This is a genomic window from Actinoplanes utahensis, assembly GCF_016862455.1.
Lineage (GTDB): Bacteria > Actinomycetota > Actinomycetes > Mycobacteriales > Micromonosporaceae > Actinoplanes > Actinoplanes utahensis.
Genome location: NZ_BOMZ01000033.1, coordinates 1 through 226,375 on the forward strand (window position 1 = coordinate 1; position 226,375 = coordinate 226,375).

Below are 226,375 nucleotides of genomic sequence, written 5' to 3' on the forward strand. Positions count from 1 at the left end.
TCGGGATGTCCGGGTGGTCCGGCGGGGTCGGGCGGTCGGGTGGGCCGGTGTCCCAGGGATCGGGGCCCGGTGGAGTGGGAGGAAGGCCGCCCGGGCCGTCGCCGAAACGGCGGACGGGAGTGGCGAGTTCGGTGAGAAAGCGGCTCGGCTGCTCCTCGCCGATCTGGCCGCCGGCCGCGGCCGAGGCGACGGCGGTGACGACCAGGCGGCGGCGAGCCCTGGTGACCGCCACGTAGAACAGGCGGCGCTCCTCGTCGAGCAGGGCGGAGGTCTCGGCCATCACCGCCTCGGGCCCGGAAGCGGGACGGCCGGCGATCACGTCCACGAGACGTTCGGAACCGAGCAGGCTGCCGCGGAGACGCAGGTCCGGCCAGATGCCCTCCTGGACGCCGGCGATGATCACGACATCCCACTCCAGGCCTTTCGCGGCATGGGCGGTCAGCAGGCGGACGGCCTCGCCACGGTCGGCGCTCGGGGCGATCGAGTCGGCGGGCAGGTCCTGGCCGAGCACGTGGTCGAGGAAGACACCGACCCCCGCACCGGGCAGGCGGTCGGTGAACCGGGCGGCGGCGTCGAACAGGACCACCATCGCGTCCAGGTCACGGTCGGCCGCCTCGGAACGCCACTGCCGGGCCCGGCCGGAGTCACGCTGCTCCGGCATCGGAACGTCACCGGTGCTCATCGCGAACCATCGGTCGTGCAGGCCGCTCTCCCGCCAGACCGTCCACAGAACCTGTTCAGCGGAGGCGCCCGGCTCGGCGGCCGCCTCCCGGGCCACGGTGATCAGCCGGGCGATGGTCTGTGCCGGCCGGGCCCAGCGCCGCTCCACCAGGTCCAGGCCGGACGGGTCGCGAACCGCGTCGACCAGCAGCTCACCGGAGGGACGACGGTCGCCGGCGGCCACCGCCAGCGCCCGCAGACCCTGCCGCAACCGCCGCTCCGAGAGCGGGTCCGCCCCGCCGAGCGGAGAGTGCAGCAGCGCGACAGCGGCTTCCTCGGTGAGCGCCGGCGGGTCGATCGCGCAGCGCAGCAACAGCAGGAACGGTGCGACAGCCGGTTGCAGGTGCAGCGGCAGGTCCTCGGGATGGACGACGGTAGGAACCCCGGCGGCGGCGAGGGCGCGCTGTACCGAAGGCTGCTGCAGCGTGGTGGACCGCATCAGCACCGCCATCCGTGACCAGGGCACGCCGTGCAGCAGGTGCGCCTCCCGCAGCGCGTGCGCGATGTAGGCGGTCTCCGCAGCCGTCGACCGGAAGGTCCGCACCACCGCCTCCGGCCGTGGACCGAACGCCCCGGCCTCGACCACCTCGGCCCCGGCCGCACCGGACCCGGCCGTTCCCGTGCCCGTCGTCTCAGCCGTGGCGGCCCCGGTGCCGGGACCTCCCGCCGCAGAGGCCGCGGCGGGTCCGTCGCCCGCCGAGGTCTCCAGGGGCGAACTCGCGACGGCGGTGCTGCGGGCGTCCGGAGCCAGAGCGGCGATGCCAGCGGATGCGGCGGAGCCATCCCCGGCCGGACCAGCCACACCGGCAGATGCGGCAGAGCCACCCCCGGCCGGACCAGCCACACCGGCAGATGCGGCGGAACCATCCCCGGCCGGGACGGTGATGCCGGCGGATGAGGCAGGGCTGTCCGGGGATGGGGTGGGCTGGGGTGGGCGCATGGGGCGGTGGCGGAACGGACCGCGCATGCGGCGCGCGACGCGGGACGTGGCGGTGAGCAGGGGTGGGACGGCGCGGTAGTTGGTGTGCAGGGTGATCGTCTCGGCGGGGGTGCCGGAGGCGGTCGGGAAAGTGGTCGGGAAAGTCGTGACCACGGTGGGATCGGCGCCACGGAAGGCATAGACGGAGGAGTCGGGGTCGGCGAAGGCGACCAAGGGTTTGCCGCCGCCGGCGACCAGGTTGAGCAGCTCGATCTGGGCGGGGTCCGTCTCGGCCAGCTCGTCGACGTAGACGAAGGCGAGGCGGCGGCGCTCGGCCTCCAGCAGGTCGGGCTCGTCGGCGAGCAGTCCGGAGGCGGCACGGACCAGCTCGGCGGGGTCGTAGGCGGCGGAGCCACGGGTGGTGACGTCACGTAAGGCGAGGACCGCGACGTATTCCCGGAGGAAACGGGCGGCGGCGGGCCAGTCGTCACGGCCCAGGCGCTCGCCCAGGCGGGCCAGCTCGACCGGGCCGACGCCGCGCTCGGCGGCGCGCTGCATGAGGTCGCGCAACTGCTGGGCGAAAGCGCGGGTGGGCAGGGCCGGGCGCAGGGCCTCGGGCCAGCCGATCTGATCGTCGGGGGTGTCGGGGTCGGCGACGACGGACAGCAGCTCGCGGATGATCAGGTCCTGCTCGGGGCCGGTGAGCAGCCGCGGAGAGGGCTCGCCGCGCTCGGCGGCGGCCCGGCGAAGGAGACCGAACGCGTAGGCGTGGAAGGTGCGGACCAGGGGCTCGTGCACGATGCGGCCGGGATCGTCGGCGACGCGGGCCTCGATCCGGTCGCGCAGGGCGGCGGCGCCCCGGCGGCCGAAGGTGAGGATCAGGATGCGCTCCGGGTCGACGCCCTCGGCGATGCGGGCGGCGACGGCCTCGACCAGGACCGAGGTCTTGCCGGTGCCGGGACCGCCGAGCACGAGCAGGGGCCCGGTGGTGTGGCCGGTGACCCGGCGCTGGACCGGGTCGGCAGGCAACTCGGGCAGGACCGGGCGGGGGCGCCGGACCAGGCGGTAACTCGCCGGACGGCGCACCGGGGGAAGGGGGACCGGCGGGCTCACGGCATCTATGAGAGCACGCCGGTATGACGTTATTCCGAGCCAGGAAGGAGCCCGGCCCCGGATTCACACCAGGACGGCCGATTCGGGTGAGCCCGTTCGGACTGCCCGGCCAGTGGAAAGCCGGCGCCTGCCCACCGAAACCTCACCCGGGCTACCGGGAACGGCAGCGCCGCACGGAGAGCCGAACCTCAGCTCGCGAAGCGCCGGAGCCGACCGGCAGCCGGTAACCGGGCCCCGGCCTGCGCAACACCGGAGCCGACCCGCGACCGGTAACCGGTCCCGGCCTGCGGAACGCCGGAGCGCGCACGCGGCCCGGAAAGACGGGAGATTCCGTGCTTCACCGGGCCGCGCCGGACGGACATCTGGCGAGGCAGAGCGCGAGGAGCGTACCGATAAAGGGTGTGCGAGACGGGATGACCGGAAGTCGGGGGATCAGCGCTCCGCGGGGCTGGCCGTGCCGGAGGCGGTGCCGGAAGGCGCATCGGGCGGACCCGCGGCGAGACGGGTCTCGATGTGGTCGACGGCTTCCGCGACGGTACGCACGACGTGCAGCAACTCCATCGCCGGCGGGCGGATGAACTTCTGGTCGGTCAGGCCGGAGAGCCAGTGGAGCAGTCCGTCGTAGAAGCCGTCGGGGTCGAGGAGCACGATCGGTTTGCGGTGGACGTCGAGGGTGGCGGTGGTCCAGACCTCGAACAGCTCGTCGAGGGTGCCGAGCCCGCCGGGCAGGGTGATGAACGCGTCCGAGCGGTCGATCATCAGGTTTTTCCGGGCCGCCATGTCGCCGGTGACGATCAGCTCGTCCGAGGCCCGGTCGGCGACCTCGAGGTCGACCAGGCACTGCGGGATGATGCCGAGCGTGTGGCCCCGGGCGGATCGGGCGCCGTCGGTGACCGCGCCCATCATGCCGACGCAGCCACCGCCGGAGACCAGGGTGTGACCGCGTTCGCCGAGGACGCGCCCGGTTTCGTGGGCGAGGTCGGTCCAGCGTTCCTCGAGGGTGTTGGAGGAGGCGCAGAAGACGCAGATCGCGGCCACGTCACTGCTGCCCGTTGCGCGCGCCGGAGTCCATGATGATCCGGACTGCTTCGGCGACGTCGTCGGTGACCTGGATGAGTTCGAGATCCATGGCACTGATCTTGCCTTCGTCGAGCATCCGGCGCTTCATCCAGTCGAGGAGGCCGCCCCAGTACTCGGTGCCCATCAGGATGACCGGGAACCGGGTCACCTTCTTGGTCTGGACCAGGGTGATCGCCTCGAAGAGCTCGTCGAGGGTGCCGAAGCCGCCGGGCAGGACCACGAAGGCCTGCGCGTACTTGACGAACATGGTCTTGCGGACGAAGAAGTAGCGGAAGTCGATGCCGATGTCGACCCAGTCGTTGAGGCCCTGCTCGAACGGCAGCTCGATGCCGAGGCCGACGGAGAGGCCGCCGGCTTCGGCGGCGCCCCGGTTCGCCGCCTCCATCACGCCGGGGCCACCGCCGGTGATCACCGCGTAGCCCTGCTCGGCGAGGGCCGCGCCCAGGCTCTCGGCGAGCTCGCACTCGTAGCTGTCGGGGGCGCTGCGGGCCGAGCCGAAGACGCTGACGGCCGGCGGCAGGTCGGCGAGCGTGTCGAACCCCTCGACGAACTCGGACTGGATGCGCAGCACCCGCCACGAGTCCTTCGTCTTCCACTCGCCCCGGTGCTCGGAGTCGAGCAGTTTCTGATCGGCTGTGCTCGGCGGGATGGAGTCACGGCGCAACGTGACCGCCCCGCGGTGGCGCTCCGGACCCGGATGGGGTCGTCCGTTGGTGCTCTCCGTCATGCCACAAAGGTAGTGCGGACCGTCAGTACCCGGTGAATAACCGGTCGCGTTTCGGTAAGAGCATTGCGACCCGCAGACCTTTTTGCCAGATTGAAGCAACCGACAGTGACTCTGCCGCGTGTGTACTGTTACCGACCCTGGCATCACCGGGCTCCCGGCGAAGGAGCGACCACCGTGACGAACCGATACGAGCGTCTCAGGATGCAGCGCCGGATCCGCCTGGTGCTGGAGGAACGGCGGGCCGCCTTCGCGGGGCGGGACTCCGAGCCGGCAGTGGATCCGGAAGCGACCATGGAGATCCCCCCACCGCAGCGTGCCGTGGGGCGGGTGACCGTCCGATATTGAGCACTAGGGAGCGAGCCAGCGGTAAAGGGTGGCGACCCCGTCCCGGATCTTGCCGATCTCGACGTGCTCGTCCGGCGCGTGCGCGAGCGACGGGTCGCCCGGGCCGTAATTGAGCGCCGGGACGCCGAGGGCGGCGAACCGGGCCACGTCGGTCCAGCCCAGCTTGCCGGCCGGCTCGATGCCGACGGCGGCGAGGAACTCGCGGGCCGGGGCGGCGTCCAGGCCGGGCAGCGCGCCGGGGGCCGAGTCGGTGACCTCGAGGTCGAAGCCGTCGAACACCTCGCGCAGGTGCTCGAGGGCCTGGTCCTCCGAGCGGTCCGGGGCGAACCGCAGGTTGACGTCGACACTGCACTCGTCGGGCACCACGTTGCCGGCGACGCCGCCGGAGATCCGGACCGCGCTCAGGCCCTCCCGGTAGGTGCAGCCGTCGATGGTGACCGTCCGCGGGTGGTATTTCTCCAGCCTGCGCAGCACCTCGCCGGCGGCGTGGATGGCGTTGACCCCGCGCCAGGCACGGGCGGTGTGCGCGCGCCGGCCCCGGGTGCGCACCCGCACCCGCATGGTGCCCTGGCAGCCGGCCTCGACGGTCCCGAACGTGGGTTCGAGCAGCACCGCCAGGTCGGCCTCGAGCCATTTCGGGTGCTCGCGGGCGACCAGGTTGAGCCCGTTGAACTCGGACTCGATCTCCTCGGCCTCGTAGAACAGGTAGGTCAGGTCGTACTGCGGGTCGGGGAGGGTGACGGCCAGGTGCAGGGCGAGGGCGACGCCGGCCTTCATGTCGGCGGTGCCGCAGCCGTAGATCAGGTCGTCGACGACGGTGGACGGCAGGTTGCCGTTGACCGGGACGGTGTCCAGGTGGCCCGCGAGGATCACCCGCTGTTCGCGGCCGAGCTTGGTACGGGCCATCACCGTGTTGCCCACGCGGCGCACGCTCAGGTGCGACACCTTGGCGAGGACGTCCTCGACGCAGTCGGCGATCACCTTCTCGTCGCGGGAGACGGACTGGATGTCGACCAGGGCGCGGGTCAGCACGACCGGGTCGACCAGCACGTCCGGGGTAAGCGGGTTGGCCATGTGCGCACCATACCGGGGGGCGACGAGCCAACTGACGGCCAATGAGGCTCCGGTAAAGTTCGCCTCGTGGAAACCGTGATCTCGACTTCGCCCGCCTGGGGCATCGGCCTCGCCACCGTGACCGCCGACGGCCAGGTCCTGGACACCTGGTTCCCGGCCGGCTTCCTGGGCCTCGGTGAGGAGCCTGCCGACGCGCCGGCGCTCCCGGCCGGGCAGACCGGGCCGAAGCTTCTTCCCGGACTGAGCACCGTCGAGGTGCGGGTGACGGTCAAGTCGCTGGCCGACCCGATCGCCGACGCCTCGGACGCGTACCTGCGCCTGCACCTGCTGTCCAGCCGCCTGGTCCGGCCGAACGAGCTGAACCTGGACGGCATCTTCGGCAAGCTGGCCAACGTGGCCTGGACCTCGGCCGGCCCGTGTCTGCCGGAGCAGGTCGACGAGCTGCGTTTCCTGGAGCGCGCGGCGGGCCGTCAGCTCGCCGTCTACGGGGTCGACAAGTTCCCCCGCATGATCGATTACGTGGTGCCGGCCGGTGTCCGGATCGCCGACGCCGACCGGGTCCGCCTCGGCGCCCATCTGGCGTCCGGCACCACCGTCATGCACGAGGGATTCGTCAACTTCAACGCGGGCACGCTCGGCACCTCGATGGTCGAGGGCCGGATCGTGCAGGGCGTGGTGGTCGGTGACGGCTCGGACATCGGCGGCGGCTCGTCGATCATGGGCACGCTCTCCGGCGGCGGCAAGGAGAAGGTGCGCATCGGCGAGCGCAGCCTGCTCGGCGCGAACGCGGGTGTGGGAATCTCGCTCGGCGACGACTGCGTGGTCGAGGCGGGCGTCTACATCACCGCCGCCTCGAAGATCACGCTGCCCGACGGCCGTGTGGTGAAGGCCATCGAGCTGTCCGGTGTGAACAATCTCCTGTTCTGGCGCAACTCGGTCTCCGGCGCCCTGGAGGCGAAGCCGCGCAAGGGCACCGGCATCGAGCTGAACAGCGCGCTGCACGCCAACGACTGATCTCTCTCCTATCGCAGGACCAGGGCGGCCGCCGTGCGAACGGCGGCCGTCAGCGCGTCCAGGCTCGGCGAGGAGAGCCGCCAGCACTGCCAGTAGAGAGGCACGTCCAGGTGGCGGCCGGGGCGGATCTCGACGAGGCGGCCGGCCTCCAGGTGCGGGACGGCCTCCCGTTCGTAGAGCATCCCCCAGCCCAGGCCGAGCAGCATCGCCTGGTTGAAGGCGGCGGTGGCCGGGATGTAGTGCACCGGCGGGTCGTAGCGGGCGGTCAGGAACCGGTGCTGGATCCGGTCCTTGCGGTTGTAGGCGAGCACCGGTGTCCGGTTCAGATCGGAGATGTCGAGTTTGGGCGCGGCCACCGCCCGATAGCGCATGACGCCCAGCCTCTCCACCCGGCAGCCCTGGACCGGCACGTGATCGGCGGTGACCGCGGCCATCACGGCACCGGAGCGCAGCAGGTCCGCGGTGTGATCCTGATCGTCGGTGTGCAGCTCGAAGAGCACGCCGGGCAGGCTGGTCAGCACCGGCAGGAACCAGCTGTCCAGCGAGTCGGCGTTGACCACCACGGAGAGCCGGGTGGTCTCGGCGCCGAAGAGCTCGCCCTCCAGCAGCGCGACCTGGTTGGCGAACCGCAGCACGGCCTCGCCGGCGACGGTGGCCGCGCACGGCTTGGCGCGCCGCACCAGGACCTGGCCGACACTCTGCTCGAGGGCTTTGATCCGCTGACTGACCGCGGACGGCGTGACGTGCAACACCCGTGCCGCCGCCTCGAAACCACCCTGCTCCACGACGGCCTGGAAGGTCGCCAACTGCACCTGGTCCACGTTAGAGAATTTAATCCATCTTGAGAATGATTAGCTGGAGCTTGGTTCGCCCGGACCGTAGCGTCGGATCATGGCCTCCTCCGCTTTAGCCGGTTTTGTCGCGTCGGCTGTCCTGATCATCGCCATCGGCGCCCAGAACGCGTTCGTCCTGCGCCAAGGCCTGCGCCGGGAACACGTGCTCCCGGTCGTGCTCACCTGCGCCCTCTCCGACCTGGCGCTGATCTCCGCCGGGATCGCCGGCCTCGGCGCCGCGATCGAGGCGCGACCGGGGCTGATCACGGTGATCCGCTACGCCGGGGCCGCCTTCCTGATCGGCTACGCGGTGCTCGCCGCCGGCCGGGCGCTGCGCCCGCAGGCGATGGACCCGGCGGCGAAGGCCCCGGCCACCCTCCGGGCGACCCTGCTCACCTGCCTCGCGCTGACCTACCTCAACCCGCACGTCTATCTGGACACCGTGCTGCTGCTCGGCTCGGTCGCGCAACAGCACGCCGACCGCTGGTCGTTCGGCCTGGGCGCGGCGGCCGCCAGCCTGACCTGGTTCGTCACGCTCGGCCTCGGCGCGCGGAGACTGGCCCCGCTGCTGGCCCGGCCGGGCGCCTGGCGGGTGCTCGACGCCCTGATCGCCCTGGTCATGGCAGCGCTGGGAACCATGCTTCTGATTCAGGCCTGACCCTCTCCACCGGGCACGAGGAGAGCGCGGGTGCACGCTTGACTCTCGACGAGGTCGAGACACCAGGGTTCGAGGACGTGGAGAGCGACATGCGAGGCATCGGCGAGGTGGCCCGGGCCAGTGGGCTGAGCGTCAGCGCGCTGCGGTTCTACGACGGCGCGGGCGTGCTGGTCCCCGCCGCGGTGGACCCGGCGACCGGCTATCGCCGGTACACCACGGACCAGATCAAGGCGGCCCGGCTCATCGCCGGGCTGCGGCGGGTGGGCATGCCGGTCGCCGAGATCGCCGCGGCGGTGCGCGACATGCGGAACCCCGCGCTGGTACGGGTGACGCTGGACACCCATCTCACCCGCCTGGAGTCCGGTCTCGCCGACGCCCGGCGTGAGCTCCTCCGCCTGCACACCCTGCTCGACCTGGAGGAGAACCTGATGACCCGGATCACCCTGACCGCCGCCGACCTGTCCGCCGCGTTCGGCGCCGTGCTGTTCGCAGCTGCCGGATCCACCGGCCCGATCCCGGCCGGCGTGCTGCTGGAGACCGGCGACGGCACCGTCACGCTGGCCGCCACCGACCGCTACCGGATCGCCGTCGCCTCGGTCACCGCCACCGTCGAAGGTTCCGCGGCCCGGCTCTTCCTGCCGTTCGGTCTCGCCGGGGACCTGCACGACCTCCGCTCCGGCACGCTCACCCTCGACCTGACCGCCGACCGGGTCACCGCGACCGGTTCCACCGGCCGGGTGGTCGAGGGCAAGCCTCTCGACATGGAGTTCCCCGACTACCGGCGCCTGATCGACCCGGGCCCGCAACGGGTCACCGTCGACGCCGGCGCCCTGCGCGACCTGATCGCCGGCGCCCCGGTGATCGACCGGGAGCACGAGGGGCGGCCCTACCCGGTGTCGGTGCTGGCGGTCGGCCCGGACGGCGATCTCCGGGCCGTCGGCGCCGACGAGTGGGCCGCCGGCGCCGACTCGCACATCGCGGTCAACCGGGAGTTCTTGCTGCAGGCCGTGGACGCGGGCGGCCCCGGACAGCTCGTGCTCGCACTGGACGGCCCGGTCCAGCCGCTCGTGATCCGCCCGGTGGGTGAAGAGTCCCGTTTCTCGCTACTGATGCCGGTCCGCCACTGATCTGGTAACCGTTCAGCCACAGTCCGGCACCGGTCCTGGAAAGGCCGTGAGATCGAGTCGCTGGGGAACCGGGAGTCCGGCTACGTTCGGTCCGTGCGCAGCAACCGGCAGGGGGAAGATCTCAACGCCGCGGCTACCGGCGCCTCCATGACCGGGTGGGAGTTCGCCTGGCTGGACGGCCTGGCCGTGGCGTCCGAGCCGACCTGGTCGTACCTGGATCTGGCTCGCCCTCTGGTCCGCCGGGCCACCAGCGTCCTCGACCTCGACACCGGCGGCGGCGAGTTGCTCGCCGAGCTGGCCCCGCTGCCCTCGCACACGGTGGCGGTGGAGACCTGGGCGCGGAACACCCCGGCCGCCCGGGAGCGACTGGCTCCGTTCGGCGTGCCGGTGCTGACCGAGCTGCCGTCCGAGGAGGACGAGTTCGACCTCGTGCTGAGCCGGCACGGGCGGCTTCCGGCGGCCGACATCGCCCGCCTGCTCAAGCCGGGGGGCGTGCTGCTGACCCAGCAGGTCGGCAGCGACGACCTGGCCGAGCTGAACACCGCCCTCGGCGCCCCTCCCCCGCATCCCCGGCGCTGGGACGCCGAGGTCGCGGCGACCGCGCTGCTCGCGGCCGGGCTGCGGGTCACCGACGTGCGGGAGGAGCGGCCGCTGCTGACCTTCCGCGACATCGCGGCGGTGGTCCACCATCTGCGCACGGTTCCCTGGCAGATCCGGGACTTCACCCCGATGCGGTACGAACGTGAGCTGGCCCGCCTCACCGCGGTCATCCGGGCCCGGGGCGAGTTCACCGTGCGGGCGCACCGGTTCCTGGTGAAAGCCGAGCGACCGACAGAGGCATAGCGCCTAAGCATCTTTCAGGCGACTGACGGGCCCGATGGCCTAATCCGTTAGGGTTCGATGCGCTGAAATCGTTCCGAGACCCATTCCGGTTTCACCTTTTCTCGAACCCGGAATTCACGTTTCAAGCATCTTCTCGGGCCTCCCCGGCAATCCGAGGAGAACTCGGGCTTGCCTGATCGGTCGAATGGTGCGGGCGGCCTTCGTCGCAGGTGAGAGCGGTTCTACCGATCTTCGGAAAGACCGGGATTGATCGGTACGGCGGGCGCTGTCACGCCTGCGGGTTAGCCGGGACGGGTCGCGTCCGCCGTCGTCTCGCATGCAACAGGCCGACGGTACGGACGATCGCCGGGCTGGGACGGGTCCGCCATCTTTGTCGCAGCGCCGGGTGGCCTTGTGGGCCCCGGTGACATCCGATTAACGACGTGCACCCCGTTTCCGTCGCACCTGACCCGCGACGGGGTGACCGCACGCCGTCCCGTTCCAGGAGGAACACTCACATGGGTAACTTCACCAAGCGCTCCGCCGCCGTCGTCGCCGGCTCCGTTCTGGCCGTCGCGGGTGGGACCGCCGCCTTCGCCTACGCCCAGGGCTGGTTCTCCGGCAACGGCACCGTCTACGCCGCGTCCTCCTCGATCCTGCCGGTCCGGGCCACGGCGAACCTCGGCAGCACCACGACGTCCCGCCTGTATCCGGGGAAGACCGTGGCGATCACGTCCGCCAGCCTGAACAACCCGAACGACTATCCGGTCCAGGTGACCGAGATCGCGATCAGCAACGTCACCTCGAACAAGCAGGGCTGTGGCGCGGGTGAGGCCAAGCTGGAGTTCGGCGCGGTTCCGGCCGGCACCACCGTCGCCTCCGGCACGACGGCGACGGCGGTGTCCCTGGGCTCCATCACGATGGACGAAGAGGCCCTGCCGGTCTGCGCCGGCGCCGTCTTCACCATCACCGCGAACCTGACCGGCGGAATCGCCGATGCGGCCGGCTCGGGTTCGGGGAGCGGATCCGCCCCGGGCACCGGTGCGGGCGCCGGCAACTGACATTCCGGGCGGGGCGTCGGTGCGCCCTGACTGTCGTTGCGACCGGCGATCACGAGGGTAGGGCTGATGCGGAACCGGGCCAGATATCTGCTGATGGGAACGACCACCATGCTGGTGGCTTTCGGCGGCATGCTCGCGGTCTACGCGGACTGGTCCGTGCCCGGCGTCAGCGCGGTGACAGCACAGGCAGCCGGTATGCCGCGTGGCAGCACACCGCGGATCCTCGAGAAGCCGGGGGAGGTCGTCGTCAGGTGGAGACGGCAGGAGATCACTCCCGGCTCTCCGATGGACCACTATCTCGTCATCGCCCATCACGCAGGCGGTCCGGCGAAACCGGACATCAGCCGGACGGTGGTGGCCGGGGGCGCCGCGACCGAGTCGGTGAGCTTCACGACGGGTGAGCTGGCCGGTGGCAGGTGGTACTGGACGGTCACGCCGAAGCTGCACGGCTGGAGCGGGGACGCGAGCCCGAAGAGCGAGGAGCTCACTCTCCCGGCCGCGCCCGCCGCCCGGCCGGCGAGTCCGAGCGGAACGGCCACGGCCGGGGGCGGGGCGGTCGAGCCGGGTCCGGCCACGACCGCGACCGCACCGGCCGGACCGGGGGCGTCACCGGCCGGTTCCGGGAAGGGACCCGCGGGTTCGCCGGGTGCGGGCACCGGGTCCGGCGGGCACGGGAAGCGGCCGGAACCGAAGGTCACCACGACGGGTCCGGGCGCTCCGGAGCGGGTTCCGGCGCCGGCGCCGATCGAGTCGGAGAGCACCGCGGTGGAGCCGCCACCCGCCGTCGGGTAGGCGAAACCCGTGGGAGCCCTCGGTGCGGCCGCACCGAGGGCTTGCCGTCATGTCCGCCGATTTGGGTGTGGTGCGACCTCGCCGGGGCGACGTCGTGGCTGGCAGCACCGGTTACCGGCCGAAAACGATCATTCCGGGCAGGAGGTCGTACGGTCGATCGAATCACCCCGCAGAGTTAAGCCGCATGGGCAGACCTGTCCGATTTATGCGCCGGAAGGGCGTACGGAAAACCGATCACATCGGACATCTGCGTCGGGGAACGTTGTATTGAGCGCCGAACCCGGCAACATCCCACCGGCCTTCGAGGAGGAACGAGCCGCATGCCACACCCGAGCGCCCCCGGCGCGGCTGCGACCACCGAGGTTTCTTCGTGAACCGGCGTGACGTCCTGCACGGTGTCACCGCCGGCGACGACCCGCCGTCCGCGCGTATCGAGCTGGATCTCGCGGATCACGAGGAACCCACCTGGGAGGTGCACCGGCCCGGACCGCGGCAACGGTTCGACCGGCGCGCCCGCACCATCCTGACCGTGGCGGCGGTCGCGGCACTGCTCGCCAACGCCGGCGCGGCCTGGGCGTACTGGCGGTTCAACGGGGACACCGGGCGGGCGGACGAGGTCGCCGCGCCGCCGACCGCCGGGACCGCGGTGGACCTCGTGCTGAGCGCCACCTCGAATCCGGCGCGCGTGCTGCGGCCGGGCGACACCGGAGACCTCACGGTCACCGTGACCAACCAGCACCCGGTGGTGGTGCGGGTCCTCGCGATCCAGCCCACCGGCCCGATCGTCGCCGACCACGACAGCCGGGAGACGGGATGCGCCGATCCGAAGGTGCAGCTCACCGGGAAGAGCTTCCCGGTGACGTGGAACGTGGCGCCGAACAACGTGGCGGCGTTCACCGTGCCGAAGGCGCTGACGATGCGGGCGGACAGCCCGGCGGCGTGCAAGGGGGCGACGTTCACCGTGCCGCTACGGGCTCAGGCCGTACGCCCCTGAAAAGTCCCGAGGTCACGCGTTGATGCGGTGGCGCGGGATCGGCCGCTCGATGTGCGCCGGGTCGACGACCACCGCGTCGTGCAGCACGTGCCGGGCCCGGTCGGTGGCGGCACGGGCGAGGCCGCCGTCGTGGCTGGCCGCCTCGATGCCGTCGGCGATCACCTTCGCGGTGGCCTCGCCGTACGTCCGGGCGTCGTGGATCTCCCGCTCGTGCATGAGGGACGCCTCGTGCTCCCGCAGCCGGGCGATCCGGGCCTCGGCGCGTTCGTAGGCGTTGCCGCGGGAGGCCAGCTTGAGCCCGATGGCCGCGCAGTCCAGGGCCACCAGCAGCAACGCGATGCCCAGGTAGAACACGCCGACACCCCAGAAGTCGGTCTTGACCAGGTGCCACATCGCGGCGGTCCGCGCCCCGAACCCGGCGTCGTTGCGTACCACCTCGGCGTTGGCCGCCTTCTCGGTGCTGATCAGGTCGCCGAGGCGGGCCTGTTCCCCCGCCCGGGCGGCCCGGACCCGGCGCTGCTCGCGCTGCAGACCGGCGGCCTGCTGGTCGAGCCGCGCGGCCTGGTCGTCGAGGGCCCGGGACCGCTGCACGAGCGCGTGGCAGTAACCGCCGCGCGGGCAGCCGGGACTGCGGGTGACGCCACGGCCGGCCGAGTCGTCCAGGGCCTGGCGGTAGAGCAGGCGGGCGTCCTCGCGCTTCGCGGCCGCCCGGTCGGTGATCCGGCGGATCGCGGCGTCGTCGGCGGCCGCCTCCTTGCGCAGGTCGGCGAGCCGGGCCGCGTAGCCGGCCACCGCTCCCCGCGAGTCCAGATCGGTGAGCTGGGCGCTGTGCACGTCGGCGAGGTGGGCGTCGATCTCACCGCGGTACCGGGCCAGCATCAGCGGCTCGGTGATCACCAGGGCGAAGAGCAGCGCCAGGCCCAGCCGGCACAGGTAGAGACCGAGGGTGGGCGGGCGCAGCAGGTGCCGCGGGTCCGCCGACTCGAGCCGTTCGTAGCTGATCGTCACCCGGCCCACCACGGCCCGGTCGTAGGCGACCACGCCGACCGCCACCAGCGGGCCGACCACCCACTGGTACCACGGGTGGGCGTAGCCGGAGCTGGCGTCGATGAACGCGGCGCCGCCCACCGTCGCGTAGACGAAGTACAGCAGGACGAATACGCCGATCGATGAATACAGCACGCGATCCGAGTGCGTGTTCACACTTCGGGGATTCACGTTCGCCACCCGCAGCAGCAGGTGCCCGAGGCCCTTGCGCATGCTGCCGAGTCTGGCCGACGACCCGCCCGCCCGGGACGGATTCGGCGGATCAGGTCCCCGGGACGGTCGGTTCGGTGATCGTGACCCGGAGCAGGACGCGCACCTCGACGGTCTGCTGCTGCGGGTGCAGGTCGAACGCGTCGCCGGTGTCGGCGGCCTCGAAGGCCATCGCCCGCATCATCTGCGGCGCGGAAGCGGCGTCGGCGTCCGCGATCTCGACGATGCGGTCCAGCCGGGATCCGACGGCCGAGGCGTAGTCCCGGGCGCGGTCGAAGGCGTCGGCGACCGCGGCACGGCGGACGTCGGCTCCCGCTCCGCTGCCCGGGCGAAGCTGCCACCAGGGGCCGGACAGCGACGTCAGCTCACCGGCGGCGAGCTGCGCGAGCAGCTCGCCGAGCGGCTCGAAGTCGGTGACCGTGACCGTCGTGGTGATCGAACCCGCGAAGGAGACGGCCTTCTCGCCGCGCCGCTTGAACTCCGGGTGCACCTGGAGGCCGGTGGTCTCCCGCCGCTCGATCGCGGTGCCGAACCGGTCCAGGATCGTGCCGACCTCGGCCGCCCGCCGGGTGAGACGGGCGACCACCGTCGCCTTGTCGCGGTCGGAGGCGTTGACCGTCACCGCGAAGACGGCCTGCTCCGGCGGCACTTCACGGCGTGCCTCGCCGTGGACGATCACGATTGTCGGGTCCACGGCGGGCACTCCGTTCAGTAGGCGGCCAGGCGGTCGGCCGCAGCGGCCACCCGCTCGTCGGTGGCGGTCATCGCGACCCGCACGTGTCTCGCCGCCGCCGGGCCGTAGAAGGCGCCCGGAGCGGCCAGGATGCCGAGCCGGGCGAGCCGGTCCACGGTCACCCAGCAGTCCTCGTCGCGGGTCGCCCACAGGTAGAGGCCCGCTTCCGAATGGCTGATCTCGAAACCGGCCTTCACCAGAGCGGACCGCAGCGTCTCCCGGCGGGCGGCATAGCGGTCGCGCTGCTCCGCCACGTGCGCCTCGTCGGTCAGCGCGGCGACCATGGCGGCCTGCACCGGCGCCGGGACGATCATCCCGGCGTGCTTGCGGACCGCCAGGAGCTCGCCGACCAGGGCCGGGTCGCCGCCGATGAAACCGGCCCGGTAACCGGCCAGGTTGGACCGCTTGGAGAGCGAGTGCACGGCCAGGACGCCGGTGTAGTCGCCGCCGGTCACCTCGTCGGACAGCACCGAGACGGGTGCGGTGTCCCAGCCGAGTGACAGATAGCACTCGTCGCTGACCACCGTGACCCCGCGCTCGCGGCCCCAGTCGACCACCTTGCGCAGGTGCTCGGCGGGGAGCACCCGTCCGGTCGGATTGGACGGCGAGTTGATCCAGATCAGCTTGACCCGCGGGTCCGGGCCGATCGCGGTGAGCGAGTCGGACCGGATCACCTCGGCGCCGGCCAGCTTGGCGCCGACCTCATAGGTCGGGTAGCAGACCGACGGGATCACGACCACGTCACCGGGCCGGACCCCGAGCAGCGTGGGCAGCCAGGCGACCAGCTCCTTGGAGCCGATCGTCGGGAGCACGCCCACCTCACCGGAGGCGCCGCACTCCCGCCGCAACCAGCCGGCGATGGCCGCGCGCAGCGCCGGGGTGCCCGCGGTCAGCGGGTAACCGGGTGAGTCCGACGCGTCCGTGAGGGCCTGCCGGACGGCCGGCGGGACCGGGTCGACGGGGGTGCCGACCGACAGGTCCACGATGCCGTCCGGGTGTGCCGCCGCGATCGTCTTGGCCGGCTCCAGCAGGTCCCAGGGGAAGTCCGGCAGAGCCGACGACAGGGCGCTCAGTGTGCGTCCCCGCGCGGCGGCTGGGCGAGGATGAACGGCGTGTCCTTGTCGATCTTGCCGACCTTGGAGGCGCCGCCGGGCGAGCCGAGGTCCTCGAAGAACTCGTAGTTCGCGCTCGTGTAGTCCTTCCACTGCTCGGGGACGTCGTCCTCGTAGAAGATCGCCTCCACCGGGCAGACCGGCTCGCAGGCCCCGCAGTCGACGCACTCATCGGGGTGGATGTAGAGCATCCGGTTGCCCTCGTAGATGCAGTCGACCGGGCACTCCTCGATGCACGCCTTGTCGAGAACATCGAGGCAGGGCTCAGCGATGATGTAGGTCACTGGTCTTTCCCTTCAAAGCCACGCCGCGGGAACCGCCGACGACAAATTGCAGAGCCTAGTATTCCCGCCGAGGGAGGTATCACGTGCTCCGACAGCAGGATGTGGGACACCGGGTGGTGGTACGGCGAATTGTAGGCGTAACCGGGGACCGCACGCTCTTCACGGATGCGCTCGGGGAACTCGTCGACCTCACCGAGACCGATCTCACCATCGCCACCGACAAGGGCACCGTCCGGGTGCCGCTGCGTGAGGTGCACCGGGCCAAACGGGTGCCGCCGGCCCGCCGGCCGCACGCCGCCGCGGTGATCGCGCTGGAACTCGCCGCGGACGAGGCGTGGCCCGCCCCGGTCCGGTCCCGGCTCGGAGGCTGGATCCTGCGGGCCGCGGACAACTGGACCGGCCGGGCCAACTCGGCGCTCGCCGTCGGCGACCCGGACCGCCCGCTCGACGCGGCGATCGACGCGGTGATCAAGTGGTACGCCGACCGTGGCCAGCAACCGCTGGTCAACACGCCGATGCCGCTGGCCGCCCCGGTCAGCGCGGCCCTGGACGAGCGCGGCTGGACCACCCGGCCGCTCACTCTGGTGCAGACCGTGGCGCTGGCCCCGCTGGTGACCGCTCCCACGCCGGGCGATCTGCCGCCGGTCGATCTGGCCGACTCCCCCGGCGACGACTGGTACGCCATGGTCGCCGAGCACAAGGGCACGCTCCCGGGGGCCGCGCTGAGCATTCTGAACGGCGTACCGGAGAAGGTCTTCGCCCATGTCCGCGACGCGGACGGTGAGCTGCTCGCGGTGGCCCGTGGCGCGGTGACCGGACCGGATCGCTGGCTCGGCGTGTCGCTGCTGCAGACGGCGCCCGCCGCCCGCCGGCGCGGCCTGGGACAGCACGTGATGCGCGGGCTGGCGCGGTGGGCGGCACAACGCGGCGCCGCCCGCGCCTACCTCCAGGTGGAGGAGCGGAACACCGCGGCGGTCGCGTTGTACGGCCGGCTCGGGTTCAGCACCCACCACACCTATCTGACCAGGCAGGGACGCGTCTAACGCCGGCCGACGACCCGGCGCGGGCGGGTGGTCCGGGCCTGGGTGAACGCCTTCAGCGCGCGGGAGCGGTAGTCCCGGCCCAGCATCACGGCGACCCCGTAACCGATCGCGATGCCGACGACGCCGAAGCCGCAGTAGAGCCAGATCTGTGAGAAGAATTCACCCGCGCCGTTGGCGAACGGGCCGATGCCGCTGACGAACGGGCCCACCAGAACCGTCAGCAGCATGCCGGCGAGCGCGCCGAACCCCACGTCGGGCATCCAGTCGGAGAGCTTGTCCCGCTGCGACCGGACGAAGGTCAGAACGGCCAGCACCAGCGCGACCACCACGAACATCACGATCGTGGCCAGGCTCTGCGCCCGGCCGTCGTCACCGTCCGAACTGAAACGGATCACCAGCCGGGCGATCACGTTGATCGCGAACAGGGCGACGGCCAGCGCCCCGATCCGGAACCAGCGCTGCTGCCTCATCTCGTCCTCCACCGTCGAACACCATGAATCTCGTGGGCGGGATCGTAGCGCCCGCACCATCGTCACGGGTGATGCACGTGGATTACTTGGCAGCGCCTGGAATTTCGCTGTCAGTCCGCAGCGGTCTCAGGATCAGCCGGTACGAATGGACGGCGAACGTCAGGCTCCCGGCCAGGATCGTCACCAGCGCCACCACGTTGGTCCCGCCGACCAGATAGTCGCCCTCGGCGGTCCGGGTGCCGGCGGCCGCCATCATGACCAGCGTCCACAGCACCCACGGCACCACCAGGCCCCGGCGGCGGCCGGTGGTGTAGACCGCGAACCAGCCGATCGCCAGGTTGGCCAGCACCGCCACCGGGACGGCCAGCGGCAGCGGGTCGCCGGAGCCCTCGTACGGCGAGTCGCCGGCGAGGACGGTGCGGAACGCGCCGATCCGCAGCGCGCTCAGCTCCAGCTCCAGGAACGCGGTGACCACGGCGGCGACGGCCGCGACGACGACCCCGGCCACCCGGATCACGATCTCCAGCCCGGCCGGGGACCGCCGGGTGTCCGGTATCCGGGTCTCCGGCATCATCGCGGTGCCACGTCCAGCCCGCTGAACAGGTCGCTCTCCCAGCCGAACGGGCCCGAACCGGGACCGCGCGAACCCTTGGCGAGCGTGTAGTACTCCACGCCCATGAACTCGCCGCCGAAGTCGCCGGCGATGCCGTAGAGCCAGGAGTTGTCCGGGATCTGGGTGGCGTGGGCGCGCATCGCCGCGGTCTTCTTCGCGTAGTGGTCGGTGCCGTCGACGCGGGCGGCGATCTCGTCGTCCGGCGTGCCGAACGGCAGGTCCTCCACCTTCTCCACCTCGGCGAACGGGTTGCTGTCCGACTCCCGGAACGCCTCCATGCCGTCCTGCAGGACGCTCAGCGGCATCGCGGTCCAGTAGATCTTCTCCGGGCCGTCGTCGCCGGCCAGCTCGGCGGCGCGCATCGCGACCCGGTGCGCCTGGATGTGGTCCGGGTGGCCGTAGAAGCCGTTCTCGTCATACGTGATCATGACCTGCGGGCGGATCTCGCGGATGATCTCGACCAGGTGGGCGGCCGCCTCGTCCAGATCGGCGCCCCAGAACGCGCGCGGATGCTCGTTGGTCGGCAGGCCCATCATGCCGGAGTCCCGGTAACGGCCGACCCCGCCGAGCATCCGGTGGTCGGTGACGCCGAGCGCGGCACACGCCCGCTCCCACTCCACCAGGCGGTAACCGCCGAGCTGGTCGGCGTGGGCGGCGCCGAGCGCGGCCAGCTCGGGCACGTGGATCTCACCCTCCTCACCGAGGGTGCAGGTCACCAGGGTCACGTGGGCGCCGGCGGAGACGTAGTGCGCCATCGTCGCCCCGGTCCCGATGACCTCGTCGTCGGGATGGGCGTGAACGAGTAGCAGACGGCGGGCGGGCAGCTCTTCAGTCACGGCCGATACTGTACGCGCGACCACCGACGAACTCGCTTCACCAGCCCGCGGTTTGCCCGGCGCGAGTCGCCCCCGATCGGCGATGCTGGGAGCGTGGGATACCCGTACGCCGTGACGGTCGGCGCCGACAGTGCCCGTGTCCTCTTCCTCCGCTGTTCCGAGCTCTGGCTGCTCGACCTCGCCGACGGGACGCGGCGGCGGGTCGGCGCAGGGCCGGTGGACGCGTACGCGACCGACCGGGACGCCCGGATCGCCGCGCTCGTCCGCGGCGGCGAGCTGTTCCGTGCCGACCTGACCGAGGGCACCGTCGTCCGGGTCGGCACGGCCGGGCCGGCGCACGACGCGCGGCCGGACCCGACCGGGACCCGGATCGGCTACCTCACCGAACCGCACGGCGCGGCGTCACTGCACGTGTCCGGGCCGGACGGCGACCGGCTGCTGGCCGGCGAGCCGGGGAACGCGTGGCGCGAGCACGGCGGGACGATCGCCTGGGGGGTGCCGGGGGCGTCGGCGGGCGAGTTCGGGCGTACCCGCGGCTGGTGGTGGGCCCCGGACGGCTCGCAGATCCTCGCCGTGCGCAGCGCCCGGACGGTCAGCCTGCACCTGCTCGACCTGGACCACGGCTGGGTCGACGTGCACTGGGACCGGGAGACGTACCCGCATCTGGCGCAGGTGCGCTGGGCCGGTGGCGGCCCGCTGATCACCGTGCTGCGCCGCATGCAGCAACACGGCCTCGTGCTCTCCGTCGACCCGCGCACCGGTGAGACGCAGGTGCATGCCGAACTCGCCGACGCCCGCTGGGTGGAGCCGATCCCGGGCACGCCGCGGCACCTGCCGGACGGGCGGGTGCTGGTCGGCGGGGAACTGGCCCACGACGGGTTCGACGCCCGCTGCCTGTTCGCCGACGGGAGCCTGCTCACCCCGCCCGGCCTCTACGTGCGGCGAGTCGCCGGGACGCTGCCCCGCGCGGACGGGCCGGCCGGCTCACCGGACCTGATCGTCGAGGGAAGCCTGGGCGACCCGGCGGTGCGGGAGATCTTCCGGCTGCGCACCTCGCTGGGTGGCGGCGGCCCGGAGCTGCAGCGGATCGCCGCGCTGGGCGCCGGCGAACAGGTCACGGTCGGCGGGGACGTGCTGATCGCCGGTGACCGGGTGTGGCACGCCGGCCGGCTGATCTCGCTGGGTGACCCGCCACCGTCGCCGTCCGCGGCGCCGGTGCTGGAGCGCGTCACCGACCGCCGGCTGTCGGCCGGGGTGCTCTACCCGGCCGGGCACGTCGCCGGGACGCGGCTTCCGGTGCTGGTCACGATGGGCGAGGGACCCGGACGGCAGCAGGTGCTGGCGGATCCGCGGGCCTGGCGGGAGCGGCAGCGGTGGGCCGACTCCGGCTTCGCCGTCGTGAGCATCGATTCCCGGGGTACGCCCGGAGTCGCGCCCAGTTACGAGAAGGCGGTGCACCGGCGGACCGCGGACGTGATGCTGGGCGACCAGGCGGACGCGTTGCGCGCCCTGCACGGCAAGCACCCGGACCTGGACCTGGGCCGGGTCGCGGCGCGCGGCGCCGGGCTCGGCGGATGGCTGGCCGCGATGGCGGTGCTGCGCCGGCCCGAGGTGTTCCACCGGGCGGTGGCCCGGGAGCCGGTGCTGGACTGGGCGGATCTGCCGGCCGCGTTCGCCGAGCGTTACCTGGGTGACCGGAACGACTCCCCGGACGTGTACGCCCACCACTCGCTGCGGGAGTCCGGCGGCTCGCCGGACGTGCTGCTGGTCGGCGCGGAGCTGGCCGGTTTCCCGTCGCGTCCGGCCGCGACCTTCGAGGAGGAGCTAACCTTCTTGGATGGGTGGTAGTCGCTTGAGGGGTTGATATGCGACTAGATGACGTGCAACCATTGTCTTCCGACAACACGGGAGACGCCATGACATCCGCTCTTCACCTCGCCAAACGCACCTGGACCGAGTCGGAGTACCTGGCCATCGGCGAAACGCCCGAGCGCATCGAGCTTTTCGACGGGAGCCTGCACGTGTCGCCGATTCCCACCGGGGGCCACCAGCACATCGCCAGCGAACTCCAGGCCGCGATGCGGGACGCGGTGCGGCACGCGGGGCTCTACTCGTTCCAGGGGCTCAACATCCGCCTTCGCCCAGGCCACATCCGCGTTCCCGACTTCCTCATCACGACGACGATCGACTACCAGGAGTCGGTCTACGACGTCGGAGTGGTCCGGCTGGCTTGCGAGATCGTCTCGCCCTCCAATCCGGCCACCGACAAGCTCCACAAGATGCACTACTACGCGGAGGCCGGCATTCCGTGGTACCTGGTGATCGATCCGCGAGCGGAGACATTCCACCTCTACCAGCTCAACGGGAACAGATACGCGGAGCACGCCTCCGCCTCTCCCGGTAAGCCGCTGGAGCTCATCGAGCCCGTCGCCGTGACCATCGATCCGGCGGACTTGCTGCCGCCTTCCTGAAACTGTCGCACCCGGCGCATAGGGTCGATTCATGACCCACTTCGATGAGGCGGGTGCGGCGGTGCAGGCCGCGCTCGACGCGGGGGCTCGATATGCCGATGCCCGGGTGATGGTGCGGCGGACCGAGTCCATGTCCGCACGGGACGGCGATGTGGAGGATCTCGGCTTCGACGAGAGCGCCGGCCTGGGTGTCCGGGCGCTGGTCGGCTCCAGCTGGGGTTTCTACGCCGTGCCCGATCTGTCCGACCCCTCCGCCCGTGCCGCCGGGAGGCGCGCCGCCCGGATCGCCGCCGCCGGGTCCGCGGTCCCGGGCCCGCCGGTCGATCTCGTCCCGGTCGCCCCGATCGTGGCGAGCTGGGCCAGCGACTGCGTGGTCGATCCGCTCGGCGTGCCGCTCTCCGACAAGGGTGACCTGCTGGTCCGGGCGACCGCCGCGGCGAGAGCGGCGGGCGCCGACGTGGCCGAGGCCAACTACGCGATCTGGGACACCCGCAAGTGGTTCGTCTCCAGCGAGGGCCACCGCATCGACCAGCACATCCGGGAGTGCGGCGCCGGTGTCACGGCGATCGCGATCGGCGCCGGCGAGGTGCAGCGGCGGTCCTGGCCGTCGCACCGGGGCCAGTTCGGCACCCGCGGGTGGGAGCTGGTCGACGAGATCGATCTGGTCGGCAACGCGCCGCGGATGGCCGAGGAGGCCCGGGCGCTGCTGACCGCGCCGCTCTGCCCGTCCGGCGAGACCACTCTGGTGCTCGGCGGCGAGCAGCTGGCCCTGCAGATCCACGAGTCGGTGGGGCACGCCATCGAGCTGGACCGGATCCTCGGCTGGGAGGCCGCGTTCGCCGGCACGAGCTGGCTCGACCTGAGCCGTCTCGGCTCGCTGCGTTACGGCTCCGATCTGATGAACATCACCATCGACCCGACCTTCCCCGGCGCGCTGGGCAGCTTCGGGTTCGACGACGAGGGCACCCCGGCGGCGAAACGGCACGCGGTCCGTGCCGGTCTCTGGGTGGGCGTGCTGGCCGGGCGCGACTCGGCGGCGGTCGCCGGGCTGGATTACGCGGGCAGTGTCCGCTCCGACGGCTGGGCCCGCCTGCCCATGGTCCGGATGACGAATGTGGGGCTGGAGCCCGGCCCGCACACCCTCGACGAGATCATCGCCGAGACCCGCGACGGCGTGTTCATGGACGTCAACCGCTCCTGGTCGATCGACGACCGCCGGCTGAACTTCCAGTTCGGGTGCGAGATCGGTTACGAGATAAAGAACGGGAAGCTGGGCCGGATGCTGCGCAACCCGACCTACACCGGGATCGGTCCCCGCTTCTGGCAGTCGATGGACATGCTGTCCAGCGAGACGATCGCCTGGGGCACGCCGAACTGCGGAAAGGGCCAGCCCGGCCAGGTCGGGCACACCGGGCATCCGGCGGCGCCGGCCCGGTTCACCGACGTTCGGGTGGGGGTGCACGGATGAGTGGGGAGAGCGGCCGGGCAGGGGCCGAGCTGGAGCTGGCGGCGCATGTCATCCAACTCGTCCGGGAGCTGGCCGGGCGGGAGGCCGAGGCCGAGGTCAACGTGCGGCACGAGGCCGAGGCGCTGACCCGGTTCGCCAACTCGGCGATCCACCAGAACGTGGCCTCGGCGAGCACCGGCGTCCGGCTGCGGCTGCACGCCGGCGGCCGCACGGCGGGCGGCTCCACCACGCTGAACAGCGCCGACGGTCTACGGACCCTGGTCGAGCGCACTCTGGCCGCGGTCCGGGTGTCGCCGGCCGACCGATCCTGGCCGGGTCTGGCAGCGCCGGCCCCGCTGCGCCTGTCGGCCGGGCATCCCGGCTCCGGTGAGCGGTCCGGGCTGGCGTTCGGCTTCGACGAGGCGACGGCCCGAGCCGACCCGTCCGAGCGCGCCGACCGGGTCCGTGACTTCGTCCGGGCCGCCGACGGCCTGGAGACGGCCGGTTACTGCCGCACCGTCTACGTCTCGGCCGCGTTCGCCAACAGCGCCGGCCAGGCCGTCGAGGGCCGCACCGCCGAGGCCGCGATGGACGGGATCGCCCGTTCCGGCGGCGCGGACGGGGTGGCCCGGCTGGCCGCCGCGCGCCTGGCCGACCTGGACGGGGCGGTGCTCGGCGCGCGGGCCGCGGCCAAGGCGCGGGCCGCACGCGAGCCGGTCGAGCTGCCACCGGGGCATTACGAGGTGGTTCTCGAGCCGGATGCGGTCCGCGACATGCTGGAGAACTTCGCGTTCTTCGGCTTCGACGGCAAGGCGCACAACCAGCAGCAGAGTTTCGCCGAGCCGGGCCGGGAGCAGTTCGATCCGTCGGTGACCATCGTGGACGAGCCGCTCGGCAGCCGCGACGAGCCGGCCGCCGATCTGCCGTTCGACGAGGAGGGCACGCCGCGCCGGCCGCTGGTGCTGGTCCGGGACGGGGTGACCACCGCGGTGACGCACGACCGCACCTCGGCGGCGCAGGCCGGCACCGAGTCGACCGGGCACGCGTCCGCGGTGTCCCGGTCGTGGGGTCCGCACGCACGGAACCTGCGGCTGGAGGCGGCTCCGCTGCTGGGCGCCGCGCCGGGCGCCGGGGGCACCGGCGCGATCGCCGACTCGGCCCGCCCGCTGATCTCCGCGGTCCGGCGTGGACTGCTGATCACCGACCTCTGGTACACGCGCGTTCTCGACCCCAAGGCCCTGGTGATCACCGGCCTGACTCGAAACGGGGTGTGGCTGATCGAGGACGGGCAGATCACCTCGCCGGTGGGCAACCTGCGGTTCACCCAGTCCTATCCGCGGGCGCTGGCTCCGGGGAAGGTGCTCGGGATCGGCGCCGAGACGGTGCTGCTGCCGGAGTCCTGGGGCCGTGCGCGGTACGCCGCGCCGGCCCTGCATCTGGCGGAGTGGAACATCACCGGCAACGCCTCGGGCTGACGACCCGGGCGGGGAGTCGGCCGCTGTCCGCGTGACCGCCCGCATCGAAGCCCTCATCGCCGCAGGAGGGTGACGAAAGGGTGGCCGGGCTACCGCGCCGCGCCCCTGCCTCACACCGCGAGGAAGATCTGATACTTCATCGGTGATGATCTTTGCGTACCGGGATGATGTTTTTGTGACCCAGTCCGCAAAGTGTCAGACGTTCGGCGTAACGTGTGCCCCACATCACCGTCGCGATGCGACGGAGGCGTGGGGCACCGTCATGTCCTGACCTCCTCGCGCCGCGGCCCCTGTCACGGCATTGTCAGGAGATGGAATGACGACGACGGCTACGAAGCCGGGCGGCGGCGGCAAGGCGCGGGCGGCGATCGCCGCCCGGACGCTGCGCACCGACCGCTGGTGGCTCGCGCCGCTGGTGACCTTCGTCGGGCTGGGCGCGTGGGTGGCCTACGCGACCGTCCGGGTGTTCATGCACAAGTGGTTCTACGTGGAGCAGTACCACTATCTGACACCGTTCTATTCGCCGTGCATCACCGACGTGTGCGGTCCGGCGGCGGAGTTCGGCACCCCGCTCCCGAGCTTCTTCCTCATCCCGGAGGCGGCGTTCACCCTGCCGTTCCTGCTGCTCTTCCGGCTGACCTGCTACTACTACCGGAAGGCCTATTACCGGGCGTTCTGGCTGTCGCCGCCGGCGTGCGCGGTGCCGGACGGTCACCGGAGGTATTCCGGGGAGACCCGCTTCCCGCTGATCTTCCAGAACGCCCATCGGTACGCGTTCTACGCCGCCGTGATCATCTCGGTGATCAACACGTGGGACGCGGTGCGGGCGCAGACGACCGGTCTCGGCCTCGGCAACGTGATCCTCTGGGTCAACGTGATCATGCTGTGGGCGTACACGCTGTCCTGCCACTCCTGCCGGCACATCGCCGGCGGCCGGCTGAAGCACTTCTCCCAGCACCCGGTCCGCTACCGCTTCTGGACGTTCGTGTCGAAACTCAACGCCCGTCACATGCAGCTGGCCTGGATCACGCTCGGCACCCTGGCGCTGACCGACTTCTACATCATGGGCCTGGCCGCCGACTGGTTCTCCGACCTGCGGATCATCAACTAGGAGGCGCAGGAATGAGCACCACCATCGAACGACACCTGTACGACGTCGTCGTGATCGGGGCCGGCGGCGCCGGCCTGCGTGCGGCGATCGAGGCCCGGCTCGCCGGGAAACGCACCGCGATCATCTCCAAGTCGCTGTTCGGCAAGGCGCACACGGTGATGGCCGAGGGCGGCGCCGCCGCCGCGCTGGGCAACGTCAACTCGCGTGACAACTGGATGGTCCACTTCCGCGACACGATGCGCGGCGGCAAGTTCCTGAACAACTTCCGGATGGCCGAGCTGCACGCCAAGGAGGCCCCGGAGCGGATCTGGGAGCTGGAGACGTACGGGGCGCTCTTCGACCGTACGAAGGATGGGAAGATCTCTCAGCGCAACTTCGGCGGCCATGAGTACCCCCGGCTCGCCCACGTCGGCGACCGCACCGGCCTGGAGCTGATCCGCACCCTCCAGCAGAAGATCGTCTCCCTGCAGCAGGAGGATTTCGCCGCCACCGGCAGCTACGACTCGCGGATCCGGGTGTTCCAGGAGACCACGATCACCGAGCTGCTGCTCGACGGCGACCGGGTGGCCGGCGCGTTCGGCTACTACCGGGAGTCCGGCGAGTTCGTGCTCTTCGAGGCGCCGGCCGTGGTGCTGGCGACCGGTGGGGTGGGCCGCAGTTACAAGGTCACCTCCAACTCCTGGGAGTACACCGGCGACGGCCACGCGCTGGCCCTGCGCGCCGGCGCGACCCTGATCAACATGGAGTTCCTGCAGTTCCACCCGACCGGCATGGTCTGGCCGCCGAGCGTGAAGGGCATCCTCGTCACCGAGTCGGTCCGCGGCGATGGCGGGGTGCTGCGCAACTCCGAGCAGAAGCGGTTCATGTTCGACTACGTCCCCGACGTCTTCCGCAAGCAGTACGCGGAGACCGAGGAGGAGGCCGACCGCTGGTACACCGATCCGGACAACAACCGCCGCCCACCCGAGCTGCTGCCCCGCGACGAGGTGGCCCGGGCGATCAACAGCGAGGTCAAGGCGGGCCGGGGCAGCCCGGCGGGCGGGGTGTTCCTGGACGTGTCGACCCGGATGCCGGCCGAGCAGATCATCCGGCGACTGCCGTCGATGCACCACCAGTTCAAGGAGTTGGCCGACGTCGACATCACCAAGGAGCCGATGGAGGTCGGGCCGACCTGCCACTACGTGATGGGCGGGGTGGAGGTCGAACCGGACACCGGTGCGGCGCTCGGCCGGGTGCAGGGCCTGTTCGCGGCGGGCGAGGTGTCCGGCGGCATGCACGGATCCAACCGGCTGGGTGGCAACAGCCTGTCCGACCTGTTGGTCTTCGGCAAACGGGCGGGCGAGCACGCGGCGGCCTATGTGGAGACGCTGCCGTCCCGGCCCAAGGTGGCGAAGGTGGACGTGGCCGCTGCCGCGGAGGTGGCGCTCGCGCCGCTGGTGCGGCCGGGTGGCGAGAACCCGTACACCCTGCAGCAGGATCTTCAAGCCGTGATGGGGGACCTGGTCGGCATCATCCGGCGCGCGGGTGAGCTGACCGACGCGCTCAAACGGCTCCAGGAGCTGCGCGTCCGGGTGGCGAACGTGGGCGCCGACGGCGGCCGGCGATACAACCCCGGCTGGCATCTGGCCCTGGACCTGCGCAACATGCTCGTCGTCTCGGAGTGCACGGCGAAGGCGGCACTGGAGCGCGAGGAGTCACGCGGCGGCCACACCCGCGAGGACTTCCCGAAGATGAGCCCGGAGTGGCGGCGGATCAACCTGGTCTGCTCGCTGGAGGAGACCGGCGAGGTGCATCTGGAACGCAAGCCGGTCCCCCGGATGCGTGCCGAGCTGATCACCTTGTTCGAGCGCACCGAGCTGGCGAAATACCTGACCGATGAGGAACTGTCCGACGTGGAGGCCCAGTGAAACGCCACTTCCGTGTCTGGCGCGGTGACGCCGGCGGCGGTGACCTGCGCGACTTCGAGGTCGAGGTGAACGAGGGCGAGGTCGTCCTCGACATCATCCACCGGCTGCAGGCCACCCAGGCGCCCGATCTGGCCTGCCGGTGGAACTGCAAGGCGGGCAAGTGCGGCTCCTGCTCGATGGAGATCAACGGCAAGCCCCGGCTGGGCTGCATGACCCGGATGTCGACGTTCGCCGAGAACGAGTTGATCACGATCACCCCGATCCGCACCTTCCCGGTGATCCGCGACCTGGTCACCGACGTCTCCTTCAACTACGAGAAGGCGCGGGAGACCCCGGCGTTCGCCCCGCCGTCCGGCGTCGCTCCCGGCGACTACCGCATGCAGCAGGTCGACGTGGAACGCAGCCAGGAGTTCCGCAAGTGCATCGAGTGCTTCCTCTGCCAGAACACCTGTCACGTGATCCGTGACCACGACGAGAACAAGCCGGCCTTCTCCGGTCCGCGTTCCTTCATCCGTGCCGCCGAGCTGGACATGCATCCGCTCGACTCGCGCTCCGACCGCAAGGAGTACGCGCAGGCCAGCCAGGGTCTCGGCTACTGCAACATCACCAAGTGCTGCACCGAGGTCTGTCCCGAACACATCCAGATCACCGACAACGCGATCATCCCGATGAAGGAGCGGGTGGTGGACCGGCGTTACGACCCTCTGGTCTGGCTCGGCCGCAAGATCCTGCGCCGGGACCAGCTCGAGACCCGCCCCGCGCCGTCCTCCGTGGCCGCGCCGCCGTCCAGCGCCCGCCTTCCCGCGAGCGCCGCGGTCGGTCCCGACGGCCACATGGACATCGCCGAGCTCACCGCGCCCCTGCAGGGTGGCCCCTCTCCGTTCGGCGACGACCTCACCTTCCCGATCGCACCGGAGGAGCTGCTCTACAACCACCCCGACAAGGGCAACAAGCCTTGACCCGGCCCGGTCCGCCGTCGGCCGCCTCTGCGGTCAGCGCGGTCCGGAGGGGGACTCGTCGCCGGTGATCAAGGTGAGCTGGCTGATGGCGACGTCGCGCCAGGCGCCGTGCTTCCAGCCGATGCGGGGATGGACGCCGACCGGCTGAAAACCGAGCGAGGCATGCAGGCCCATGCTGGCGTCGTTGGGCAGGGTCATCTTGGCGACGGCGGTCCGGTAACCACGGGCCGCCAGCCGGGGAAGCAGCACGCCGTAGAGGGCACGGCCGGCTCCGGTGCGCCGGCGGCCGGTCTCCAGATAGACGCTGACCTCGCAGGACCAACGGTAGGCCGGGCGGGCGGCGAACGGCCCGGCGTACGCGTACCCCACGGCCTCGCCGGCGACCTCGGCGATCAGCCAGGCGTAACCGTCGAGGGCCGTCTCGATCCGCCGGGCCATCTCGGCTTCGTCCGGCGGATCGGTCTCGAACGAGATCGCGGTGTCCACCACGTACGGCCGGTAGATGGCCGCGCACACGGCCGCGTCCTTCACCGTCGCGTCCCGAACCGACAGTTCTCCACTCACCTTGCGTCCTTCACCAGCAGCACCGGAGTCACTCCGTGACCCGGATCGACAGCAACGACTTCACCACCCGGCCGGGCCGGCGACCTCCGCTTCAGGCCTGGGCCCGAAGCGGATGTCATGCGGTGGGCCGGGTGAGCCATTGTTCGAGGCCGTCGAGGATGCGGTCCAGTCCGAAGGCGAAGCTCTGGTCGAACCCCTCGGTGGGATCCATCTCGGCGACGCCGTTCTCCTCACGCCACCTGGCGTAGTCCGGGTAGTCCACCGCCACCTTGTCCATGAACGGCTCCATCCGCGCGCGCAGCTCGGCCGCGGTCCTCCCGGACCGGCGGACGGCAGCGACCACGGCGCCCTCCATCGTCGCCGACCCGATCACGTGCGCCGTGACCAGCGCATGCACGTGGGACAGGCCCGGGCCGGTGAACCCGGCCGCCGACAGCAACGCGATGGTGCGGTTGCTCATCCGCAGAACGTTGGGGCCGATGGTGGGCCGCATCCCGAGATAGCCGATCACCCACGGGTGGCGCAGCAGCATGGCCCGTAGCCCGTTGGCCATCACGCTCACACCGACCCGCCACGGGGCGTCACCCGGCTCGGGCACGTAGACCTCGCCCATCACCTCGTCGACGGCCAGCTCGACGAGATCGTCCTTGGTCGCGACGTGCCAGTAGAGCGAGGTGGCGCCGGAGCCGAGCCGGGCGCCGAGGCGGCGCATGCTCAGCCCGTTCGCCCCCTCGGCGTCGAGCAGCTCGATCGCCGACCGGACGATCTGCTCCCGGCTGAGGCTGGGCTGACCGGTGCGGGGCCGGGCGGGTCTGGTCCACACCGAGTCGGTGAAGTCGGGCATGACGCCATCCTACGGGGACTCGCACACTGTTCGAGTCCACTGGTACGGTGTTCGAGCTTTCCCGAACGCCGTACGAGAGAGGAATATCAATGCCCGAACGTCACCCGCGGCGCTGGCTGATCCTGGGCGTGCTCTGCCTGAGCCTGCTGGTAGCCGTCGTGGACAACATGGTGCTGAACATCGCCATCCCCTCGCTGATCCGCGACCTGGGCGCGAGCACCGCCGACATCCAATGGATCCTGGACGCCTACATCCTGGTCTTCGCCGGTGTGCTGCTCACCGCCGGCAGCCTCTCCGACCGGCACGGCCGCCGCCTCGGCCTGGTCCTCGGCCTGGCGATCTTCGGTGGAGCGTCCGCGCTGGCCACCGCGTGCGAGACCCCCGGTCAACTGATCGCGGTCCGGGGCCTGATGGGTCTCGGCGCCGCCTTCCTGATGCCGGGCACCCTGGCCATCCTGACCACGGTCTTCGACGAGACCGAACGCAAGAAGGCGATCGCGATCTGGAGTTCGGTCCTGATGCTCGGTGCGCTCGGCGGCCCGACCCTGGGCGGCCTGCTGCTGGAGCATTACTGGTGGGGCTCGGTCTTCCTGATCAACATCCCGATCGCGGTCCTCGGCATCGTGGCCGCCGTGCTGATCATCCCGGAGTCCCGTGGCCCCGCCACCCGGCCGGACACGATCGGGGCACTGCTCTCCACGATCGGCATGACCGCCCTGGTGTGGGGCGTGATCTCCGCGCCCGAGCACGGCTGGGGGTCGGCACGGACGGCCGGTGGCTTCGCCGTCGCGATCCTCGCCCTGACCACCTTCGTGATCTGGGAGCGCCGGGTCACCGAACCGATGCTGCCGCTCGCCCTCTTCCGAAACCGCAACTTCCGGGGCGCGAGCATGTCGCTGGTCATCCTCGCCTTCTCGGCCGGTGGCGTGATGCTGGCGATCACCCAATACCTGCAGTTCGTCCTCGGTTACGAGCCGATCCGGGCGGGCGCCGCGTTCATCCCGATGCTCGTGACGACGATGATCTTCAACGGCGTGGGCGTGATGGTGGACAAGCGCTTCGGCGCACGGGTCGCCCTGTCGGCCGGTCTGCTGCTGGTGGCCGGCGGGTTCGCGGTCCTCGCCTCACTGAGCCCGGCCGACGGATATCTCAAGCTCGCGGCCGCGCTGGTGGTGATCGGGATGGGCAGCGGGGTGGCCTCGCCGGCCGCGGTGGGGACGCTGCTCGGCGCCCTGCCCCCGGAACGAGCCGGTGTCGGCTCGGCGGTCAACGACACGGTGCAGCAGATCGGGACGGCCCTCAGCATCGCCGTCCTGGGCAGCGTGCTGACCACCGCATATCGCGCGGCGATGCCGGCCGGCACCACCGGGCCGGCCCGCGACTCGCTGGGCGACGCCCTCGGGGTCGCCACCGCGACCGGGGACGCCGGACTGGCCGAGGCGGCCCGGGCCGCCTTCGTCGACGCCATCGCGATCACCTCCCTGGTCGGCGTGGTCGGCGGAATCGCGGCGGCGATCCTGGCCGCCACGGTGCTGCGCCCGCAACCCGCCCCCACCGCCACCCCATCGCCCACCGCGGAAGCCCCGACCCCGATCCCCAGCAACTGACCCGGCCACGGCGAGTCACGACGCCGAGTGGTTCCAGGTCGGTCGCCGTTCGTGTGCCGTGCGGTCGTGTGACGGCCGAACCGAACACGGAGGGTTGGTCGAACGTCCGTACTAACATGGCGGCATGACCAGCGCCTATCAGCCTTCGATGTTCGACCTGATGTCCGGGGCGGGCGAGGCGGTCACCTCGCTGACCGGCCGGGTCACCCGGCACCGGCTGACCGCCGGCGCGTGGGCCGACGTGCTGCCGGGGTGGCTGCACGGGTCCGACGCGGTGTTCGAGACCCTGCTCGGCATCGACTGGAAAGCCGAGCGGCGCAAGATGTATGACGACGTCGTCGACGTGCCCCGGCTCCTGCGGTGGTTCGGCCCGCGGGAGCCGCTTCCGCATGCCGCGCTCGACGCGGCGAAGACCGAGCTCAACCGGTATTACGCGGCCGAGCTCGGCGAGGAGTTCGTGACGGCGGGCATGTGCCTCTATCGCGACGGCCGGGACAGTGTGGCCTGGCACGGTGACACGATCGGCCGGTCGGCGACGCAGGACACCATGGTCGCGATCGTCTCCTTCGGATCGCCACGCAACCTGCTGCTGCGGCCACGCGCGGGCGGGCACGAGACGTTGCGGTTCCCGCTCGGGCACGGCGATCTGATCGTGATGGGCGGCTCCTGTCAGCGCACCTGGGAGCACGCCGTGCCGAAGACCGCGAAACCGGTGGGACCGCGGATCAGCGTGCAATTCCGGCCCCTCGGCGTCGCCTGAGAGCGACAAGCATGCAAGTCCGGCGCATCAGCCGCCGGCAGCGGCAGGCATGCGAGCCGGCCAGCTCGTTGACGCCCGCGACGACGTCGCTGCGGGCTGCCGGCCACCATAGTTCGGCGCATCAGCCGCCGGCAGCGGCAAGCGTGCGGTTCGGACGCATCGAGCTGCTGGGAACGCTCACCCCCGGCTGCTTGTCACTGCTGTCTCAAGCGCGCTTGAGACAGCAGTGACGACCAGCCGGACGACAATGCGGTTCTGGGACAGCAACGCCGCCGCGAGCGACGGGCATGGCGATTTCGGCATATCAAAGCGGCGGAGAACGACATGCATACGATTCCGGCGCAACAACGCCGTCGCGATCGACAAGGGTGCAATCCCGGCCTATCGCCGTCGCCGGAGCGCTCGGGGAATGCCCTGATCACGGCTGCCGAGTAACGGGGACATTGCAAGTGGTTGACGAGTCCGCGGAGAAAGTTACACTCCAAGTGTAAATAGTTGAGGCTCCATCTCCACTCAGGACTTCCACCGGTCCGATCGAGGCGGCCATGCCAACAGATCCCCAGCTCAAGGAGCTTGCGCTCCAGGACATCACCGTCCGCTTCGGCGGCCTGACCGCTCTCGAGAACGTTTCCCTGCGCGTGCCGCCGGGACGGATCGTCGGCGTCATCGGGCCGAACGGCGCGGGCAAGACAACCCTTTTCAACGTCATCTGTGGTTTCGTGCAGCCGACCTCCGGGTCGCTGACGTTGGACGGTCAGCCCTGGCGGCCCCGTCCGCACCACCTGAATCGTCTCGGTATCGCCCGGACCCTGCAGGGTGTGGGCCAGTTCGCCGGCATGACCGTGCTGGAGAACGTGATGGTCGGTGCCCGGCACCGGCATGCCGAGCGGGAGGCGCTTGCCGCTCTGGAGCGGTGCGGCGTCGCGAAATACGCGCCGGCCCACCCGGGCGCCCTGCCCTATGCGATCCGCAAGCGGATCGAACTGGCCCGGGCCCTGGTCGCCAAGCCGCGCATCCTGATGCTCGACGAGCCGGCCGGCGGGCTGGACTCCGACGAGATCCGCTGGCTGGGCAACCTGATCAAAGAGGTCGGCACCACCGTTCTGCTGGTCGAGCACCACATGGACCTGGTGATGTCGGTCTGCGACGAGATCCTGGTGCTCGACTTCGGCAAGTCGATCGCGCTCGGCACCCCGAGTGAGATCAGCGAGAACCCCAAGGTCACCGAGGCCTACCTGGGCGTCGCGGCCTGATCGGCCCTACGCGTGGTGAGCTGCGGCGCGCCTGACGGCCGAACTCGCCACACAGCGAAGCGTGGTGAGGTGCGGCGCGGACAGCGGCCGAACTCCACACGAGACGAAGCGTGGTGAGGGACGGCGCGGACAGCGGCGGATCTCCACACGCGGAATGAAGCGCAACACCCCACAGCCTGGGGTCGGTCCGGCCTCAGGTGTCACATATCCGGAAAGCCGGGCACGTACCGGCTTCCCTCGGCATACCCGGAAGCCGGCGAGACGGCGGCCGGCGTCGGCGGAAGCCGGCGAGAGAACGACCGGATCCAGGCACATGAACGAACGAGCGGCCCCGAAGGAGGAGCGCCGATGATCACCCGTACCCCGGCACTGCCGGGAGACTCCCGATGAGCGGCGCGCTGCTGCAGGTGGACGGCCTGACCGCCGGGTACGGCGCGGCGCCGGTCCTGCACGACGTGAACCTCACCGTCCAACCGGGAGAGATCGTCGCCGTGCTCGGGGCGAACGGCGCCGGCAAGACGACCCTGCTGCGCACCCTGTCCGGCCTGGTCAAGTCGGCCGGTGGCCGGGTCGCCTTCGACGGCGCCGACCTGGCCGGCACCAAGGTGGAGCATCTGGTCCGGCGCGGTATCGCGCACGTCCCGGAGGGCCGTGGCGTGGTCACCGAGCTGACCGTGGACGAGAACCTGCGGCTCGGCGGCCTGTGGCGGCGGGACCGGGCGGACGCCAAGAAGGCGCTCGACGAGGTGTACGAGCTGTTCCCGTCGCTGGCGCAGCGCCGCACCTTCGCCGGTCATCAACTGTCCGGTGGCGAGCGGCAGATGCTGGCCCTGGGCCGGGCCCTGATCGGCCGGCCGAAACTGCTGCTGCTCGACGAGCCGTCGCTGGGCCTCGCCCCGAAGGTCACCGCCCACATCATGACTCTGCTGCGTGACCTGCGGGAACGCACCGGGTTGGCGGTGCTGCTGGTCGAGCAGAACGTACGCAGCGCACTCTCCATCGCCGACGAGGGCGTGGTGCTGGCGCTGGGCCGGGTGGTCACCCGGAACAAGGCCTCGGTGTTGCGCGACGACGCCGATCTCCGTCACGCCTACCTGGGGTTCTGATGGACGAGTTCATCTATCTGACGTTCGACGGGCTCAGCCGCGGGCTGGTGTATGCGGCGTTCGCGCTGGCCCTGGTGCTGATCTGGCGGGCCGCCCGGATCGTCAACTTCGCGCAGGGCGCGATGGCGGTGGCCGCGGTCTACGCCGGTTATTCGGTCACCAACGCGACCGGGTCGTACTGGCTCGGGTTCGTGGTGGCGCTGCTGACCGGGCTGCTGCTCGGGGTGGTGGTCGAGCGGGTGGTGATGCGCTTCGTCGACCACTCGTCGCCGCTCAACGGGGTGGTGGTGGCGCTCGGCCTGGTGCTGATCATCCAGGGCACGCTCGGGATCATCTACGGCAACGAGTTCCAGCCGGTGCAGACGCCGTTCAGCCGGGACGCGTTCGAGGTGGGCGGGATCGCGCTGCTGTCGCGGTACGACCTGTTCGTCTTCGCCGCGGTCGGCTCGGTGGTCGTGATCCTCACACTGCTGTTCACCCGGACGGCGGTGGGCCTGCGGATGCGGGCGGCGGCGTTCGCCCCGGACGTGTCCCGGCTGCTGGGCGTCTCGGTCGGCGGCATGCTGACGCTGGGCTGGGCGCTCGCCGCGGGCGTGGGCTCGCTCGCCGGGATGCTCGTCGTCCCGACCGAGCTGGGTGTGCATCCGACGGCGATGGACATCGTGTTCGTGTCGGCGTTCGCGGCCGCGGTCGTGGGTGGGCTGGACAGCCCGATCGGCGCGGTGATCGGCGGTCTGATCGTGGGCCTGCTCCTGTCGTACGTCAGCGGCTATGTCGACGTCTCGGTCACCCCGATGGCGGTTCTCGCCCTGCTCGTGGTGGTGCTGCTGGGCAGGCCGGGCGGGCTCTTCTCCAGTTCGAAGGCGAGGGTGGCGTGACCGGCGTGCAGACGAACGAGGGTGGCGTGACCGACGTGCAGACGAAACAGAACGCGGAGCCCGTACCGAAGCAGGGTGTCGATCTGCCACGACGGCGCGGGTGGCGCCCGCATCCGGTGATCGTCGTCCTGGCAGGCGCGCTGATCGTGGTGGGGCTGACCTATGTCCTTCCGCCGTTCCGCAACTATCAGCTGGCCACGGTCGGCGCGTACCTCTGTGTGACGGCCGGCCTGACCGTCCTGACCGGACTGAACGGGCAGTTGTCGCTCGGGCACGGCGCACTGATGGCGACCGGCGCGTACACGCTCGCGCTGACCCAGAACAAGTTCGAGAACCTGCCGCTCAGCTTCGCCGCCGCGATCGCCGTGACCACGGTGGCCGGCGCGATCATCGGGCTGGCCGCGGCCCGGTTGCGCGGGCCCTACCTGGCCGGGCTGACGCTCGCCGTGGCGATCGTGGTGCCGTCGGTGGCCAGCACGTTCGACGAGACGTTCAACAGCGACCAGGGCCTGTCGGTGATGCTGAACCCGCCGCCGGAGCAGTTTCCGATGGAGCAGTGGCAGGCCTGGCTGTGCTGGAGCGCGGCACTGATCGTGGTGCTGCTGCTGGCGCTGCTGTCGCGCGGCCGGTTCGGGCGGGACATGCGGGCGGTCCGTGACGACGAGACCGCGGCGAAGCTGGCCGGTGTCAACATCGCCCGTACCCAGGTGCTGGCCTTCGTGGCGAGCGCCGCCTGCGCCGGTGTGGCCGGCGCCCTGTTCGCCGTGCTCGCGCAGAGTGTGTCGCCCGGCGCGTTCCCGCTGACGCTCTCGCTGTTCCTGCTCATGGCGATCGTGATCGGCGGCCTGGGGAGCCTGTTCGGCGCGCTCTGGGGTGCGCTGCTGCTCGTCGTCCTCCCCGCCCTGTCCCAGTCCGTCAGCGAGCAGGCCGGATCGCAGCGGCTCGAGGGCAACCTCGCGCTGATCGTCTTCGGCGTGGTGCTCGTCGTCGTCATGCTCGCCGCCCCCGGCGGCCTCGCATCCATCCCATCGCGAATCTCACGAATGCTCAGGAGGAATCGATGAAACGTATAGCTGCGTCGGCGCTGGCCGTCGCGTTGCTGGCCGCGGGCTGCACGAACGAGGGTGGCGGTGGTTCCGGCGGAACCGGCGGCGACGTTCCGGGTGTGACCGACACGTCCATCGTGGTCGGCACCCACATGCCGCTGACCGGCCCGGCCGCCGCCGGTTACTCGAAGATCGCGCCGGCCACCAAGGCGTACTTCGACTACGTGAACGCCAACGGTGGTGTGCACGGCCGCAAGATCGAGTACAAGGTCAAGGACGACGCCTACAACCCGGCGAACACCCAGACCGTGGTACGCGAGCTGGTCCTGCAGGACAAGGTGTTCGCGATCCTGAACGGCCTGGGCACGCCGACGCACACCGGCGTCCTGGACTTCCTGAAGACCAACCGGGTGCCGGACCTCTTCGTGGCCAGCGGCAGCCGGAGCTGGAACCAGGCGGACAAGTACCCGGGCACGTTCGGCTTCAACCCGGACTACACGGTCGAGGGCAAGATCCTCGCAACCCACGTCAAGGAGACGTACGCGGGCAAGAAGACCTGCTTCCTCGGCCAGGACGACGACTTCGGCCGGGACAGCCTGCTCGGCGTGAAGAAGATCCTCGGGACGGTCGCGGCCGAGGAGAAATATGTCACCAGCAGCCCGAACGTCGGGCCCCAGATCGGCGCTTTCAAGGCGGCCGGCTGTGAGGTCGTGATCCTGGCGACCATCCCGCCGTTCACCGCCCTGTCGATCGGCACGGCCGCGAAGATCGCGTACAAGCCGCAGTTCGTGGTGAGCAACGTGGGCGCCGACCCGACCACCGTCGCGAAGACCCTCGGCGACGCGGCGCCGCTGATGGAGGGCCTGGTGGCGGCGAACTACCTGCCGCTGAACACCGACGAGTCGAACCCGTGGATCCAGCTCTTCCAGAAGGTCAACAAGGAGCACAACGCCGGTGCGGAGTTCGACAACAACGTCGTCTACGGCATGTCGGTCGGCTACCTGTTCGTACAGGCGCTGCAGTCCGCCGGCAAGGACCTGACCCGCGACAAGATCGTCGAGGTGGTGCAGAAGAACGGTTTCCAGGGACCGGGTCTGGTGCCGCTGCGCTTCTCCGCGCAGGATCATTCGGGGTACGGCGGCGAGCAGCTCACGAAGATCGAGAAGGGCAAGGCGGTGTACTTCGGCACCCCGTACACCACCGATGACGGGGACGGCCCGGTGACGCCGTACACCAACCAGCCTGTGACTCCGCCGCAGAGCGGCGTCCCGGCCGCGTAATATATGCACTGAGACTGCAAATACACGACTCCAGGAGGTTGAGCGATGGCTGACCAGGTAGCAATCGTGACCGGAGCAAGCCGCGGGATCGGGCTGGCCATCGCCCAGCGTTTCGTCGCCCAAGGGGCGAGAGTCGTCGTCACCGGCCGGGACGCCGACGCCCTCGAAGCCGCCGTGAAGGAGCTCGGCGGCTCCGAGGTGGCGCTCGGCGTCGCCGGCAAGGGTGACGACCCGGCACACCGGGCCGCGGTGATCGACGCGGCCCGGGACCGGTTCGGCCCGGTGACCACGCTGATCAACAACATCGGGATCAACCCGGCGTACGGGCCGCTGGCCACCCTCGACCTCAACGCCGCCCGCAAGATGGCCGAGGTCAACCTGATCGGCACGCTCGGCTGGGTGCAGGAGGCGCTGCGCGGCGGCCTGGCCGACGGCGGCTCGATCGTCAACATCTCGTCGGTCTCCGGTGTCCGCCCGGCCCCGGGGATCGCCTTCTACGGCACCACCAAGGCCGCCCTGATCCACCTCACCGAGGAGCTCGCCATCGAGCTCGCGCCGAAGGTGCGGGTCAACGCGGTCGCCCCGGCCGTCGTGAAGACCCGGTTCGCCACCGCCCTCTACGAGGGCCGCGAGGAGCAGGTTGCCGCCACCTACCCGCTCAAGCGCCTCGGCACCACCGACGACGTGGCCGCCACCGTCGCGTTCCTCTGCTCAGCGGAATCCGGCTGGATCACCGGCCAGACCATCGTGATCGACGGCGGCATCACCCTCACCGGATCCGTCCAGTGAAGCGGGTCGTCGTCACCGGCGCCGGCGGCGGGATCGGCGCCGCCCTGGCCCGCCGGTTCGCCGCCGACGGCGCCCGCGTCGTCGTCAACGACCTCAACGCCGAGGCCGCCCGCGAGGTCGCCGACGAGATCGGCGGCCTCGCGGTGGCGGGCGACGCCGCCAGCGAGACCGACGTCCAGCGCCTCATCGACACCGCGTGGAACGAGCTCGGCGGGATCGATCTGTTCTGCTCCAACGCCGGGGTGCTGTCGTCCGGGGACGAGACGACGCCGGACGACCAGTGGCAGCGTGACTTCGGGGTCAACGTGATGTCGCACGTCTACGTGAGCCGGGCGCTGCTGCCCCGCTGGCTGGACGGCGGCGAGCCGAAACGGCTGCTGATCACGGTCAGCGCGGCCGGGCTACTGACCCTGCTGGGCAGCGCGACGTACTCGGTGACCAAACACGCGGCGCTGGCGTACGCCGAGTGGCTGCGGGCCACGTACGCGCACCGGGGTCTGATCGTCCAGGCGCTCTGCCCGCAGGGGGTCCGCACCGACATGCTGACCCGCGGCAACGATCAGGGCAGCGGCAGCGCGGCCCTGCTCGCCGAGGGCGCCCTGCCCCCGTCGCAGGTGGCCGACCTGGTCGCGGAGTCGCTGAACGGGGAGGGTTTCCTGATCCTCCCGCATCCGGAAGTCGAGGGTTACTACCGCTTGCGTGCGAGCGATCCGGACCGTTGGCTGGGGGGCATGAACAAACTCCAGCGCGGTTTCGAGCAGAGGGCCGGCTCATGAAGGGCCTCGACCTGGAACGACTCCGGGCATTCCTGGAAAGCCCGCCCCTGACCGGGACGATGTTCGCGGGCGGCAAGTCGAACCTGACGTATGCGGTCACCGACGGGACGACCCGCTGGGTGCTGCGCCGGCCGCCGCTGGGACACGTGCTGCCCACGGCGCACGACATGGCCCGGGAGCACAAGGTTCTGGAGGCTCTGTCGAACGCCGGCTTCCCCGTACCGAAACCGGTGTTGCTCTGCACCGACGCCGAGGTCATCGGGGCGCCGTTCTACCTGATGGAGCACGTCGACGGCACGATCTACCGGGACGCGGCGCTGATCGAGAAGGTGGACTTCCGGGCACTCACCTTCACCCTCGTCGACACGCTCGCCGACCTGCACTCGCTGGACCCGGCGGCGATCGGCCTGGGCGACTTCGGCAAGCCGGAGGGCTTCAACGCCCGGCAGGTGCGCCGGTGGAAGCAGCAGCTCGACGCCTCCCGCAGCCGTGAGTTGTCCGGCATCGAGGAGCTGCACGCCCGGCTCGCCACCGACATCCCGGCCGGTGGGCCCGGCGCTGTCGTGCACGGCGACTTCCGGCTGGACAACGTCCTGGTCAGTGACCAGCTGACGGTCAACGCGGTGCTGGACTGGGAGATGTCCACACTGGGCGATCCGCTCAGCGACCTGGCCCTGATGCTGGTCTACGCCGGCCGCCCGCTGCTGGAGCGCGACGGCCGGCCGGTGGCCCCGGTCGACATCCCCGGCCATCCGTCGCTGGACGAGATCGCCGCGCGGTACGCCGAGCGCAGCGGACGCGATGTCGGCGACCTGAACTGGTACGTGGGATTCGCCGCGTTCAAGCTCGCCGTCATCCTCGAGGGCGTGCACTACCGCTACACCAAGGGTCAGACGGTCGGCCCCGGCTTCGACTCCGTCGGGGCGATGGTTCCCGTCCTGGTCGAACAGGGCCATCGAGCGCTGGAAGGAAAGTAATGGACTTCGAGTTCGACGCGAAGACCGAGGACTACCGGAAACGACTGCTCGCCTTCATGGACGAGCACGTCTACCCGGCCGAGGCGACGTTCCACACCGGCCATGACGGTTGGGAGCCGCCGGCCGCGTTGAAGGGCCTGCAGGCCGCCGCGAAGGAGGCGGGCCTGTGGAACCTCTTCCTGCCGGGTGAGCACGGCGCCGGGCTGACCAACCTGCAGTACGCCCCGCTCGCCGAGATCACCGGCCGCAGCCCCGCCATCGCGCCGCCCGCTCTCAACTGCGCCGCCCCGGACACCGGCAACATGGAGGTGCTCGCCGACTTCGGCACCGCCGAGCAGAAGGCGAAGTGGCTCGCGCCGCTGCTGAACGGCGAGATCCGGTCGGCGTTCGCGATGACCGAGCCGCAGGTCGCCTCCTCCGACGCCACCAACATCAGCACCCGGATCCAGCGCGACGGCGACGACTACGTCGTCAACGGGCGCAAGTTCTACATCACCGGCGCGATGAACCCGAACTGCAAGATCTTCATCGTGATGGGCAAGACCGACCCGGACGCCCCGCGCCACCTGCAGCAGAGCCAGATCCTGGTGCCCCGGGACACCCCCGGCGTGACGGTCAAGCGGGGCATGACGGTGCTCGGCTACACCGACGGCGACCACGGCGGCCACGCCGAGATCATCTTCGAGGACGTACGGGTGCCGGCCACCAACCTGATCGGCGAGGAGGGCGGCGGTTTCGCCATCTCCCAGGCCCGGCTCGGTCCCGGCCGGATCCACCACTGCATGCGGCTGATCGGCATGGCCGAGCGCGCCCTCGAGCTGATGTGCACGCGCGCGCTGGTCCGCACCCCGTTCGGCAAGCCGCTCGCCGAGCAGGGCGTCGTCCAGGACTGGATCGCCGAGTCCCGGGTACGCATCGAGCAGTCCCGGCTCCTGGTGCTCAAGGCCGCCTGGCTGATGGACACGGTCGGCAACAAGGGCGCGCACACCGAGATCCAGGCCATCAAGATCGCGGTGCCGTCCACGGTGGAATGGATCGTCGACAAGGCCATCCAGACGCACGGCGCCGCCGGCGTCGGCCAGGACTTCCCGCTCGCCGGGCTGTTCGCCAGCGCCCGTATGCTGCGACTCGCCGACGGGCCGGACGAGGTGCACAAGCGCTCCCTGGCCCACCGAGAGCTCAAGCGCTACCGGAGTAGTAAGTGACCAACCCACCAACCCGCGTCGATGGTCGTACCGCACGGTCCGAACGGACCCGCAACGCGATCATCGACGCGCACCTCCGGCTGATCGGCGAAGGGGACATGCGCCCCACCGCCGACCGGGTGGCCAAGCTGGCCGGGGTGTCGCTGCGCGCCCTGTGGAGCCACTTCGCCGACATGGAGGCGTTGATGGCGGCCAGTGGCCAGCGGGTGCTGGAACAGCGGGACGCCTCGTACCACCCGATTCCGGCGGATCTTCCGCTGGACGAGCGGATCGAGGCGTTCTGCCGTCAGCGTGCCCGGCTGCTGGAGGAGCTCGCGCCCGCGGCGCGGGCCTCCGCGCTGAAGGAGCCTTTCTCCACCGGTTTGCGGCACTACCGGAAAGTGCACGTCTCCCGGGTACGCGACGAGTTGACCGCCACCTTCCCGGACGAGATCGGCAGCGACCAGGAACTGCTCGACGCCCTGACCGCGGCCAGTCTCTGGCCCACCTGGGCGAGCTGGCGTGACGCCATGGAACTGCCGGCCGACAGCGCCCGCGCCGCCCTGACCCGGGTGGTCACCGCGATGCTGGCGCCGGCCGCGCGTTCCGGAGCCTGATCCCGCGCATCCCGCCTCGCCGGCGCGCTCGGCGGCCCGCTGTCGCGCGACAGCGGGCCACGAAGCCGTTACGAGTACTGCTTGCGCAGTTCGCGCTTGAGGACCTTCATGCTCGGGCCGAGCGGCAGGGACTCGGTGAACCGGACCTGGCGCGGGTACTTGTGCTTGCCGAGCCGCTCCTTGGCCCACTCGATCAGCTCGTCGGCGGCCAGGCCCTCCTCCGCCGGCACGACGACGGCGCAGATCTCCTCGCCGAGGGTCTCGTCGGCGACGCCGATCACCGCGACCTGCTGGATGGCGGGGTGGCGGGCCAGCACCTCCTCCACCTCGCGCGGGTAGACGTTGAAGCCGCCGCGGATGATCAGGTCCTTGGTGCGGTCGACGATGCTGATGAAGCCCTGCTCGTCCTTGACGCCCAGGTCGCCGGTCCGGAACCAGCCCTCGACCAAGGCCTCGGCGGTGGCGTCGGGACGGTTGAGGTAACCGGCGAACACGTTGTGGCCGCGGATCACGATCTCGCCGAGCTCACCGTCGGGCAGGAACTCGATGCGCTCCGGCACCTCCGGGCGGGCGATCTCCACCTCGACACCCCAGATGGGGTGGCCGACCGTGCCGGGCTTGGCGCCGAAGCTGGGCTGGTTGGTGGTGGCCGTCGGGGAGGTCTCGCTCAACCCGTACCCCTCCCAGATCGTCGAGCCGAAGGCTCCGGCGAACTTCTCCAGGACCGCGACCGGCAGCGACGCGCCGCCCGAGACGCAGAGCTTGAGGTTCGGCAGGCGCTCGGCGGTGGCCGCCGCCTCCAGCAGGCCGATGTACATCGTCGGCACGCCGTGGAAGATCGTCACGTTCTCCTTGAGCATCAGCTCGATCGCGGCCTCGCCGGTGAACCGCGGCAGCAGCACCAGCGTCCCGCCCAGGCGGAACGTCGCGTTCATCCCGACGGTCTGGCCGAAGGTGTGGAACAGCGGCAGGCAGCCGAGCACCACGTCGTCGCCGGTCAGCGGGTGCACGTCGAAGACGTTGACGGCCGCGTTCATCACCAGGTTGAGGTGGGTGAGCAGCGCGCCCTTGGGTTTGCCGGTGGTGCCGCTGGTGTAGAGGATGACCGCGACGTCCTCGGCCTCCCGGGTCACGTAGGTGCGCAGCGGCTCGAGGCCCTCGGAGATCTCCTCCAGCCGCGGCGGGTACTGCGGCAGGTCGGCGGGGAGCGGGCCGACGTTCGCCAGCCGGGTGCCGGTCGCGGCCGCCGCACCGCCGCCCGCGGCCAGGAACGCGGAGTGGGTGACCAGCAGCTTCGCGCCGCTGTCGGCGAGGACGTAACCCACCTCCTCCGCGTTGAGCAGCAGCGACACCGGCACGATCCGGGCGCCGACGGCCAGCGCGGCGTAGTAGACGCGCGGGAAGTCGGCGACGTTCGGGATCATCACGGCGACCGTGTCGCCGGGGCCGACGCCCAGTTCCCGCAGGCCGGCCGCGTACGACCGGGACTGTGCCCAGAGATCGCGGTAGGTGATCCGGCCGCCCGTCTCGTCGACGATCGCCACCTTCTCGGGGTACCGCCGGGCGGCCTCGGCCAGAACGGTGGCGAGGGATAGCGTCGTCATGCCTGATCTCCCTTAGTGATGTACATCGCAGCTGTGCTTAAACTAGCGGCGTAAGTTTTTACACGTCCAGTGTTGATTCCGGTTTTTTCAGGGAGTTCTCATGGCCCGGCCCCGGCAAGCGCTGCTCACCAGGGAGCGCATCGTCGAGGCGGCCGCCGCTCTGATCGACGCCGAAGGACTGGACGCCTGCTCGATGCGGCGCCTCGCGACCGAGCTGGGCGTGCAGGGGCCGTCGCTCTACAACCACTTCGCCACCAAGGCGGAGATCGTCGACGCGGTCGCCGAGCTGGTGGTCGCCCAGGTGGACATCACGGTCTTCCGGGGCAACGACTGGCGCGAGGCGCTGCGGCTGTGGGCGAAGTCGTACCACGCGGTCCTCGCCGCCCACCCGAACATCGTCCCGGTGCTGGCCACCGGCCCGGGTCGCCGCCCGGCCGGGCTGGCCATGGCCGAGGCCGTCTACGGCGCGCTGATCGACGCCGGGTGGTCCCGCGCGCGGGCCACCCACATCGGCGCGCTGATGCGTTACCTGATCACCGGCTCCGCGCTCGGCTCGTTCGCGCTCGGCTTCGACGCCGACCCGGAGCTGTACGACCGCTATCCGCACCTGCACCGCGCCCACGAGCTCGCGGCCCATCGCGCCGCCGTCGACGAGGGCGCGTTCGAACTCGGGCTGGATCTGCTGATCAACAGCCTTTCCGACCGCTATGACCAGGGGGTACGCCGATGACGTCGGTCTTCCGCGACGAGCACTGGATCGGGGGCGCTTTCGTGGCGCCCGGATCCGGCGACCGGATCGGGGTGGAGAATCCGTACACCGGGGAGGTGTTCGGGCACGTCCCGGCCGGCACCGCCGAGGACGTGGACCGTGCCGTCACCGCGGCCCGTGACGCCTTCGACGGCTGGGCCTCGGCGCCCGCCGCCGAGCGTGGCGCGGCCCTGGGCCGGCTGCACCGGACCCTGTCCGCCCGGGCGGACGAGATCGCCCGGATCGTCGGCCTGGAACTGGGCACCCCCCTCAAGATCGCCAAGGCGGTGCAGGCGGGGCTGCCCCTCACGGTCCTCGCGGGGTACGCCGAACTCGCGGCCCAGCCCCCCGCGGAGGAGACGATCGGCAACTCGCTCGTCGTCCACGAGCCCGCCGGCGTGGTCGGCGCGATCACCCCGTGGAACTACCCGCTGCACCAGGTCGTCGCCAAGGTCGGCGCGGCCCTGGCGGCCGGCTGCACGGTGGTCCTCAAGCCCAGCGAGCTGACCCCGCTGACGGCGTACCTGCTGGCCGACGCGGTCGCCGAGGCGGAGCTGCCGCCGGGCGTGTTCAACCTGGTCACCGGTACCGGCCCGGCCGTCGGCTCGGCCATCGCCGGCCACCCGGGCGTCGACCTGGTCTCGTTCACCGGCTCCACGGTGACCGGCCGGGCGATCAGCCACGCCGCCGCCGACCGGATCGCCAAGGTCTCGCTGGAGCTCGGCGGCAAGTCGGCCAACGTGATCCTGGAGGACGCCGACCTGGTCAAGGCGGTCAAGGTCGGGATCGGCAACGCCTTCCTCAACTCCGGCCAGACCTGTACGGCGTGGACCCGGATGCTGGTCCACCGCAGCCACTACGACGAGGCCGTCGAGCTGGCCGCCAAGTCCGCCGCCGGTTACACCCTCGGTGACCCGTTCGACCCGGCCACCCGGCTCGGCCCGCTCGCCTCGGCCGGCCAGAAGGACCGGGTCCGCGGCTTCATCGAGCGTTCCACCGCCCGCCTGGTCGCCGGCGGTCTCGACGCCCCGGTGCCCGCGCAGGGTCACTTCGTCGCGCCGACCGTCTTCGCCGACGTCGACCCGGACAGCGAGCTGGCCCAGGAGGAGATCTTCGGCCCGGTGCTGGCGATGATCCCGTTCGACTCCGACGACGAGGCCGTGGCGATCGCCAACAACTCGAAGTACGGCCTGGCCGGCGCGGTCTGGGGCTCCGACGAGCGGGCCCTGTCCGTGGCCCGCCGGCTGCGCACCGGAGCGGTCGACGTCAACGGCGGGTCGTTCAACCCGTTCGCCCCGTTCGGCGGTTACAAGCAGTCCGGTATCGGCCGCGAGCTGGGCGCTTACGGCCTGGCCGAATTCCAGCAGGTGAAGGCGATCCAGCGATGACCGATTACATGACCGGCCTGGTGGTCCGCGAGCCCGGCACGCCCGCCGCGCTCGCCGAGCTGAAGCTGCCCGAGATCGGCCCCGGCCAGGTCCGGGTCCGGGTCCGGGCGGCCGGCGTCTGCCACTCCGACCTGTCCATGGTGAACGGCACCCTGGCCCCGCCGCACCCGCTCGTGCTCGGTCACGAGGCGGCCGGCGAGGTGGTCGAGGTCGGCGAGCACGTCACCCGGGCCGCGGTCGGCGACCACGTGGTGCTGAACTGGCAGCCGGCCTGCCGCGCCTGCTGGTTCTGCGAGCACGGCCAGCCGTGGCTGTGCAGCACCTCGCACGGGGTGGCGGCGATGCAGAGCGGCATCACCCTGAACGGCGAGCCGGTCCACGTGACGCTGGGCGTGGGGGCGTTCGCGGAGCAGGTGGTGGTTCCGGAGAACGCGGTCATCCCGGTGCCCCGGCAACTCGGTTTCGATCTCGCCGCCCTGCTGGGGTGCGCGGTCCTGACCGGCACCGGCGCGGTCCGCAACACCGCCCAGGTCGAACCGGGCGAGTCGGTGGTCGTCGTCGGCCTCGGCGGCGTCGGCCTGTCGGTGGTCAGCGCGGCCCGTGCCGCCGGCGCCGGGCAGGTCATCGCCGTGGACGTCAGCGAGGCGAAGAAGGGGCTGGCCGAGGCGGCCGGCGCCACCGACTTCGTGGTCTCCTCGGACAACCTGTCCAAGGAGATCCGGTCCCGCACGAACCGGCTCGGCGCCGACCACACGATCGAATGCGTCGGCCGGGCCTCGACCATCCGGGCCGCCTGGCGCGCCACCCGCACCGGGGGCCAGGTCACCGTGGTCGGCATGGGCGCGGCCGACGACATGGTCCAGTTCAGCGCCCTGGAGATCTTCTCCTCGGCGCGGATCCTGCGGGCCTCGGTGTACGGCCAGGCCGACACCGACCTGGAGGTCCCGGCGCTGGCCCGCGACGTGCTCGACGGCAAGCTGAACCTCGATCATCTGATCACCGACCGGATCGGCCTGGCGGACGTGCCGGCCGCGTTCGACCGGATGGCCCGCGGCGAGGGCGCCCGCTCCGTCGTCAGCCTCTGAGCAGCGGCGGCAGCGCCGCCACGATCGGGACGTCGGCGGGCAGCCAGGGAACGCTGTCCAACTGGTCCACGGTCAGCCAGCGCATGGAGCGGTGCTCCAGCGCCTCCGGGACGTCGCCGTCGAGCAACTCGACGCCGTAGACCCGGAGCACGGCTCGGCCGTGGGCCAGCGGCACGTCGGGGCCGACCCGGTCCCCGACCGCGACGCGGACGCCCAACTCCTCCCGGCACTCCCGGGCCAGCGCCTGCCGCTCGGTCTCCCCCGGCTCGACCTTGCCGCCCGGGAACTCCCATCGCCCGGCTGCCTCCGGCGGACTGCTGCGCTCGCAGGCCAGAACCCGGCCAGCGGTGATGATCACAGCCGCCACGATCACCCTGGGTGATGGCGATGGTTTGACGTATTGTTCGGGCCGCATGAGATCCAAGATCTCATGAAACTCCACCGTTCAGGTTGCCCGCTGGTGCCCCGATCGTCACGCAAACACGGATATGTGGGCGTGGACACCAGTGACCGGACGGACGAAACTGTGGTCACCGACCATGACGACACGGCGACAGTTCGGCCACAAGCCGGCAACGACGCCAAGGGGGGTGCGGCAGTGCGGGCCAGAAGACGCCGGAACTCCGGCTCGGATTATCTCAGCGACGCCTTGGAGCTGTTGAGCGGCTGGACCCGCGACGGTGTTCAGTTGCGCCGGGAGCTGCCGTGTGACGACAGTCAGCACGCCGCCTTGACCGAGCGCATCAAGGTGGCCGCGGACACGCTTCACATACGTCCGACCATTGTGCGGCGCGACGGTCACACTCAGATCTGTCTCGGCCCGCCGGACGGAACGACCATCACCGACGGTGAGGTCACGCTGGCGGCACGCATCGAGGATTTCTATCGCACCGTCGTCGGAACCCCGCAGTAGGCGCCGACTACGCTGCGCCGCATGACTGACGTGGTGTACGACGACAAGGGTCAGCTCGAGCAGATCCAGAGCGGTCTGCTGGAGGGCGAGCGGATCATCGCGGTCTATGACGCGATCGGCGCCGGGACCGGCTTCATCGGCCTCACCGACCGGCGGATCATCATCCAGGACCGGTCCTACGTGGGCAAACGGTTCGCGATCACCAGTATTCCGTACGCCAAGGTGAGCAGCGTCAGTGTGATCAGCAACAAGAGCTGGGCCGGGCAGTTCTTCTCGTCCGGCACGATCGGCATCACCGTCGGCACCCACACCTACGAGATCGAGTTCCGCGGGTCGGACAAGGCGCACCGGGTCCACAACGTGATCCTGGCCCACGCCTCCTGACTCAGGACTGGGTGAGGTCCCAGACGTAGCGCCGGCCGGCGGGTTTCTCGTCCTGCCAGACGACCTCCCAACGGCCGCGCGCGTCCCGTTCCGGCTCGCTGATCCGGCCGTACCCCTGCCGCTCCTTGACGCTCGGCGGCTGATCGCCGTCCGGGAAGCTGAAGGTGATCTGGAACCGGGTGAACGCGGACGGCGTGCCGCTCGCGGTGGGCAGCCGGTCCTCCCAGACGAGCTGGTCCCAGCCGCGTTCGCGCAGCGGGCGCCACAGCCCGACCGGCCGGTACTCGAGCTGCCACTCGGTCGGCGTCGCCATCGCCGGATCGAAGATCAGCCACACCCGCAGCAGCCGGCTCTCCTCCAGCGGCAGCGCGGTGATGGTGCCGCCGACCGGCCGCAACGTCTTGAACGAGATCTCGTCGAGCCGGGCCAGCCGATCGGTGTGGGTCGGCACGATCGGCCGTACGGTCCGGTGGGTGACCAGGGGCTCCGGGGTGGTGACCCGCTTCTCCACGAACCGGTCGCCGTCGTCGTCGGAGCCGATCACGACGAGCACTTCGAGGGTCTCGGAGAACAGTGGCTTCTCGCGGTCGCTGATGCGCTGGATGGCGTCCCGGTAGAGCCGGTGACCGGCCTGCTGCATGGCGAGCAACTCGGTCACGTCCTTCAGGTCCGTCTTCAGCTCCCGGATCTTGAGGACGAAGACGATCTGCCACAGGCGGACCACGAAGTAGAGCAGGCAGGCCAGGAAGACGGCGGTCAGCACCCACTGGCCGACCGGGGTGGGGATCTCGGTGAGCTGCGCGACGCCCGATGCCAGACCGATGAGCACGACCGAGACGTTCAGGGTGCCCCTGAACAGGGTTTGATACTTCGACGGAGTCTCCGGCATCGTCATAATGATGGCGAAAGATGCCTTAACGACAAATCCTCATAAAGAGTGACTGGCCACGGGACGGGACGCCTGATCGCCCGATGTCCAGTGACCGATCAGGGGAACGACCATGCCAGTCCGGGCCACCCCGGACGGTTACCCACGAGTAACCATTGCTCGCCGTTTCCGGGGCGACGCATGCTACCCACAGTCCCGACCGCAATCAGGCACTTCGATCCCAGGTTCTGTCTCGCCGCAGCCCCGCGGAATCCACGAGACAGAACCTCAACCCCGGAGGCGATCACCGGTGCTGACCCATCTGCAACGACCGTTGACTCGGAGACACCGGGCCGAATTCTTCGGCTCCGACCTCGATCCGGTCCCGGCGGCAGGTGCGGGTGAGGGTGGCCAGCCGCGCCGCCGCAGGCTCTTGATCAGCCACAACGCCATCTTCGTGGTGGCTATGCTGCTCTCCGCGGTGCTGGTCGGTCTCGCCACGGTGGCCCTGCATTAGGCACCCCGGCGAGACCACGCTCAGCTACCGCCTTCGCCGCCCTTGACGGACATGGCTCTCCTCACCCCGACGATGGACTCCGCAGTGACAACGGAGCCGGTGCCCTTCGAGTTGCGGACACCTATCCAGCCTAGGCTCTAGGCGGTGGGCCCCGAGGGCGAAGGCAGGACCCGGGTCGGCAGCGGCGTCTCGGTCACCGATCCGTCGTCGGCACGCGTGAGCTCGTACGCCAGAGGCCCCGGACGATCCGCGACCGCCTCGGACAGTGACGTGCCGCGATAGATCAGCCCCGCGCCGTCGTCGGTGGCGAAGCCATCCGCCAGGGTCCCGTCACCGACCAGCCGGTGCATGGTCGGCCGGCGCCGTTCCTCGCTGTCGTAGTGCACCCCGTTGCTGTACGGCAGGAAGCCCAGCCCGTCGGTGAAGCCGCGCAGCTCGTACCCGAAGCTGTCGGTGCTGCCGCCGGTGTGCCAGCAGATCGAACCGGCCGACACACCGCTGAGCACCACTCCGGCCTGCCACGCCTCGTGCAGGATCTCGTCGAGGCCGTGCACCCGCCAGACCGCGCAGAGGTTCGCGACGCTGCCGCCGTCGACCCAGATCACGTCCTGGGCGAGCAGGTGGGCGCGGATGTCGTCGACGTTGGGCATCGGGAACAGCTGCAGGTGCGACATGGTGAACTCGGTGCCGGCGAACGCCGCGTAGTGGTATCCGATCCGGGCCTCCGGGTCACCGGTGGCCTGGGTCAGCACGCAGATCCTCGGCGCCGTCGTGTTGTTCGCCAGCTCGGCGGCCAGATAGTGGATCGCGCCCGGGCGCATGGCCAGCGGGCTGACCTTGCTGCGGCGGAAGAAGGCGCTGGTGGCGAGGATGGTGGGAACGTCAGCGGTCACCGCAGCATCATCGCGCACGCGTCGGCCGTCTCGAGCACGAGATCCGCCGCCAGGTCGATCGCGGTGGCCAGCCGCAGCGGATCACCCTCGACCGCCGCGAACACCGCGTCGACCCGCGCCCGGAACCGCTCGGGCGCGCCGGGCAGCGCGCCGGCCGTGGCCACCGCGCCCTTCTCGTTGATCAGCCAGTGGCCGGCCGCGCCGTGCAGCGCGTGCGCCAGCACCCCGGCCAGCCGGAACAGGCAACCGGCGATGTAGGCGCTGTCGCCCCGGGACACCGCCTTGCGCGCCAGCCCGATCAGGAAGTCGGCCTCCCACAGACCGGCCACCAGGGCCTCGGACAGCGCCCGCGGATAGACCCGGACGCGGCGTTGCAGATCGGCCAGGTCCCCGCGCGGGTCGGCGAGGATGCGGGCCAGGGCCAGCTCACCGGGGTACGAGAAACCGGTCACGCCCAGCGGATGCCCGGCCTGGACGTGAAACGCGTATCGTCCCTGTTCCGCCTCCGACCAGCACTGCTCCACCCGGTCCAGATCGCGGTAGAGCCAGTCGACCGCGCTCGCGCCGATGCGCAGCCAGCCGCCGCCGTCCACCCACGGCCCCCACTCGCCGACCCCGGTCACGCCGGCGTCCGGCCCGGCGACCTCCCGGGCCAGCTCGCCGATCCGGCCGGTGTCCAGCGGCGCCCGGTAGTAGAGGCCCAGGTCGTAGTCGGACTCCTCGGTGTGGGTGCCGCGGGCCCGGCTGCCGCCCAGGACCACCCCGACGACGCCGGGAACGGTCAGCAGCCGGTGCGCGAGCTCGTCGAGGACGGAATCGGTCAGCGCCATGTCCCGATCTTGCCCGGCCGTGGCCGGATCAGCACAGCTTCGCGGGTTCGAGCCGGAGCGCGTCCAGGCCCTCCGGCCCGAGCAGTTCCAGGTCCTCCTCGGCGATCAGGATCTCGCCGGACTCCTCGACCTTCGCGGGCTCGGCCGGCGCGGCATCCGCGCCGGGCGGGCACACCGCGGAACGGCCGAGCGGCACACACAGGTTGAGTGCCTGTTCACAGGCCGGGTCCAGGGCGGACTGGCGGCGGGCGCCGAGGGCCACCACCCGGTGCTGCGGCGGTTTCGTGACGTCGCTGCCGAGCAGCCGCCGCGCGGTCTGCCGGCCGTCGGTGAGCGTCACCAGGTACCGCGTCGTCTGCTCGCCGGGCATGCCGTCCACCTGGACCCGGCGCGTGCCGCGGGGCAGCGACGCGTCCCGCACCACCTGGGTGTGGAACGGGATGGGCCGGGTCTCCACATCGGTGCGGGTGGTGACCACCGGTGCGGCGGCCTGCTTGCGGGGGGCCGGCCCACCGGTCTTCTTCCCGGGGGTACGCACGGAGCGCGGCCCGGTCCGGTCGGCGCGCTCGTCGGCCACCCGGGCGCGGCTGAGCTGATCGGTCACCGGGGCGGTCCGGGCCGGCGGCGGCGGCGGCAGCGCCGGGACGGTGACGGCCGGCGCCGTGGTGTGGGCGTGCCGGCGGGGCAGCGGCTGAGCGGCGGCGGCGGCCCGGCTGACCACCTCCGGGTTCTCCTCCAGCATCGGGGCGCCGAGGTCCGGTTCGGCCGTGGCCTGCGCGGCGTCGTCGGCCCGTGGTCCGGTCATGGTGGCGACGCCGGCCACCCCACCGCCGACGACCACGAAGATCGCGCTCGCGCCGGCGGCCATCCGGACGCCGAACGGCAGTCGAGCCCACCAAGACTTTCGTGGCATTTCGAGCAGACGCTGCAAAGAGGCACTAGTTGTCTGGTTTTGCACCAAAACATTGTGACTTCTGCCCTCTCGAAGGTAAACGACCACTTGTCACCCGAAATGCTGACCACCGCGCCCCACGACGGTCTTCACGCGTTGCCCCGGCGAGGCGCAAACTCGACAGCCGGTGGGGCTGCGCGGCGGTCGTACGATCAACGGCATGGCCGCACCACCCGCTCCACTGAGCCCCGACGAGGAGGCGGTGATGCGTGCGCTCGGCCGGTTCCTGCTGGTCATGCCCCGTGCGCTGGACGCCGACCTGACCCGCGAGCAACGCATGTCCGCCAGCGAGTACGCGGTGCTGCGCCACCTCTCCGAGACACCCGGCCATCTCCTCCGGATGAGTGAACTCGCCACGGCGTGTGACATGTCACTGAGCGGCATGACCCGGCTCGCCGCGAAACTCGAGTCGCTCGGGCTCCTCCGCCGGATCCGCTGCGCCGAGGACGCCCGCGGCGCCAACGCCGTCCTCACCGACAAAGGCATGGAACGGCTGCGCGAAGCCTGGCCCACCCACCTCGCCAGCGTCCGCCGGCACATCTTCGACCACCTCGGCGACCTCGATCTCCAGCGCCTGGCGGCCGCGTTCAACGCGATGACCCGGGACACCTGAACCGCCCGGACGGTCACCTCCCCGCTCCACCCTTCCCTGGTTGCGATGATGAAGGGGTGCTGAACACCACCCTCGACGAGGACCGCCCCGCCGCCTCCACCCCCGGAGTGCCCGACCGGATCGCGATCGTCGTCTCGGAAGTGCTCGCGCCGGCGGTGCTGGTCGCGGTGCTGCTGCTCGTCGTCGGATGGCACGCCGGGGAGACGCCGGGGGTGTCCCGGTGGTGGGGGCTGCCGGGCGCGCTGTTCGCGGCGGTCATCCCGCTCGGCTATGTGCTGCACGGCGTACGCCGGGGCCGCCTCACCAACCACCACATCCCGGAACGCGCCGACCGCCGGATCCCGCTGCTGTTCGGCACCGCCTCCCTGGTCGCCGGGCTGCTCCTGCTGCTGGCCCTCGGCGCGCCGCGGGAGATCCTCGCCCTGCTCACCGCCGGCGGGGTCGGGCTGGCCGCGTTCGCGCTGGTCACACACTGGTGGAAGATGTCGATCCACGCCGGGGTCGCGTCCGGGACGGTCGTGGCGCTGACCGCGGTGTACGGCGCCGTCGCGATGCTCGGCGTGCCGCTGGTGCTGCTCGGCTGCTGGGCCCGGGTCCGGCTCACCGCGCACACGCCCGCGCAGGTGGTCGTCGGCGCCCTGGTCGGCGCGGTCATCGCCGGCACCGTCTTTCCCGCCCTCCGCTGACCCGTACCTCGCTTCGCCTTCCCTGCCCTCCCGCTGACCGACTCCCACCTTCCGCTGGGCCAGCCTTCCGCTGACCCGCACCTCAGGCTGCGCTCTGCCTTTCCCACCCGGCCGGCCCACGCTCGGCGTGAATTCTCGGGACGTGCGCTAGAGCAGGCCGTAGGCCGTCAGGGTGGCGTCGAGCATCCGCTCCTGGTCGGCGGCCGGGAAGGCGGCCGGGTCGGCGGCGGCATAGGCGCCCATGCCCTCGGTCATCGCGATCAGGGCGAGGGCCGTGGTGGCGACGCGGTCGGGCGCCCAGTCCGGCGCGGCGGCCGCGGTGAGCCGTTCGACGCGTTCCCGCCAGAGCCGGTTGTTGCGCCGGTGCTCGGTGATCAGCTCCTCGTCGGCGACCGCCGCGGCGAGGAAGCCCGTCCACACCACCGCCTCCTGCCGGGTCGCCTCGTCAGGCGCCATCGACTGCTGCAGAACCGCCCGCAGCGCCGCCCGCGGGGTCGCCGCCGCCGATTCCAGCGCCTCGACCCGCTCCCGGGTGACCTGATGGAGCAGGTGCCGGGCGTGCAGCAGGAGCGCCCGCCGGTTCGGGAACCGGTGCATGACCAGCCCGGTCGTGCACCCCGCCGCGGCCGCGACCGCCCGCACGGTCAGCCGCTCCAGTCCCTGCTCGGCCAGCACGCTCCACACCGCCCGGGACAGCGTCTCCCCCTGCGCCGACCGATCCGCCGTCCGTGACATGCGTCGCACCTCCCCTTTCCCGTAACGGATGTTACCGTAACGCCTGTTACGAATGGAGGACGCCATGACCTGGATCATCGAGTCCCGCCCCTGGGACGACCCCGCCGGCACCGCGCTCCGCACCGCCCAGCGCACCGAACTGGACGCCCGTTACGGCCACGGCGACCACGAGCCCGGCACCCCACCCTCCGGCGCCGACATCGACCTCTTCCTGGTCGCCACCCACCCGGCCACCGGCGAGCCGGTCGGCTGCGGAGCGCTGCGCCGCCTCGACGACTCGGCCGCCGAGATCAAACGGATGTACGTGGCGCCCGGCAGCCGCGGCTCCGGCGTCTCGACGGCGATCCTGCGCGCCCTGGAGGCGGCGGCCCTGGACCGGGGCTGGACCACGATCCGCCTGGAGACCGGCCCGGCCCAGCCGGACGCGATGCGCTTCTACGAGCGGGAGGGTTACCGCGAGATCCCGCTGTTCGGCGCCTACCTCGACTCCGACCTCTCGGTCTGTTACGAGCGCACCCTTGTCGCTCACACGCCGGGAGCACTCTCGAGGTAGTGGCCGGCGACGACGTGACCGAGAAGGGCGACGAGCGCAGCGGCGGCCACCCAGATCAGCACGGGATGCCGCCGCCTGATCCAGGCGCCGTAGACGATGAGAGCGATCCCCGCAGCGGCGGCGAGAGGGGCGCCCCACGGCCCGAGGATCCGCCCCGGCACCGAGCAGAAGTCGCTGTCCCCGCCGTCGCAGTTGCCCGACACCAACAGGGCCAGAAGGGCGAGGAACAGCCGGAACGCCAGCCACACCCCGAGCACGGCGACCGCCACCCCGGCCACCACGTTGTCCGGCCTGCTCCGCCGCGTCCGGGGCGCGGACGACGGATGCGCGTGCGGTGAGGGATGGTGTCCCGGCTCGGTCATGCCGAGACCGTACACACCCCCATCAATATCATCGCGTCCCGATGATGTAATCGCGGGATGATCGAGGACGAGCCGCTGACCTGGGGCGTCGCGGCGAACGTCAGCCATGACGTCTTCACCCGCCAGCGGACGGACACGAAACGGCCGGGCACACGCCATTTCGTGCCCGGCGCCAAGGTGTGGGTGCTGCCGACCATGTGGGGTGACGGCGGCGAGCAGCGGTACGTGGTCGGGACCCGGCGCGGCACCGGCGGCCGCCGGCTCATCCGGCTGGTGATGAACACCGCCTACCTGGTGAACTTCCGCGTCAAGCCGGTACACAGCCCCGCTGTCTACGCCGCCATGGGACAGCCGGGGAAGCACGGCAGAGAGTTGCCGCTGTACGCGTCGCGGGAGGACGCCCAGCGGACCGCCGACTCGTGGAAATGGGCACGGACCCGCCTGCCGCATCTCGGCCTGGGCGACGAGACGGCCACCATGCACGATGCCGACGAGACATGCGAGTTCTGCGACGGCCGTGACGCCGCTCAGGCGGGCGCCGGGGCCGACGCGAATCCGTATGCGAAGCCGTCCGGTGAACCCGCGGGCAGTGTCGACTGGTGGGGCACCAGCCACGGCATGTGGTGGTGCGGCTGGCTCACCGAGACGAACCGGGGAAACGTGTACCGGATCGACGACCTGAGCGCACTGCACATCGCTCTGGCCCGCCGGAGGCTGCGCCGCAGAGCGGAACACACCTGGCTCGTCTCGCGACCGGACGAACGGTCACCGAACTCGAGGACGACGGCATCGGCCGCAACCGGCTCCGCTTCGTCCGGGGCGCCTACTGGCCCCGCGCGCTCGACGGGATCGTCCACGCCTGGCTCGACGACGACAATCGGGTCGTCAGCACCCAGGTCGGCTGACAGCCCTCACACCGGCACGAGCCGCACCCGGTCACCACAGAGTTTGCGCATGTCATCGACATCGGAGGTCAACATGACCACGGGACGGCGCTGACGCAGCGCGGCCTCGGCGACCGCCGCATCGATGGCGTACTTGTGCCCGTGCAGGCCGGCATCCATCAACAGCCCCGACGCCGCCCGGGCCTCCTCGTCGCCGACCGGGATGACGCGCAGCCCGGAGAGCAGCCAGTTCAAACGTGACTTGTTCGTTCGGGCATGGACGGCCTCGATGATGGTGAGTGCGCTGACCACAGCCTCCATGCCGCGCGAGCGCGCCTCGGCTGTCAGAGCCACCACCTGCTCGTCGTCGGCCAGCAGTTTCGAGAGCCCTTCGCTGTCGAGGACCAGCGTCCCCTCGTGGCTCAGCTTGCGGCGGGGCATTCACGCTCCTCGGCGAACACCTCGTCGAAGACCTGCCGCGCCCGCTGACGAACCACTTCGGAAACCGGCCCCTGGCGGCTCTCGTAGTCCGCCAGATACTCGTCGAGAAGCTGCCCGCGCAGCTCCCGCTCGACCGCTTCGGCGATGAAAGCCGAGAATTCCCGCTTGCCCACCCGGGCCCGAATCGCCTCGGCGGTCCCCTCCGGGAGCGAAAGGCTCACCCGCGTCGCAGGCCCTTCCCCGATGTTGTACGTCGCCTCACTCATCGCCCGATTGTGTCAAACGAGTAGGAAACCCGCCATGCAGCCGGACGCGAGACTCACGCCGCTCGTCCGGTCTCCTCAGCCCTGCGCAGGAGCGCCCGAGCCTCAGCCATCTCCTCGACGGTGAACGCCCCGAACTCGCCCTGATTAGTGGTCCAGCTCCTCGCGGAGGAGCCTGCGCCGCTCCGCCCGCTCGGCCAACTCGGTGAGGTAGCCGGGAACGTTGTCGGTGTGCGATTTCATGCTCCCCAGCAGCGTGATCGTCACCTTCTTCGTCCTCGCCATTCAGCGACCATACCGCGGTATCACCGCAGCGAGGGGCCGTGTTCCGGGCGGGGCCGCACGCCCGGAACGACACTCGACCGGAATCAGACGTCGAAGCGGAAGTACTCCGCATTGATCCGCGACCTGCCGATCTTTCCCTGAACAGCGCCATAACCGGCGCTTACTGCGCTGGGTTGTGTTGGTTAGTTCCGACCCTCTGCGACCGTCCTGCGGACTATTCACGGACCGCAGACCGCGGACCGCAGACCGCGCGGACCACCGAGCCCCCGCATCACCTCGCCCGACGACAGGCGAGCCCTACGGCTGGACCGGCACCGCTGTCACGCCGGTGCAGGTCGGCATTCGGCTCGCCTTCCTTCAGACGCCGAATACGTTCTCCAGCTCGTAAGCGCTGGCATCGAGCACCATTTCGTTCACTTCGACGCATTGCCGGGCGTCGGTGTAGGCACGCCGGGTGATTGAGATGACCCATGCACCTCGGGGCAGCGACAACGCCGCGGCCTCGGCCGGCGTAGGCGCGCGACAGATGACCCGCTCCTGGAGCACCTCCGGTCCGACGCCGACCTCCGTCATGCGGGCGTAGATGCCACCTGGGCCGGGCCCCGTGTATGCGACAGCCGGCGCGACCGCCACCACGGCCAAGGGGATATAGCTGGTGGCGATTTGTACGATCCGGTCGTCGACAGCGAAGCGGCGCGCCCTGACGAGAACTGCCGCGCCCACCGGCACGCCGAGCGCCTCGGCGATGTGCTCGGGCGCAGGGTGCTCCTCCACCTCGACGTGCACGACGCGGAGTCTGCCGCCGGTGTCGGCGTCCTGGATGGCGTTTCCCTCGCCCCACCATGATCGGGCGAGGCGGGCGGGTGACGAGCGGAGGATGCGCTTGAACCCGGAGACATAGAGCCCGCGGCCGTGTCGGGTGGTGATCACGCCGTCAGCCCGGAGGACGTCAACGGCCTTGGCCACGGTACCGATCGGCATTCCGAAACGGACCGCCATGTCCCGTACGGTCGGCAGCCGGTCTCCGTCGACGAGGCGCCGTTCTTCGATGTCGGCTCGGATCCGATCGGCGAGTTCTCGGTATGCCGGTTCACCCATGAGTGTTCACGATACCCAGTGTTCAGCATGAACACGCCTTCGGTGTTCACACGTTCTGCTGCCAGATTGAGTGTCAGCGGCGGCGGGCACTGGCGCCCCCAAGAGTGTCTAGGCACCTGCCCGCCGCCGTGCAGGCTGTGCGCAACCGGAGGCGGCCCCTCGCGGTGCTGCACGGTCCGGCGGCGGCGGGGCGCGCACCCATGATGGCGCGTCTCGCCGCTGTCCCCCCGCTCACGGCAGGGAGGTGGCGCGATGCGCAGAGATCGATACCCGATACACGGTCCGCGGCGTCGGTGGTTCCGACCCTGGCGGTTGATCTGCCGGTGCGGCCTGGACGCGTACCCGTGCGTCGTCATGAAGACCCATGCGGCCTACCGCGACCGGGTCAACGCGGCCCGGACCTGGCGCGACTACGAACGGCGGAACATCCGCTGGTAGCTACCCTTGCCGGGGCGGTGAGGGCGTCGGACCGCCATCGAGGGATGTGGCGGCGGTCCGACGCTCTCGTCGTGTCTCAGGACAGGTGATCCACGGAAGCCGCGACCACCCGGGCGATGGGCGCGGTTGTGCTACACGTTGAAGCGGAACTCGACGACGTCGCCGTCCTGCATGATGTAGTCCTTGCCCTCCATGCGGACCTTGCCGGCGGCCTTGGCGGCGGACATCGAGCCGGCGGCCATCAGGTCGTCGAAGCTGACGATCTCGGCCTTGATGAAGCCGCGCTGGAAGTCCGAGTGGATGACGCCTGCCGCCTCCGGGGCGGTCGCGCCGACCGGGACGGTCCAGGCGCGGGCCTCCTTCGGGCCGGCGGTCAGGTAGGTCTGCAGGCCGAGGGTCTCGAAGCCGACCCGGATCAGCCGGTTCAGGCCGGGCTCGGACTGGCCGGTGGACTGGAGCAGCTCCAGGGCCTCCTCGTCGTCCAGCTCGATCAGCTCGGACTCGATCTTGGCGTCCATGAAGACGGCCTCGGCCGGGGCGACCAGAGCGCGCAGTTCGTCAAGGAACGCCTCGTTGCCGAGTTCGGCCTCGTCGACGTTGAACACGTACAGGAACGGCTTGGTGGTGAGCAGGTGCAGCTCGGCCAGCAGCTCCAGCTCGACACCCGCGGACTTGGCGCCCTGATAGAGGGTGACACCGTCGTTGAGCAGCTTGAACGCGGCCTCGGCGGCGGCCACCGTGGCGGCCTTGTCCTTCTTGAGCTTCGCCTCTTTCTGCAGGCGGGGCAGCGCCTTCTCGACGGTCTGCAGGTCGGCCAGGATCAGCTCGGTGTTGATCGTCTCGATGTCGTCGGCCGGCGAGACCTTGCCGTCGACGTGCAGCACGTTCGGGTCGGAGAAGGCGCGGACCACCTGGCAGATCGCCGAGGCGTCCCGGATGTTGGCGAGGAACGCGTTGCCGCGGCCCTGGCCCTTGGACGCGCCACGGACCAGACCGGCGATGTCGACGAAGCTCACCGGCGCCGGGAGGATCTTCTCGCTGCTGAACAGCTCGGCGAGTTTCCCCAGCCGCTCGTCGGGCAGCCCGACCACGCCGACGTTGGGCTCGATCGTCGCGAACGGGTAGTTCGCGGCGAGCACGTCGTTCTTGGTCAGGGCGTTGAACAGGGTGCTCTTGCCGACGTTGGGCAGGCCGACGATTCCGATGGTGAGGCTCACGGAACGCCAGTCTACGCAAGCGTCATCGAAAGAACCTGCGCAGTTCGGCGGCGACCAGCTCCGGCTTGCCGCCGTCGTCCGCGGCGAGATGCCCGACGCCGGTGAAGGTCACCCGCCGCACTCGCGGCAGGACGGGCTCCAGGCCGTTCAATACCGAGGTGAGGTACGCCGGGGAGCGCTCGCCACCCAGCAGAAGCGTCTCCGCGGTGACCGTCGCATAGGTGCTCAACGGCCCGGCCGCGTCCTCGACGACCGCGGCGTCCAGGCGCATCGTCGGGATCAGGTCACCGATGCGCCGCCGGCCCTGCCCGGCCCGGATCGCGACGCCGAGCAGCGGGATCAGGGCCGCGCGGGGCGCGTACCGAAGATCGCCTGTGCCTTTGGCGGCCGTGACGAAAGCGGCTGCCCGGCGGCCCCGGGCCAGCTCCTTCTCATATCTCGGCAGCCAGGCGACCGGATCGTGATCGTCGTGTTTGAGGGGCGGCTCGTAGAGCGCGAGGCGCTCGATCGGCAGCTCCATCGCCGCCCGCAGCGCGATGACGGCGCCGGAGCTGAGGCCGAAGACGTTGCGCGCCCCGGTCTCGTCGAGCACGGCGGCCAGGTCGTCGATCTCGGCCCGCAGACCGTGGCCGGATGCTGCCGGACCGCTGAGCCCGCGGCCGCGCCGGTCCGGCACGTAGACGGTGAAGCCGGTCGCCAGGGAACGGGCGAGCTTCGTGAGATTCGCCGAGGTCTGCATGCCGCCGTGCAGGAGCACGACCTTCGGGCCGCCACCGAAGGCGCGCCACCGGATGTCCGTCCTTGCCACCAAAGCCCTCATGCCGTCAACCGTAGTTGACAAGTCTCGAAGTCGTCAACTTCGGTTGACAGGCGATATGCCGATCAGCGGCGCCTGGCAGGTGGACTCGCGGCATCGATCCGATTCCCGGTCAGCTCGCCCTCCGGTAGACGGTCTCCCGTGGGCGCCCCTCGCCGACCGACGGTCGTGTCCGAAACCCGCCAGCCGTGCGATGGCCGGCGGAGCAGACTCGACGGCATGGAGCTGGACTTCGAGCACTGCTACCGGGCCGTCGACAGCCGGGACCCGCGGTTCGACGGATGCTTCTACACGGCCGTGCGCACCACCGGGATCTACTGCCGGCCGTCCTGCCCGGCGATCACGCCGAAACGGCAGAACGTCACGTTCTACGTGAGCGCGGCGGCCGCGCAGCGCGGCGGCTTCCGGGCCTGCCGCAGGTGCCGGCCCGACGCGGCCCCCGGCTCACCCGAGTGGGACACGCGCGCCGACACCGTCGGGCGAGCCATGCGGCTGATCGGGGACGGAATCGTCGACCGGGAAGGGGTGCCCGGACTCGCGGCGCGGCTCGGGTACACCGAACGGCACCTCAACCGGATCCTCACCGCCGAACTCGGGGCCGGGCCGCTGGCGCTCGCCCGGGCACAGCGGGCACAGACCGCCCGGATCCTGGTGGAGACCACGGATCTGGGGCTGGCCGAGATCGCGTTCGCGGCCGGGTTCGGCAGCATCCGGCAGTTCAACGACACGATGCTCGAGGTGTACGCGCGGTCGCCCAGCCAGCTGCGGGAACGGCGGCCGGTGACACGGGGCGAGCCCGGCGCGGTCAACCTGCGGCTCGCGTATCGGCCGCCGCTGCACGCGGAATCGCTGCTCGAATTCTTCGGGGCGCGGACCCTGCCGGGCGTGGACGAAGTGGACGGTCACACGTACCGCCGGGGATTGAATCTCCCGAACGGGACCGCAACCGTCACGCTCCAGCCGGGCGACCGCTGGGTTCATGCGACGTTGCGGCTGAACGATGTGCGCGATCTGGCGCCGGCGGTGGCGCGGTGCCGGCGGCTGTTCGATCTCGATGCCGATCCGGTGGCGGTCGACGGGCTGCTGGCGGGGGATCCGGCGCTGGCGGCGGCGGTGGAGGCGGAGCCGGGAGTGCGGGTGCCGCGGGCGGCGGACGGGTTCGAGATGGCGGTGCGGGCGGTGGTCGGGCAGCAGGTGAGTGTGGCGGGGGCGCGGACGACGCTGGTACGGATGCTGCGAGCGGCTGCCGGTGCGTCTTCGGGGGAACCCACCCCCATCCCCCAAACCGTCACCACCGCGCCGGCCACCACTTCGACGGCACCCCCCGACCTCACCGGCTTCCCCCCAGCCGATGTCATCGCCGCCCTGCCGGACACCGCTTTCGGCATGCCCGCCGCACGCCGCGCCACCGTCCGCGCTCTCGCCGAGGCCGTCGCCGACGGCAAGCTGGACCTGGATCCCGGCGCCGACCGCGCCGAGACCACCGCCCGCCTCACCGACCTTCCCGGCATCGGCGCCTGGACCGCCGGCTATGTCGCCATGCGCGCCATCGGCGACCCCGACGTCCTCCTGTCCACCGATCTGGCCGCCCGCCGCGGCGCCGCGAATCTGGGTCTGCCGGGCTCGGCGAAAGCCCTGGCCGCCCATGGCGAACGCTGGCGTCCGTGGCGTTCCTACGCGCTGATCCGCCTGTGGCGCGCCGCTTGACCCGAAGTTACTCGCCGCCCGGCCGCCGCCCGGCGTCGTCCACAGTGGCGACTTGTCCACAGGCCGATTCCGGCGGCCGGCCCGGCCGGGCGACGCTGGCGCCCCCTGACAAGGAGATGAACGATGTTGGTGCATTCGACTCTGGACACCCCGATCGGCCCGTTCACGGTTGTCGTCAGCAGGACCGGCACGGTGCGGGCGGCGGGTTTCACCACCGATGTGGCGGAGCTGATGACGCTGGTGCATCCGGCTCTGCGGGAGCCGGTGGGGCCGGGTGATCCCGGGGAGGTGGGCGCCGCCGTGGTGGCGTACCTGGGCGGGGATCTGACCGCGATCGACGCGGTCGGGGTGGAGCAGCACACGGCGGGCGCGTTCATGGCGCAGGCGTGGCGGGTGATGCGCGGGATCAAGCCGGGCGCCCCGGTGACGTACACCGGTTTCGCCGAGCTCTCCGGGCGTCCGGCGGCGATCCGTGGGGCGGCTTCGGCGTGCGCGCGCAATCCGGTGGCGTTGTTCACTCCGTGTCACCGCGTTCTGCGTACGGACGGCTCGCTCGGTGGCTACCGATGGGGCCTGCATGTCAAGGAGTGGCTGCTGAAGCACGAGTCCGTGAGCTGATAATGGCGTGGCAGCACGTCCCGGCCGGTCCTACGCTGACCGGTATGACTGATACGGGAACCGGGCGTCTCGGTCTCCCCGAGCGGCCGTCTCTGGACGGGCTCGAGGGGAAGTGGGCGCCGCGCTGGCAGGAGGAGGGCACGTACACGTTCGACCGTTCGAAGGAGCGGGCCGACGTGTATGCGATCGACACACCGCCGCCGACCGTATCGGGCTCGTTGCACATCGGGCACGTCTTCTCGTACACGCACACCGACATGGTCGCGCGGTTTCAGCGGATGCGCGGCAAGGCCGTCTTCTATCCGATGGGGTTCGACGACAACGGGCTGCCGACGGAGCGGCGGGTTCAGAACGTGTTCGGGGTCCGCTGTGACCCGTCGTTGCCGTACGACCCGTCGTGGGAGCCGCCGGCCACTCCGCCGAAGGAGCCGGAGTCGATCTCGCGGCGGAATTTCGTCGAGTTGTGCGGGCGGCTGACCGTCGAGGACGAGAAGCAGTTCGAGGCGTTGTGGCGGCGGCTGGGGCTGTCCGTCGACTGGGGTTTGACGTACACGACGATCGGGGAGACGGCGCGGGCGGTCTCGCAGCGGGCGTTCCTGGCGAATCTGGCGGCGGGGCAGGCGTACACGGCGGAGGCGCCGACGTTGTGGGACGTCGGGTTCCGGACCGCTGTCGCGCAGGCTGAGCTGGAGGATCGGGAGCGGGCGGGGGCGTACCACACGTTGCGTTTCCACGGCCCGGACGGGCCGGTGGAGATCGACACGACGCGGCCGGAGCTGTTGCCGGCGTGTGTCGCGCTGGTCCGTCATCCCGACGATGACCGGTTCGCGGGCCTGACCTCGGTCCGGACGCCGTTCTTCGATGTCGAGGTGCCGGTTCTGGCGCACCCGCAGGCCAACCCCGGCAAGGGTACGGGGATCGCGATGGTCTGCACGTTCGGTGACCTGACCGATGTCACCTGGTGGCGGGATCTGCACCTGGACACCCGGGTGGTTCTGGGCCGGGACGGCCGGTTCCTTCCGGACGCCCCGCCGGGTGTCCCGGTCGCCGCCTATCAGGGCCTGGCCGGCCTGACCGTCAACGCGGCCCGTGCCGAGATGGTCCGGATCCTGCGGGAGTCCGGTGATCTGGTCGGGGAGCCGCGGCCGGTGAAGCATCCGGTCAAGTTCTACGAGAAGGGTGACCGGCCGCTGGAGATCGTCACGAGCCGTCAGTGGTTCATCCGTAACGGCGGCCGTGATCCGGAGCTGCGTGCGCAGTTGCTGGCGAAGGGCCGGGAGCTGCGGTGGACGCCGGAGAGCATGCGGCATCGTTACGACCACTGGGTCGGTGGTCTGACCGGTGACTGGCTGATCAGCCGGCAGCGGTTCTTCGGTGTCGCGATCCCGGTGTGGTACGGCGTCGACGCGGCCGGCAACCCGGACTACGACCGGTTGCTGGTTCCGGACGATGCGGCGCTGCCGATCGACCCGTCGTCGGACTGTCCTCCGGGTTTCACCGAGGAGCAGCGGGACGTCCCGGGCGGCTTCACCGCCGATCCGGACATCATGGACACCTGGGCCACGTCGTCGCTGACCCCGCAGATCGTCACCGGCTGGAGTACCGACGCGGATCTGCACGCCCGGACGTATCCGATGGATCTGCGCCCGCAGGGTCAGGAGATCATCCGGACCTGGTTGTTCTCGTCGGTGCTGCGGGCCGGTCAGCTCGGCGGTGGTCTGCCGTGGCAGCGTGCGGTCCTGTCCGGGTGGATCCTGGATCCCGACCACAAGAAGATCTCGAAGTCGAAGGACAACGCGGTCGAGACCCCGCTTCAACTGCTGGAGCAGTACGGGTCGGACGCGGTTCGCTACTGGGCGGCGCTCGGCCGTCCCGGCGCGGATCTGGCCTTCGAGCCGGCTCAGTTGAAGGTCGGGCGGCGCCTGGCGACGAAGCTGCTGAACGCGTCGAGGTTCGCGCTGGGGTTGGGTGCGGCCGAGGCGCTGCGGCAGCCGGTGACCGAGCCGCTGGACCGGGCGATGCTGGGCCGTCTGGCCGAGGTCGTGGTCGCGGCGACCGCGGCGTTCGAGGACTACCAGCACACCGATGCGCTGCAGGCGGTGGAGACGTTCTTCTGGACGTTCTGCGACGACTACATCGAGCTGGTCAAGGATCGGGCGTACGGGTCCGGTCCGGGCGCCGACTCGGCTCGGGCCGCGCTGGCCACCGGCCTGTCGGTGCTGTTGCGGTTGTTCGCGCCGTTCCTGCCGTTCGTCGCCGAGGAGATCTGGTCCTGGTGGCGGTACGGTTCGGTGCACCGCGCGACCTGGCCGACCCGGTACGAGTCGACCCGGGTCGCGCCGGAGAGTGATCCGTCGCTGCTGGATCTGGCCGGAGAGGCGCTGCGGCAGGTCCGCCGGGCCAAGTCGGACCGGAAACTGTCGATGCGGACCGAGGTGCCGCTGGCGGAGGCGCTGGGCCCGGCCGGGATGCTGGACCGGCTGGAGCTGATCGACGGTGATTTCCGGGCGGCCGCCCGGATCGGGAAGCTCGACCTGCTCCGCGACCGCACTCCGGAGCTGGTGATCGCCTGCGCCTTCTGATCGCGGAACGCCCGCTGACCGGCGGATTCGCCGGTCAGCGGGCCACCGGTGGTCCACCATAGGAGGCATGTCGATCGCCCCTGAGCAGGTTCGGGCTCCGGCCCGCGATGCGGTGCTGTTCCGGTCGTCTCCGGCGCGGACCTTCGTCACGGTGTTCGCCGTGCTGATGGTCGCCTATCTGGCGGTGTCGCCGCTGATCGGCTGGGTCGCCGGGGGTTCCGGTGACCCGTGGTGGGTGATCGCCGCGCAGGCGGCGCTGGTCGGGGCGGGGGTGGCCGGGGCCTATGCGTTGTCGGCGCGGGCCGCCCTGCCGACCTGGGTGCGGGTGTCGTCCGGTGGGCTGGAGCTGGCCAGCCAGGATTCCGATCCGATCCTGCTGGACTGGTCGGACATCGTGACCGTGCTGGTACGCCGGGACGGGCTGCGGACGGTTCTCGAGGTGGTTCCGGGTGACCTGGACAGCGTCCATCCGGTGCAGGAGGGCGACTCCGGCGGCCCGGCCATGGCGGACACGCCGCGGGGGCCGGCTTTCATCGCCGACCTGACCCAGATCTGGCCGAGCCCGCGCGCGCTGATGCGCGAGATCGACCGGCACCGGCACGCCGCCGCCACCGAGCAGAACTGACGGTCAGGCCCGCTTTCTGTGTGGGGTTCGGGCGAAATACACGGCCGAGCTGCACACGCTCGAAGGCCCGTCGATCACCGGTCGAGGCCGCAGCCACTAGGCCCGTCACACGCCGCAGCGAGCAGGCCCGTCACACGCCGCAGTCGGCAGGTCTGTCAGAAGTCGCCGCCGCCGAAATCGCCGCCGCTGAAGTCGGTGCCGCTGTCGCCGACGGTGGGATCGCCGCCCGCGAACTCGGTGCCGGTGAAGTCACCGAACTCCGGCGAGAACAGGGCGTCGAAGATCAGCATGCCGCCGAGCACACCCGCGCCCGCGCCGAGCGCCGTCCGCCACACCGGCGTCGAATACCACCCCGCCGGGACGGGGCGTCCCTCCACCCGGCCGCCCGGGTAGTAGTAGGGCGTGTCGGCGGCCGGCCGCGGCCCCGCCTTGTAGGAGTGGCCCTGCACGGTCACCTCACGCTCGCGGGTGAGCCGCCCGGTGTTGTGCGCGGCGCCCAGCGGCGGCAGGGCGGGCCCCTCGTCGAGGCCCATCGCGAGGCGGGCGGCCCGCACATAGGTGAGTCCTTCCAGCGCGGACTCGCGGGCCAGCTCGAACTGCCGGACCGAGTTGGCCATCTGCAACTGGCCGCCGGCCGCGTTGTACCGTTCGCCGGCGTCGGCGAGTGCCTGGCGCGCCGCCGGGTCGTCGGAGCTCAGGTTCATCACCTGGCCGCCGAGTCGCTCATACCACCGCTGGGCGTCGGCGCGGGCGTCGTCGAGCCGGGTCTGCCGGCGCGTCTCCGCGCCGCGCTGGGTGACCGCGACGATCAGGCCGATCACCACGACGATGACCAGGATGAGCAACACGCCTCTCATGTTTCCCACGGTACCCCCGCCGGTCATGTCTCACCCTTCTGGCAATCTGCGATGGTGACGTTCTCGACACTGGCCGTGGTCCTCGCCTGTCTCGCCGCCGGCGCCGCCGCCGGATGGCTGGCCGCCCGGGCCCGCGCGGCCACCGACATCGCCCGTCTGGAGGCGACGCTGGAGGCCGCCCGCGACGGCGAGCAGCGCCTCGAGCAGTCGTTGCGGGCGCTGTCCTATGAGGCGACCGCCCAGTCGCAGGAGGCGGTGGCGCGGGCGGTGGCGCCGCTGCACGACACGCTGCTCCGCTACGAGCAGCGGGTGGCCCAGCTGGAGCACGACCGGGTGGACGCCTACGCCGAGCTGCGGGAGCAGGTGCGGTCGATGGGGGCGGTCTCCGGCGAGTTGCGCACCGAGACCCGGCAGCTGGTGGCGGCGTTGCGGGCGCCGCAGGTGCGGGGCCGGTGGGGTGAGCATCAGTTGCGGCGCATCGTGGAGGCGGCCGGGCTGCTGGAGCACTGCGACTTCGCCGAGCAGGTGACGGCGGCGACCGACGAGCAGGGGGTGCGGCCCGACCTGGTGGTCCGGTTGTACGGCGGCCGCACCGTCGTGGTGGATGCGAAAGCGCCGCTGGAGGGCTATCTGTCGGCGATGGAGGCCCGCGACGAGCACACCCGCGACGGCCACCTGGACCAGCACGCCCGTCATCTGCGGATGCACGTGGACGCGCTGTCGGCGAAGAAGTACTGGTCGGCGTTCGAGTCGACGCCGGATTTCGTGGTGCTGTTCGTGCCGGCCGACCCGTTCCTGGACGCGGCGTTGCAGCGGGATCCGGCGCTGATGGAGCACGCGTTCCGCCGCAACATCGTGCTCGCCACCCCGGCGACGCTCATCGCGATGCTGCGGACGGTCGCCTACTCGTGGCGGCAGGAGGCGCTGACCCGTAACGCGGCGGCGGTGCACGGGCTGGCCCGGGAGTTGTACGCGCGGTTGTCCACGCTCGGCGACCATGTGGACAAGCTGGGGACATCGCTGTCGGGGGCGGTCACGGCGTACAACCGGGCGGTCGGGTCGCTGGAGTCACGGGTGCTGGTCAGTGCCCGCAAGCTGGCCGAGATGGGGGTGTCCGACGAGGAGCTGCTCCCACCCGTACAGGTGGAGATCGCTCCTCGTCAGCCGCAAGCCCCGGAGTTCAGTTAGCTCGCCTTCGCCGCGGCGGCGGCTTTCATGTCCCTGCGCAGCTCCTGCGGCAGGGAGAAGGTGAGCCGCTCCTCGGCGGTGGTGAACTCGGTGACCTCGCCGAAGCCGCGCTCGGCGAGGTGGGCGAGCACCTCCATGACCAGGTCCTCGGGGACGCTGGCGCCGGACGAGACGCCGACCGTGGTGGCGCCCTCCAGCCACGCGTCCTGGATCTCGGAGGCGTAGTCGACCAGGTGCCCGGCCCGGGCGCCGGCGCCGAGGGCCACCTCGACCAGGCGCACCGAGTTGGACGAGTTGGTGGAACCGACCACGATCACCACGTCGCACTCCGGCGCGATCTCCTTGATCACGTGCTGGCGGTTGGACGTGGCGTAGCAGATGTCGTCGCTGGGCGGCGACTGCAGCAGCGGCAGCCGGGTCTTGAGCCGGGCGACGGTCTCCATGGTCTCGTCGACCGACAGGGTGGTCTGGGAGAGCCAGACGACCTTGGCCGGGTCGCGGACCACGACGTTGTCGACGTCGTCGGGGCCGTCGACGAGCTGGATGTGCCGGGGAGCCTCACCGGCGGTGCCGATGACCTCCTCGTGGCCCTCGTGACCGATCAGCAGGATGTCGTAATCCTCGGCGGCGAAGCGCTTGGCCTCGTGGTGCACCTTGGTCACCAGGGGGCAGGTGGCGTCGATCGCCTTCAGGTTGCGCTCGCGGGCCTGCTCGTGCACCTCGGGCGCGACGCCGTGGGCGGAGAAGACGACCGTCGAACCCTCGGGAACCTCGTAGTTCTCCTCCACGAAGATCGCGCCGCGGGCCTCCAGCGTGCTGACCACGTGCTTGTTGTGCACGATCTGCTTACGCACGTAGACCGGGGCGCCGTAGAGTTTCAGCGCCTCCTCGACGGTCTGCACGGCGCGGTCGACACCGGCGCAGTAACCACGCGGTTTGGCGAGCAACACCCGTTTACGAGCTTCAGTCACCCGGCCATGGTACGTGCAGGTCTCCGCCGCCCGCCTCTCTGCGATCAGCGCCACAGCCGGCGCCGCAGGTCAGGCAGCGTAAAGCCGTTTCGCCGCGGATCACCCGGAACGACCGTGATACTCGTTTCATGAGCGCGGATCTGTGGCCGTCTGTCCCGGCCGTGCTGCGTGTGATGACCGGCTGGGCGCTTCTCGGCGTCGGCCTGCTCGACATCGCTGTCGAGGTGGACGGTGGGCTCACCCGGACGTACCTGGTGTTCCACCTGATGATCGTGGCCGGCGGCGTGCTGCTGCTGTTGCGGCAGCGGCTGGCCCCGAGCCGCGCCGGTCTCCTGGTCACCGCCGGGACGGTGGTCGCCGCGACGGCGCTCACCGCGCTGCCCGGCCAGGCGGGCTACCCGTTCCCGTTCTGGGGTGACGGCGCCGGCGTCGACCGGTTCCACCTGGGCGCCGACCTGCTCTTCTGGGGTTGTGCGGGCCTGTTGCTGGCGGCGGTCCTGGCGCAGGCCGAGCGGTTCCTGCCGGAACGGCGGACCCCCATCGACCTCTCCCGGTACGGCGGTCACGCGGAAGTGCGTTCGATGGCCGCCACCCCGGATCGCGCGGGGGAAAATGTCGGTGGGCTTACGTAATCTGGCCGGGTGAACGAGCCGAGCACCGCCGAAGAGCCCTGGCCGGTCCGTGTCGTCAGCCAGAAGATCGGGGCCTGGATCAACAAGCTGGGCTGGGTCTGGGTGGACGGGCAGGTCGCCCAGATCAACCGCCGTCCCGGCTCGGGCGTGGTCTTCCTGACCCTGCGCGACCCCTCGGCCGACCTGAGCCTGACCGTCACCACCCACCACGACGTGCTGCACGCCGGCGCGCCCGACCTGTCCGAGGGCGCCCGGGTCACCCTGCACGCGAAACCGGAGTTCTATCCGGCCCGCGGCACGCTGAGCCTGCGCGCCGACGAGATCCGCCAGGTCGGCATCGGCGAGTTGCTGGCCCGCCTGGAGAAACTGAAGCGCCTGCTGGCCGCGGAGGGGCTGTTCGCGCGCGAGCGCAAACGGCGGCTGCCGTTCCTGCCGCGCCGGGTCGGCCTGATCACCGGCAAGGCCAGCGCCGCCGAGCGCGACGTGCTGATGAACGCACGACGCCGCTGGCCGTCGGTGGACTTCCGGGTGATCAACGTGCTGGTGCAGGGCGCCAACGCGGTGCCGCAGATCATCGAGGCGCTGAAGGTGCTGGACGGCGACGACACGGTCGACGTCATCGTGATCGCTCGGGGTGGCGGCAGTGTGGAGGATCTGCTGCCGTTCTCCGACGAGGCGCTGTGCCGGGCCGTGTTCGGCGCTCGCACCCCGGTGGTCAGCGCGATCGGCCACGAGACCGACGCGCCGCTGCTGGATTATGTGGCCGACCTGCGTGCCTCCACCCCGACCGACGCGGCCAAGCGGATCGTGCCGGACCTGGCCGAGGAGCAGCGGCTGATCAGCCAGGCGAAAGCGCGGCTGGACCGGGCGGTCATCGGCATGATCGACCGGGAGCGGCAGCGGATCGAGTCGTGGCGGTCCCGGCCGGTGCTGGCCCGCCCGGAGGTGCTGATCGACCAGCGGGCCACCGAGGTGACCGCTCTGCGGGACCGGGCCGGCCGCAGCCTGGAGCACCGGCTGCGCCGTGCCGACGACGCGCTGGAGCACACTCTCGCCCGGCTGCGCGCGCTGTCCCCGGCCAAGACGCTGGATCGTGGCTACGCGATCGTGCAACGCCCCGACGGGCATGTGGTCCGCGCCGCGGACGAGGTGTCCACGGGCGACCTTCTTCGGATCCGGCTCGCCGACGGCGAGCTGCGAGCAGCGGTAATGGAGAGTTGATGACCGACGAGAACCTGACCTACGAGCAGGCCCGCACCGAGCTGGCCTCCGTGGTGGAGCGGCTGGAGCAGGGCGGCGGCACCCTGGAGGAGTCGCTGGCCCTCTGGGAGCGCGGGGAGAAGCTGGCCGACGTGTGCCGGCGCTGGCTGGACGGCGCACGCGAGCGCATCGAGACGGCCCGCGCGGCCCGCTCCGAGGAGTGAGGGGCTAGGACAGCGAGGAGGCGAGCTGTTCCAGGTTCTTCGTGTCGCCGTCCTGGCCGAGGATCACGATGGTGTGCGACCGCTCGGTGGCGATCATCGCGGTCTCGCCGGGCCGGCCGTCGTACACCATCCAGGTGCGCCGGTCGGTGCGGAAGGTGCCGGTCCGGGTGGGCGCCTCGGACACTTCCGCTTTGACCAGGGCGGCGGCGTCGGTGGTGCTCTGGACGAGCAGGATCGGCTTGTCGGCGGGATCGACGTAACCGAGCCGGAGCGTGGCGCCGCCGTCGGCCCGGCGGAAGATCGCCGACGAGACGTGCCAGTCGTCGCTCAGACCGGCCGGCTGCGCCACGGTGAACTCCTTCGACGCCTGCTGGATCGCCGAGGACGGGTCCACGGTGACCGGCTTGTCGCCGTCCAGCACCACGCGATAGAAGATCATGATCAGAGCGATCGGCACCAGCAGCACGGCCAGCGACATGATCATGTCGCGCGGGCGGCGTTCCTCCCGGGCGGCGAGCCGGGGCTTCTCCGCCGGGGCGGTGGACTGAGGGGTAGCTGGTTCCACGAGTCCCATTGTTAACCATGTCGCTGAACCGAGACTTGGCACGTCCTCAGGTGCCAGGATCGGAGGACTTACAGCCCCGCAACGACGCGAGGAGGCCGCCGTGCCCGCCCGAGTCCCCCAGGACCTCGACCGCAACATCGCCCTCGACCTCGTCCGTGTGACCGAAGCCGCCGCGATGGCAGCCGGCCGGTGGGTCGGCCGCGGTGACAAGAACGGCGGTGACGGCGCCGCCGTCGACGCCATGCGCAAACTCATCAACTCGATCCAGATGCGCGGCGTCGTCGTCATCGGCGAGGGTGAGAAGGATGAAGCGCCGATGCTCTTCAACGGCGAGCGGGTCGGTGACGGCACCGGCCCCGAGGTGGACGTCGCCGTCGACCCGATCGACGGCACCACGCTGATGAGCAAGGGCATGCCCGGCTCGATCGCGGTGCTGGCGGTGGCCGAGCGCGGCGCCATGTTCGACCCGAGCGCCGTGTTCTACATGGACAAGATCGCGGTCGGGCCGGACTGCGCCGACGTCATCGACATCGACGCCGGCGTCAAGGAGAACCTGCGCCGCATCGCCAAGGCGAAGCGTTCCAGCATCTCCGACGTGACGGTGTGCATCCTGGACCGTCCCCGGCACAGCAAGCTGGTCGAGGAGGTCCGGCACGCCGGCGCCACCATCAAGTTCATCTCGGACGGTGACATCGCCGGCGCCATCTCCGCGGCCCGGCTGGAGTCCGACGTCGACGTGCTGATGGGTATCGGCGGCACCCCGGAGGGCATCACGGCGGCCTGCGCCCTCAAGTGTCTCGGCGGCATGATCCAGGCGAAGCTGTGGCCGCTCGACGACGCCGAGCGGGAGAAGGCGATCGCCGGCGGTCACGACCTGGACCGGGTGCTCACCACCGACGACCTGGTCACCGGGGACAACTGCTTCTTCGTCGCCACCGGCGTCACCAGCGGTGACCTGCTCAAGGGCGTGCGGTACCGGTCCGGCGGCGCGCACACCCAGTCGATCGTGATGCGGTCCAAGAGCGGCACGATCCGGGTCATCGACTCGTACCACCGCCTGGAGAAGCTGGCGTTGTACTCGGCTGTCGACTTCGACGGCCACCTGCCGACGGTCCCGATCGGGGACCCGGTCATCTGAGGCACGACCGGCGGTCCGGGCCCGGCCCGGACCGCCGGCTCAGGCTTTGCGGCGGCGGAAGACGACCGCCGCGACCAGGCCGCCGACCAGGCCCAGCAGGTGCCCCTGCCAGGAGACCCGCTGGTCGGTGGGGAGCACGTTGAACAGCTGGTACCAGTAGAGCAGCCCGATGAACCCGGCCACCGCGAAGTGCCACCAGCTGCGTTCCACCAGGCCGCGGGCCAGCACCAGACCGAGATAGCCGAAGATCACGCCGCTGGCGCCGACCACCACGGTCCGCGGGTCGCCGATGAACCAGACGCCGATGCCGGCCACCGCCATGATCAGCAGCGTGGACCAGATGAACCGCCGGGCCCCGCCGGACAGCACGAACGTGCCGAGCAGGATGAGCGGCACCGCGTTGCCGTAGAGGTGCTCCCAGCCGTCGTGCAGGAACGGGCTGAACAGGATGCCGTCGATGCCGTCGACGGCGTGCGGGATGATCCCGCCGGCCACGTCGAGGGTGCCGGCGCCGAGCGCGACGTCGATCACCTCGATCAGGAACAGGGCCGGGACCACGGCGCACATCGTCACGAACGCCCGGCCCAGAGCCGCGTAGAAAGCCTCGGTGCCGAAGCGCGCCGACTCGTCAGCCTGCGCCCCGGCCGCCCATTCGTACCCCATGCGTCGATGGTCGCAGGCCGCGGCGAACCCGGCCACCGGAAGACCGCTCAGGAGAGGCGGCGGGTGGCCTCCAGGATCTCCGCCCGGAACTTGGCGATCTGCGTGTAGACGCCGAAGAACCCGTCCCGTGCGCAGCCGAGCCCCCAGCTCACGATGCCGACCTGCACCCAGCGGCCGGTCTTGTCGCGGCCGACCATCGGGCCGCCGGAGTCGCCCTGGCAGGTGTCGACCCCATGCCGGCCGGCGCAGATCGACTCGTCCTGGACCAGTTCCACACCGGCTTTGCGGTACGCCGCCGCGCACTCGGCGTCCGGGATGGTGGGCACCTCGGCGTAGTGCAGGCGGCGTTCCTGCTGTACGGCCGCCTCCCGGGTCTGTCCCCACCCCATCACGGTGAAGGTGCCCTGGTCGACGTCCTCGGCGGTGATCGGCAGGGTGGGCAGGGCGAGCTCGCGTTCCAGCCGGACCACGGCCCAGTCGTCGCCGGCGGTCTCGGTGACGAAGTCCGGGGAGCGGTAGACCTCGACCGACTTGACCGCGACCGCCGAACGGGACCGCAGGTCGGTGGCGCCGGCGGTCACGGTGATCCGGTCGTTGGGGCCGGTCGGGCCGACGCAGTGGCCGGCGGTGAGCACGACGCGGGGCGCGGTCAGCGCGCCGCCGCAGCCCATGGAGAGCCGGACGGCCCACGGGAACCTGCCGTTGCCGGCGAGTTTGCCGCCGACGACCTCACGTACCGGCAGTCGCCCGGTGTCGGCCTGTGCGGGTGCCCCGGCCGGGCCGGCCAGCACCAGAACGAAGAAGCACAAAGCCGCTTTTCGGACCATACAGACATTTGATCACAGCAAAACGGGGCCACGCGGAACGCCGCGCAGCCCCGTCCGGAAGCTTGCCGTCAGTACCAGCCGACGTTCTGCGAGTGGCCCCACGCCTCGCACGGGCTGCCGTACCGGCCCTCGATGTAACCCAGGCCCCACTTGATCTGCGTGGCCGGGTTGGTCTTCCAGTCGTCACCGGCCGAGGCCATCTTGCTGCCCGGCAGGGACTGCGGGATCCCGTACGCCCCGGAGCTGGGGTTCTCGGCCTTGTAGTTCCAGCCGCTCTCTTTCTTCCACAGCTTGTCCAGGCACGGGAACTGGTCGAGCCCGAAGCCGGCCTGGAGCATCAGGGCGCACCCGGTCTTGCGGGCGCCGCTGTACTCGCTGCAGGACGCCGGGATCTCGCCGGTGTACTCCACCGGGCCGCCGGCCTCCTCGGCCTTCTTCTTCGCCGCGGCCAGCTCGGCCTCGATGACCTTCTTCTCCTGCGTCCACGCCTTGGACGCGGCGGCCTTGGCCTCGCGGGCCGCCTCGACGGCCGCGGTCTCCTCGGCGACGGCCCGGTGGGCCCGCGCCGCGGCGTGGTCGGCGTGGCGCGTCTTCAGCAACTGGAGCTCGTCCTGCTCCGCGACGATGACAGCCTGTGCCGAGACGTTCTGGGGCTGGACTTCCCGGTTCTGCCCGAGGTAGACGCCGCCGCCGAGGCCGGCCACCAGAAGGCCGACGGACAGGACACGCACACCGAGCCGGCTCCAGAGCCGCTTCACGAAGAATTCCCTTCGTCGGGGGGCAAGAAAGCGGCGCGCTCCCGGCCCCGAAGGGGCGGACCGCGCCGCGCGTTGCTCGCCGAACACCTTGGCTCAACGTGAAGTGGATGTGAAATGCCAGCGCGGTGATGTGATTTTAGTCACGCTACCTACCGGGTGAATTCGGCACGAAATCACCGCGCTGGCGTTATAGAAGATCTACAGCGGGATCTCCTCCAGAAGGTCTGTCACGACCTCAGCAATCGGCGAGCGCTCCGACCGCGTGAGGGTTACGTGGGCGAAGATCGGGTGACCCTTCAACGCCTCGATCACCGCGGTGACACCGTCGTGCCGGCCGACCCGCAGGTTGTCCCGCTGCGCGACGTCGTGGGTGAGCACGACCCGCGAGTTCTGCCCGATCCGGGACAGCACGGTGAGCAGCACGTTGCGTTCCAGCGACTGCGCCTCGTCGACGATCACGAACGCGTCGTGCAGGCTCCGGCCCCGGATGTGGGTCAGCGGCAGCACCTCGAGCATGCCTCGGGCCAGGACCTCCTCGACCACGTTGGCGTGCACGACCGCGCCCAGGGTGTCGAAGACCGCCTGCGCCCAGGGCGACATCTTCTCCGACTCGCTGCCCGGCAGATAGCCGAGCTCCTGACCGCCGACCGCGTAGAGCGGGCGGAACACCACCACCTTCTTGTGGCGGTTGCGCTCCATCGTCGCCTCCAGGCCCGCGCAGAGCGCCAGCGCCGACTTGCCGGTGCCGGCCCGGCCGCCCAGCGACACGATGCCGATCTGCTCGTCGAGCAGGATGTCCAGCGCCACCCGCTGCTCGGCCGAACGGCCGCGCAGCCCGAAGGCGTCACGGTCCCCCCGTACCAATCGGAGGCTCTTGTCGGGGTTGACCCGGGCCAGCGCCGAACCGCGCGGCGAGTGGATCACCAGGCCGGTGTGGCAGGGCAGGTTCTCGGCCGCCTCCGCCTCCAGTTCCTCACCGGCGTAGAGGGCGGCCACCTGCTCCTCGCCCAGCTCCAGGTCGGCCATGCCGGTCCAGGTCGGGTCGCTGGCCTGGCCGTGCCGGTACTCGTCGGCGGTCAGGCCGACCGAGGCGGCTTTCACCCGCAACGGCATGTCCTTGCTGACCAGCGTGACCTCACGGCCCTCGGCGGCCAGCCCCAGCGCCACGGAGAGGATGCGGGTGTCGTTCGAGTCGTTGCGGAACCCCTGTGGGAGCACGCTCTGGTCGGCGTGGTTCAGCTCCACCCGCAGGGTGCCGCCCTCGTCGTTGCAGAGCACCGGCTGATCCAGGCGGCCGAACTTGATCCGCAACTCGTCCAGCATGCGCAGCGACTGCCGGGCGAACCAGCCCAGTTCGGGGTGGTGACGTTTCCCCTCCAGCTCGGAGATGACCACGAGAGGCACGACCACCTCGTGGTCGGTGAACCGGCGGAACGCCGCCGGGTCGGACAGCAGGACCGAGGTGTCCAGGACGAAGACCCGGCCGGCGGGGGCGGGTTCGGCGTCGGCGTGCCGGTCCCGGGGCTTGCGGCGCCCGGTGGTGGCACGGCTGCTGGGCACGTTGTCGGCCGGGTTCTGGTCGATCCCGGCATCGGTACGGCGAGATGTCACAGGCCTGCTCCAGCGGGCGTGCAACCCGGTCCGCCCGCGGTCCGCCACCTCCGGTCGCCGGCCCTCTGCACGGGGTCGGGATGCGGTCCCCGTGGCGCAGTAATCGCAGGTACGGACCGACCGGCTGGCTCGGGACGACCCCGTGCCATGACTCAAACGCTAGCGGTCAACTACGTCCCGCGGTAGTGCGCAAAATCGGGCACCCAAGGGTGACGCTCGACCCACGCGAATTCGCCGGGCATAAAAGACGACCATCGGCGGGTAATCTGACTTGCGTGGCCGAGACTCCGCGTCCGATACACCCGCTGACCACCGATGAGGCGTGGGCGTTCACCGTTTCCCGTGCGTCCGCGACGACGTTCTTCTTCGATTTCGACGGGGTTCTCTCTCCCGTCACCGACGACCCGGACGCCTCACAGCCGGTGCCCGAGGTGCTCGACGTTCTCGACCGGCTGGCCGGCGCCGTCGCCCGGGTGGCGATCGTCTCCGCCCGTCCGGTCAGCTTCCTGCGGTCCCGCTTCGAGACCCTGGCCAACGTCGACCTGTTCGGGCTCTACGGGCTCGAGGTCTGGCACGACGGCGAGGTGGTCACCGAGCCGGCCGCGCTGGAGTTCGTGCCGGCCATGGCCGAGCTGTCCGACCGCGCCCGCGCCGAGCTGCCCGCCGAGATCCTGGTGGAATACAAACGGCTCTCCGTCGCCCTGCACTACCGGACCGCTCCGGAGCACGCGGCGACCGTCGAGCGCTGGGCCCACGAGCAGGCCGAGCGTCTCGGCCTGCGGATTCAGAACGGGCGCATGGTCGTCGAGCTGAAGCCCCCGGTCGACCAGGACAAGGGCATGGTCATCACCGAGGGCGTCCGCAACGCCGGCTGCGCGTGGTACTTCGGTGACGACATGTCCGACATCAAGGCGTTCGACGCGCTGCGCGCCCGAGAGGCGGTCGACCCGGCCTTCTTCGGTATGGCCGTCGCCGTCGCCAACCCCGAGACCGGCGCCGAGGTCTCCTCCGCCGCGGACCTCACGCTGGAGTCCCCGCACGCGGTCGCCGCCTTCCTCACCGAAAACCTCAAACGCTTCTGAACCCCCTTTCTGGTACGCCGTTGGCCGCCCCCGCCGATTTCGGCCGTCCCGTGACCCCCGCGCGAGATCTAGTGAGTTTCGGGCGAACCGATTCACCACGACCTCGCAAGATCGACGGCCGGCGGGCAAGCAATTGACCAGCAGGGTCAGCACCGACAACCAGCCGGACGACCCCCGCGGACCGGGCGGCGTGCTGCGGCCGTAACGACCGTGTCCGTCGCGGGCCGCCGGATTCAGCCCGGTGGCCGCGCTGCGGTCCGGGCCCCCTGCGGGCATCGCGCGGGGGCCACGGGACGGGTTGGATCTGGCGGGGCTGCTCACGCCGTACCGGAAAAGGGTCGGGAAGTGCGCGGAGTCAGGCGTTCGGGATCACCGCAACCGCACGCGGGGTTGCGGAAGCAGGCACCACTGGCAAGTGCACGCGAGGTCGCGGGAGCAGGGGCGACCGCAACCGCACGCTGGGGTTTCGGGGTGGGTCAGGCGCCGTAGCGGCGTTGGCGGAGGGCGTAGGAGCGCAGGGCGCGGAGGAAGTCGATGCGGCGGAAGTCCGGCCAGTTGGCGTCGTGGAAGTAGAACTCCGAGTGGGCGGACTGCCACAGCAGGAAGCCGGAGAGGCGCTGCTCGCCGCTGGTGCGGATGACCAGGTCGGGGTCGGGCTGGCCACGGGTGTAGAGGTGCTCGGCGATGTGCTCCACGTCGAGGATCTCGGCGAGTTCCTCGATGGTGCCGCCGGTCGCGGCGTGCTCGTAGAGCAGGGAGCGGACCGCGTCGGTGATCTCGCGGCGTCCGCCGTAACCGACGGCCATGTTGACCTCGACGCCCTCGCCACGGTCGCGGGTCTTCTCCTGCGCGGCCTTCAGCGTCGCGGCGGTCGGGGCGGGCAGGATGTCCAGCGCGCCGACCATGCGCAGCCGCCAGGGATTGCCGTCCTCGGCGAGCTCGGTGGCCAGATCCTCGATGATCTTGACGAGGGGATCCAGTTCGGCGGCCGGGCGGCGCAGGTTGTCGGTGGCCAGCAGGTAGAGCGTGACGTGCTCGATGCCGGCCTGGTCGCACCAGCCCAGCAGCTCCTTGACCCGGGTCGCACCGACGCGGTGACCGTCGTTCGGGTCGACGAACCCCATCTCACGGGCCCACCGGCGGTTGCCGTCGCACATCACGCCGATGTGTTTGGGCACGGGCTTGCCGGCCAGCTTCCCCGCCAGCCGCCGTTCGTAAAAGGTGTAGACCAGAGAACGCAGACTCATCACCCCAAAGCGTAGCCACCCGCGCCAGAGGCTCAAGCGGGACCGCCGTCATGGGACCATCCGCGTGCCGGATGCGCCCGATCGTGCCATCGAGCGTATCGGCCGACCGGCCGGTCCCGCCCGGGGCGCCGTTGCCGCGGGCGGGGACCAGCCGGGTGTCAGGCGTCGGCGAGCCGGGCGCGCAGCGCGTCCAGTTCCGCCCACAGGACCGCGGGCAGCTTGTCGCCGAACTTGGTGAACCACTCGGTGACCTGCGGGATCTCCGCCTGCCACTCGGCGGGGTCGACCCGCAGCGCCGCGGCCAGGTCGGCCGGGTCGATGTCCAGCCCGGTGATGTCGATCGCCTCCGGGGTCGGCACGTGGCCGATCGGGGTCTCGATCGCGTCGGCCTTGCCCTCCAGGCGCTCGACGACCCACTTGAGGACCCGGCTGTTCTCGCCGAACCCGGGCCACAGGAACCGGCCGTCGTCACCGCGGCGGAACCAGTTCACGTAGAAGACCTTGGGCAGCTTGGAGGCGTCGCCGGACGCACCCTTGGCCATGTCGATCCAGTGCTGGAAGTAGTCGCCGGCGTGGTAACCGATGAACGGCAGCATCGCCATCGGGTCGCGGCGGACCACGCCGACCTGGCCGACCGCGGCCGCGGTGGTCTCCGACGAGAGGGTGGCGCCGAGGTAGACCCCGTGCACCCAGTCGCGGGCCTCGCTGACCAGCGGGATGGTGGTCTTGCGGCGGCCACCGAAGAGGATCGCGTCGATCGGCACGCCGCGCGGGTCGTGGTACTCGTCGGCGAGGATCGGGCACTGCTCGATCGGGGTGCAGAAACGGCTGTTCGGGTGGCTCGACGGCGCGTCCGACGACGGCGTCCAGTCGTTGCCCTTCCAGTCGGTGAGGTGCGCGGGCGGCTCGCCCATGCCTTCCCACCAGATGTCCCCGTCGTCGGTGAGCGCCACGTTGGTGAACACCGAGTTGCCCTTGGCCAGGGTGCGCATGGCGTTCGGGTTGGTGTGGAAGTCGGTGCCGGGCGCGACACCGAACAGCCCGAACTCCGGGTTGGTGGCCCAGAGCCGGCCGTCCTCGCCGAACCGCATCCAGGCGATGTCGTCGCCGATGGTCTCGACCTTCCAGCCCGGCAGGGTCGGCTCGAGCATGGCCAGGTTGGTCTTGCCGCAGGCGGACGGGAACGCGCCGGCGATGTAGCGGACCACGCCCTCCGGCGAGGTCAGCTTCATGATCAGCATGTGCTCGGCGAGCCAGCCCTCGTCGCGGGCGGCCACACTGGCGATGCGCAGCGCGAAGCACTTCTTGCCGAGCAGCGAGTTGCCGCCGTACCCGGAGCCGAACGACCAGATCTCCCGGGTCTCCGGGAAGTGCGAGATGTACTTGGTCTCGTTGCACGGCCAGGCGACGTCGGCCTGCCCGGGCTCCAGAGGCGCGCCGATCGAGTGCAGCGCCGGCACGAAGTCGGCGTCGTCACCCATCGTCTTCAGGACCTCGGCCCCCATCCGGGTCATGATGCGCATGCTGGCGACGACGTACGGGCTGTCGGTGATCTCGACGCCGAACATCGGCTCGGCCGCGTCGAGCGGGCCCATGCAGAACGGGACGACGTACATCGTCCGGCCTTTCATGGCGCCCCGGTAGAGCCCCGTCATGAGCTGCTTCATCTCGGCCGGCGCCATCCAGTTGTTGGTGGGACCGGCGTCGGCCTCGTCGGCCGAGCAGATGAACGTGCGCTCCTCGACCCGCGCCACATCGGACGGATCGGTGCGCGCCCAGAACGAGTTCGGCTTCTTCTCCTCGTCGAGCCGGACCAGCGCGCCCGATTCGACGAGCTCGTCGGTGAGACGGGTCCACTCGGCCTCGGAACCGTCACACCAGACGATGCGGTCCGGTGTGGTCAGAGCGGCGACCTCGTCGATCCACGCCAGCAGGCGGGGGTGCGAGGTGGGGGGAAGAGACAAGATGAAGCTCCTTCGGTCGGCATTGACCTATGACTGACCTGCCGGGGATTTCCGGCCTTGTCATGGGGAGTCACGTCAGCCTAAGCCCGATTCCACGCCGAGTTCATCGGCAGAACTTGTGGACAACCGCACAATCTATGGCTGCCGTGCGCGCAAACGATCGATTCTTCGCCGCAAAGTGCACCAGCGCGCATCTCGCCCCTCTGGAGCCCGCGCCACACCCCACTCATGGCAACTTTCACAAAAAGGACTTAACGCCTTAGACTCCCGGGTAATCGGGCTTTCTTCGCAGTTCCGGCCACAGGAGGCGGAATGACGATCCCGGGCAACGACGCGGACTCGGACACCGGCCTCCTGGCCGCGGTCCGGGCCGGCGACACCGCCGCGTACGGGACGCTCTACGAGCGACACCACACGGCAGCCCGTAAGTTCGCCTTCGGCCTGGTCCACTCGCCCGCCGACGTCGACGACCTGGTGGCCGAGACGTTCGCCAAGGTCTTCGCGACGCTCCGCGCCGGCCGCGGGCCACTCGTGGCGTTCCGCGCCTATCTGCACACCACCATGCGGCACCTCTTCTATCAGCGGGCCCGGCGCGACCGCCGGCTCGAGTTCACCGACGACCTGACCCGGTACGACGCGGGCGAGCCCTTCACCGACCCGGCTCTCGACCGCCTCGAGCGCAGTTTCGCCGCCGCCGCCTTCCGCCAGCTTCCGCAACGCTGGCGCGACGTGCTGTGGCAGACCGAGGTCGAGGGCAACACCCCGGCCGAGCTCGCGCCCCGGATGGGCCTGACCCCGAACGCGGTGGCGGTCCTGGCCCACCGCGCCCGCGAGGGCCTGCGCAGCCTCTACCTGCAGCAGCACGTGACCGTCGCCGAGCACCCGGAGTGCCGGTGGGCCGGCGAGCGGCTCGGGGGGCAGGTGCGCGGGCGCCTGGCCACCCGCGACGAGCACCGGATGCGCACCCACCTCGCCTGGTGCTCGGAGTGCCGCGGCCGGCTGGCTGAGATCCGCGAAGTCGACGGCCTTCGTCACGGTCCGTATCGCCAGCGTCACCATGTCGAGACGCCCGGTTAAGACCCGGCAACGAGGACGGCGATGCGTGACTCGCGCCGGTACCCTCGAACCCGTGCCCCCGACCGCCACGCAGGAGAGTGTTCTGCGCACCCGTCTCCGGGGGCTCGTTCGCGAGCTGGGCAAGTTCGGCACGGTCGGCAGCGTCGCCTTCACCGTGGACCTGGTGCTCTACACCGTTCTGCTGCGCGCCGGCATGGAGACGCTGCTGGCCAAGACGGTGTCCACCGCCGTCGCCACCACCATCGCGTTCCTGGGGAACCGGTTCTGGACCTGGCGTGACGGCGGCCACAGCAACATGGCCCGGCAGTACACGATGTTCTTCGTGCTGAACCTGATCGGCCTGGGCATCGCCCTGGCCTGCCTCGCGATCAGTCACTACGCGCTGGGCCAGATCTGGCCGGTGCTGCAGAGCAAACCCGCCGACATCATCGCGGGGTCCGGCGTCGGAACCGTACTGGGTACCCTGTTCCGGTTCTGGTCCTACCGTCGCTTCGTCTTCCGGGTCACCGCCGACCCGGCCGTCCGCAGTGACCCCGCGTCATCGCCCCCGTCCCCGTAAGGTTGCCCAATGCCCTCAGCCAGCATGCTGACGGAACGACTCCGCCAGCTCGCCCCCGAAGCCGTCGCCTTCGGCATCATCGGGGCCGGCAACACCCTGCTCTACCTCGCCATCACCTACGTGGCGATGGGAATCGGGCCGGTGAAGGCGAGTGTTCTGGCGACGGTCATCACGACCACGCTGGCGTACGTGGCCAACCGCTACTGGACCTACCGGCACCACACCCGGACCGCGCTGCGCCGGGAGTACACCATGTTCTTCGGGTTCAACCTGATCGGCATGGTCATCCAGTCCGGCATGACCGCCCTCGGCAAGTACGGCCTACACCTGTCCGAGCACGACGACAAGCTCAAGCTGCTCGGCATGACCACGATCGGCATCGTGATCGGCACGATCTTCCGCTTCTGGGCGTACCGCACGTTCGTCTTCCTGAAGCCGCCGGTCGACGGGCACGAGGGCGCCATCACCGACATGGACGCGACCGCCGGTTTCGCCGAGCTCAGCGCGATCGACGAGCCGGGCAGCGCCGCTAACCTCGACCTGCGGCCCGAGCTGGATCCTCGCTGACCGGCTCCTCCTCGTCGTCGGCCGGGGCCAGCTCGATCAGCTCGTAGAGGGTGCTCTGCACCAGCTGGGCGGCAGGCACCCCGGCCAGCACCGCGCTCTGGTCACCGACCGAGTCGATGGTGAGGGTCCCGCTGCCGAACATCCGGTCCAGCAGCGACTGGGCCATGGTGTGATCGTTGATCCGGTTCAGCGGAAGGTCGCGGCGTTCCCGCACGAGGACGCCGCGCTGGATCAGGAGCCGCTCGGTGGTCAGCACGTACTCGGTGCAGCGCCACCGCAGGAGCGGTTGCACGCCGTACCGCGATCCGTAGTAGACCATGATCGCGACGACCATCAGCAGGCCGATCCGGCCGCCCTCGCTCGGCGGCAGCATCACCCAACCCATGGTCAGACCGGCCACGGCCAGGATCAGCACCAGCGACGGGGCCACCGCCGCCTTCCAGTGGCCACGCAGGTGGAGGACGATCTCCTCCTGGTCGGCGAGCAGCTCCTCCGGGAATGACACGCCGTCAGCGTACGTGCAGGACATCCCCCGCTGAGACCCGGAAATCCGCACCTTCCTCCGTACGGATCACCAACTGGCCGGCCCGGTCCACCCCGGTCGCCTCGCCGGACCGCTCGTCGCCGCCCGGCAGCAGGACCCGTACCCGGCGGCCGACCGTCGCGCAATGCCGCTGATAGGCGGCGAGCAGCCCGCACATCTCGGCGTCGCCGCCCGACTCGCGCCAGCCGGTGTACCACCGCTCCATGCCCCGCAGCAGCCCGCGCAGCAGCGGATCCCGGTCGAAGCTCTCCGCACCGGCCACCCGCAGCGAGGTGGCCGGCACCCCGGTCGTCTCGGGCAGTTCCTCGGCCCGGGTGCTGACGTTCAGCCCGATCCCCACCACGACCGCGTCCCCGGCCACCTCGGCCAGGATGCCGGCGCACTTGCGGTCGCCGACCAGCAGATCGTTCGGCCACTTCAGGGCCGACTCCACCCCGGCCACCCGGGTCACCGCCTCGGTCAGCGCCACCCCGGCCAGCAGCGGGAGCCAGCCGAACTCGGCGGGCGGCACTCCGGGCCCCGGCCGCAGCAGCACGCTCACGGTCAGCCCGGCCCGCGGCGGGGAGACCCACTGCCGATCCCGGCGGCCCCGCCCGGCGATCTGGCTCTCGGCCACCACGACCAGGCCCTCCGGCTCACCGCCCGCGGCGGCCGCGGCGGCGTCGGCGTTCGTCGAGCCGGTCTGCTCGCGCACGTCGAGCCGGGACCACAGTCCGCCCGGCACGATCAGCGCGCGGGTCAGTGCCCGCGCGGACAGCGGCGGCCGGTCCAGATCGGTGTAGCCCATCCGGGCAGACTACGGGGCCGAATGCCGGCTGACGTACGGAGTGGCCGGCCGGGGCCGGGGACTCGGCCGGTCGGCGTCGGTGAGACTGTGCCGGGGCCGGCTGTCCCGCTCGCTCCACGATCGCGGCAGCCGGACCCGGTGTTCCCGCATCGGCCACTCGGGCGCGGACGGGGCCGGTTCGGCGGGGACCGGCGGCAGGTCGAAGCCGGTCGCCGGCTGGTAGTCGGGCACCGGTGGCAGCACGCCGATGGCGGATGCGGAGAAGAGGTCGTCCGGCACCGGGGTCCAGTAGTCACCGGTGGGCGGGCGATCCCAGTCGTCGTCGTGCGGGCTGCGGTAGCGCCCGGCGTACCCGAGCGGATCCTCGGCGTCGCGGCGCGCCCAGGCCGGCCCGTCCGGTTCCGGGTCGCGGCGGCGCCGCCGCGGCGGCCAGGAGTCGTCGTGCGCGGGTTCCGCCTCCATGGCCTGCTCCTCGTCGTCCTCGTGGTCGGCCAGGCCGATCGACGCCAGCGTGCTGGGGCCGGGATCCGCCGCGGCGGGGCGGCCGCTGAAAGCCTCCGCCAGCCGCCGGCGGCGGACGGCCGCCGGCTCGCCGTCCACCGGGGGCCGGGGCGGCACGGCGGCTTCCGGACGCCGGCGGCGGGCCCGACGCTCACCGCCACCGAAGAGCACGGCGCGGAAGCTGATCAGTGTGGCGAGGCCGGCTGCGATGAAGGCGAGCCCAGCCGCGGTCATCCAGTTCGTCACGCCGGATGTAACGAATGGGGCATTGGGTATGAAACGCACGCGTAGCGACGCCCGCCCGGTGCGACATCCGCCCAGTTACGATGCTGATCGTTGCCTTAACGAGCGCTCAGAGGGTGGAGACCTTCGTGACCACAGAGCCCGACATCCACACCACCGCCGGTAAGCTCGCCGAACTCGCCCGCCGCACCGAGGAGGCCGTGCACGCGGGCTCGGCACGCGCCATCGAGAAACAACACGCCCGCGGCAAGAAGACCGCACGGGAACGCATCGAACTGCTCCTCGACAAGGACTCCTTCGTCGAGCTCGACGAGCTGGCCCGGCACCGGTCCACCGCCTTCGGGCTGGACAAGAGCCGGCCGTACGGGGACGGCGTCGTCACCGGGCACGGCACCATCGACGGCCGGCAGGTCTGCGTCTTCTCCCAGGACTTCACGATCTTCGGCGGCTCGCTCGGCGAGGTGTTCGGCGAGAAGATCGTCAAGGTGCTCGACCTGGCCATGAAGATCGGCTGCCCGATCATCGGCATCAACGACTCCGGCGGCGCGCGCATCCAGGAGGGTGTGGTCGCGCTCGGCCTCTACGCCGACATCTTCTTCCGCAACGTCCGGGCCAGCGGCGTCATCCCGCAGATCTCACTGATCATGGGGCCGTGCGCGGGCGGCGCCGTCTACTCCCCCGCCATCACCGACTTCACCGTGATGGTCGACCAGACCTCGCACATGTTCATCACCGGGCCCGACGTCATCAAGACGGTCACCGGTGAAGAGGTCGGGATGGAGGAGCTCGGCGGGGCGCGGACCCACAACACCCGCAGCGGCAACGCGCACTACCTGGCCAGCGACGAGGAGGACGCGATCGAGTACGTCCGGGCGCTGCTCTCCTACCTGCCGAGCAACAACCTGGACGAGCCGGTCGTCTTCGACCCGGTCCAGGAGGACGCCGCCGACCTCGACCTGGACACCCTGATCCCGGACTCGCCGAACCAGCCGTACGACATCAAGAAGGTCGTCGAGACGGTCGTCGAGGACTTCCTCGAAGTGCAGCCGCTCTACGCGCAGAACATCGTCGTCGGCTTCGGGCGGGTCGAGGGACGGCCGGTCGGGATCGTCGCCAACCAGCCGCTCAACCTCGCCGGGACGCTCGACATCGCGGCCTCGGAGAAAGCGGCACGGTTCGTGCGGACGTGTGACGCGTTCAACATTCCGGTGCTGACCTTCGTGGACGTCCCCGGCTTCCTGCCCGGGACCGGCCAGGAATGGGACGGGATCATCCGGCGAGGAGCGAAACTGATCTACGCGTACGCCGAGGCCACGGTCCCCAAGGTCACGGTGATCACGCGCAAGGCGTACGGCGGGGCGTACGACGTGATGGGGTCCAAGCACCTCGGCGCCGACGTCAACTTCGCCTGGCCGACCGCACAGATCGCCGTGATGGGCGCCCAAGGGGCGGTCAACATCCTCTACCGGGGCGAACTCGCCTCGGCCGAGGACCCGGCACAACGCCGGACCGAACTCATCCGGGAATACGAGGACACGCTCGCCAACCCGTACATCGCGGCGGAACGCGGGTACGTCGACGCGGTCATCCAGCCGTCACAGACCCGCGCCCAGGTGACCCGGGCACTGCGGATGCTCCGCACCAAACGGGAGACCCTGCCGCCGAAGAAGCACGGCAACATCCCGCTCTAGACGGCGGCGCTCAGCTCCGGCAGCCACTGACCCGCCAGCAGGAACGCGCCGGTTGCCAGGGCGAGCAGGTTCACCACGAGAAAGACGCCGACCCAGAACAGCGCGGGCAGGTGGGTCAGCCGCGCCAACTGGTCGGCGTCCGAATCGCGCATCCGGCCGCGGCTGCGCAGACGCTGCAACTCGAACACCGGGCGGACACCCCCGAAGAGCAGGAACCACACGCCGGCGTACGCGAACGCGGCCTGCACCTGCGCCGACGCGTACCAGGACACGGCGAACACGATCGCCCCCGTGACGACCAGCGAGATCACGCCGAAGAAGTTCCTGATGTTGATCAGCATGAGCAGCAGCAGCGCCACCGCGAGCCAGAGCAGCAACGTGATCCGGTTGCCGCCGAGCAGCCACGCGCCCAGCACCCCGACCAGCGACGGCGCGATGTAACCGCCGAGCAGGGTCAGGATCATGCCGAGCCCGGTCGGCCGGCCGGCCGAGAGCGTGAGGCCGGACGTGTCGAACTCCAGACGGATGCCCTTCAGCTTGCGGCCGCTCAACAGGGCGATCAGCGCATGACCACCCTCATGGGCGATCGTGACGGCGTTACGGGTCACCCGCCACACCACGGTGATCGCCACCGCGAGAAAGCCGGCCACCGCGGTGACCAGCACCAGCGCCCTGGGCGGGTCGGGCTGTGCTCCGAGAAGCTGATCCCACAGATCACTCACACCGTCGATCGACACGCCGGGGACTGTAGCCGATCCGGCTATGCACCGGGTTATGCGCGCCTGCGGGCCACGATCTCGGCGGGCTCCGGCTCGGGCCGGGCGATCGAACGGGCCGCGGCCACACCGACAGCGGTGAGCAGCGCGAGAGTGGACAGGACCAGCAGCACCGCGAGAAGACCGGTGGACGCCATGATGATCGCGACGTCAGCCACCGCCACCAGCATCCACAGGGCGATCGTGGGCTTACTGCCGTGTCGTCGGCAGTTCATGGTGTACCTCCATCCGTGATGTTGGATAACTACCCCGTCATCCGGATCTCACGCATGGAGGTCATCACTACCCGACTTTGAAACCCTGAAAGACCTTGTCGCGGTCGCTCTTGGCAGCGTCCCAGTCGTCGCTCTGGGCGTACCAGGTCAGCACGTACGTCTTGCCACCGTGGACGAACACCCGCCGGACCGCACGCTGGCTGCCGCCGTTCCGGGGGTACTCCACCTCGGCCGCGGTGGTGCCGTGGTACTCGAGCGTGCTGGGGCTGCCGCCGCCCACCGAGGAATCATCCCGCAGGTACTCGACCGGGTCGTTCTTTCCGGGCACGACGTCGATGCGGAACTGCCGCGCTCCGTACTTGCCCCACTCGAGCGTCATGTTGCTTCCGCCCGAACCCTTCACATCCTCCGGAACCCAGAAGGTGAAACCGCTCGCCTGATAGGTACGCCAGCCAGCGGGAACGGTCGGGTTGGTCGCCGCGGGACTCGACGGCGCCGCCGAACTCGGCGTGGCACTGGCAGCCGGCGAGCCGGACGCCTTGTCGCCGCCCTGATCCGCCGGAGCCGACGCCACGCCGAACGGCACGATCGCCTTGTCGCCCGCGTCGTCGTTGCCGAACGCCTGCACCAGGATGATGCCGACCAGCAGCACGAACGTGAGCACGATGCCGAGACCGATCGCCGCCTGGCGACGGGTCAGGGTGGTCCCGAAGATCGTCACCCCGCGGCGGGCCGCCGGGCGCAACTGCATCGGCGTCCAGGCCGGACGGTTCGGCCGGTTGATGCCGGGCACGTCACCGACGATCCGGGTCTCCTGCTCCGGCTCGGTGATGATGCGGCGCCGCGGCGGCATGCTGACCACCGAGGTCTTGTCATCGCCACCGGAAGCGGCGGGCCGGGCGGCCGGCAGCAGCAGCGAGGTCTTCTCGTCGCCGGCCGGCGACAGCAGCGAGGTCCTCTCCTCGGACAGGACCGAGGTCCTCTCCTCGGACAGGACCGACGTCTTCTCCTCCGCCGGAGCCGACAGCACGGAGGTCTTCTCCTCCGCCGGAGCCGACAGCACGGAGGTCTTCTCCTCGGCCTGCCGTGCGGCGGGGCTGACCACCGAGGTCTTGTCCTCAGCGGGCGGCTCCCCGGCCACCGGCTCGGCGGCGGACTCCTCAGCGGACTCCGCCGGCGCGATGGACTCGGGCGCCGAAGCCTGTTCCGGCGTCTCGTCAGAATCCGGCGTCTCCGCGGATTCCGGCTTGTCCGTCGGCTCCGGCTTCTCCGCGGGCTCCGCCGTTTCGGCACGCTCAGGCGTCGCAGCGGCTGCCGCCGTCTCGGCACGCTCAGGAGCCGCAGCGGCTCCCGCCGTCTCGGCAGGCTCCGGCGTCGCCTCCGGCTCCGGCTTCGAGTCCGCCTCCGCGGTGTCCGTTTCCGTCGAGGATGCGGGCGTCTCAGCCTCAGCAGTGCTCTCGTCACTCTTCGGAGTGGCATCCGCCTCGCCGGCGAGCTCCCGCTCCGGCGCGGCGGTCGCCCCGGCCCGGGCGTCCTGCCCGCTCTCGGCGGCGCCCGACTTCGCCTCGGCGTCCGCCTTCGTCATCGTGGTCGACTGAGCGTCCCCGGCATCCTCGGCCGCGGCGTCGCGCGGGGTCACGACCGGGTAGCCGGACGTGGCCTGAGCCAGCGAACGCTCATGCTCGGGCGCGGCCTGCTTACGCCGGTTGGCGGCGACGTCGGCGGCGGTGAAGCCGGTACGCAGCGCGTTCGTGGGCGCCGAACTGTTCGCCATCGACTGCGGGTCGGTGGACGCACGGGCCTGACCGGCCTGCGGCGTGCTCCCGAGAGACCCCACACCGGGACGTGCCGGCTGACCCGGACCAGGACCCGTCGGACGGCCGGGGGCGGAACGCGGGGTCGAACCAGCGCCGGGAAGCGGCGACTGACCGGGAGCGGAACCGGAAGGCTGACCCGGACCGGGACCCGTCGGACGGCCCACACCGGAACCCGGCGCCTGACCCGGACCGGGACCCGTCGGACGGCCCACACCGGAACCCGGCGCCTGACCCGGAGCGGAGCCCGTCGGACGGCCCATGCCGGGACGCGGTGGCTGACCGGTTCCGGACAGCGGCGGCTGACCCGGGCCGGGACCCGTCGGGCGGCCCACGCCGGGGCGGGGCGGCTGACCGATTCCGGACAGGGGTGCCTGACCCGGGCCGGGGCCCGTGGGGCGGCCGGCGCCGGGACGGGGCGCTTGGCCCGTACCCGAGAAGGGGTTGACGTCGTCTCTGACCGGCGGGGTGTCCAGGCGCGTCGGGTCCAGGGGCTTTCCGCCGCGACGCGGCGGCTCCGGCGGCGTCTGACCGCCGACCTGGGCTTTGCCGGACGCGAAATACGGCGGGCGGCCATCGGCTGCGGGCGGCTGCACGACCGGAGGGCGCGGATTGGGTACGACCGGGGCCGAACCGGTGGCGGTCCCCCAACCGGAACCCGGCAGCACCGGCGGGCCACCCGGGCCGCTCGGCAACGACGGACGCTCCCGGCCTGCGCCCGGCCGGCGCATGCTCGGGCTCATCGGGAACGTGATCTTGGAGCGACGGCCGGCCGCGCGCGCCAGCAGACGCTCGGCCTCCTCCGCGCTGATGCGGTGCGCCGGATCCTTGCGCAGCAACCCGTTGAGCACCGGCTTGAGCGGGCCCGCGTTCCGGGCGACCGGCACGTTCTCGGTGGCCAGGGCGGCGAGCGTGGCGATCGCCGACGGGCGGGCGAACGGCGACTGCCCCTCGACCGCGGCGTACAGCGTGGCGCCGAGCGACCAGAGGTCGGCTGCCGGACCGGCGGTGCCGTCACGGGCACGCTCCGGAGCGATGTACGCCGGGGAGCCGAGCACCAGGCCGGTGCGGGTCACGTTCGGGTCGCCGGGGACGGTGGCCAGGCCGAAGTCGGTGAGGACCACCCGCCCATCCGCTCCGAGCAGGACGTTGCCCGGCTTGACGTCCCGGTGCATGACGCCGTTGCGGTGCGCGGCACGCAGCGCGTTGAGCACGCCGAGGCCGATCTCGGCGGTGCGCAGCGGGTTGAACGGCCCGTCCTGCGCCAGCGTGTCCTGGAGGGAACGGGACGGAACGTACTCCATCACGATCCACGGGTCGGCATCCGTGGAGAGCACGTCGAAGACGCGAACCACGTTGATGTTGTTGAGCCGGGCGATGGCGCGCGCCTCGCGAAGGGAGCGCTCGCGCATCTCCTGCCGCTCGCCCGGGGTCAGTCCCGGCGGCGGCACGAGCTCCTTGATCGCTACTTCTCGGTGCAGGACGACATCGGTCGCCCGCCAGACACGACCCATCCCGCCCTGACCGAGCGGCGCAACGAGCCGGTACCGATCAGCGACAACGAGTGGGGGAGAAGAAGACATCACGCAGAAAATACCTGGTTCTGTCGAGCGGCCGCGAATTGATCAGCCGAGTGTGGGACACGTGTCACCGGATCTCCGGGCATGCGTCGTACGCTCGGTTGATGAATGAGGAACCGCTGGTCAGCGTCGTACGAGGAAGCCTAGACGATCATGAGGTCGCGGCGCTTGTCGCCATCCTGGCATCTCGATCCACTTCGGTCAATTACCCCACGCCGCCCCAAGCCGTCTCAGACTGGTCCCGGTCCGCGCGCCCCGCGGCAGCCCCGCGAAACTGGCGCACCTCCGCCCTCCCCCGCTGACCGTCATCCACAGGGGCAGCAACCGATAGCACTTGTTCGCTAACCTCCTAGCGGCATTCGTCGATTGCCGAGGGGGAGGTTCGCCGATGAAGTCGTACGACGACTACGGGCCCAAGAGCACGGTCGCCGACTACGACCTCAGTTCCATGGCGGGAATTGAGGCCGACATCGCCGCCATGGAGGACTTCGCAGCAAAGCTGCAAGCGGACCTCCAGGACAACTACGCGCCACACGCCAACGCAGTGGCCGAGGCGATGTTCACCAAGGTGCCCACCAACAAGGAGTTCTACGAACTGGACCTGTTCCTGTACACGCACCAGCAGGTCCAGGACCTCACCCAGAAGAACGTAGACCTCTACTACGAGGGCACCCACCAACTCGCCGTCGCCGCCCAGAACGTCAGCGCGAAGTATCGGGACTCCGACGCGTTCTCCCGAGCCACCGTCGCCGACGTCGAGGCTGAATTCAAGAAGTCCGGGGCGGTCGCGCCGCCGCCCGGAGGGACCTCCGCACCCGCAGCGGATCCCTACACGCCGTCCGGGGAGGCATGATGGCCGTCGCCAACGACAGCGGAGGCGCGTACCTCGGCACCGGTAGGTTCGCGAGCTCCGACATCGAGCAGATGTGGAACCTGGTCCGTGACCACGACCATGTCCCACACCAAGCGGCCCTCGAAGGATGGCGGCACGCTTACGAGCTGATCCTTATGCACCGGACCCAGATCGAGACGTACAAAGACAAGCTGATCCAGGCATGGCCGCCGGAACGCAGCTCCGCATCCCGGGCTTACGTCGCACGCCTCGACGTCCTTATCGAGAACCTGACGAGTACGTATGAGGCCTCGATCGCCAATTACACGACGTACTCCTCAGCCATCAACGCGGTCAGTGCGGCCAAGGCGGAGATCAAAACCATCCGCGATGAGTACCTGAAGAACGCGGCACTGATCGCGGAGTACCAGGAGGCGAAGAGCAGCACTTCGCAGCCCCTCGCGGAAGCCGGCATGATCCCCGGGCCGGAGCCGGTGAATCCGGTTCCCGACTGGAAGCAGAAGATGCTTCAGCAGCAGGCCGCCGAGGTCATGACCAAGGCCAGCGCCGAACTCTCCGCCGCGAAGTTCGCCCTAGTCTCCCCAGCACCTTTCCAGCAGGCATTGGAAAATGTCTATGCGAACTCCGGTTCGATCGGCGGAGGCGGAGGCGGAGTCGGAGGCGGATCGGTTGCGTCGGCCTCTTCAGGCTCATCGGGTCACTCGGCTCGCCTTAGACCTGCGGATTCCATCATTCCTGCACCAGTCGAAACGAGTCGGCCTTCCACAGAGGCGAATCCGCTCCCCACAGGCGGTGGATTCACCGGTCAGCCAAACTCTCCAGACTCTGGCTCCCCGTCCGACGGGCCGGTGCTAGGCGGCGCGAAACCAGATCCGACTGGTCCGGTGAATACACTTCCCACGAATACAAACCCCATTACCACCACGCCGAACACCGGTCCGAACTTGAACAACACTGGGCCTTACACCATTACGCCGGGCGTCCCGCCGACAAGCACGCTCCCCCGGTCCGGATTCGGCCCCCACTCGCCCACAACCGGCCGAGGACCGGGCACACCTCCCGGCGTAGGCCCCGGCATCATCGGCGGCAGGGGAAACCCTGCCCCGCATCCGGGGGTCCTTGGCGCGGTGCCGCCAGGCGGCACGTCGGCATCTGGTCGGGGCGGAATGCCTGTCGGGGGGATGCCGGTGGGCGGAGCGCCCTCCGCCAGTCGTGCAGGCCAGGCGGGATCGCCAAACCGTGCTGGGCAGCGAATCAACCCCGTCGGCGGCATGATCGGCCAGGACGGAATGGTTCGGCCTGGGCAACGTCAGACCCGCCGGAGCGGGGAGGAAGAGCAATCCCGGACTTGGGATCCGGACAACCCCTGGGAGACCGACGCTGGAATTGATCCCGTGTTGCTTCCTCAACCAGAGCGGCGCATCGATCCTGGTCCGACAATCGGTGGGCGATAAGTGAAGTTGCTCAAGAAAGCGGTGGCGGTTACATTCGTCACCGCCGCAATCCTCTATCCGTCACCCCCTGCGCGGGCAGACCAAATCCGAGATTTACAGTGGCATGTCAAGTTTCTTGACCTCTCGCGCGTGCACAGCATCACAAAGGGCGACGGAGTCATCGTTGCCGTGCTCGACACGGGAGTTTCATCACACACCGATATAGCCAAAAACCTTCAACAGGGCACCGACACCGTGCCCGGCGGCGATGGCGTTGGCAGGACAGATAAAGATGGCCACGGAACAGCAATGGCTGGATTAATAGCAGGACACGGTCGCAACTCCGGCGATGGCGCGATCGGGGTAGCGCCGAACGCCCGCCTGCTTCCAGTGCGGGCTTCTGACGGCGAAAACAGCGGCGACTCCCTCGTAACCGCGATTCAGTGGGCTGCCCAGTCTCGCGCAAAAGTGATCAATGTCTCGCTTACAACTATTCGCTCGAGATCGATGAATGAGGCCGTGGCCGAAGCAACTGCAGCTGACATCGTTATTGTGGCCGGCGCAGGGAACACGTCCACGAACGGTCGAATGGGTTACCCTGCAGCAATGCCCGAAGTGGTCGGAGTGGGCGCGGTAGATCGAAAAGGCCAGCACGCTAAATTCTCTGTCACTGGTTCTGGAATTGACATCTGCGCGCCTGGCGTGGATATGGTATCAACAGATCTCGGGAATAAGTATTCTAAAGGCGAAGGCACCTCTGCCTCGACGGCGATCGTGTCGGGGGCGGCGGCGCTGGTGCGGGCGAAGTTTCCGGATCTTTCGGCGCCCGAGGTCATTCACAGGTTGACGGCTACGGCTACGGATATTGGGCCGGTGGGTAAGGACGACCAGTGCGGCTACGGGGTGCTGAACATCGTCAAGGCGCTGACGGCTGACGTACCGCCGCTCACTGCGCCTGCGGGGGTCTCCTCCGGGCAGCCGACCGGTTCCCCGGCAACCGCTGATCCGGCATTGTCCGCGACCGGGCCGGCCGGAGATACGCCGTCGGTCGGGGTCGCGCCGGCTCCCGAGCCGGCCGGTTCCAACCTGCCGATCATCATGGCCGGGGTGGGTGCCGGGATCGTTGCTGCCGGAGCGCTTGTCGCGCTTCTCGTCGCACGCCGGCGACGGCCGGGTTCGTAGATGTCGCCCTCCGGTGGCCGCGGACGATAACGCGGCCACCGGAGTGGCGTCTCCCTCATCCACGGGGGCGGAAGCCTGGGCGGTCATTCGCTAACCTCTCAGGGGTCATTCGCCGGGGATCGATGGGAGGACGCGGTATGCCCGAAGCTCGGGACAGCAGTGGGACGTGGCTGGGCAACGTCGACTACACCGACTTCGGTGCCATCGAGGCGGACATCGCGGCGATGGAGCAGTTCGCCGCGCAGCTCAAGGCTGATATTCAGAACAACTTCGCGCCGTACGCGGAGGCTGTCAGCACGACCATGACGGAGCCGCTGCCCGAGACGACCTACTACGACCTGCACCTGTTCCTGTATTCGCACGACCAGGCTCAGATCGCCACTCAGATGAACGTGGCCGTCTACACCGACGGCACTTACCAGTTCGCCGACGCAGCGAGTGGAATCAGCCGGCAGTACCGCGGTTCCGACGCCTTCTCCAGCGCCAAGCTCTCCGATGTCGAGGCCGCTTTCAAGAGCACCGCCCCGTCCCTGAACCCGGCAGACATCCGCTCCGGCACCGGAACCAGCGGGTCAGGGACCGGGACCGGCGAGACCTTCACCGAGATTCCCAGCTCCGGAGGTGCTTGATGGGTATCGAGACCGGCGGCGGCGTCGACCGGGCCGACTGGCGGACCATGCCGATCGAGATGATCTGGCCGCTTCTGAAGAACCATGACAGTGCGCCGCACCGCACCATGGGCGACGCCTGGTCGAAGTCCTCCGAGCTCTTGGCGAACCATGTGCGCCAGGTCAAGGCCTACCGCGACAAGCTTGCCGAGGCGTGGCCGCCGGAGCGGAGCCGCGCCGCGGCCGCCTACGTGGACCGTCTCGAAGTTCTCATCGCCAGCCTCGAAGAGACCCAGCTCGCCTCCAGCGCCAACGGGCGTGCCCTCATCGGCGGTGTCGACGCCGTGGACGAGGCCAAGGTCAAGCTGGCCGCTCTCGAGCAGGAGTACACGGCGAACAAGGCCACGATCGAGGCGTACGAGAAGGCCGCGGCAGCGACTCCTCTCGCGACGACGGACCCGCTGCCGACGGCGCCGACGGGGGCCTACGAGCGCCGGACCGAGTTGGAGAGGCAGGCGCGGGACACGATGCAGTCTCTCTCCGCCGAGCTCGCCGCCACGCAGAGCACCTTCATCGCCCCGAAACGTTATATCCCGTCGGGCCGTGTCGACGGCGGCGAGGACGGGCTGGGGTCGGGCGCTTCGGGCGTCGGCATGCCTCCGATGGTGCCGCCGTTCACGCCCCGTTCGGTGACCCCGCCGAGTACGTCGAAACGCGCTGTCGACAGTTCGGTCGAGGAGAGGCCCACGACGAGTCCGGTGACCCGGCCAGGACTGCCGGACTCGTCGCTCCCGTCGAATCCGTCGCTCCCGTCGTATCCGTCGACGGAGGGGCCGATTCTCGGGGGCACGAAGCCGCAGCAGCCGTCCACGACTGGTCTGCCGCCGGTGACGACACCGACGATCACGCCGACGACCACGCCGACGATGAATACGCCGGGCCCGTACACTTTCACGCCCAGCAGCCCTTCGACTCCGAGCGCGACGCCGGTGTCTACCTCGCCGTTCTCCCGCTCACCCGCGGTGAACGGCGCTCCGCCCGCGGTGAACGGCGCTCCGCCCGGCACGTTCCAGCCCACTTCGGGCGCTCGGGGGACCTCCGTCTCGAACGGTGGGGTCATCGGTGGTCTCCCGTCCGGTACGAGTGGTGGCGCGCAGCCCGGTGGGCGAGGGCTTCCGCCGGGCTCCCCGGCCCGCGGAGCGCAGCGGATCAACCCGTCCGGCGGCATGATCGGCGGCGCGAACCCGGCTGCTCCGATGGGACGGCGTGCCTCCGCCCGTGGTGACGAGGAGTCCCGCGGCCGGCAGTGGGATCCGGACAACCCTTGGGAGACCTCGGAGGGCATCGATCCGGTGCTGCTTCCGCCGACGGCGGCGCAGCGGATCGATCCCGGGCCCACCATCGGTGGACGATAAGTGATCAGAAGCGGGAAAGCGGCCGGCTTCGTCGCGGCCTGTGCACTGACGGCGAGTCTCGTCCCGGGCACGCCGGCGTTCGCCGACGAGATCAGGGACGCGCAATGGCACCTGCCCTACCTGAAGGTGGACCAGGCGCACCGGATCACCAAGGGCGCCGGCGTCACTGTGGCGCTGGTCGACAGTGGGGTCTTCCCGCACCGTGATCTGACCGGGAACCTCCAGAGGGGCGCCGGTCCGGGCGGCGCCGGCTCGGGACAGACCGACAAGGACGGGCACGGGACCCGGATGGCCGGCATCATCGTCGGTCACGGGCACGGCACCGGGGACGGCATCCTCGGGATCGCTCCCGCGGCGAAGCTCGTCCCGATCGATGACGGCGCCGCGACGGACATCGGCCGGGGCGTCCCGGAGGGCATCACGCGAGCGGTGAGGTCCGGCGCCGATGTGATCAACCTGTCGGTCGTCGTGCCCGACTCGAGGTTCATCAGGAGCGCCGTGCGGGCCGCTGTGGCCGCGGATGTCGTCGTCGTGGCGGGTGCCGGGAACACCACCACCAACCTGAAGCTGGGCTATCCTGCCGCGCTTCCCGGCGTGATGGCTGTGGGGGCGACGGATCGGCAGGGCAGGCACGCCGCGATCTCCGTGACCGGGCCGGAGATGGCGATCTGCGCTCCCGGCACCGAGATCGCCACGACGAGCCGCACCGGCGGCTATGGCCGGTCCACCGGGACGTCCGATTCCACGGCGATCGTCTCGGGGGCGGCGGCACTGGTCCGGGCGAAGTTCCCGAAGCTCTCGGCGCCGGAGGTCGTTCACCGGTTGACGGCGACCGCGGACGACATCGGGCCGCCCGGCAAGGACGAGGAGTGCGGGTACGGCGTACTCAACATCGTCAAGGCCCTGACCGCTGATGTGCCACCGCTCCCGGTTTCGGCAACCCCCTCGGCGTCGGCATCGTCGGCGGTGGCGAAGCCCGCGGAGTCGGCGGTGCAGCTCGGGGAGTCGGCGTCGGCCGAGGCCGTGCCCGCGCCGAAATCGTCCGGTTCCGGTCTTCTTCTGTTCGGGGGGATCGGCGCGGTGGTCGTTGCCGCCGGTGCGGTGGTGGCGCTCGTGCTGGTCCGGAGGCGACGGACCGGCGCCTGAGCGAAACCGGAATCAGGGTGGAAACACGCTGCTTGGTGACGGTTTTGTATGGGTGGGGCTTGTAGGCTCGTTTTCCGTGCAGACCGACATCGCATACCGCCTGATCCTCGCCTCGGCCAGCCCTGCCCGGCGGGCGTTGCTCACCGGGGCCGGGATCGATGCCGAGGTCATCGTCAGTGGCGTGGACGAGAGTGTCGTCGATGCCGATGACGCCTACACGACGAGTCTGGCGCTGGCGCGGATGAAGGCGCGGACGGTCGCGGCGAACCTGCCGGCGGATCCGGCGGCGCTCGTGCTCGGCTGTGATTCGGTGCTGGCTTTCGAGGGTGAGGTGTTCGGGAAGCCGGCCGATGCCGGGCAGGCGGTGCGCCGCTGGATGGCGATGCGCGGCAAGTCGGGGGTGCTGCACACCGGGCATCACCTGACCGGCCTGGTGAGCGGGTTGCAGGCGGAGGCGGTCGGTACCACCACGGTGCACTTCGCCGATGTGACCGACGCGGAGATCGAGGCGTACGTCGAGTCCGGTGAGCCGCTGCAGGTGGCGGGCGCGTTCACGCTGGACGGCCGGGGTGGCGCTTTCGTGGAGCGGATCGAGGGCGACCCGGGCAACGTCATCGGGTTGTCGCTGCCGCTGTTGCGCCGTCTGCTCGCCGACATGGGCATCCCGATCACGAGCCTCTGGCGTGACTGATCCGGCGAAGAGCGCGCCCGGTCCGGACGAAGAGCGCGCTCGAAGCGCCCTGTCCGGACGAGGAGCGAGGCCGGCCCGAACGGCAAGCCAGAGCCAGGAGCAAGCATACGACGTGCGAAAATTGACGAATCTGGACTAACATATCGATTGACGGTCATGCGGTGTCCGTGTGGTGGGAACGATCCACAACCGTGAGGCCTCAGCGGCCCGGATCCACCTGAGGAACCGTTAGGCTCACAGTCGTGCGGAAGATTCTGATCGCCAACCGTGGCGAGATCGCCGTCCGGGTCATCCGGGCCTGCAAGGACGCCGGCCTCACCAGCGTCGCCGTCTACGCCGACAGTGACCGGGACGCGCCACACGCGCGCCTGGCCGACGAGGCTTACGCGCTGGACGGCGAGACCGCCGCGGACACCTATCTCCGCATCGACAAGCTGCTGGAGATCGCGACCAGATCCGGGGCCGACGCGGTGCACCCGGGTTACGGGTTCCTCTCCGAGAACGCCGAGTTCGCCCAGGCCGTACAGGATGATGGCCTGACCTGGATCGGGCCGACACCGCAAGCGATCCGCGATCTCGGCGACAAGGTCACCGCGCGGCACATCGCGCAGCGTGCGGGGGCTCCCCTGGTGCCGGGCACCCCTGATCCGGTCGCGGACGCGGCCGAGATCGTCGCGTTCGCCGAGCGGCACGGCCTGCCGGTGGCGATCAAGGCGGCGTTCGGCGGCGGCGGCCGAGGGCTGAAGGTGGCTCGCACGATGGAGGAGATCCCGGCGCTGTTCGAGAGCGCGACCCGGGAGGCGGTGGCCGCGTTCGGGCGTGGCGAGTGTTTCGTCGAGCGTTACCTGGACCGTCCCCGGCACGTCGAGGCGCAGGTCCTGGCGGACACCCACGGCAATGTGGTGGTGGTCGGCACGCGGGACTGCTCACTGCAGCGCCGTCACCAGAAGCTGGTCGAGGAGGCGCCGGCGCCGTTCCTGAGCGACGAGCAGCGGGCGCAGATCCACGAGAGCGCGAAAGCGATCTGCCGGGAGGCCGGTTATCACGGCGCCGGCACCGTGGAATACCTGGTGGGCCAGGACGGGACGATCTCGTTCCTGGAGGTCAACACGCGTCTCCAGGTGGAGCATCCGGTCAGTGAGGAGACGGCGGGTGTCGATCTGGTGCGGGAGCAGTTCCGGATCGCCGCGGGCGAGCCGCTGCCGTTCACCGCGGATCCGGCGCCGCGCGGTCACTCGATCGAGTTCCGGATCAACGGGGAGGACGCGGGCCGCGGCTTCCTGCCGGCGCCGGGCACGGTCACCGCGCTGACCTGGCCGTCCGGGCCGGGTGTGCGGGTCGACTCCGGCGTCGAGCAGGGCAGCGTGATCGGCGGCAACTTCGACTCGATGCTCGCGAAGATCATCGTGACCGGGGCGACCCGCGCCGAGGCTCTGGAGCGGGCCCGCCGGGTGCTGGACGAGACGGTGATCGAGGGCATCGCCACGGTCCTGCCGTTCCACCGGGCGGTGATCCGCGACGAGGCGTTCACCGGCGAGCCGTTCAGCGTGCACACCCGCTGGATCGAGACCGAGTGGAACAACCAGGTCCCGCCGTTCGCGGCCCCCGCCACGACGGAGGCCGAGGCCGGCGAGCGGGAGACCGTCGTGGTGGAGGTGGGCGGGCGGCGCATCGAGGTGCGGCTTCCCAAGACCCTCCTTTCCGGTACGGGCCAGGCGGTCCCCAAACGCAGCTCATCGCGTCCCCGTGGCGCCCAGGGCCGGGCGGCCGCGGTGACCGGCGGCGGGCTCACCGCGCCGATGCAGGGCACGATCGTCAAGGTCGCCGTGCAGAACGGGGACGTGGTCGCCGAGGGCGACACCATCGTGGTGATCGAGGCGATGAAGATGGAGCAGCCGTTGCAGGCGCACAAGGCCGGCACGGTGGCGGGCCTGGCGGTCGAGCCGGGCGCCACGGTCACGGCCGGCACGGTCCTCTGCACCATCGACTGACCGCTGCACGATCCGAAGAAGCCCGAGTGCGCTGGCGCACTCGGGCTTCGTGCTGCCCGAGGCCTTTCGCGGGCTTCTCGCGGGTTTCTCGCGGGTTTCTCGCGGGCTTCTCGCGGACGAAGGAGGCCTCCGCGCGGCAGGAACACGGGGTGGGGCCTCCGCGCGGCAGGAGTAGGGGTGGAGCGGCCTTCTCACGGGGCGGACAGGGGGTGGAGAGGCCGTCACATCCCGTCGTGTGGCGCGTTCAAGGAGCGGGCCGCCGATACGGGACCTACCGACGGCCCGCGGCCGCGCGCCGCTGCACAGCGCGGGGCGAGTCCACCGTACGCCCGGTCCTGGCGGCCACCGCAAACCGGGCGCGCCGGGCGGACCCGCGCCGTAGCGTGTCCCGCATCACCGCAGAACCGCGCCCGGCCGGGCGCATGCTCGAACACAGCGCTCTCTCAGCCGGTCCCGCGCAGAATGCTGTGAGTCCCGAAGCCGCGAGGTGACCCGCACCGATGACCGAAATGTTGACCATGGTGGCAACGCCGGCCTGGGCGTACCTTGCCCTTTTCGCGTTCCTCGCGGTCGACGCCCTGGTGCCGGTGGTGCCCACCCAGGCCATCATGATCACCTCAGGTGCCCTGACCGTCTACGGCGATCTCGATCTGGTCCCGGTGATAGTGGTCGGCGCGGTCGGCATGTTCACCGGCGACGCGATCGCCTTCGCGCTGGGCCGGTCCACCGGCGCCCGGCTGAGCTCGCTGCGTGCCAGGTTCGCGCCGCGCGGTGAGGAGCACGAGTCCCGCACCCGGCGCGCCGCCGAGCGTTTCACCCGTGGTCTGCGCAAGCCCGGCCCTCTGGTGATGCTGCTGTGCCGGTTCGTCCCCGGTGGCCGGATGGCTGCCGGTTACCACGCGGGCCGCGCCGGCTATCCGATCCGGTCCTTCGCCGGTTTCGACGGGGCGGCCGCGCTGACCTGGGCGGCGTACGGCGGACTGGTCGGGCACCTCGGCGGCACCGCGATCACCCAGTCCGCCTGGCGCCTGTTCGCCGTGGCGGCCGTCGCCGCCGTCGTCTTCGGCACCGCCGGCTGGGTCCTGGCCCTGTTCGGGGGCCAGGACCACGAGGGCCGGGACGACCGGGATCAGCCGGCCGTCACTGCACCTCGTGCTGCATCAGCTGACGTGCCGCCTCCGCGATCGACCCGGAGAGCGAGGGGTAGATCGTGATGGTGTGCGCCAGCTGATCGACCGTCAGGTTGTTCTCGATCGCCATGGTGATCGGCAGGATCAGCTCGCTGGCTTTCGGCGCCACCACGACACCGCCGACGATCTGGCCGGTCGCCGGGCGGCAGAACAGTTTCACGAAACCGTCCTGGAGGCCGGCCATCTTGGCGCGGGCGTTGCCGGTCAGCGGCAGCATCACCTGGCGGGCCGGGAACCGGCCGGAGTCGACCTCGTTCTGCGAGACGCCGACGGTGGCCAGTTCCGGATCGGTGAACACGTTCGCCGAGACGGTGCGCAGCCGCAGCGGGGCGACGGCCTCGCCCATCGCGTGCCAGATCGCGATCCGGCCCTGCATGGCCGCGACGCTGGCCAGCGGCAGCACGCCGGTGCAGTCACCGGCGGCATAGATTCCGGGCACATTGGTACGCGACACCCGGTCCACGGTCACGTAGCCGCCGTCGGAGACGTCCACCCCGTACTCCCGCAGCCCCAGATCGGCGGTGTTGGGGATCGCACCGACCGCCATCAGGGCGTGCGACGCCTCGACCGTGCGCCCGTCGGAGAGGGTGACCCGGACCCCGTCTCCGGTGTTCACCACCGAGTCGCCACGGGACTGGCTCAGGATCGTCATGCCCCGCTCGCGGAACACCCGCTCGATCGCCATGGCCGCGTCGGCGTCCTCGTGCGGCATGACCCGCTCCCGGCTGGAGACGAGCGTCACCTTCACACCCATCGCGAGGTAGGCGCTGGCGAACTCGGCGCCGGTCACACCCGAGCCGATCACCACCAGGTGGCTGGGCAGCTCCTCCAGGTCCCAGACCTGCCGCCAGTCGAGGATCCGCTCCCCGTCCGGCCGCGCCGAGGAGAGCACTCGCGGGGTGGCGCCGGTGGCCAGCAGCACGGTGGTGGCCTCCACCGGGTACGTCTCCCCGCCCTCGGGTGTGATCAGCACCTGGTGGGTGTGGCCGAGACGGTCCTCGCCGAGACGGGCCCGGCCGCGGACCACGTCCACCCCGGCCTTGATCAGCTTGGTCTGGATGTCACCGGACTGGGCCAGGGCGAGCTTCTTGACCCGCTCGTTGACCGCCTTCGCGTCGACGCTGACCCCGTCCAGCCCCGCCGACCGGATGCCGAACCGCTCGTTACGCCGATAACCGGTCATCACCTCGGAACTCGCGATGAACGTCTTGGACGGAACGCAGTCGGTGAGCACGCACGCTCCACCGGGCCCGTCCGCCTCCACGAGGGTGACCTCCGCGCCCAGCTGGGCCGCGACGAGAGCCGCCTCGTAGCCTCCCGGCCCCCCACCGATGATCACGATCCGACTCACGATTAATGACCTCCAAAATGCGGCAACTGTGCCGACACGCTCTCCTCATATTCTCACTGACCCTTCATACGACTATCGTCGTCGCCGTGCGTCACTACGCCGCGTATGGCTCGAACCTGGATCCCGCCCGCATGCGGGCCTACTGTCCGCACTCGCCGATGGTTGGCGTGGGGTGGATCGAAGGCTGGCGCCTCACCTTCGCCGGTGAGGGAGAAATGGGCTGGGAGGGGGCGGTGTCGACGATTGTCGAATCGCCCGGCGACCGTGTCTTCGTCTCCCTCTACGACGTCCACCCATGGGACGCCGCCCAGCTCGACGAGGTCGAGGGGGTGACTGCGGGGACCTATCAGAAGCTCACCGTGCGTGTATCGACGCTCGACGGTGACGTACCCGCCTGGGTCTACGTCTTCGCCGGTTACGAGGGTGGCCTGCCGACCGCGTGGTACCTCTCGGAGATCGCGAACGCCGCCGAGAAGGCCGGTGCGCCCGACGACTACGTCGCCGATCTGCGCGGCCGGCCCACCGGGACGTCGTCTCCCGAGATCTAGGCCCGGGTCGTGGTGATCGTGGTCTGGTAGACGTTGCCGCGGTAGAGCGCGGTCATGCCGACCTTGAAGTACAGGCTCGCGGCGTCGGTCGGGTTCGCCAGGTCGACGCCGAGCCCGGCCTTCGGGCGCCCGTTGGCGGCATAGGTCGCGAAGGCCCGACGCAGAAGAGCCTCACCCACACCCCGCTTGCGGTACGGGCGAAGCACCGCGAGGTACTTCACATAGCCCTCGTCGGTCTCCCCGCTGCCGTCGGACGACTGCAGGGCGCCGGCGATCTCCCCGTCCACCTCGGCGACCAGCCACTCGTCGGCGGAGATCGAGGACTCGCCGTCGACCTGGGCGCGCCATCCCTCGTACCCCATCGCGGGGTGATCGGAGTCCTGGAAAGCCGACTCGATCACCGCGTGGAAGGCGCGCACCTCGGCCTCGTCGTCGAAGCGCAGCGGCCGGACGGTCACCCCGGCCGGCGGCTGCGGCGCGACCGGCGAGAAACCGTCGAGCGGCATCTGCATCCGGGCGAACTGCTTGAGGAACTCGAAACCGGCCTCGGTCATCGCCGCGATCAGCTCGTCCTCACCCGGGAGCGCCCCGGCGCGGACGTGGTAGACGTCGTGGCCGAACTCGGCGCCCCGCTCGGCGATCCGGGCCATCAGCAGCTTCAGCAGCGGCCGCAGGGCGGGCAGGCCGAGCTCCGGCCAGAAGAAGACGTTGGCCATGTCACGGGTGCCGCGGGTGGCGTTGTACGGGTACGCCCAGGCCACGATCCGCCCGGTCTCGTCGAGCGCCAGCCAGGAGTCTCGGGAGAGGTCGGTGTTCGGCGCGGTGAGCTCCTCGCGCACCTCGCCACTGGTGAAGTCGGGCTTCCCGACCGCGGCGATGTCGCTGGCGTGCACCACCTCGAGGATCGCCGGAACGTCGTCGAGAGTGGGCCGGCGAGTCGTCCAACCGGCGGGCAGTTCCGTCATGTGGGAATCCGATCACGCCCCGGTACGCCCCTCAACCGAGTTTCGCCGCGGGCGCCGGTCGCCTACCATCGGCCGCATGCAGCCGCGCCGTGAGCGAATGATGCGCCCCTTCCCGGGGCTCCTCGCCGTGCGCTGATCCACACCACGACCAGGCCTCGTCTCCGCGGGGCCTGGCTTTGCCGTCTTCTCCCGCCGGACTCGGGCCGTCAGGAGAGAGACGATGAACACCTTCTACGTGACGACCGCCATTCCGTACGTCAACGCCGCTCCGCACCTCGGCCACGCGCTGGAACTGGTGCAGGCCGACGTGCTGGCCCGGCACGCCCGGCTCCGGGGTCGCCCGGTGCGTTTCCTGACCGGCACCGACGACAACGCGCTCAAGAACGTCACCGCGGCCCGTGCGGCCGGCGTGGACGTACGCGCCTTCGTCGACCGCAACGCCGACCGTTTCGCCGCCCTCCGCGAACCCCTCGCGCTGTCGTTCGACGACTTCATCCGGACCGGCGCCGACACCCGCCACCCGGCCGGGGTGGAACGGCTGTGGCGGGAATGCGCCGCCGCCGGCGACTTCTACCGGCACTCCTACCAGGGGCTCTACTGTCCGGGCTGCGAACAGTTCTATCCGGAGAACGAACTGCCGGGCGGCCTCTGCCCGGAACACGGCGTGCCACCGGAGACCGTGTCCGAGGAGAACTGGTTCTTCCGGCTGTCCCGCTACACCGAACAGATCCGGGAGATCCTCGAATCGGGCCGGGTACGGATCGAGCCGCCCGCCCGGCGCAACGAGGTGCTCGCCCTGGTCCGGGACGGCCTGACCGACTTCAGCGTCTCCCGCCCCGCGGCCCGGGCCGGCGGCTGGGGCATCCCGGTGCCCGGCGACCCCGGCCAGGTGGTCTACGTCTGGTGGGACGCGCTCGCCAACTACGTCACCGCGCTCGGGTACGGCTCCGGCCACCCCGAATACCGGCGCTGGTGGGCGTCGCCGGGCGAACGGGTCCACGTGATCGGCAAAGGCATCGTCCGCTTCCACGCCGTCTACTGGCTGGCGCTGCTGCTCTCCGCCGGTCTGCCGCTACCCACCGCCGTCCTGGTGCACGACTACCTCTCGGTGGACGGCGCGAAGATCTCCAAGAGCGCCGGCAACGCCGTCGACCCGGCAGAGCTCTCCGCGCGGTACGGGGTGGACGCCGTCCGCTGGTGGCTGCTGCGGGAGGTGGCCCCCCTCGGCGACACCGACTTCACCGTCGAGCGGCTGGTCCGCCGAGCCGACGGTGATCTGGCCAACGGCCTCGGCAACCTGGTCAACCGCACCCTGACGCTGGCCTGGAAGCACCGGGACGGCCGGATACCGGAGACCGTGGCGTCCGGCGGCCGGCTCGGGGGACTGTGCGCGGCCCTGCCCGGCCGCATCGACGCGGCGCTGCACCGCTTCGACTTCCGGGCGGCGACCGGTGCGCTCTGGTCGGTGGTCGACGAGGGCAACCGGTACGTGGAATCCGAACGCCCCTGGGAACCGGCCGCCGAGGAACGCCGGGACGCCGTGCTGGGCACCCTGATCGCCGCCTGCCGTCTCGTCACCGCGGAGCTGGAGCCGTTCCTGCCGGCCGGCGCGGCCCGCCTCCGCGACCGCCTGCTCACCGGCGACCACGTCGCCCGCCCCGAGCCGGTCTTCCCTCGCCTCGCCGCCCCATCCCGGCGGTGAGCCGAAGCGACCCCGCCCGGCGCTGAACCGAAGCGGGGTCAGTGGGCCAGGCGATGGCCCAGCGACTCGAGCAGGCCGGTGAACTCGACCCGCTCCGCCTGCTCCAGTGCCGCGTAGGCCTGACCGGCCAGCGAGTCGGCCACCGCCTCGGCCCACAACATGCGGCGGATCAGCGGACCGGGCGGAGGGTACGGCGCCTGCCAGCCCAGTGCCACGGCGTCGGTCTCACCCTCCGGCCCGGCGATGATCGCCTCCAGGGGCGTCAGGCCGCTGGCCCGGACCGCGATCACCTGCACGCCCAGCCGGTGCTCGTGCAGCAGGTGCAGCAGGACCGCCGCACGGGCGCCGGGCTCACCGCTGGGCACCGGCATGGCCCGCCACGCGGCGAACAGCGGCAGCCCGGCGGCGTCCACCCGGTCGACGATCCGGCGGGCGAGGTCGAGCAGCCGGGTCAGCCGGGGGAACCCGCCCAGGTTCTCGGAGCCCCAGTTGCACAACTCGCCAAGGTGCCAGCCGGCCACCTTGGCCGGCGCCGACGACTTGACGGCCGCCTCCCAGCCGTCGGTGACGGCCTCCGGCGCGATGAAGGCCAGCGCCGCCGCCACGGTCTCCGGCCGCACGTCACCGAGCGCCCCGGCCCGGGCGGAGACGTGGTACGCCCAGCCGGAGAGCCCGAGCAGCCGCGCTCCCTGCAGGGTCCGCGGCGATTCCGAGAAGGCTCGGTGGAGGGCGGCGAGTCCGGCGCGAGCGTTGGCGGCAGCCTGTTCCGGGGTCACCTGCCCGATTCTGCTCCCCCTGACCGTCTAAAGAAAATCTCCCGGACCGTCCGAAGAAAACGCTTTCGCGATCTTGGTCCCACCGCTCCGAACCGGGAGCGCCGGATCCGACCGAACCGGACGGCCATCCCGTCCACCCCACCCGGCAGCGTCCTTCCTCGCCCGGCTTCGAGGGGCAGCCGAACCGGATGGCTACCGCTCCAGGTCTTCGAGGGCGGCTTGTGCGTCGCCCACCCGGCGCCGGGCGGCGGCCGCCTCACGTTCGGCGGTCCGGCGGGCCTGCTTGCGCCGCGCCACGTCGGCCACCGCCTCGGTCCGGCGCCGCTCCAATTCGGCCAGTTCCGCCTCCAGATCCTCGACCAGGTGCCCGGCGTCCCGCTCAGCGTCCTCAGCCCGCTGGAGCCGGCTGTCGGCCCGCCTCTCGGCCGCCTCCGCGGCGGCGAACTCCCGTTCCAGCTCCCGGCGGCGGCGCTCACGTTCCCTACGGCTCCGTTCCGCCGCAGCCGCCTCCCGCGCAGCCGCGGCCTCCCGCCCGGCCGCAGCGTCTTCCCGCGAAACCCCAGCCACAGCCTCCTGCCCTGCCGCAACCTCCTCCCTTCCCCGGGAAGCCCCAGCCGCACCCGCATCTGGTTGCGCTGCGGACGCAGGTGACGAAGGGGATGAAAGGGGCGCTGAAGAGGTCGAGGAAGGAGACGAGGACGAGGCCAGAGAGGGCGCGGCGGACGAAGGCAGGGAGGACGGGGGGGACGACGAGGACGAAGGCGAGGAGGACGGGGAGGGCAAGGACGAAGGCGAGGAGGAGGACGGCGAAGAGGGAGGGAACGACGGGGAGAAAGGCGAGGTGGTGTGCGACGGGGAGGGCGGGTCGTCGTCGGTGACCAGGCGCAGACGGGGGCGGGGCACCTCACCGAAACCCGCATAGGTGGCCGCCCGGATCAGCCGCCCCGTCCGGACCTGTTCCGCGATGTCCGGCTCGGCCAGCGCCGCCGTGAACGTCGCCTCCACCTCGTCCAGGGGGAGTTTCGCCCGCGCCGCCCCGGACGCCACCGCCAGCCGCCGGGCCGCGTCGACGAGTGAGGTGACGAATCGCCGCCGCTGCAGGGACAACTCCCGCATCTGCGCACCCTGCAGATCCCGCTGAGCGGTCCGCAGCGCCGTCGACAGCTCGGCCAGCTCGTCGATCAGCTCCGGGCGCCGTAACGCCAGCAGGTTGACCACCCAGGCGGCCACGGTCGGCTTCTTGAGCGCGGCGATCCGCTTGGCCGTCTCCCGGTCGCCGGCTTTCCGGGCCTCGTCGACGGCGGCGGCACGGGCGGCGACGAATCCGTCCGGCGGCGCCTCGTACAACCGCCGGACGATGTCGTCGGTGGCGGGCACGTCAGTCCAGCACGCTGCCGGGCGCCACCTGCTGGAACCGAGTTTCGGAGAAGCTTTCCAGGTGTTTGCCGTAGACGGCCGCGCCGCGTTCGTTGATCAGCCCGTCGTGCAGCGCGAAGGCCCGTTCCGGCCGGACCCCGCGGACGAACTCGAGGGACTCGGCGATGGTTGCCCACGGCGCGTTCATCGGCACGAACAGGGTCTGCACGGCGGTGTCCGGCGCCACGAACGAGTCGCCGGGGTGGTACAGGTTGGCGCCCCCGTCGTCGATCAGGAAGCCCAGGTTCGCGAAGACCGGCACGTACGGGTGAATGATCGCGTGCCGGCCGCCGTACGCCCGCACCCGGTACCCGGCGGCCTCGAACTCCTGCCCGGCCGCGACGGCGGTGGTCACCTCGGCCACGTCGCCGAGCAGTTTCAGCACCGCCTCGTGCGCGAAGATCCGCAGTTCCGGCCGGCGGGCGGCCGCCGCGGTCACCGCCGCAACGTCCACGTGGTCGGCATGCTCATGGGTGATGAGCACGGCGTCGGCTCCCGCCAATGCGGACGCTTCCGAGAATTCGCCAGGATCTACGACGAGTACTCCCGCGCCTTCGATGCGTAGGCAGGAATGCGTGAACTTCGTGACCCGCACGGGACCCCTCCGCTGCTGAATTGATACCACCCACCCCGCAGTCTGCCGGAACCGGGAGGTGTGTGCCGCACGTCCCACGGTCAGTGAAGACGCGAGATCGGAGCTGCCATGAATAAACGGGGAATCGTCGTCGCGCTACTGGGGGGCCTGCTGGTCGCCGGTTGCGGGGCCGACAACAAGGACAGCGCCGAGTCGACGGCGGCCCATCCGGCGGTGCGCCAGGCGGACGGCGGGGCCGCCGCTCCTGAGGCCGCGCAGGGGCCGACGCAGGGCAAGGACACCGCGGCGCAGGCGCCGGATCTGCGGGTGGATCAACGTTCGATCGTCTACACCGGTTCGATCACCGTGCGGGTGGACGACGTGACCACCGCCGCGGCTCAGGTCACCGGCATCGCGTCGGGGGCCGGCGGGTTCATCGGCGGCGACGAGCGGCAGAGCGGTACCGGCTCCGCCACCGCGAACATCACGTTGCGTATCCCGGCCGACAAGTTCACCTCGGTGGTGGACCAGATCGGCAAGCTCGGCAAGGAGGAGAGCCGGGGCCTCAACACCGAGGACGTCACCGAGCAGGTGGTCGACCTGGACGCGCGGATCTCGGTGCAGAAGGCCCGGCTGGACAGCGGCAAGCGCCTGCTCGCCGAGGCGAAGAGCCTGGACGACCTGGTGATGCTCGAGCGCGAGGTGGCCACCCGGGAGTCCGACCTGGCCTCGCTGGAAGCCAAGAAGCGCCGCCTGGCCGATCTGACGTCGCTGTCCACGATCACGGTGGTGCTGCTCGACCCGGAGGCGACCGCGAAGGACGGCGACGACGAGCCGACGGGTTTCCTGGCCGGCCTGTCCGGTGGCTGGAACGCGCTGGTCGCCTCGCTGGGCGTGCTGCTGACGGTGCTCGGCGCGCTGCTGCCCTGGGTCGTCGCGTTCGGCGTGCCGGTCTGGGCGGTCATCCACTTCCTGCGGCGTTACCGCCGGCGCAACACTCCGGCCCTGGCCCCGCAGCAGCCGTCACCGGGCAACTGATTTCGAGGTACGGGGTGGGCACGGGCCGTGCTCACCCCGTACCTCTCAGAAAGCTCCTGTGGAGAGCGCGGCGAGCGCGGTGTGGGCCATCACCCGCACGCCGTGGCCGATGCAGCTCTCGTCCACGTCGAAGTCGCCCTGGTGCAGGTCGTGCCGCTCGTCCGAGCCGGGGGTGCCGGTGCCGAGCCGGATCATCGCGCCCGGCACGTGTTCCAGGTAGAACGAGAAGTCCTCGCCGCCCATGCTGAGCTCCGCCTCCACCACCCGGTCCGGGCCGAGGGCGGCCCCGGCGGCGCCGGCGATGACGGCCGACGCCATCCGGTCGTTGATCACCGGCGGAACGCCGCGGATGTAGTTGACGTCGACCTCGGCGCCGGTCGGCGCGACCACCTCGTGGATCAGTCGGGTGATCAGCTCGGGGGCCTCACGCCAGGCGTCCCGGCTCAGCACCCGGACGGTGCCGCGCAGCTCGCCCGCGCCGGGGATCGCGTTGAACGCCTGACCGGCGTGCACCGCGCCCCAGACCAGGGAGAGCCCGGACCGGGGGTCGAGCCGGCGGCTGAGCAGGCTGGGGACGTCCACGATGATCCGGCCGAGCGCGTGCACCAGGTCGGCGGTGAGGTGCGGCCGGGCGGTGTGCCCGCCGGGACCGGTGAGTTTGACCTCGACCGCGTCGGCGGCGGCGGTGAACGGCCCGGAACGCACCCCGACCAGCCCGGACGGCAGCTGCGGGTAGCAGTGCAACGCGTAGATGGCGTCGACGTCCTTGAGGCCGCCGGCGGCGATCACCTCGGGCGCGCCGGACGGCATCGCCTCCTCGGCGGGCTGGAAGAGCAGCCGGATCCGGCCGGGCAGCAGACTCTGCTCGTCGAGCTGGGCGAGGGCCATGCCGAGGCCGAGCATGATCGTGGTGTGCACGTCGTGACCGCAGGCGTGCGCCCGGCCGTCGACGGTGCTGCGGTACGGCACGTCCTTGAGGTCCTGCAGCGGCAGCGAGTCGATGTCGGCGCGGAACGCGATCATCCGGTCGCCGGTGCCGATGTCGCAGATGACGCCGTTGCCGCGCGGCATCATCCGCGGGCTGAGACCGGCGACGGCCAGTTCCCGGGCGATCAGCGCGGCGGTCTCGAACTCGGAGTGGGACGGCTCCGGGTGGGCGTGGATGTGCCGGCGGATCGCTACCAGCTCGGCGCCCCTCTTGGCGAGCCAGCGGTCCAGCCGGCCGGGGAGCGGGTCGGTGCCGGGCAGTTGCCCGGGCCACGACGTCTCAGCGCCTTCCGGCGCCTCCAGAGCAGTAGTCACGTCGGCTTCCGTATCACTCTCGAGTTTCGTCGGATTACGCAACGGCCGACAGCTTAGTCCGGTTTTCCGTAACTCTGTGTAACGGTCGCGTAAAAGAGGTCGGCCCACGGGAGATCGTCCCGGCCGCCAACCCCTCAACGGGTAGTGGATCGCGCAGGTGACGCGACACACCACGAGTGCGTCTCACTGATCAGAACCGCTCGACGGGGCGATGGACACCCCAGACTCCGCGGAGGGTGTGGCACACCTCCCCTACGGTGGCACGCAGCCGCAACGCCTCCTTCATCAACGGTAGGACGTTCGTACTTCCGGCGGCGGCCTTCGCCAGATCTGCCAGCGCGGCCTGCACGGCCGGTTCGTCGCGCTCGGCCCGCAGCTTCGCCAGGCGGGCCACCTGGGCGGCCTCGATCGCCGGATCGACCCGCAGCGGCTCGTATTTCTCCTCGGTCTCGGCCACGAATCGGTTGACGCCGACGACGACCCGCTCGCCCGAGTCGATCTCGGTGGCGATCCGGTAAGCCGACGCCTCGATCTCGTTCTTCTGGAAGCCGGCCTCGATCGCGTCGACCGCCGAGCCGAACTCGAAGACCCGGTCGATCAGCGCGGTCGCCTCGGTCTCCACGGCGTCGGTCAGCGCCTCCACGGCGTACGACCCGGCGAACGGATCGACGGTGCCGGTCAGGCCGCTCTCGTAGGCGAGCACCTGCTGGGTGCGCAGGGCGAGCCGGGCCGACTTCTCGGTGGGCAGGGCGAGCGCCTCGTCGTACGAGTTGGTGTGCAGCGACTGGGTGCCGCCGGCCACCGCGCCGAGCGCCTGGATCGCCACCCGGATCAGGTTGACCTCGGGCTGCTGCGCGGTGAGCTGGACGCCGGCGGTCTGGGTGTGGAACCGCAGCATCAGCGACTTGGGGTTCTTCGCGCCGAACTCGTCGCGCATGATCCGCGCCCACATCCGCCGGGCCGCCCGGAACTTGGCGATCTCCTCCAGCAGCGTGGTGCGGGCGACGAAGAAGAACGACAGCCGGGGCGCGAAGTCGTCGACGGCCAGGCCGGCGGCGATCGCGGTCCGGACGTACTCGATGCCGTTGGCCAGGGTGAACGCGATCTCCTGCGCGGGCGACGCGCCGGCCTCGGCCATGTGGTAGCCGGAGATCGAGATGGTGTTCCACTTCGGAATCTCGGCCTTGCAGTAGGCGAAGGTGTCGGCTACCAGGCGCAGCGACGGCTTCGGCGGGAAGATGTACGTCCCGCGGGCGATGTACTCCTTGAGGATGTCGTTCTGGATCGTGCCCTGCAGGGCCGTCCCCGGGACCCCCTGCTCCTCGGCGACCAGCTGGTAGAGCAGGAGCAGCACCGAACCCGGCGCGTTGATCGTCATCGAGGTGGACACCCGGTCCAGGGGGATGTCCTTGAAGAGCAGCCGCATGTCGTCGATCGAGTCGATCGCCACGCCGACCTTGCCGACCTCACCGTGCGCGATGGGGTCGTCGGAGTCGTAACCCATCTGGGTCGGCAGGTCGAAGGCGACGGACAGGCCCATGGTCCCGGCCGCGAGCAACTGGTGGTAACGGGCATTGGACTCGGTGGCGGTGCCGAAACCGGCGTACTGCCGCATGGTCCACGGCCGCTTCGTGTACATCGTCGAATAGACGCCGCGAGTGTAGGGATATTGACCGGGCTCGTCGGCCCCGGCGCTCGCGGGCACGTCAGCAGGGCCGTACACCGGCTTGATGGGAAACCCTGACTCTGCATTCACACGGGTGATCCTAAGACTCGTTAAGGCGGCCCACCGTGAGGAATTTGCCACCCTCCGTGGGAAATCGCTCCACCCTGCGCCACTCGATCGCTACCCACGGTGGAAGTGTGGTGAACAGTGACGCAGCGGCTTTCGTTACAGGGCAACCTGCGGGCAAGATAGCGGGGTTGGTCGACAGCCCCTATACCCCCTCGGTGGCATCCTCAGTGACTCAAATTCCGACGTGGAACGGTGGTTCGGCTCCGGTCAGCGGACGCGCCGCCCCGGGCACGCTCATCGGCGGGCGGTACACGCTGCGCGCCGCGGTGGGTCACGGTGGCATGGGAACCGTGTGGAAAGCGGCGGACACGCTGCTGCGCCGCGACGTGGCGATCAAGGAGGTCATCCTCCCGCCCGGCCTCGCACCGAGCGACCGCGACGCGATGTACGAGCGGACCATGCGCGAGGCCCGGGCCGCGGCCGCGCTCCAGCACCCCGCCGTGGTGCAGGTCTACGACGTCGTGCACGAGAACGGCCGGCCGTGGATCGTGATGGAGCTGCTGGACGCCCGCAGCCTCGCCGACATGGTCATCGAGGACGGCCCGATCTCCCCGCGCGTGGTGGCGAAGATCGGCATCGCGCTGCTCGGCGCGCTCGAGGTGGCCCACGCCCACGGGGTGCTGCACCGCGACGTCAAGCCGGCCAACGTGCTGATCTGCGGTGACGGCCGGTGCGTGCTGACCGACTTCGGTGTCGCCCGGATGCCCACCGACGTGCAGCTGACCACGCCGGGCATGGTGCTCGGCTCGCCACACTTCATCTCCCCGGAGCGGGCCATGGGCCACGACTTCGGGCCGCCCAGCGACCTGTTCTCGCTCGGCGTCACGCTCTACACCGCGATCGAGGGCCGGCCGCCGTTCGACAAGGGCGACCCGATCGAGACCATGCACTCGGTGGTCGAGGACCCGCCCGCGCCGGTGGTGCGAGCCGGCTCGCTGACCCCGGTGCTGATGGGCCTGCTGGAGAAGAACCCGGCCCAGCGGATGGACGTTCAGACCGCCCGGACGATTCTGCGGCAGCAGCTGGCCGGCCCGCTGGCCAGCAAGAACCCGCCGCACATGATGACCGACCCGTACTCGGTGGTCCCGTCGCCGCGCCCGGTCAGCCCGGCCCCGGCGGAGACCCAGCAGATCCCGCCGCAGCCGCAGCCGTCCGGCCAGATCGGGGGCCGGGCGATGCTCTCGGCCGACGAGTCGCTCACCGACCACCTGGCGAAACTGGAGCAGCAGAACTCCGGTGGCCGCCGGCGCGCGCCCGAGCCGCCCGTCCCGGCCTCCAGCAAGAGCGTGCCGACCGGCACGATGCCGGCCTACAAGCTGCCCGACGGCGGCCGGTCCTCGGCCGACCCGACAAGCGTCATCCCGCCGCAGAACTCGTGGGTGCAGCCGCCCGTCGCCGAGCCCCGCCAGGGCACCGTGGTGATGAGCCCGGCCGCCAAGCGCCGCACCACGGTCGGCAATGTGGTCGGCACGGTGCAGCAGACCGCCGGGCGGGCCGCCGCGACCTTCCGGTCCTGGCCGCGCAACAAGCAGCTGATCTCCGGTGGCGCGGCCGCCGTGGTGGTGCTGATCCTGGTGCTGGCCTTCGCGCTGAGCGGGTCCGACGAGAAGCCCGCGCCGACGCAGGCGGCCGAACGGCCGAACGCGCCCGCGGCCGCCGCCTTCGAGACCACCGACTACAAGGGCAACGCCGCGGTCAGCGTGAAGGTGCCGGCCGGCTGGACCCGGGCCGCCGGTGGGGTGTACGTGGATTACATCGAGCCCACCGACAAGACCACGAAGGTGCGGGTCCTGGTGGAGAAGGGCTCGGTCGACCCGACCAAGTTCGTCACCCAGACCGCGCCGGCCGGGCTGAAGAAGGGCAAGACCTGCCCGGCGCCCTTCACCTCGGTCGCGGTGCAGCAGGTGCAGGTATCCGGGAACCCGGGGGCGCAGTTCGAGTACACCTGTGGCGAGGGCGAGAGCATGCGTCACGGCATCTGGCGGATGACCACGGTCGGCGGCAAGATGTACTCCTTCTACCTGACCACCACCGACGCCAAGTTCGCCGACTACAAGAAGTACTTCGACACCATGGCGGAGACGTTCCAGCTCACCCTGTGACGGCCCTGTGCTATCAATCCCTGATGGCACCACAAGTTGATGTTGACCTGATCGCCCGGGCCGAGGCCTGGCTCTCCGACGACCCTGATCCGGTGAGCCGGGCCGAGTTACGCGCGGTGATCGACGGTCTGCCGGGTACGGCGGCCGACCTGAGCGACCGGTTCGCCGGACCGCTCACCTTCGGCACCGCGGGCCTGCGCGGCCGGCTCCGCGCCGGGCCGAACGGCATGAATCTGGCGGTGGTCACCCGGGCGGCCGCCGGTCTGATCAACTGGCTGGGCGCGCAGGGCGGCGAGGGCCCCCTGGTCATCGGCTACGACGCCCGGCACGGTTCGCGGGAGTTCGCCGAACGGACCGCGCGGGTGGCGACCGGAGCCGGGCGGGAGGCGCTGCTGCTGCCGGGCACACTGCCGACCCCGGTGCTGGCGTACGCGGTGCGCGCGCTCGGCGCGGTCGCCGGGGTGATGGTCACGGCCAGCCACAATCCGCCGCAGGACAACGGCTACAAGGTCTATCTCGGCGCTGCGCTGGGCGGCCCGGCCGGGGACGGGGCGCAGATCGTGCCGCCGGCCGACGCCGGCATCGAGGCAGCCATCCGGGCGGTCGCGAGCGTGGCGTCGGTTCCGCTGGGCGGTCCGGGCACGGTTCTCGGCGACGACGTCCTTGAGGGGTACGTCCGCAGCGCCGCCGCCGTCCTCACCGAGGACGGCCCGCGTGACCTGGCCATCGCCTACACCCCGATGCACGGCGTGGGTGGCTCGACGGTGGTCGCCGCGTTCGCCGCCGCCGGTTTCCCCGCTCCCGCGGTCGTCGCCGACCAGGCCGAACCCGACCCCGCCTTCCCGACCGTCGCCTTCCCCAACCCGGAGGAGCCGGGCGCGATGGACCGGCTGCTGGCCCTGGCCGCGTCGTCCGGCGCCGACCTGGCGATCGCCAACGACCCGGACGCGGACCGCTGCGCCGTGGCGATCCCCGGTCCCGGCGGCTGGCGGCCGCTGCGCGGCGACGAACTGGGGGTGCTGCTCGCCGACCATCTGATCCGCCGCGGCGTCCCCGGCCTGTACGCCACCACGATCGTCTCGTCGTCGCTGCTGGGCCGTCTGTGCGCGGCCCGCGGCGTGCCCTACGCGGAGACCCTGACCGGCTTCAAGTGGATCGTCCGGGCCGCTGACGAGCTGGCGTTCGGTTACGAGGAGGCGCTCGGTTACTGCGTCGCCCCGGCCATGGTCCGCGACAAGGACGGCATCACGGCCGCGCTCACCGTCGCCGAACTGGCCGCCGAGCTGAAACGCCACGGCCGTACCCTGGCCGACCGGCTGGACGAGCTGGCCGCCGAGTTCGGTCTGCACGCCACCGATCAGCTGTCGGTACGGGTCGACGACCTGGCGGAGATCGGCGCGGCGATGGGCCGGGCCCGGCGCAACCCGCCCGTGACGCTCCTCGGAGCGCCGGTGGTGGACGCCGTCGACCTGCTCCCGGAGAACGACGTGCTGACGTTCCGGACCGCCACGGCCCGGGTGGTGATCCGCCCGTCGGGTACCGAGCCGAAGCTCAAGGCGTACCTCGAAGTGGTCGTCGACGGTGACCCGGCGACCGCCCGCACCCGGGCGGCGGCCGAGCTGACCGCCCTCCGCGCCGAGATCGCGGCAACGCTCGGCGTCTAGGGCCTGCTGTCCCGGGGCTTCGGCGAAGCCCCGGGAGACGACCTCAGATCGGTTTCGGAGTTCCCAGGGCGGCCTGGATGGCCTTGCCCAGAGTGGCGACCACCAGTGCGACGCTGGGCCGCACGATGGAGTCCTCCAGGCTCACGTCACCGACGAAGCCGGCGTTGCTGGCGATCTCCGCGAGCCGCTCGTGCGCCCGCGCGGACTCCTCGGCCGGAAGCTTCAGCGCCGGGGTCATCCGGGCGGCGACGAGCAGGGTCGCCAGCGCGGCGGTCCGCTCGTCGGGCAGCGTGTCACCGATCAGGGCGGCGGCCAGCCGCTGCCGGATCTCGGCCTCGTAGGCGTGGTCGGTGGTCGGGTAGCGGTGCACGTGGATCACGCCGAGCTGGGTCTCGTCGACGTCCTGCACGACACCCCGGGCACACAGGTCCTCCAGCACCCGCGTGCGCAGCCGGTGCCGGAGACGCTGCAGCCACTGCGCGGGCGTGTGCGGCTCGTCGGTGGCCACCTTCGCCAGCACGGCGTCGGCGACCGGGTCGCCCAGGGGGGTGGCGTCGACGACGGCGAGGTGGCCGTCGGCGGCGTAGGCGATCCGGTTTGCCAGCGCGAGGTCGATCAGCACCGCGGCGGCCATGCCCAGGTCGAGCCCGATGCGGGAGCCCGTGGCCTTTCCGGTCTGGTCGTCATACGCGAGGAGCAGAAGTTCCTCGGCGAGCGGGATGGGGGTCATAAATGGCAACGATAGTGGTCCTCGTCATCAGCTCCGATCCCCAGGTCGGTCAGATCCAAGACCATCCTGCGAGCCGTGTCACTCCGCCGTTACCGCTACTTGAGCAACGATCGGCTCGATCACCGGACGGGTGATGCCCGTTCCGGACAGGTCCGGGAGAATCCTGCCCCGATGGGCGAACCAGGTCAGGGAGTCCCGGATGCCCTCGGCGACGGTGCGCCCGGCCCGCCATCCCAGGAGCTCCGCCGCCCGGGTGCCGCGGGTGAACGCCCCCGCCGGATCCCCCGGCCGGCGCGGCGCCGCCACGGTCGCGACCGGGCGGTCCGCCACCCGGTTGAAGGCGTCGACGAACTCCAGCACGGTCGTGCCGGCGCCGGTGCCCAGATTGATCGCCAGGTGCCCGCCGCGGCCCGCCGGGAACAGCGAGTCGAACACCTCCAGCGCCCGCAGGTGCGCGCCGGCCAGATCCCACACGTGCACGTAGTCGCGGATTCCGGAGCCGTCCCGGGTCGGGTAGTCCACGCCGGTGACCGGGAACGGGCGGCCCTCCCGGTACGCCTCGATCAGCCTGCCCAGGACGTGGGTCGGGGCCGGCAGTTGCAGGCCGGTCCGCATCCGCGGGTCGGCGCCGATCAGGTTGAAATACCGCAGCGCCAGGGTCCGCAGCGGGGTGGCCGCCCCGATGTCGGCGAGCATCTGCTCCACGATCAGCTTGGTCCGGGCGTACGGGCTCAGGGCCGTCGTCGCCGACTCCTCGTCCACCGCGAAGTCGTCGCCCGGCCGGCAGATCGCCGCCGAGGAGCTGAACAGCAACCGGGTCACCCCCCGGCCGATCAGGTGATCGACGAACTCCAGCGTCTTCGCCACGTTCTCCCGGTAGTAGTACGCCGGGGCGCGCACCGAGTCCGGCACCACGATCAGCCCCGCGCAGTGCACCACCGCGGTGATGTCCGGATGGTCGTCGAAGATCCGGTCGAGCACCGCCGCGTCGGCGATGTCACCGAGATAGAAGAGCCGCCCCCGGCAGAACTCGCGACGGCCGGTGACCAGGTTGTCGAGGATGATCGGCTGGTGACCGGAGTCGACGAGACATGACGCGATCGTGCTGCCGATGAAACCCGCGCCACCCGCGATCAGAACCTTCACCGAGGTCCTCCCGATGCCGAAGTCCGCCAGAAGGCTAGCGCCACCGGCTACAACGACCCGCGCCGGATAAGGTGCTCCGCGTGCAAGCGATCCTGGCCACCCTCGGCTACGTGCTCTCCCCCGACCGCCGCAGCGTGCTGATGATCCGGCGGGACGCCCGCCCCGACGACATCCATCACGGCTATTACAACGGACTGGGCGGCAAACTCGAACCCGGCGAGGACATCGTCACCGGCCTGCGCCGGGAGATCCACGAAGAGGCCGGTCTCGACTGCACCGAGATCGATCTGGCCGGGACGATCTCCTGGCCCGGATTCGGCCGCGGCGGGGAGAACTGGTTCGGTTTCCTCTTCCGGGTCACCGCGTGGACCGGCACGCCGTACACCGCCAATCCGGAAGGCTCCCTGCACTGGGTCGACGTCGCCGAAGTCCTCTCCGGCAACCTCCCGATGTGGGAATCCGACCGCCATTTCCTTCCGCTGGTCTTCGCCGCCTCGCCGCAGGTCTTCCACGGCGTCATGCCGTTCTCTTCCGGCAAGGCGACCAGCTGGTCCTACACCCTCTGATCCGGTACGACCCAGCCAGTCCGCAAACGCGACGACGGCCGCCCCGTGGCTCCCACGCGAGCTTTCGCACGGGTCACCACCGAGACGCGCCTTTCGGGCGTGTGCGATGGCTGAGGCGTATCGGAGAAGGCTTCTCAGAAGCGGCGCATGCCGCCGAACTGGCGGTCGCCGGCGTCGCCGAGGCCCGGGACGATGTAGGCCTTCTCGTTCAGGCCCTCGTCGATGGACGCGGTGACCAGGCGCAGCGGCAGGCCCGACTGCGCGAGGCGCTCGACGCCTTCCGGGGCGGCCAGCACGCAGCAGATGATGATGTCGGTGCAGCCGCGGTCGGCCAGCAGGCGGCAGCAGTGCAGCAGGGAGCCGCCGGTGGCCAGCATCGGGTCGAGCACCAGGACGGGCCGGCCGGTCAGGTCGGCGGGCAGCGACTCCATGTACGCCCGCGGCTCGTGGGTCTCCTCGTCGCGAGCCAGGCCGACGAAGCCCATCGACGACTCGGGGAGCAGCCCCAGGGCGGCGTCGGCCATGCCGAGGCCGGCCCGCAGGACCGGGACGATCAGCGGCGGGTTGGCCAGCCGGGTGCCCTCGGTGGGCGCGACAGGCGTCTCGATGGGGTATTTCTCGACGGCGAAGAGGCGGGCGGCCTCGTAGACGACCATGGTCGTCAGCTCGTGCAGCGAGGCACGGAAGACACCGGAGTCGGTCTCGGTACGGCGCATCGCGGTGAGCCGGGTCTGGGCCAGCGGGTGATCTACGACAAGGACGTCCACGGGCAACAACCTATCGTTCAACCAAGATCAACTGTCACAGGGTTGCGTAGAATCGTCTTCATGACTGTGACAGCGTCCGCTGGTCTGTCCGATCTCCGCTCCTTCCTGCACGGCCTGCCCGGGGTCGACAAGGTGGGCGTCGAGGCGCGGGCGGCGGCGCTCGCCACCCGCTCGGTCAAGGCCACCAGCAAGGCCACGGCGATCGACCTGGCCATCCGCATGGTCGACCTGACCACCCTCGAGGGCGCCGACACCCCGGGCAAGGTGCGAGCCCTGTGCGCCAAGGCGCGGCGCCCGGACCCGGCCGATCCGTCCTGCCCACCGGTCGCCGCGATCTGCGTCTACCCCGCGATGGTCGGCGTGGCCAGCGCCGCCCTGGCCGGTTCCGGCGTGCATCTGGCCAGCGTGGCCACCGCGTTCCCGTCCGGGCAGGCGCCGCTCGAGGTGAAGCTCGCCGACACCCGTGAGGCGGTCGCCGCCGGGGCTGACGAGATCGACATGGTGATCAGCCGGGGCGCGTTCCTGGCCGGCGACTACAACCGGGTCTTCGACGAGATCGCCGCGGTCAAGGACGCGTGCGGCGGCGCCCACCTCAAGGTCATCCTGGAGACCGGCGAGCTCGGCACCTACGACAACATCCGCCGCGCCTCCTGGCTGGCGATGCTCGCCGGGGCCGACTTCATCAAGACCTCGACCGGCAAGGTGGCGGTCAACGCGACCCTGCCGATCACCCTGGTCATGCTGGAGGCGGTCCGCGACTTCCGGGAGCGGCACGGCCGGGTCATCGGGGTCAAACCGGCCGGCGGCATCAAGACCACCAAGGACGCCATCAAATACCTGGTGCTCATCAACGAGACCGCCGGCGACGACTGGCTGCACCCCGACCGGTTCCGCTTCGGCGCCTCCTCACTGCTCAACGACCTGCTCATGCAGCGCACCAAGCTGACCACCGGCCACTACGCCGGCCCGGACTACTTCACCCTGGACTGAGCTGACCAGGGCGGCTCCGCCGCAAACCCGTAAACCCATTGGGGAGCCCTCATGTTCGAGTACGCACCAGCCCCGGAATCCCGATCGGTGGTGGACATCGCCGGGTCCTATGGGCTGTTCATCGACGGCGAGTTCGACGGCGGCAAGGACGGCAACGTCTTCAAGACCGTCAACCCGGCCACCGAGGAGGTGCTGGCCGAGGTCACCTCGGCCGGCTCGGAGGATGTGGACCGGGCCGTGGCCGCCGCCCGTCGGGCGTTCGGACCCTGGTCGTCGCTGCCCGGCGCGGAGCGGGCGAAGTACCTGTTCCGGATCGCCCGGATCATCCAGGAGCGGTCCCGTGAGCTGGCCGTGCTGGAGTCGCTGGACAACGGCAAGCCGATCCGGGAGTCCCGCGACGTCGACCTGCCACTGGTCGCCGCACACTTCTTCTACTACGCGGGCTGGGCCGACAAGCTGGCCTACGCGGGGTTCGGCCCGGACCCGCGGCCGCTCGGCGTGGCCGCCCAGGTGATCCCGTGGAACTTCCCGCTGCTGATGCTGGCATGGAAGGTCGCGCCCGCCCTGGCGACCGGCAACACGGTGGTGCTCAAGCCGGCCGAGACCACCCCGCTCTCCGCGCTGTTCTTCGCCGACGTGTGCCGGCAGGCCGACCTGCCGCCCGGCGTGGTGAACATCGTCACCGGGGCCGGCGACACCGGCGCCTACCTGGTTCAGCACCCGGATGTGAACAAGGTGGCGTTCACCGGCTCGACCGAGGTGGGCCGGGAGATCGCGCGGACCGTGGCGGGCACCGGCAAGCGGCTCACCCTGGAGCTCGGCGGCAAGGCCGCGAACATCGTCTTCGACGACGCCCCGATCGATCAGGCGGTCGAGGGCATCGTGAACGGGATCTTCTTCAACCAGGGGCACGTCTGCTGCGCCGGTTCGCGGCTGCTCGTGCAGGAGTCCATCGCCGAGGAGCTGCTCGCCTCCCTGAAACGGCGGATGGCCACGCTGCGGGTCGGTGATCCGCTGGACAAGAACACCGACATCGGCGCGATCAACTCCGCGGCCCAGCTCGCCCGTATTTCGGAATTGTCAGAAATAGGGGCAGCAGAGGGCGCGGAGCGCTGGTCTCCGGCGTGCTCGCTGCCGGACCGGGGCTTCTGGTTCGCGCCGACGATCTTCACCGGGGTCACCCAGGCCCACCGGATCGCCCGGGAGGAGATCTTCGGGCCGGTGCTGTCGGTGCTCACCTTCCGCACCCCGGAGGAGGCCGTCGCCAAGGCCAACAACACGCCGTACGGATTGTCCGCCGGCATCTGGTCGGAGAAGGGCTCGCGGATCCTCGCCGTCGCCGACCGGTTGCGGGCCGGGGTGGTGTGGGCAAACACGTTCAACAAGTTCGACCCGGCGTCGCCGTTCGGCGGCTACAAGGAATCCGGCTACGGCCGGGAGGGCGGCCGGCACGGCCTGGAGGCGTACCTTGCCTAAGTCATCGAAGGTCTTGGAATCGGGGCCGTCCCGGCTTACCGTTCGCAAGACCTACAAGCTCTACATCGGCGGCAAGTTCCCGCGCAGCGAGTCAGGACGAACCTACGTGGTGGACGGCGACAACGTGGCCCTCGCCTCACGCAAGGACGCCCGTGACGCCGTGCTCGCGGCCCGGGCCGCCCAGCCGAAGTGGGCCGGCACCACGGCGTACAACCGGGGTCAGGTCCTCTATCGCGTCGCCGAGATGCTCGAGGCCCGCCGGGGCGAGTTCACCGCGCTGGGCGTCCCCGGCTCCGAGGTGCACGCCGCCGTCGACCGCCTGGTCTGGTACGCGGGCTGGTCCGACAAGATCGCCCAGGTGACCGGTGGCGCCAACCCGGTCGCCGGGCCGTTCTTCAACATCTCCGCGCCGGAACCCACCGGAGTCGTCGCCGTCGTCGCACCGGCCTCCCTGCTCGGTCTGGTCAGCGTCGTCGCCCCGGCGATCGTGACGGGAAACACCGTGGTCGTCCTGGCCGCCGGTCCGCAGGTCGCGATCACCCTGGCCGAGGTCCTGGCCACCTCCGACGTCCCGGGCGGCGTGGTGAACCTGCTCACCGGGCGATATGCGGAGACCGCACCGTGGCTCGCCTCGCACGACGACGTCAACGCCCTCGACCTGACCGGGGTGGAGCATCCGGAGCTGGCCGCCGAACTGGAACGGGCCGCGGCGGGCACCCTGAAGCGGGTGATCAGGCCCGGGGCAGCGACCGACTTCACCGCCGATCCCGGGCTACGGCCGATGACGGCACTGCTGGAGACGAAGACGGTGTGGCATCCGAAGGGCTACTGAGCCCACCGGGGACGCTGTCACACAGCGTTGCCGACTAGGGTGTGTGCCCAGAGTCACCAGTCCCACCACCCCCAGATCACCCGGAGGTCACCGTGACCAGCCAGTCCGACGAGCCCGAGGCGTCCGCGCCGGTGGCTGAGAAGTCCTCGCCCGAGGGGTCTTCCGGGCGGGAGCTTTGGGATCAAGTCCGCATCGAGCCGGTGGAGATCGCGCTGCCGGGTGGGGTGGGTCTGACCCTCCGGGCGTACCGGAAGGCGTCCGAGCTCACGCCGACCGAGATCGAGGTCGATGAGGACGACCCCTTCGAGGCCCGCAAGCGGCGTGCCGAGAAGGAGGCGGAAGAGGAAGAACTGGCGCTCCTCGCCGAGGCTTCGCCGGATGACGCGGACCCCACCACCGCCGAGGAGCCGGACCCGGCCGACTTCGAGGACGAGAAGGAGGCCCAGCCGGCTGACGAGGAAGTACCCATGTTCCTCAGCCACAAGGGCCGACTGATCGCGTTCAAGAGCGCCGAATCGCTCGTCTCGTTCGTTCGTTCGGGTGCTCCGCACGATCTCGCACAATTGGACAGCTGGGGCGACCTGGCCGAGCGGGTACAGTCGAGCGACGTCGACCCGCAGCCGGAGGACCGCTACGAGCTCGACCTGGTGGTGGAGAACCTGCGCGGCGGCCACGACACGTGGGATCTGCCGTTGCTCATCAACGCCGGCGAGGTGGCCCGTGATCTGGGTTACGCGCTCCGGATCAAACCGGTGATCCTGGCACTGTCGCCCGGTTCGCCCCTCGACGACCTCGACGAGTCCCTCCGAGCTGCCGAAAAGGGCGGAATGGGCGGGTTCTTCGGTCGGCGCCGATTGAAGAAAATCGGGGCACAACAGGCGAGCCTCGGCTGGCGCTCGGTCATCGGCAAGATCTCTGCCGCCGTGGACTGGCGTGACTGACCGATTACCAGGGAACATCAGTCCTTGGCCACAGAGAAGCACTCCCGGGGAGGAGGACGACGCCGTGGCGCTCGTGCGCGTGTACTGCGGTCTGGCGTCGGCTGATGATTCGGTGCGTTCGGCCTCGGCCGCTCCGCTGACCATCGCCGTGGTGGACGACGCAGGCCGGCTGCTCGGCGTCCATGAGATCAGCGACGACCCGGCCGGGTACGCCCAACTGGGAACGCTGCTCGTGGAACGGACGACGGGCTTCAGCGACGCGGCGGTCGCCGCCGACAGCGACGACCACGTCGTCACCTCACTGCTCACCGCGGCCGGCCGGCCGCTCGTGGTCGTCGACGACGATGCCGTCGACGACTACGCGGAGCGCTTCTCCGACGACGACTCCCCCGAGGAGATCTCCGCGCCGACGGCCGCACGCAGGGCCGTCGGCCTGGCCCGGGCCCTGCAGGCCGGCGCGATCGCCGCGGTGACCTCGCAGGCGCCCCGGGAACTGGTCAGCTACAAGCCGGTCCTCGCGGCGCACGTCGCCATGCTGAACGGGCGGAACGCCGCCGCCATCGCGCTGCGGGAGGTGCTGCGCGAGCTGTACCCGGCGGCCCTCCGGGCCTACCCGGACCCCGCCGACCCGGTGGCCCTCCTGGTCCTCAACGCGCTTCCCGAGCCCGGCCGGCTGACCGGCCGGGACGACGACCCCGCAGAGGTCGCCCGGGAGATCTCCGCCGACCTGGCCGCTCGTTCCGAGACCGTGAGCGAGACCGAGCTGTTCACGGCCATCACCGCCCTGCAGGTGGCGATCAGCGAGTCGCCGCGCCGCGGCGGCGTCAACAAGTCCCTCGCCCCCGCCGCCGCCGACGCGGTCCGCCAGGCCATCGCGGCGGTCCGCGCCAGCGACTTCGCCTGCCACGTCCTGGTCGGCACCCTGACCGCCCGCGCCACCCCGCCCACCACCGGGCCGAACGTCGGCCGTCGCGGCGCCCGCCGCGGCTCCGAACCGGTACTGGAGCCCGTGCCCAGCGCCGACAACGGCTCCCGGTTCGGCCGCCGTGGCCGCCCCGAGCCGATCTCCACCGGCACCGGCCCCGTCACCCCGCAGCCGATGACCCCGCCGCCGGTCGCACCGGACCCGCTCACCGCGCCCCCGGTCGCCCCCGCCGCAGCGAACGGCCTGCCCGGCCGCTCCACCGCCGGCCCGCTGAACCGGCCCGTCTCGGTGCCGCCGCCCCCGCCGGGCATGACACCCATCACCCCCGGCACCCGCCCGATTCCGGCGACGCGCAACCCGATCGCGCCGACCTCGGTGCCGCCGCGCAACCCGGCCGACCCGATCTCGGTGCCGCCGCGCAACCCGGCCATCCCGACCTCGGCGCCCCGCAACCCCGCCACCCCGACCTCGGCGCCCCGCAATCCGGCCACACCCTCTTCGGTGCCGCCGGGCGGCGCGAGCACCCCGGCCGAGGCCGGCGAGCCGTTCCGCGCCACGCTCAGCCACGCCGAGCTCAGCCGGGCCCGCTCCGAAAGGCAGCGCTCGGTCACCCCGTCGTCGCCGGCCCGCCCCGCTGCGGCGGCGGCCAACGGCGCCACCGACTTCAGCCTGCCGATGCCGACCCAGCGGCCCGCTCAGGAGACGCCGGAACCGGGTTCCCGCGCCAACTGGCCACTGCTGAAAACGGAGAACGACGAGGCCACCCGCCCCGACCTGCCCAACCCGGACGACCTGCCCTCCCGGACCGACCTGTCCTCCGCCTCGCGGACCGACCTGACCTCCGCCTCCCGGAGCGAGCTGCCCTCCTCGTCGCGGAGCGAGCTGCCCTCCTCGTCGTCCCGCAGCGACCTTTCCGGCCTCTCCTCCAAGCCGGACCTGCCGGGCCGGACCGGTCCTTCGTCGCGGTCCGACCTCGGTGCCATCACCTCCCGGCGCGACGTGTCGTCGCGGGGCGAGAAGACGTCCCGGATCGATCTTCCGTCGCGGGGTGAGAAGACCTCCCGGACCGATCTGCCGTCCCGCGGCAGTGACCTCCCGTCCCGTAACGGCGACCTGCCATCCCGGAGTGGCAGCCTCCCGTCCCGGGGTGGCGACCTCCCCTCCCGCGGTGGCAGCCTCCCGTCCCGCGGTGGCGACCTCCCAGCCCGCGGCGGAGACCTGCCGTCCCGGGGTGACCTGCCGTCGCGGCCTGCCGCGGCTGCCTCGGTCAGTTCGCCGCCGGCCGGTGGCCGGGTGAAACCGCCGTGGCACGACATGCCGCAGGAACCGCCGGCGCTGGACCTCCCCAAGGAACCCGCGCTCCGTCTGGTCGACCAGGCACGTAACAGCAGCGGCCGGGTCCGCCTGCCCGGACTCGACCAGCTCGGTGGTACCCCGTCGGCCCGGCGCCCCGAGGAGAACCAGCCTCCCAAGATCACCGCATTGGACCGCAGCACCACCCCGCCGGTCCCCGCCGACAGCAACGACGGCGACCTGCTGATCTTCGCGGCGGCCCGATCCGCGTGGTTCACCGGCCACAACGACTCCACCGACGTCAGCTGGTCCAACCCGAACGACAGCGGATGGCGCGCCGCCCAGAAAGCCGCCACCCCCGCCGTCGCCGCGGAGACGTCAGCCGGCCTGCCGAAGCGGGTACCTCAGGCCAACCTGGTTCCCGGTTCCCCGCTGCGCGAGGAGCGCCCGGTCCGCATCGTCCGTGACGCCGCCTCGATAGCCGCCCACACCACCGGCTACTTCCGCGGCTGGCGCCGCGGCCAGGAGATCGGTGGCTTCGCGATGGGCGGCCGCCCCGGCCGCGAGGCCGCCGGCGGCTGGGACTTCAGCCGCGACGGCCAGCCCGCCGACGAGTACCGCAACAACAACGCGGGCTACAGCGGCCGCTGACCGGCACGACAACCGAAGGGCCACGACCATCCCGGTCGTGGCCCTTCGTCGTTCCCACGGCACCTTGACGGCTTGGCAGCACCAAGGGCCGAAGGCGGGGGCAAGCGGCGCGGAGGCAGCGGCGCGGAGACAAGCGGCGCGGAGACAAGCGGCGCGGAGGCAAGCGGCACAGCCTGGCAGCCAGCGCACGTCTGCAAGGGCGTAGGCCGGCCGAGACACAACTGGATGGATCGAAGTGCGACTCGGGACTCGGCGAGGAGCAAGGAATCCTGAGACGCCTGACGGAGGGTCTCGAGACCGCCGGAATCGGGCGGCGCTGTCGAGGCGAGTGTTCCGGCACTCCACGGTGCCGAAAATCGTTCTGGGACCTTGGCAGCAGGGCCCGTAGAGCGGCCGCGGCAAAGGGAGGTTTCGATAGCTTCGACAGTTTGATGCTCACCCGGTTCTCGCGTGGCGAAGCACTCGGCCTGCTGCTCGAGTTCATCGCCGCCGCCGCTGATGCCGTCGTGCTACCCCCGGTTGTCCTCCCTTGCTGGGGCGAGAAGGCCAGCGCCCTCGTACGGGAAGACCAGCGCCCTCACTTGCCCGAGAAGCTATGAGCGGAGGCGTTTGTGGGGCAGACAGCGCAGCTGATGTTGAGCACCTCCTGCAGGAAAGCCAGAGAACCACTGCTGCGGCGATTAAGACGTCGGAGCCACGGAGGCGACTCGGACTCGACATATCGATGAGCCGGCCAGGCCCACCGGTGATGCGTTGTACGCCGGCACATGGAAGAGCGGGAGCCCTCGGTGCTGCTACGGCGTACCCGGTGTGGAGCGGTTCCGGTTTGTCCGGCTGGTTGTCACGGCTGACTCGAAGTCGGCCATCACCGCAGCAAGCCTTGATCGAAAGCGTTCTGTCAACCGCGCCCAGCGGCCGACTTTCACGCACGGCATGGGCGCCGCAAGGACACGGACGGCACGGGTGCCGCAAGGAACACGGACGGCTGTCCCAGCGCCGCTGAGACAGCCGTGACAACCAGCCGGGGAGGGGTGACCGGGACGGGCATGCATGACCTGCACCCGCGGACGGTCGTGAGGGGCGGTCTGCCGTGGCCGCCGCGAGGCACGGGACGCTCGGTGGCCCGTACCGGAGCAAGGTGCGAGAGAACCGCCGCGGACCGGAAGCGGACAACCGCCGTCGTGGGGCTTAGGTCGGCCGGCAGGGGGTAGGGCGGTGTGTGGGGATCATGAATGGGTGGAAGGGGATGATCCGTTGAATGGGATCGAGCGATGACAACGGGTGATCACTCGTATACGATTGCGAACGGCCGGAAAGCGGTCGAAAGCCCCGCTCCGGCCAGTGGAGTGTTCCACCGGGCGGGGCGGGGCTTTCGACCGCTTCGTCAGACGGGCGCTGTGCTGACTAGGGGGCGTTCGGCTGCTTAGGCGGGTGCCGTGGCGCGCGTGCGACGCATCGTCAGCACATACTCGACAAGCGAGATGAGGACGTTCTTCGTCGACTCGCGGTTACGGGCGTCGCAGCTCACCACGGGCACGTCGCTCGAGACCGCCAAGGCGTCCCGCACGTCCTGCGCGTTGTGGTACTGCATACCGTCGAAGCAGTTGATCGCCACCAGGTACGGCAGGCGCCGATGTTCGAAGAAGTCGATGGCGGCGAAGCAGTCGGCGAGCCGACGCGTGTCCACCATGACGACTGCACCGATCGCACCCCGGACCAGTTCGTCCCACATGAACCAGAACCGTGTCTGGCCAGGTGTGCCGAACAGGTAAAGGATCAGGTCACGGTCGATGCTGATCCGGCCGAAGTCCATGGCCACGGTCGTGGTCATCTTGCCCGGCACCTGCCGGTTGTCGTCGACACCCACACCGGCCGAGGTCATGATCGCCTCAGTGGTGAGCGGGGTGATCTCAGAGACCGACCCCACCAGCGTCGTCTTACCGACGCCGAAGCCACCGGCGATGACAATCTTCGCCGATGTCACGCGTCCCGCAGCGGGACGGTGCGACATGTCAGAGCCTGCGAAGTCCACTCAGCACCCTTTCCAGCAGTTCCGTGCCTACCGCATCGGTCTCGTCCTCGAGCGAGGTGGGCTCGTACACCGCGACCAGGCCGTCAGTGGCCATGTCCGCGACGATCACCCGTGCCACACCGAGCGGCAGTTGCATGCGTGCGGCGATCTCGGCGAGCGACTGAACCCGGCCGCCGTCGCACATCGCCGCGATGTACTGATGCTCGCTTCCACCCTGCCCGCCGCGGCTGATCCCAGAACGGCCACGCACGGTTGTCTCGACCAGCGCTTCCAGCGCTATCTCAAGCTTCGGCCGGGTCCGACCACGGGTCATGGCGTACGGCCTGACCAGCGCGCCAGTCGGCTCATCGCGTTCAGGCATCGTCACCCTCAACCCCTTCCTCGGCCCCTCGAAGTGTATTGGTTATCAAAGCTTTGACCAGTAGCCGGCTGAGCTTATCCGTGGTGTGAAACCACGGGTCGACCCGTGAATCGTGCCGGCCCACAACCGGTGTCAGCCCAGCACCCCGGCCGCGGAGCGCGGCGCGGGGGTGAGGGCCTCTCCGACCCGGTCGACCAGGAGAGCCATCTCGTATCCGACCTGCCCGACGTCGCAGCTGCGCGCCGCGAGCACCGCGAAGGACGAGCCATCGGAGATGGACATCAGGAACAGGAAACCATTGTCCATCTCGACGACTGTCTGGAGGACGGCGCCACCCTCAAAGCATCGAGCGGCACCCTGGGTCAGGCTTACCAGCCCGGACGCGATGGCCGCCAACTGGTCGGCCCGGTCCCGGGGGAGGTCCCGCGAGGCCGCCAGGAGCAGACCATCGGCGGAGACCGCGATCGCGTGCGCGACCCCGGGAACGCGGTCGGCGAAGTTGGCCAGAAGCCAACCGAGATCCTGCGTAGATGTCATGCCTCATGCTCCTTGCCAGCCTGCGAGGGCTGCTGCCCTCCCGGAGTGTCCTCCAGGTTGGTCGATTGTTCCTTGGTGCGACCGCGCTGCACACCGCGGTGGTACGCGGACAGGAGACCGCGGACCCCCTCGGGAGTACGGCGCTGGACGGAGTTACCGCCCCGGTCGACACCGCCGGGGACGAGTTGAGCCATCGGCGTGCGCTTCGGCAGGCCCGCCGTGGTGGTGCTCTCCACCGGTGCTTCGGCAGCCGCACGGGCCGCCTGCCAGCCGTCGTCCGCCGCGGTGCGCCACGGGTTCGACGCGGGAGCGCCGTTGCCGTAACCCACCGCCGCGGCGGCCGGTGCACCAACAGTAGCCGTGTCGCGGTCCCGCGACTCCGGGGATGCGGCCTGCTGCGGCACTCCCGGGCTCCGAACCGGCTCGCCGGTCGGGATCCGCTGCGAGACGACCGACTCGTCGCCGAGGCCGGCGACCTTGGGCCGCACCTCCGCGTTGGGTCCGGTGGTGGTGAACCAGGCCGACTCCAGCTCCCGGAAGATCGGCAGCTCCATCGTCTCGTCCGCGAACGGGACGGCGCCTTCGCGGGCCGACGCCATCTGCGCGGCGGCGGCGGCCTGCGCCTCCACCGGCTCGACCGGCGGGGCCGAGTTCGGCACCGGCATGGTCTGCGGGTTGGTCGGCGGTGCCACCTGCGGCTGGGCCTCGAAGTTCTCCGGCCGGAACCGCGGGATCTCGGCGGTCATGTCGAGCGCGGCGGCGAGGTTCTCCGGGACGTGCGGGGCGGCCGTGTCACGTTCCGCGGAGACCGGCGGCCAGGCCGGGGGCGCCGAGGCGAACGGCGTCCGCTGGTCGGGCGATCCGGAGACCGGCGATGCCGACACCGGCTCGGCCGGACCCGTGTAGAACGGGGCCGCGGAGACCGGCGGGGCGGACGAGACCGGCGGCGCCGAGACGGGCGGGAGCGGCGGCGCGGAGACCGGCGGCATGAACGCGTTACGGGCCTGGGTCTGGCTCTCCGGGTTGGCCGGGAGCTGCCGCGGGATGGTCGCCCCGAAGCCGTTGTTCTCGCCGTCGGGCCGGAACTCGTCGGACCGGAAGTCGTCGGGCCGGAAGTCACCGCCGTTGCGGCGCTGGGCCAGCTCGTCCAGTCCGGCGAAGCCCTGCGGGCCGGCCGGCAGCGGCGGGATGACCTCGTTGCTGCGCGGGCCGTGGAATCCGTTGGACGAGCCGTTGGCGCCGTTCGAGCCGTTGGCACCGTTGGAGCCGTTGGCACCGTTCGTGCCGCCGAACCCGTTGGCGCCGCCGAACCCGTTGGTGTTCGCGGTGTAGCCACCGAATCCGGCCGGCGCCGCGCCGGTCAGGTCGGACCAGGCCGGAACCGAGCCGTTGGAGCCGTTCGACGGGTTCATGCCGCCGCTCTCCAGGGCCAGGGGCTCGCCGAAGCCGGGCAGGCCGGAGCCGGGACCACCGTCGAAGGAGGCACGCGACTGGACCTGGGCGGAGGCCGCCGCGGCCAGGACCGAGACGGGCAGGCCCACCTCGGCGACGGTGCCACGCTCGCGGTCGGCCGGGCGGAGCTCGACCCGGACCTGGTGCCGGTTCGCCAGCCGGGCGACCACGACCAGGCCCATCATCCGGGAGACGGCCACGTCCACCGTCGGCGGGTTGGCGAGCCGCTCGTTGAGGTCGCGGAGCTGCTCGCGGCTGATACCGATGCCGTGGTCCTCGACGGTCAGCACGGCGGTGTCGCCGATCTTGCGCGCCTCGACGAGGACGTTGGAGTTCGGCGGGGAGAACGCGGTCGCGTTGTCGAAGAGCTCGGCGACCAGGTGGACCATGTCGTTCACGGCGTGCGCCGCAACCTCGATGTCCCGGTCGATCATGCCGAACTCGATGCGGGTGTAGTGCTCGACCTCGGACTGCGCGGCCCGGAGCACGTCGATCAGAGCGGCCGGTTCCCGCTGCACGCGAGTCGAGTCGGCGCCGGCGAGGACCAGGAGGTTCTCGTCGTTACGCCGCATTCGGGTGGCCAGGTGGTCGAGCTGGAAGAGCTCGGCCAGACGGTCCGGGTCCTCCTCGCCGCGCTCGAGCCGGTCCAGGTGACCGATGAGCCGGTCGACCAGGATCTGCGAACGGCGGGCCAGGTTGACGAACATCGTCGCGACGGAGGCACGCAGTGCGGCCTGTTCGGCGGCGGTGCGGACGGCCTCGAGGTGGACCGCGTTGAACGCCTCGGTCACCTGCCCGAACTCGTCCCGGCTGCGAACCGGGAGAGGCTCGGCGATCTGGTCGGCGACCTGCGCCGGGGTGAGCGACGCGGACAGTGCCGGGTCACGCAGCCGGCTCACCGCGTGCGGCAGGCCGAACTGGGCGACGGCGAGCGCGCCCTGGCGCAGCTCACGGAGCGAGCGGGCCATCGACCGGGCGACCAACCACGCGAAGAGGATGGCCAGCAGCAGCATGCCGAGCAGCAGGCTGGTCTCCAGGAAGACGTCCTGGTTGGTGTCGTTGCGCAGGGTGGTGGCCTGGTCCACGATCCGCTTGTCGAACTCGACCTCGACCTGGCGGTACAGCTCGTTGTAGCCGGCGAGCGCTTCTTCCCACTTGGCCGGGTTGATCGGAAGGCTGGAGATGTCCTCGCCCTGCAGCGAGATCATCGGGCCGGTGTAGTTGGCCGCCTGCTGCTTCTTGGGGCCGGAGATGGTGTTGTCGTAGAACTCCGTCTCCGCCGTCGAAGCGACCGAGTCGAGCGTCTGCGCGGTGAGCTCGAGGCCCGTCATGGTCGACAGGAGGTCCTTGCGGAAGGTGGCGTCGAAGGCCTTCTTCGCGATGACCTGCTGGCCGATGTAGCGCTGCTGGGCGACGTAGTCCTTGGCCTGGGCGACCGCGGCCACCACGCGCAGCCGGTCGCTCAGATCCTGGTTGTTGGCCAGCTGCGCGGAGATGACACGGACCTGGAGGAGGTCGTTGATCAGGGTGTCGTAGGTCTTCAGGACGTCGCTCGGTTCCACGCCGCCCTTGGCGACGCGGCTGCGGAACACCGGCAGGTCCTCGAGGTTGCGGTCGAGGCGGAGGAGCAGGACCCCGACGTTCTCCGGGACGTCCTCCAGGCCGGTCTGCTGGATGTACGGAACCTTGGCCGCGTCGACGTCGCCGTGCTCGCCGTTGTAGAGGTCGACAGCGGACTTGAAGTTCTGGCTGCCGGTGGGAGCGACGGTGATCATGACGCCGTACGTGCGCTCGGCCTGGAGGTGGTCGACCAGACCACCGGAGGCTTCGGAGAGCACCGAGAGGGTGCGTGCGCGCTCCGCGTTACTGGCTTCGTCGATGTGGTCCACGAGGCCGTTGACACCGACGATGATCGTTGCGACCGTCGGCACCAGCATGATCAGGCCAAGTTTGGACCAGATTGGTAGGTCTCGCAGCCGACCCGCGGGTCGCCGCAGACGCGACATGACGCCGTTCGCGCTACTGGGGCGCTTGCTCACGTCACCGTCCTCCTGATTCGGGCCCGGCATTCGGCTCGCCGGACACCGCACACGGCCGACTCGCCGACGTCGGGCCCCCGAGATTCCATCACGACAAGTGTCAAAGAGAAAGAGCAGGCGGACACGGACCGGTTGTGTGACGCGATGTTGCAACCTCATAGTTGGACATCGCCGGTCTCAGATCACTGCCTGTGAAGCTGCACATCTCTCAAGGTCACTCACTGGCCGGCGTGGCATTGGGGGGTGGGTGCACGCCGGCCGGGTCCCGATCGTAGTCGATCGCGATAAGAGTGACGATGACTCGGTTTCCCGCGATCGGCAAGGCGAGCCGCCCGAGTATGCCGACTTTGCAGGCGGCAGTCTAGCCGAACGGTGCGCCCCCCGCGTCTGACGGCCGATTTCTATTGACGTACGTTCGTTCAGATCCCTATATCGCCGGAAAAAGGCACTTTTCAGGCCACGAGCTTGGCGTACGCCGGCTTGATCACCTCATTGATGAGCACCAGCCGCTCGTCATAGGGAATGAACGCCGACTTCATCGCATTGATCGTCAGCCACTGCAGTTCCATCCAGCCCCACCCGAACGCCTCGGTCAGCAGCGTCATCTCCCGTGACATGGAGGTTCCGCTCATCAGCCGGTTGTCGGTGTTGACGGTGACCCGGAACCGGAGGTCGTGCAGCAGCTTGATCGGGTGCTCGGCGATCGACGGTGCGGCACCGGTCTGCACGTTCGACGACGGGCACAACTCGAGGGGGATCCGCTTGTCCCGGACATAGGAGGCCAGCCGGCCCAGCACCGGTGGCGCCGAGTGGGTACCCCCGGTGACCGACGGGGCGCTCGGCCCGTCCGCGGTGACCGTGATGTCGTCGACGATGCGTACGCCGTGGCCCAGCCGGTCCGCGCCGCACCACTGGATGGCCTGCCAGATCGACGGCAGCCCGAAGGCCTCGCCGGCGTGGATGGTGAAGTGGAAGTTCTCCCGCTGGAGGTACTCGAAAGCGTCGAGGTGCCGGGTGGGCGGGAAGCCGGCCTCGGCGCCGGCGATGTCGAAACCGACCACGCCGCTGTCCCGGTAGCGGACCGCCAGCTCGGCGATCTCCTGCGACCGGGCGGCGTGCCGCATCGCGGTCAGCAGGGTGCCGACCCGGATCGGCGTGCCGTTGGCCGCGGCCTCGGCGCAGCCCTCCCGGAACCCCTCGTGCACCACCTCGACCACCCGGTCCAGGGTGAGGCCGCGCTCCAGGTGCTGCTCCGGGGCGTACCGGATCTCGGCGTAGACGACGCCGTCGGCGGCCAGGTCCAGGGCGCACTCCTTGGCGACCCGGTGCAGGCCCTCCTCGGTCTGCATCACCGCCACGGTGTGCGCGAAGGTCTCCAGGTACCGTTCCAGCGAGCCGGAGTCGGCGGCCGCGACGAACCACTCGCCGAGCCGTTCCGGATCAGTGGAGGGCAGTTCGTGACCGACCGCCTCGGCCAGCTCGACGATGGTGGCCGGCCGCAGGCCACCGTCCAGGTGGTCGTGCAGCAGAACTTTCGGGGCCTTGATGATGTCGGAGTGTGCGATGCCAGCCATCCGAGAAGCCTAGAGGGAAGCGCCCGATGATCGACGGAGCAATTCCGTATCTGCGGTGCCCGGTGTGCCGCGACACACTCGCTCGCCGGGAGCGGGCGCTGCGCTGCCCGCGCGGGCACAGCTTCGACATGGCCCGGCAGGGGTACGCCGATCTCAGCGCCGGCCGCCTCCCGCACACCGGGGACAGCGCGGACATGGTCGCCGACCGGGCCGATTTCCTGGCCGCCGGGCACTACTCGTTCATCGCCGGCGCGCTGGCCGGGCACCGGACCGAGGGGCTCGTGCTGGACGCGGGCACCGGGACCGGCGACTACCTGGCCCGGTTCCTGGACGCCTCCCCCGCGGCGATCGGTCTCGGACTGGACGTCTCCAAGCCGGCACTACGCCGGGCCGCCCGGGCCCATCCACGAGCGGCGGCGGTGCTGGCCGATCTGTGGCGCCCGCTCCCGGTCGCCGACGCGGTCGCCTCGGTGGTGCTCGACGTGTTCGCGCCCCGCAACGGTCCCGAGTTCCACCGGGTGCTGCACCCGGACGGCGTGCTGCTGGTGGTCACCCCGGCCGCCGACCACCTGGCCGAGCTGATCACCGAGTACGGCCTGATCCAGGTCGACCCGGACAAGGCCGCCCGGGTCGGGGAGAGTCTCGGCGGGCACTTCACGCTCGCGGAGACCGCCACCCACCGCCGCGAGCTGAAGCTGACCGCGGCCGAGGCGCGCACGCTGATCGGGATGACCCCCAGCGCCCGGCACGTGCCGGTGGACGACCTGCCCACGCACGACGTCCGCGTGACGGCCGCCGTCGACGTGACGGTCTATCGGCCGCTACGCCCGTCCCGGGCGTAGCGGCCCGGTGTCCCGCCCACCTCGCTCCCGGACCTCCCGGGACGGCCGGGTTCCGGCGGGACACCGCGTGGCCCGTACCAGCGAAGGGTCGGCAAGGCCCTAGACGGAGAGGTCGACCTCTTCCCACTCCGGAGGTCTGTCGTGGTACGGGCCGTCGAAGACGACCGCCCACTCCAGCGCCCACCGGCGCTGGCCGATCGCGTTGCTGTCCACCTCGCCGGGCAGGGACCGGCCGTGCTGTTCGGCCTCCTGGTAGGCCCAGTCCAGACAGTAGTAGAGGTCGAGCAGCACCGCTGCCTCGATCGGATCGCGGACCGCGACCAGCGACCGGGACCGCCAGCGGGTGAAGCTCTCGCCGGCCGGCAGGTCCGGCATCTGGGCCATCAGCCGGTCGTCCGGCGCCACCGTGGGGTCCAGGTGCCGGCTCAGGCCGAGCAGCCAGGCCAGCGCGAAGACCGCGTCGTGGTGCAGCACGAACGAGCGGTGGTCGCCTTTCGCGCCGATGACGAACTGCCACTCCGGCGGGGTGACGAGCTCGACCAGATGCGAGCCGAGCAGCCAGCTCATCGCCGCTTCGGTGGGCATGCCGAAACAGCGCGCGACGACGACGTGCAGCACCGCGGCGCGGGCTTCCAGCTCCGCGACCGGACGCAGCTCGACCGTGTCACCCGGCTCCCAGACCAGCGGGAACGCCAGCGGGGGCAGGGGCAGGCCGAGCCGGGCCAGTTCGTCGAGGCTCGCCTCGCGAACGGCGCGGGGATCGGGTACGGCCTTCTGCATGGCGCCTCAGGCTATGCGGTCGAGCAGCAGCGGAACAGGGGCCGCCGCCGCCGCTCCGAAGGTGAACGCCCCGGCGGCGTCGGCGCGGGCCGCGGGGATCCGCGACTCGTCGTCGGCGCGCAGCTCCAGCAGCACGTCACCGGTCCTGACCCGGTCACCCGGGCGGACCTTCAACTGCACGCCGGCGCCGAAGCTGACCGGGTCCTCCTTGCGGGCGCGGCCGGCGCCGAGACGCCAGGCGGCGATGCCGATCCCGTACGCGTCGATCGAGGTCACCACCCCGTCCTCGGTCGCCCGCAGCACCTCGGTGTGCGCGGCCACCGGCAGCGTCGCGTCCGGGTCGCCGCCCTGCGCGCGGATCATGTCGCGCCAGGTGTCCATCGCCTTGCCGGAGGCCAGGACCTTCTCCGGATCGGCGTCCACGCCGGCCGCGGCCAGCATCTCCCGGGCCAGGGCCAGGGTCAGTTCGACGACGTCGGACGGGCCGCCGCCGGCCAGCACCTCGACCGACTCGGCCACCTCGTTGGCGTTGCCGACGGCCAGGCCGAGCGGGGTGCTCATGTCGGTGAGCAGCGCGACGGTGGTGACGCCGCTGTCCTTGCCGAGCTGGACCATGGTGCGGGCCAGCTCCTGGGCCGAGGCCAGGTCCTTCATGAACGCGCCGGTGCCGACCTTGACGTCGAGGACCAGCGCGCCGGTGCCCTCGGCGATCTTCTTGCTCATGATCGAGCTGGCGATCAGCGGGATGGCCTCGACCGTGCCGGTGACGTCGCGCAGCGCGTAGAGCTTGCGGTCGGCCGGGGCCAGGCCCTCGCCGGCGGCGCAGATGACCGCGCCGATGTCCTGCAGCTGGCTCTTGAACTGCTCGTTGGAGATGCGGGCCTGCCAGCCGGCGATCGACTCCAGCTTGTCCAGGGTGCCGCCGGTGTGGCCGAGGCCGCGGCCGGACAGCTGCGGCACGGCCACCCCGCACGCGGCGACCAGCGGGGTCAGCGGCAGCGTGATCTTGTCGCCGACGCCGCCGGTGGAGTGTTTGTCGGCGGTCGGCCGGGTCACCGAGGACAGGTCCAGCCGCTCGCCGCTGGCGATCATCGCGGCGGTCCAGCGGGCGATCTCGGCGCTCGTCATGCCGCGCAGCAGGATCGCCATGGCCAGGGCCGACATCTGCTCGTCGGCGACGATCCCCTTCGTGTACGCGTCGACGACCCAGTCGATCTGGGCGTCGGTGAGAACGTGCCCGTCCCGTTTGGCCCGGATGACGTCCACTGCCGCGAATGCGCTCATGCCTGTTCTTCCCAACGCTGCGGGATGCCCTCAGGGGCCTCTCCCTCACCCGCCCAGGACAGTCCGCCCTCGGCATCCACCACCACGACCCGCGGAGTGCGGACCAGTCCCCAGGCCACGGCGGCGGCCGCGGAGGCCAGGTTCGGGCCCTCCTCCAGGATGCCCTTCTCCTCGGCCGATCCCGGCTCGCCGGAGGAACGTTCCCAGTAACTCGTCCAGATCGTCTCGCCGCCGGACAGGTCCGGGTGGACGAAAACGGTCCCCCGGCCGCGCCACTTCGCCAGCTCGGGGGGCACGTCGGCGCCGCCGACCGGGCCGGTGACCCGTTCCATGTCCTCGTAACCGAACGCGTGCGGCAGCAGCTCGGTCATCCGCAGTGGCCGGGGCAGCGCCTCGACCAGCAGCTCCGGGCCGCCGTGCTCCCAGAGGAGCTGACGGCAGCGGCCGCACGGCATCAGCGGGGCGCCGGTCGCGTCCACGCACGAGATCGCCACCAGGCGCCCGCCGCCGGTCGCGTGCAAGGAGCTGACCAGGCCGCACTCGGCGCACAGGGTCATCCCGATGGACGCGTTCTCCACGTTGCAGCCGACGATCACGCGGCCGTCGTCGACCAGGCCGGCCACCCCGACCGGGAAGTCGGATATCGGCGTGTACGCCCGCCGCATCGTCTCGATGGCGGCGGTCCGCAGAGCCGCCCAGTCGATCTCCATGACACCGATTCTGCCGTAGCGCTCCGGGGCGGGAAGCCGCGGCACCGGCGACTTCCCGCGTGATCCCGCGTCTTCTCGCGCGGGAAATGATCTTGAAACAGGCTCAGCTCTTGATGTACGGCTGACCCGAGGCCGCCGGCCCGCGCACCCGGCCGACCAGACCGGCCACCGCGATGAGCGTCGCCAGGTACGGCAGCATGTTCAGGAACTGGCTGGGTACCGGGCTGTCGATCGCGCTCAGGTACGTCGCCAGCTTCTGCGCGAAGCCGAAGAACAGCGCCGCCCCGAACGCCCCGATCGGGGTGAACCGGCCGAAGATGAGCGCGGCCAGGGCGATGAAGCCCGCCCCCGCGGTCATGTTCTTGGTGAAACTGCCGGTCGCCACCAGCGTGAAGTACGCCCCGCCGATACCGGCGACCACACCACCGAGGAGCACGTTCAGGTAACGCAGGCCGCGTACCCGGATGCCCACCGTGTCGGCCGCGGTCGGGTGCTCGCCGACGGCCCGCGTCCGCAGGCCCCACCGGGTCCGGCTGAGCCCGAAGTGGATCACGATGACCAGGCCCAGTGCGAGCCAGACCAGCAGGTTCGCCTCGAACAGCACCGGCCCGACGACCGGGATGTCGGCCAGGCCCGGCACCCGCCACTCCGGCATCTGCGGCGGCTGGTTGTAGGTCTGCGCGTTCGGCTGCATCAGCCGCTCGTACAGGAAGCCGGTGATGCCGAGCGCGAACAGGTTCAGCACCATGCCGACGACCGTCTGGTCGACCAGGTAGCGGATCGAGAGCACGGCCAGGATCGCCGCGATGATCACGCCGCCGACGGCCGCGCTGATCAGACCGGCCCAGACGCTGCCGGCCATGGTGCCGACCAGGGCGCCGGCGAAGGCGCCCATCAGGAACTGGCCCTCGATCGCCACGTTCACCACACCGGAGCGCTCGCCGAGCACACCGGCCAGCGCGCCGAGGATCAGCGGCAGGGCCAGCTGCAGCGTGCCGTCCGTGGTGTCCACCAGCGGCATGAACTCACCCGCCACCTGCCAGCACAGGAAGGACAGCACGAAGGTGAGGATGCCCAGGCTGAGCCACACGTTGGCGTGCCGCTTGAGCACCCCGGCGAACAGCGCCCCACCGGCGGCCACCGTCAGCACCCCGAAGAGCACCGCGCCGAACCTGCCGTCGATGGCGAGCGCCGCGCCCTCGGCGTTCTCCGTCAGCGTGAACCTGGCGTCCTCGCTCGTGGCCAGCGCACCGAACACCACGGCCGCCAGCCCGCCGAGCAGGATCAGGGCCAGGCCGAGACGGCGGTACCGGGTCCAGAACGGCTCCGGCGCGGTGACCTCGGCCAGGTCCTCCACAGTCGCGGTCGACATGTCTCAGCCCTTCGCCAGGTTGACGCCGAGCCCGGTGGCCCGGGCGGCACGCAGTCGGAAGATCGCCTTCACCAGGGCGGGGGCGGCGATGAAGATGACGATGAGCGCCTGCAGGACGGTGACCAGCTCCAGCGAGATACCGGCGTACGACTGGATCCGGTTCCCGCCGGCCCGCAACGCGCCGAACAGCAGCGCGGCGAAGAACGTGCCCCACGGTTTGTTGCGGCCCAGCAGGGCGACCAGCAGACCGTCGAAGCCGATGTTGCCGGCCACCGAGGGGGTGAGGGCGTGGGCCGTACCGAGCACCTGGGTGGCGCCACCGAGACCGGCCAGGCCCCCGGCGAACGCCATCAGCAGCACGTACGTCTTGCCCACGCTGATCCCGGCGGTCTTCGCGGCGTGCGGGTTGGCGCCCACCGCGCGGATCTCGAAACCGAACGCGGACCGGTTCAGCAGCCAGGCGACCGCGACCGTGACCAGCACCGCCAGGATGATGCCGAGGTGCACCCGGAGGACCCCGCCGGGCGAGGGCAGCTGGGCCGACTCGGCGACCGACTTGCTGATCGCGTCGCTGCGGCCGGGCGCCTGGATGCCCGACTGGATGACCAGCCAGGACAGGAACAGCGCGGCCGTGTAGTTGAGCATGATCGTGGTGATCACCTCGTGCGCCCCGGTGCGCGCCTTGAGCAGGCCGGGGATGAAGCCCCAGAGCGCGCCGCCGAGGATGCCGGCGACCAGCGCGACGATCAGGTTCAGCACGATCGGCAGGCCGAACGAGAAACCGGCGACACCGGCCGCGATGCAGCCGAGCACGGCCTGGCCCTGCGCGCCGATGTTGAACAGGCCGCCGCGGAACGCGAGCGCCACCGACAGGCCGGTGAAGACCAGCGGCGCGGCGTAGGTGAGCGTCTCCGACAGCGGGGCGAACGCCTCCTGCCAGGTGGCGGTCCCGGCGAACCACTTCTGGAACGTCGCCGGGTCGCCGAACGCGCCCTTCAGCAGGTCGGCGTAGGTCGAGCTGACAAGCGTCCAGCTCGCCTGGAGAGCGTCACTCGGACGGGCGGTGAAGTAGGTGAACTTCTCCAGCACCTTCTCGTCCGAGACGATGATCAGAACCGCGCCGATCAACACCGCCAGCAGGATCGACAGCGTGGTCAGCACGAAGTTGTTCGCCGACCAGAGGTACCGCAGGAAGCCCGGTCCGCTGGTCTTCGGCGCCTTGGTGGTCTCGGCGGTCACTTCTCCCCCTCCGCCGTCGCGCCGGTGATGCCGGCCATGAGCAGGCCGAGCTCTTCGCGCGGCGTGTCGGGCGAGACGATGGCCAGGATCCGGCCGCGGTACATCACCGCGATCCGGTCCGCGAGGCCGACCACCTCGTCCAGCTCGCTGGAGACCACGAGCACGGCGGTGCCCTGGTCCCGTTCGTGGATGATCCGGCTGTGGATGAACTCGATCGAGCCGACGTCCACACCGCGGGTGGGCTGCGACGCGATGAACAGGCGCAGCGGGCGGGACATCTCCCGGGCCACCACGACCTTCTGCTGGTTGCCGCCGGACAGGGTGCCGACGGCGGTCTCCGGCGACTGGCACCGGATGTCGAACTGGCTGATCCGCTCCTCGGCGTTCACCGTCACGGTGCTGCCGTTGATCGCGAAGGCGTTGCCGTACGGGGCGCGGTCGTACATGTCCAGGATCAGGTTCTCGGCGACGGAGAACTCCTTGACCACCCCGTCGTGGCTGCGGTCCTCGGGGACGTAGCCGACCCCGGAGCGCAGGATCCGCTTGGTGCTCAGCCCGACCAGGTCGTCGTCCTCGAGCTTGACCGAGCCGGCCCGCGCCGCGCGCAGGCCCATCACGGCCTCGACCAGCTCGGTCTGCCCGTTGCCCTGCACGCCCGCGATGCCGAGCACCTCGCCGGCCCGGACCTCCAGGTCCACGCCGTCGACCGCGCGGACACCGCGGTCGTCGTCGACCACCAGGCCGTCGATCTTGAGGACGGCGGCGCCCGGCTCGGCCGGGGCCTTCTGCACCTCGAGGCTCACGGCCCGGCCGACCATCAGGGCGGCCAGCTCGTCCTCGCTGGTGTCCGGGCTGGCGGTGCCGACGATCCGGCCGCGGCGGACCACGGTGATCCGGTCGGCGATCGCCTTGACCTCTTTGAGCTTGTGCGTGATGAAGACGATCGACTTGCCCATCGCGGTCAGCGACCGCATGACGGCGAGCAGTTCCTCGGTCTCCTGCGGGGTGAGCACGGCGGTCGGCTCGTCCAGGATCAGCAGGTCGACCTCGCGGGTCAGCGCCTTGACGATCTCCACGCGCTGCTGAGCGCCGACCGGCAGGTCCTCGATCAGGGCGTCCGGGTCGACCGGCAGGCCGTACTTCTTGGAGGTCTCCAGGACGTCGCGGCGGGACCGGCGCCGGTCCAGCCAGCCGAGCGGGCCGCCGCGCACCTCCTCCGCGCCGAGCGCGATGTTCTCCGCCACGGTGAAGACGGGCACCAGCATGAAGTGCTGGTGCACCATGCCGATGCCGGCCGCGATGGCGTCGCGGGGGCTCTTGAAGACGACCGGCTCGCCGTTGACGACGATCTGGCCCTCGTCCGGCTGCAACAGGCCGTACAGCTGGTTCATCAGCGTCGACTTGCCGGCGCCGTTCTCGCCGAGCAGGGCGTGAACCTCGCCCGGCTCGACCGTGATGTCGATGTGGTCGTTGGCCACCAGGTCGCCGAAGCGCTTGGTGATGCCGCGCAGTTCCAGTTTCAGCGGAATCTCCCGACGTCGGGTATCTGCCTGGTGGACGGTGTAATGCGAGCCGCCGCTCGGCCACGGGTGCTGGACCCGTGGCCGGGCGGCGGCCAGATGTTACCTACCCGAGGGTCACTTCGGCGCGCTGGCCGACTCGACCTTGACCTTGCCGGAGATGATGTCGGCCTTCAGGGTCTCGAGCTCGGCCTTCAGAGCCGCGTCGACCTTGCTGTCGAACTTGTTGAAGCTGCCCAGCGAGACGCCGTCGTTCTTGAGGTCACCGACGTAGCCGGCGTCCGCGGCCAGCTTCTCGCCCTTGGCGCCCTTGACCACGACCTCCTTGACCGCACCCTCGATGTTCTTGACCACGGTGCTCAGGAACACGTCGCAGTACTGGGCGGCGCTGACGCAGCCGTCCTGGTCGACCCAGATGACCGAGACCTTGCCGGCCGAGTCCTTGGCGACCTGCGCGGTGCCCAGGCCGGTGCCGCCGGCGACCGGCATGACGATGTCGGCGCCCTGCGAGACCAGGGTGTTGGTGATGCTCTTGCCCTTGTTCTGGTCGATGAAGCTGTCGGCGAAGCTGCCGTTCTGCGCCTTCTTGTCCCAGCCCAGGACCTGGACGTTCTTGCTCTTCACCGTGTTGTAGTGGGTGACACCGTCGGCGAAGCCGTCCATGAAGATGGTCACCGGCGGGATCTTCATGCCGCCGTAGGTCGCGACCTTGCCCGACTTCGAGTAGCCCGCCGCCAGGTAGCCGGCCAGGAACGCCGCCTGGTGGGTGGCGAACTGCATCGGGTAGACGTTGCTGTTGCCGCTGTTGCTGTCGACGATGCCGAACTGGGAGCTCGCGCTCTCCTTGGCGACCTTGGTGGTCACCTCGCCCATCAGACCGCCGACGGCGAGGATGAAGTTGCAGCTCTGCGAGACGTAGCTGCGCAGGCCGGGCTCGTAGTCGGCCTCGGAGGACGACGCCACGTACTTCGGCTCGACGTTCGCCGCTTCCTTCTGCGCGGCCTGCAGACCGGCCCAGGCGGAGGCGTTGAACGACTTGTCGTCGATGCCACCGAGGTCGGTGACCATGCACGCCTTGTAAGCAGCGGCAGCGGTGCCACCGCTGGCGCCGGTCGTCGGGGTCTCGGCGGGGGCCTCACCACAGGCAGCGGCAGCGAGCGTCAGCCCACCTGCCGCGAGAATCGCCACGATCCGCTTCCCACGTACTGGGCGCAAGACGCCCTCCTTCCGCTGCACACCGAGGTCTCTTTGCTCCGGTGAATCTCAGGTCGGGAGCGTATGCCTCGCCCGCGGGGAACGTCAGGGCATCGGTACGGACTGTTGGCGCACTGTTATCCCACCGCAATCACCAGGCACCGGGAGCGCCGCTTTCGGCTGGTTAAAGAAGGAATCGCGCCCGGCGGGGAAACGAATAGTTAATCTTCCGCGACCCGCGAAGCCCGCCGCCAGGCTCGCACACCGAGCACGCCCACAGTGGTCCCGATCGCCAGCGAGGCGGCGATCAACAGGGCGTGCACCCACAGGAACGAGGTCGGCGCCCCGTCGGCGAAGGACCGCTCGTCCTTCCAGATCGCCAGCCCGAACCGGGGCCAGATCAGCCAGGTCCACACCCCGACCGCGATCAGGAACGCCGCCCACCGCTTGTTGATCACCACGGGACGAGTATCTCAGCCGGTCAACCGCGCCGTGATCCGCCGCCATCCGGCCCGCACCTCGGACGGCTCCGGCGGGACGTCCGGGTAGTCCCCGGCCGGCTGCGGCGGGAAGTCCTCCTCCTCCCGGGTGCGCGCGGCCGCGATCTCGCGCCGGATCGCGTCCACCCCGTCCAGCGGCGCCAGGGGCTCGACCACGGCCATCAGATCGTCGTCGGCGACCACGGCACGGGCCAGGGCGAGCGCATGGGCACGCTCGTACGGCCCGCAGACGAGGGGTTCCCAGTCCTCCATGTCGCCGAGCGAGGCGATGGTGATCACCCACGGCTGCTCGGCGATCGGCGAGCCGGGTGGCAGATGCAGCGTCACGAGTGTGCCCACTCCGACATCATCGCGGGCGGGCATGCCGAATCCAGATGTTTTGCCCCACCGGGACGGTCTTGTCGTCAGCTGACAGATCGACCACCCGGCCGTGCGGGCTGGTCGCCGCCCAGGCCGCGCCGAACAGCAGCAACTGGTTGAAGACGTAGAGGTAGACCAGGGCGCCGACGGCCGAGCCGACCAGGCCGTACGCCGGGTTCCGCTGGACGATCTCGACGAACGTCTTGCCGATCGTGTTGAGCAGCATGATGCCGATCCCGACCTGCAGCACCGGCGGGGCCATTCGCCGGGCGGTCATCCGCAGCCGTGGCACCGCCGCCAGCAGCGCGGCGGCCAGCATCATGTTGACCGCCAGCGTCAGCGCCCAGCTGACCAGCGACAGCGTGGTCGCGAAGCCGCCGCCGGCCAGCCAGTTCAGCAGCCGCTCCAGGCCGTAGACGGCGAGCTGGGTGAGCGCCAGCAGGAGCATCAGCCCGACCAGCACCAACAGGTCGACGGCCTGGCGCACTCCGAAGTAGCCGGGCTGCTCACGCAGCCGCCAGATCAGCCGCTGCGACGACCGGATCGACTCGACCCAGCCGATGCCGGTGAAGGTCAGGCCGATCAGGCCGACCATGCCGACGCTCGCCTTGCTCTCCAGGATGGCCTGCACGTCCAGGAAGGGCAGGTTGGCGTGGAGGAAGTCCTCGACCAGATCGAGGAGCTCGACGTTGTTGGTGAGCAGGAAGCCGAAGACCGAGTATCCGATCAGCAGCAGCGCGAAGATCGCGAAGAAGCCGTAGTACGCGATGGCGGCGGCCAGCCGGCCACCCTGGACGCTGTCGTACCGCAGGAGCGCCCGGCACAGGTGATCGAAGTACGGCGACCGGTACCGCAACGCCATGACCCGGGCTTCGGTCGCGTCGTAAGCCCGGTCGATCGGATTCACCGGCCGACCGTATCCGACACGTCAGCTCCCGAGTGGGAAGTCCCGGCGTGGCCTCCACGGTCCTTCACCGCCGTGCGAGAAGAGCGTGAAGGAGGAGACCTCGAAACGGGCCGAGAATCCGGCCAGATCCTCGAACACCGCGTCCAGCGCGTCCGCGGCAACGTCCTGAGCGACCGTCACATGCGGATGGTAGGGGAACCGGGTGTCCCGGTTGATCTCCTCCGATCGGGTGATCGCCGCGGCCAGCAGCTCACACTCGCTGATGCCCTGCGCCAGGGTCACGAACACCACCTCGGTGACCGGCCGGAACGTGCCGGTCCCGCGCAGATGGATGGTGAACGGCTGCTGAGCGGTCGCGATCTCCCCGAGGTGCTTCTCCACCGCCGGCAGCGCGTCGGCCGCCACCTCCGTCGGGCCGAGGAGCGTGACGTGCGCCGGCGTGTAGGCGGCTTGCGGGTCACCGGCCTCCGCACGCCGGCGGGTGAGCACCGATCCCCACGGCTCGGGGATGTCGATCGCCACGCCGATGCGCACGATGGAGGGCTGATCCATCCCGGGTCAGGCCTCGCGGGCCGGGCTGAGGAAACCCACGTTCCGGTACGCCGTGGCGAGGGTCGCCGCGGAGACCGCGCGGGCCTTCTCCGCCCCCATCGCCAGCACCTTGTCGAGCTGGGCCGGGTCGTCGAGGTAGAGCTTGGTGCGCTCCTGGATCGGCTTGACGAACTCGACGAGCACCTCGGCGAGGTCCTTCTTCAGGTCGCCGTAACCGCGTCCGTCGTACGCCTCCAGCAGCTCGTCGATCGCCCGGCCGGTGAGCGCCGCGTAGATCGTCAGCAGGTTGCTGATGCCGGGCTTGTTCACCTCGTCGTAGAGGATCTCCCGCCCGGTGTCGGTGACCGCCGACTTGATCTTCTTGGCCGAGCGGGCCGGGTCCTCCAGCAGCTCGATGATGCCGTTCGGCGCGGACGCCGACTTCGACATCTTGATCGCCGGGTCCTGCAGATCGAAGATCTTCGCGGTGTCTTTGACGATGTACGCCGAGGGGATGTTGAAGGTCTTGCCGAACCGGCTGTTGAACCGCTGCGCCAGATCGCGGGTCAGCTCCAGGTGCTGCCGCTGGTCCTCCCCGACCGGAACCTGGTCGGCCTGGTAGAGCAGAATGTCGGCGGCCTGCAGGATCGGGTAGGAGAAGAGGCCGACGGTGGTGCTGTCCTGCCCGGCCTTGGCCGACTTGTCCTTGAACTGCACCATGCGTCCGGCCTCACCGAACCCGGTGATGCAACTGAGCACCCAGCCGAGCTGCGCGTGCTCGGGCACGTGGGACTGCACGAAGAGGGTGCACCGCTCGGGGTCGAGGCCCACGGCGAGCAGCTGCGCCGCGGAAACACGGCTCCGATCGCGGAGGATTGCCGGATCATGACCCATGGTGATCGCGTGCAGGTCGACCACGCAGTAGAACGCGTCATGCGTCTCCTGCATCGACACCCAGTTGCGCACCGCACCCAGGTAGTTGCCGAGGTGGAAGGAGTCTGCGGTCGGCTGGATGCCGGAAAGCACACGCGGGCGGCGGGCAACGTCGGACATGGCCGCCATTGTGTCAGCCCCGCCCCGGAATTCGCGAATCCCCTACCCCCTCCCGGCGATGTTCGAACCTGTTGACCCATGAGCGATTCTGGGGGATTCTATGGATGTCTTGACTAGGGAAAGGGCCTGAGCCGTGAAATTGCTCGTCACCGGCGGCGCCGGCTATGTCGGCAGCGTGACCAGCAGGCTGCTGCTCGACGCCGGCCACGAGGTCGTCGTGCTGGACAGCCTGCGCACCGGCTTCCGTGAGGCCGTCGCCCCCGACGCCACGTTCGTCCAGGCGGACATCGCCGACGCCGCACAGGTGCTCACCCCGGACGCCGGGTTCGACGCCGTCCTGCATTTCGCCGGGCTCATCGCGGCCGGCGAGTCGATGGCCCACCCCGGCCTCTACTGGCACGAGAACATGGTGAAGTCGCTCGCCCTGCTCGACGCGGTGCGTGCCGCCGAGGTCCCTCGGATGATCTTCTCCTCTACCGCCGCGGTCTACGGCAACCCGGTCGAGCTGCCCATCACCGAGTCCGCCGCCAAGGCCCCCACCAGCACGTACGGGTCGACGAAACTCGCCTTCGACCTGGCTCTCACCTCCGAGACCTTCGCCCACGGCCTGGCCGCGATCTCGCTGCGCTACTTCAACGTGGCCGGCGCCTACATCAGCGACAGCCACGAGATCGGCGAACGGCACGACCCGGAGACCCACCTGATCCCGATCACCCTGCAGGCCGCCGCCGGCAAGCGGGAGAAACTCCAGCTGTTCGGCGACGACTACCCCACGGTCGACGGCACCTGCGTGCGCGACTACATCCACGTGGCCGACCTGGCCCGGGCGCACCTGCTGGCGCTGGACAAGACGGTCGCCGGCGAGCACCGCATCTACAACCTGGGCAACGGCAACGGCTTCTCCAACCGGCAGGTCGTCGAGGCGGCCCGCGAGGTCACCGGGGCGGCGATCCCGGTCGAGATCGCCCCGCGCCGCGACGGCGACCCGGCCACCCTGGTCGCCTCCTCCGCCCTGGCCCGCGCGGAGCTGGGCTGGGTCCCGGAGAAGAACACCCTCCAGGACATGATCGGCGACGCTTGGGCCTTCTACCGCAAGCACGTCGCATGAGCATCCCGGAGACGGCCAGGGCGGCATTCCTGGAGGCGTACGGGGAGGAGCCGGCCGGGCTCTGGGCGGCGCCCGGGCGGGTCAACCTGATCGGCGAGCACACCGACTACAACGACGGGTTCGTGCTGCCCTTCGCGCTGCCGCAGCGGACCGTCGCGGCCGCCGGTCCCGCGCCGGACGGCAAATGGTCGGTCTGCTCGACGCTGGCGCCCGAGCCGGTCACGTTCGGTGTCACCGAGCCGGGTGAGGTGACCGGCTGGGGGGCGTACGTCGCCGGGGTGGTCTGGGCCCTGCAGGACGCCGGCTTCGAGGTGCCGCCGGCCCGCATCGCCCTCGCCTCGGACGTGCCGCTCGGCTCCGGGCTGTCCTCGTCGGCCGCGCTGGAGTCGGCGGTCCTGACCGCGCTCGCCGACCTGGGCGGGCTGGACGTCGCCCTGGAACGCCGGCCGGCCATCGCCCAGCGAGCCGAGAACGTGTACGTCGGCGCGCCCACCGGCATCCTGGACCAGAGCGCGTCGATCCGCTGTCAGGAGGGCCGCGCGCTGTTCCTGGACTGCCGCAGCTATCAGATCGAGCAGATCCCGTTCGACCTGGCAGCCGAGGGCCTGGCCATCCTGGTGATCAACAGCAATGCCCCGCATCAGCACGTCGACGGCGAGTACGGCGAACGCCGCAAGAGCTGTGAGGCGGCCGCCGCGGCGCTGGGCGTCCCGGCTCTGCGCGACGTGTCCACCGCGGAGCTGCCGGAGGCCCTGGACCGGCTCGGCGACGACGTGCTGCGCCGCCGGGCCCGGCACATCGTCACCGAGAACCAGCGGGTGCTGGACACCGTCTCGCTGTTGCGCGCCGGCCGGGTGCGGGAGATCGGCCCGCTGCTGACCGCCTCGCACGCCTCGATGCGCGACGACTTCGAGATCACCGTGGATCAGGTGGACGTGGCCGTGCGGGCGGCCCTGGCCGCCGGGGCGTACGGCGCGAGGATGACCGGCGGCGGCTTCGGCGGCTGCGTGCTGGCTCTGATCGACGCCGGCCGGGCCGACGCGACCGCGACCGCGGTGGCCGGCGCGTACCGGGAGCGGGGTTTCACCGCACCCACCAGCTGGGTCGCGACCGCCGGGCCCGGCGCCACCCGGATCTGACGCTTTGAACGGTTCTGCTGCGGGTATGCCCGGCTCCATGACCACCGAACAGCACCCGCAGCAGAACGAGCCCAACGAGTTCGGTTTCGCCGGAGACGGCACCGGACCGGAGCCGCGCCCCGAGCCGACCGGTGGCGCCGAGGACGTCGCGGTGCCCGCCGACGACCTGACCGGCCCGCTCACGAGTGCGCTCGAAGAGGCCACCGACGGCCGGGACGACTGACCGGCGCCCCACCCATTGGGGGTGCGGGATCGGCCTTTCGCCTGACCACCTTCGTCTTTCACCTGATCACCCGCAGGAGCGAGACCAGAGCCCCGGGAACCGGTCGTGGCACTATCGTGACGGCATGGGGGTAAGCCCGCCGTATCTTCACGATCACACCGAGCAAGGTGTCCGCGTCAGCGCCGACACCGCCGCGGACGCCGCGGTCTCGCTCCTCACCGTCCGCGGGCCCTGGGACGCGCAGCTGCGCCTCAACGCCTCCGTCTCGCTGCGCCGCTGCTTCGCCGACCATCCGGACGGTCTCATCGTGGACCTGTCCGGCCTGCTCGACCCGCACAGCGAGAGCGCATCGACCTGGACGACCGCCCGGCAGTTCGCCGCCGCGCTGGAGCCGCCGGTCCACATGGCCCTCTGCGTCCCGCCGGACCTGCCGCTCGCCGATCACCTGCAGGGTCTGAGCGCCGGCCGTTTCCTGCCCGTCTACGCCAGGGTCGGCCAGGCCCGGGTGGCGCTGGCCGGCCGGATCCCGGGCGATGACCGGCTGACCGCGACGTTGTGGCCGGAGGCGGAGGCGCCCAGCCTGGCCCGTGACCTGGTCAGCGACGCCTGCCTGTCCTGGGGGCTGGTCCGCCTGCTGCATCCGAGCCGGCTGGTGATGTCGGAACTGGTGACGAACGCCGTCGAGCATGCCGGCACCGAGATCCGGGTGACGGTGACACGGCGCGGCAACGGGCTGCAGCTCGCGGTGGCCGACGGGAACCCGTCGCTGCCCCGGATCGTGCGCCCGTCCCGTCCGCGCCCGGGTGTGCCGCTCGACGAGCGGGGCAGCGGGCTGCGGACGGTGGAGCGGACCGCCGCCCGGTGGGGCGCCGTGCCGGCCGAGACCGGCAAGGTCGTCTGGGCGACGGTCCGGCCCGCTTCCTAGCGGGCCTTCTCCACGAGCGGGCTCAGCGAGCCTCGATGATCATTCCGGCGGCGACCGTACGGTTGGTGCTCTCGTCGATCAGGATGAAGCCGCCGGTGGTCCGGTTGCGCCGGTACTCGTCGGCCAGCAGCGGCACCGTGGTCCGCAGCTTGACCCGGCCGATCTCGTTCAGCTTGAGCTCGCCGGCCGAGTCGTCGCGGTGCAGCGTGTTCACGTCGAGGCGGTACTGCAGGCCGCGTACCACGGTCCGGGCGGTCCGGGTGGTGTGCTTGATCGCGTACTTGCCACCGACCCGCAGCGGAGCCGACTCGTCCATCCAGCAGACCATCGCCTCGATGTCCTGGGCGACGGCCGGCGCGTTGTTCGGCCGGCAGATCATGTCACCGCGCGAGATGTCGATCTCGTCGTTCAGCCGGACCGTCACCGACATCGGCGGGAACGCCTCACCGACCGGGCCGTCGGCGGTCTCGATCGACGCGATGGTACTGGTCAGGCCGGAAGGGAGGACCATCACGTCGTCACCGGGCTTGAGGATGCCGGAGGCGACCTGACCGGCGTAACCGCGGTAGTCGGTGACCGTGGTGGACTGCGGGCGGATCACGTACTGCACCGGGAAGCGCACGTCGACCAGGTTGCGGTCGCTGGCGATGTGCACGTGCTCCAGGTGGTGCAGCAGCGACGGGCCCTCGTACCACGGGCTGTTCTCCGAGCGGGAGGCGATGTTGTCGCCGTTCAGCGCGGAGATCGGGATGATCGTCAGGTCCGGGGCGTCAAGCTTGGCCGCGAACGAGGTGAACTCGTCGGCGATCCGCTCGAACACCTGCTGGTCCCAGTCGACCAGGTCCATCTTGTTGACACACAGGACCAGGTGCGGCACCCGCAGCAGGCTGGTCAGGAAGGCGTGCCGGCGGGACTGCTCGACCAGGCCCTTGCGCGCGTCGACCAGGATCAGCGCCAGGTCCGCGGTGGACGCGCCGGTGACCATGTTCCGGGTGTACTGGATGTGCCCCGGGGTGTCGGCGATGATGAACTTGCGCCGCGGCGTGGCGAAGTACCGGTACGCCACGTCGATCGTGATGCCCTGCTCCCGCTCGGCGCGCAGGCCGTCGGTGAGCAGCGCGAGGTTGGTGTACTCGTCGCCGCGGGACGCGCTGGCACTCTCCACCGCCTCGAGCTGATCCTCGAAGATCGTCTTGGTGTCGTACAGCAGCCGGCCGATGAGCGTGGACTTGCCGTCGTCGACGCTTCCGGCGGTGGCGAACCGCAGCAGGTCCATGCCGCGGGAGGCGGCGGCGTCAGGCTCGAGAACTGCCTGGCTCATCAGAAGTAACCCTCTCGCTTACGGTCTTCCATCGCGGCCTCGCTGACCTTGTCGTCACCGCGGGTCGCGCCACGCTCGGTGATCCGGGTCGCGGCGACCTCGTCGATCACCTTGTCGACGGTGTCGGCGTCGGAGAGCACGGCCGCGGTCTGCGACGCGTCACCGACCGTCCGGTAGCGCACCCGGCGGACCTCGGACGTCTCGCCGTCACGCAGCTGGATGAACTCGTTGACCGCGTAGAACATCCCGTTGCGCTCGACGACCTCGCGGTCGTGGGCGTAGTAGATGCCCGGCAGCGGGATCTGCTCCTTGGCGATGTAGTGCCACACGTCCAGCTCGGTCCAGTTGGACAGCGGGAACACGCGGATCGACTCGCCGGGGTGGTGGCGCCCGTTGTACAGCGACCACAGCTCGGGCCGCTGGTTCTTCGGGTCCCACTGGCCGAACTCGTCACGGAAGCTGAACATCCGCTCCTTGGCGCGGGCCTTCTCCTCGTCCCGGCGGGCGCCGCCGAAGAGGGCGTCGAACCGGTACTTCTCCACGGCGGCGAGCAGCACCGGCGTCTGGATCCGGTTGCGGGTGCCGTCCGGCAGCTCCCGCACCTGACCGGCGTCGATCGCCTCCTGAACGCTGGCGATCACCAGGTTCAGGCCGAGCGAGGCGACCCGGCTGTCCCGGTACTCCAGGACCTCGGGGAAGTTGTGGCCGGTGTCGACGTGCATGACCGGGAACGGGATGCGCGCCGGCGCGAACGCCTTCTCCGCGAGGCGCAGCATCACGATCGAGTCCTTGCCGCCGGAGAAGAGCAGCACCGGGCGCTCGAACTCGGCCATGACCTCACGCATGACGAAGATGCTCTCCGCTTCGAGAGCATCGAGATGCGATACGCGATAGGGCTTCGTCTGGCTCATGGGTTCTGTCCCAGACCTTTCTCCGGTGTCAGCCGGGCAGGGCAGAGGTCATTGTGACGGAAGGTGCCTCTGCAGTGCAGCAAGCAACCGAGGAGCGAGATCTTTACGACAAACGACCAGGTCAGGCAACTTGGTGTCGGCCTGGTTGTAGGTCAGCGGAGAGCCGTCGATGCGGGACGCGTGCAGGCCTGTGGCCAATGCCACCGCGACCGGCGCGGCCGAGTCCCACTCGTACTGGCCACCGGCGTGCACGTAGGCGTCGGCGTCGCCGTTGATCACGGCGGCGATCTTCACCCCGGCCGAGCCCATCGGCACCAGCTCGGCGCCTATCTCCTCGGCGAGCGCGGTGACGAAGGCCGGCGGCCGGGTCCGGCTGGCGGCGATCCGGATCGCCCCGCCGGTCGCCGACTCCAACGGCATGGGCGGGTACGCCGGCGGGTTGTCGGTGGCGAGCGTGCAGTGCCGGGCCGGCATCGCGACCGCGCCGGCGGTCAGCCGGGCCGGCGCCGACGAGTCGGCGGTCCAGAGCGCCACATGCACCGCCCAGTCGTCGCGGCCCTCCTCGGAGAACTCCCGGGTGCCGTCCAGCGGGTCGACGATCCAGACCCGGTTGGCGCTCAGCCGGTCCGGGCGGGCCAGGGCGGTGTCGTCCTCGGTCCACGCGACCCGGGCGTGCTCGTCCTCCTCGGAGAGCACCGCGTCGGCCGGCCGCCAACGGGCCAGCTCGGCCCGGAGCAGCTGGTGGGCGGCCTGGTCACCGGCCGTCTTGAGAGCCTTGCCGTCGGCGTGGCCCATCTCGGCGCGGACCTGGAGAAGCACCTGACCGGCCCGGTCGGCCAGCCAGCGGGCGAACGCGGCGTCGATGACCGGTGGGGCGCCGCCCTCGTGCGCTTCGCGCTGCCCGGCTACGCGTGCGGACTCCTTCGTCTGCTCGCCCATCGTCTCGCTCCTCACTTCTGCACGTCAGTACGCTCCCGACGACCGCACCACCGCGGTCACGGTCCTGAGCAGGATCACCAGATCCAGGCTCAGCGACCAGTTCTCCACATAGCGCAGGTCCAGCCGGACCGCCTCCTCCCAGGAGAGGTCCGACCGGCCCGACACCTGCCAGAGACCGGTCATGCCCGGCTTGACGGCCAGGCGGCGCCGCACGTCGTCGGCATAGGCGGCCACCTCCGTCGGCAGTGGCGGCCTCGGGCCGACCAGCGACATCCGACCCGACAGGACGTTGAGCAGTTGCGGCAGCTCGTCCAGGGAGAACCGGCGCAACCAGCGCCCGACCGGGGTGACGCGCGGGTCGTCGCGGATTTTGAAGAGCACACCGTCGTGCTCGTTGAGGTGCCTCAGCTCGGCAAGCCGGGCCTCGGCGTCCACGTACATGCTGCGGAACTTGAAGATCCGGAAAAGACGGCCATCTCGTCCCACGCGCACTTGGCGAAAGAGTACCGGGCCACGGGACGTCAGGCCCACGCAGAGCGCCACGGTGAGAAGCACCGGGCCGAGAAGGATCAGCAGGACCGCCGCACCGATTCGATCGACCAGGTCTTTCACCAACCTCGATCCGCCGTGCAGGCGGGGATGCTCGACGTGCAGCATCGGCAGGCCGTCGAACGGGCGGATGGTGGTCCGCGCACCGGCGACGTCGACGAGCGCGCTGGCCACCACCAGGTCCACCTCGTCGCGCTCCAGCCGCCAGGCCAGCCGGCGCACCGCCGCGCCGTCCAGCTCCGGGCAGCTCAGCACGACCACGGTGTCGGCGTCGGCGCGTTCCACGGCGTTCGCCACGTCCTCGAAGGTGCCGTAGACCGGGGGATCGGTCACCCCGATCCCGTCCGCGCCCGGCGGCAGGCACGCGCCCACCACCTCGAGGCCGTGGTACCGCTCGCGGCGCAGTTGGCGGGTGATCCCGATGACAGACAGCTCATGGCCGACGACGATCACCCGGCGGAGGTTCTCGCCACGGGACCGGGCCAGATGCAGCCGCTTACGCAGGACGAACCGCAACACCACGATCGCGGCTGTCGCCAGCGGGAAGGCGACGAGGACGTACGACCGGGCGAGGTCCAGATTGAGGGCGTACGACACGACGGCCGCCCCGCCGATCAGGCCCGCGCCACCCCGGAGCACCCGCTGGTACTCGTCCGAGCCGACGAACAGATAGCGCCGCTCGTACGCCCGGGACGCCGCCAGCACCAGCAGCAGCACCACCGGCAGCAGCGCCGACCAGATCAGGTACGTCCGGTTCCACTCGGTGACCACGTCCCCGAACCGGACGGCGAACGTACCCGCCCCGGCCGTGACCCCGGCCGTCAGATCGGCGAGGACGAGGCTGCGCACGTACCGGCGCTCCCAGTCCTGCCGCCGCGACATCGCCGCGTGCCGGCCCCGGGTCCGGACGAACGGCCGGTTCGCCGGGCGGGCCGCCATCGACCGGTTGCGGGCCTTCGCGAGATGCCGATCGGCCGCTTGGTTCCGGGCCGGCTCCGGGCTCTCCCGGGCCACCAGGGGCGGCGCGTTCTCGCCGCCCGCCGCCGGACCGGGGATCCTGCTGTTGTGGCCGCTGCGACGGCCGGCCGGCCGCGGCTGCGGGCCGGAGTTCAGCGGACGTTCGCCGGTGAACGCGTCCGTCCGATTCTCGGACACGTCCTGCGACATCCCTGAACCTCCGTCCCTTCGGCCTGCGCACCGCTCTCGTGCGCCCGTGTGACCAACGGATGGACGGCGGCCGCGTCACGGGATGGACAAATCAGACCCCGTGGTACTTGTTCTGCGCCCACTCGACGCCTTCGTGGACGATCGCCTCGACCACGTCGGCCGCCCGGTCCACCAGGAAGTCGAGCTCCTTGCGCTCCGTCGCGGAGAAGTCGGAGAGCACGTAGTCGGCCGGGTCCTGCCGGCCCGGAGGCCGGCCGATCCCGAACCGGACGCGCGCGTACTCCTTGCTCGCCAGCGACTTCGACATCGAACGGAGCCCGTTGTGGCCGCCTTCGCCCCCACCCCGTTTGGCACGAACCTGCCCGAACGGCACATCCAGCTCATCATGCACGGCGATCACCTGAGCCACCGGCACTTTGAAGAACTGCGACAACGCCACCACCGGCGCGCCGGACAGGTTCATGTAGGTCAACGGCTTCAGCATGATCAACTTGGGGCCGCCGAACCCGAGACGGCCCTCGGCCACCTCGGCCTGCGCCCGCTTCGCCCGGCCGAACTTCCCACCGGCCCGGGACGCCAGCAGGTCGGCCACCATGAAACCCACGTTGTGCCGGTTACCGGCGTACTCCCGGCCCGGGTTGCCCAGCCCGACAACCAGCCAGGGCGACTCGTCGCTCAACCCTCTCGCCTCCACATACACATCAGGGAAAGTGCCGGACGGCACTTTCCCTGATATCTGGCTTACCGCTGCTGCGCGACAGGATTACTCCGCGCTGTCACCCTCGGCCGGAGCCTCTTCCTCAGCCGGAGCCTCGTTCGACTGGGCGGCGTTGATGACCGCGAGCACCGTCTCCGGGTCGACCGCGAGCTCGATGCCCTTCGGCAGCTTCACATCGCCGGCGGTGATGTGCGAGCCGGCCTCCAGACCCTCGATCGAAACCTCCAGCTCGGAAGGCAGGTGCAGCGCCTCGGCGACCACCGCGACGGTGTTCGACTCGTGCACGATCAGGGTGTTCTTCGCGGCCTCACCGGTCAGGACGACGGTGATGTCCACCTGGATGCGCTCGCCACGCTTCACGATCAGCAGGTCAACGTGCTCGAACGTGTCACGGATCGGGTCACGCTGAATCGCCTTCGGCAGAGCCAGGGTGGCGGCCGCGTTGCCGGCGATGTCGATCGTGAAGATCTGGTTGATGCCGCCGTGGCGGATGGCGGCAGCGAACTCACGGGCGGGGAGGGCGATGTGCTGCGGCGCCTCGCCGTGGCCGTACAGCACGGCGGGCACGAGGCCGGCCCGGCGCGTGCGGCGGGCACCACCCTTGCCGAACTCGGTACGGGGCTCGGCGCTGATCTTTACCTCGGACACGGGGAAACTCCTGAAACTCTTCGATGCGGGCTGCGGCTAAGTCTGCGGCTGCGGTATCCGGCAGTGCTGCGTGGTGACTTTCGACGGCAATGAATACCTTCGAAAGTGACGGTGTTTCGGGCGCTGCCGGGCAAGGGGGCGCGCTGGGCACAGGCCCGGAGCACCGCGTCGATGACGGCACCTCGAGTGGACTGCGAACCTCAGCAGACCACGAGGCACCCTCGCCGTGGCAACCGCACTAGCTTACCTGCCACGATCGTGCATCGGTCAGCGGGTCCGCCCAGCAGGCGGCACCCTGCGAAAAAATCACCCTACCAAGGCCCGTTCACGACAACGGCGATGTCGTCACCCGCCCCAGCGGCCACAGAAGCCGCGGCGAGCCGTGAACGAGCCCGGTCAAGAACTACCGGATCAGCTCAGGCCACCGAACAAAGTGGTCACCGAACCGTCGTCGAACACCTCACGGATCGCCCGCGCCAACAGCGGAGCGATGGAAAGCACCGTGATCTTGTCGAGCCGCTTCTCCGGCGACAGCGGCAGCGTGTTCGTCACCACGAGCTCGCTGATCCGGCTGTTCTTCAGCCGCTCGGTAGCCGGATCGGAGAGCAGCGCGTGGGTGGACGCCACGATCACATCCGCCGCACCCTCCTGGAACAGGATGTCGGCGGCCTTGGCAATCGTGCCACCGGTATCGATCATGTCGTCGACGATCAGGCAGACCCGGCCCTCGACCTCACCGACCACCCGATTCGCCACCACCTGGTTCGGCTTCAACGGGTCACGCGTCTTGTGGATGAACGCCAGCGGGCAGCCACCCAGCCGGTCCGTCCAGCGCTCGGCGACCCGAACCCGGCCGGAGTCCGGCGCCACCACGGTCATCGGACGGCCGGCGTACTTCTTCTGCACGTAGTCGGCCAGGATGTCCATCGCGAACAGGTGATCCACCGGACCGTCGAAGAAACCCTGAATCTGCGCCGTGTGCAGGTCCACCGTGAGGATCCGGTTGGCGCCCGCCGTCTTCAACAGGTCAGCCACCAGCCGGGCCGAGATCGGCTCCCGGCCCCGGTGCTTCTTGTCCTGCCGCGAATACGGATAGAACGGCAGAACGACGGTGATCCGCTTGGCCGAGCCCCGCTTCAAGGCGTCGATCATGATGAGGGTCTCCATGACCCACCGGTTCACACCCTCGGTCACCGACTGGACGACGAAGGCATCCGACCCGCGGACCGAATCCTTGAACCGGACGAAAATCTCCCCGTTGGCGAATTCGTAGGAATCCGACGGCGTCGGCGCGACGCCGAGCACCTGGCCGATCTCCTCCGCCAGCTCGGGGAAACCCCGGCCGGAGAAAAGCATCAGACTCTTACGGTTCTCGGCGACGATGCTGCCCATCGGCTCGCTGCTCCCGTGGTTAGGGGGTAGGGGGTTCGCTTGAAGTATCCCTTGCGGCAACGTAACCGCCACGTTTCCAGGCCCCCGGGTGGGATGCCTCACCCCGGCTGGATCACTCCTGCTCAGGGGTGATATTCGCGGCCTCGGCAGCGGCTGCCGACACCGTGCCCGGACGCTTACGGGCGACCCAGCCCTCGATGTTGCGCTGCTGCGCGCGGGTCACCCCCAAGTGGCCCGCCGGGACATCCTTCTGCACGGCGCTGCCGGCCGCCACGTACGCCCCCGGGCCGATCTCGACCGGCGCGATCAGCACCGTGTCCGACCCGACGAACGCGGCCTCACCGACCGTGGTGTGACTCTTGTTGACACCGTCGTAGTTGGCGAAGATCGTGCCCGCCCCGATATTGGCCTTCGCCCCGATCGTCGCGTCACCCACATAGGTCAGGTGCGGCACCTTCGCACCCTCGCCGAGCTCGGCATTCTTCGTCTCGACGAAACCGCCGACCTTCGACTTACGAGCCAGCCTCGTCCCCGGCCGCAGATAGGAGAACGGGCCCACCGTCGCCGACGGGCCGATCTGCGCCCCGATCGAGTGAGTCCGCAGAACCGTCGCCCCCTCGGCCACAGTGGTGTCGACAAGAGTGGTGTCCGGGCCGATCACCGCACCGGTCGCCACCGAGCTCGCACCGAGGATCTGAGTGTTCTGGTCGACGACCGCGTCCGGCTCCAGAGTGGCGGTCACATCGATCCAGGCAGTCGCCGGATCCAGGATCAACACGCCGGAGCGCATCCAACCCTCGTTCACCCGATCGCGCATCAGCACCCGCAGCTTCGCCAACTCCGCCCGGTCGTTGCAACCGAGCGTCTCGTACGCGAACTCGGCCACCTCGATCGCCACCGGATGCCCCTCCGCCGCCAGAATCGCGAAGACGTCGGTCAGGTACTCCTCGCCCTGCGCATTGTCGGTGGACAACTTGCCCAGAGCGGCCCGCAGCAGCTCCGCGTCGAAAGCGTAGATCCCGGAGTTGATCTCCCGGATCCGCCGCTGCTCGTCACTCGCGTCCTTGGCCTCGACGATCCGCTCCAGATTGCCGTCGGCGCCCCGGACGATCCGGCCCAGACCGCCCGGCTCGGCCACCTCGGCGCTCAGCACGGTCGCCGCCGCGCCGGCCCCCTCGTGCCGGGCCAGCAGCGCCTCCACCGTCTCCGGGCGCAGCAGCGGCACATCGCCGCTGAGCACCACGACGGTGCCGGTCAGGTCAGGGGTGGCGTCCAGCGCGATCCGCACGGCATGGCCGGTCCCGTTCTGCTCGGCCTGCAGCACCGGCGTCGCCGCCGGCGCGACCTCGGCCAGGAACGCGCCGACCTGGTCGGCCTTGTGCCCGACGACGACCACGGTGCGGTCGGTGTTGATCGCCGAGGCGACGTGCAGGACGTGACCGAGCAGCGTCCGGCCGAGCAGCGGCTGCAGAACCTTGGGCGTCGCGGACTTCATCCGCTTGCCCTCACCGGCGGCGAGGACGACAACGGTACGGCTGGGGGCCTGGCTCACGCGGGACTCCATCGTTTCGCAGTGGCACCGTGCATATGCATGGGCGGCATCCCGCCACCTGCAACCATCCGGCGCTTATACCACAAAAATTGCTCGGCCGCCAGGACTCGAACCCGGAAAGCTAGGACCAAAACCTAGAGTGTTGCCAATTACACCACGGCCGACTGGTTCTGAGGACAGCCTAGCGTCCCGGTCCGGGATCACGATAAGCGGACGAAGCCTCTTGGACGACCGCCTTGACCACACCCTCCATACGCCAGTAGAACTTCCGGGACTTCGGCGCCGCAATCGTGAGGCATCCGTGGTAGTCGTCGCCCACGTTGTGCCGGACGGTCTTGGGATCATGGGACTTGATCGTCGGCTTCTGGAAGGCGTCGCGGGGTATCGCCAACGTATCGGCCCACCAATCGGCGGCCATCACAGGATCAGCCGTCTCATGAATGCTGACGCGATAGCTCAGCTCGTCGAGGCGGTACCCGCCGAGCTGGAGAAACCGCAGGTGTAGGGCCAGCAGACCGGGATCACTGTTGATGAAGACCAGCCGGTCGCGACGTGCCCACGGTTTCGACTTGGCCCCCTCACACCAGTAGGCGACCGCCCCCATCAGAAGCACGTCACGATCCGACAGGTGGCCGACCTCCCGGGCCGCCGCGTCCCAGACCTCCACCTGCAATCGATCGCGATCAGTCCGGTAATCGTCCCAGCGCCCGGCGATCCGCTTCTCCGCCGGCTCGCGCTTCTCCTGAGCCCGCTCCGCATCCGGATCGAGGGGAACGTGGCCGACCCACCTGAACGCTGTCGATTTCGCGACACCCAGCTTGGCCGCGATGTCGTTGATCGACCATCCGGCCTCCCGCAGGTCGGCGGCCTCGCGCCGGAGGCCGTCCTTCGCGTTCGGCCGACGGGTCCACTCCGGTGGCTCGATGCCCCGAAGCCAGTCCGTCAGCGTCCCGTTGCTCACCCCGAAGATCTTCATCAACTGCGACCGCGACAGTCCCGGGTCGACCCGTAGCCGTCGCGCCTCGTCACGCATCTCGCCCTTGTCCATGTGAGCCCCCGCTCCTAGCCTGGTGGACACTGGGCACTCAGCCGCTTGACCAACACCAGCTAGTCGCACGACGGCTAGGCGCAAAGCTAGGGTATGGGATCACGGTGTCGGCGGGCAAGGAGTCGATGTGTCACTCCTGGCAGGATGGCCGGGTGACCGAGCGCGGGGACTTCAACGACAGGCAACGACGGGTCCGGATGCCGGCCGCCCAGCGCCGGGAGCAGCTGATCACCGTCGGTCGTCAGCTGTTCGCCGAGCGGGGGTACGACGCGACAAGCGTCGAGGAGGTCGCCGCCCGGGCCAAGGTCTCGAAGCCGGTGGTCTACGAGCACTTCGGCGGCAAGGAGGGTCTCTACGCGGTGGTCGTCGACCGCGAGGTGCGCGCGTTGTTGGACCGGATCGCCACGGCATTGACCGCCGGTCATCCGCGGGAGCTGCTGGAGCAGGCGACGCTGGCGCTGCTGGATTACATCGACGAGGAGCCGCACGGTTTCCAGGTGCTGGTGCGCAATTCGCCGTTGCTGTCGGCGTCGGGCAACTTCTCCAGCGTGATGAACGACGTGGCGCATCAGGCGAAGTACATTCTGGGCGCTGAGTTCAAGAGCCGGGGTCTGGACCCGAAACTCGCCGAGCTCTACTCGCAGGCGCTGGTGGGGATGGTGGCTCTGGTCGGGCAGTGGTGGCAGGAGGCGCGTAAACCCAAGAAGGAGGTGGTTGCCGCGCACCTGGTGAATCTCGCCTGGAACGGGCTGTCACACCTGGAGGCGAAGCCGGATCTGCTGACCCGCCGGGTCCGCTGAGGGACCCGGCGACGGATCAGAGGTCAGGCGGTCCGGCCCTCGCGGACCTGGCGCGGGGCCCCGGCCTGCGACTTCGGCGCGGACTTGCTGTAGAGGCTGACCGTGATCAGCAGCAGGCCGACGATGTAGGTGACGATCACGGTCGACATGGTGAATCCGAAGAAGTTCACGTCGTCGGTGCGGAGCACGCACAGTTCGTAGCTGCCGAGGACGAGCAGGCCCCAGCCCAGGTACTGGTCGATCGCCACGTCGATGTTGCGGCCGACCGCGGTGCCGAGCAGCACGATCGCGCCGAGGGCCAGCGAGACGATCGACCAGGCCATGTTGCTGCCCTGGCCGAGTGCCCGCACGCCGGGCCCGGTGAAATCCTCACCCGAGGTCGTGATGAACCCGATGATGCCGAACGCCACCAGGTAGGCCCCGGTGATGAAGCCGACGATCCGGTAGATCGGCCGAAGCGGGTGATTGACCGGGGTGTGCGCCATGGTTCCGTCTCCAAGGTCAGGTGTCTTCGCGTCGATTCTCGCGTATCCCCGACAAGCGGCGCAGGCACACCCCCCGGATCACGAATTACGACAACTGCTCCGCCAGTTCCAGCCAGGCCTCTTCGGCCTCGGCCTTCTCCTGCTGCACCGCCTTGAGCTGAGCCTCCAGCTCGACCAGCTTGTCGTAGTCGCTGCCGTGCACGGCCAGGTTCTCGTTGATCCGGGCTTCCTTCTCGGCGAGCTTCTCCATCTGCCGTTCGAGTTTCGCCAGGTCTTTCTTGGCTTGGCGCAGCTCGCCGGAGGACAGGCCGCTCACGGCCTGCTGCGCTTGCGGCACACCCTTGGGGGGTACGCCCGGAGCGGTGGGAGTGCCCACCCGGGCCAGGTATTCGTCGACGCCGCCGGGCAGGTGCACCATCTTCCCGTCGCCGAACATGCCGTAGACGGTGTCGGTGACCCGCTCCACCAGGTATCGGTCGTGGCTGGCCACCACCATGGTGCCGGGCCAGGAGTCGAGCAGGTCTTCCAGCGCGGCGAGGGTGTCGGTGTCCAGGTCGTTGGTCGGTTCGTCGAGCAGCAGCACGTTCGGTTCGGTGGCGAGCAGGCGCAGCATCTGCAGCCGTCGGCGCTCACCGCCGGACAGGTCGCTGACCGGCGTCCAGATCCGTTTGTCGGTGAAGCCGAACACTTCGGCGAGCTGGCCGGCCGAGAGTTCCCGGTCGCCGAGCTTGACGCGTTTGGCGACCTCTTCGACCGCCTCGAGCAGGCGCAGGTTGCCGGGTAGCTCCTTGAGCTCCTGGGACAGGAAGGCCGGCCGCACCGTCGATCCGGTGACCAGACGGCCGCCGTCCGGCGTGGTGACTCCCGCGAGCATCCGCAGCAGGGTGGTCTTGCCCGCTCCGTTGGCACCCAGGATCGCGATCCGGTCGCCGGGGCCGACCTGCCAGGTCAGGTCTTGGAAGATCGGTTTCGGTCCGGCTTTGAGCTCGATCCGCTCCAGGTCGTAGACCTGTTTGCCGAGCCGGGTGGTGGCCAGGCGTTGGAGGCTCATCTGGTCGCGGGCCGGCGGCACGTCGGCGATCAGCGCGTTGGCCGCGTCGATCCGGAACTTCGGTTTGGACGTGCGGGCCGGCGGGCCTCGGCGCAGCCAGGCGATCTCTTTGCGGAGCAGGTTCTGCCGGCGGGCCTCGATCGAGGCGGCGATCCGCTGACGCTCGGCGCGGGCCAGAATCCAGGCGGCGTAGCCACCCTCGTAGGTGTGCACCTGCTCGTCCACGACCTCCCAGGTCATGGTGCAGACGGCGTCGAGGAACCAGCGGTCGTGGGTGACGACCAGGAGCGCGCCCCGGCGGGTCAGCAGGTGTTTGGCCAGCCAGTCGACGCCTGCGACGTCGAGATGGTTGGTGGGCTCGTCGAGGATCAGCAGATCGCTCTGCCGGACCAGCAGCGCGGCCAGGGCGACCCGGCGGCGCTCGCCGCCGGACATCGGCCCGACCGGCGTGTCCAGGCCCAGATGGCCCATGCCGAGCCCGTCGAGGATGGTGCGCACCCCGGCGTCGCCGGCCCACTCGTGCTCGGCGCCCATGCTTTGCGGCAGCCATGCGGTGCCGAGCACGACGTCGCGCACGGTCAGGTCGCCGGCGAGGTCGAGCGTCTGCGGCAGGGTCGCGACGCGCAGGTCGCGGCGGTGCGTGACGCGGCCGGAGTCCGGCTCTTCGGTTTTGGCGAGCATGCGGAGCAGAGTCGATTTGCCGGCGCCGTTGAGGCCGACGATGCCGATGCGGGCGTCGTCGTCCAGGCCGAGCGAAACGTCGGTGAGCAACTGGCCGGCTGCGCCGTAACCCTTGCTGACCCGGTCCAGGTTGATGATGTTGGCCACGATGCGTCTAGGTTACCCGCGCGCCCGGCTGTGGTCCGCGGGCGGTGACCACGGCCCGGCACACTCGCGCCGCCGAGAGCCCGTCGGCGACCTCTTGCGCGTGTGCCGCGTCGGCGGCCAGGAAGACACAGGTCGGCCCGGATCCGGAGACGAGCCCGGCGAGCGCGCCGGCCTCGTGCCCGGCTTTCAGCACGTCGGCCAGCTGCGGGCGCAGCGAGAGGGCGGCTGCCTGCAGGTCGTTGCCGAGCGCCTCGCCGAGCACCTCCGGGTCGCGCTGGCGCATCGCGGCCATCAGCCGGTCGGTGCCGCCGAGCGGGACGGGCGGCGCCGGCTGGTCGGCGGCGCGCAGCCGATCCAGTTCGCGGTAGACCGCCGGGGTGGACAGGCCGCCGTCGGCGATGGCCACCACCCAGTGCCAGACGGTCGGGCGGGCCAGGATCGGGCTGACCGCCTCGCCGTGGCCGGTGCCGAGGGCGGTGCCGCCGTGCAGCAGGAACGGCACGTCGGAGCCGAGCTCGGCGCCCACCTCGGCCAGCTCGTCCCGGGACATGCCGAGACCCCAGAGCAGGTCGCAGGCGATCAGTGTGGCGGCCGCGTCGGCGCTGCCGCCGGCCAGCCCCCCGGCCAGCGGGATGCTCTTGCGCAGGTGCAGTCGCGCGAACGCGGGCACCTGCCGCCGGGCGGCCAGCGCCCGGGCGGCCCGGATGATCAGGTTCGACTCGTCGAGGGCCAGCTCACCGGTGCCCTCACCCTCCATGGTGAGTGTGAGGGTGTCCCCGCGGCGGGCGGTGAGCTCGTCGAAGAGGCTGATCGCGTGGTAGACGGTGTTCAGCTCGTGATAGCCGTCGGGCCGCAGCGGGCCCACCCCGAGATGCAGGTTGATCTTTGCCGGGACTCGCACCTTGACCGGACCACGGTGCGGGCGGGGCTCGTCGTCGTCCGGTCCCCACGCCTCCGTCACGGAATGTTGTCCCGGGTCGCGAACGGCTTGCTCAACACCAGCTCCGTATCGGAATCGCCGGGCGGTACGGCTGTCATGAGTCGACCTCCTCGGGCTCTGCGCGGGACGGGGTGAGCTTACCGCCGTACCCCGACAGTTTTGCCTCTGCCGCGATCGCGGCGAACTCGCCCACCGTGAGCGACTCGCCTCGCGCCTGCGGGCTCACCCCGGCCGCCCGCAGCACCGTCTCCGCCCGGTCCGGGCCGCCGGCCCAGCCGGCCAGAGCCGCCCGCAGGGTCTTGCGCCGCTGCGCGAACGCCGCGTCCACCACGGCGAACACGTCGGCGCGGGCCACGCCGGCCGCCGGTGGCTCCCGGCGGGCGAAGAAGACCAGCCCGGAATCCACGTTGGGCACCGGCCAGAACACCGCCGGTGGCACCTTCCCGGCCGGTTTGGCCTCGGCGTACCAGGCCAGTTTCACGGACGGGACCCCGTACACCTTCGAACCCGGACCGGCGGTGAGCCGATCGGCGACCTCTTTCTGCACCATCACCAGGCCGCCGCGCAGGGTGGGCAGTTGGGCGAGCAGGTGCAGCACCACGGGGACCGCCACGTTGTACGGCAGGTTCGCCACCAGCATCGTCGGCGCCGGGTCGAAGCGGTCGCCGGTGACCCTGAGCGCGTCGGCGAGATGCACTGACAGGTGCGGCACGGCGACGGTCTCCGGCAGTGCCGCGGCCAGGGTCGGATCGATCTCCACGGCGTGCACGTGCCGCACCGCCCCGACCAGGCCCAGCGTGAGCGAGCCGAGGCCGGGCCCGACTTCGAGGGCCACGTCGTCGGGCCGCAGCTGGGCGGCCGTGACGATGCGCCGGATGGTGTTCGGGTCGTGCAGGAAGTTCTGGCCGAGCTTCTTGGTCGGCGCGACCCCGAGACGCGCGGCCAGGTCCCGGATCTCCGCCGGGCCGAGAAGTGAATCAGCCATGCCGCAGAGCCTACGGTGACCGGGCCGGGCCACTGGACACCGCCGGGTAGGAATTGAGTGATGGTGGAGTTGCTGGAACTGCGCGGAGTGGTGGAAGCGACGCCGGACGAGGTCGCCGAGGTGCTGCTGGACGCCCGGCCCGGCGGGCGGTCGCCGCTGGCGGCCCCGGGCACGACCGAGATCGCCGACGACGGCGGCGACGAGTTCGTGATGTTCCGGGAGGGCAGCCGGATCACCGTGACGATCGACCGCCGGGCCCGTTCGGTGGCTCTTCAGGGCGAATGGTGGTACCGCGGGGTCACCACGGTCGAGCCCGACCCGCGCGGCGCGCTGGTGATCCACCGGATCTACAACGTCGCTCCCGGGCATGGCTGGGCGGTGCGGATGGTCGCCCGCGGCCCGCTGCACGCGGCGCCGACCGGTTTCGCCACCCAGCTCGAGCAGCTCAGCCGCGAGCTGGGCACCACGGCCTGGGTGGAGACCGACTGACACCCGGAAATCCCGGGGCCGGGTGCCGGGGTCAGCGCCAGCTGCCGAAGACGGCCTCCCCGTTGGCGGAGATCGCGGCGCACAGGGTGTCCAGGTCGGTGCCGGTCGTCTCGGCGAGCAGCCGCATGGTCAGCGGCACCAGATAGGAGGCGTTGGGCCGGCCCCGGTACGGGATCGGCGTCAGGTACGGCGCGTCCGTCTCCACCATCATCTGTCCGGGCGGGGTGATCGCGGCCGCCTCGCGCAGGTTGCCGGCGCTGGCGAAGGTGACCGTCCCGGCGAAGCTGAGGTAGTAGCCGCGGCGCACGCACTCGGCGGCGAACTCGGCGTCCCCGGAGAAGCAGTGCAGCACCACCCGGTCCGGCGCGCCCTCGGAGTCCAGGACGCGCAGCACGTCGGCGTGCGCGTCCCGGTCGTGGATGATCAGCGCCTTGCCGTACCGCTTGGCGATGGCGATGTGGGCGCGGAAGCTCTCCTCCTGTGCCGCCCGGCCGTCGTCCCCGGTCCGGAAGGTGTCCAGTCCGGTCTCGCCGACGCCACGGACCCGGGGCCGGGCCGCGAGCGATTCGATCTCGCGCAGCGCCTCGTCCAGATCGGACAGCCGGGGCGCCTCGTTGGGGTGCAGGGCGACCGCGGCCAGCACCGCGCCGTGCCGCTCGGCCAGGTCGGCGCCCCACCGCGACGAGGCGACGTCCACTCCGACCTGGACCAGTCGATCCACGCCGCTCTTGGCCGCGGCGTCGACGAGCGCGTCGACCGGGTCGCCGGCGGTGTCGCCGGGCACTCCGGCTTCCTGGATCGTCAGGTCGAGGTGGGTGTGGCTGTCGAAGACCGGCACAGCGAGCGGCTCGGGCGCCGGCGGGAACTCCCCGGAGCGGCGGGATTCCTTTTTGCGGCGCGATTCGGATGGTGAAGGCATGTGAGACATTGTGCACGTCCCATTTTTCGGTAACCGGCCGTTCATCCGATATCCACCGCCGTCACTTACGTTGCGCCGCGTGACCGTGACCGGTGAGGACAGTGACCTCGGCTCCGACCCGCTCGACCCACCTCTGATGGCGCCTCTCCGCCGGGACATCAGCTGGCAGCAGGTGCAGTCGATGAGCCAGTCGGTGGGCTACCGCGACGATCCGGTGCTGCGCGGTATCCGGGCCACCGCGGCGATCCGCCGGGGCACCCGGATGACCAAGGTGCTCTCCCCCGCTCAGGTCGCCGGTCACCTCGGCGGATGGTTGCCGTACGGCTTCTGCTACCGCTCCTGCGACATCGCCCACCTGCGCGAACCCGAGCAGCTCGGCCTGCTGCGGACCGATGGCGCGACCGACGGCCAGGTGACGTTCGCGCTGCGGTGGCGGGCCACCGATCCGCTGGACTACGAGGTTCCGGCCGCGCCCGCGCATCCGGGCCTGGCCGCACTGCCCGGCCACTCCCGGATCGGGGCGATGGTGCTCGGCACCGGTTTCACGCCGAGCACCGACGATCTGATCCCGGAGTACGTGACGGCCGGGTTCGCGGACCTGCCGCTGTCGGCGAACGCGCAGATCCTGGCGTACGTTCCGGGCGGGGACGAGGTGGTGCTCTACACCTATCAGCCGGAGCAGAACGGCTGGCTGCGGCTGGCCGGGCCACGCTGGCGCGGCCTGCTCGGGGAGATTCCCGGTGGCAGCCCCGACCGGGAGTACGTGCCGTGCACGGCTTCCGGTTCGGCGCGCCTGGTCGGCCGGATCGACGGCAGCGAGTACGAGGCGGTCGCCGACCCGCCGGGCGAGTTCCGGGTGCGGGCGCTGACCCGCGCCGCCCGGTACCCGGTGCAGACCCTGAGCCGCCGCGCCGAGCAGGCCCGCTGGCGTGGCGCGGCCTGCTGGGTGCTCCAGCGCGACGAGACCTGGGCCCGGCTGCGGCTGCTGCGCCCGGACGCCGACACGATCAACTCGACCGGCGCCCGGTGCTACGAGCGGGGCATCTACGAATCCTGGGCGCCGGTCGACGAGCTGGCCGACCACCACATCGCGGAGATCGCGTACCCGATCTGATCAGGCTCCTTCGCCCAGGCGGGCGAGCTCCTCCTCGACGACCGACGGCTCCAGCTTGCGGAAGACCGGTTTCGGCGCGGCCAGCGGAGTGCCCGGGACGACCGGCACCGACTCCCAGCGGGCGCCGACCTTGTAGTCGCCGGTCAGCACCGGGTAGGCGGGGCCGCCGTCGAGATCCTCGACCTCCTCGATCCGCGGCATCGGCGCGTGCACGCCCTCGCCGCCGAGCAGCTCGAACACCTTCTGCGCGGAGTGCGGCAGGAACGGGGTGAGCAGCGTGTTCGCGTCGCTGATCACCTGCAGCGCGACGAAGAGGACGGTGGCCTGGCGCGGCTTGTCCTCCTCCGACTTCAGCTTCCACGGGGCCTGCTCGGACAGGTACTTGTTCGCCTCGGCGACCACCCGCATCGCCTCGCCGATCGCCGCCTTCTGCCGGTGCTTGCCGATCAGCTCGCCGACCGTGGTGAATCCGGCCTTGGCCACGGCGAGCACCGCCTCGTCCTCCGGCGTCAGCGGGCCCGGCGTGGGGATCGCCCCGAAGTTCTTCGCGGCCATCGAGATCGACCGGTTGACCAGGTTGCCCCAGCCGGCGACCAGTTCGTCGTTGTTGCGCCGGACGAACTCGGCCCAGGTGAAGTCGGTGTCGTTGGACTCCGGGCCGGCCGCGGCGATGAAGTAGCGCAGGGCGTCGGCGTCGTAGCGCTCCAGGAAGTCGCGCACGTAGATGACCACCCGGCGGGAGGAGGAGAACTTCTTGCCCTCCATCGTCAGGTACTCGCTGGAGACGACCTCGGTCGGCAGGTTCAGCTTGCCGAAGCTGCCGGCCTCGCCGCCCTTGTCGCCCTCGCCGGAGTAGCCCAGCAGCAGGGCCGGCCAGATCACCGAGTGGAAGACGATGTTGTCCTTGCCCATGAAGTAGTAGCCGAGCGCGTCCTTGCCTTGCGCGTCGGCCGACCACCACTGCCGCCAGGCCTCCGGGTCGCCGGTGCGCCGGGCCCATTCGATGGACGCCGACAGGTAGCCGATGACGGCGTCGAACCAGACGTAGATGCGCTTGTCGTTGCGGTCGCGCCAGCCGTCCAGCGGGATCGGCACGCCCCACTCCAGGTCCCGGGTGATGGCCCGGGGCTGCAGGTCGTCGAGCAGGTTGCGGGAGAACTTGAGGACGTTGGGCCGCCAGTTCTCCCGGCGGTCCAGCCAGCCGCCGATCGCCTCGGCGAAGGCCGGCAGGTCGAGGAAGAAGTGCTCGGTCTCGACGAACTGCGGGGTCTCGCCGTTGATCCGGGAGCGCGGATCGACCAGCTGCTCGGGGTCGAGCTGGTTGCCGCAGTTGTCGCACTGGTCGCCGCGGGCGCCCTCGTAGCCGCAGATCGGGCAGGTGCCCTCGATGTAGCGGTCGGGCAGGGTGCGGCCGGTGGACGGGGAGATCGCGCCGAGGGTGGTGCGGGCGACGATGTAGCCGTTGGCGTGCAGGCCCTCGAACAGCTCCTGCACGATCGCGTAGTGGTTGCGGGTGGTGGTGCGGGTGAACAGGTCGTAGGAGAGGCCGAGCCCGTGCAGATCCTCGACGATGACCCGGTTGTAACGGTCGGCGAGCTGACGCGGGGTGACCCCGTCGGCGTCCGCCTGCACCTGGATCGGGGTGCCGTGCTCGTCGGTGCCGGACACCATGAGCACGTCGTGGCCGGCCATCCGCATGTACCGGCTGAAGACGTCGGAGGGAACGCCGAAGCCGGAGACATGGCCGATGTGGCGCGGGCCGTTGGCGTAGGGCCAGGCAACCGCGGCGAGAACGTGACTCATGGCGTACAAGCGTAGTGACCGCTCAGGGGCGCTCGCCAACGGATCGCCAGTGTGCCTATTTGTCCCGACACGCCCGATCAGTGACGTGCTCGCGGCGGGACCGCGTCGTTCAATGGGCCTGTGACCGGAAACGTGCCGCAGCCAGGGGAAACGCCCCGCAGCCAGGGCAACCCGTGGACCCTGCCCGACCCCGACGTCGCCTGGGGGCGCAACGACGACCGGGACGGCCCCGTCATGGACGGCCTGCCGATCGTCGCCCGCGCGGCCGGGGCCCGTGACCTGACCGAGCACCTGGCCGACGAACGGCTCGCCACCGCGAACGAGCTGATGATCATCGACGTGGAGCCGGTTCCGGCGCCCGCGGCGGAACCGGAGGCGGCCGAACCGCAGACGGCCCGGCTGGAGCGGATGGAGAACCACCCGTTCTGGCTCAGCGAGGAGGAACGCGCCGCGACCGAGGTGGCGGTGGTCGACCGCCCGCCCGGCCGGCGCCGCCGCCGGCCGGCCCGCAACCCGCTCCCCGCACTGCTCTCCCTGGTGCTGCTGAGCCTGGTCGCGGCGTTCTTCGGCTGGGTCAGCGCGGAGCCGTTCTGGCTGGCCGTCGGGCACGGCGACACCGGGTACGCGACCACCACCCGCTGCCATGGTGACGGCCTGACCCAGCGCTGCACCGGGCGGTTCGCCACCACTGACGGCGACTTCGCCGTCTCCCGGGTGACGCTGCTGGGCATCGCCGGCCCGGCACGGGAGCCGGGGTCGATCTCGCCGGCCCGGATGGTGAGCCCGGCCAGCACCCAGGCCTACACCGCCCCGGCCGGGCCGCTCATGCACCTGCGCTGGGGGCTGGGCTTCCTGCTCGTGCTGATCTGCGGGTACGGCATCGCGGAGACGACCGGGGCCCGGCGGCTGCCGCCCCGGGCCCGGCGCACCGCGGTGATCGCCAGCTTCCTCGGCCCGCTGCTGCTGCTCGGCGGCTTCCTGGCGGCGGCGTACTGAATCAGGCGGCGTACGGCATCAGGCGGCGTACGGCATCAGGCGGCGTACGGCATCAACGGTTCTCGTGGACGAGGGCGTAGACCTCGCGTTTGCGCAGACCGTACTCATCGGCGACCGCCTGGATCGCGTCCCGCCGGGACGCCCCGGCCGCCTCCCGGCGAGCCACCTCCGCCCGGAGCTCGTCGTCGGCCGGTGCGATCGCGGGACCGGCCGGCGCGCCCCCTACCACCAGCGTGATCTCGCCGCGCGGCGGATCCGCCGCGGCGCCGGCGGCCAGCGCGCCGAGCGTGTCCCGGCGGATCTCCTCGTAGGTCTTGGTCAGCTCGCGGCAGACCGCGGCCGGCCGGTCGGCGCCGAAGATCGCCGCGAAGTCCTCGAGCGCGCCGACGATCCGGTGCGGGGCCTCGAAGAAGACCAGGGTGCGCGGTTCGGCGGCGAGCTCACGCAGGCGGGAGCGGCGGTTCGAGCCGGACCGGGGCAGGAAGCCCTCGAAGACGAACCGGTCGCTGGGCAGGCCGGAGAGCGCCAGCGCGGTGGTCACCGCGCTGGGCCCGGGCGCCGCGGTGACCGGGAAGCCGGCATCGAGCGCGGCCCGGACCAGACGGAAGCCGGGATCGGAGACGCTGGGCATGCCACCGTCGGTCACCACGGCGACCACGGCGCCGCCCGTCAAGGCCTCGACCAGTTCGGGGGTACGCCGTTCGTCGTTGCCCTCGAAGTAGGAGACCACCCGGCCGCGCACGGTGACGTCCAGGTCCTTGGCGAGCCGGCTCAGCCGCCGGGTGTCCTCCGCCGCGATCACGTCCGCCGTGGCCAGGACCTCGCGGAGGCGGGCCGAGGCGTCGCCGGTGTTGCCCAGCGGGGCCCCCGCCAGGATCACCCGGCCACCGGCTTCTTCTGCATCAGGCATCGCAAAAGTCCATCACATGGCAGGACGCGCCGACGGCGGGCATCGGTTCTCAGAGTCGCAGCCTACGATCGCGGGGTGACGACGGCGGCGACAGCTGAGACAGACCCCACCACCGCGGACTCCCCCGCCGGGGCCGAGTCGCCGGGCGTGCGTGCCATCCCCCAGATCGTCCGGCGTCGCCTGTCGACGCTGGACCGGCGTTTCGATCCTTACTCCTGGCTGGTGACCCTGGTCATCACGGCGGCCGCGGGCATCCTGCGGTTCTCCGGGCTGGACCGGATCAAGGGTCACATCTTCGACGAGGTCTACTACCCCACCGACGCGTGGGACATGCTGCAACACGGCGTGGAGTGGGACGAGAAGGTCAACGGCGCGGCCTATGTCGTGCACCCCCCGCTGGGCAAATGGCTGATCGCGTTCGGCGAGCACTTCTTCGGCAACAACGAGTTCGGCTGGCGGTTCTCCACGGCGGTGGCCGGCACCCTGATGGTGCTGATCCTGATCCGGGTGGCCTACCGGATGTTCCACTCCATCGTGCTGGCCGGGACGGCCGGCCTGCTGATGACGCTGGACGGCTTCCAGCTGGTGCTGTCGCGCACCTCGCTGCTGGACATCTTCATCGGCCTGTTCATCCTGATGACGTTCGCCGCGATGGTGCTGGACCGGGATCACTACCGGCGCAGCTGGCAGCGCGCGCTGGAGAACGGGTTCGACCCGGACGCGACCGCGCGCATCCCCCGGATCGTGCCGTGGTGGCTGCTGGTCTCCGGAGTCACCTTCGGCATGGCCTGCGGCGTCAAGTGGAGCGCGCTGTTCTTCGCCCCGTTCTTCGCCGGGCTGGTGCTGGTCTGGCGGGTGCAGGCGCGCCGTTCCGCCGGGGTGCGCGGGCCGATCGTCGCCGGCATCCTCGGCGACCTGGGCTGGCTGATCCTCAGCTTCGTGCTGACCGTCCTGGTCTACCTGGCCTGCTGGACCGGCTGGTTCGTGACCGACGAGGGCTACTTCCGGCACTACCGGGCGGACAACGGGTGGAGCGAGCCGCCGATCATCGGCCCGCTGCTCAACCTGATCCACTACCACCAGGAAGCGTTCAACTTCCACACCGGACTGACCCAGAAGCACACCTACCAGTCGTGGCCGTGGCAGTGGCTGATGCTCGGGCGGCCGGTGGCGTTCTACTGGAGCTCGGCCGGCGGGTGCGGCACGACCAGCTGCGCGGCGGAGATCCTGCTGCTGGGCACGCCGATCCTGTGGTGGGCGTTCATCCCGGCGACGTTCGTGGTGGCGTGGTTCGGCATCGCCCGGCGTGACTGGCGGGCCTACGCGATCATCACCGGGGTGGTCGGCGGCCTGCTGCCGTGGTTCTACTTCGCGGTCAAGGACGGCCGGACGATGTTCTCGTTCTACGCGATGCCGGCGCTGCCGTTCCTCATCCTGGCGGTGGTCTACGCCCTCGGGGCGATCATGACGCCACCGGACGGGATGGTCTCGGGGGCGGCACGGTCGGACCGGCAGATCGTGGGCACCGTCGTGGCCGCGACCTTCGTCATCCTGGTCGCGCTGTGTTTCGCCTACTTCCACCCGGTTTTCGTGGGCACGCTCATGCCGTACGACGACTGGTCGGTGCGCATGTGGCTGGGCGGCCGCTGGATCTGAGATCGGCCCGGAAACGAAAGGGCGCGCCCCGATCGCCTGCCACGGGGGAAGCGGGCGATTGGGGCGCGCAGGAGAAGCTTAACGAGGCGGGATGGCGTGCACAACGGGTCACGGCGCGAGATTGTCGTGTCGCTGCCACCATCCCATTGATTCGGACATTATGCTTTTATCTCGCTTATAGGTTTTTATCGTTTCGCGAGAATTGCTCGATTAATGAGTCGGGAATGCGACAGCAAATTGCCGACGATCCGGGCGTAACGTCTTTTGGTCTGCTGCCGCACCGCAGCTCAGCGAAACGGCCGCGGAGAACCGGCGCACCTGCCCTCACCGGGTCAAACAGCCCAGCTCACCATTTCGTCCCATTTCAGGGGATCAGTCGGCTGTCCCCCTTGTGAGTGATGTGTGCCAAGATCGCGATAAATGTTCTTAGGCTTCGCCGCGTGACTTCGCAGGAGCCAAAGAACTCGCACCACGTCGACCCAGCCGGTCCGACCGAGGTGATCGCCGTCCCGGCGCCCGCACCGGTGTTCGTGGACTCCACCGGACGACGGAGCCGATTCCTCCGGCGCCTCGCGTTGGCCTTCGGTGTCGTCCTCCTCGGGTACGGCGCTCTGATCGGCGTCAGCCTGGCCGGCGGTCCGGTGAGCATGAGCGCCGTGCTGCCGCTGCCGGGCCTGGAGGACGACCGGGACGAGAAGAAACCCCAGCCCGTACCCAAGACCACACCCACTCCCGACCCGGCGCCGAGCACCACCCCGGCCCGCCGGATCATCGAGTCGGCGGACCGCGGCGAATCCGTGCCGCGCCGGCCGGTCACCACCACGGCCACACCGAAGGCGGCCGCCAAGCCGTCCCGGTCGCCCAGCCCGAAACCGTCCCCGTCGGTGTCGTCCACCCCGGTGGTCACCAAGCCGCTCGAGTCCGGCACCGTGAGCCAGCCGCCCAAACCCAATCCCGGGACCAGCACCACCACCACCACCACCACCCCACCGCCGGCCCCCGTCCCGCCCGCGGTGGAGACCACCCGGGGCGGCACGGGCGCCGGCCTGCCGGTCGCCCCGGTCCCGCCGCCCGTGGTGGAGGAGAAGCCCGCGGGCAGCGGCGGCGCCGGCGGAGGCGGGCCGGCGCCGGAGAGCACCACCCGGCCCGGGCCGGTGGTCACCGGCCCGCCGGCCCGGCCGGTCGTCACGGACGATCCGGCCGACAGCGCCACACCGCCCACCCGGGCGGCGCCGTGACCGCCGCCCCCACGGCCACGCCCGGCCGCCGGGCCCGCGGCCGCAGCCGGCGCCGCATGCTGCCCCGCCCACGCGTGCTCCTCGGTTCGCTGCTGGCCCTCTCGTTCGTCGCGGTGCTGGTCGTGCAGGCCTACATCAACGCCGAGTTCACCAGCGACCACGTGCGGACCGAGGTCGGCGACCAGGCCGGGGTCCCGGCCCACATCCTCAAGGGCGGGCCGATCATCAACACCACCGGCGGCCAGGAGAGCACCATCCGGCTGCCGGCCAGGACCATCGCGCTGACCTTCGACGACGGCCCGGATCCCGCGTGGACGCCGAAGGTGCTCGACGTGCTGCGCAAGCACGACGCTCGGGGCACGTTCTTCGTGGTCGGGTCGCAGGTGGCCCGCAACCCGGAGTCGGCACGGCAGATCGTCGACGGCGGCAACGAGCTGGGCCTGCACACCTTCACGCACCCGAACATGCAGCGGCTGGCGCCGTGGCGGCGGCAGCTGGAGCTGTCCCAGACGCAGATGGCGATCGCGAAGGCGACCGGCGTACGCACCAACCTGGCCCGGTTCCCCTACTCGTCGAGGAACGCGGCGATCGACGAGGCGAACTGGAGGCTGATCAAGGAGGCCGGGGCGCTCGGTTACCTGGTCGTCGTCAACGACACCGACAGCGAGGACTGGAAGCGCCCCGGCATCGACAAGATCATCCAGGGCGCCACCCCGCCCGGCGGCCAGTCCGCGGTCATGCTGTTCCACGACGCCGGCGGCGACCGCTCGCAGACCGTCGCGGCGCTCGACGAGTTCATCCCGCTGATGAAGGCTCGGGGCTACCGGTTCACCACGATCACCGAGGGCCTCAACCTGAGCATCGCCGAGCAGGCCGCGCGGGCAGGCACCGACCGGCTGGAGAACACCGAGGCGCTCACGCCGCTGCCGCTCAACCCGGCGGCGCCGGCGCACGACGAGTGGCGGGGCCTCGCGCTGATCTGGACCGTGGACCTGGCCGACGGCATGGTCACCGTGATCGCCGGGCTGTTCCTGGTGGTGGGGACGCTGACCGTCGGGCGTACCCTCATGCTCCTCCTGCTCGCCACCCGGCACGCCCGGCAGCGCCGCAAGCCCGGCTGGAGCTGGGGTCCGCCGGTCACCGAGCCGGTGTCGGTGATCGTGCCCGCCTACAACGAGAAGGAGGGCATCGAGGCCGCCGTCCGGTCGCTGGCCTGCGGTGACCACACCGAGATCGAGGTGGTGGTGGTCGACGACGGTTCCACCGACGGCACCGCCGACATCGTCGACCGGATGCGGATGCCGAACGTGCGGGTCGTCCGGGTGCCCAACGGCGGCAAGCCGAACGCCCTCAACACCGGGGTGGCGATGGCCCGGCACGACCTGATCGTGATGGTCGACGGCGACACCATCTTCGAGCCCGAGGCGCTGCGGCTGCTGGTCCAGCCGTTCGCCGACCCCACGGTCGGCGCGGTCGCCGGCAACGTCAAGGTCGGCAACCGGGAGACCACCGTCGCGCTCTGGCAGCACATCGAGTACGTGATCGGTTTCAACCTGGACCGCCGCCTCTACGAGGTGATGAACTGCATGCCGACCGTCCCCGGCGCGATCGGCGCGTTCCGGCGCAAGGCGCTGGCCCAGGTCGGCGGGGTCAGCGACGAGACCCTCGCCGAGGACACCGACGTCACGATGGCGATGTGCCGGGCCGGGTGGCGGGTCGTCTACGAGGAGAACGCGCGCGCCTGGACCGAGGCCCCGGCCACCCTGGAGCAGCTGTACCGACAGCGGTACCGGTGGAGCTACGGGACCATGCAGGCGATGTGGAAGCACCGGAAGTCGCTGTTCGACTCCGGGCCGTCCGGCCGGTTCGGGCGGGTCGGGCTGCCGTTCCTGGCCCTGTTCGGGGTGGCGCTGCCGATGCTCGCCCCGGTCGTCGACATCATGCTCGTCTACGGCCTGGTCTTCTGGGAGCTGAGCGAGACGGTCGCGGCCTGGCTCGGCATGCTGGCGCTGCAACTGTTCACCGCGGCGGTGGCGTTCCGGCTGGACCGGGAGTCGTACAAGCCGTTGCTACGGCTGCCGCTGCAACAGTTCGCCTACCGGCAGTTGATGTACCTGGTGCTGCTGCAGTCGGCGACCACCGCCCTGACCGGCGGGCGGCTGCGCTGGCACAAACTCAACCGGGCCGGCCTGACACCCCGGACCCCGTCACCGGAACCGCCCGGGCCCGTCGTGGCCCCGATCGTGGACACCTGGCCGCCGTCACTGGACGACCGGCCCCCGACGCCGCGGGGCATCGGCCGGGCCGTCGCACCGCCGGTGGTGCCCACCCAGGCGGCCCCCCAGGACCTCCACGAGAGGTTGTGAGACTGACCCGCCCTCGATCGAACTGCAGCCGATCGAGGGCGGGTTTCGGCGTTTCGGCGCCGGCCTCCTAGGCGACGGCCAGGTCGCGGATCAGCTCGGCCGGGGACAGCTCGGCGTACGGGAACACCACGTGCAGCGAGGTCCCGTCGCCGGGACGGTCGGAGAGCGCCACCGTGGCGTGGTGCGCGTCCAGGATCCGCTTGGCCACGGCCAGTCCGCGGTCCGGGCCGGGCATGTCGGCCGGATTGGCGATGGCGCCGTAGTACAGATGCGGGAACAGGTCGGGCCGCATCCCGTCCGGCAGGTCCATGTCGTCGAGCCGTACCGTCGGCCCGGACTCCATCTCCGTGCCGACCCGCACCCGGCCACCCTCCGGGGTGTATTTCACCGCGGCGAAGAGCAGGTGCGTCAGCACCTGTTCGAGGCGCACCGGGTCGGCGATGATCGGCAGCGACGGGCCGCCGGCCTGGTTCAGGATCCAGATGTGCTTGCTGGCCGCGATCGGCCGGACCGCCTCCACCGCCCGCTGGGTGACCCGGGTCAGGTCGCACTGCCGCATGTGCAGGCTGTCCCCGCCCAGCCCGGCCTCGGCCATCGTGGTCAGGTGGTCGATCAGCTCCCGGAAACCGCGCACGTGGGCCGCGGTGGCCCGGGCGACCAGGTCGGCCATCTCCATGTCGTGGTAACCGGTGTCGCCGAGCCGGTCCAGGTACGACGACATGAGCCGCAACGACGACCGCAGCTCCCCGCCGACCAGCCCGGCCAGGTCGTCCTTGCGGCGTTCCAGCTCCTGCAGCCGGGCCGTGGTGTTGGCCAGCGCGAAGGCGTACCGCCGCAACTCCAGCTGGGCGGTGACCTGGCGGGCCAGCGCGCGCAGCGCCTGCTGCTGCTCCACGTCGAGCCGCCGGGGCACGGTGTCCATCACGCAGAGGGTGCCGAGCGCGAACCCGTCGGTGGTCATCAGCGGGGCGCCGGCGTAGAAACGGATGCCGTTCTCCGCGGTCACCGACGGATTGTCGGCGAACCGGCCGTCCTCCCGGGCGTCCGGCACCACCAGCAGGTCGCGGCCGAGGATGGCGTGGGCGCAGAACGAGATGTCCCGTGCGGTCTCCGCCACCTCCGACCCGGTGCGGGCCTTGGCCCACTGACGGTCCGCGTCGACCAGGTTGACCAGGGCCACCGGCGTTTCGCAGACCCCGGCGGCCAGCGCGACGATGTCGTCGAAGTCCTTCTCCGGTGGACTGTCCAGGATGTCGAGCGAGTACAGCGCGGCCAGCCGCTCGATCTCGTTGTCGGGCAGTGGAGCTTTCATGGGGCGTCACCTCCGAGACTCGCTCAAGAGGTACCAGGTAAAAGTAGCAATTCTCGCATTTCCCCCAGATTCGGCAGCCGGGGAAGGGCACCTGACAAGCCGTTATGCTTCCCGGCCATGAGCACCGAGCAGTTCGCTTGCGGCACGTGCGGCGCCACCCACGACGGCCCGCCGCTCAGCTTCGCAGCCCCGGCCCCGGACTACTGGCAGCCGAGCATGGCGAACCGGGAGGACTGCCTCCTCGACGCCGACCTGTGCGTGATCGGCGGCGAGCAGTTCTTCATCCGCGGCATGATCGAACTGCCGGTGTGGGACACCGGGGACGTCTTCACGTACAGCATGTGGGTGTCCCTGAGCCGGGCCAACTTCACCCGCGCCGTCGACGTCTGGGAACAGCCCGGCCGGGAATCCGAGCCGCCGTACTTCGGATGGCTCTCCAACGTCATCGCCGGCTACGAGCCGTCCACCCTGAACCTGCGGACCAACGTGCACACCCGCCCGGTCGGCCGGCTCCCCTACATCGAACTGGAGCCGACCGGCCATCCCCTCGCGGTCGAGCAACTGGCCGGCGTCACCCGGGCGCGGGTGGCGGAGATCGCCTCCTTCCACCTGCACCACTAGGCGCCTACCACTCGCCCTCGTCGTCCTCCTCCTCGTACCAGCTTCCGTCATCGACGTCGGGCACGCCGGACCCTCCCTCGACCGGAATCCAGCCCTGGCCCTCGCCGACGCCGTCGGTCTCGCCCTCACCCTCGCCGTCGGTCTCACCCTCGCCGTCGGTCTCGCCGCCGGTACCGCTGACTCCCGGGCCGCTGCCCTTACCGGTCCCGGACAGCGCCTCCTTGGCCGCGTCCCGCAGTCGTTCCTCGAGATAGTCGGAGGCCCACTCGCCGGCGTTGTCCCGAACCCGCTGCGCCGCCACCGAGCCGTCCTCCCAGGCGTCGTCAGCGGTCTGCAGGGCACTGTCCTTGACCTTCTGCGAGCCGTCGTGGACGTACCTCGCGGCATCTTCCACCGGTGCCGCCGCAGCGGCAGCCGCCGCCTGGGCCGCCGCAGCGGCAGCCGCCGCCGCCGGCCCGGACATCGGAGATCCCCCGCCCCCGCTCTCCCCGGCGATCGTGTCCCGGGCGTTCTTCAACTCCCGGGAGATGTCCCCGCCGGCCTTCTTGACGGCGTTCACCACATCCCCGGTCCCGGGCAGGCCGCAACACTCCGCCACCGTCGGCTCCGCGACCGGCGCCGCAACCGCCGGTCCGGCACCGATCATCGCCCCCGTCACCAGGCCGATCCCCAGTCCCAGCGTGCGCGTCATTCTCCAGTTCATCGCTCCCCCTCGACTTCCGCTCCTACCGAAAGCCGACCACTTCCCCACCCACGACGAGCCGGAATTCCACCCCGGCAAGCCGATCATCGACACCACCCGGCCGGACAGCCGGACCACTTCACCGACCGTCCGAGAATGCGCGATTCAACCCCGCGAAGCCCATTTCCGGGGTACGCGGCCGGCCGCCCCCAACCGCACCCGACCGTCCTCACAGCCCGACGCCGCGTGGCCCGCCCCTTCTCTCGGACCGGCCCCGCGGCACCCGGCCGCAAGCCCGCCCGTTCCGAACACGGCCGACAGCGCCCCCGAACCGGCCGTCGGCACCGGTGCGGGATGCCCGTGACGCCGAAGCCGAGCCCACGCAGGCGACCACCGTGAAGCCGGGTTTCCGGGGGCCTGGTCCGCGAAGCAGGCATCGAAAAAGGCGACCCACGTCCGCAATTCCCGCGGACACAGATCGCCTTAGCCTTTTGGTGGAGCTGAGGGGATTTGAACCCCTGACCCCCTCGATGCGAACGAGGTGCGCTACCAGTCTGCGCCACAGCCCCTTGGTACGGATGAAAGGCTAACAGGTCTTCCCGGCGGTCCGCGAACCACCCCCACCCATGATCGCCTGAGGCGTGCGGGAGGGCAGCGGCCCGGATGGCGGCCCTGGCCGCCGTGTGTACCGCCTGCGCCGCTCGGCGGACAGGCACGGGACGGCATTGGTTCCGCGGGCGGTGTGGCCCGTACCGGAGAAGGGTTTCAGGAAGCGTGGTGGTGACGCCCACCGGCCTCGTAGGGGCGACCGCGCAGACCGCCTCGCCGGCGGTAGGAGACGGAGCCGCCGTTGGCGGCGACCGGAAGGTCGGAGGGTTCCCGGTCGAGGCCCATGGCGGCGCGGCGGACGGCTTCGCGCTGGGCGGCGAGGCGGCGCTGGGCTTCGCGGCGGGCGGCGGCGCGGCGAGCCTGTTCACGGCGGACCTCGGCTTGGCGGGCGGCGAGCCAGGCGGCCTCGCGGGCCTGGACGCGACGGCGACGGCGGTCGGCGATGGCGTGGTTGCGCAGGTGTACGAGGTACAGCCCGAGCAGGCTGCCGGTGACCGCGAAGCTGATCCAGAAGCCGGGCCCGACCGCGACGACGCCGATCAGCTCGATCGCGTTGAGCAGCACGAGGGCGGCGAAGACGCGGCGGCGGCGGACGACGGCGGGGGTGCCGCGGCGTTCCGGGACGCGGCGGGACGGGCGTCTGCCGGTGACGAGCCGGAGACGCCGTTCCGGGGGTGCGGGATCACCCGTTGGTGCGGGGACCGTAACCGTGACCTTGCGAGCGGGGTTGATCGGTCGGCGTCCGGGCACGGTGCGGCGACGGCGCTGGCGCTGGAGCACCCGAGCCGTCGACGACGCCCGCTCCGCGGCGAGGCGCTCGGTGGCGTCGTACCGGCGTACCAGCGCCGGGGCGAGGGCGAGCAACCCGGCCGCGGCGAGGACGGCGAGGAGCACCGAGGTCGGCACCCTCACCCCTCCGATCCGCCACGGAAAAAGACACGACGAAGGCGAGGTTACGGGCGGTAGCGGTGATATCTCGCGCGCCGCGCCGGTAGCGTTCTGACCTACAAGATCAATTCGTCTTGCGTACGCGTCTCCAGCGCGCCAGCAGGCCACCCTCAGCGGCGATCTCTTCGCTGGTCATCGCGTAACCGAGGTGGTCGCGCCAACCTCCGTCGATGTGCATGTAGCGCTGGTGGTACGCCTCCTCGCGGAATCCCAGTTTCTCCACGACGCGACGGCTCGGACCGTTCTCCGGCCGGATGTTGACCTCGATACGGTGCAATCCGCCCGGGCCGAACGCGTGGTCGACCGCGAGCGCCAGCGCTGTCGGGATCACTCCGCGCCCGGCCACCCGGTGATCCACCCAGTAGCCCGCGTACGCCGACGCGAACGCCCGCCGCACGATGTTGCCCAGGTTGACGTGGCCGACCAGCCGTTCCTGCCCGTCCTCGACCAGGCAGACGGCGAACGGCATGCTGTCGCCGGATCGGGCGGCCCGTTTCATGTCGCGGTAGACGTAGCCGTACGCGCGTGGCGAGTTCATCTCCGCCCACGGCCCGGGCGGCGCCGACTCCCATGGGGCCAGCCAGGCCTGGTTCGCGATCCGTACCTCGGACCAGGCCCGCGCGTCACCCCGCTTGTACGGCCGTAACAGCACAGCCCCGTCCGCCAGCACAGCGGGCCAGCCGGGCGTGGCAGCCCCCAGCATTCATCTCCTCCGGTCGAGCAGCAGCACGTCGACGGTCGAGCCCGCGGCCGCTGTGGTGACTCGTTCGCCGAGCACCAGCAGGCCGTTCGCCTCAGCCAAACCGGAGAGAGTGTACGGCCCCCCGGCGAGTGGCTGCACCGTGTAACCGCCACCCCGCCGTTCCGCGACGTGCGCGGGCCGGAACTCGCGCAGACCGCCGGGCGACGACACCGTCTCCAGCAGGTGCGCCTTGACCCCGGGCCGGAACACCGGTTCGGCGCCGGCGAGCACCTGGATCACCGGCCGGGCCAGCACCTCGAACCCGATCAGCGCGGCGCCCGGTTCCCCCGGCAGGCAGACGACCGGAACCTCCTCGCCGCCGACGGTACCGAAGCCGAGGGCGGTGCCGGGGCAGAGCGCGACGTCGGTGAACTCGACGGTCCCACGGCCGGGGCCGGGCCGGGACAGCACTCGGCGCAGCATGTCGCCGGGGCCGGTCCCGGTGCCGCCGGTCGTGATGATCAGGTCGGCCCGCAGTGTCTGGTCCTCCAGCAGGCCGCGCAGTCCTTCCGGGTCGTCGTCGCAGATGCCGATCCGGTACGCCATCGCACCGGCCTCCACCGCGGCCGCCGTCAGGGCGTGCGAGTTGGCGTCGACGACCTGGCCCGGCTGGCTGGGCCGGCCGACGTCGACGAGTTCGTCGCCGGTGGCCACGACGACCACCCGCGGGCTGGGCCGGACCATCACGTGCCCGATGCCGGCGGCGGCGAAGACGGCCACCATCGGTGGTGTGACATAGGAGCCGGCCGGGGCGAGCAGCTGCCCGACGGCGAGCTCCTCACCGGCCCGGCGCACCCCCGAACCGCGTTTCGGTGCGTGCGCGATCTCCACGGCGGCCATGCCCTGGTCGGTCCAGTGCACCGGGACGACCACGTCGGCGCCGATCGGGAGAGGCGCCCCGGCCGCCACCGAGAAGCAGGTGCCCGGGGTGATCCGGACCGGGCGCCAGTGTGCGGCGCCCATGTCGCCGACCACGTTCAGCCGGACGCTCCGTGCGCCGGGCTCGAACTGCCCGAACGACGGGTGCGACCCGATGCGCCCGGCGCCGGCCAGGTCTTCCCATCGGGCCGCGTACCCGTCGATCGCGGCCTGGTCGAACGCCGGGAACGGATGCGGGGCGACCACGTCGGCCGCCAGCACGTTCCCATGCGCCTGGGTGAGATCGAGGTCGAGCGGAGGCAGCGCGCGGAGCCTGCGCAGCACGCTGCCCAGGTACTCGGCGAGAGGCATCAGCTCGTTGGCGGCCGCCTCACGATCGGCCGTCGCGGTCATCCCTTCCGGCCGCCGACGAATTCGGTGAGCCAGGCCAGGAACTCCTCACCGAGGTCGGGCCGCTTCACCGCGAGCTGGACGACGGCCTGCAGGTAGCCCAGCGGCATGCCGGTGTCGTACCGGTGGCCGCGGTAGACGATGCCGTGCACCGGGACACCGTCGGCGAGCATCGTCGCCATCGCGTCGGTCAGCTGGATCTCGCCGCCGGCGCCGGGCTTGGTGTCGGCGATGACGTCGAAGATCTTGCCGGGCAGCACGTACCGGCCGAGCACCGCCAGGTTGCTCGGAGCCTCCTCCGGCGACGGCTTCTCGACCAGGCCGGTGACCTCGACGACGTCCGGGTCGCCGGTCTCGCGCACCGAGGCGATGCCGTAGCGGGAGGTCTCGTGCGGGGCGACCTCCATGAAGGCGAGGACGATGCCGCCGGTCTTGGCCTGCAGGTCCAGCATGGCCGGGAGCAGGGGCTTGTCCTCCTCCACGAACTCGTCGCCGAGCAGCACCGCGAAGGGCTCGTCGCCGACGTGCGCGGCGGCGCGGCCGACGGCGTGACCGAGGCCGAGCGCCTCACCCTGCCGGACCGTGTAGATGTCGGCGAGCTCACTCGAGCGCTGCACCGCGGCGAGACGCTCGTGGTCGCCCTTCTTCTCCAGCCGGTCCTCCACGTCGGGCCGGCGGTCGAAGTGGTCCACCATCGCGGTCTTGCCACGGCCGGTGACCAGCAGGACGTCGGTGATGCCGGCGGCGGCCGCCTCCTCGACGATGTACTGCAGAACCGGCCGGTCCACGACCGGCAACAGCTCCTTGGGAACGGCCTTGGTAGCCGGCAGGAAGCGGGTGGCGAGTCCCGCTGCCGGGATCACCGCTTTGACGGCGCGCTTCGTCGTCATTCGTCACTTCACCTTCGCTGTTTCATGCCCGGACATGCGCCGAGACTAGCGGCCTCGGCCGTGTCTCGGCGGTTGCGGCCCACCGGTGACAGAGGGCGCGGCTTCCAGATGCCCCACCGGTAGGTCCGCAGAAACCCGTTCGGCCAGCCGGTAGGTGTCCCGGCCGGCGTTCTTCGCCACGTACAGCGCATCATCGGCGGCGTCCAGCACCTGCTGGGCGGTCGCCCCGTGCTCCGGGAACACCGCGATCCCGATCGAGACGCTGATCGAGATCCGGTCGGCGAGGTCCGGCCGGCGGGGATCGACAGGCACCGGCCAGTCCCGTACCGCGGCGCCCAGCCGCTCGGCGACTATCACCCCGCCGTACGCGTCCGTCTCCGGCAGCAGCACCACGAACTCCTCGCCGCCCTGGCGGAACGCCACGTCGACCTCGCGCAGCCCGATCCGGATCCGCCTGGCGAACTCGCCCAGCACCTGGTCACCAGCCGTATGCCCGTACGTGTCGTTCACCTCTTTGAAGTGGTCCAGGTCGAGGACGAGGACGGTCAGCATCCGGCCGAACCGGCTGGCCCGCTCCACCTCTCGGCGCAGCACCTCGCGCAGATAACGGTAGTTCCACAGACCGGTGAGCGGGTCGGTCAGCGACAGACGTTGCGCCTCCTCGTGCACCCGCACGTTGTGCACCGCCACCCCGGCCTGCCCGGCGAAGGTCCGCAACGTGCGCAGGTCGCTGTCCTCGAACGCCGGGCCGCCCAGCCTGTCGTAGAGGGCCAGCACCCCGAGCACACCCGGCTCCGGGTCGGCGTCCTCGTTCGGCGGGGCGCAGATCGGAACGGCGAGATACGACTCACATCCCGGTTCGTCGGGATCGGCGCCGGTCGCACCCCGCAGGGGTGATCCGGTCGCCGCGACCGTCCCCAGCACGCCGCGGCCCGGCTCCAGGCGCCGCTGCGACAACTCGGCGGCGGGCACATCCCAGTCACCGGTCAGACCGCTGCCGCAGCGGGCGGCCAGCCTGCCGTCCGCCGGGTCGGCGAGCACGATCAGCCCGGCCCGGGCGCCGGTGGCGGTCATCGCCGTCCGCAGGATCACCGGCAGGATCCGGTCCAGATCATGGGTGCTGGACAGGGTGTCGCCGAGGATTGCCAGATGCCGCCGCAGCTGGTCCCGGCTGGCGGTCAGCGCCTGCACGTAGGACTGCAGCTCCCGGGTCATCCGGTTGAAGGTGCCGGCCAGGCGGCCCAGCTCGTCCGGGCGCGGGATCGGCACACGGGTGTCCAGATCGCCGTTGGCCACCCGATCCGCGGCCCAGGCCAGGTCACCGAGCGGCCGGGTGGTGGAACGGGCCAGCCAGCGCGCGGCCAGTATCGCCACCGCGGCGGTCACCAGCACGATCAGGGGCAGCAGCACGTAACGCAGGGGGGACTCGCGGACCGGCACGCTGAGATGGAGATCGAGCGGCCGGCCGGGGGCGGCGGTCAGGTCCCGGTGGGCGGCTCCGGCGGCGGCCGGCGGGCCCGTGCCGAGCGCGACGCCGGCGCCGGCGGTCTCCCCCAGCCGGTCCAGCAACGCGGCGTCGATCTGCTGGGCGGCGGTCACGGTGACCTCGGCGGCGTACGCGGACGCGGCGATCGCCGTGGGCTTCTCCCCCGCCCGCCCTTCTTCCCCGACTCGTCCCGCCCCCGCTTGTTCGGCCGCCGCCTGTCCGGCCGCCGCCTGTCCAGTCTCTCCCGCGGGCGCCTGTCCCGCTGCCGGTGCCGGGTCTGCGCAGTCCTTCCAGCCGGGTGTTCCGGAGTCGCTGGAAACGCCGGAACGACTCATGATCGGCTGATCCGGATCAGTCACGGTGATCGCGGTAGCCAGTCCCCGGGCGACCAACTGATCGACGACGGGGGCCCGGCTATCGGCCGGAACGACGGCGACGGCGTCGGCCGCGGCCTGCAGTTGGCGGCAGATCGCGCCGACCGAGGCGCTCACCGTCGCCTCCGCGTGATCGAGACGCTCCGTGGTCCGCTCCCGGTTCACGGCTCCGACGGTCAGCGCGACGAAGATGGACCCCAGCAGGACCGGACCGAGCACGACCACCAGGAATGCGCTGGTCAGCCGGCCACGTAGTGTCACACATCCTCCCGGGAGTGGCCCTCTCTTCCAGCGATGCTGACATAGTGTGTGCCGTTTGCCGGTTTCCGTAAGGGGGTGTTGCATGTCGGATTTAACCGGTGACGCGGAAAAATCACGGCAAATTAAGATCGCGCTCCGCGCTCGCCTACTCACAGCCCGTAGATCACTTTCCGACAGTGCCCGGCTTGCAGCGGCCACCCAACTGCAAGATCAAACCCTTGCGCTGGTACGCCGTACGCGCCCCCGGACCATGGCCGCCTACGTCCCCGTCGGCTCCGAACCCGGCGGCCCCGACCTGCCGTTCCTGCTGGCCGCCGAACTCCCACCGGACGGCCGCCTCCTGCTGCCCGTCCTCCTGCCCGACAACGACCTGGACTGGGCCGTCTTCACCGGAACCCTGACCGCCGCCACCAGGGGCCTCCTCGAACCGACCGGCCCCCGCCTCGGCCCCGACGCCCTCCGCACCGCCGACCTGGCCCTCCTGCCGGCACTGGCCGTATCCCGCGACGGCACCCGCATGGGCCGCGGCGGCGGATCGTACGACCGGGCGCTCGCCCGTCTCCCCCTGCCCGCCGGCACCGACCCGACGGCCGCGACTCTTCTCTGCACCACACCCGATTCCAGCCCGCCGACCGGAACCCGCCCTCCCGCCCGCAGTGGTCCTGGTCCGCTGATCGTGGCCCTGCTCCATGACGGCGAGGACGTCGAGACCGTCCCCGCCGAACCTCACGACCGCCGCGTCCAGGCCGTGCTCACCCCGAGCGGCGGTTTCTCCTGGCGCCCTTTGAGCGACCCGCTGTGACGACAGCCACCGGCGGCTTCTCCCTCAGGCTGGGCGTCGAGTGGACGAATTGACCTCCGATGCCGCAACATTGGCACTCGGAGTTGGCGAGTGCCAGCAGCCGAATGATCCGGAGGAGCCGTGCCTACCTACCAGTACGCCTGCACCGAATGCGGTGAGCAGCTCGAAGTCGTGCAGTCGTTCTCCGACCCGGCACTCACCGAGTGCCCGAACTGCCAAGGCAAGCTCCGCAAGGTTTTCAACTCGGTCGGCATCGTCTTCAAGGGCTCGGGTTTCTACCGCAACGACTCCCGCGCCGGCAGCGTGAGCGCCGAGAAGTCCGCGACGAGCGAGCCGGCCAAGAAGGCGGACTCGACCTCTTCGTCGACGTCGACCACCTCGTCGTCTTCGTCGTCGTCTTCGTCTTCGTCGACCACCTCCTCGTCCTCGTCGTCCTCCAGCAGCGGAGCGAAGACCCCAGCGTCTTCCTGAGCCAACGCTGCGCTGACGCTTTCACGCACGCGCTCTCACACACGCGCCGCGCCGGATTCCCGGCCCGGCGCGTGTCTGTGTTTCCACGCGGACCGCTTCAGACCTCGCTGTCGGCCCGGAAAGAGAGCGCGCATCCAGCGGCTCCTTCCGCTACCGCCGAACCAGGACGAAGCCCTGCTACCGCTCGCCGCCTCCTGATTCCCGCGCAACAGGAGCAGGCAGGTCCCCCTCCAGCCCGCCTAGCAGGATCCGTTGAGCTCTGGCTGGATTCCCACACTCCCCGGCTGTCCACAAGGTCGGATCCAGCGCTCGCCGAGAGCGGCCTAACGTCGGCGCGTTCGCTTCCCGGCGACCCGAGCGACCGCCCTCTCCGGGTGGGACCGACTCGGCAAGTGATCCCTGGAGGTCAGATGCCTCGCGCCACCACGGCACCGTCCGACGAGCGCCTCGACCCGGTGCGCTGGCGGCGGCCGGGCCGCGGCACCCTGCTCCGCCTGGCTTCGGTGGCCGTGCTGTTGCTCACGGCAGCAGCCGTCCTATGGATCGAGCCGACCGGCTGCGCCCCACTTTCGGCCACACCACAGGTCGCCACGTCTGCCGTGAGCCCTTCGGCATCCGCGTCCGGCGTCGGCCGGCCCGCGGGTGCAATCCCACCGGGCAGCGTCGGGGTGCCGGTGCGGCTCGCCGATCCCACAGCACTGACCGTGGTGCGCCCCGGCAACCGCGTCGACCTGCTGCGCCTTGACAACGACCGGGACCGAAGCGTGCCGGTCGCGAGCGGCGCTCTGGTGCTGGAGGTGACCGGCGCCGACGATCCCGTCACCGGCGGCCTGTTGCTCGCCCTGCAACCCGACGAGGCGAGCCGAGCGATCTCTGGCTCAGGTCGCGGCTTCGCCATCGTGATCCGCCCGAGCTGACGTCTCACAGCCGCGAGCCGAACCTCCACGACCAGCTCGCCTCTGGCAACCTCGCCGAGCTGGACCTTCATGTCCGGCCCGAGCTGACCTCTCGCTACCCGACCTCTCGCTACCCGACCTCTCGCCACCCGGCCGAGCCGATCCCTAGCCACCCGACCTCTCGCCACCCGGCCGAGCCGACCTCTCACAACCCGGCCGAACCGAGCCCGCATGACCGGTCCGCGTTGCCTCCTCGCGACCCGCCCAGCGGAACCGGCATGCCCCCCCATTTGGACCTCGTCATCCGATAGGGCTGGGCTTGGATGACCTGACCCGGGCTGGGCAGAAGCGACCCAGCCGAACGGAGCCTGCGTGATCAAGACCTGGCTGGACCGAGCGATTCGGCAGAGTTGAGCGGGTGGACCGCCTGGGCTGAGTCACCGGCGGTCGGGAATGTCAATCCCAGTGCGGCGGACGGTCCTCCAGCAGGCGGTCGTCGTTGGAGTAGGCAGGCTCGCCCCAGCCACGCTCGGTGTCGTCGCGGGTCTGCTCGGGCAACACCGGCGCCTCTTCGGACTCGAAGTCCACCTCACGCTCGGCGTCGTTGTCCCGTTCAGGGTCATCCAGGATGTCCACGACTAAGAGGGTAAGCCGACAGCGGCGCAGCCGTCGTCCCCCTCCGGCTGTACCGTCGGTGAACGTGAGTTCCCCCACCGATCGTCCGGACGACGACGCCTACTGGCAGCGGCCCGATCCCGCCGCCGAGTCACTCGGCCGCCCCGAGCCCGCGCCGCCGGCTCCCGAGCCCGCCGGCTACCAGGGTCCGCCGCGCGCCACCCCGCCCCCGGCCGACTGGCGCCCGCCGACGATCGCGAACCCGCCGCCGCCGCGCCGGATGCCGGCCCAGGACGACATCGCGCTCGACGAGGCCGAGAGCTCAGCCCGCACCGTCACCTACGGCATCGGTCTGGTCGCCGGCGCGATCGCCCTCGTCGTCATGTGTCTGCTCTGCGCCCGCCTCGTCTTCTGACAGCCTGCCCCTTCACCTCGTCAGCAGCGCACCCCGTCACCGCATCAGGCCGTCATTAGGACAGCCCATCAACAGGACGGGCCGTCAGTAGAACAGGCCGTCAGCACAACGGACCGTCAGCACAACGGGCCGTCAGTAGGTGCCCCATACCGCTGTCGCGCCCGAGTCGCCGGTCTCGTAGAGGTAGTAGCCGCTGAAGGCGGCGAGCACCACGAGCACCAGGGCGATGCCGAGGTCGGCGTACCTCGGCAGGGCGCGCGGGTTCCGGGTGGTCAGGACGACCAGGATCAGGCTGATCACACCGAGTGCCAGGGTCAGCCAGAAGGTGATCGTCCCATTCTCCATGTGACCATCGAGAATGATCTTGCCGTTGGGGGAGACCCGCTCCTCGCTGAGCAGCCGGTCGTAGAACTCGGTCCCGGACAGCTTGGTGATCAGCGCGGCGATCGGCGCGGTGACGGCGAGCAGCGCCACAGCCCAACCGATCTTGGGCCGCCAGGACGCGACGAGGCCGTAGACGATCGCACCCAACCCCAGCAGGGGTACGAAGATGACTGCTGCGTGGAGCACGAGGACATGTACCGGCAAACCGTTTACCTGGTCTAACACCATTCCTCCTCGATCCGGGCAGAACGGACTCGATGATCCGGGCAGAGCGAACTCGATCCGGGAGAAACCCGGTCCGGGGTGACCGTCAGCCTAGGAGACTTCTGACGACGCAAACATCCCCCACGGCCCAAGTCGTGATCGAACCGCACCGTACCCCTGTCCTGTTCACCGTGGTCCGGGTGGCAGCCGTCCTGGTTGGTGAATCCCTTTCGGCGTGTTGTCATGGACGCATGTCGACCGGTGCGGAAACGCTGCGTGAACACGGGTTGCGGGTCACCCGTCCGCGGCTCGCCGTGCTGGATGTCCTCACCGGCGGCGGCCATCTGGAGGTCGACGAGATCGCCCAGCGGGTCCGGGAGCGCCTCGACTCCGTCTCGACCCAGGCGGTGTACGACGTGCTGGGCGCGCTGACCCGGGCCGGTCTGGCCCGGCGCATCGAGCCGGCCGGCAGTCCGGCTCGTTTCGAGGCCCGAGCCGGCGACAACCACCACCACATCGTGTGCCGTGGCTGCGGCGCGATCGCCGACGTCGACTGCGCGGTGGGCCGCCGCCCCTGCCTGACCCCGGCCGAGACCCACGGCTTCGAGCTGGACGAGGCCGAGATCACCTTCTGGGGCCTGTGCCCGCCCTGCCGCACCCGCCGCGACAACGACCGCGCTTCCTAGGCCCTGTGTGGTGGAGCGGGGTCCACCACACAGGGCCTAAATCCTCCACGGCTGATGCTGCCGGAAGGGCTGATGCTGCCGGAAGGTGCGGGTGGCGTGGCACGCTGGAAGGTATGACGGGAGACGTCGGGCTGTTCGGACCGGATTCGGTCACCTGGAAACTGCACCGCGAGCCCATCCTGATGCTCGGCGGTCTGCGATCGCTCTACCTGCAGGCGCTGCATCCCCGCGCCGTCGCCGGCGTGGCGCAGAACTCGGGCTATCAGGCCGACCCGTGGGGCCGGCTGCTCCGCACCTCGGATTACGTCGGCACGGTCATCTTCGGCAGCACCGCGGAGGTGGAGCAGGCGGCGAGCCGGCTGCGGCGGCTGCACGCCACGATGACGGCGGTCGACCCGCGGACCGGCGAGCGGTTCCGCATCGACGAGCCGGACCTGCTCCGCTGGGTGCACGTGGCCGAGGTGGAGTCGTTCCTGACCACGGCTGTCCGCGCCGGGGTGCGGCTGACCCCGGACGAGGTGGACGGTTACTACACCGAGCAGCTCCGGTCCGCCGAGCTGGTCGGCCTGGACCCGGCGACCGTGCCGTCCACCGCCGCCGAGGTCGCGGCCTACTACGCGGGGATCCGCCCGGAGCTGGGCCTGACCAGGGACAGCGCGGAGACGGCCCTCTTCCTGACCGTGCCGCCGGTCCCGGAGCACTGGGGTGCGCTGCCGCTCCGGCTCGGTCTCACCCTCGGCCCGACCCGCTGGGCCTACCTGGGGATCGCCGCGACGGCTGCGGGCCTGCTGCCCTCCTGGGCCCGCAAGATGTACGGCGGTCCCGGCTGGCCGACCACCGACCTGGCCGCCGACCTCTCCGTCCGCGGCCTCCGTGCCCTGATCGCGGGCATCCTCGCCGCGCTGCCGCAGCAGTACCGCATGTCCCCGCTCCACCGCGCCGCCCTGGAGCGCGCCGGCCTGGCCTGAGCCACCCGGCCCAGCCCGAAACCCGCCCTGAGTCACCCGGGCAAGCCCGAAATCCGCCCTGGGCAACGCCGAACCCACCCCGGCAAGGCCAAGCCCACCCGGGCAAGCCCGAAACCCGCCCTGGGCAACGCCGAACCCACCCGGGCAAGGCCGAACCCATCACAGGCACGGGCCGACGCGGAGGCCGGCACAGAAGGCTGCCGCGGGCGAAGGCCCGGGTCAGGCGCTCAGGTGCTCGACCGCCGTCCACGGGTCCTTCGCCGGAGCGGAGGAACCCGCCGGGCACACCTTGCGGAAGTCACACCACCCGCAGAGCGACCCCGGGTTGACCGGGAACTCCTCGTCCGGGTCGGCCCCCGCGGCGACCGCCTTCTCCGCCGCCATGATGTCGAGGGCTGTCTCCTCCGCCCGCCGCACCTGCCGGGCCAGGGACTCCTCGGTGTGCTCGTGCGCGACGACCGTGCCGGTCGGCAGGTGGTGCAGCTCGACGCGGCGGCACGGCCGGCGGAAGACCCGCTGGGCGGCGAACGCATACAGCGCGAGGGCCTGGGAACCGCGCGCGTCGTCGGCGGAGAGCCCGGACCGGCCGGTCTTGTAGTCGACGATCACACTCTCCGGCCCCTCGGGCCCGGTGCGCTCGTCGATCCGGTCGGCCCGCCCGTTCAGCGCGAGGACGCTGGTCTTGGCGGCGACCACCCGCTCGACGCCGAGCGGCTGCTCCTCCGGGTCGAGGCCGGCCAGATAGGTCTCCAGCCAGTCGAGGGCCCGGCGGTAGGTGGCCCGCTCCTGCTCGACGTCGCGATAGCCCTCCCGCACCCAGGTGGCTTTGAGGAGGGTGGGCGCCGCGCCCGGCTCGCGCCGCTCGGGCGGCAGCATGTACCAGTTCTTCATGGCGGTGTGCACGCTCGCGCCGAGCGAGTTGTGCGCCCAGGGCGGGCCCTTGGGCGGGGTGGGCCGGTCGACGTACGAATACCGATAGCGGCGGGGGCAGTCGGTGTAGGTCCCGAGCTTGCTCGGCGTGCAGACGAACAGCTTCTCGGGCATGCCGGTGAACCCGAGCTGCTCGGGAACCGCGGCCTTGCTGGTGGCACGTGATCGGGTGGGGGGCACAGACCCATGGTGCCAGCACCCCCCGACAGAAACCTCAGCCCTGCCCGGTGTAGAACTCCACGAAATCAAAGATCGCGTCGGCCATCAGCTGCACCGCGATGGCCGCCAGCAACAGGCCGGCGATCCGGGTGAGCACCTCGATGCCGGCCGGGCGCAGCAGCTTGACGATCACTCCGGAGAAGCGCAGCACGAGCCAGACGCACAACATCACGGCGAGGATCGCGGCGGCCAGTACGAGGTATTCGTCGACGCTCTCGGCCCGTTGCACGAAGAGCATGGTGGCGACGATGGCGCCCGGCCCGGCCAGCAGCGGCGTGCCGATCGGAACGAGAGCGACGTTGCTGGTCCCGGCCTGTTCCGCCGGTTCGTCGGTCTTGCCGGTGAGCAGCTGCAACGCGACCAGGATCAGCAGCAGGCCACCGGCCGCCTGCAGGGCCGGCAGTTGGACGTGCAGATAGTCGAGCAGGGTCTGCCCGGCCACGGCGAAGCCGACGATCACACCGAGGGCGAGCAGCACCGCCTGGGTGCCAGCTCGGTTACGGGCTTTCGCCGGCATGGACCCGGTGAGCGCGAGGAAGACCGGGACCATGCCGGGCGGGTCGACGATCACCAGCAGCGTCACGAAGAACTCACCGAACAGCTTGACGTTCACCCGAGCAGGTTAGGTGGCGTCACTCTCCGGCGCAGGCGGGTGCGGCGAGCGTCACCCGAGGACGGGTACTCCGGTCGCGGCGGCCACGATCTTCTCGTACGCCGAAGGGTCTGTCTTGAAGGCGCCCAACTGGACGGTCTTGTGCGTACCGTGGAAATCGGATGATCCGGTCACCACCAGCCCGAGGCGTTCCGCGAGCGCCCGAACCTGGGCCCGCTCCGCGGGCGTGTGATCCTCATGGTCGGCCTCCAGGCCGAAGAGTCCGGCCCGCGCGAGTTCGGCGATCAGCTCGTCGGGCACCACCCGGCCGCGCACCGTGGCTCGCGGATGGGCGAAGACCGCGACCCCACCGGCTTCCCGCACGGCCCGGACCGCATCGAAGACATCAAGATCCTGCTTGGGTACGAGGTAACGCGCGCCCAGCCACGTGGAGGCGAAAGCCTCGCTCGTCGTCTCGACCAGGCCGGCCCGGATCAGCGCCTGCGCGATGTGCGGCCGCCCCACCGAGCCACCGGCCGCGTACCCGCGCACCTCTTCCCAGGTGATCGGCACACCGTCGGCCCGCAACTTGGCCACGATCTTCTCGCCGCGCCGCTCCCGGTCCTCGCGCAGCCGGGTCAGCTCCGCCGCGAGCACCGGCTCGGCCGGGTCGAAGAGGTACGCCAGCAGGTGCAGCGGGATGGCCGGCTCGGCGCCGTGCCAACGGCAGGACAGCTCGGCGCCACGGACCAGCCGCAGACCCTCGGGACGGGCCGCCGCCGCCGCGTCCCAGCCGCCGGTGGTGTCGTGGTCGGTGATGGCCATGACGCCGAGCCCGGCAGCGGCGCCCGCCCGGACCAGCTCGGCCGGGGTCAGCGTGCCGTCGCTGGCGGTCGAGTGGCAGTGCAGGTCGATATCGGTCACCGCGTCAACGCTACCGTCAGGCGTCGTCGCCTTCCTCTTCCTTGCCGAGCCGCGCCTCGACCGCCTGCGGCTCGTACATCTCCTCGACCACGCGGAGGTAGAGCTCGTTGGGGTTGGGCAGGTGTTTGACCTCGCGGAGCGCCTGGTCCTGACCGGCCGACTCGAGGACGAACGTGCCGTAGCTGAGCATCCGGCCAAGGGCGGACTGCTCGTACTTCATATCGGTCACCCGGGCGAGCGGCATCATCGCGACCTTGCGGGTGACGATGCCGTTGACGACCATCACCCGCTTGTTGGTGAGGATGAACCGGTCGAAATACCAGTCGAAGACCTCCCACGCCACCCAGCCGATCACCGCGAGCCAGATCAGCACGGCGACGGTGACCAGGCCGTCGATCTCCTGGCGGGTCAGGAAGCCGGCGAGGTAGCCGAGCACGAGTGTGGCGCCGGCCCCGATGGCGAGGGGCCGGGACAGGTGGATCCAGTGCCGTTTCCACTCGCCGCGGTACCGCTCGGTGGGGAACAGGTAGCGGGCGACCAGTGTGGTCGGTTCGTCCTCGAGCGGCAGGAACCGGCGCGGGCCCCCGCCACGGTCGAGCCCTTCGAGCTCCTCCGCGGTGAAGGTGGGCGCCTGATACTCGTCCGTCTCGTCGAAGGAGTCGCCGGATGAGCGGCGGCGAGCGCGCGCGAACGCCGGATCGTCCTCATAGGCGTCAGCGTCCCGGTAATCAGGATCGTCGTCGAAGGCCGGGTCTCGGTACCCATAGCTCTCATCGTCGTCCCGAGGGCGACGAGCACCCTCACCTCGCGGGTCGCGCGGCTCACCAGGATCCATAAAGAGATGCTATGCGACGAGGTCGGTGAAGAAGGTGCCGAAGCCCCGCGCGATGTCCGCGATCGTGCCACCGAGTGACTCGAACACCGCCGCCGCCGAAGACGGGTTGAAGGCGATGAAGAAGATCAAGAATGCGATACCAAGCCAGGTGAGGACCTTCTTGACCATGGGGGCCTTCTCCTCCGGTGCGAGTTACGTTCTGCGCCGCAGCAGTACTGACGGTATCAGCTTCGTCGCTTCGTGTGAACAAAGTGGCCAGAAAGTCGATTGCCAAAACCGCAGGTCACACCTAGGAGTTAGGCGCGTCCGTGCAGGTAGGGCGACGGTGCTCCGAACAAGAGCTCGGGTGGCACGCCCTCGGAGAGGTCGTGCAGGACGACATGCTCCGCGAGAAGATAGCCCGCGCTCGCGGGCCACGCTACCGCATAGAGCCACATTCCCTTGGCCTCACTCACGTAGGCGCTCCGATCCTCGGGTGATTTGACACACCACAGTGGAGTGGGGTGCCCGGCCGCCCGGATCTTCGCATGTGGACCGGCGTGCGACCCCCGCTCGCCGAGCGCCTCGGAGAGCAGGTGGCCTGGGTCGATCCCGGGGATGCCGGCGAACCGCGTGCCCAGGCCGACACCGGGTTGCTCGGCGATCAGCACCAGGTCCGCCGGGCCGCCACCGAGCGGTTCCGGCCCGCTGCAGGCGAGGGCCGTGGCCCGAACCCCGAACCGGTCGTCACCCGACCACCCCACCCCGGTGACCATCCACCCGGACGGCAGCGGCCAGGGACACCAGAGCGGTATCCGTTCCGCGCTCGACGCCGACTCCCGCAGCACCGCTCCGACGATCTCCGCGCTGATGTGCTCGGCGACGTGGAACGGCGGAACGTCGCCACAGTTGTCACACCGCCAACTGCTGTGCATCAGGTCCGGTCTCCGGACCTGAGCCGCACACCTGGGGCAACTCACTGTGACACCCACACTCCATACCGTGCTGGTCCGGCGAGCCCCCGTCAAGCGGATCGGCAGAAGACAGGCCGATCCAGGTGAACAGGTCAGTCCGGCGGCGGACCGGCGTGCGAGCGGATCCAGGCGTGCATGGCGATCCCGCTGGCGACCCCGGCGTTGATCGACCGGGTGGAGCCGTACTGGGCGATCGAGAAGAGTTCGGCACACGCCTTGCGGGCCGGCTCGGACAGGCCGGGACCCTCCTGCCCGAAGAGCAGGACGCAGCGGCGCGGCAGGACGGTCGTCTCCATCGGACGCGAGCCGGGCAGGTTGTCGATACCGATGATCGGCAGGTCCGCCGCGGCCGCCCAGGCGACGAACTCCTCGATCGTCGGGTGGTGCCGGACGTGCTGGTACCGGTCGGTGACCATGGCGCCCCGACGATTCCACCGGCGCTGGCCGACGATGTGGACCTCGGCGGCCAGGAAGGCGTTGGCGTTGCGTACCACCGTGCCGATGTTGAAGTCGTGCTGCCAGTTCTCGATCGCGACGTGGAAGCCGTGCCGGCGGGTGTCCAGGTCGGCGACCACGGCCTCCCGGGTCCAGTACCGGTACCGGTCCACCACGTTGCGCCGGTCGCCGTGCGCCAGCAACTCGGGGTCCCAGTGGTCGCCGCCCGGCGGATCGCCCGCCCAGGGGCCCACGCCGACCTCGGTGGATTGGTCCTCGCCCGCCGTCATGGGGCGTTAGGCTACCCATCCGGCCCCGGACCGCGATCAGGTGATCAAGCGGGGGCGCGACGGACGGAAACTTCAGGAGACGCAATGAGCGGCGGGGCCCTCCCCGGCACCCGCCGCCCACGCTCTGTTGGGAAAGAGTTTGCCTTACCGTCCGTATCCATGTGAAGGACTTTCAGATGTGAGCCAGCTCACATTTAGGTTTATTTACTAATAGCTGCGCCGCTCGGGATCGCTCCCACCGTCGCCGCACAGCCTGGGCAAATCACCTAGATCCCCTGATCTTGGAAGTAACCGGCACCCCGATCGTGTCAGCAACCGGACACTAAGCGCCTACTTTCAGTTACCATGAGTTGCCCATGGTCGTTCAACGACCGGACCCCGAGGGTGCCGCACGCCACGTGTCACGGCGCTCAGCGCGGGAATGAGGAATGGGTGCCCGGAGTTTCACCCGACGAAAGCGATTCCCGCAGACGGAGGCATCATGGCGACAGTTGCGCTGACCGCAGCGAACTTCGACGAGGTCACCAGTAAGGACGGCATCGTCCTGGTCGACTTCTGGGCCAGTTGGTGCGGGCCCTGCGTCCGGTTCGCGCCGACCTACGAGCGCTCCTCGGAGAAACACCCGGAGATCACCTTCGGCAAGGTCGACACCGAGGCTGAGCAGTCGCTGGCCGCGAAATTCGACATCCGCTCGATCCCCACGATCATGGCCGTCCGCGACGGCGTGGTGGTCTTCGCCCAGCCCGGCGCGCTTCCCGAGTCGGCCCTCGAGAGCCTGATCGAGAAGGTGCAGGAGCTCGACATGGACGAGGTGCGCGAGCAGATGTCGGCGCACCGCAAGTCCGCCCACGGCGACACCGCCGCCGAGGCGCCGGCCAAGGACGAGCCGGCCGCCGCGCGCGGCTGACCAGCTAGGACGAGAGGCCCGCGGACCGGTTCGGTTCGCGGGCCTCTCGCATGCCCGAATTTCTCGTACGCTCGTTCGAGAAGAGCCATGGACAGCCTCTCGAACGTGTGTACGATTCCTGCCATGCGATGGTCCACTCTGTCGGCTCGGCCCGGCGGCGACCCGCTCCAGGACGGGGCGGCGCCCGCCGCCGCTCCCCTGCCGCTGGCGCTTCCCGGGGCGACGGTCCGCACCTTCTCGACGCCCGGCTTCGCGGGCATGACGTTCTATGAGGTGCGCGCCAAATCCCTGATCAACCGGGTGCCCGGCACCTCCCGGGTGCCGTTCCAGTGGACCGTCAACCCCTATCGGGGCTGCTCCCACGCCTGCACCTACTGCCTGGCCGGGGACACGCCGATCCTGCTCGCCGACGGGTCCACCCGGCCGCTGGCCCAGATTCGGCCCGGCGACGCCGTGATGGGCACCATGGGCGCGGGTGCGAGCCGCCGCTATGTGCCGACCACGGTCCTCGACCACTGGGACACCACGAAACCGGCCTTCCGGGTCACCCTGGCCGACGGCACCCGGCTCGTCGCCAGCGGCGATCACCGGTTCCTCACCGACCGCGGCTGGCGTCACGTCAGCCCCACCGAGCCGCACCTGCCGGCGCTGGCCGTGGGCGACCTGATGTTCGGGGTGGGCCGGTTCGCCGATCCGCCCAAGGAGTCACCCGACTATCAGTCCGGCTTCGTCTGCGGCCTGATCCGCGGTGACGCCACCGGCGACGGCACCGCCGTCGAGAGCGACGCCTGGATCCGCGCCGACGGCTATCTGGACGACGTCTCCCTCACCGAGGCGGTCCGGTGGCCCGAGCTGCCGACCGGCGACTGGTTCCGCGGGTTCCTCGCCGGCGCGTTCGGCGCCGTCGGGCGCACCGACCGGCTGACCGTCGCCTTCGAGAGCGGCGACACGGCCTATCTGCACCGGATCGTTCAGGCCCTCACCCACCTCGGCCTGGTCGCCCGCGGGCCGGGCCGGGTCCGTCCCGGAGCGATCGGGCGGGTGGAAACCGAGCGGCACCTCGACGCCGCTCTCCGCTTCCGGCACCTCACCGGCGCCACGATGGCCCCGCTGGACGCCTCCGGGGTCGGGGTGCGGCGCGAGCGGCGGCTCGCCGTCGCCGACATCGAGGACCTCGGGCTCGCCCTGCCGCTCTTCGACATCTCCACCGGCACCGGCGACTTCATCGCCGACGGCGTGGTCAGCCACAACTGCTTCGCCCGCAACACGCACACCTATCTCGACCTCGACTCCGGCCGCGACTTCGACAACCGCATCGTGGTGAAGGTGAACGCCGGCGAGCTCCTGCGCCGCGAGCTGGCCGCCCCCCGCTGGTCCGGAGACCCGATCGCGATGGGGACGAACGTGGACGTCTACCAGCGCGCCGAGGGCCGCTACCGGTTGATGCCGGAGATCCTGGCCGCCCTGCGTGACCGCGCCAACCCGTTCTCCATCCTGACCAAGGGCACGCTGATTCTGCGCGACCTGGACCTGCTCCGGCAGGCCGCCGAGGTGACCCGGGTCGGCCTGTCGTTCTCCGTCGGCTTCGTCGACGAGACGGTGTGGCGCTCCGCCGAGCCCGGCACCCCCAGTCCGCGCCGCCGCCTCGACGCGATCCGCCGGCTCACCGACGCGGGCTTCGACATCGGCGTCCTGATGGCCCCGATCCTGCCCGGCCTGACCGACACCGAGGAGTCCATCGACGAGACCGTCGCCGGCATCGCCGCCGCCGGGGCCACCAGCGTGACACCACTCGCGCTGCACCTGCGCCCCGGCGCCCGCGAGTGGTACGCGGCGTGGATCGCCCGTGAGCATCCTGAGCTGCGGCCTCGCTATCGGGAGCTCTTCGGCAACGGCTCCTACCTGCCGCGCGCCTACCAGGAGGAGATCAACGCGCGCGTCCGGATGGCCTCCCGCCGCCACGGCCTGCACCGCCCGGACACCACCGCCACCGCGGCCCGCCGCCTCTCCGAGAATCAACCGGCAACACCGCGGACCCCCCAGGCCGACCAGCTCACCCTGCTATGACCGCCCACGACCCCACCCTCGCTATGACCACCCACGGCCCCACCCTCGATACGACCACCCACCGTCCCACCGTGGATACGACCACCCACGGCCACACCGTCGATACGACCACCCACGGCCACACCTTCAACGGAGCCCACCCGCTCCTGAACCGCCACTCCGCCACGCCCACCGGCGTCCGGTCCCGCTCGACCACAGCCGCGCCCGTCCACACCCTCCGCCCCGCCGGACCGGCTCGTAAGCCGACCAGGCACGGGCGCGTCACACCCACCACGTACCGTTCCGACCGCACAGCAAGAGCGCGTACCTCAACCACCCGGAATCCCCGAGTCGCCGAGGTCCTCGCCGTGCCGGCTCGCGGAGCGGCTTCCTGCGGACCCCCACCACTCGTCACTCCGGTCATATGCGCGCTCGCCGTGACAAGTCGGGCGCCTCGCAGGCGGCTGCCCGCCGAACAGCGGTGTGACTGTGTGGCGAACGGGCCGGGGAAGCCGCCGAGCTCCGCCTCCGGTGACTCCGCTGGAAGCCCGTGCTGAACGCCTTCGCCAACCGTTGAGCCGGAGACACCGGTCTTTGTACGACCCACGGACGCCGGACAGTCGCCGATCGCACGGCCGGACGATGGCGTGGCAGGCGGCGTGCCGGACATGGTCAGCAACAAGCCGGCTTCCGACGGATGTGAGCGGACCGTCTCGTCGGCGGTGCCCGGCGCCGATCGGTGGTGGGGACGGGGCGCGGATAGAGTCGATGTATGCGGAGCGCTCAGCAGATCCTGGCAGAGGCAGAGGTCATCGCGGTTGTCGGCGCGTCGCGGGATCCTCACAAGCCCGCCCATTCGGTGCCGTTGCAGATGATCAGGCAGGGGTGGCGGATCATTCCGGTCAACCCGTTCGTGGACGAGGTGTTCGGGATTCCGACGGTGCCCACACTGGCCGATCTGGACGAGCCGGTCGATCTGGTGAACGTGTTCCGGCCCGCTCGGGACGCCGTCGACGTGGTGCGGCAGGCCGTCGCCGTCAAGGCACCCGCGGTGTGGCTGCAGAGTGGCATCTTCTCGGCCGAGGCCCGGCAGATCGCCGAGGCGGCGGGGATCGACTACGTCGAGGATCGTTGCCTGGCCGTCGAGCGTGCGCTCGGCCGCCTCACGAGGCTGTCCTGACCCTGATCGGGTCCACCTGACCGACCTGCCGATCCTGCTCCACCCGCCGGGCTCGCTGCACCCGCGGACCCTCATCCACCCACCGAGCCTGACCCGCCCGCCGATTTTCATCCACCCGCCAAGCCCGACCAACCCGCCGGCTGACGCACCCGCGGATCCTCACCCACCCGCCAAGCCCGACCAACCCGCCGGCTGACGCACCCGCGGATCCTCACCCACCCGCCAGGCCCGACCGACCCGCCGGCTGACGCACCCGCGAATCCTGGTCGACCCACCGGGCCCGACCCGCCCACGGCCAAGCCTGACCCCGCCGAGGGCCGAAGTGAAGCGATGGCCAACAGCTGTCAGCGGTGATCGATTGGCGGGGATGTGACCCTGCGGCGGCCCAGCACGAGCCCGTGAGTACTGGAGTCGGCCCGGGACACGGTGGCCTGGTCGGGACGCGAGAACGGGGTCCAGGAGGAGGCGGGATTCGGTGGGAGCGGCGAAGATGGGGGGTCATTGCAGTTCGCTGGCGTGGAAGCCGGTCGAAACTACATGAAAGCGACAGCGTCTCCGCGAGATTGACTGCTCCGGCGCTGACGCTCACCTCGACCGGGTTGTACGGTGCGAGGACTTCAAGGAGGACGTCCCATGAGCTACCCGCCGGCCGACGGCACACCGGATCCGTACCGTAACCCGGAGGTTCCGCCCGCCGACCCGACTTTGTCATACCCGCCGCCCTATTCGCCGCCGACGAGCCCGGCGCCGTCCAGCGGGTCGGGCTACGCTCCACCGCCGCCGTATGCTCCGCCGCCGCCCAGCATTCCGGCCTATTCTCCCCCGCCGCCTCCGGGTTTCGGTTCGCCGCCGGGGTATCCGCCGGCGGACAAGGGGCAGTTCGCCGGTCCGGGTTACGGGCCTCCGCCGTATGCGCCGTACAACGGCCCGCAGCCCACCAACGGTCTGGCCATCGCGTCGCTGGTCTGTTCGCTCGCCGGGCTGCTGACCTGTATCAGCGCTCCGGTCGGCATCGTCCTCGGTCACATCGCGAAGAACCAGATCCGGCAGACCGGGGAGGCCGGTGAGGGGCTGGCGACGGCCGGTCTCTGGGTCGGTTACCTGCTCACCGGTCTGACCGCCGCGTTCATCATCTTCCTGGTCGTCGCGGCGATCGGCGGCAGCGCCGCGGTCACCTCCGCCACGTAAGCGGCACAGGAACCACGAAGACGGAGATGGGCCGGCCCGGGACGGGCCGGCCCATCTCGTACGCCGGGTCAGCGGAACTGGGCCTCGCGGACGCTGTTGCCGCCGTCGACGACCAGCATCTGGCCGGTGATGTAGGAGGCGGCGGGTGAGCAGAGGAAGGCGATGGCCGCGGCGACCTCGTCGGGGGTCCCGGGACGGCCGATCGGCGTACCCAGGCCCTGTTTGATCTCGGTCACCGTGGAGGCGGCCGTGTAGATCGTGCCGGGGGCGACGCAGTTGACGTTGATGCCGTCGGCGACCAGTTCCATCGCCAGGGCGCGGGTCAGACCGACCACGCCCGCCTTGGCCGCCGCGTAGGCCGCCTCGGTGGGCAGCGCGTTGACCGGGCCGGCGGTGGCGGCCAGGTTGACGATCCGGCCCCAGCCGCGCTCGGACATGCTGCCGCAGAACGCCCGGCTGCACAGGAACGCGGTGCTCAGGTTCCGGTCGATCTCCGCCTTCCACTCGTCGTAGGTCAGCTGGGCGACCGGGCGGAGCACCTCGGGACTGGCCCGGCTCGCCAGGCCGGCGTTGTTGACCAGCACCTCGACGTCGCCGAGCTGGTCCGAGACGGCGTCGGCGAGGGCGCCGACCTCGGACTCGTCGGTGAGGTCGGCGACGAAGCCGGTCACGCCGAGCTCGGTGGCGCGCTCGTGGATGCGGCGGGTGGTCGACACGATGGCGACCCGTGCGCCGAGGTCACGCAGCCGCCGGGCGGTCGCATAGCCGATGCCGTCGGGGCTGCCGGCGCCGGTGACCAGGGCGACCTTCCCGTCCAGGCGGAGCGTGACGGGGCCGTCGGCGGCAGCCTCGATCTCCGCCTCGACCAGTTCCTGCATGTCGGTGGCGGGCGGGATCGCGCCGGGCTCGGCGGAAAGGTCGGGGGCGCCGGAGCGCGGTGGTCGGCCGGCAGCGGGTCGTGTGGTGTCGCGCCGGGACGGACTGCCCCCGGTGGAACGGGCGTCGAAGACCATGCGGGAATCCTGCCTGCTCCACAAGCCCGGGGCAAACATGGTGCCACTGTGGCGTACCCGGCGTTCGCCGTGACACCGGCGAATCCGCGCAGGTGATGACGGCTTTCCGACACGGCGTCCGGTCCGGCTGGGAAGCCGCTGTGAAGATCAACCGAGGGTCAGCGGACGGACCGGCCCCTCGGCCACGAAGATCAGCGGCGCCCGCTCGCCGTAGCGGGCCGGCAACTCGCGGCGGGCCCGGTCGAGGTCCTCCGTGCCGATCTCCACACCCGCGCCGTCGTGCCGACTGCCGACCGTGGTGATCCGGATGTCCTGGGCCGTCCAGTACGCCAGGTCGGCCACCACCCGGTCGTGCCAGGTGGTGAGCTCGGTGACCCCGTGGGCGGCGTCGCGCACCACGATGCAGTTGCCGTCGGCGCTCTCCCGGATGAAGTCGTCGAAAGCGCCGGAGGGCACGCGGTAGACGATCGCCCGTACCCTCGCCTGGTCGACCTCGAGCCCGGCGAAGCTGTCGGCGAACCGCTCACGCCCGCCGCGGTCGATCCGTTCCATCGCGGCGGCCAGTCGCGGCGGAGTCACCGGAACCCGATGGCCACCCGCCGTCATGAACTCCGCCGGACGGCTGAACTCGCAGCCCGGGGTCCGCCAGCCGCCCTGTGGCCCGGGACGGCCGGCCGGATCGTCGCCGCCGGGCTCCCCGCAGGCCGGGGCGGTCATGACGAGCGCTCCGGCGAACAGCAGCCGGACGAATCGATGCATGGCATCCCCCTTCAATACCCCGGCCCGCGTCCGGGCGCCAGCACACGGACAACGACATTGCGCCGCTGCGGGGACGACCGTGCGGTGATCAGCGGCGGAGTACCTGGAAAGAGGCCCGTTGCAGGACCACCACCGCGACACCGGCCAGCAGCAGCACCAGACCGGGCAGGGAGTCGGCCCGCGGCGCCTGGCCCAGCCACCACCAGGCGATCAGGGCAGCGCCCGGCACCTCCAGCAGGATCAGCACGCTGACCGTGGTCGCGGAGACGTGCTGCAGGGCGTAGTTGAACATGGAGTGCCCGAGCAACTGGGCGCCGGCCACGATGGCCAGGATCGCGGCCCAGGTGTGACTGTCGTACCCACTCAGCCGCACCCCGCCGACCAGGCAGACCGCGAGCAGCACGACCGCGCAGGTGCCGTAGCAGATCCAGGTGTAGGTGGTGGTGCTCAGCTCGGTGCGGGCCCGCTCGCCGAGGGCGGTGTAGACCGCCGCCGCGATCGCGCCGAGTAGCGCCAGCACGTCGGCGAAGACGGCCTGGGCGGACACTCCGAGATCCACTCCGGTGGCCCAGGCCGCCCCAGCCACCGCCAGCCCGATGCCGAGCCAGCCGGCGGCGTTAGGGCGGCGGCCCTGCGCGGCCGCGATCAGGCCCTGCCACACCGGCTGGGTCGCCACCAGCGCGGTCGCGGTCGCCACCGAACCCAGTTGCACGCTCGGCATCCAGGTGGCGAAGTGGACGGCCAGCGCCAGTCCGGCGAGCACGCAGAACATTCCGGCCCGGCCACGTACCGCCCGGCGCACCTCGGCCCGGCGCGGCCCCAGCGCGATCGGGGTCAGCGCCACGGTGGCGAGGCTGTTGCGCCAGAACGCGATGGCCAGAGCGGGCGCGGCAGCGAAAGCGATCAAGGGGGCCGACGAACTGACCGCCAGGACGGCGACGGCCAGAGCCGCGACGGTAGGAGCCGGTGAGCGCATATTCATCCCCGGCCGTCAGTTCTCGCACAGTCGTACACCACAGTTTGCGACTGTCTATTGGCGGACAGTGACGGAGTCGATACAGTCACCGACGGCTCATCGCCCGTTCTCACCCCTCGATGCCCTGGAGGCCGATTAGCATGCCCGCGTACCGTGCGGTCGTGTTCGATTTCTTCGGCACCTTGACCCGATCGGTCCAGCGGGGCCCGCAGCACGCGGACATCGCCCGGTCGCTCGGCGCCGACCCGGAGGCCGTCGTCGGAGTCCTCAACCGCACGTTCCGGGCCCGCGCCTGCGGCCGATACGGATCCGCCGAGGCCACCCTCCGCTGGGTGATCGAGCAGGCCGGCGGCCACCCTCGCCCCGGCGCCATCCGAGCCGCCATGCCGGCCCGGGTCGACGCACTGCGCGCCGACACCCAGCTGCGACCGGAAGCGATCAGCGCCCTCACCGCCATCCGGAGCCGCGGCGTACGCACTGCCGTAGTGAGCGACTGCACCCACGAGCTTCCCGCCTTCCTGCCCGGTCTTCCCGTGGCGCCGCTGCTGGACGCTCAGATCTACTCGGTCGAGCTGGGAGTCTGCAAACCGGACCCGCAGATCTATCTGGCCGCCTGCAAACGGCTGGACGTCGCCCCGGAAGACTGCCTCTACGTCGGCGACGGCGGCAGCCACGAACTCACCGGCGCCGCCGCGGTCGGCATGACCCCGGTCCGGTTGGCCGCTGCCGATCTCGCCAACCACCTCGTCTTCGACGCCGACACCAACTTCGCGGGCCGCACGGTCCGTTCCCTCACCGACGTCCTGAGCCTCCTGGATCAGGTTCCCGCCCTGGCCTGACGGTCACGGTCCGCGGTGGTTCCGGTCTTTCCAGGACCCGTTCTCCGTACGCTCGTAGCCGCCGCCAGAAGCGACCACGCCGTCCCGCCCACTCCACGCGAGCATCGCGGGGGTCCGGGCCGTGACGCGGCCGGCGGGCTGAGGCGCGGGTCGGGGTCACCCCCGCGCGAGCATCGCGGGGATCCGGGCCGTCCCGGGGCCGGCACCTCTTCTGCGTGTTGGGTTCGGCGCGCTGAAAAGCTGGGCGTGGGAGGATGGGCGGGTGAGCGCTGGAGTGCTGGAAGAGGCGATCAAGAAAGCGGCCATCGCCTGGATCTCCGTCGGGGACGGGCCCGCCTACGCCCTCTGGTGCATGCCCGCCGAGGCCTCGCTGGTGGTCGTCAGCGGCCCGGGCGAGCAGTTCGCACCCGGGCTCGCCGAGGCCGACCGGGCGACCGTCCGGCTGCGCGGCGACCACGGCGGCCTGATCGTGCAGACCGACGCCACCGTCACCCGGCTGACCCCCGGCACCGACGAGTGGACCGAGATCGCCCCGCAGCTCGCCGGCAAACGCCTCAACGCCGCAGGCTCCGCCGATGAGGTGGCGGCCCGCTGGGCCGCCGACGGCTGCGCGCTGGTCCGGCTCACGCCCGCCGCCGACACCGCTGTCGGAGCCGCCGGGCTGCCGGCCGAATCCCAGGCCGCACCGACCCGCGACACTCCCGCCCGCGTCGAGACCCGCCGCCCCTTCCGCCTGCACCGGGTCCGCAAGCCGCGCTGAAGCCAGCCCGCCCTCCCAGGGGGCTCCCCCGCTGAACATTGTCGCGGAAGTTCGGCCTCTCCCGCAGACCGGCTGTGGACAGCCCGGAACTGTGGACAAGCCCAGCGACCTGTCTCAGCCGATGAACGGTGGGACGACGATGCGGCCCTCGGCGACCGGCTGGACGGGGCCGGTGACGGTGGCTGAGGTGGCGGCTCCGGCGGTGGCGGTGACCGTGCAGTCGAGGCGGGACGGGCGTTTCATCTCGATGCCCTGGTGGATGCGGTAGGTCGAGGTGCCGTCGGCGGGAAGCCGGCCACCGGCGACCAGCCAGACGCCCAGGGCCAGTGCGGCCGACCCCGTCGCCGGGTCCTCGGGGACCGCGCCGCCGGCGGTGAAGACCCGGGCGTACGCCTCGCCCGTGAAGCCGTTGCGGGAGTCGGGGGACCACGAGACGACGGCGATGTCGCAGAAGCCCTGGGTGTCCGGAAGGCGTGGGTCGATGCGGACTCTCGGGAGCGCTTCCCGGCGTACCGGAAGGAAGACCCAATCGAGACCACAGCCGGCCATGCGCGGAACGGCGTCCTGGTCCCCCGCGTAGTCCGCGGCCGTCAGGCCCGCGGCGGTCAGCAGCGGCGCCGGGTCGAGCGGATCGCCGAGCCGCGGTGTGGCGCCGGTGAGGGTCGCCGTGCCCGCCGCGGTCACGGTGACCGGCAGCAGGCCCGCACCGCACTCCTGGACGAGCTCGCCGGGCGGGAAGAGGCCGTGGCGCATTCCGGTGACCGCCGCGCCGACGCTGGGGTGGCCGGCGAACGGGATCTCCGACTCGGGGGTGAAGATCCGGACCCGGTACGTCGCTCCGGGAACCGTGGGCGGCAGCAGGAAGACCGTCTCGGAGAAGTTGAACTCGCGGGTGAGCGCCTGCATCTGATCGGTTGCCAGGTTTTCGCCGCCGAACACGACGGCGAGCTGATTACCGGCGAACGGACGATCCGTGAACACGTCAACGGTTTCGTACGCCACGGTGGACATGTCCGGACCCTAACCTAGTCTTGGGGCGTGACCATGGGGACGAGGGTTTATCTGGCTCGCCTCGCCGGTCTTCCGGTGTTCGACCCGAACGGTGAGCGTGTCGGGCGGGTCCGTGACGCGGTCGTCCGTCTGCGCACCACGAACCGGCCGCCGCAGGTCGTCGGGCTCGTCGCCGAGATGGCCCTGCGCCGCCGGATCTTCTTGCCGATCGGGCGGGTGACCAGCATGGATGTGGAATCTGTCGTGCTCAGTACGGGCATGCTGAATCTGCGCCGGTTCGAGAAACGGCCGAACGAGCTGCTGGTGCTGGAGGATCTGCTGGACCGCCGGGTGACGGTGATGCCGGAGCAGGGCGGCGGGCCGGAGCATGTCGGGACCGTGTTGGACATCGGCATGGAGCTGAACCGGAACATCGAGTGGATCATCACGCGGGTCGCGGTTCGCGAGCACACCGGGCGGCTGGCCCGGCGGGGGCACGTCTATCAGGCGGAGTACGGCCGGGTTCGCGGCCTGGTCGGCCCGGCCGACGCGCAGGGCACCGCGAACCTGATCGCCCTCCTCGATCAGATGCGACCGCCGGACGTGGCGAACGCGCTGCAGGACATGCCGGACGGCCGCCGGAACGAGGTGGCCGCCGCGATGGCCGACCGGCGGCTGGCCGCCGTTCTGGAGGAGCTGCCCGAGCACGACCAGGTGGAGATCCTGGTGGCGCTGGACCGGGAGCGGGCCGCGGACGTGCTGGAGCGGATGGACCCGGACGACGCCGCCGACCTGCTCGCCGAGCTGCCGAAGACCGAGCAGGCGGTGCTGCTCGACCTGATGGAGCCGGAGGAGGCGGCGCCGGTCCGGCAGCTGATGAACTACCGGCCGGGCACCGCGGGCAGTGTGATGACCTCGGAGCCGGTGATCCTCACCCCGGACGCCACGGTCGCCGACGCGCTGGCCCGGATCCGGAACCCGGAGCTGTCGTCGGTGGTCGCCGCGCAGGTCTTCGTCGCCCGTGCGCCGATGGCCACGCCGACCGGGCGGTACCTGGGCATGGTCCACTTCCAGCGGCTGCTGCGGGAGCCGCCGGCCTCGCTGGTGGGCATGCTCGTCGACAGCGGGATCGAGCCGTTGCGCACCGACACCGGGCTGTTGGAGATCACCCGGCGGATGGCGACGTACGACCTGGTCGCGATGCCTGTCGTCGACTCGACGAACCGGCTGCTCGGCGCGGTGACCGTCGACGACGTGCTGGACCATTCACTGCCCCGCGACTGGCGTGACCGCGATGCACCTGACGAGATGTCCCGCGACTGGCGTGAGCGCGACGACGCCGACGACACGTCCCGCGACTGGCGCGACCGTGACGACCCCGACGACGAGATGACCACCGACCGGCGTGACCGTGACGACCCCGACGAGCAGGTGAGCCCGTGAGCGATAACCGGCGGGACCGGCTGGACCAACCGCGCGACCCGGGGCGGGTGCAGCTGCCGAGGTTCGATCCGGAGGCGTTCGGCCGCTGGTCGGAGGGCATCGCGCGGTACATGGGGACGGCGAAGTTCATCGTCTACATGACGGTGGTGATCGCCGCCTGGTTCGCGTGGAACACCCTCGCCCCGAAGGACCTGCGGTTCGACCCGTACACGTTCACGTTCCTCACGTTGATCCTGTCGCTGCAGGCGTCGTACGCCGCGCCGCTGATCCTGCTGGCGCAGAACCGGCAGGCGGACCGGGACCGGCTCGCCATGGAGGAGGACCGCCGCCGCGCGGCGATGCAGAAGGCGGACACCGAGTTCCTGGCCCGGGAGATCGCCTCGCTGCGGATCGCTCTCAATGATGTGGCGACCCGGGATTTCCTGCGTTCGGAGTTGACCCGGCTGGCCGACGAGTTGGACGAGGCGGCGTCGAGGCGGGAGAAACGGGCGCGAATGGAGTGAGTCTCACCTAACGTAGAGCGGCAGTGACCTCGACGTAGCATGGGCTGCATGTCCGCTCCCGCCAACACGCTCGAGGATGCGATCCAGGCCGCTCTGGCGACCGTGGACGACCCCGAGATCCGCCGCCCGATCACCGACCTCGGCATGGTCTCGGGCTTCACAGTCAGCGACGGCCTGGTCAAGGTCGATCTGCTGCTCACCGTGGCCGGCTGCCCCCTGCGGGACAAGCTGAACGCCGACATCACCGCCGCCGTCACGAAGATCCCCGGCATCGACCGGGTCGAGATCAACTTCGGGGTGATGACCGAGGAGCAGCGCAAGGCGCTGCAGACCACCCTGCGCGGCGGCGGGGAGTCCGCGGAGCCGGTCATCCCGTTCGCTCAGCCCGGTTCGAGGACCAGGGTGTACGCGGTCGCCTCGGGCAAGGGCGGGGTCGGCAAGTCGAGCGTCACGGTGAACCTGGCCGCCGCGCTCGCCAAGCGGGGCCTGTCGGTCGGCGTGATCGACGCGGACATCTACGGCCACTCGGTGCCGCGGATGCTCGGCGTCGAGGGCAAGCCGACCCGCGTCGAGGAAATGATCATGCCGCCGCAGTCGCACGGCGTGAAGGTGATCTCGATCGGCATGTTCACCGCCGGCAACGCCGCGGTGGTGTGGCGTGGCCCGATGCTGCACCGCGCGCTGCAGCAGTTCCTCGCCGACGTCTACTGGGGCGACCTGGACGTGCTGCTGCTGGACCTGCCGCCGGGCACCGGTGACGTGGCCATCTCGCTGGCCCAGCTGCTGCCGAACGCGGAGATCCTGGTGGTCACCACCCCGCAGATGGCTGCCGCCGAGGTCGCCGAGCGGGCCGGCGCGATCGCCCTGCAGACCCACCAGCGCCTGGTCGGCGTGGTGGAGAACATGTCGTGGCTGGAGCTGCCGGACGGTTCGCGGATGGAGGTCTTCGGGGCCGGCGGCGGCGAGACCGTGGCCGACTCGCTGTCTAAGACCATCGGCGCCCGGGTGCCGCTGCTGGGTCAGATCCCGCTGGACACCCGGGTGCGGGAGGCCGGTGACGACGGCAACCCGATCGTGCTGGCCGACCCGGACGCCCCGGCCGCGAAGGCGCTCGACGCGGTCGCCGACAAGCTCGCCGTCCGCCGCGAGTCCCTGGTCGGCAAGCCGCTGGGTCTCATGGTCAACGCGCGTAAGGGCTAGCCGATCGCCGCGGCGCGAAGCGGAGCCGGCCGGCTCAGGTCGCGTCCAGGTCGTAACGCTGCGCCGGTCGGACAGCCTCGGAGGCTTTCTCGGCCGGCGCGCTGCTTTTCCGGATGTCGACGGCGGAGGCCACGTCGTCGAGTTCGGACTTGACCCCGTTGAGGTCCTGTTTCACGTCGTCGAAGAGGGTCTGCAGGGGCTTGCGCAGCGCCTGCTCGTCCTCCTCGCTGAGCAGGTGCTTGCGGATGAACGCCTTCGGGTGCAGGTCTTCCAGCTGGATGTCGGTGCCCAGTTCACGGCTCAGGTCGGCGGTCGCGCCCTGGGCCATGTTGCGCAGCCCGCGGACCAGTTTCAGCCCGTCGCCGATCACCTTGGGCAGGCGCTCCCCGAAGATCAGAAGCGCGAGCATGAGCAGTGCGCCGATCTCCCACCAGTTCAGATTCTCGAACACGTCCGGCCTCCCAGGCTTCCCGCGCCCAGACTACGCACGCTCGCTGTGCGAACGCAGCCCGCCCGGGCGGTCACTTCACGTCCGCGGCCAGCGTCACCGAGACGGATGCGGTCGCGGTGCCGCGCTTGTATTCCACGGCGACCACGGCACCCGGCGCGTACTTGCGGACCAGCGCGATCAGGTCGGTGCCCTCCTCCAGCGGGTGCCCGCCGAGCTTGATGATCACGTCCCCGGCGCGCAGGCCGGCGGCGGCGGCCGGGCCGCCCGGCTGGACCGAGCGCAGCCGCGCGCCACCCGCGGTCTCCCCAGTCCTCACCTCGGCGCCGATCACTGTTCGCCGAGCCTTGCCGGTGTCGATGATGTCCTGTGCGACCCGTTTCGCCTGGTTGATCGGGATGGCGAAAGCGAGACCGATGTTTCCGGCCTCGGTGTCGCTGCCGCCGACCGAGCGGATCACCGAGTTGACCCCGACGACCTGACCCGCCCCGTTCACCAGGGGGCCACCGGAGTTGCCCTGGTTGACCGCGGCGTCGGTCTGGATGGCCGCGTAGTAGCGGGTGGTGCCGCCCTGCTCGCCGGCCTGGATGGTGCGGTCCAGCGCGCTCACGATGCCCTGGGTGACGGTGTTGACCAGAGCGAGCGGGGAACCGAAGGCGAGCACCGGGTCGCCGACCGCGATCTCGTCGGAGTTGCCGAGCGCGACGGGCGTCAGGCCGCTCTTTGCGACTTTGATCACGGCGAGGTCGGACTCGGGATCGCGCCCGACGAGCTTCGCGGTGGCCGTGGAACCGTCGTGGAAGGAGACCGTGAGGGTTTCGTCGGCACCCTCCACCACGTGATCGTTGGTGATCACGTAACCGTCGGCGGAGACCACGAAACCGGAGCCGATCGCGCCTGCCACCCGCACCGTCACGACGCTCGGCATCACCCGCTCGGCCACCCCGGCAAGCGACTCGGGGTCACGCTGAGTGCTTTCTGGCACCTGCTGGCCGGAGGCGCCGAGTTGGGTGCGGCTCGCATCGACATAGCCGCCGCGGACCGCGAAGACGAAGCCGAGCGTGCCGCCGACACCGCCCGCGAGCAGGGCGGTGATCAGGCAGATCGCCATGATCATGCCGAAGCCGCGGCGAGGCTCGTCCGGGTTGGGCGGCATCTCCAGGGGCGCGCCGCCGGTGGGCGGCGACGGAGGCGGCAGAAGAACTGATGACGGAGCGTAAGGATCGCGCCAGGGATCGGATTCACCACCGGTCCACCAGTGCGGTGGCTGCTGCTGAGGGTCGCCCTGGGCAGGGGACACCGGTGGCCGGCGCCAGTTCCAGCCGTCGGTCACGTCGGTGCCTCCACTCCGCTCGCCCGGCTCCGCGCCTCCAGAATGACACGGATCCACCGGTACACACCTTGCCACGGGTCCGCACTAGTGCCGAGTGGGCCGTTCATCCCATCGACGGCACAGTGCATCACCGGACGACATCGCTCTACTCTCTTATCCGATGTGCGCGGTTCCGTCGTGGCATCAACAGCGCTGTACGGAGGTCGTCATCATCGGTCCCGCTCGTTCATTCGGTCAGCCGGCGACACAGTCAATCCCGTTCGCCGAGACCTACGCCACCGAGGACCCGGTCCTGCAGACCGCGCGTGCCCTCGCGCACGAGCTCGGCCTGCCCTGCGTCTCCCCCGGTGCCGGTTCCGTGCTGAGCCTGCTGGCCGCCGCGGGCAGCGCCAAGGCCGTGGTGGAGATCGGCACCGGCACCGGCGTGAGCGGCATCTGGCTGCTCCGCGGGATGCGCCCGGACGGGGTCCTCACCACCATCGACGTCGAGCACGAGCACCAGCGGATCGCCCGCCGGATCTTCCTGGAGGCCGGGTACGCCTCGTCGCGTACCCGGATCATCAGCGGCCGTTCCCTCGACGTGCTGCCCCGGCTCGCCGACGGCGCCTACGACCTGATCTTCGTGGATGCCGACACCACCGAGTTCGAGGCCTGCACCGCGGCCGCCCTACGGCTGCTGCGGCCGGGCGGGATCCTGATCGTCAACGGCGCGCACGCGAACGGCCGGATCAGCGATCCGTCCGCCCGGGACGTGGACACCCTCACCATCCGGGAGACGGTGAAGGCGATCCGCGAGTCGGAGGACTGGATTCCCGCCATCATCCCGTCAGGCGCCGGGCTGCTGACCGCCGTCAAGCGCTGACAGGTACCGGAGGAGGGTGCGGGCGCCCCAGCCGGTGGCGCCCTTGGCCAGCTCCAGGTCGTCGGCCTCGGCCCAGCTCGGCGCCGACATGTCGAAGTGCGCCCAGCGGGTGTCGCCGAAGAAGTCGCGCAGGAACAGCGCGGCCATCACCACACCCGGGCCGGGCGTCGCGTTGATCCGGTCGGCGATGTCGCTGCGCAGGTGTTCGGCGTAGTCGCCGGCCAGCGGCAGCCGCCAGATCTGCTCGCCGGCCGCCGTCCCGGCCGCGGTGAGCGCCGCGGCCAGCTCGTCGTCCGGGCTGAGCAGGGCGGCGGTGCGCTTGCCCAGCGCGACCGCGTTCGCCCCGGTCAGGGTCGCCACGGTGATCGTCAGGTCGGGCCGCAGCTCGGCCGCCGAGTAGCCGAGCGCGTCGGCCAGCACCAGACGGCCCTCGGCGTCGGAGTTGGTGTTCTCGCTCGTCGACCCGTCGTAGTGGGTGATCACGTCGCCGGGCCGGAAGGCGGCGGCGCCGATCGCGTTCTCGGCGAGCGGGGTCAGTGCGGTGACCCGTACCGGAAGGTTCAGGTCGGCGGCGCCGAGTGTCGCGGCGATGACCGCGGCCGCACCGCCCATGTCCTTCTTCATCAGCTTCATGCCGTCGCGCGGCTTGATCGAGATGCCGCCGGTGTCGAAGGTGATGCCCTTGCCGACCAGGACCACGTGGGTGGTCGCGCCGGGCGGCTGCCAGGACAGCTCGACGAAGCGGGGCGGTGACACCGAGCCGCCGCCGACGGCCCGCAGGCCGCCGAAGCGCTCCAGCTCGTCGCCGGCGAGCACGGTCACCGTCAGGCCGGGACGGGACGCGGCCTCGGTGACGATCTGATCGGCGAGCCACTCCGGGTTCTTCACCGACGCCGGCGTGTTGGTCAGGTCGCGGGCCAGCCACACGGCCCGGGCCACCGTCTCGGCGCGGGTGAGGCTCGTGGCGTACGAATCGGAGGCGTACGAATCAGAATGGCCCGCGAGAATGCGGACCTCGCCGGACCGGGCCGGTTTGACCCCGTCGCGGTACCGGTAGCCGCCCAGCCAGAGGCCCTCGGCCAGACCGCGGACCGCATCCGGTGTGGTGTCGGCGGGCAGGTGGATCTCGAGCACCTCGTCGGCCGCGGCCGCCCGCGCCGTGGCGGCTCCGGCGGCACGCCAGGCCGCCTCGTCCCCCGCGCCGATGCCGGCCAGCAGCACCTTCGACGGCTGCCGGAGCGGGCGTGGGAAGACCGTGATCCGGCCGGGCTCGTCGGCCTTCTCGGTCGCGTCGGCCAGTGCGGACATCTCCGGATCGAGGCCGGGACCGACGGGGACGACCCGGGTCGCCGTGTCGTCGGGAACGTCCGTGAATCGGATTGCGAACACGGGAGGATGACCTTTCCGTAAGACGTGGAAAGCCCGCCGGTACGGGCGGTACCGTACCGGCGGGCTCGCGTGAAACGTCAGCCGGCGATCGACTTCAACGCGTCACCCAGCGCGCTGGCCTCGTCCGGGGTCATCTCCACGACGAGACGGCCACCACCCTCCAGCGGGACGCGCATGACGATGCCTCGCCCCTCCTTGGTGACCTCCAGCGGACCATCGCCCGTCCGCGGCTTCATCGCCGCCATCTTGTCTCCCCTCAGACCTACGTCAGGGTCGGTGGGTTGCCCCACAGCCACTTGCTCCTGGAATGCCAGCAGTCACGTCACGTGCTCAGCCCCACATGACGCGGTGCTCGTTTCCGACCGGCGGCCGTACAGGCCGTTTCACGTGTTCACGCGTTGCGGCCCACCGTGCCGATCAAACATTTTCCCTGATGAACACCGGCGAACCCAAACCCAGCCCGGGCGGATGTGACAGCGTCTAGCATATCGTCTTTTGGGCTGTCACAATGTGCGGTCATGCAGGCGCGGTCCGCACTCTTCGACCTGTACGGCGACTACCTGCGCGCTCGTGGCTCACGAGCCCCGGTCTCCGCCCTCGTCCGGCTGCTCGCCCCGCTCGACATCGCGGCGCCGGCGGTCCGCACCGCAGTGTCGCGAATGGTGCGACAGGGATGGCTGCATCCGTTACGTCTGGCCGCCGGACCGGGCTATCTGCTCACTCCGAAGGCCGCACGCCGGCTCGACGAGGCAGCCACCCGGGTGTACCGGACCGGTCGTGGCGGCTGGGACGGCCGCTACGACATGATCCTGCTGCACGAGCCGGCCGCGCGGCGGGACGCCGACCGGCTCACCTATCTGGGCTACGGACCGCTCAGCGAACAGGTGTGGGTGGCGCCACGGGCCTCCGAAGAGGTCGAGTCGGTGCTGACCGGCACCGGGTACGAACGGTTCAGCGCCAGCCACACCGCCGGCTCGGACATCGTCGGCCGCGCCTGGGATCTCGGCCGGATCGGACAGTCGTACGAGGATTTCGTCGAGCAGTTACGTCCCGTCGTGAAGACGATCACTCCACGTAGCACCGACGAGGAGGCGTACGCCGCCCGTTTCCGCCTGGTCCACGCCTGGCGCTCGTTCCTGTTCCAGGATCCGCAACTGCCCGCCGCGCTGCTGCCCCCCGGCTGGCCGGGTGTGAAGGCCGCCCTGTTCTTCGACAAGCACGCCACCCGGCTGCGCCCGGCCGCCGACCGGCACGTGGAACGTTGCCTGCAAGCCGCCACCCGTGGAGGACGTGTGGGATTCTCAGACTCATGACCGACTCGCTCCTCGTCGACCGCACTGACGCGGTCGTCACCCTGACCCTGAACCGCCCCGAGGCGATGAACTCCTTCACCGTCGAGCTCAAGGAGGCGCTGCGGGACACCCTCGCCGCGCTGGAGAGCGACCGGTCGTGCCGGGCGATCGTGCTGACCGGCGCGGGTGGCGCCTTCTGCGGCGGGCAGGACCTCCGGGAGCACGCGGCCCTGCTGCAGGCCGGGAGCACCGACCTGAACACGGTCCAGGTGCACTACAACCCGATCGCGCAGCGGCTGGCGAACATGCCGAAGCCGGTGATCGCGGCGGTGCACGGGATGGCCGCGGGGGCCGGCGCCTCGCTGGCGCTGCTCGCCGACTTCCGCATCGGCGGCCCGGCGACGAAGTTCCTGATGGCGTTCGCCAACGTGGGCCTGGCCGGGGACAGCGGCATCTCCTGGTCGCTGCCGCGGATCGTGGGCCACGCCAAGGCGGTCGAGCTGCTGCTGCTCGCCAAGCCGGTGAAGGCGGAGGAGGCGGCCCGGATCGGGATGCTGACCGAGCTGCTGGACGACGACGCCAAGGTGCTGCCGGCCGCCCAGGAGCTGGCCGCGCGGCTGGCGGCCGGGCCGACCGTCGCCTACGGCGCGATCAAGCGGGAGCTGTCCATCGCCACCGCCGGCACCCTGTCGGACGCGCTCGCGGCCGAGGCCCAGGCGCAGGCGATCTGCGGCGCGACCGCGGACCATCAGGCCGCGGTCAGCGCCTTCCTCAACAAGCAGAAGCCGGAGTACCAGGGCCGCTGACTCTTCAGTCGTCCTCTTCCTCGTCCTCTTCCTCGGGGTCCTGGTTCGCCTCGGCCCCGAGGACGAAGGCCTGCATGGCCAGCTCGTCGCCGGACGGCCAGACGTACGTCGGCAGCTCGGCCGGGCCCAGCTCCAGCACGTGCGACCAGAACTGGCGCACCGCCTCCGCCGGGTTCACCGCTTCGATCGGCATCGCCACGCTGACCAGCCAGGCCTTCTTGTCGGCCGGGCCGCCGAGCCGCTGCGCGAACCGCCGGAACGTCTCCTCGTCGACCGGGCCCGCGGCCAGGCCGGCGGCCGGCACCGGCTCGTCGAAGGCGCGGCGCAGGTACCACAGCGACAGCTCCGCGCCGTCCGTCTTCTCCACCCGGGCCAGCGCCACGACCTGATCCTCGGCGACCAGCAGGACCTCGTCGCCGATTTCGGCTGCTCCCGAGGCCGGCACCGTCACCGCGTCGTGCTGGAACAACCGCTCGGTCGCCCACTGCGTTTCCGGAATGATCACCACGAACTGAGCCATGGTGTCATCTCACCACGGGCACCCAGCAGTCCGTGAGGTGGTCGTCCACCATGCCCGTGGCCTGCATCAACGCGTACGCGGTGGTGGGACCGACGAACTTGAATCCCCGCTTCTTCAGCGCCTTCGCCATGGCGGTGGACTCGGGCGTGACGGCCGGGACGTCGGCCCGCGTCCGCGGTCTCGGCGACGACGCGGGCGCGAACGACCAGAGCAGGTCCGTCAGCTCCAGCTCGGCCGCGACCCTGGCGTTGTGCAGGGCGGCGTCGATCTTCATCCGGTTGCGGACGATGCCCGGGTCGGCCATCAGCCGGGCGGCGTCGTCCTCGGTGAACTCGGCCACCTCGGTGATCTTGAAATTCGCGAAGGCGGCCCGGAACGCCGGGCGCTTGCGCAGGATGGTGATCCACGACAGGCCGGACTGGAAGGCCTCCAGGGTCATCCGTTCGAACAGCGCGTCGTCGCCGCGGACCGGCTTGCCCCACTCCTCGTCGTGATAGAGCGCGTAGTCGGGGGTGCTGCCGCCCCAGAAGCACCGGGACCGGCCATCGGGCCCGATCACCAGGTCGGTCACGGCAGCCGGCCCTGCTCGACCAGGCGGGCGAAACGCTTCAGGGCGCCGGTGAACGCCGCTTTCGAGCCCGGCCAGAGCACCGGCCAGGCCAGCTTGCCGACCGGGCCGGCCGGGAGCTGGAACCACTCGTGCAGGACCACCTGGGTACGGTCGCCGGACATCGCCGTGCACCGCATCGCGCCAGGACCCTTGAGCACCTTGCCGCAGTGCATGACACGGACCTCGTACGGCGCGTTGACCTTGATCACCCGCAGCTCGTCGCGGAGCGTCGCCGGGCCGATCGCGGTGACCACCTCGACCAGGCTGCCCTCGCCGCCGTCGCCCTCCACCACGCGCACCGTGGTGAACGGGATCCAGGCGGACTGGGCCTCCCAGTCCAGGAACGCGGAGAAGACCTTGGGCGCGGGCGCGTTGACGATCACCGTGGCGGTGAACTCACCTGGCCCGGCCTCCGCATCGTTGCTCATCGTTTCTCCACCGGCTGCTCCTCCGACGGCGCCATCGGGACGACCGGCGGCTCCGGCTCGGCCGGCACGGACGCGGCCGGGGCGAGGGCCGCCTCCCGGGCGCGGCGCAGCGCGTCGGCGTCGTCCAGCCGGCCGTCCCGCAGCGCGGTCACCTCGGCCTCCAGGACACTGATCAGTTCGCCCTTGTAGCCGATGTCGTACGCGGCCCGCTGGAGCGCCTGATCCACCTGCGCCATCCGGTACCCCCGGAAGACGGTGTCGAACTTCGTCCGGGAGATGTCGTCCTCGCCGAGCGGCCGGTCGCTGGGCAGCGGCACCGCGCGCCCGTCCGGCTCGACCGGGGTCAGGCCGGAGTCGCCTCCGCTCAGCAACACGGTCACGCCGAAGACGATCGTCGCGACGACCAGTGCCACGACAATGAAGAGCAGAAGCTGACCCATGCGCACGATGTTGACATGTCCGCTTTCCGGTGGCGAGCCCGCCACCCGTGCGGTCATGTCCAGCTGAGGATCTTCTTACGCCAGGCGTAGAGGATGCCCAGGGCGAGCACGGCCACGAAGATGCCCATCTCGGCGATGGACAGACCGCCGAAACCGGGACGATCGAAGATCAACGCCCACGGGAAGAGAAATACGGCTTCCACGGCGAAAAGCACATAGAGGTACGCGTACACGTAGTACCGGATCTGCGCCTGCGCCCAGTCGCCGCCGACCGGGTCGATGCCGCTCTCGTACGAGATCCGCTTGCCCGGTGGCTCCGCCGGGCGCGACGGCCTGAGCAGCCGGTTCGCTCCGAACGCGGCCACGAAAAGCAGAACCCCCGCGGCCAGAACCAGACCGAGGACGGCGTAGGAGCCCAGATATCCCGCCACGATCGTGCAGCCTACCGAAGACCACTAGTCGACCGTGGTATCGGATCGCTACCGTGGGCAACGGTCCGGGGCCGCTTCGTAAGGAGCGGCGACGTAGTGTGGAAGTGACGATTTGCGGGCCGGCTCATCGACAGTTGCTGTTGCAGCCGGACCGCGCCCTATGGAGGTTGAATCGTGGCCGCTCCCGCGAAGCGAGTCGAGCAGCTGGACCGGGTAGTCATCCGATTCGCCGGCGACTCCGGCGACGGCATGCAGCTCACCGGCGACCGGTTCACATCGGAGACCGCCCAACTAGGCAACGACATCTCGACACTTCCCAACTTCCCGGCGGAGATCCGCGCGCCCGCGGGCACCCTTCCCGGTGTCTCCAGCTTTCAGGTGCACTTCGCCGACTACGACATCCTGACCCCGGGTGACGCGCCCAACGTGCTGGTCGCGATGAACCCGGCCGCCCTCAAGGCCAACCTGGCCGACCTGCCCGCCGGTGCCGACGTCATCGTCAACACCGACGAGTTCACTCGCCGCAACCTGGCCAAGGTCGGTTATGCCGTCAGCCCGCTCGACGACGGCTCCCTCGGCGATTACGCGGTGCACCCCGTCGCTCTCACCTCGCTGACCCTGGGCGCTCTCGCCGAGCTCGGCATCGCGAAGAAGGACGGCGAGCGCGCCAAGAACATGTTCGCCCTCGGCCTGCTCTCCTGGATGTACTCGCGGCCGTTCGAGTCCACGCTGCGGTTCCTGGAGCGCAAGTTCGCCAAGCGGCCCGACCTGGTCGCGGCGAACAAGGCCGCCTTCCATGCCGGGTGGAACTACGGCGAGACCACCGAGGCCTTCTCGGTCCGCTACGAGATCAAGCCGGCCAAGATGCGGCCCGGCACCTACCGCAACATCACCGGCAACCAGGCGCTCTCGCTCGGGCTGGTGGCCGCCGCGGTGCGGTCCGGGCTGCCGCTGTTCCTCGGCGCCTACCCGATCACCCCGGCCTCCGACATCCTGCACGAGCTGTCCAAGCACAAGCGGTTCGGCGTCACCACGATGCAGGCCGAGGACGAGATCGCGGCGATCGGGGCGGCGCTCGGCGCGGCGTACGGCGGGTCTCTCGGCGTGACCACCACCAGCGGGCCGGGCGTGGCGCTCAAGGGCGAGACCATCTCGCTCGCCATCGCCCTGGAGCTGCCGCTGGTGATCGTGGACGTGCAGCGGGCCGGCCCGTCGACCGGCATGCCGACCAAGACCGAGCAGGCCGACCTCAACATGGCGCTGTTCGGCCGGCACGGTGAGGCGCCGCTCGCGGTGATCGCGCCGAAGTCGCCGTCGGACTGCTTCCACGCGGCTCTCGAAGCGGCCCGGATCGCCCTGACCTACCGCACCCCGGTCATCCTGCTGTCGGACAACTACGTGGCGAACGGCTCGGAGCCGTGGCTGCTGCCGTCCGTGGACGAGCTGCCCGATCTGCGGGTCGAGTTCGCCACGGCGCCGAATGCCGACGACGGGCGCTTCCTGCCGTACCTCCGTGATCCGGAGACCATGGCCCGACCGTGGGCCGTGCCCGGCACGCCCGGCCTGGAGCACCGCATCGGCGGTCTGGAGAAGGCCGACAAGACCGGCGACATCTCCTACGACCCGGCGAACCACGAGTTCATGGTCCGCACCCGGGCCGCCCGGATCGAGGCGATCAGCGTGCCGGACGTGGACGTCGAGGACCCGTCCGAGAGCGCCCGCGTGCTGGTGCTCGGGTGGGGTTCCACCTTTGGCCCGATCGGTGCGGCCTGCCGGGCGTTGCGCCAGCGGGGACTGCCCGTCGCCCAGGCTCATCTGCGGCACCTGGCACCTCTGCCGGACAATCTGGGCGAAGTATTGAAATCGTACGATAAAGTGATTGTTCCGGAGATGAACCTCGGGCAGCTCGCCAATGTGATCCGGGCGAGATATCTGGTCGACGCGGTGCCGTTCAACCAGGTCAGCGGCCTGCCGTTCACCGCCGCGACACTGGAGAGCATGCTCGAGGACGTGGTCAAGAATGGCTGAGACGACCATCCCGCTGAAGCTGACCGCCAAGGACTTCAAGTCCGACCAGGAGGTCCGCTGGTGCCCCGGCTGCGGGGACTACGCGATCCTCGCCGCGGTGCAGCAGTTCATGCCGGAGCTGGGCATCCCGCGGGAGAACATCGTGTTCGTCTCCGGGATCGGCTGCTCCTCCCGGTTCCCGTACTACATGAACACCTACGGGATGCACTCGATCCACGGCCGGGCCCCAGCAATCGCGACCGGCCTGTCCGCGTCCCGCCCCGACCTGAGCGTCTGGGTGGTCACCGGCGACGGTGACGCCCTGTCGATCGGCGGCAACCACCTGATCCACGCGCTGCGCCGCAACGTGAACCTCAAGATCCTGCTCTTCAACAACCGGATCTACGGGCTCACCAAGGGGCAGTACTCGCCGACCTCCGAGCTGGGGAAGATCACCAAGTCGACGCCGGCCGGGTCGGCGGACTCGCCGTTCAACCCGCTGTCGCTGGCCCTGGGCGCGGAGGCGACGTTCGTGGCCCGGACCATCGACTCCGACCGTAAGCACCTGCAGTCGGTGCTCCGGGCGGCCGCCGAGCACCAGGGGTCGGCGTTCGTCGAGATCTACCAGAACTGCAACATCTTCAACGACGGCGCCTTCGACCTGATCAAGGACGCGGACACCCGGGACGAGCACCTGATCCGCCTCGAACAGGGCCAGCCGATCACCTTCAACGGGCTGAACGTGGTCCACCCGGAGGGCAGCTTCGGCCTCAAGGTCCAGAAGGGCGGCACGCCGATCGTCCACGACGCGACGGTCGACGACCCCGCCTACGCGTTCGCGCTCAGCCGGCTCTCCGGCTCCGACCTCGGCACCACGCCGATCGGGGTGTTCCGCAACGTACAGCGCCCGTCCTACGACGAGATCGTCCGCAAGCAGGTGCTCGACGCACGCGCGCAGGCCGACGGCACTCCCGAGGAGATGCTCGACGGCCTGCTCAACGCCGCCGACACCTGGACGATCCTCTAGCCGGCTCTCAGACGGAGACGCCGTTCGTGGCGGTCTCGTCGTCGCGGATGTAGACGAGCAGGTCGCCGGTCTCGATGCTGAGAGCCTGCTCGCCGCCGAGCGGCACCACCTTGCCCCGGCGGATCAGCGCCACCACCAGGGTGACGAGCTCGCGCGGGTTGCGGCCCACCTCGGCGCGCTCGGCCGAGCGCATCGCCAGCGCCATGCCTTGGCCGGGGGTGAGCAGGTCCTCCACCACGTCGATCAGCGGCGGCGCGGTGGTGGTCAGACCGAGCAGACGGCCCGCCGTCGACGACGAGACGATCACGTGGTGGGCGCCGCTCTGCTTGAGCAGGGCGGCGTTCTCCTGCTCCCGGACCGCGGCGATGATCCGGACCTGGCCGGCGGTCAGCTGCCGCACGGTCAGGGTGATCAGCACGGACGCCTCGTCCCGGTCGGTCGCGATGATCACCGACTTGGCGTTCTTCACGTCCGCATCGTTCAGCACCGCCGACCGGGTGGCGTCACCCTCGATGACGACGAACCCGCTGGCCTGGGCCTGCCGGACACCTGCTTCCCGGCTCTCCACGATGACGATGCGGTTCTTCTCGTAACCGGTCTCCAGCAGCGCGGCGACCGCGGCCCGGCCCTTGGTGCCGTACCCGCAGATGATCACGTGATCCTTCAACTTGCGCCTCCACCGGCTGACCCGCAGGCCCTTGCGGTACTGGTCGGTCAGCACCTCGAGTGTGGTGCCGACCAGGATGATCAGGAAGAGGACCCGGGCGGGCGTGATGAACAGGACGTTCACCAGGCGGGCGGCCTGGGTCGCCGGAGTGATGTCGCCGTAGCCGGTGGTGGAGAGCGAGACGACCGCGTAGTAGAAGCAGTCGAGCAGGGTCAGCCCGTCCTCGTTGACGTCCCGATAACCGTCCCGGTCGGCGTAGATCACCGCGACCGCCAGAAGGACCAGGGAACACGCCATCACCACACGGATGGCAAGGGCTCTCAGCGGTCCCTGCCGGACCAGAGGTAGATGAATCATGGAACCGCCTGCACGCGATCACCTTAACGGTCAAGCTGAAGGTCGTAACCGAAGCACACCACATCAGTCACCGGCCAGGCGCCGGAGGTCTCATGCGCCATCTCGCGGTCACCGCCCTCCTGCTCGCCGTCGCCCTCCCGGCGCACGCCGCGCCGCCCCCGCCCCCGGCCACCACACCGGCCGCCGACCGGGCGGCCCTGCTGCGATCCTGGACCCAGCCGACCGCCGCGAGCAGCGCCGCCTGGAACACCGCGCGCCTCGAGCGTTCCCGCTGGTCATCCTATGGATTCGACTGGACGACGGACCTCTGCAGCCGGGTCCCGGAGACACCGCTCGGCTTCGACTTCACCGACGCCTGCCGCCGCCACGACTTCGGCTACCGCAATTACCGGACCGCCCTCGCCGACCACAAAGCCCGCCTCGACGAGGCCTTCCGCGCCGACCTGCGCCACACCTGCGACAGCCACCGCCTCGCGGCCCAGCCCTTCTGCAACGCGATCGCCTTCACCTACTTCGAGGCTGTTCGCCTATTGCCAAAAACCTGAAAACCCGCATTTGGTACGCCGTACGCCGTCTCCCACCGCAACCACCCCGTCCCGTGGCCCCCGGGCGAGGTCCGCGACGGTCACCACCGAAACGCGGCTCTCGGGCGAAGCGGCCGGTCACCACACACCCAGGCGGCACAGCCCGCCTCGCGGGAAGCCACGGGACGGGCCGGGTCGGCGCGGCCGCGGCGGGCGACGTACCCGGGGAAGGGTTTCATCGGGCCATCTGGGCGAAGCGGGCGGCGCCGTCTTCGAGGTCCGGGTGCTCGACGGCCAGAGCCATGGCGACTATCCGGTCGAAGCCCAGGCCGGCGCCGTCGGCATAGGCCGCGTCGAAGGTGGCGTCGCCCAGCGCGGTACGCAGCGACGCCTGGTGTGCCGACCAGAAAGCGCCGAACGATTCGGTACGGCGGGCGCCCTGGGCAGCCTCCGCGCCACCGAAGAGGACCGCCGCGGTCGCCGGGTCGCCGCCGAGAGCACAACGGACCGCGATCGCCGCGACCGCGTCAGCCGCGGCCCCCCGGAAACCGTGCCGCAGCCGGGAACGCAACGCCACCACCAGATGGTCGTGGGCGGCCACCAGGTCACCACGGCAGAGCGCGACCATGCCGAGCAGCCAGTCGACGGTACGACGGCCGCGGTCCTCGGGGCGGGCCGCCTCCACGTGACGCGCGGCGCCGAGCAGGTCCGCGGCCTCGGTCAGCGCCTCCCGGCGCCAGAGCAGCTCGGCCAGGGTCAGGACGGCGGGCAGGGCGGCGTGCGGCACTCCGTGCCGGTCGGCCAAGGCGATGACCTCACGACAGTCGTGCTCCGCGGCGGCCGGATCGTCCCCGGGCCGGGTCACGCGGGCCGACCGGACCCGGACCAGCAGCCACGGTTCGCCCGAACGTTCGGCCTCGGCCTCGGCATGGGCCAGGAACCGGTCGCGTTCGGCACGGTCGTCGGTGAGCCGGGCCTGCACCAGA

At 70.6% G+C, this 226,375-nt stretch carries 222 protein-coding genes, 2 tRNA genes and 4 pseudogenes (1 of these 228 cut by a window edge); 108 read left to right on the top strand and 120 right to left on the bottom strand.

The annotated features are described in order from the left end of the window. The 3 genes from Aut01nite_RS10160 to Aut01nite_RS10170 form a co-directional block, all read right to left on the bottom strand. On the bottom strand, positions 1–2,701 hold a 2,701-nt coding region (locus Aut01nite_RS10160), incomplete at its 3' end, for an ATP-dependent helicase (RefSeq protein WP_444978818.1). Positions 2,702–3,184: 483 nt separating this feature from the next. Further along, on the bottom strand, positions 3,185–3,790 hold the full coding sequence (locus tag Aut01nite_RS10165) for an LOG family protein (RefSeq protein WP_052164622.1): 606 nt from the start codon (positions 3,788–3,790) through the stop codon (positions 3,185–3,187). A gap of 1 nt (position 3,791) precedes the next feature. Next, on the bottom strand, positions 3,792–4,559 hold the full coding sequence (locus Aut01nite_RS10170; protein ID WP_043533472.1) for an LOG family protein: 768 nt from the start codon (positions 4,557–4,559) through the stop codon (positions 3,792–3,794). Positions 4,560–4,733: 174 nt separating this feature from the next. Between Aut01nite_RS10170 and Aut01nite_RS10175 the strand changes: the two genes are divergently transcribed. After that, positions 4,734–4,904 carry a hypothetical protein gene (locus Aut01nite_RS10175; protein WP_173476749.1) on the top strand — a complete coding sequence of 57 codons (171 nt, stop codon included), beginning with the start codon at positions 4,734–4,736 and terminating at the stop codon, positions 4,902–4,904. A gap of 3 nt (positions 4,905–4,907) precedes the next feature. Here Aut01nite_RS10175 and dapE read toward each other — a convergent pair whose 3' ends face one another. Continuing rightward, positions 4,908–5,978 carry a succinyl-diaminopimelate desuccinylase gene (gene dapE, locus Aut01nite_RS10180; RefSeq protein ID WP_043533470.1) on the bottom strand — a complete coding sequence of 357 codons (1,071 nt, stop codon included), beginning with the start codon at positions 5,976–5,978 and terminating at the stop codon, positions 4,908–4,910. Positions 5,979–6,044: 66 nt separating this feature from the next. On the opposite strand from dapE, the gene dapD reads away from it, so the two are divergent. After that, positions 6,045–6,992, top strand: a complete 948-nt coding sequence (gene dapD, locus Aut01nite_RS10185; RefSeq protein WP_173476761.1) for a 2,3,4,5-tetrahydropyridine-2,6-dicarboxylate N-succinyltransferase — start codon at positions 6,045–6,047, stop codon at positions 6,990–6,992. Positions 6,993–7,000: 8 nt separating this feature from the next. Here the strand turns inward: dapD and Aut01nite_RS10190 are convergent, their stop codons facing one another. Next, positions 7,001–7,813 (bottom strand): LysR family transcriptional regulator ArgP, encoded by an 813-nt coding sequence (locus Aut01nite_RS10190; RefSeq protein WP_043533469.1) that lies wholly within the window; start codon positions 7,811–7,813, stop codon positions 7,001–7,003. A 70-nt stretch (positions 7,814–7,883) separates the two neighbouring features. Here Aut01nite_RS10190 and Aut01nite_RS10195 point away from each other — a divergent pair, with 70 nt between their 5' ends. From Aut01nite_RS10195 to Aut01nite_RS10220, 6 genes are all read left to right on the top strand, one after another. Further along, complete coding sequence (locus Aut01nite_RS10195) at positions 7,884–8,483, top strand: LysE/ArgO family amino acid transporter (protein ID WP_043533468.1); 600 nt, start codon at positions 7,884–7,886, stop codon at positions 8,481–8,483. Positions 8,484–8,572: 89 nt separating this feature from the next. After that, positions 8,573–9,610 (top strand): DNA polymerase III subunit beta family protein, encoded by a 1,038-nt coding sequence (locus Aut01nite_RS10200; RefSeq protein WP_043533608.1) that lies wholly within the window; start codon positions 8,573–8,575, stop codon positions 9,608–9,610. 93 nt (positions 9,611–9,703) lie between these two features. Next, complete coding sequence (locus Aut01nite_RS10205) at positions 9,704–10,453, top strand: class I SAM-dependent methyltransferase (protein ID WP_043533467.1); 750 nt, start codon at positions 9,704–9,706, stop codon at positions 10,451–10,453. 497 nt (positions 10,454–10,950) lie between these two features. After that, a complete protein-coding gene (locus Aut01nite_RS10210; RefSeq protein WP_043533465.1) occupies positions 10,951–11,493 on the top strand; it encodes a hypothetical protein in 543 nt (180 codons plus the stop codon). Between the two features lie 66 nt (positions 11,494–11,559). Beyond that, entirely contained in the window at positions 11,560–12,285 is a 726-nt protein-coding gene (locus tag Aut01nite_RS10215; RefSeq protein WP_043533464.1) for a hypothetical protein, read from the top strand. Positions 12,286–12,655: 370 nt separating this feature from the next. After that, on the top strand, positions 12,656–13,279 hold the full coding sequence (locus Aut01nite_RS10220) for a hypothetical protein (RefSeq protein WP_052164621.1): 624 nt from the start codon (positions 12,656–12,658) through the stop codon (positions 13,277–13,279). A 12-nt stretch (positions 13,280–13,291) separates the two neighbouring features. On the opposite strand, the gene Aut01nite_RS10225 is transcribed toward Aut01nite_RS10220, so the two are convergent. From Aut01nite_RS10225 to fdxA, 4 genes are read right to left on the bottom strand one after another with little or no spacing between them, the layout of a single operon-like run. Next, a complete protein-coding gene (locus Aut01nite_RS10225) occupies positions 13,292–14,539 on the bottom strand; it encodes a DUF4407 domain-containing protein (RefSeq protein ID WP_043533463.1) in 1,248 nt (415 codons plus the stop codon). 49 nt (positions 14,540–14,588) lie between these two features. After that, positions 14,589–15,230, bottom strand: coding sequence for an SIMPL domain-containing protein (locus Aut01nite_RS10230; RefSeq protein ID WP_043533606.1), 642 nt, complete (start codon positions 15,228–15,230; stop codon positions 14,589–14,591). A 14-nt stretch (positions 15,231–15,244) separates the two neighbouring features. After that, the gene (gene dapC, locus Aut01nite_RS10235) at positions 15,245–16,342 is read right to left on the bottom strand and encodes a succinyldiaminopimelate transaminase (RefSeq protein WP_173476766.1); all 1,098 of its coding nucleotides are present in this window, start codon (positions 16,340–16,342) and stop codon (positions 15,245–15,247) included. After that, positions 16,339–16,665 carry a ferredoxin gene (gene fdxA / locus Aut01nite_RS10240; protein WP_043533462.1) on the bottom strand — a complete coding sequence of 109 codons (327 nt, stop codon included), beginning with the start codon at positions 16,663–16,665 and terminating at the stop codon, positions 16,339–16,341. The genes dapC and fdxA overlap by 4 nt, the downstream gene beginning before the upstream one ends. Positions 16,666–16,748: 83 nt before the next feature. Between fdxA and Aut01nite_RS10245 the strand changes: the two genes are divergently transcribed. Then, positions 16,749–17,708 carry a GNAT family N-acetyltransferase gene (locus tag Aut01nite_RS10245; RefSeq protein ID WP_043533461.1) on the top strand — a complete coding sequence of 320 codons (960 nt, stop codon included), beginning with the start codon at positions 16,749–16,751 and terminating at the stop codon, positions 17,706–17,708. Here the strand turns inward: Aut01nite_RS10245 and Aut01nite_RS10250 are convergent. The 3 genes from Aut01nite_RS10250 to mshB form a co-directional block, all read right to left on the bottom strand. Then, positions 17,705–18,190, bottom strand: a complete 486-nt coding sequence (locus Aut01nite_RS10250) for a hypothetical protein (RefSeq protein WP_236643200.1) — start codon at positions 18,188–18,190, stop codon at positions 17,705–17,707. The genes Aut01nite_RS10245 and Aut01nite_RS10250 overlap by 4 nt on opposite strands. Positions 18,191–18,260: 70 nt before the next feature. Next, positions 18,261–18,752 (bottom strand): hypothetical protein, encoded by a 492-nt coding sequence (locus tag Aut01nite_RS10255; RefSeq protein WP_084000143.1) that lies wholly within the window; start codon positions 18,750–18,752, stop codon positions 18,261–18,263. Next, on the bottom strand, positions 18,749–19,627 hold the full coding sequence (gene mshB, locus Aut01nite_RS10260) for an N-acetyl-1-D-myo-inositol-2-amino-2-deoxy-alpha-D-glucopyranoside deacetylase (RefSeq protein WP_236643199.1): 879 nt from the start codon (positions 19,625–19,627) through the stop codon (positions 18,749–18,751). The genes Aut01nite_RS10255 and mshB overlap by 4 nt, the downstream gene beginning before the upstream one ends. A gap of 93 nt (positions 19,628–19,720) precedes the next feature. On the opposite strand from mshB, the gene Aut01nite_RS10265 reads away from it, so the two are divergent. From Aut01nite_RS10265 to Aut01nite_RS10295, 7 genes are all read left to right on the top strand, one after another. Beyond that, entirely contained in the window at positions 19,721–21,475 is a 1,755-nt protein-coding gene (locus Aut01nite_RS10265; protein ID WP_236643198.1) for a S9 family peptidase, read from the top strand. Positions 21,476–21,543: 68 nt separating this feature from the next. Next, entirely contained in the window at positions 21,544–22,098 is a 555-nt protein-coding gene (locus Aut01nite_RS10270; protein WP_043533458.1) for a Uma2 family endonuclease, read from the top strand. A gap of 31 nt (positions 22,099–22,129) precedes the next feature. Continuing rightward, on the top strand, positions 22,130–23,566 hold the full coding sequence (locus Aut01nite_RS10275) for a TldD/PmbA family protein (RefSeq protein ID WP_043533457.1): 1,437 nt from the start codon (positions 22,130–22,132) through the stop codon (positions 23,564–23,566). After that, positions 23,563–25,020, top strand: coding sequence for a TldD/PmbA family protein (locus Aut01nite_RS10280; protein ID WP_043533456.1), 1,458 nt, complete (start codon positions 23,563–23,565; stop codon positions 25,018–25,020). The genes Aut01nite_RS10275 and Aut01nite_RS10280 overlap by 4 nt, the downstream gene beginning before the upstream one ends. A gap of 316 nt (positions 25,021–25,336) precedes the next feature. After that, positions 25,337–26,131 (top strand): succinate dehydrogenase subunit SdhC, encoded by a 795-nt coding sequence (sdhC, locus tag Aut01nite_RS10285; RefSeq protein WP_043533455.1) that lies wholly within the window; start codon positions 25,337–25,339, stop codon positions 26,129–26,131. 11 nt (positions 26,132–26,142) lie between these two features. Then, positions 26,143–28,038: a fumarate reductase/succinate dehydrogenase flavoprotein subunit gene (locus tag Aut01nite_RS10290; protein ID WP_043533454.1), complete on the top strand. Its 1,896-nt coding sequence runs from the start codon at positions 26,143–26,145 to the stop codon at positions 28,036–28,038. Next, complete coding sequence (locus Aut01nite_RS10295) at positions 28,035–28,997, top strand: succinate dehydrogenase/fumarate reductase iron-sulfur subunit (RefSeq protein ID WP_043533453.1); 963 nt, start codon at positions 28,035–28,037, stop codon at positions 28,995–28,997. Before Aut01nite_RS10290 ends, Aut01nite_RS10295 begins: the two co-directional genes overlap by 4 nt. Before the next feature lie 33 nt (positions 28,998–29,030). On the opposite strand, the gene Aut01nite_RS10300 is transcribed toward Aut01nite_RS10295, so the two are convergent. Further along, positions 29,031–29,561 (bottom strand): GNAT family N-acetyltransferase, encoded by a 531-nt coding sequence (locus Aut01nite_RS10300; RefSeq protein WP_201775652.1) that lies wholly within the window; start codon positions 29,559–29,561, stop codon positions 29,031–29,033. A 115-nt stretch (positions 29,562–29,676) separates the two neighbouring features. Beyond that, positions 29,677–30,405 carry a TetR/AcrR family transcriptional regulator gene (locus tag Aut01nite_RS10305; RefSeq protein WP_043533452.1) on the bottom strand — a complete coding sequence of 243 codons (729 nt, stop codon included), beginning with the start codon at positions 30,403–30,405 and terminating at the stop codon, positions 29,677–29,679. A gap of 89 nt (positions 30,406–30,494) precedes the next feature. Between Aut01nite_RS10305 and Aut01nite_RS10310 the strand changes: the two genes are divergently transcribed. The 12 genes from Aut01nite_RS10310 to Aut01nite_RS10365 all read left to right on the top strand — a co-directional run bounded on the left by Aut01nite_RS10310 (position 30,495) and on the right by Aut01nite_RS10365 (position 42,678). Further along, entirely contained in the window at positions 30,495–32,012 is a 1,518-nt protein-coding gene (locus Aut01nite_RS10310; protein ID WP_043533451.1) for an MFS transporter, read from the top strand. 124 nt (positions 32,013–32,136) lie between these two features. Further along, positions 32,137–32,772 carry an alpha-ketoglutarate-dependent dioxygenase AlkB gene (locus Aut01nite_RS10315; RefSeq protein ID WP_043533450.1) on the top strand — a complete coding sequence of 212 codons (636 nt, stop codon included), beginning with the start codon at positions 32,137–32,139 and terminating at the stop codon, positions 32,770–32,772. Between the two features lie 545 nt (positions 32,773–33,317). Beyond that, a complete protein-coding gene (locus Aut01nite_RS10320) occupies positions 33,318–34,025 on the top strand; it encodes an ABC transporter ATP-binding protein (RefSeq protein WP_043533449.1) in 708 nt (235 codons plus the stop codon). Between the two features lie 386 nt (positions 34,026–34,411). Further along, on the top strand, positions 34,412–35,131 hold the full coding sequence (locus Aut01nite_RS10325) for an ABC transporter ATP-binding protein (protein WP_043533448.1): 720 nt from the start codon (positions 34,412–34,414) through the stop codon (positions 35,129–35,131). Next, positions 35,131–36,009, top strand: a complete 879-nt coding sequence (locus Aut01nite_RS10330; protein ID WP_043533447.1) for a branched-chain amino acid ABC transporter permease — start codon at positions 35,131–35,133, stop codon at positions 36,007–36,009. Before Aut01nite_RS10325 ends, Aut01nite_RS10330 begins: the two co-directional genes overlap by 1 nt. 83 nt (positions 36,010–36,092) lie before the next feature. After that, positions 36,093–37,073, top strand: coding sequence for a branched-chain amino acid ABC transporter permease (locus Aut01nite_RS10335; RefSeq protein WP_043533601.1), 981 nt, complete (start codon positions 36,093–36,095; stop codon positions 37,071–37,073). Beyond that, positions 37,070–38,335, top strand: coding sequence for an ABC transporter substrate-binding protein (locus Aut01nite_RS10340; RefSeq protein ID WP_043533446.1), 1,266 nt, complete (start codon positions 37,070–37,072; stop codon positions 38,333–38,335). Before Aut01nite_RS10335 ends, Aut01nite_RS10340 begins: the two co-directional genes overlap by 4 nt. 45 nt (positions 38,336–38,380) lie before the next feature. Next, a complete protein-coding gene (locus Aut01nite_RS10345) occupies positions 38,381–39,124 on the top strand; it encodes an SDR family oxidoreductase (protein WP_043533445.1) in 744 nt (247 codons plus the stop codon). Further along, positions 39,121–39,900, top strand: a complete 780-nt coding sequence (locus tag Aut01nite_RS10350) for an SDR family oxidoreductase (RefSeq protein WP_043533444.1) — start codon at positions 39,121–39,123, stop codon at positions 39,898–39,900. The genes Aut01nite_RS10345 and Aut01nite_RS10350 overlap by 4 nt, the downstream gene beginning before the upstream one ends. Next, the gene (locus Aut01nite_RS10355; RefSeq protein WP_043533443.1) at positions 39,897–40,877 is read left to right on the top strand and encodes a phosphotransferase family protein; all 981 of its coding nucleotides are present in this window, start codon (positions 39,897–39,899) and stop codon (positions 40,875–40,877) included. The genes Aut01nite_RS10350 and Aut01nite_RS10355 overlap by 4 nt, the downstream gene beginning before the upstream one ends. Next, positions 40,877–42,082 (top strand): acyl-CoA dehydrogenase family protein, encoded by a 1,206-nt coding sequence (locus Aut01nite_RS10360; protein WP_043533442.1) that lies wholly within the window; start codon positions 40,877–40,879, stop codon positions 42,080–42,082. Before Aut01nite_RS10355 ends, Aut01nite_RS10360 begins: the two co-directional genes overlap by 1 nt. After that, positions 42,079–42,678, top strand: coding sequence for a TetR/AcrR family transcriptional regulator (locus Aut01nite_RS10365; RefSeq protein ID WP_043533441.1), 600 nt, complete (start codon positions 42,079–42,081; stop codon positions 42,676–42,678). Before Aut01nite_RS10360 ends, Aut01nite_RS10365 begins: the two co-directional genes overlap by 4 nt. Positions 42,679–42,746: 68 nt before the next feature. Here Aut01nite_RS10365 and Aut01nite_RS10370 read toward each other — a convergent pair whose 3' ends face one another. Next, a complete protein-coding gene (locus Aut01nite_RS10370; RefSeq protein WP_043533440.1) occupies positions 42,747–44,282 on the bottom strand; it encodes a long-chain-fatty-acid--CoA ligase in 1,536 nt (511 codons plus the stop codon). A 100-nt stretch (positions 44,283–44,382) separates the two neighbouring features. On the opposite strand from Aut01nite_RS10370, the gene Aut01nite_RS10375 reads away from it, so the two are divergent. Genes Aut01nite_RS10375 through Aut01nite_RS10385 form a run of 3 tightly spaced genes read left to right on the top strand, consistent with a single transcriptional unit; the run spans position 44,383 to position 47,503 of the window. Beyond that, the gene (locus Aut01nite_RS10375; RefSeq protein ID WP_043533439.1) at positions 44,383–45,012 is read left to right on the top strand and encodes a TetR/AcrR family transcriptional regulator; all 630 of its coding nucleotides are present in this window, start codon (positions 44,383–44,385) and stop codon (positions 45,010–45,012) included. Continuing rightward, the gene (locus Aut01nite_RS10380; RefSeq protein WP_043533438.1) at positions 45,009–46,418 is read left to right on the top strand and encodes an aldehyde dehydrogenase family protein; all 1,410 of its coding nucleotides are present in this window, start codon (positions 45,009–45,011) and stop codon (positions 46,416–46,418) included. Before Aut01nite_RS10375 ends, Aut01nite_RS10380 begins: the two co-directional genes overlap by 4 nt. Then, positions 46,415–47,503, top strand: coding sequence for an alcohol dehydrogenase catalytic domain-containing protein (locus tag Aut01nite_RS10385; protein ID WP_084000141.1), 1,089 nt, complete (start codon positions 46,415–46,417; stop codon positions 47,501–47,503). Before Aut01nite_RS10380 ends, Aut01nite_RS10385 begins: the two co-directional genes overlap by 4 nt. Here the strand turns inward: Aut01nite_RS10385 and Aut01nite_RS10390 are convergent. Then, positions 47,493–47,918, bottom strand: a complete 426-nt coding sequence (locus tag Aut01nite_RS10390; protein ID WP_173476760.1) for a (deoxy)nucleoside triphosphate pyrophosphohydrolase — start codon at positions 47,916–47,918, stop codon at positions 47,493–47,495. The two genes, Aut01nite_RS10385 and Aut01nite_RS10390, sit on opposite strands and share 11 nt — an antisense overlap. Before the next feature lie 183 nt (positions 47,919–48,101). Between Aut01nite_RS10390 and Aut01nite_RS10395 the strand changes: the two genes are divergently transcribed. Then, on the top strand, positions 48,102–48,416 hold the full coding sequence (locus tag Aut01nite_RS10395) for a 4a-hydroxytetrahydrobiopterin dehydratase (RefSeq protein WP_043533436.1): 315 nt from the start codon (positions 48,102–48,104) through the stop codon (positions 48,414–48,416). Positions 48,417–48,437: 21 nt separating this feature from the next. After that, positions 48,438–48,800 carry a PH domain-containing protein gene (locus tag Aut01nite_RS10400; RefSeq protein ID WP_043533435.1) on the top strand — a complete coding sequence of 121 codons (363 nt, stop codon included), beginning with the start codon at positions 48,438–48,440 and terminating at the stop codon, positions 48,798–48,800. 1 nt (position 48,801) lies between these two features. On the opposite strand, the gene Aut01nite_RS10405 is transcribed toward Aut01nite_RS10400, so the two are convergent. Next, a complete protein-coding gene (locus tag Aut01nite_RS10405; RefSeq protein WP_043533599.1) occupies positions 48,802–49,689 on the bottom strand; it encodes a hypothetical protein in 888 nt (295 codons plus the stop codon). A gap of 289 nt (positions 49,690–49,978) precedes the next feature. Here Aut01nite_RS10405 and Aut01nite_RS10410 point away from each other — a divergent pair, with 289 nt between their 5' ends. Then, complete coding sequence (locus tag Aut01nite_RS10410) at positions 49,979–50,185, top strand: hypothetical protein (RefSeq protein WP_043533434.1); 207 nt, start codon at positions 49,979–49,981, stop codon at positions 50,183–50,185. 137 nt (positions 50,186–50,322) lie between these two features. Here Aut01nite_RS10410 and Aut01nite_RS10415 read toward each other — a convergent pair whose 3' ends face one another. Genes Aut01nite_RS10415 through Aut01nite_RS10425 form a run of 3 tightly spaced genes read right to left on the bottom strand, consistent with a single transcriptional unit; the run spans position 50,323 to position 52,821 of the window. After that, on the bottom strand, positions 50,323–51,078 hold the full coding sequence (locus Aut01nite_RS10415; protein WP_043533433.1) for a Type 1 glutamine amidotransferase-like domain-containing protein: 756 nt from the start codon (positions 51,076–51,078) through the stop codon (positions 50,323–50,325). Next, on the bottom strand, positions 51,075–51,908 hold the full coding sequence (locus tag Aut01nite_RS10420) for a nucleotidyltransferase domain-containing protein (protein ID WP_043533432.1): 834 nt from the start codon (positions 51,906–51,908) through the stop codon (positions 51,075–51,077). Before Aut01nite_RS10420 ends, Aut01nite_RS10415 begins: the two co-directional genes overlap by 4 nt. A 28-nt stretch (positions 51,909–51,936) precedes the next feature. Beyond that, positions 51,937–52,821, bottom strand: coding sequence for a G5 domain-containing protein (locus tag Aut01nite_RS10425; protein WP_204037502.1), 885 nt, complete (start codon positions 52,819–52,821; stop codon positions 51,937–51,939). 199 nt (positions 52,822–53,020) lie between these two features. Here Aut01nite_RS10425 and Aut01nite_RS10430 point away from each other — a divergent pair, with 199 nt between their 5' ends. After that, positions 53,021–53,473 carry a MarR family winged helix-turn-helix transcriptional regulator gene (locus tag Aut01nite_RS10430; RefSeq protein ID WP_043533431.1) on the top strand — a complete coding sequence of 151 codons (453 nt, stop codon included), beginning with the start codon at positions 53,021–53,023 and terminating at the stop codon, positions 53,471–53,473. Between the two features lie 56 nt (positions 53,474–53,529). Then, a complete protein-coding gene (locus tag Aut01nite_RS10435) occupies positions 53,530–54,159 on the top strand; it encodes a hypothetical protein (protein WP_063958898.1) in 630 nt (209 codons plus the stop codon). A 147-nt stretch (positions 54,160–54,306) separates the two neighbouring features. Here the strand turns inward: Aut01nite_RS10435 and Aut01nite_RS10440 are convergent, their stop codons facing one another. Further along, positions 54,307–54,894: a TetR family transcriptional regulator C-terminal domain-containing protein gene (locus Aut01nite_RS10440; RefSeq protein ID WP_043533430.1), complete on the bottom strand. Its 588-nt coding sequence runs from the start codon at positions 54,892–54,894 to the stop codon at positions 54,307–54,309. Between the two features lie 64 nt (positions 54,895–54,958). Here Aut01nite_RS10440 and Aut01nite_RS10445 point away from each other — a divergent pair, with 64 nt between their 5' ends. After that, the gene (locus Aut01nite_RS10445; RefSeq protein ID WP_043533596.1) at positions 54,959–55,447 is read left to right on the top strand and encodes a GNAT family N-acetyltransferase; all 489 of its coding nucleotides are present in this window, start codon (positions 54,959–54,961) and stop codon (positions 55,445–55,447) included. On the opposite strand, the gene Aut01nite_RS10450 is transcribed toward Aut01nite_RS10445, so the two are convergent. Then, the gene (locus tag Aut01nite_RS10450) at positions 55,420–55,809 is read right to left on the bottom strand and encodes a hypothetical protein (protein WP_152629135.1); all 390 of its coding nucleotides are present in this window, start codon (positions 55,807–55,809) and stop codon (positions 55,420–55,422) included. The two genes, Aut01nite_RS10445 and Aut01nite_RS10450, sit on opposite strands and share 28 nt — an antisense overlap. 57 nt (positions 55,810–55,866) lie before the next feature. Between Aut01nite_RS10450 and Aut01nite_RS10455 the strand changes: the two genes are divergently transcribed. Next, the gene (locus Aut01nite_RS10455) at positions 55,867–56,808 is read left to right on the top strand and encodes a hypothetical protein (protein ID WP_052164619.1); all 942 of its coding nucleotides are present in this window, start codon (positions 55,867–55,869) and stop codon (positions 56,806–56,808) included. On the opposite strand, the gene Aut01nite_RS10460 is transcribed toward Aut01nite_RS10455, so the two are convergent. From Aut01nite_RS10460 to Aut01nite_RS10475, 4 genes are all read right to left on the bottom strand, one after another. Next, positions 56,721–57,134, bottom strand: a complete 414-nt coding sequence (locus Aut01nite_RS10460) for a DNA-binding protein (RefSeq protein ID WP_043533428.1) — start codon at positions 57,132–57,134, stop codon at positions 56,721–56,723. The genes Aut01nite_RS10455 and Aut01nite_RS10460 overlap by 88 nt on opposite strands. Continuing rightward, positions 57,116–57,400, bottom strand: a complete 285-nt coding sequence (locus tag Aut01nite_RS10465; RefSeq protein ID WP_043533427.1) for a hypothetical protein — start codon at positions 57,398–57,400, stop codon at positions 57,116–57,118. Before Aut01nite_RS10465 ends, Aut01nite_RS10460 begins: the two co-directional genes overlap by 19 nt. 144 nt (positions 57,401–57,544) lie before the next feature. Next, complete coding sequence (locus tag Aut01nite_RS10470; protein WP_161790763.1) at positions 57,545–57,682, bottom strand: hypothetical protein; 138 nt, start codon at positions 57,680–57,682, stop codon at positions 57,545–57,547. Between the two features lie 357 nt (positions 57,683–58,039). Beyond that, positions 58,040–58,780, bottom strand: a complete 741-nt coding sequence (locus Aut01nite_RS10475; protein ID WP_043533426.1) for a GntR family transcriptional regulator — start codon at positions 58,778–58,780, stop codon at positions 58,040–58,042. Positions 58,781–59,092: 312 nt separating this feature from the next. Here Aut01nite_RS10475 and Aut01nite_RS44245 point away from each other — a divergent pair, with 312 nt between their 5' ends. Beyond that, a complete protein-coding gene (locus Aut01nite_RS44245) occupies positions 59,093–59,218 on the top strand; it encodes a hypothetical protein (protein WP_275409686.1) in 126 nt (41 codons plus the stop codon). A 131-nt stretch (positions 59,219–59,349) separates the two neighbouring features. On the opposite strand, the gene ychF is transcribed toward Aut01nite_RS44245, so the two are convergent. Continuing rightward, positions 59,350–60,435, bottom strand: a complete 1,086-nt coding sequence (gene ychF, locus Aut01nite_RS10480) for a redox-regulated ATPase YchF (protein WP_043533425.1) — start codon at positions 60,433–60,435, stop codon at positions 59,350–59,352. A 22-nt stretch (positions 60,436–60,457) separates the two neighbouring features. After that, positions 60,458–61,255, bottom strand: coding sequence for an alpha/beta fold hydrolase (locus Aut01nite_RS10485; protein ID WP_043533424.1), 798 nt, complete (start codon positions 61,253–61,255; stop codon positions 60,458–60,460). A gap of 216 nt (positions 61,256–61,471) precedes the next feature. On the opposite strand from Aut01nite_RS10485, the gene Aut01nite_RS10490 reads away from it, so the two are divergent. From Aut01nite_RS10490 to Aut01nite_RS10505, 4 genes are all read left to right on the top strand, one after another. Next, a complete protein-coding gene (locus Aut01nite_RS10490; RefSeq protein WP_043533423.1) occupies positions 61,472–62,959 on the top strand; it encodes a DNA-3-methyladenine glycosylase 2 family protein in 1,488 nt (495 codons plus the stop codon). Positions 62,960–63,082: 123 nt separating this feature from the next. Further along, positions 63,083–63,577 carry a methylated-DNA--[protein]-cysteine S-methyltransferase gene (locus tag Aut01nite_RS10495; protein ID WP_043533422.1) on the top strand — a complete coding sequence of 165 codons (495 nt, stop codon included), beginning with the start codon at positions 63,083–63,085 and terminating at the stop codon, positions 63,575–63,577. Between the two features lie 44 nt (positions 63,578–63,621). Further along, positions 63,622–66,159: a valine--tRNA ligase gene (gene valS, locus Aut01nite_RS10500; protein ID WP_043533594.1), complete on the top strand. Its 2,538-nt coding sequence runs from the start codon at positions 63,622–63,624 to the stop codon at positions 66,157–66,159. A gap of 67 nt (positions 66,160–66,226) precedes the next feature. Further along, positions 66,227–66,784 carry a hypothetical protein gene (locus Aut01nite_RS10505; RefSeq protein ID WP_043533421.1) on the top strand — a complete coding sequence of 186 codons (558 nt, stop codon included), beginning with the start codon at positions 66,227–66,229 and terminating at the stop codon, positions 66,782–66,784. A 155-nt stretch (positions 66,785–66,939) separates the two neighbouring features. Here Aut01nite_RS10505 and Aut01nite_RS10510 read toward each other — a convergent pair whose 3' ends face one another. After that, on the bottom strand, positions 66,940–67,641 hold the full coding sequence (locus Aut01nite_RS10510) for a hypothetical protein (protein WP_043533420.1): 702 nt from the start codon (positions 67,639–67,641) through the stop codon (positions 66,940–66,942). 54 nt (positions 67,642–67,695) lie between these two features. Here Aut01nite_RS10510 and Aut01nite_RS10515 point away from each other — a divergent pair, with 54 nt between their 5' ends. After that, a complete protein-coding gene (locus tag Aut01nite_RS10515) occupies positions 67,696–68,829 on the top strand; it encodes a DNA recombination protein RmuC (RefSeq protein WP_043533593.1) in 1,134 nt (377 codons plus the stop codon). Here Aut01nite_RS10515 and Aut01nite_RS10520 read toward each other — a convergent pair. Beyond that, on the bottom strand, positions 68,826–69,845 hold the full coding sequence (locus tag Aut01nite_RS10520) for a 4-hydroxy-3-methylbut-2-enyl diphosphate reductase (protein WP_052164648.1): 1,020 nt from the start codon (positions 69,843–69,845) through the stop codon (positions 68,826–68,828). The genes Aut01nite_RS10515 and Aut01nite_RS10520 overlap by 4 nt on opposite strands. An 83-nt stretch (positions 69,846–69,928) precedes the next feature. Here Aut01nite_RS10520 and Aut01nite_RS10525 point away from each other — a divergent pair, with 83 nt between their 5' ends. From Aut01nite_RS10525 to Aut01nite_RS10535, 3 genes are read left to right on the top strand one after another with little or no spacing between them, the layout of a single operon-like run. Beyond that, positions 69,929–70,432 (top strand): hypothetical protein, encoded by a 504-nt coding sequence (locus Aut01nite_RS10525; protein ID WP_043533419.1) that lies wholly within the window; start codon positions 69,929–69,931, stop codon positions 70,430–70,432. Positions 70,433–70,441: 9 nt separating this feature from the next. After that, positions 70,442–71,653, top strand: coding sequence for an exodeoxyribonuclease VII large subunit (xseA, locus tag Aut01nite_RS10530; protein ID WP_043533418.1), 1,212 nt, complete (start codon positions 70,442–70,444; stop codon positions 71,651–71,653). Next, positions 71,653–71,856 carry an exodeoxyribonuclease VII small subunit gene (locus Aut01nite_RS10535; protein WP_043533417.1) on the top strand — a complete coding sequence of 68 codons (204 nt, stop codon included), beginning with the start codon at positions 71,653–71,655 and terminating at the stop codon, positions 71,854–71,856. The genes xseA and Aut01nite_RS10535 overlap by 1 nt, the downstream gene beginning before the upstream one ends. Positions 71,857–71,860: 4 nt before the next feature. Here Aut01nite_RS10535 and Aut01nite_RS10540 read toward each other — a convergent pair whose 3' ends face one another. Then, positions 71,861–72,430: a DUF4245 domain-containing protein gene (locus Aut01nite_RS10540; protein ID WP_084000137.1), complete on the bottom strand. Its 570-nt coding sequence runs from the start codon at positions 72,428–72,430 to the stop codon at positions 71,861–71,863. A gap of 91 nt (positions 72,431–72,521) precedes the next feature. Between Aut01nite_RS10540 and glpX the strand changes: the two genes are divergently transcribed. Further along, on the top strand, positions 72,522–73,559 hold the full coding sequence (gene glpX, locus Aut01nite_RS10545) for a class II fructose-bisphosphatase (RefSeq protein WP_043533415.1): 1,038 nt from the start codon (positions 72,522–72,524) through the stop codon (positions 73,557–73,559). A 39-nt stretch (positions 73,560–73,598) separates the two neighbouring features. Here the strand turns inward: glpX and Aut01nite_RS10550 are convergent, their stop codons facing one another. The 4 genes from Aut01nite_RS10550 to phoH2 form a co-directional block, all read right to left on the bottom strand. Further along, positions 73,599–74,222, bottom strand: a complete 624-nt coding sequence (locus Aut01nite_RS10550) for a rhomboid family intramembrane serine protease (RefSeq protein ID WP_043533414.1) — start codon at positions 74,220–74,222, stop codon at positions 73,599–73,601. Positions 74,223–74,269: 47 nt separating this feature from the next. Beyond that, positions 74,270–75,031 (bottom strand): serine protease, encoded by a 762-nt coding sequence (locus tag Aut01nite_RS10555; protein WP_236643197.1) that lies wholly within the window; start codon positions 75,029–75,031, stop codon positions 74,270–74,272. Between the two features lie 86 nt (positions 75,032–75,117). After that, a complete protein-coding gene (locus tag Aut01nite_RS10560) occupies positions 75,118–75,807 on the bottom strand; it encodes an aggregation-promoting factor C-terminal-like domain-containing protein (protein WP_043533412.1) in 690 nt (229 codons plus the stop codon). A gap of 198 nt (positions 75,808–76,005) precedes the next feature. Continuing rightward, a complete protein-coding gene (gene phoH2, locus Aut01nite_RS10565) occupies positions 76,006–77,418 on the bottom strand; it encodes an RNA 5'-3' helicase PhoH2 (RefSeq protein ID WP_043533411.1) in 1,413 nt (470 codons plus the stop codon). Positions 77,419–77,693: 275 nt separating this feature from the next. Here phoH2 and otsB point away from each other — a divergent pair, with 275 nt between their 5' ends. Further along, on the top strand, positions 77,694–78,500 hold the full coding sequence (otsB, locus tag Aut01nite_RS10570; protein WP_052164618.1) for a trehalose-phosphatase: 807 nt from the start codon (positions 77,694–77,696) through the stop codon (positions 78,498–78,500). A 476-nt stretch (positions 78,501–78,976) separates the two neighbouring features. Here otsB and Aut01nite_RS10575 read toward each other — a convergent pair whose 3' ends face one another. Together Aut01nite_RS10575 and Aut01nite_RS10580 are read right to left on the bottom strand one after the other, a co-directional pair. Beyond that, on the bottom strand, positions 78,977–79,747 hold the full coding sequence (locus tag Aut01nite_RS10575) for an isoprenyl transferase (protein WP_043533410.1): 771 nt from the start codon (positions 79,745–79,747) through the stop codon (positions 78,977–78,979). A 158-nt stretch (positions 79,748–79,905) separates the two neighbouring features. Then, the gene (locus Aut01nite_RS10580) at positions 79,906–81,711 is read right to left on the bottom strand and encodes a phosphoenolpyruvate carboxykinase (GTP) (protein WP_043533409.1); all 1,806 of its coding nucleotides are present in this window, start codon (positions 81,709–81,711) and stop codon (positions 79,906–79,908) included. A gap of 312 nt (positions 81,712–82,023) precedes the next feature. On the opposite strand from Aut01nite_RS10580, the gene Aut01nite_RS10585 reads away from it, so the two are divergent. Genes Aut01nite_RS10585 through Aut01nite_RS10595 form a run of 3 tightly spaced genes read left to right on the top strand, consistent with a single transcriptional unit; the run spans position 82,024 to position 83,914 of the window. Next, positions 82,024–82,788 (top strand): sigma-70 family RNA polymerase sigma factor, encoded by a 765-nt coding sequence (locus Aut01nite_RS10585; RefSeq protein WP_043533408.1) that lies wholly within the window; start codon positions 82,024–82,026, stop codon positions 82,786–82,788. 52 nt (positions 82,789–82,840) lie between these two features. Then, entirely contained in the window at positions 82,841–83,347 is a 507-nt protein-coding gene (locus Aut01nite_RS10590) for a GtrA family protein (RefSeq protein ID WP_236643196.1), read from the top strand. 9 nt (positions 83,348–83,356) lie between these two features. After that, positions 83,357–83,914, top strand: a complete 558-nt coding sequence (locus Aut01nite_RS10595) for a GtrA family protein (RefSeq protein WP_043533406.1) — start codon at positions 83,357–83,359, stop codon at positions 83,912–83,914. Here the strand turns inward: Aut01nite_RS10595 and Aut01nite_RS10600 are convergent. From Aut01nite_RS10600 to Aut01nite_RS10610, 3 genes are read right to left on the bottom strand one after another with little or no spacing between them, the layout of a single operon-like run. After that, positions 83,877–84,419, bottom strand: a complete 543-nt coding sequence (locus tag Aut01nite_RS10600) for a PH domain-containing protein (RefSeq protein WP_043533590.1) — start codon at positions 84,417–84,419, stop codon at positions 83,877–83,879. The two genes, Aut01nite_RS10595 and Aut01nite_RS10600, sit on opposite strands and share 38 nt — an antisense overlap. A gap of 4 nt (positions 84,420–84,423) precedes the next feature. After that, the gene (locus Aut01nite_RS10605; protein WP_043533405.1) at positions 84,424–85,245 is read right to left on the bottom strand and encodes a biotin--[acetyl-CoA-carboxylase] ligase; all 822 of its coding nucleotides are present in this window, start codon (positions 85,243–85,245) and stop codon (positions 84,424–84,426) included. Positions 85,246–85,254: 9 nt separating this feature from the next. Then, on the bottom strand, positions 85,255–85,992 hold the full coding sequence (locus Aut01nite_RS10610; protein WP_152629133.1) for a hypothetical protein: 738 nt from the start codon (positions 85,990–85,992) through the stop codon (positions 85,255–85,257). 125 nt (positions 85,993–86,117) lie between these two features. Here Aut01nite_RS10610 and Aut01nite_RS10615 point away from each other — a divergent pair, with 125 nt between their 5' ends. After that, entirely contained in the window at positions 86,118–87,680 is a 1,563-nt protein-coding gene (locus Aut01nite_RS10615; RefSeq protein ID WP_043533589.1) for an acyl-CoA carboxylase subunit beta, read from the top strand. On the opposite strand, the gene Aut01nite_RS10620 is transcribed toward Aut01nite_RS10615, so the two are convergent. The 3 genes and pseudogenes from Aut01nite_RS10620 to Aut01nite_RS44775 form a co-directional block, all read right to left on the bottom strand. Beyond that, positions 87,677–88,417, bottom strand: coding sequence for a M50 family metallopeptidase (locus tag Aut01nite_RS10620; RefSeq protein ID WP_043533403.1), 741 nt, complete (start codon positions 88,415–88,417; stop codon positions 87,677–87,679). The two genes, Aut01nite_RS10615 and Aut01nite_RS10620, sit on opposite strands and share 4 nt — an antisense overlap. 35 nt (positions 88,418–88,452) lie before the next feature. Continuing rightward, complete coding sequence (locus Aut01nite_RS10625; RefSeq protein WP_043533402.1) at positions 88,453–88,671, bottom strand: hypothetical protein; 219 nt, start codon at positions 88,669–88,671, stop codon at positions 88,453–88,455. A 1,861-nt stretch (positions 88,672–90,532) separates the two neighbouring features. Then, positions 90,533–92,068, bottom strand: a pseudogene (locus Aut01nite_RS44775) (serine/threonine-protein kinase); the annotation flags it as partial. Between the two features lie 101 nt (positions 92,069–92,169). Here Aut01nite_RS44775 and Aut01nite_RS10635 point away from each other — a divergent pair. The 10 genes from Aut01nite_RS10635 (at position 92,170) to Aut01nite_RS10680 (ending at position 102,598) form a co-directional block, all read left to right on the top strand. Continuing rightward, positions 92,170–92,367: an acyl-CoA carboxylase subunit epsilon gene (locus Aut01nite_RS10635; RefSeq protein ID WP_084000173.1), complete on the top strand. Its 198-nt coding sequence runs from the start codon at positions 92,170–92,172 to the stop codon at positions 92,365–92,367. Positions 92,368–92,453: 86 nt separating this feature from the next. Next, on the top strand, positions 92,454–92,918 hold the full coding sequence (locus Aut01nite_RS10640) for a hypothetical protein (protein ID WP_052164615.1): 465 nt from the start codon (positions 92,454–92,456) through the stop codon (positions 92,916–92,918). After that, positions 92,918–94,372 carry a hypothetical protein gene (locus tag Aut01nite_RS10645; protein ID WP_152629132.1) on the top strand — a complete coding sequence of 485 codons (1,455 nt, stop codon included), beginning with the start codon at positions 92,918–92,920 and terminating at the stop codon, positions 94,370–94,372. The genes Aut01nite_RS10640 and Aut01nite_RS10645 overlap by 1 nt, the downstream gene beginning before the upstream one ends. Then, a complete protein-coding gene (locus tag Aut01nite_RS10650) occupies positions 94,373–95,533 on the top strand; it encodes a S8 family serine peptidase (protein WP_152629131.1) in 1,161 nt (386 codons plus the stop codon). A 137-nt stretch (positions 95,534–95,670) separates the two neighbouring features. Next, on the top strand, positions 95,671–96,162 hold the full coding sequence (locus Aut01nite_RS10655; protein ID WP_043533401.1) for a hypothetical protein: 492 nt from the start codon (positions 95,671–95,673) through the stop codon (positions 96,160–96,162). Further along, complete coding sequence (locus tag Aut01nite_RS10660; protein ID WP_043533400.1) at positions 96,162–97,556, top strand: hypothetical protein; 1,395 nt, start codon at positions 96,162–96,164, stop codon at positions 97,554–97,556. The genes Aut01nite_RS10655 and Aut01nite_RS10660 overlap by 1 nt, the downstream gene beginning before the upstream one ends. Continuing rightward, on the top strand, positions 97,557–98,702 hold the full coding sequence (locus Aut01nite_RS10665; RefSeq protein WP_043533399.1) for a S8 family serine peptidase: 1,146 nt from the start codon (positions 97,557–97,559) through the stop codon (positions 98,700–98,702). Positions 98,703–98,778: 76 nt separating this feature from the next. Further along, a complete protein-coding gene (locus tag Aut01nite_RS10670) occupies positions 98,779–99,393 on the top strand; it encodes a Maf family protein (protein ID WP_043533398.1) in 615 nt (204 codons plus the stop codon). Positions 99,394–99,635: 242 nt separating this feature from the next. Then, entirely contained in the window at positions 99,636–101,384 is a 1,749-nt protein-coding gene (locus Aut01nite_RS10675; RefSeq protein ID WP_043533397.1) for an acetyl/propionyl/methylcrotonyl-CoA carboxylase subunit alpha, read from the top strand. A gap of 500 nt (positions 101,385–101,884) precedes the next feature. Next, positions 101,885–102,598, top strand: coding sequence for a DedA family protein (locus Aut01nite_RS10680; protein WP_043533396.1), 714 nt, complete (start codon positions 101,885–101,887; stop codon positions 102,596–102,598). On the opposite strand, the gene Aut01nite_RS10685 is transcribed toward Aut01nite_RS10680, so the two are convergent. After that, positions 102,525–103,925: an NAD(P)H-quinone dehydrogenase gene (locus Aut01nite_RS10685; RefSeq protein WP_043533395.1), complete on the bottom strand. Its 1,401-nt coding sequence runs from the start codon at positions 103,923–103,925 to the stop codon at positions 102,525–102,527. The two genes, Aut01nite_RS10680 and Aut01nite_RS10685, sit on opposite strands and share 74 nt — an antisense overlap. A gap of 86 nt (positions 103,926–104,011) precedes the next feature. On the opposite strand from Aut01nite_RS10685, the gene Aut01nite_RS10690 reads away from it, so the two are divergent. After that, entirely contained in the window at positions 104,012–104,473 is a 462-nt protein-coding gene (locus Aut01nite_RS10690; RefSeq protein ID WP_043533586.1) for a gamma-glutamylcyclotransferase, read from the top strand. Here the strand turns inward: Aut01nite_RS10690 and Aut01nite_RS10695 are convergent. Next, positions 104,470–105,438: a GNAT family N-acetyltransferase gene (locus Aut01nite_RS10695; protein ID WP_043533394.1), complete on the bottom strand. Its 969-nt coding sequence runs from the start codon at positions 105,436–105,438 to the stop codon at positions 104,470–104,472. The genes Aut01nite_RS10690 and Aut01nite_RS10695 overlap by 4 nt on opposite strands. A gap of 220 nt (positions 105,439–105,658) precedes the next feature. On the opposite strand from Aut01nite_RS10695, the gene metG (Aut01nite_RS10700) reads away from it, so the two are divergent. After that, positions 105,659–107,140: a methionine--tRNA ligase gene (gene metG, locus Aut01nite_RS10700; protein WP_043533393.1), complete on the top strand. Its 1,482-nt coding sequence runs from the start codon at positions 105,659–105,661 to the stop codon at positions 107,138–107,140. Between the two features lie 38 nt (positions 107,141–107,178). On the opposite strand, the gene Aut01nite_RS10705 is transcribed toward metG (Aut01nite_RS10700), so the two are convergent. The 3 genes and pseudogenes from Aut01nite_RS10705 to Aut01nite_RS10715 form a co-directional block, all read right to left on the bottom strand. After that, positions 107,179–107,916: an SCO6745 family protein gene (locus Aut01nite_RS10705; protein WP_043533392.1), complete on the bottom strand. Its 738-nt coding sequence runs from the start codon at positions 107,914–107,916 to the stop codon at positions 107,179–107,181. A gap of 852 nt (positions 107,917–108,768) precedes the next feature. Beyond that, positions 108,769–109,293, bottom strand: a pseudogene (locus tag Aut01nite_RS45060) (hypothetical protein); the annotation flags it as partial. 1 nt (position 109,294) lies between these two features. Beyond that, a complete protein-coding gene (locus Aut01nite_RS10715) occupies positions 109,295–109,927 on the bottom strand; it encodes an MBL fold metallo-hydrolase (RefSeq protein WP_043533390.1) in 633 nt (210 codons plus the stop codon). A 108-nt stretch (positions 109,928–110,035) separates the two neighbouring features. Between Aut01nite_RS10715 and Aut01nite_RS10720 the strand changes: the two genes are divergently transcribed. Continuing rightward, positions 110,036–110,944, top strand: a complete 909-nt coding sequence (locus tag Aut01nite_RS10720) for a DUF4349 domain-containing protein (RefSeq protein WP_043533389.1) — start codon at positions 110,036–110,038, stop codon at positions 110,942–110,944. Between the two features lie 45 nt (positions 110,945–110,989). Here Aut01nite_RS10720 and Aut01nite_RS10725 read toward each other — a convergent pair whose 3' ends face one another. Continuing rightward, positions 110,990–112,246: an amidohydrolase gene (locus Aut01nite_RS10725; RefSeq protein WP_043533388.1), complete on the bottom strand. Its 1,257-nt coding sequence runs from the start codon at positions 112,244–112,246 to the stop codon at positions 110,990–110,992. Positions 112,247–112,436: 190 nt separating this feature from the next. Continuing rightward, positions 112,437–114,002, bottom strand: a complete 1,566-nt coding sequence (locus Aut01nite_RS10730) for an acyl-CoA mutase large subunit family protein (RefSeq protein ID WP_043533387.1) — start codon at positions 114,000–114,002, stop codon at positions 112,437–112,439. Positions 114,003–114,208: 206 nt separating this feature from the next. Here Aut01nite_RS10730 and Aut01nite_RS10735 point away from each other — a divergent pair, with 206 nt between their 5' ends. Continuing rightward, positions 114,209–116,143: a serine/threonine-protein kinase gene (locus Aut01nite_RS10735; RefSeq protein ID WP_043533386.1), complete on the top strand. Its 1,935-nt coding sequence runs from the start codon at positions 114,209–114,211 to the stop codon at positions 116,141–116,143. A 23-nt stretch (positions 116,144–116,166) separates the two neighbouring features. Then, positions 116,167–117,807, top strand: a complete 1,641-nt coding sequence (locus Aut01nite_RS10740) for a phospho-sugar mutase (RefSeq protein WP_043533585.1) — start codon at positions 116,167–116,169, stop codon at positions 117,805–117,807. A gap of 43 nt (positions 117,808–117,850) precedes the next feature. Here Aut01nite_RS10740 and Aut01nite_RS10745 read toward each other — a convergent pair whose 3' ends face one another. After that, positions 117,851–118,537 (bottom strand): GOLPH3/VPS74 family protein, encoded by a 687-nt coding sequence (locus tag Aut01nite_RS10745; RefSeq protein WP_043533385.1) that lies wholly within the window; start codon positions 118,535–118,537, stop codon positions 117,851–117,853. A gap of 78 nt (positions 118,538–118,615) precedes the next feature. After that, positions 118,616–119,683, bottom strand: coding sequence for a UDP-glucose 4-epimerase GalE (galE, locus tag Aut01nite_RS10750; RefSeq protein ID WP_052164614.1), 1,068 nt, complete (start codon positions 119,681–119,683; stop codon positions 118,616–118,618). Between the two features lie 80 nt (positions 119,684–119,763). On the opposite strand from galE (Aut01nite_RS10750), the gene Aut01nite_RS10755 reads away from it, so the two are divergent. After that, positions 119,764–120,249 carry an NUDIX hydrolase gene (locus tag Aut01nite_RS10755; RefSeq protein ID WP_043533583.1) on the top strand — a complete coding sequence of 162 codons (486 nt, stop codon included), beginning with the start codon at positions 119,764–119,766 and terminating at the stop codon, positions 120,247–120,249. Between the two features lie 134 nt (positions 120,250–120,383). Here Aut01nite_RS10755 and upp read toward each other — a convergent pair whose 3' ends face one another. Beyond that, positions 120,384–121,016, bottom strand: a complete 633-nt coding sequence (gene upp / locus Aut01nite_RS10760; protein WP_043533384.1) for a uracil phosphoribosyltransferase — start codon at positions 121,014–121,016, stop codon at positions 120,384–120,386. Between the two features lie 60 nt (positions 121,017–121,076). Here upp and deoC point away from each other — a divergent pair, with 60 nt between their 5' ends. The 5 genes from deoC to Aut01nite_RS43360 all read left to right on the top strand — a co-directional run bounded on the left by deoC (position 121,077) and on the right by Aut01nite_RS43360 (position 128,124). Further along, positions 121,077–122,006: a deoxyribose-phosphate aldolase gene (gene deoC, locus Aut01nite_RS10765; protein WP_043533383.1), complete on the top strand. Its 930-nt coding sequence runs from the start codon at positions 121,077–121,079 to the stop codon at positions 122,004–122,006. Between the two features lie 51 nt (positions 122,007–122,057). Further along, positions 122,058–123,482, top strand: a complete 1,425-nt coding sequence (locus tag Aut01nite_RS10770) for an aldehyde dehydrogenase family protein (RefSeq protein WP_043533382.1) — start codon at positions 122,058–122,060, stop codon at positions 123,480–123,482. Beyond that, positions 123,475–124,314: an aldehyde dehydrogenase family protein gene (locus tag Aut01nite_RS10775; RefSeq protein WP_173476758.1), complete on the top strand. Its 840-nt coding sequence runs from the start codon at positions 123,475–123,477 to the stop codon at positions 124,312–124,314. The genes Aut01nite_RS10770 and Aut01nite_RS10775 overlap by 8 nt, the downstream gene beginning before the upstream one ends. 92 nt (positions 124,315–124,406) lie before the next feature. Then, a complete protein-coding gene (locus tag Aut01nite_RS10780) occupies positions 124,407–125,255 on the top strand; it encodes a SatS C-terminal domain-containing protein (protein WP_084000135.1) in 849 nt (282 codons plus the stop codon). A 64-nt stretch (positions 125,256–125,319) separates the two neighbouring features. Next, positions 125,320–128,124, top strand: a complete 2,805-nt coding sequence (locus Aut01nite_RS43360) for a hypothetical protein (protein WP_043533379.1) — start codon at positions 125,320–125,322, stop codon at positions 128,122–128,124. Positions 128,125–129,547: 1,423 nt separating this feature from the next. Here Aut01nite_RS43360 and Aut01nite_RS10795 read toward each other — a convergent pair. The 5 genes from Aut01nite_RS10795 to Aut01nite_RS10815 form a co-directional block, all read right to left on the bottom strand. Next, positions 129,548–130,135, bottom strand: a complete 588-nt coding sequence (locus Aut01nite_RS10795; RefSeq protein WP_043533378.1) for a GTP-binding protein — start codon at positions 130,133–130,135, stop codon at positions 129,548–129,550. Between the two features lies 1 nt (position 130,136). Beyond that, on the bottom strand, positions 130,137–130,517 hold the full coding sequence (locus Aut01nite_RS10800; protein ID WP_043533582.1) for a DUF742 domain-containing protein: 381 nt from the start codon (positions 130,515–130,517) through the stop codon (positions 130,137–130,139). A gap of 132 nt (positions 130,518–130,649) precedes the next feature. After that, on the bottom strand, positions 130,650–131,054 hold the full coding sequence (locus Aut01nite_RS10805) for a roadblock/LC7 domain-containing protein (protein WP_014447580.1): 405 nt from the start codon (positions 131,052–131,054) through the stop codon (positions 130,650–130,652). Then, positions 131,051–134,545, bottom strand: coding sequence for a sensor histidine kinase (locus tag Aut01nite_RS10810; RefSeq protein ID WP_204037505.1), 3,495 nt, complete (start codon positions 134,543–134,545; stop codon positions 131,051–131,053). Before Aut01nite_RS10810 ends, Aut01nite_RS10805 begins: the two co-directional genes overlap by 4 nt. A gap of 452 nt (positions 134,546–134,997) precedes the next feature. Further along, positions 134,998–136,119, bottom strand: coding sequence for an adenosine deaminase (locus Aut01nite_RS10815; protein ID WP_043533377.1), 1,122 nt, complete (start codon positions 136,117–136,119; stop codon positions 134,998–135,000). Between the two features lie 26 nt (positions 136,120–136,145). Between Aut01nite_RS10815 and Aut01nite_RS10820 the strand changes: the two genes are divergently transcribed. Further along, positions 136,146–136,961 carry a putative RNA methyltransferase gene (locus Aut01nite_RS10820; RefSeq protein WP_043533376.1) on the top strand — a complete coding sequence of 272 codons (816 nt, stop codon included), beginning with the start codon at positions 136,146–136,148 and terminating at the stop codon, positions 136,959–136,961. A gap of 99 nt (positions 136,962–137,060) precedes the next feature. Here the strand turns inward: Aut01nite_RS10820 and Aut01nite_RS10825 are convergent, their stop codons facing one another. The 12 genes from Aut01nite_RS10825 to trpS form a co-directional block, all read right to left on the bottom strand. Continuing rightward, positions 137,061–137,741, bottom strand: a complete 681-nt coding sequence (locus Aut01nite_RS10825; RefSeq protein WP_043533375.1) for a DUF4272 domain-containing protein — start codon at positions 137,739–137,741, stop codon at positions 137,061–137,063. A gap of 6 nt (positions 137,742–137,747) precedes the next feature. Beyond that, positions 137,748–139,025, bottom strand: a complete 1,278-nt coding sequence (locus Aut01nite_RS10830; protein WP_043533374.1) for a thymidine phosphorylase — start codon at positions 139,023–139,025, stop codon at positions 137,748–137,750. After that, entirely contained in the window at positions 139,022–139,735 is a 714-nt protein-coding gene (locus tag Aut01nite_RS10835; RefSeq protein WP_043533373.1) for a cytidine deaminase, read from the bottom strand. Before Aut01nite_RS10835 ends, Aut01nite_RS10830 begins: the two co-directional genes overlap by 4 nt. Positions 139,736–139,838: 103 nt before the next feature. Continuing rightward, complete coding sequence (locus Aut01nite_RS10840; protein ID WP_043533372.1) at positions 139,839–141,107, bottom strand: ABC transporter permease; 1,269 nt, start codon at positions 141,105–141,107, stop codon at positions 139,839–139,841. Between the two features lie 3 nt (positions 141,108–141,110). Further along, entirely contained in the window at positions 141,111–142,346 is a 1,236-nt protein-coding gene (locus Aut01nite_RS10845; protein WP_043533371.1) for an ABC transporter permease, read from the bottom strand. After that, positions 142,343–143,824, bottom strand: a complete 1,482-nt coding sequence (locus Aut01nite_RS10850) for an ABC transporter ATP-binding protein (protein WP_152629130.1) — start codon at positions 143,822–143,824, stop codon at positions 142,343–142,345. The genes Aut01nite_RS10845 and Aut01nite_RS10850 overlap by 4 nt, the downstream gene beginning before the upstream one ends. Positions 143,825–143,983: 159 nt before the next feature. Then, positions 143,984–145,081 (bottom strand): BMP family lipoprotein, encoded by a 1,098-nt coding sequence (locus tag Aut01nite_RS10855; RefSeq protein WP_043533580.1) that lies wholly within the window; start codon positions 145,079–145,081, stop codon positions 143,984–143,986. A gap of 200 nt (positions 145,082–145,281) precedes the next feature. After that, complete coding sequence (locus tag Aut01nite_RS10860; RefSeq protein ID WP_043533370.1) at positions 145,282–145,521, bottom strand: SCO4848 family membrane protein; 240 nt, start codon at positions 145,519–145,521, stop codon at positions 145,282–145,284. Positions 145,522–145,533: 12 nt separating this feature from the next. Further along, positions 145,534–145,899, bottom strand: coding sequence for a hypothetical protein (locus Aut01nite_RS10865; RefSeq protein WP_043533369.1), 366 nt, complete (start codon positions 145,897–145,899; stop codon positions 145,534–145,536). Between the two features lie 7 nt (positions 145,900–145,906). After that, the gene (locus Aut01nite_RS10870; RefSeq protein ID WP_052164612.1) at positions 145,907–146,827 is read right to left on the bottom strand and encodes a YihY/virulence factor BrkB family protein; all 921 of its coding nucleotides are present in this window, start codon (positions 146,825–146,827) and stop codon (positions 145,907–145,909) included. A gap of 21 nt (positions 146,828–146,848) precedes the next feature. Further along, positions 146,849–147,379, bottom strand: a complete 531-nt coding sequence (locus Aut01nite_RS10875) for a 2'-5' RNA ligase family protein (RefSeq protein ID WP_043533368.1) — start codon at positions 147,377–147,379, stop codon at positions 146,849–146,851. 6 nt (positions 147,380–147,385) lie between these two features. Continuing rightward, positions 147,386–148,411 carry a tryptophan--tRNA ligase gene (gene trpS / locus Aut01nite_RS10880; protein WP_043533578.1) on the bottom strand — a complete coding sequence of 342 codons (1,026 nt, stop codon included), beginning with the start codon at positions 148,409–148,411 and terminating at the stop codon, positions 147,386–147,388. A 133-nt stretch (positions 148,412–148,544) separates the two neighbouring features. Here trpS and galE (Aut01nite_RS10885) point away from each other — a divergent pair, with 133 nt between their 5' ends. The 4 genes from galE (Aut01nite_RS10885) (at position 148,545) to Aut01nite_RS10900 (ending at position 151,806) form a co-directional block, all read left to right on the top strand. Then, positions 148,545–149,519, top strand: a complete 975-nt coding sequence (gene galE / locus Aut01nite_RS10885) for a UDP-glucose 4-epimerase GalE (RefSeq protein ID WP_043533366.1) — start codon at positions 148,545–148,547, stop codon at positions 149,517–149,519. Beyond that, a complete protein-coding gene (galK, locus tag Aut01nite_RS10890; RefSeq protein ID WP_043533364.1) occupies positions 149,516–150,658 on the top strand; it encodes a galactokinase in 1,143 nt (380 codons plus the stop codon). Before galE (Aut01nite_RS10885) ends, galK begins: the two co-directional genes overlap by 4 nt. Before the next feature lie 37 nt (positions 150,659–150,695). Next, positions 150,696–150,881, top strand: coding sequence for a hypothetical protein (locus tag Aut01nite_RS10895; protein WP_043533362.1), 186 nt, complete (start codon positions 150,696–150,698; stop codon positions 150,879–150,881). Between the two features lie 124 nt (positions 150,882–151,005). Then, on the top strand, positions 151,006–151,806 hold the full coding sequence (locus Aut01nite_RS10900; RefSeq protein ID WP_043533360.1) for an ATP-binding protein: 801 nt from the start codon (positions 151,006–151,008) through the stop codon (positions 151,804–151,806). Between the two features lie 22 nt (positions 151,807–151,828). Here Aut01nite_RS10900 and cysN read toward each other — a convergent pair whose 3' ends face one another. The 10 genes from cysN to Aut01nite_RS10950 form a co-directional block, all read right to left on the bottom strand. Then, the gene (gene cysN / locus Aut01nite_RS10905; RefSeq protein ID WP_043533358.1) at positions 151,829–153,127 is read right to left on the bottom strand and encodes a sulfate adenylyltransferase subunit CysN; all 1,299 of its coding nucleotides are present in this window, start codon (positions 153,125–153,127) and stop codon (positions 151,829–151,831) included. Next, positions 153,127–154,038: a sulfate adenylyltransferase subunit CysD gene (gene cysD / locus Aut01nite_RS10910; RefSeq protein ID WP_043533356.1), complete on the bottom strand. Its 912-nt coding sequence runs from the start codon at positions 154,036–154,038 to the stop codon at positions 153,127–153,129. Before cysD ends, cysN begins: the two co-directional genes overlap by 1 nt. 48 nt (positions 154,039–154,086) lie before the next feature. Then, positions 154,087–154,977 (bottom strand): 3'(2'),5'-bisphosphate nucleotidase CysQ, encoded by an 891-nt coding sequence (locus Aut01nite_RS10915; RefSeq protein WP_052164611.1) that lies wholly within the window; start codon positions 154,975–154,977, stop codon positions 154,087–154,089. 24 nt (positions 154,978–155,001) lie between these two features. After that, positions 155,002–156,693 carry a sugar transferase gene (locus tag Aut01nite_RS10920; RefSeq protein WP_052164610.1) on the bottom strand — a complete coding sequence of 564 codons (1,692 nt, stop codon included), beginning with the start codon at positions 156,691–156,693 and terminating at the stop codon, positions 155,002–155,004. A 91-nt stretch (positions 156,694–156,784) separates the two neighbouring features. Next, complete coding sequence (gene pth, locus Aut01nite_RS10925; protein WP_043533352.1) at positions 156,785–157,372, bottom strand: aminoacyl-tRNA hydrolase; 588 nt, start codon at positions 157,370–157,372, stop codon at positions 156,785–156,787. 84 nt (positions 157,373–157,456) lie between these two features. After that, complete coding sequence (locus Aut01nite_RS10930) at positions 157,457–158,059, bottom strand: 50S ribosomal protein L25/general stress protein Ctc (RefSeq protein WP_043533350.1); 603 nt, start codon at positions 158,057–158,059, stop codon at positions 157,457–157,459. A 411-nt stretch (positions 158,060–158,470) separates the two neighbouring features. After that, positions 158,471–159,451 carry a ribose-phosphate diphosphokinase gene (locus Aut01nite_RS10935; protein ID WP_043533348.1) on the bottom strand — a complete coding sequence of 327 codons (981 nt, stop codon included), beginning with the start codon at positions 159,449–159,451 and terminating at the stop codon, positions 158,471–158,473. 112 nt (positions 159,452–159,563) lie between these two features. Next, positions 159,564–161,003, bottom strand: a complete 1,440-nt coding sequence (gene glmU, locus Aut01nite_RS10940; protein WP_043533346.1) for a bifunctional UDP-N-acetylglucosamine diphosphorylase/glucosamine-1-phosphate N-acetyltransferase GlmU — start codon at positions 161,001–161,003, stop codon at positions 159,564–159,566. A 92-nt stretch (positions 161,004–161,095) separates the two neighbouring features. Beyond that, a tRNA-Gln gene (locus tag Aut01nite_RS10945) sits at positions 161,096–161,167 on the bottom strand. A 17-nt stretch (positions 161,168–161,184) separates the two neighbouring features. Further along, positions 161,185–162,051, bottom strand: a complete 867-nt coding sequence (locus Aut01nite_RS10950; protein ID WP_043533344.1) for a helix-turn-helix domain-containing protein — start codon at positions 162,049–162,051, stop codon at positions 161,185–161,187. Positions 162,052–162,248: 197 nt separating this feature from the next. On the opposite strand from Aut01nite_RS10950, the gene Aut01nite_RS10955 reads away from it, so the two are divergent. Then, positions 162,249–162,851 carry a TetR/AcrR family transcriptional regulator gene (locus tag Aut01nite_RS10955; protein ID WP_043533575.1) on the top strand — a complete coding sequence of 201 codons (603 nt, stop codon included), beginning with the start codon at positions 162,249–162,251 and terminating at the stop codon, positions 162,849–162,851. 23 nt (positions 162,852–162,874) lie between these two features. Here the strand turns inward: Aut01nite_RS10955 and Aut01nite_RS10960 are convergent, their stop codons facing one another. The 4 genes from Aut01nite_RS10960 to rsmA form a co-directional block, all read right to left on the bottom strand. Then, positions 162,875–163,336 carry a DUF4383 domain-containing protein gene (locus Aut01nite_RS10960; RefSeq protein ID WP_043533342.1) on the bottom strand — a complete coding sequence of 154 codons (462 nt, stop codon included), beginning with the start codon at positions 163,334–163,336 and terminating at the stop codon, positions 162,875–162,877. A gap of 85 nt (positions 163,337–163,421) precedes the next feature. Further along, positions 163,422–165,215 (bottom strand): ABC-F family ATP-binding cassette domain-containing protein, encoded by a 1,794-nt coding sequence (locus Aut01nite_RS10965; protein ID WP_043533340.1) that lies wholly within the window; start codon positions 165,213–165,215, stop codon positions 163,422–163,424. A 7-nt stretch (positions 165,216–165,222) separates the two neighbouring features. Continuing rightward, the gene (locus Aut01nite_RS10970; RefSeq protein WP_043533339.1) at positions 165,223–166,176 is read right to left on the bottom strand and encodes a 4-(cytidine 5'-diphospho)-2-C-methyl-D-erythritol kinase; all 954 of its coding nucleotides are present in this window, start codon (positions 166,174–166,176) and stop codon (positions 165,223–165,225) included. 73 nt (positions 166,177–166,249) lie between these two features. Next, positions 166,250–167,140, bottom strand: a complete 891-nt coding sequence (gene rsmA, locus Aut01nite_RS10975) for a 16S rRNA (adenine(1518)-N(6)/adenine(1519)-N(6))-dimethyltransferase RsmA (RefSeq protein ID WP_043533337.1) — start codon at positions 167,138–167,140, stop codon at positions 166,250–166,252. A gap of 60 nt (positions 167,141–167,200) precedes the next feature. Between rsmA and Aut01nite_RS10980 the strand changes: the two genes are divergently transcribed. Beyond that, positions 167,201–167,629 (top strand): hypothetical protein, encoded by a 429-nt coding sequence (locus Aut01nite_RS10980; protein ID WP_043533334.1) that lies wholly within the window; start codon positions 167,201–167,203, stop codon positions 167,627–167,629. Positions 167,630–167,660: 31 nt separating this feature from the next. Here Aut01nite_RS10980 and Aut01nite_RS10985 read toward each other — a convergent pair whose 3' ends face one another. Next, a complete protein-coding gene (locus tag Aut01nite_RS10985) occupies positions 167,661–168,548 on the bottom strand; it encodes a TatD family hydrolase (RefSeq protein WP_152629129.1) in 888 nt (295 codons plus the stop codon). Between the two features lie 79 nt (positions 168,549–168,627). Here Aut01nite_RS10985 and Aut01nite_RS10990 point away from each other — a divergent pair, with 79 nt between their 5' ends. Next, a complete protein-coding gene (locus Aut01nite_RS10990) occupies positions 168,628–169,662 on the top strand; it encodes a hypothetical protein (protein ID WP_043533330.1) in 1,035 nt (344 codons plus the stop codon). Here the strand turns inward: Aut01nite_RS10990 and metG (Aut01nite_RS10995) are convergent, their stop codons facing one another. Further along, positions 169,663–171,465, bottom strand: coding sequence for a methionine--tRNA ligase (metG, locus tag Aut01nite_RS10995; RefSeq protein WP_043533328.1), 1,803 nt, complete (start codon positions 171,463–171,465; stop codon positions 169,663–169,665). It abuts the gene before it with no gap. A gap of 120 nt (positions 171,466–171,585) precedes the next feature. On the opposite strand from metG (Aut01nite_RS10995), the gene Aut01nite_RS11000 reads away from it, so the two are divergent. Next, entirely contained in the window at positions 171,586–172,461 is an 876-nt protein-coding gene (locus Aut01nite_RS11000) for a hypothetical protein (protein ID WP_052164609.1), read from the top strand. A gap of 52 nt (positions 172,462–172,513) precedes the next feature. Here the strand turns inward: Aut01nite_RS11000 and rsmI are convergent, their stop codons facing one another. Further along, positions 172,514–173,371, bottom strand: a complete 858-nt coding sequence (rsmI, locus tag Aut01nite_RS11005) for a 16S rRNA (cytidine(1402)-2'-O)-methyltransferase (protein ID WP_043533326.1) — start codon at positions 173,369–173,371, stop codon at positions 172,514–172,516. Between the two features lie 75 nt (positions 173,372–173,446). Here rsmI and Aut01nite_RS11010 point away from each other — a divergent pair, with 75 nt between their 5' ends. From Aut01nite_RS11010 to Aut01nite_RS11020, 3 genes are all read left to right on the top strand, one after another. Beyond that, positions 173,447–175,027, top strand: a complete 1,581-nt coding sequence (locus Aut01nite_RS11010) for a dolichyl-phosphate-mannose--protein mannosyltransferase (RefSeq protein ID WP_043533324.1) — start codon at positions 173,447–173,449, stop codon at positions 175,025–175,027. Between the two features lie 440 nt (positions 175,028–175,467). After that, the gene (locus tag Aut01nite_RS11015) at positions 175,468–176,265 is read left to right on the top strand and encodes a hypothetical protein (RefSeq protein WP_043533323.1); all 798 of its coding nucleotides are present in this window, start codon (positions 175,468–175,470) and stop codon (positions 176,263–176,265) included. A gap of 56 nt (positions 176,266–176,321) precedes the next feature. Then, on the top strand, positions 176,322–178,631 hold the full coding sequence (locus tag Aut01nite_RS11020; RefSeq protein ID WP_052164646.1) for a bifunctional polysaccharide deacetylase/glycosyltransferase family 2 protein: 2,310 nt from the start codon (positions 176,322–176,324) through the stop codon (positions 178,629–178,631). A 67-nt stretch (positions 178,632–178,698) separates the two neighbouring features. On the opposite strand, the gene Aut01nite_RS11025 is transcribed toward Aut01nite_RS11020, so the two are convergent. Next, the gene (locus Aut01nite_RS11025) at positions 178,699–179,943 is read right to left on the bottom strand and encodes a GAF domain-containing sensor histidine kinase (protein ID WP_043533321.1); all 1,245 of its coding nucleotides are present in this window, start codon (positions 179,941–179,943) and stop codon (positions 178,699–178,701) included. Positions 179,944–180,060: 117 nt separating this feature from the next. Here Aut01nite_RS11025 and Aut01nite_RS11030 point away from each other — a divergent pair, with 117 nt between their 5' ends. Continuing rightward, entirely contained in the window at positions 180,061–180,564 is a 504-nt protein-coding gene (locus Aut01nite_RS11030) for a DUF2199 domain-containing protein (RefSeq protein WP_043533319.1), read from the top strand. A gap of 4 nt (positions 180,565–180,568) precedes the next feature. Here Aut01nite_RS11030 and Aut01nite_RS11035 read toward each other — a convergent pair whose 3' ends face one another. From Aut01nite_RS11035 to Aut01nite_RS11065, 7 genes are all read right to left on the bottom strand, one after another. Then, a complete protein-coding gene (locus Aut01nite_RS11035; protein WP_043533317.1) occupies positions 180,569–181,255 on the bottom strand; it encodes a hypothetical protein in 687 nt (228 codons plus the stop codon). 483 nt (positions 181,256–181,738) lie between these two features. After that, a tRNA-Ala gene (locus Aut01nite_RS11040) sits at positions 181,739–181,815 on the bottom strand. A 196-nt stretch (positions 181,816–182,011) separates the two neighbouring features. Beyond that, positions 182,012–182,767, bottom strand: coding sequence for a divisome protein SepX/GlpR (sepX, locus tag Aut01nite_RS11045; RefSeq protein WP_084000131.1), 756 nt, complete (start codon positions 182,765–182,767; stop codon positions 182,012–182,014). 100 nt (positions 182,768–182,867) lie between these two features. After that, the gene (locus Aut01nite_RS11050; RefSeq protein ID WP_043533314.1) at positions 182,868–183,506 is read right to left on the bottom strand and encodes a GNAT family N-acetyltransferase; all 639 of its coding nucleotides are present in this window, start codon (positions 183,504–183,506) and stop codon (positions 182,868–182,870) included. Further along, positions 183,507–184,817 (bottom strand): molybdopterin molybdotransferase MoeA, encoded by a 1,311-nt coding sequence (locus Aut01nite_RS11055; RefSeq protein WP_204037507.1) that lies wholly within the window; start codon positions 184,815–184,817, stop codon positions 183,507–183,509. It abuts the gene before it with no gap. Then, positions 184,814–185,704, bottom strand: coding sequence for a UTP--glucose-1-phosphate uridylyltransferase (locus Aut01nite_RS11060; RefSeq protein ID WP_043533313.1), 891 nt, complete (start codon positions 185,702–185,704; stop codon positions 184,814–184,816). Before Aut01nite_RS11060 ends, Aut01nite_RS11055 begins: the two co-directional genes overlap by 4 nt. A gap of 45 nt (positions 185,705–185,749) precedes the next feature. Next, positions 185,750–187,825, bottom strand: a complete 2,076-nt coding sequence (locus Aut01nite_RS11065) for a GGDEF domain-containing protein (RefSeq protein WP_043533312.1) — start codon at positions 187,823–187,825, stop codon at positions 185,750–185,752. 82 nt (positions 187,826–187,907) lie between these two features. Between Aut01nite_RS11065 and Aut01nite_RS11070 the strand changes: the two genes are divergently transcribed. Both Aut01nite_RS11070 and Aut01nite_RS44250 read left to right on the top strand, forming a co-directional pair. Next, a complete protein-coding gene (locus Aut01nite_RS11070; RefSeq protein WP_043533311.1) occupies positions 187,908–188,627 on the top strand; it encodes a 5-formyltetrahydrofolate cyclo-ligase in 720 nt (239 codons plus the stop codon). Positions 188,628–188,747: 120 nt separating this feature from the next. Next, a pseudogene (locus Aut01nite_RS44250) lies at positions 188,748–188,888 on the top strand (FmdB family zinc ribbon protein); the annotation flags it as partial. Positions 188,889–188,902: 14 nt separating this feature from the next. Here the strand turns inward: Aut01nite_RS44250 and Aut01nite_RS43370 are convergent. Next, the gene (locus Aut01nite_RS43370) at positions 188,903–189,127 is read right to left on the bottom strand and encodes a hypothetical protein (protein WP_236643213.1); all 225 of its coding nucleotides are present in this window, start codon (positions 189,125–189,127) and stop codon (positions 188,903–188,905) included. 474 nt (positions 189,128–189,601) lie between these two features. On the opposite strand from Aut01nite_RS43370, the gene Aut01nite_RS11080 reads away from it, so the two are divergent. Further along, entirely contained in the window at positions 189,602–190,015 is a 414-nt protein-coding gene (locus tag Aut01nite_RS11080; RefSeq protein WP_236643195.1) for a hypothetical protein, read from the top strand. A gap of 435 nt (positions 190,016–190,450) precedes the next feature. Here Aut01nite_RS11080 and Aut01nite_RS11085 read toward each other — a convergent pair whose 3' ends face one another. Further along, on the bottom strand, positions 190,451–190,630 hold the full coding sequence (locus Aut01nite_RS11085; RefSeq protein ID WP_043533308.1) for a hypothetical protein: 180 nt from the start codon (positions 190,628–190,630) through the stop codon (positions 190,451–190,453). 64 nt (positions 190,631–190,694) lie between these two features. Here Aut01nite_RS11085 and Aut01nite_RS11090 point away from each other — a divergent pair, with 64 nt between their 5' ends. Further along, complete coding sequence (locus Aut01nite_RS11090) at positions 190,695–191,024, top strand: translation initiation factor 2 (RefSeq protein WP_236643194.1); 330 nt, start codon at positions 190,695–190,697, stop codon at positions 191,022–191,024. 132 nt (positions 191,025–191,156) lie between these two features. On the opposite strand, the gene Aut01nite_RS11095 is transcribed toward Aut01nite_RS11090, so the two are convergent. Beyond that, the gene (locus Aut01nite_RS11095; RefSeq protein WP_236643193.1) at positions 191,157–191,594 is read right to left on the bottom strand and encodes a hypothetical protein; all 438 of its coding nucleotides are present in this window, start codon (positions 191,592–191,594) and stop codon (positions 191,157–191,159) included. Positions 191,595–191,863: 269 nt separating this feature from the next. On the opposite strand from Aut01nite_RS11095, the gene Aut01nite_RS11100 reads away from it, so the two are divergent. After that, positions 191,864–192,298 carry a Fur family transcriptional regulator gene (locus Aut01nite_RS11100; RefSeq protein ID WP_043533305.1) on the top strand — a complete coding sequence of 145 codons (435 nt, stop codon included), beginning with the start codon at positions 191,864–191,866 and terminating at the stop codon, positions 192,296–192,298. 113 nt (positions 192,299–192,411) lie between these two features. After that, the gene (locus tag Aut01nite_RS11105) at positions 192,412–193,266 is read left to right on the top strand and encodes an oxygenase MpaB family protein (protein ID WP_043533304.1); all 855 of its coding nucleotides are present in this window, start codon (positions 192,412–192,414) and stop codon (positions 193,264–193,266) included. Positions 193,267–193,485: 219 nt separating this feature from the next. Here the strand turns inward: Aut01nite_RS11105 and Aut01nite_RS11110 are convergent, their stop codons facing one another. From Aut01nite_RS11110 to Aut01nite_RS11140, 7 genes are all read right to left on the bottom strand, one after another. After that, complete coding sequence (locus Aut01nite_RS11110) at positions 193,486–194,310, bottom strand: RecB family exonuclease (RefSeq protein ID WP_084000169.1); 825 nt, start codon at positions 194,308–194,310, stop codon at positions 193,486–193,488. A gap of 100 nt (positions 194,311–194,410) precedes the next feature. After that, positions 194,411–195,028: a MarC family protein gene (locus Aut01nite_RS11115; RefSeq protein WP_043533302.1), complete on the bottom strand. Its 618-nt coding sequence runs from the start codon at positions 195,026–195,028 to the stop codon at positions 194,411–194,413. A 51-nt stretch (positions 195,029–195,079) separates the two neighbouring features. Further along, complete coding sequence (locus Aut01nite_RS11120) at positions 195,080–195,931, bottom strand: PHP domain-containing protein (RefSeq protein ID WP_043533301.1); 852 nt, start codon at positions 195,929–195,931, stop codon at positions 195,080–195,082. Between the two features lie 16 nt (positions 195,932–195,947). Further along, positions 195,948–196,766 carry a PH domain-containing protein gene (locus tag Aut01nite_RS11125; protein WP_043533300.1) on the bottom strand — a complete coding sequence of 273 codons (819 nt, stop codon included), beginning with the start codon at positions 196,764–196,766 and terminating at the stop codon, positions 195,948–195,950. A gap of 9 nt (positions 196,767–196,775) precedes the next feature. Further along, positions 196,776–196,934 carry a hypothetical protein gene (locus Aut01nite_RS11130; RefSeq protein ID WP_173476757.1) on the bottom strand — a complete coding sequence of 53 codons (159 nt, stop codon included), beginning with the start codon at positions 196,932–196,934 and terminating at the stop codon, positions 196,776–196,778. 128 nt (positions 196,935–197,062) lie between these two features. Beyond that, a complete protein-coding gene (locus Aut01nite_RS11135) occupies positions 197,063–197,737 on the bottom strand; it encodes a DUF6758 family protein (RefSeq protein ID WP_307837493.1) in 675 nt (224 codons plus the stop codon). Positions 197,738–197,811: 74 nt separating this feature from the next. Beyond that, entirely contained in the window at positions 197,812–198,444 is a 633-nt protein-coding gene (locus tag Aut01nite_RS11140; RefSeq protein WP_043533298.1) for a TrmH family RNA methyltransferase, read from the bottom strand. A 481-nt stretch (positions 198,445–198,925) separates the two neighbouring features. On the opposite strand from Aut01nite_RS11140, the gene trxA reads away from it, so the two are divergent. From trxA to Aut01nite_RS11160, 4 genes are all read left to right on the top strand, one after another. Then, on the top strand, positions 198,926–199,351 hold the full coding sequence (trxA, locus tag Aut01nite_RS11145) for a thioredoxin (protein ID WP_043533297.1): 426 nt from the start codon (positions 198,926–198,928) through the stop codon (positions 199,349–199,351). 123 nt (positions 199,352–199,474) lie between these two features. Continuing rightward, positions 199,475–201,418 carry an intein-containing Rv2578c family radical SAM protein gene (locus Aut01nite_RS11150; RefSeq protein WP_043533296.1) on the top strand — a complete coding sequence of 648 codons (1,944 nt, stop codon included), beginning with the start codon at positions 199,475–199,477 and terminating at the stop codon, positions 201,416–201,418. Positions 201,419–202,169: 751 nt separating this feature from the next. Next, on the top strand, positions 202,170–202,577 hold the full coding sequence (locus Aut01nite_RS11155; protein ID WP_043533295.1) for a CoA-binding protein: 408 nt from the start codon (positions 202,170–202,172) through the stop codon (positions 202,575–202,577). A 633-nt stretch (positions 202,578–203,210) separates the two neighbouring features. Further along, entirely contained in the window at positions 203,211–203,765 is a 555-nt protein-coding gene (locus tag Aut01nite_RS11160) for a DUF4190 domain-containing protein (protein ID WP_043533294.1), read from the top strand. A 68-nt stretch (positions 203,766–203,833) separates the two neighbouring features. Here the strand turns inward: Aut01nite_RS11160 and Aut01nite_RS11165 are convergent, their stop codons facing one another. From Aut01nite_RS11165 to Aut01nite_RS11175, 3 genes are all read right to left on the bottom strand, one after another. Beyond that, positions 203,834–204,778, bottom strand: a complete 945-nt coding sequence (locus Aut01nite_RS11165) for an SDR family NAD(P)-dependent oxidoreductase (RefSeq protein ID WP_043533293.1) — start codon at positions 204,776–204,778, stop codon at positions 203,834–203,836. 147 nt (positions 204,779–204,925) lie between these two features. Then, positions 204,926–205,537: a hypothetical protein gene (locus Aut01nite_RS11170; protein ID WP_043533291.1), complete on the bottom strand. Its 612-nt coding sequence runs from the start codon at positions 205,535–205,537 to the stop codon at positions 204,926–204,928. An 88-nt stretch (positions 205,538–205,625) separates the two neighbouring features. Beyond that, positions 205,626–206,519: a DMT family transporter gene (locus tag Aut01nite_RS11175; RefSeq protein WP_043533290.1), complete on the bottom strand. Its 894-nt coding sequence runs from the start codon at positions 206,517–206,519 to the stop codon at positions 205,626–205,628. 134 nt (positions 206,520–206,653) lie between these two features. On the opposite strand from Aut01nite_RS11175, the gene Aut01nite_RS11180 reads away from it, so the two are divergent. Both Aut01nite_RS11180 and Aut01nite_RS11185 read left to right on the top strand, forming a co-directional pair. Next, on the top strand, positions 206,654–207,352 hold the full coding sequence (locus Aut01nite_RS11180) for an HAD family hydrolase (RefSeq protein WP_043533288.1): 699 nt from the start codon (positions 206,654–206,656) through the stop codon (positions 207,350–207,352). Between the two features lie 262 nt (positions 207,353–207,614). After that, complete coding sequence (locus Aut01nite_RS11185) at positions 207,615–208,112, top strand: hypothetical protein (protein WP_084000121.1); 498 nt, start codon at positions 207,615–207,617, stop codon at positions 208,110–208,112. Positions 208,113–208,226: 114 nt separating this feature from the next. On the opposite strand, the gene Aut01nite_RS11190 is transcribed toward Aut01nite_RS11185, so the two are convergent. Continuing rightward, positions 208,227–209,123, bottom strand: coding sequence for a PhzF family phenazine biosynthesis protein (locus Aut01nite_RS11190; protein WP_043533284.1), 897 nt, complete (start codon positions 209,121–209,123; stop codon positions 208,227–208,229). 27 nt (positions 209,124–209,150) lie between these two features. Here Aut01nite_RS11190 and Aut01nite_RS11195 point away from each other — a divergent pair. The 3 genes and pseudogenes from Aut01nite_RS11195 to Aut01nite_RS11205 form a co-directional block, all read left to right on the top strand. Beyond that, positions 209,151–210,449: pseudogene (locus tag Aut01nite_RS11195) on the top strand (magnesium transporter MgtE N-terminal domain-containing protein); the annotation flags it as partial. Between the two features lie 92 nt (positions 210,450–210,541). Further along, entirely contained in the window at positions 210,542–211,048 is a 507-nt protein-coding gene (locus Aut01nite_RS11200; protein WP_043533282.1) for a DUF1003 domain-containing protein, read from the top strand. A gap of 48 nt (positions 211,049–211,096) precedes the next feature. Further along, the gene (locus Aut01nite_RS11205) at positions 211,097–212,248 is read left to right on the top strand and encodes an Mrp/NBP35 family ATP-binding protein (protein ID WP_043533279.1); all 1,152 of its coding nucleotides are present in this window, start codon (positions 211,097–211,099) and stop codon (positions 212,246–212,248) included. Positions 212,249–212,282: 34 nt separating this feature from the next. On the opposite strand, the gene Aut01nite_RS11210 is transcribed toward Aut01nite_RS11205, so the two are convergent. Next, positions 212,283–212,699 carry a twin-arginine translocase TatA/TatE family subunit gene (locus Aut01nite_RS11210; protein ID WP_043533278.1) on the bottom strand — a complete coding sequence of 139 codons (417 nt, stop codon included), beginning with the start codon at positions 212,697–212,699 and terminating at the stop codon, positions 212,283–212,285. A gap of 70 nt (positions 212,700–212,769) precedes the next feature. Further along, the gene (locus tag Aut01nite_RS11215) at positions 212,770–214,029 is read right to left on the bottom strand and encodes a S1C family serine protease (protein WP_084000117.1); all 1,260 of its coding nucleotides are present in this window, start codon (positions 214,027–214,029) and stop codon (positions 212,770–212,772) included. Between the two features lie 160 nt (positions 214,030–214,189). Here Aut01nite_RS11215 and Aut01nite_RS11220 point away from each other — a divergent pair, with 160 nt between their 5' ends. After that, a complete protein-coding gene (locus Aut01nite_RS11220; RefSeq protein ID WP_236643192.1) occupies positions 214,190–214,891 on the top strand; it encodes an O-methyltransferase in 702 nt (233 codons plus the stop codon). Here Aut01nite_RS11220 and Aut01nite_RS11225 read toward each other — a convergent pair. Together Aut01nite_RS11225 and Aut01nite_RS11230 are read right to left on the bottom strand one after the other, a co-directional pair. Further along, positions 214,856–216,280, bottom strand: coding sequence for a leucyl aminopeptidase family protein (locus Aut01nite_RS11225; protein WP_043533277.1), 1,425 nt, complete (start codon positions 216,278–216,280; stop codon positions 214,856–214,858). The genes Aut01nite_RS11220 and Aut01nite_RS11225 overlap by 36 nt on opposite strands. A 77-nt stretch (positions 216,281–216,357) precedes the next feature. Continuing rightward, on the bottom strand, positions 216,358–216,525 hold the full coding sequence (locus tag Aut01nite_RS11230) for a DUF3117 domain-containing protein (protein ID WP_014694782.1): 168 nt from the start codon (positions 216,523–216,525) through the stop codon (positions 216,358–216,360). 273 nt (positions 216,526–216,798) lie between these two features. Between Aut01nite_RS11230 and Aut01nite_RS11235 the strand changes: the two genes are divergently transcribed. Together Aut01nite_RS11235 and Aut01nite_RS11240 are read left to right on the top strand one after the other, a co-directional pair. Next, positions 216,799–217,593 carry a PaaX family transcriptional regulator gene (locus tag Aut01nite_RS11235; RefSeq protein WP_043533276.1) on the top strand — a complete coding sequence of 265 codons (795 nt, stop codon included), beginning with the start codon at positions 216,799–216,801 and terminating at the stop codon, positions 217,591–217,593. Beyond that, positions 217,590–218,378: an enoyl-CoA hydratase-related protein gene (locus Aut01nite_RS11240; RefSeq protein ID WP_043533275.1), complete on the top strand. Its 789-nt coding sequence runs from the start codon at positions 217,590–217,592 to the stop codon at positions 218,376–218,378. Before Aut01nite_RS11235 ends, Aut01nite_RS11240 begins: the two co-directional genes overlap by 4 nt. A gap of 4 nt (positions 218,379–218,382) precedes the next feature. Here the strand turns inward: Aut01nite_RS11240 and Aut01nite_RS11245 are convergent, their stop codons facing one another. Genes Aut01nite_RS11245 through ndhC form a run of 5 tightly spaced genes read right to left on the bottom strand, consistent with a single transcriptional unit; the run spans position 218,383 to position 220,807 of the window. Beyond that, complete coding sequence (locus Aut01nite_RS11245; protein ID WP_043533274.1) at positions 218,383–218,898, bottom strand: hypothetical protein; 516 nt, start codon at positions 218,896–218,898, stop codon at positions 218,383–218,385. 4 nt (positions 218,899–218,902) lie between these two features. Beyond that, entirely contained in the window at positions 218,903–219,469 is a 567-nt protein-coding gene (locus Aut01nite_RS11250; RefSeq protein WP_043533273.1) for a DNA-3-methyladenine glycosylase I, read from the bottom strand. Then, a complete protein-coding gene (locus tag Aut01nite_RS11255; RefSeq protein ID WP_043533272.1) occupies positions 219,466–219,936 on the bottom strand; it encodes an SRPBCC family protein in 471 nt (156 codons plus the stop codon). The genes Aut01nite_RS11250 and Aut01nite_RS11255 overlap by 4 nt, the downstream gene beginning before the upstream one ends. Next, positions 219,933–220,376 carry a DivIVA domain-containing protein gene (locus Aut01nite_RS11260; RefSeq protein WP_043533570.1) on the bottom strand — a complete coding sequence of 148 codons (444 nt, stop codon included), beginning with the start codon at positions 220,374–220,376 and terminating at the stop codon, positions 219,933–219,935. The genes Aut01nite_RS11255 and Aut01nite_RS11260 overlap by 4 nt, the downstream gene beginning before the upstream one ends. A 53-nt stretch (positions 220,377–220,429) precedes the next feature. Further along, positions 220,430–220,807, bottom strand: coding sequence for an NADH-quinone oxidoreductase subunit A (gene ndhC / locus Aut01nite_RS11265; RefSeq protein WP_043533271.1), 378 nt, complete (start codon positions 220,805–220,807; stop codon positions 220,430–220,432). Between the two features lie 174 nt (positions 220,808–220,981). Here ndhC and Aut01nite_RS11270 point away from each other — a divergent pair, with 174 nt between their 5' ends. Together Aut01nite_RS11270 and Aut01nite_RS11275 are read left to right on the top strand one after the other, a co-directional pair. Further along, the gene (locus Aut01nite_RS11270; RefSeq protein WP_043533270.1) at positions 220,982–222,835 is read left to right on the top strand and encodes a 2-oxoacid:acceptor oxidoreductase subunit alpha; all 1,854 of its coding nucleotides are present in this window, start codon (positions 220,982–220,984) and stop codon (positions 222,833–222,835) included. Continuing rightward, positions 222,828–223,841 (top strand): 2-oxoacid:ferredoxin oxidoreductase subunit beta, encoded by a 1,014-nt coding sequence (locus Aut01nite_RS11275; protein WP_043533269.1) that lies wholly within the window; start codon positions 222,828–222,830, stop codon positions 223,839–223,841. Before Aut01nite_RS11270 ends, Aut01nite_RS11275 begins: the two co-directional genes overlap by 8 nt. 7 nt (positions 223,842–223,848) lie before the next feature. Here Aut01nite_RS11275 and Aut01nite_RS11280 read toward each other — a convergent pair whose 3' ends face one another. Beyond that, positions 223,849–224,865, bottom strand: a complete 1,017-nt coding sequence (locus Aut01nite_RS11280; RefSeq protein WP_043533268.1) for a potassium channel family protein — start codon at positions 224,863–224,865, stop codon at positions 223,849–223,851. A gap of 92 nt (positions 224,866–224,957) precedes the next feature. Here Aut01nite_RS11280 and Aut01nite_RS11285 point away from each other — a divergent pair, with 92 nt between their 5' ends. Next, positions 224,958–225,410, top strand: coding sequence for a phospholipase (locus tag Aut01nite_RS11285; protein WP_043533267.1), 453 nt, complete (start codon positions 224,958–224,960; stop codon positions 225,408–225,410). Between the two features lie 214 nt (positions 225,411–225,624). Here the strand turns inward: Aut01nite_RS11285 and Aut01nite_RS11290 are convergent, their stop codons facing one another. Next, positions 225,625–226,375, bottom strand: partial view of an ATP-binding protein gene (locus Aut01nite_RS11290; RefSeq protein WP_052164608.1) — the 3' end only. Its footprint extends 2,039 nt past the window's final position; only the last 751 of its 2,790 coding nucleotides appear in the window; its start codon lies off the right edge, out of view; the stop codon is at positions 225,625–225,627.

Bases quoted from the DNA above. Each gene is read 5' to 3' on its own strand.
- Aut01nite_RS10390 (WP_173476760.1), bottom strand. From the start codon at position 47,918: ATGCGGCCCGAACAATACGTCAAACCATCGCCATCACCCAGGGTGATC.
- Aut01nite_RS11175 (WP_043533290.1), bottom strand. From the start codon at position 206,519: ATGAATATGCGCTCACCGGCTCCTACCGTCGCGGCTCTGGCCGTCGCC.
- Aut01nite_RS11190 (WP_043533284.1), bottom strand. From the start codon at position 209,123: ATGTCCACCGTGGCGTACGAAACCGTTGACGTGTTCACGGATCGTCCG.
- Aut01nite_RS10895 (WP_043533362.1), top strand. From the start codon at position 150,696: ATGACCACCGAACAGCACCCGCAGCAGAACGAGCCCAACGAGTTCGGT.
- Aut01nite_RS10680 (WP_043533396.1), top strand. From the start codon at position 101,885: ATGACCGAAATGTTGACCATGGTGGCAACGCCGGCCTGGGCGTACCTT.
- Aut01nite_RS11060 (WP_043533313.1), bottom strand. From the start codon at position 185,704: ATGACGACGAAGCGCGCCGTCAAAGCGGTGATCCCGGCAGCGGGACTC.
- Aut01nite_RS11170 (WP_043533291.1), bottom strand. From the start codon at position 205,537: ATGCATCGATTCGTCCGGCTGCTGTTCGCCGGAGCGCTCGTCATGACC.
- trxA (WP_043533297.1), top strand. From the start codon at position 198,926: ATGGCGACAGTTGCGCTGACCGCAGCGAACTTCGACGAGGTCACCAGT.
- Aut01nite_RS10920 (WP_052164610.1), bottom strand. From the start codon at position 156,693: ATGTCGCAGGACGTGTCCGAGAATCGGACGGACGCGTTCACCGGCGAA.
- Aut01nite_RS10740 (WP_043533585.1), top strand. From the start codon at position 116,167: ATGGCACCACAAGTTGATGTTGACCTGATCGCCCGGGCCGAGGCCTGG.
- Aut01nite_RS10605 (WP_043533405.1), bottom strand. From the start codon at position 85,245: ATGGGCTACACCGATCTGGACCGGCCGCCGCTGTCCGCGCGGGCACTG.
- Aut01nite_RS10875 (WP_043533368.1), bottom strand. From the start codon at position 147,379: ATGGATCAGCCCTCCATCGTGCGCATCGGCGTGGCGATCGACATCCCC.
- Aut01nite_RS10805 (WP_014447580.1), bottom strand. From the start codon at position 131,054: ATGACATCTACGCAGGATCTCGGTTGGCTTCTGGCCAACTTCGCCGAC.
- Aut01nite_RS10465 (WP_043533427.1), bottom strand. From the start codon at position 57,400: ATGAGTGAGGCGACGTACAACATCGGGGAAGGGCCTGCGACGCGGGTG.
- Aut01nite_RS10585 (WP_043533408.1), top strand. From the start codon at position 82,024: ATGACGATCCCGGGCAACGACGCGGACTCGGACACCGGCCTCCTGGCC.
- Aut01nite_RS11125 (WP_043533300.1), bottom strand. From the start codon at position 196,766: ATGGATCCTGGTGAGCCGCGCGACCCGCGAGGTGAGGGTGCTCGTCGC.
- Aut01nite_RS10510 (WP_043533420.1), bottom strand. From the start codon at position 67,641: ATGAGAGGCGTGTTGCTCATCCTGGTCATCGTCGTGGTGATCGGCCTG.
- Aut01nite_RS10800 (WP_043533582.1), bottom strand. From the start codon at position 130,517: ATGCCTGAACGCGATGAGCCGACTGGCGCGCTGGTCAGGCCGTACGCC.
- Aut01nite_RS10505 (WP_043533421.1), top strand. From the start codon at position 66,227: ATGTCGATCGCCCCTGAGCAGGTTCGGGCTCCGGCCCGCGATGCGGTG.
- Aut01nite_RS10340 (WP_043533446.1), top strand. From the start codon at position 37,070: ATGAAACGTATAGCTGCGTCGGCGCTGGCCGTCGCGTTGCTGGCCGCG.
- Aut01nite_RS10255 (WP_084000143.1), bottom strand. From the start codon at position 18,752: ATGATGCCGGAGACCCGGATACCGGACACCCGGCGGTCCCCGGCCGGG.
- Aut01nite_RS11205 (WP_043533279.1), top strand. From the start codon at position 211,097: ATGTCCGCTCCCGCCAACACGCTCGAGGATGCGATCCAGGCCGCTCTG.
- Aut01nite_RS11020 (WP_052164646.1), top strand. From the start codon at position 176,322: ATGCTGCCCCGCCCACGCGTGCTCCTCGGTTCGCTGCTGGCCCTCTCG.
- sdhC (WP_043533455.1), top strand. From the start codon at position 25,337: ATGACGACGACGGCTACGAAGCCGGGCGGCGGCGGCAAGGCGCGGGCG.
- Aut01nite_RS11260 (WP_043533570.1), bottom strand. From the start codon at position 220,376: ATGGGTCAGCTTCTGCTCTTCATTGTCGTGGCACTGGTCGTCGCGACG.
- Aut01nite_RS10355 (WP_043533443.1), top strand. From the start codon at position 39,897: ATGAAGGGCCTCGACCTGGAACGACTCCGGGCATTCCTGGAAAGCCCG.
- Aut01nite_RS10270 (WP_043533458.1), top strand. From the start codon at position 21,544: ATGACATCCGCTCTTCACCTCGCCAAACGCACCTGGACCGAGTCGGAG.
- Aut01nite_RS11140 (WP_043533298.1), bottom strand. From the start codon at position 198,444: ATGACGGCGGGCGAGGACCAATCCACCGAGGTCGGCGTGGGCCCCTGG.
- metG (WP_043533328.1), bottom strand. From the start codon at position 171,465: ATGAGTCACGTTCTCGCCGCGGTTGCCTGGCCCTACGCCAACGGCCCG.
- Aut01nite_RS11245 (WP_043533274.1), bottom strand. From the start codon at position 218,898: ATGGCTCAGTTCGTGGTGATCATTCCGGAAACGCAGTGGGCGACCGAG.
- Aut01nite_RS11235 (WP_043533276.1), top strand. From the start codon at position 216,799: ATGCAGGCGCGGTCCGCACTCTTCGACCTGTACGGCGACTACCTGCGC.
- Aut01nite_RS10360 (WP_043533442.1), top strand. From the start codon at position 40,877: ATGGACTTCGAGTTCGACGCGAAGACCGAGGACTACCGGAAACGACTG.
- Aut01nite_RS11105 (WP_043533304.1), top strand. From the start codon at position 192,412: ATGACGGGAGACGTCGGGCTGTTCGGACCGGATTCGGTCACCTGGAAA.
- Aut01nite_RS11275 (WP_043533269.1), top strand. From the start codon at position 222,828: ATGGCTGAGACGACCATCCCGCTGAAGCTGACCGCCAAGGACTTCAAG.
- Aut01nite_RS10170 (WP_043533472.1), bottom strand. From the start codon at position 4,559: ATGACGGAGAGCACCAACGGACGACCCCATCCGGGTCCGGAGCGCCAC.
- Aut01nite_RS10830 (WP_043533374.1), bottom strand. From the start codon at position 139,025: ATGAGCGCATTCGCGGCAGTGGACGTCATCCGGGCCAAACGGGACGGG.
- Aut01nite_RS10825 (WP_043533375.1), bottom strand. From the start codon at position 137,741: ATGCAGAAGGCCGTACCCGATCCCCGCGCCGTTCGCGAGGCGAGCCTC.
- Aut01nite_RS10770 (WP_043533382.1), top strand. From the start codon at position 122,058: ATGTTCGAGTACGCACCAGCCCCGGAATCCCGATCGGTGGTGGACATC.
- rsmI (WP_043533326.1), bottom strand. From the start codon at position 173,371: ATGCCTGATGCAGAAGAAGCCGGTGGCCGGGTGATCCTGGCGGGGGCC.
- Aut01nite_RS10405 (WP_043533599.1), bottom strand. From the start codon at position 49,689: ATGCCGGAGACTCCGTCGAAGTATCAAACCCTGTTCAGGGGCACCCTG.
- Aut01nite_RS10695 (WP_043533394.1), bottom strand. From the start codon at position 105,438: ATGACGGAACTGCCCGCCGGTTGGACGACTCGCCGGCCCACTCTCGAC.
- rsmA (WP_043533337.1), bottom strand. From the start codon at position 167,140: ATGGCTGATTCACTTCTCGGCCCGGCGGAGATCCGGGACCTGGCCGCG.
- Aut01nite_RS10210 (WP_043533465.1), top strand. From the start codon at position 10,951: ATGGGTAACTTCACCAAGCGCTCCGCCGCCGTCGTCGCCGGCTCCGTT.
- Aut01nite_RS10280 (WP_043533456.1), top strand. From the start codon at position 23,563: ATGAGTGGGGAGAGCGGCCGGGCAGGGGCCGAGCTGGAGCTGGCGGCG.
- Aut01nite_RS10455 (WP_052164619.1), top strand. From the start codon at position 55,867: ATGATCGAGGACGAGCCGCTGACCTGGGGCGTCGCGGCGAACGTCAGC.
- Aut01nite_RS11240 (WP_043533275.1), top strand. From the start codon at position 217,590: ATGACCGACTCGCTCCTCGTCGACCGCACTGACGCGGTCGTCACCCTG.
- cysD (WP_043533356.1), bottom strand. From the start codon at position 154,038: ATGAGCCAGACGAAGCCCTATCGCGTATCGCATCTCGATGCTCTCGAA.
- Aut01nite_RS11180 (WP_043533288.1), top strand. From the start codon at position 206,654: ATGCCCGCGTACCGTGCGGTCGTGTTCGATTTCTTCGGCACCTTGACC.
- Aut01nite_RS10310 (WP_043533451.1), top strand. From the start codon at position 30,495: ATGCCCGAACGTCACCCGCGGCGCTGGCTGATCCTGGGCGTGCTCTGC.
- Aut01nite_RS10440 (WP_043533430.1), bottom strand. From the start codon at position 54,894: ATGTCACGGACGGCGGATCGGTCGGCGCAGGGGGAGACGCTGTCCCGG.
- Aut01nite_RS10215 (WP_043533464.1), top strand. From the start codon at position 11,560: ATGCGGAACCGGGCCAGATATCTGCTGATGGGAACGACCACCATGCTG.
- Aut01nite_RS10660 (WP_043533400.1), top strand. From the start codon at position 96,162: ATGGGTATCGAGACCGGCGGCGGCGTCGACCGGGCCGACTGGCGGACC.
- deoC (WP_043533383.1), top strand. From the start codon at position 121,077: ATGACTGTGACAGCGTCCGCTGGTCTGTCCGATCTCCGCTCCTTCCTG.
- Aut01nite_RS10330 (WP_043533447.1), top strand. From the start codon at position 35,131: ATGGACGAGTTCATCTATCTGACGTTCGACGGGCTCAGCCGCGGGCTG.
- Aut01nite_RS10375 (WP_043533439.1), top strand. From the start codon at position 44,383: ATGGCCCGGCCCCGGCAAGCGCTGCTCACCAGGGAGCGCATCGTCGAG.
- Aut01nite_RS10950 (WP_043533344.1), bottom strand. From the start codon at position 162,051: ATGGACAAGGGCGAGATGCGTGACGAGGCGCGACGGCTACGGGTCGAC.
- Aut01nite_RS10445 (WP_043533596.1), top strand. From the start codon at position 54,959: ATGACCTGGATCATCGAGTCCCGCCCCTGGGACGACCCCGCCGGCACC.
- Aut01nite_RS10485 (WP_043533424.1), bottom strand. From the start codon at position 61,255: ATGAGGGCTTTGGTGGCAAGGACGGACATCCGGTGGCGCGCCTTCGGT.
- Aut01nite_RS10320 (WP_043533449.1), top strand. From the start codon at position 33,318: ATGCCAACAGATCCCCAGCTCAAGGAGCTTGCGCTCCAGGACATCACC.
- Aut01nite_RS11230 (WP_014694782.1), bottom strand. From the start codon at position 216,525: ATGGCGGCGATGAAGCCGCGGACGGGCGATGGTCCGCTGGAGGTCACC.
- Aut01nite_RS11150 (WP_043533296.1), top strand. From the start codon at position 199,475: ATGCGATGGTCCACTCTGTCGGCTCGGCCCGGCGGCGACCCGCTCCAG.
- Aut01nite_RS11100 (WP_043533305.1), top strand. From the start codon at position 191,864: ATGTCGACCGGTGCGGAAACGCTGCGTGAACACGGGTTGCGGGTCACC.
- Aut01nite_RS10745 (WP_043533385.1), bottom strand. From the start codon at position 118,537: ATGACCCCCATCCCGCTCGCCGAGGAACTTCTGCTCCTCGCGTATGAC.
- Aut01nite_RS10980 (WP_043533334.1), top strand. From the start codon at position 167,201: ATGGTGGAGTTGCTGGAACTGCGCGGAGTGGTGGAAGCGACGCCGGAC.
- cysN (WP_043533358.1), bottom strand. From the start codon at position 153,127: ATGAGCCAGGCAGTTCTCGAGCCTGACGCCGCCGCCTCCCGCGGCATG.
- Aut01nite_RS10385 (WP_084000141.1), top strand. From the start codon at position 46,415: ATGACCGATTACATGACCGGCCTGGTGGTCCGCGAGCCCGGCACGCCC.
- Aut01nite_RS10795 (WP_043533378.1), bottom strand. From the start codon at position 130,135: ATGTCGCACCGTCCCGCTGCGGGACGCGTGACATCGGCGAAGATTGTC.
- Aut01nite_RS10535 (WP_043533417.1), top strand. From the start codon at position 71,653: ATGACCGACGAGAACCTGACCTACGAGCAGGCCCGCACCGAGCTGGCC.
- Aut01nite_RS10195 (WP_043533468.1), top strand. From the start codon at position 7,884: ATGGCCTCCTCCGCTTTAGCCGGTTTTGTCGCGTCGGCTGTCCTGATC.
- Aut01nite_RS10380 (WP_043533438.1), top strand. From the start codon at position 45,009: ATGACGTCGGTCTTCCGCGACGAGCACTGGATCGGGGGCGCTTTCGTG.
- Aut01nite_RS10400 (WP_043533435.1), top strand. From the start codon at position 48,438: ATGACTGACGTGGTGTACGACGACAAGGGTCAGCTCGAGCAGATCCAG.
- Aut01nite_RS10495 (WP_043533422.1), top strand. From the start codon at position 63,083: ATGTTGGTGCATTCGACTCTGGACACCCCGATCGGCCCGTTCACGGTT.
- metG (WP_043533393.1), top strand. From the start codon at position 105,659: ATGAACACCTTCTACGTGACGACCGCCATTCCGTACGTCAACGCCGCT.
- Aut01nite_RS10835 (WP_043533373.1), bottom strand. From the start codon at position 139,735: ATGGAGATCGACTGGGCGGCTCTGCGGACCGCCGCCATCGAGACGATG.
- Aut01nite_RS11025 (WP_043533321.1), bottom strand. From the start codon at position 179,943: ATGAAAGCTCCACTGCCCGACAACGAGATCGAGCGGCTGGCCGCGCTG.
- Aut01nite_RS11255 (WP_043533272.1), bottom strand. From the start codon at position 219,936: ATGAGCAACGATGCGGAGGCCGGGCCAGGTGAGTTCACCGCCACGGTG.
- Aut01nite_RS11030 (WP_043533319.1), top strand. From the start codon at position 180,061: ATGAGCACCGAGCAGTTCGCTTGCGGCACGTGCGGCGCCACCCACGAC.
- Aut01nite_RS10325 (WP_043533448.1), top strand. From the start codon at position 34,412: ATGAGCGGCGCGCTGCTGCAGGTGGACGGCCTGACCGCCGGGTACGGC.
- Aut01nite_RS10225 (WP_043533463.1), bottom strand. From the start codon at position 14,539: ATGCGCAAGGGCCTCGGGCACCTGCTGCTGCGGGTGGCGAACGTGAAT.
- Aut01nite_RS10815 (WP_043533377.1), bottom strand. From the start codon at position 136,119: ATGGCTGGCATCGCACACTCCGACATCATCAAGGCCCCGAAAGTTCTG.
- Aut01nite_RS10955 (WP_043533575.1), top strand. From the start codon at position 162,249: ATGCCGGCCGCCCAGCGCCGGGAGCAGCTGATCACCGTCGGTCGTCAG.
- Aut01nite_RS10315 (WP_043533450.1), top strand. From the start codon at position 32,137: ATGACCAGCGCCTATCAGCCTTCGATGTTCGACCTGATGTCCGGGGCG.
- dapE (WP_043533470.1), bottom strand. From the start codon at position 5,978: ATGGCCAACCCGCTTACCCCGGACGTGCTGGTCGACCCGGTCGTGCTG.
- Aut01nite_RS10525 (WP_043533419.1), top strand. From the start codon at position 69,929: ATGAGCGCGGATCTGTGGCCGTCTGTCCCGGCCGTGCTGCGTGTGATG.
- Aut01nite_RS11110 (WP_084000169.1), bottom strand. From the start codon at position 194,310: ATGCCCGAGAAGCTGTTCGTCTGCACGCCGAGCAAGCTCGGGACCTAC.
- Aut01nite_RS11050 (WP_043533314.1), bottom strand. From the start codon at position 183,506: ATGCTGGGGGCTGCCACGCCCGGCTGGCCCGCTGTGCTGGCGGACGGG.
- Aut01nite_RS11160 (WP_043533294.1), top strand. From the start codon at position 203,211: ATGAGCTACCCGCCGGCCGACGGCACACCGGATCCGTACCGTAACCCG.
- Aut01nite_RS10475 (WP_043533426.1), bottom strand. From the start codon at position 58,780: ATGGGTGAACCGGCATACCGAGAACTCGCCGATCGGATCCGAGCCGAC.
- Aut01nite_RS10625 (WP_043533402.1), bottom strand. From the start codon at position 88,671: ATGAACTGCCGACGACACGGCAGTAAGCCCACGATCGCCCTGTGGATG.
- Aut01nite_RS10290 (WP_043533454.1), top strand. From the start codon at position 26,143: ATGAGCACCACCATCGAACGACACCTGTACGACGTCGTCGTGATCGGG.
- Aut01nite_RS11280 (WP_043533268.1), bottom strand. From the start codon at position 224,865: ATGATTCATCTACCTCTGGTCCGGCAGGGACCGCTGAGAGCCCTTGCC.
- Aut01nite_RS10550 (WP_043533414.1), bottom strand. From the start codon at position 74,222: ATGGGGTACGAATGGGCGGCCGGGGCGCAGGCTGACGAGTCGGCGCGC.
- Aut01nite_RS10985 (WP_152629129.1), bottom strand. From the start codon at position 168,548: ATGCCTTCACCATCCGAATCGCGCCGCAAAAAGGAATCCCGCCGCTCC.
- Aut01nite_RS10645 (WP_152629132.1), top strand. From the start codon at position 92,918: ATGGCCGTCGCCAACGACAGCGGAGGCGCGTACCTCGGCACCGGTAGG.
- Aut01nite_RS10370 (WP_043533440.1), bottom strand. From the start codon at position 44,282: ATGACGACGCTATCCCTCGCCACCGTTCTGGCCGAGGCCGCCCGGCGG.
- Aut01nite_RS11035 (WP_043533317.1), bottom strand. From the start codon at position 181,255: ATGACGCGCACGCTGGGACTGGGGATCGGCCTGGTGACGGGGGCGATG.
- Aut01nite_RS10540 (WP_084000137.1), bottom strand. From the start codon at position 72,430: ATGGGACTCGTGGAACCAGCTACCCCTCAGTCCACCGCCCCGGCGGAG.
- Aut01nite_RS10840 (WP_043533372.1), bottom strand. From the start codon at position 141,107: ATGTCGACCGCGACTGTGGAGGACCTGGCCGAGGTCACCGCGCCGGAG.
- Aut01nite_RS11155 (WP_043533295.1), top strand. From the start codon at position 202,170: ATGCGGAGCGCTCAGCAGATCCTGGCAGAGGCAGAGGTCATCGCGGTT.
- Aut01nite_RS11130 (WP_173476757.1), bottom strand. From the start codon at position 196,934: ATGGTCAAGAAGGTCCTCACCTGGCTTGGTATCGCATTCTTGATCTTC.
- Aut01nite_RS10425 (WP_204037502.1), bottom strand. From the start codon at position 52,821: ATGCCACGAAAGTCTTGGTGGGCTCGACTGCCGTTCGGCGTCCGGATG.
- Aut01nite_RS10915 (WP_052164611.1), bottom strand. From the start codon at position 154,977: ATGGGCGAGCAGACGAAGGAGTCCGCACGCGTAGCCGGGCAGCGCGAA.
- Aut01nite_RS10820 (WP_043533376.1), top strand. From the start codon at position 136,146: ATGATCGACGGAGCAATTCCGTATCTGCGGTGCCCGGTGTGCCGCGAC.
- Aut01nite_RS10960 (WP_043533342.1), bottom strand. From the start codon at position 163,336: ATGGCGCACACCCCGGTCAATCACCCGCTTCGGCCGATCTACCGGATC.
- trpS (WP_043533578.1), bottom strand. From the start codon at position 148,411: ATGTCCGACGTTGCCCGCCGCCCGCGTGTGCTTTCCGGCATCCAGCCG.
- Aut01nite_RS11070 (WP_043533311.1), top strand. From the start codon at position 187,908: ATGTCGGATTTAACCGGTGACGCGGAAAAATCACGGCAAATTAAGATC.
- Aut01nite_RS10720 (WP_043533389.1), top strand. From the start codon at position 110,036: ATGAATAAACGGGGAATCGTCGTCGCGCTACTGGGGGGCCTGCTGGTC.
- Aut01nite_RS10305 (WP_043533452.1), bottom strand. From the start codon at position 30,405: ATGCCCGACTTCACCGACTCGGTGTGGACCAGACCCGCCCGGCCCCGC.
- Aut01nite_RS10640 (WP_052164615.1), top strand. From the start codon at position 92,454: ATGAAGTCGTACGACGACTACGGGCCCAAGAGCACGGTCGCCGACTAC.
- Aut01nite_RS11220 (WP_236643192.1), top strand. From the start codon at position 214,190: ATGTGCGCGGTTCCGTCGTGGCATCAACAGCGCTGTACGGAGGTCGTC.
- Aut01nite_RS10575 (WP_043533410.1), bottom strand. From the start codon at position 79,747: ATGAGTCTGCGTTCTCTGGTCTACACCTTTTACGAACGGCGGCTGGCG.
- Aut01nite_RS10635 (WP_084000173.1), top strand. From the start codon at position 92,170: ATGAATGAGGAACCGCTGGTCAGCGTCGTACGAGGAAGCCTAGACGAT.
- Aut01nite_RS10655 (WP_043533401.1), top strand. From the start codon at position 95,671: ATGCCCGAAGCTCGGGACAGCAGTGGGACGTGGCTGGGCAACGTCGAC.
- Aut01nite_RS11055 (WP_204037507.1), bottom strand. From the start codon at position 184,817: ATGACCGCGACGGCCGATCGTGAGGCGGCCGCCAACGAGCTGATGCCT.
- Aut01nite_RS10935 (WP_043533348.1), bottom strand. From the start codon at position 159,451: ATGGGCAGCATCGTCGCCGAGAACCGTAAGAGTCTGATGCTTTTCTCC.
- Aut01nite_RS10345 (WP_043533445.1), top strand. From the start codon at position 38,381: ATGGCTGACCAGGTAGCAATCGTGACCGGAGCAAGCCGCGGGATCGGG.
- Aut01nite_RS10460 (WP_043533428.1), bottom strand. From the start codon at position 57,134: ATGCCCCGCCGCAAGCTGAGCCACGAGGGGACGCTGGTCCTCGACAGC.
- Aut01nite_RS10200 (WP_043533608.1), top strand. From the start codon at position 8,573: ATGCGAGGCATCGGCGAGGTGGCCCGGGCCAGTGGGCTGAGCGTCAGC.
- Aut01nite_RS10595 (WP_043533406.1), top strand. From the start codon at position 83,357: ATGCCCTCAGCCAGCATGCTGACGGAACGACTCCGCCAGCTCGCCCCC.
- Aut01nite_RS10430 (WP_043533431.1), top strand. From the start codon at position 53,021: ATGGCCGCACCACCCGCTCCACTGAGCCCCGACGAGGAGGCGGTGATG.
- Aut01nite_RS10470 (WP_161790763.1), bottom strand. From the start codon at position 57,682: ATGGCGAGGACGAAGAAGGTGACGATCACGCTGCTGGGGAGCATGAAA.
- Aut01nite_RS10275 (WP_043533457.1), top strand. From the start codon at position 22,130: ATGACCCACTTCGATGAGGCGGGTGCGGCGGTGCAGGCCGCGCTCGAC.
- Aut01nite_RS11165 (WP_043533293.1), bottom strand. From the start codon at position 204,778: ATGGTCTTCGACGCCCGTTCCACCGGGGGCAGTCCGTCCCGGCGCGAC.
- Aut01nite_RS10900 (WP_043533360.1), top strand. From the start codon at position 151,006: ATGGGGGTAAGCCCGCCGTATCTTCACGATCACACCGAGCAAGGTGTC.
- Aut01nite_RS10420 (WP_043533432.1), bottom strand. From the start codon at position 51,908: ATGGCGCTGACCGATTCCGTCCTCGACGAGCTCGCGCACCGGCTGCTG.
- Aut01nite_RS10490 (WP_043533423.1), top strand. From the start codon at position 61,472: ATGGAGCTGGACTTCGAGCACTGCTACCGGGCCGTCGACAGCCGGGAC.
- galK (WP_043533364.1), top strand. From the start codon at position 149,516: ATGAGCATCCCGGAGACGGCCAGGGCGGCATTCCTGGAGGCGTACGGG.
- valS (WP_043533594.1), top strand. From the start codon at position 63,622: ATGACTGATACGGGAACCGGGCGTCTCGGTCTCCCCGAGCGGCCGTCT.
- Aut01nite_RS10450 (WP_152629135.1), bottom strand. From the start codon at position 55,809: ATGACCGAGCCGGGACACCATCCCTCACCGCACGCGCATCCGTCGTCC.
- Aut01nite_RS11285 (WP_043533267.1), top strand. From the start codon at position 224,958: ATGCGCCATCTCGCGGTCACCGCCCTCCTGCTCGCCGTCGCCCTCCCG.